The 217,332-nt window shown below is 65.5% G+C and carries 226 protein-coding genes and 6 tRNA genes (2 of these 232 only partly in view); 113 read left to right on the forward strand and 119 right to left on the reverse strand.

Features of this window, described 5'->3' with window-relative positions; genetic code table 11:
• Positions 1–455 carry the start of a restriction endonuclease subunit S gene (locus ACT4ML_RS12675; RefSeq protein WP_444721203.1) on the reverse strand. It extends 958 nt beyond the left edge of the window, so the window shows 455 of its 1,413 coding nt (coding positions 1–455); its start codon is at positions 453–455; the stop codon falls past the left edge of the window.
• On the reverse strand, positions 412–2,322 hold the full coding sequence (locus ACT4ML_RS12680) for a restriction endonuclease subunit M (RefSeq protein WP_444721204.1): 1,911 nt from the start codon (positions 2,320–2,322) through the stop codon (positions 412–414). Before ACT4ML_RS12680 ends, ACT4ML_RS12675 begins: the two co-directional genes overlap by 44 nt.
• Before the next feature lie 217 nt (positions 2,323–2,539).
• Between ACT4ML_RS12680 and ACT4ML_RS12685 the strand changes: the two genes are divergently transcribed.
• Positions 2,540–3,121 (forward strand): DUF7110 family protein, encoded by a 582-nt coding sequence (locus tag ACT4ML_RS12685; RefSeq protein WP_444721205.1) that lies wholly within the window; start codon positions 2,540–2,542, stop codon positions 3,119–3,121.
• 4 nt (positions 3,122–3,125) lie between these two features.
• On the opposite strand, the gene ACT4ML_RS12690 is transcribed toward ACT4ML_RS12685, so the two are convergent.
• Complete coding sequence (locus ACT4ML_RS12690) at positions 3,126–3,353, reverse strand: hypothetical protein (protein WP_444721206.1); 228 nt, start codon at positions 3,351–3,353, stop codon at positions 3,126–3,128.
• A 575-nt stretch (positions 3,354–3,928) separates the two neighbouring features.
• Here ACT4ML_RS12690 and ACT4ML_RS12695 point away from each other — a divergent pair.
• A complete protein-coding gene (locus tag ACT4ML_RS12695) occupies positions 3,929–4,063 on the forward strand; it encodes a hypothetical protein (RefSeq protein ID WP_444721207.1) in 135 nt (44 codons plus the stop codon).
• Between the two features lie 92 nt (positions 4,064–4,155).
• The gene (locus ACT4ML_RS12700) at positions 4,156–4,854 is read left to right on the forward strand and encodes a Bax inhibitor-1 family protein (protein WP_444721208.1); all 699 of its coding nucleotides are present in this window, start codon (positions 4,156–4,158) and stop codon (positions 4,852–4,854) included.
• A gap of 51 nt (positions 4,855–4,905) precedes the next feature.
• On the opposite strand, the gene ACT4ML_RS12705 is transcribed toward ACT4ML_RS12700, so the two are convergent.
• Positions 4,906–5,928 carry a M48 family metallopeptidase gene (locus ACT4ML_RS12705; RefSeq protein ID WP_444721209.1) on the reverse strand — a complete coding sequence of 341 codons (1,023 nt, stop codon included), beginning with the start codon at positions 5,926–5,928 and terminating at the stop codon, positions 4,906–4,908.
• Positions 5,929–6,067: 139 nt separating this feature from the next.
• Between ACT4ML_RS12705 and ACT4ML_RS12710 the strand changes: the two genes are divergently transcribed.
• The 3 genes from ACT4ML_RS12710 to ACT4ML_RS12720 all read left to right on the forward strand — a co-directional run bounded on the left by ACT4ML_RS12710 (position 6,068) and on the right by ACT4ML_RS12720 (position 10,204).
• Positions 6,068–8,854: a PAS domain-containing protein gene (locus ACT4ML_RS12710; RefSeq protein ID WP_444721210.1), complete on the forward strand. Its 2,787-nt coding sequence runs from the start codon at positions 6,068–6,070 to the stop codon at positions 8,852–8,854.
• A gap of 151 nt (positions 8,855–9,005) precedes the next feature.
• Positions 9,006–9,404: a hypothetical protein gene (locus ACT4ML_RS12715; protein ID WP_444721211.1), complete on the forward strand. Its 399-nt coding sequence runs from the start codon at positions 9,006–9,008 to the stop codon at positions 9,402–9,404.
• Between the two features lie 206 nt (positions 9,405–9,610).
• On the forward strand, positions 9,611–10,204 hold the full coding sequence (locus ACT4ML_RS12720; RefSeq protein WP_138245114.1) for an NADPH-dependent FMN reductase: 594 nt from the start codon (positions 9,611–9,613) through the stop codon (positions 10,202–10,204).
• A gap of 29 nt (positions 10,205–10,233) precedes the next feature.
• On the opposite strand, the gene ACT4ML_RS12725 is transcribed toward ACT4ML_RS12720, so the two are convergent.
• Positions 10,234–10,878 carry a hypothetical protein gene (locus ACT4ML_RS12725; protein ID WP_138245113.1) on the reverse strand — a complete coding sequence of 215 codons (645 nt, stop codon included), beginning with the start codon at positions 10,876–10,878 and terminating at the stop codon, positions 10,234–10,236.
• A gap of 468 nt (positions 10,879–11,346) precedes the next feature.
• On the opposite strand from ACT4ML_RS12725, the gene ACT4ML_RS12730 reads away from it, so the two are divergent.
• From ACT4ML_RS12730 to ACT4ML_RS12755, 6 genes are all read left to right on the forward strand, one after another.
• Positions 11,347–11,898 carry a hypothetical protein gene (locus ACT4ML_RS12730; protein WP_138245112.1) on the forward strand — a complete coding sequence of 184 codons (552 nt, stop codon included), beginning with the start codon at positions 11,347–11,349 and terminating at the stop codon, positions 11,896–11,898.
• A gap of 167 nt (positions 11,899–12,065) precedes the next feature.
• Positions 12,066–13,118 (forward strand): DNA-methyltransferase, encoded by a 1,053-nt coding sequence (locus ACT4ML_RS12735; RefSeq protein WP_444721212.1) that lies wholly within the window; start codon positions 12,066–12,068, stop codon positions 13,116–13,118.
• A 127-nt stretch (positions 13,119–13,245) separates the two neighbouring features.
• Complete coding sequence (locus ACT4ML_RS12740) at positions 13,246–16,401, forward strand: PAS domain-containing protein (RefSeq protein WP_444721213.1); 3,156 nt, start codon at positions 13,246–13,248, stop codon at positions 16,399–16,401.
• Between the two features lie 109 nt (positions 16,402–16,510).
• A complete protein-coding gene (locus ACT4ML_RS12745; protein WP_444721214.1) occupies positions 16,511–16,816 on the forward strand; it encodes a HalOD1 output domain-containing protein in 306 nt (101 codons plus the stop codon).
• A 125-nt stretch (positions 16,817–16,941) separates the two neighbouring features.
• Positions 16,942–17,820 carry a universal stress protein gene (locus tag ACT4ML_RS12750; protein WP_444721215.1) on the forward strand — a complete coding sequence of 293 codons (879 nt, stop codon included), beginning with the start codon at positions 16,942–16,944 and terminating at the stop codon, positions 17,818–17,820.
• Between the two features lie 108 nt (positions 17,821–17,928).
• Positions 17,929–19,332, forward strand: a complete 1,404-nt coding sequence (locus ACT4ML_RS12755; protein WP_444721216.1) for an aryl-sulfate sulfotransferase — start codon at positions 17,929–17,931, stop codon at positions 19,330–19,332.
• A 92-nt stretch (positions 19,333–19,424) separates the two neighbouring features.
• Here the strand turns inward: ACT4ML_RS12755 and ACT4ML_RS12760 are convergent, their stop codons facing one another.
• Complete coding sequence (locus tag ACT4ML_RS12760; protein ID WP_444721217.1) at positions 19,425–19,946, reverse strand: DedA family protein; 522 nt, start codon at positions 19,944–19,946, stop codon at positions 19,425–19,427.
• A gap of 159 nt (positions 19,947–20,105) precedes the next feature.
• On the opposite strand from ACT4ML_RS12760, the gene ACT4ML_RS12765 reads away from it, so the two are divergent.
• A complete protein-coding gene (locus ACT4ML_RS12765) occupies positions 20,106–20,615 on the forward strand; it encodes a metal-dependent hydrolase (RefSeq protein WP_444721218.1) in 510 nt (169 codons plus the stop codon).
• A gap of 20 nt (positions 20,616–20,635) precedes the next feature.
• Here the strand turns inward: ACT4ML_RS12765 and ACT4ML_RS12770 are convergent, their stop codons facing one another.
• A complete protein-coding gene (locus ACT4ML_RS12770; protein WP_444721219.1) occupies positions 20,636–21,130 on the reverse strand; it encodes a metal-dependent hydrolase in 495 nt (164 codons plus the stop codon).
• Between the two features lie 63 nt (positions 21,131–21,193).
• Positions 21,194–22,213: a lysylphosphatidylglycerol synthase transmembrane domain-containing protein gene (locus tag ACT4ML_RS12775; protein ID WP_444721220.1), complete on the reverse strand. Its 1,020-nt coding sequence runs from the start codon at positions 22,211–22,213 to the stop codon at positions 21,194–21,196.
• A gap of 336 nt (positions 22,214–22,549) precedes the next feature.
• On the opposite strand from ACT4ML_RS12775, the gene ACT4ML_RS12780 reads away from it, so the two are divergent.
• The 5 genes from ACT4ML_RS12780 (at position 22,550) to ACT4ML_RS12800 (ending at position 28,884) form a co-directional block, all read left to right on the forward strand.
• A complete protein-coding gene (locus ACT4ML_RS12780; RefSeq protein WP_444721221.1) occupies positions 22,550–24,193 on the forward strand; it encodes a sulfatase in 1,644 nt (547 codons plus the stop codon).
• A 129-nt stretch (positions 24,194–24,322) separates the two neighbouring features.
• On the forward strand, positions 24,323–25,183 hold the full coding sequence (locus ACT4ML_RS12785) for a hypothetical protein (protein ID WP_138245101.1): 861 nt from the start codon (positions 24,323–24,325) through the stop codon (positions 25,181–25,183).
• 86 nt (positions 25,184–25,269) lie between these two features.
• Positions 25,270–26,253, forward strand: coding sequence for a glycosyltransferase family 4 protein (locus ACT4ML_RS12790; RefSeq protein WP_444721222.1), 984 nt, complete (start codon positions 25,270–25,272; stop codon positions 26,251–26,253).
• Positions 26,254–27,351 carry a glycosyltransferase gene (locus ACT4ML_RS12795; RefSeq protein WP_444721223.1) on the forward strand — a complete coding sequence of 366 codons (1,098 nt, stop codon included), beginning with the start codon at positions 26,254–26,256 and terminating at the stop codon, positions 27,349–27,351.
• A gap of 276 nt (positions 27,352–27,627) precedes the next feature.
• The gene (locus ACT4ML_RS12800) at positions 27,628–28,884 is read left to right on the forward strand and encodes a hypothetical protein (protein ID WP_444721224.1); all 1,257 of its coding nucleotides are present in this window, start codon (positions 27,628–27,630) and stop codon (positions 28,882–28,884) included.
• 3 nt (positions 28,885–28,887) lie between these two features.
• Here the strand turns inward: ACT4ML_RS12800 and ACT4ML_RS12805 are convergent, their stop codons facing one another.
• Positions 28,888–29,199, reverse strand: a complete 312-nt coding sequence (locus ACT4ML_RS12805; protein ID WP_444721225.1) for a hypothetical protein — start codon at positions 29,197–29,199, stop codon at positions 28,888–28,890.
• A gap of 118 nt (positions 29,200–29,317) precedes the next feature.
• Between ACT4ML_RS12805 and ACT4ML_RS12810 the strand changes: the two genes are divergently transcribed.
• Positions 29,318–29,623 (forward strand): hypothetical protein, encoded by a 306-nt coding sequence (locus ACT4ML_RS12810; protein WP_444721226.1) that lies wholly within the window; start codon positions 29,318–29,320, stop codon positions 29,621–29,623.
• 322 nt (positions 29,624–29,945) lie between these two features.
• On the opposite strand, the gene ACT4ML_RS12815 is transcribed toward ACT4ML_RS12810, so the two are convergent.
• Positions 29,946–30,096, reverse strand: a tRNA-Met gene (locus ACT4ML_RS12815).
• Between the two features lie 189 nt (positions 30,097–30,285).
• Here ACT4ML_RS12815 and ACT4ML_RS12820 point away from each other — a divergent pair.
• Positions 30,286–31,461, forward strand: a complete 1,176-nt coding sequence (locus ACT4ML_RS12820) for a DUF7115 domain-containing protein (protein ID WP_444721227.1) — start codon at positions 30,286–30,288, stop codon at positions 31,459–31,461.
• 97 nt (positions 31,462–31,558) lie between these two features.
• On the opposite strand, the gene ACT4ML_RS12825 is transcribed toward ACT4ML_RS12820, so the two are convergent.
• Both ACT4ML_RS12825 and ACT4ML_RS12830 read right to left on the reverse strand, forming a co-directional pair.
• On the reverse strand, positions 31,559–31,840 hold the full coding sequence (locus tag ACT4ML_RS12825; protein WP_444721228.1) for a hypothetical protein: 282 nt from the start codon (positions 31,838–31,840) through the stop codon (positions 31,559–31,561).
• Positions 31,841–31,902: 62 nt separating this feature from the next.
• Entirely contained in the window at positions 31,903–32,325 is a 423-nt protein-coding gene (locus ACT4ML_RS12830) for a DUF5830 family protein (RefSeq protein WP_138245094.1), read from the reverse strand.
• Between the two features lie 194 nt (positions 32,326–32,519).
• On the opposite strand from ACT4ML_RS12830, the gene ACT4ML_RS12835 reads away from it, so the two are divergent.
• Positions 32,520–33,494, forward strand: coding sequence for a transcription initiation factor IIB (locus ACT4ML_RS12835; RefSeq protein ID WP_444721229.1), 975 nt, complete (start codon positions 32,520–32,522; stop codon positions 33,492–33,494).
• Positions 33,495–33,758, forward strand: a complete 264-nt coding sequence (locus ACT4ML_RS12840; RefSeq protein ID WP_444721230.1) for a MarR family transcriptional regulator — start codon at positions 33,495–33,497, stop codon at positions 33,756–33,758. It abuts the gene before it with no gap.
• Positions 33,759–33,791: 33 nt separating this feature from the next.
• On the opposite strand, the gene ACT4ML_RS12845 is transcribed toward ACT4ML_RS12840, so the two are convergent.
• Together ACT4ML_RS12845 and ACT4ML_RS12850 are read right to left on the reverse strand one after the other, a co-directional pair.
• Positions 33,792–34,949: a multicopper oxidase domain-containing protein gene (locus tag ACT4ML_RS12845; protein WP_444721231.1), complete on the reverse strand. Its 1,158-nt coding sequence runs from the start codon at positions 34,947–34,949 to the stop codon at positions 33,792–33,794.
• A 177-nt stretch (positions 34,950–35,126) separates the two neighbouring features.
• Positions 35,127–36,488, reverse strand: coding sequence for an NAD-dependent succinate-semialdehyde dehydrogenase (locus ACT4ML_RS12850; protein WP_444721232.1), 1,362 nt, complete (start codon positions 36,486–36,488; stop codon positions 35,127–35,129).
• 192 nt (positions 36,489–36,680) lie between these two features.
• On the opposite strand from ACT4ML_RS12850, the gene ACT4ML_RS12855 reads away from it, so the two are divergent.
• Positions 36,681–36,986: a cupin domain-containing protein gene (locus tag ACT4ML_RS12855; RefSeq protein ID WP_444721233.1), complete on the forward strand. Its 306-nt coding sequence runs from the start codon at positions 36,681–36,683 to the stop codon at positions 36,984–36,986.
• Between the two features lie 10 nt (positions 36,987–36,996).
• Here ACT4ML_RS12855 and ACT4ML_RS12860 read toward each other — a convergent pair whose 3' ends face one another.
• A complete protein-coding gene (locus ACT4ML_RS12860; protein WP_444721234.1) occupies positions 36,997–37,629 on the reverse strand; it encodes a uracil-DNA glycosylase family protein in 633 nt (210 codons plus the stop codon).
• A 146-nt stretch (positions 37,630–37,775) separates the two neighbouring features.
• On the opposite strand from ACT4ML_RS12860, the gene ACT4ML_RS12865 reads away from it, so the two are divergent.
• Positions 37,776–38,267 (forward strand): metal-dependent hydrolase, encoded by a 492-nt coding sequence (locus ACT4ML_RS12865; protein WP_444721235.1) that lies wholly within the window; start codon positions 37,776–37,778, stop codon positions 38,265–38,267.
• 33 nt (positions 38,268–38,300) lie between these two features.
• Here ACT4ML_RS12865 and ACT4ML_RS12870 read toward each other — a convergent pair whose 3' ends face one another.
• A complete protein-coding gene (locus tag ACT4ML_RS12870; protein WP_444721236.1) occupies positions 38,301–39,179 on the reverse strand; it encodes a cytochrome oxidase assembly protein in 879 nt (292 codons plus the stop codon).
• Between the two features lie 150 nt (positions 39,180–39,329).
• On the opposite strand from ACT4ML_RS12870, the gene ACT4ML_RS12875 reads away from it, so the two are divergent.
• A complete protein-coding gene (locus tag ACT4ML_RS12875; protein WP_444721237.1) occupies positions 39,330–40,433 on the forward strand; it encodes a M24 family metallopeptidase in 1,104 nt (367 codons plus the stop codon).
• A 41-nt stretch (positions 40,434–40,474) separates the two neighbouring features.
• Here ACT4ML_RS12875 and ACT4ML_RS12880 read toward each other — a convergent pair whose 3' ends face one another.
• The 4 genes from ACT4ML_RS12880 to ACT4ML_RS12895 form a co-directional block, all read right to left on the reverse strand.
• Entirely contained in the window at positions 40,475–41,182 is a 708-nt protein-coding gene (locus ACT4ML_RS12880; protein ID WP_444721238.1) for a helix-turn-helix domain-containing protein, read from the reverse strand.
• A gap of 147 nt (positions 41,183–41,329) precedes the next feature.
• On the reverse strand, positions 41,330–42,412 hold the full coding sequence (locus ACT4ML_RS12885; protein WP_444721239.1) for a glutamate--cysteine ligase: 1,083 nt from the start codon (positions 42,410–42,412) through the stop codon (positions 41,330–41,332).
• Positions 42,413–42,596: 184 nt separating this feature from the next.
• Positions 42,597–43,319: a hypothetical protein gene (locus ACT4ML_RS12890; RefSeq protein WP_444721240.1), complete on the reverse strand. Its 723-nt coding sequence runs from the start codon at positions 43,317–43,319 to the stop codon at positions 42,597–42,599.
• Positions 43,316–44,020, reverse strand: a complete 705-nt coding sequence (locus ACT4ML_RS12895) for a hypothetical protein (protein ID WP_444721241.1) — start codon at positions 44,018–44,020, stop codon at positions 43,316–43,318. The genes ACT4ML_RS12890 and ACT4ML_RS12895 overlap by 4 nt, the downstream gene beginning before the upstream one ends.
• Before the next feature lie 409 nt (positions 44,021–44,429).
• Between ACT4ML_RS12895 and ACT4ML_RS12900 the strand changes: the two genes are divergently transcribed.
• Entirely contained in the window at positions 44,430–45,005 is a 576-nt protein-coding gene (locus tag ACT4ML_RS12900) for a DUF7282 domain-containing protein (RefSeq protein ID WP_444721242.1), read from the forward strand.
• A 29-nt stretch (positions 45,006–45,034) separates the two neighbouring features.
• Here the strand turns inward: ACT4ML_RS12900 and ACT4ML_RS12905 are convergent, their stop codons facing one another.
• From ACT4ML_RS12905 to ACT4ML_RS12925, 5 genes are all read right to left on the reverse strand, one after another.
• The gene (locus ACT4ML_RS12905) at positions 45,035–46,057 is read right to left on the reverse strand and encodes a zinc-dependent alcohol dehydrogenase family protein (protein ID WP_444721637.1); all 1,023 of its coding nucleotides are present in this window, start codon (positions 46,055–46,057) and stop codon (positions 45,035–45,037) included.
• Between the two features lie 254 nt (positions 46,058–46,311).
• A complete protein-coding gene (locus ACT4ML_RS12910; protein WP_444721243.1) occupies positions 46,312–46,947 on the reverse strand; it encodes a fibrillarin-like rRNA/tRNA 2'-O-methyltransferase in 636 nt (211 codons plus the stop codon).
• Positions 46,940–47,815, reverse strand: a complete 876-nt coding sequence (locus ACT4ML_RS12915) for an NOP5/NOP56 family protein (RefSeq protein ID WP_444721244.1) — start codon at positions 47,813–47,815, stop codon at positions 46,940–46,942. Before ACT4ML_RS12915 ends, ACT4ML_RS12910 begins: the two co-directional genes overlap by 8 nt.
• Before the next feature lie 120 nt (positions 47,816–47,935).
• The gene (locus tag ACT4ML_RS12920) at positions 47,936–49,063 is read right to left on the reverse strand and encodes a DUF63 family protein (RefSeq protein ID WP_444721245.1); all 1,128 of its coding nucleotides are present in this window, start codon (positions 49,061–49,063) and stop codon (positions 47,936–47,938) included.
• Between the two features lie 86 nt (positions 49,064–49,149).
• Complete coding sequence (locus ACT4ML_RS12925) at positions 49,150–49,953, reverse strand: inositol monophosphatase family protein (RefSeq protein ID WP_444721246.1); 804 nt, start codon at positions 49,951–49,953, stop codon at positions 49,150–49,152.
• A gap of 193 nt (positions 49,954–50,146) precedes the next feature.
• On the opposite strand from ACT4ML_RS12925, the gene ACT4ML_RS12930 reads away from it, so the two are divergent.
• A complete protein-coding gene (locus ACT4ML_RS12930) occupies positions 50,147–55,378 on the forward strand; it encodes a S8 family serine peptidase (RefSeq protein WP_444721247.1) in 5,232 nt (1,743 codons plus the stop codon).
• 565 nt (positions 55,379–55,943) lie between these two features.
• Here ACT4ML_RS12930 and ACT4ML_RS12935 read toward each other — a convergent pair.
• The 4 genes from ACT4ML_RS12935 to ACT4ML_RS12950 form a co-directional block, all read right to left on the reverse strand.
• On the reverse strand, positions 55,944–56,117 hold the full coding sequence (locus ACT4ML_RS12935) for a hypothetical protein (protein ID WP_444721248.1): 174 nt from the start codon (positions 56,115–56,117) through the stop codon (positions 55,944–55,946).
• Between the two features lie 393 nt (positions 56,118–56,510).
• Positions 56,511–56,593: transfer RNA gene (locus ACT4ML_RS12940), tRNA-Leu, on the reverse strand.
• 174 nt (positions 56,594–56,767) lie between these two features.
• Positions 56,768–56,896 carry a hypothetical protein gene (locus ACT4ML_RS12945; protein WP_267877903.1) on the reverse strand — a complete coding sequence of 43 codons (129 nt, stop codon included), beginning with the start codon at positions 56,894–56,896 and terminating at the stop codon, positions 56,768–56,770.
• A gap of 93 nt (positions 56,897–56,989) precedes the next feature.
• Entirely contained in the window at positions 56,990–57,484 is a 495-nt protein-coding gene (locus ACT4ML_RS12950; protein WP_444721249.1) for a DUF309 domain-containing protein, read from the reverse strand.
• 91 nt (positions 57,485–57,575) lie between these two features.
• Between ACT4ML_RS12950 and ACT4ML_RS12955 the strand changes: the two genes are divergently transcribed.
• The 6 genes from ACT4ML_RS12955 to ACT4ML_RS12980 all read left to right on the forward strand — a co-directional run bounded on the left by ACT4ML_RS12955 (position 57,576) and on the right by ACT4ML_RS12980 (position 61,849).
• Positions 57,576–57,761: a hypothetical protein gene (locus tag ACT4ML_RS12955; RefSeq protein ID WP_444721250.1), complete on the forward strand. Its 186-nt coding sequence runs from the start codon at positions 57,576–57,578 to the stop codon at positions 57,759–57,761.
• Between the two features lie 212 nt (positions 57,762–57,973).
• On the forward strand, positions 57,974–58,771 hold the full coding sequence (locus ACT4ML_RS12960) for a succinylglutamate desuccinylase (RefSeq protein ID WP_444721251.1): 798 nt from the start codon (positions 57,974–57,976) through the stop codon (positions 58,769–58,771).
• A 150-nt stretch (positions 58,772–58,921) separates the two neighbouring features.
• Positions 58,922–59,266 carry a glutaredoxin family protein gene (locus ACT4ML_RS12965; RefSeq protein ID WP_444721252.1) on the forward strand — a complete coding sequence of 115 codons (345 nt, stop codon included), beginning with the start codon at positions 58,922–58,924 and terminating at the stop codon, positions 59,264–59,266.
• A gap of 119 nt (positions 59,267–59,385) precedes the next feature.
• Positions 59,386–59,970 (forward strand): DUF7110 family protein, encoded by a 585-nt coding sequence (locus ACT4ML_RS12970; protein ID WP_006432636.1) that lies wholly within the window; start codon positions 59,386–59,388, stop codon positions 59,968–59,970.
• Positions 59,971–60,090: 120 nt separating this feature from the next.
• Complete coding sequence (locus ACT4ML_RS12975) at positions 60,091–60,417, forward strand: zinc ribbon domain-containing protein (protein WP_444721253.1); 327 nt, start codon at positions 60,091–60,093, stop codon at positions 60,415–60,417.
• Positions 60,418–60,877: 460 nt separating this feature from the next.
• The gene (locus ACT4ML_RS12980) at positions 60,878–61,849 is read left to right on the forward strand and encodes a phosphoadenosine phosphosulfate reductase family protein (RefSeq protein WP_138245069.1); all 972 of its coding nucleotides are present in this window, start codon (positions 60,878–60,880) and stop codon (positions 61,847–61,849) included.
• Positions 61,850–62,127: 278 nt separating this feature from the next.
• On the opposite strand, the gene ACT4ML_RS12985 is transcribed toward ACT4ML_RS12980, so the two are convergent.
• The 5 genes from ACT4ML_RS12985 to ACT4ML_RS13005 all read right to left on the reverse strand — a co-directional run bounded on the left by ACT4ML_RS12985 (position 62,128) and on the right by ACT4ML_RS13005 (position 65,871).
• Positions 62,128–62,328: a DUF7333 family protein gene (locus ACT4ML_RS12985; protein ID WP_444721254.1), complete on the reverse strand. Its 201-nt coding sequence runs from the start codon at positions 62,326–62,328 to the stop codon at positions 62,128–62,130.
• Positions 62,329–62,414: 86 nt separating this feature from the next.
• Complete coding sequence (locus ACT4ML_RS12990; protein ID WP_138245066.1) at positions 62,415–63,185, reverse strand: hypothetical protein; 771 nt, start codon at positions 63,183–63,185, stop codon at positions 62,415–62,417.
• Between the two features lie 143 nt (positions 63,186–63,328).
• Positions 63,329–64,159, reverse strand: coding sequence for an aldo/keto reductase (locus ACT4ML_RS12995; RefSeq protein WP_444721255.1), 831 nt, complete (start codon positions 64,157–64,159; stop codon positions 63,329–63,331).
• A 194-nt stretch (positions 64,160–64,353) separates the two neighbouring features.
• Positions 64,354–65,100, reverse strand: coding sequence for a proteasome assembly chaperone family protein (locus tag ACT4ML_RS13000; protein ID WP_138245064.1), 747 nt, complete (start codon positions 65,098–65,100; stop codon positions 64,354–64,356).
• 72 nt (positions 65,101–65,172) lie between these two features.
• The gene (locus ACT4ML_RS13005) at positions 65,173–65,871 is read right to left on the reverse strand and encodes a hypothetical protein (RefSeq protein ID WP_444721256.1); all 699 of its coding nucleotides are present in this window, start codon (positions 65,869–65,871) and stop codon (positions 65,173–65,175) included.
• 121 nt (positions 65,872–65,992) lie between these two features.
• On the opposite strand from ACT4ML_RS13005, the gene ACT4ML_RS13010 reads away from it, so the two are divergent.
• Positions 65,993–66,901 carry an RsmB/NOP family class I SAM-dependent RNA methyltransferase gene (locus tag ACT4ML_RS13010; RefSeq protein WP_444721257.1) on the forward strand — a complete coding sequence of 303 codons (909 nt, stop codon included), beginning with the start codon at positions 65,993–65,995 and terminating at the stop codon, positions 66,899–66,901.
• Positions 66,901–67,416 (forward strand): DUF7122 family protein, encoded by a 516-nt coding sequence (locus ACT4ML_RS13015; RefSeq protein WP_444721258.1) that lies wholly within the window; start codon positions 66,901–66,903, stop codon positions 67,414–67,416. The genes ACT4ML_RS13010 and ACT4ML_RS13015 overlap by 1 nt, the downstream gene beginning before the upstream one ends.
• Position 67,417: 1 nt before the next feature.
• Here ACT4ML_RS13015 and ACT4ML_RS13020 read toward each other — a convergent pair whose 3' ends face one another.
• Together ACT4ML_RS13020 and ACT4ML_RS13025 are read right to left on the reverse strand one after the other, a co-directional pair.
• Positions 67,418–67,870 (reverse strand): response regulator, encoded by a 453-nt coding sequence (locus ACT4ML_RS13020; protein WP_138245060.1) that lies wholly within the window; start codon positions 67,868–67,870, stop codon positions 67,418–67,420.
• A 121-nt stretch (positions 67,871–67,991) separates the two neighbouring features.
• Positions 67,992–69,527 (reverse strand): DUF790 family protein, encoded by a 1,536-nt coding sequence (locus tag ACT4ML_RS13025; RefSeq protein ID WP_444721259.1) that lies wholly within the window; start codon positions 69,525–69,527, stop codon positions 67,992–67,994.
• A 121-nt stretch (positions 69,528–69,648) separates the two neighbouring features.
• On the opposite strand from ACT4ML_RS13025, the gene ACT4ML_RS13030 reads away from it, so the two are divergent.
• Entirely contained in the window at positions 69,649–70,224 is a 576-nt protein-coding gene (locus ACT4ML_RS13030; protein WP_444721260.1) for a hypothetical protein, read from the forward strand.
• 48 nt (positions 70,225–70,272) lie between these two features.
• Here the strand turns inward: ACT4ML_RS13030 and ACT4ML_RS13035 are convergent, their stop codons facing one another.
• Entirely contained in the window at positions 70,273–71,709 is a 1,437-nt protein-coding gene (locus ACT4ML_RS13035; RefSeq protein WP_444721261.1) for a DEAD/DEAH box helicase family protein, read from the reverse strand.
• Between the two features lie 112 nt (positions 71,710–71,821).
• Positions 71,822–72,124: a hypothetical protein gene (locus tag ACT4ML_RS13040; RefSeq protein ID WP_138245057.1), complete on the reverse strand. Its 303-nt coding sequence runs from the start codon at positions 72,122–72,124 to the stop codon at positions 71,822–71,824.
• Between the two features lie 113 nt (positions 72,125–72,237).
• Here ACT4ML_RS13040 and grpE point away from each other — a divergent pair, with 113 nt between their 5' ends.
• From grpE to ACT4ML_RS13085, 9 genes are all read left to right on the forward strand, one after another.
• Positions 72,238–73,446 (forward strand): nucleotide exchange factor GrpE, encoded by a 1,209-nt coding sequence (gene grpE / locus ACT4ML_RS13045; RefSeq protein WP_444721262.1) that lies wholly within the window; start codon positions 72,238–72,240, stop codon positions 73,444–73,446.
• Positions 73,447–73,635: 189 nt separating this feature from the next.
• Positions 73,636–75,564 carry a molecular chaperone DnaK gene (dnaK, locus tag ACT4ML_RS13050; protein ID WP_444721263.1) on the forward strand — a complete coding sequence of 643 codons (1,929 nt, stop codon included), beginning with the start codon at positions 73,636–73,638 and terminating at the stop codon, positions 75,562–75,564.
• Between the two features lie 243 nt (positions 75,565–75,807).
• Positions 75,808–76,977, forward strand: coding sequence for a molecular chaperone DnaJ (dnaJ, locus tag ACT4ML_RS13055; RefSeq protein WP_444721264.1), 1,170 nt, complete (start codon positions 75,808–75,810; stop codon positions 76,975–76,977).
• 223 nt (positions 76,978–77,200) lie between these two features.
• Positions 77,201–77,347, forward strand: a complete 147-nt coding sequence (locus ACT4ML_RS13060) for a DUF2080 family transposase-associated protein (RefSeq protein ID WP_394345814.1) — start codon at positions 77,201–77,203, stop codon at positions 77,345–77,347.
• Positions 77,348–77,350: 3 nt separating this feature from the next.
• Complete coding sequence (locus ACT4ML_RS13065; RefSeq protein ID WP_444721265.1) at positions 77,351–78,580, forward strand: RNA-guided endonuclease InsQ/TnpB family protein; 1,230 nt, start codon at positions 77,351–77,353, stop codon at positions 78,578–78,580.
• 93 nt (positions 78,581–78,673) lie between these two features.
• Complete coding sequence (locus tag ACT4ML_RS13070) at positions 78,674–79,855, forward strand: sugar-transfer associated ATP-grasp domain-containing protein (RefSeq protein WP_444721266.1); 1,182 nt, start codon at positions 78,674–78,676, stop codon at positions 79,853–79,855.
• Between the two features lie 104 nt (positions 79,856–79,959).
• Complete coding sequence (locus ACT4ML_RS13075; protein WP_444721267.1) at positions 79,960–80,553, forward strand: DJ-1/PfpI family protein; 594 nt, start codon at positions 79,960–79,962, stop codon at positions 80,551–80,553.
• Between the two features lie 104 nt (positions 80,554–80,657).
• Positions 80,658–81,407 carry a hypothetical protein gene (locus ACT4ML_RS13080; protein WP_444721268.1) on the forward strand — a complete coding sequence of 250 codons (750 nt, stop codon included), beginning with the start codon at positions 80,658–80,660 and terminating at the stop codon, positions 81,405–81,407.
• A gap of 118 nt (positions 81,408–81,525) precedes the next feature.
• A complete protein-coding gene (locus ACT4ML_RS13085; RefSeq protein ID WP_444721269.1) occupies positions 81,526–81,759 on the forward strand; it encodes a hypothetical protein in 234 nt (77 codons plus the stop codon).
• Positions 81,760–81,903: 144 nt separating this feature from the next.
• Here the strand turns inward: ACT4ML_RS13085 and ACT4ML_RS13090 are convergent, their stop codons facing one another.
• Positions 81,904–83,487: an FAD-dependent oxidoreductase gene (locus ACT4ML_RS13090; RefSeq protein WP_444721270.1), complete on the reverse strand. Its 1,584-nt coding sequence runs from the start codon at positions 83,485–83,487 to the stop codon at positions 81,904–81,906.
• Between the two features lie 166 nt (positions 83,488–83,653).
• Here ACT4ML_RS13090 and ACT4ML_RS13095 point away from each other — a divergent pair, with 166 nt between their 5' ends.
• The 3 genes from ACT4ML_RS13095 (at position 83,654) to ACT4ML_RS13105 (ending at position 85,229) form a co-directional block, all read left to right on the forward strand.
• Entirely contained in the window at positions 83,654–84,256 is a 603-nt protein-coding gene (locus ACT4ML_RS13095; RefSeq protein ID WP_444721271.1) for an FAD-dependent oxidoreductase, read from the forward strand.
• A 127-nt stretch (positions 84,257–84,383) separates the two neighbouring features.
• Positions 84,384–84,893, forward strand: a complete 510-nt coding sequence (locus tag ACT4ML_RS13100; protein WP_444721272.1) for a YciE/YciF ferroxidase family protein — start codon at positions 84,384–84,386, stop codon at positions 84,891–84,893.
• A gap of 54 nt (positions 84,894–84,947) precedes the next feature.
• The gene (locus ACT4ML_RS13105; RefSeq protein WP_444721638.1) at positions 84,948–85,229 is read left to right on the forward strand and encodes a ubiquitin-like small modifier protein 1; all 282 of its coding nucleotides are present in this window, start codon (positions 84,948–84,950) and stop codon (positions 85,227–85,229) included.
• A 32-nt stretch (positions 85,230–85,261) separates the two neighbouring features.
• Here ACT4ML_RS13105 and ACT4ML_RS13110 read toward each other — a convergent pair whose 3' ends face one another.
• The gene (locus ACT4ML_RS13110) at positions 85,262–86,929 is read right to left on the reverse strand and encodes an aldehyde ferredoxin oxidoreductase C-terminal domain-containing protein (RefSeq protein WP_444721273.1); all 1,668 of its coding nucleotides are present in this window, start codon (positions 86,927–86,929) and stop codon (positions 85,262–85,264) included.
• Positions 86,930–87,047: 118 nt separating this feature from the next.
• Here ACT4ML_RS13110 and ACT4ML_RS13115 point away from each other — a divergent pair, with 118 nt between their 5' ends.
• From ACT4ML_RS13115 to ACT4ML_RS13125, 3 genes are all read left to right on the forward strand, one after another.
• Complete coding sequence (locus ACT4ML_RS13115) at positions 87,048–87,704, forward strand: HAD family hydrolase (RefSeq protein WP_444721274.1); 657 nt, start codon at positions 87,048–87,050, stop codon at positions 87,702–87,704.
• 86 nt (positions 87,705–87,790) lie between these two features.
• Positions 87,791–88,717: a hypothetical protein gene (locus ACT4ML_RS13120; RefSeq protein WP_444721275.1), complete on the forward strand. Its 927-nt coding sequence runs from the start codon at positions 87,791–87,793 to the stop codon at positions 88,715–88,717.
• A gap of 86 nt (positions 88,718–88,803) precedes the next feature.
• Positions 88,804–89,733, forward strand: a complete 930-nt coding sequence (locus tag ACT4ML_RS13125; protein WP_444721639.1) for a M48 family metallopeptidase — start codon at positions 88,804–88,806, stop codon at positions 89,731–89,733.
• A 67-nt stretch (positions 89,734–89,800) separates the two neighbouring features.
• On the opposite strand, the gene ACT4ML_RS13130 is transcribed toward ACT4ML_RS13125, so the two are convergent.
• Positions 89,801–90,001 (reverse strand): hypothetical protein, encoded by a 201-nt coding sequence (locus tag ACT4ML_RS13130; RefSeq protein ID WP_444721276.1) that lies wholly within the window; start codon positions 89,999–90,001, stop codon positions 89,801–89,803.
• Positions 90,002–90,323: 322 nt separating this feature from the next.
• Here ACT4ML_RS13130 and ACT4ML_RS13135 point away from each other — a divergent pair, with 322 nt between their 5' ends.
• Positions 90,324–90,911 (forward strand): GNAT family N-acetyltransferase, encoded by a 588-nt coding sequence (locus tag ACT4ML_RS13135; protein WP_444721277.1) that lies wholly within the window; start codon positions 90,324–90,326, stop codon positions 90,909–90,911.
• A 33-nt stretch (positions 90,912–90,944) separates the two neighbouring features.
• Here ACT4ML_RS13135 and ACT4ML_RS13140 read toward each other — a convergent pair whose 3' ends face one another.
• A complete protein-coding gene (locus tag ACT4ML_RS13140; RefSeq protein WP_444721278.1) occupies positions 90,945–91,202 on the reverse strand; it encodes a hypothetical protein in 258 nt (85 codons plus the stop codon).
• Positions 91,203–91,258: 56 nt separating this feature from the next.
• On the opposite strand from ACT4ML_RS13140, the gene ACT4ML_RS13145 reads away from it, so the two are divergent.
• From ACT4ML_RS13145 to mce, 5 genes are all read left to right on the forward strand, one after another.
• Positions 91,259–91,588 carry a hypothetical protein gene (locus tag ACT4ML_RS13145; protein ID WP_444721279.1) on the forward strand — a complete coding sequence of 110 codons (330 nt, stop codon included), beginning with the start codon at positions 91,259–91,261 and terminating at the stop codon, positions 91,586–91,588.
• An 87-nt stretch (positions 91,589–91,675) separates the two neighbouring features.
• Positions 91,676–93,358: an acyl-CoA mutase large subunit family protein gene (locus tag ACT4ML_RS13150; RefSeq protein WP_444721280.1), complete on the forward strand. Its 1,683-nt coding sequence runs from the start codon at positions 91,676–91,678 to the stop codon at positions 93,356–93,358.
• A gap of 297 nt (positions 93,359–93,655) precedes the next feature.
• Entirely contained in the window at positions 93,656–95,890 is a 2,235-nt protein-coding gene (locus tag ACT4ML_RS13155; RefSeq protein WP_444721281.1) for a PQQ-dependent sugar dehydrogenase, read from the forward strand.
• A 117-nt stretch (positions 95,891–96,007) separates the two neighbouring features.
• The gene (locus ACT4ML_RS13160; protein ID WP_444721282.1) at positions 96,008–96,841 is read left to right on the forward strand and encodes an aldo/keto reductase; all 834 of its coding nucleotides are present in this window, start codon (positions 96,008–96,010) and stop codon (positions 96,839–96,841) included.
• Positions 96,842–96,933: 92 nt separating this feature from the next.
• Positions 96,934–97,317, forward strand: a complete 384-nt coding sequence (mce, locus tag ACT4ML_RS13165) for a methylmalonyl-CoA epimerase (RefSeq protein WP_444721283.1) — start codon at positions 96,934–96,936, stop codon at positions 97,315–97,317.
• Positions 97,318–97,370: 53 nt separating this feature from the next.
• Here the strand turns inward: mce and ACT4ML_RS13170 are convergent, their stop codons facing one another.
• Positions 97,371–98,318, reverse strand: coding sequence for a hypothetical protein (locus ACT4ML_RS13170; protein ID WP_444721284.1), 948 nt, complete (start codon positions 98,316–98,318; stop codon positions 97,371–97,373).
• 135 nt (positions 98,319–98,453) lie between these two features.
• On the opposite strand from ACT4ML_RS13170, the gene ACT4ML_RS13175 reads away from it, so the two are divergent.
• Entirely contained in the window at positions 98,454–98,924 is a 471-nt protein-coding gene (locus ACT4ML_RS13175; RefSeq protein ID WP_444721285.1) for a DoxX family membrane protein, read from the forward strand.
• A gap of 58 nt (positions 98,925–98,982) precedes the next feature.
• Here ACT4ML_RS13175 and ACT4ML_RS13180 read toward each other — a convergent pair whose 3' ends face one another.
• Positions 98,983–99,621: a ferredoxin--NADP reductase gene (locus tag ACT4ML_RS13180; protein WP_444721286.1), complete on the reverse strand. Its 639-nt coding sequence runs from the start codon at positions 99,619–99,621 to the stop codon at positions 98,983–98,985.
• A 273-nt stretch (positions 99,622–99,894) separates the two neighbouring features.
• On the opposite strand from ACT4ML_RS13180, the gene ACT4ML_RS13185 reads away from it, so the two are divergent.
• Positions 99,895–101,652: a 2-oxoacid:acceptor oxidoreductase subunit alpha gene (locus ACT4ML_RS13185; RefSeq protein WP_444721287.1), complete on the forward strand. Its 1,758-nt coding sequence runs from the start codon at positions 99,895–99,897 to the stop codon at positions 101,650–101,652.
• On the forward strand, positions 101,649–102,515 hold the full coding sequence (locus tag ACT4ML_RS13190; RefSeq protein WP_138245028.1) for a 2-oxoacid:ferredoxin oxidoreductase subunit beta: 867 nt from the start codon (positions 101,649–101,651) through the stop codon (positions 102,513–102,515). Before ACT4ML_RS13185 ends, ACT4ML_RS13190 begins: the two co-directional genes overlap by 4 nt.
• 131 nt (positions 102,516–102,646) lie before the next feature.
• On the opposite strand, the gene ACT4ML_RS13195 is transcribed toward ACT4ML_RS13190, so the two are convergent.
• Positions 102,647–103,309: a DUF6517 family protein gene (locus ACT4ML_RS13195; protein WP_444721288.1), complete on the reverse strand. Its 663-nt coding sequence runs from the start codon at positions 103,307–103,309 to the stop codon at positions 102,647–102,649.
• A gap of 141 nt (positions 103,310–103,450) precedes the next feature.
• Between ACT4ML_RS13195 and ACT4ML_RS13200 the strand changes: the two genes are divergently transcribed.
• Complete coding sequence (locus ACT4ML_RS13200) at positions 103,451–104,572, forward strand: pyridoxal phosphate-dependent aminotransferase (protein ID WP_444721289.1); 1,122 nt, start codon at positions 103,451–103,453, stop codon at positions 104,570–104,572.
• 231 nt (positions 104,573–104,803) lie between these two features.
• Here the strand turns inward: ACT4ML_RS13200 and ACT4ML_RS13205 are convergent, their stop codons facing one another.
• A complete protein-coding gene (locus ACT4ML_RS13205) occupies positions 104,804–105,370 on the reverse strand; it encodes a type 1 glutamine amidotransferase domain-containing protein (RefSeq protein WP_444721290.1) in 567 nt (188 codons plus the stop codon).
• Between the two features lie 234 nt (positions 105,371–105,604).
• Between ACT4ML_RS13205 and ACT4ML_RS13210 the strand changes: the two genes are divergently transcribed.
• A complete protein-coding gene (locus ACT4ML_RS13210; protein WP_444721291.1) occupies positions 105,605–106,570 on the forward strand; it encodes an NADPH:quinone reductase in 966 nt (321 codons plus the stop codon).
• Between the two features lie 89 nt (positions 106,571–106,659).
• On the opposite strand, the gene ACT4ML_RS13215 is transcribed toward ACT4ML_RS13210, so the two are convergent.
• Both ACT4ML_RS13215 and ACT4ML_RS13220 read right to left on the reverse strand, forming a co-directional pair.
• Positions 106,660–107,055 (reverse strand): DUF7344 domain-containing protein, encoded by a 396-nt coding sequence (locus tag ACT4ML_RS13215; RefSeq protein ID WP_444721292.1) that lies wholly within the window; start codon positions 107,053–107,055, stop codon positions 106,660–106,662.
• Positions 107,056–107,200: 145 nt separating this feature from the next.
• Positions 107,201–108,208 carry a TIGR04024 family LLM class F420-dependent oxidoreductase gene (locus tag ACT4ML_RS13220; protein ID WP_444721293.1) on the reverse strand — a complete coding sequence of 336 codons (1,008 nt, stop codon included), beginning with the start codon at positions 108,206–108,208 and terminating at the stop codon, positions 107,201–107,203.
• A 299-nt stretch (positions 108,209–108,507) separates the two neighbouring features.
• Between ACT4ML_RS13220 and ACT4ML_RS13225 the strand changes: the two genes are divergently transcribed.
• The 3 genes from ACT4ML_RS13225 to ACT4ML_RS13235 all read left to right on the forward strand — a co-directional run bounded on the left by ACT4ML_RS13225 (position 108,508) and on the right by ACT4ML_RS13235 (position 112,167).
• Positions 108,508–108,924: a hypothetical protein gene (locus ACT4ML_RS13225; protein WP_444721294.1), complete on the forward strand. Its 417-nt coding sequence runs from the start codon at positions 108,508–108,510 to the stop codon at positions 108,922–108,924.
• Between the two features lie 104 nt (positions 108,925–109,028).
• A complete protein-coding gene (locus ACT4ML_RS13230) occupies positions 109,029–110,453 on the forward strand; it encodes an FAD-binding oxidoreductase (RefSeq protein ID WP_444721295.1) in 1,425 nt (474 codons plus the stop codon).
• A gap of 166 nt (positions 110,454–110,619) precedes the next feature.
• Entirely contained in the window at positions 110,620–112,167 is a 1,548-nt protein-coding gene (locus ACT4ML_RS13235; protein ID WP_444721296.1) for a TrkH family potassium uptake protein, read from the forward strand.
• Positions 112,168–112,173: 6 nt separating this feature from the next.
• Here ACT4ML_RS13235 and ACT4ML_RS13240 read toward each other — a convergent pair whose 3' ends face one another.
• Positions 112,174–113,982: a histidine kinase N-terminal 7TM domain-containing protein gene (locus ACT4ML_RS13240; RefSeq protein WP_444721297.1), complete on the reverse strand. Its 1,809-nt coding sequence runs from the start codon at positions 113,980–113,982 to the stop codon at positions 112,174–112,176.
• 106 nt (positions 113,983–114,088) lie between these two features.
• On the reverse strand, positions 114,089–115,780 hold the full coding sequence (locus ACT4ML_RS13245; protein ID WP_444721298.1) for a thiamine pyrophosphate-binding protein: 1,692 nt from the start codon (positions 115,778–115,780) through the stop codon (positions 114,089–114,091).
• Positions 115,781–115,909: 129 nt separating this feature from the next.
• On the opposite strand from ACT4ML_RS13245, the gene ACT4ML_RS13250 reads away from it, so the two are divergent.
• Positions 115,910–116,770: a UbiA family prenyltransferase gene (locus ACT4ML_RS13250; RefSeq protein WP_444721299.1), complete on the forward strand. Its 861-nt coding sequence runs from the start codon at positions 115,910–115,912 to the stop codon at positions 116,768–116,770.
• A 46-nt stretch (positions 116,771–116,816) separates the two neighbouring features.
• On the opposite strand, the gene ACT4ML_RS13255 is transcribed toward ACT4ML_RS13250, so the two are convergent.
• The 5 genes from ACT4ML_RS13255 to ACT4ML_RS13275 all read right to left on the reverse strand — a co-directional run bounded on the left by ACT4ML_RS13255 (position 116,817) and on the right by ACT4ML_RS13275 (position 120,805).
• Positions 116,817–117,068 (reverse strand): hypothetical protein, encoded by a 252-nt coding sequence (locus ACT4ML_RS13255; RefSeq protein WP_175416389.1) that lies wholly within the window; start codon positions 117,066–117,068, stop codon positions 116,817–116,819.
• Positions 117,069–117,218: 150 nt separating this feature from the next.
• Positions 117,219–117,494, reverse strand: a complete 276-nt coding sequence (locus ACT4ML_RS13260) for an amphi-Trp domain-containing protein (RefSeq protein WP_444721300.1) — start codon at positions 117,492–117,494, stop codon at positions 117,219–117,221.
• Between the two features lie 137 nt (positions 117,495–117,631).
• A complete protein-coding gene (locus ACT4ML_RS13265; protein ID WP_444721301.1) occupies positions 117,632–118,813 on the reverse strand; it encodes a redox-regulated ATPase YchF in 1,182 nt (393 codons plus the stop codon).
• A gap of 95 nt (positions 118,814–118,908) precedes the next feature.
• The gene (locus ACT4ML_RS13270; protein ID WP_444721302.1) at positions 118,909–120,030 is read right to left on the reverse strand and encodes a hypothetical protein; all 1,122 of its coding nucleotides are present in this window, start codon (positions 120,028–120,030) and stop codon (positions 118,909–118,911) included.
• A 43-nt stretch (positions 120,031–120,073) separates the two neighbouring features.
• Positions 120,074–120,805: a GNAT family N-acetyltransferase gene (locus ACT4ML_RS13275; protein ID WP_444721303.1), complete on the reverse strand. Its 732-nt coding sequence runs from the start codon at positions 120,803–120,805 to the stop codon at positions 120,074–120,076.
• Positions 120,806–121,042: 237 nt separating this feature from the next.
• On the opposite strand from ACT4ML_RS13275, the gene ACT4ML_RS13280 reads away from it, so the two are divergent.
• A complete protein-coding gene (locus tag ACT4ML_RS13280) occupies positions 121,043–121,492 on the forward strand; it encodes a hypothetical protein (protein ID WP_138245010.1) in 450 nt (149 codons plus the stop codon).
• A 71-nt stretch (positions 121,493–121,563) separates the two neighbouring features.
• Here ACT4ML_RS13280 and ACT4ML_RS13285 read toward each other — a convergent pair whose 3' ends face one another.
• From ACT4ML_RS13285 to ACT4ML_RS13295, 3 genes are all read right to left on the reverse strand, one after another.
• The gene (locus ACT4ML_RS13285; protein ID WP_444721304.1) at positions 121,564–122,133 is read right to left on the reverse strand and encodes a DUF7344 domain-containing protein; all 570 of its coding nucleotides are present in this window, start codon (positions 122,131–122,133) and stop codon (positions 121,564–121,566) included.
• A gap of 452 nt (positions 122,134–122,585) precedes the next feature.
• Positions 122,586–123,284, reverse strand: a complete 699-nt coding sequence (locus ACT4ML_RS13290) for a helix-turn-helix domain-containing protein (protein WP_444721305.1) — start codon at positions 123,282–123,284, stop codon at positions 122,586–122,588.
• A 495-nt stretch (positions 123,285–123,779) separates the two neighbouring features.
• Positions 123,780–124,700 (reverse strand): A/G-specific adenine glycosylase, encoded by a 921-nt coding sequence (locus ACT4ML_RS13295; RefSeq protein ID WP_444721306.1) that lies wholly within the window; start codon positions 124,698–124,700, stop codon positions 123,780–123,782.
• 163 nt (positions 124,701–124,863) lie between these two features.
• Here ACT4ML_RS13295 and ACT4ML_RS13300 point away from each other — a divergent pair, with 163 nt between their 5' ends.
• The 3 genes from ACT4ML_RS13300 (at position 124,864) to ACT4ML_RS13310 (ending at position 126,545) form a co-directional block, all read left to right on the forward strand.
• A complete protein-coding gene (locus tag ACT4ML_RS13300; RefSeq protein ID WP_444721307.1) occupies positions 124,864–125,133 on the forward strand; it encodes a zinc ribbon domain-containing protein in 270 nt (89 codons plus the stop codon).
• A 76-nt stretch (positions 125,134–125,209) separates the two neighbouring features.
• A complete protein-coding gene (locus tag ACT4ML_RS13305) occupies positions 125,210–125,533 on the forward strand; it encodes a hypothetical protein (protein ID WP_138245005.1) in 324 nt (107 codons plus the stop codon).
• A 259-nt stretch (positions 125,534–125,792) separates the two neighbouring features.
• On the forward strand, positions 125,793–126,545 hold the full coding sequence (locus ACT4ML_RS13310; RefSeq protein ID WP_444721308.1) for a restriction endonuclease: 753 nt from the start codon (positions 125,793–125,795) through the stop codon (positions 126,543–126,545).
• Positions 126,546–126,610: 65 nt separating this feature from the next.
• Here ACT4ML_RS13310 and ACT4ML_RS13315 read toward each other — a convergent pair whose 3' ends face one another.
• Complete coding sequence (locus ACT4ML_RS13315) at positions 126,611–127,375, reverse strand: hypothetical protein (RefSeq protein WP_444721309.1); 765 nt, start codon at positions 127,373–127,375, stop codon at positions 126,611–126,613.
• A gap of 320 nt (positions 127,376–127,695) precedes the next feature.
• Here ACT4ML_RS13315 and ACT4ML_RS13320 point away from each other — a divergent pair, with 320 nt between their 5' ends.
• Positions 127,696–127,842: a DUF7692 domain-containing protein gene (locus tag ACT4ML_RS13320; protein ID WP_444721640.1), complete on the forward strand. Its 147-nt coding sequence runs from the start codon at positions 127,696–127,698 to the stop codon at positions 127,840–127,842.
• Between the two features lie 386 nt (positions 127,843–128,228).
• Here the strand turns inward: ACT4ML_RS13320 and ACT4ML_RS13325 are convergent, their stop codons facing one another.
• A complete protein-coding gene (locus tag ACT4ML_RS13325; RefSeq protein ID WP_444721310.1) occupies positions 128,229–130,133 on the reverse strand; it encodes a DHH family phosphoesterase in 1,905 nt (634 codons plus the stop codon).
• 151 nt (positions 130,134–130,284) lie between these two features.
• Here ACT4ML_RS13325 and ACT4ML_RS13330 point away from each other — a divergent pair, with 151 nt between their 5' ends.
• The 3 genes from ACT4ML_RS13330 to ACT4ML_RS13340 all read left to right on the forward strand — a co-directional run bounded on the left by ACT4ML_RS13330 (position 130,285) and on the right by ACT4ML_RS13340 (position 131,799).
• Positions 130,285–130,692 carry an FAS1-like dehydratase domain-containing protein gene (locus ACT4ML_RS13330; RefSeq protein WP_444721311.1) on the forward strand — a complete coding sequence of 136 codons (408 nt, stop codon included), beginning with the start codon at positions 130,285–130,287 and terminating at the stop codon, positions 130,690–130,692.
• 71 nt (positions 130,693–130,763) lie between these two features.
• Positions 130,764–131,258 carry a Mov34/MPN/PAD-1 family protein gene (locus tag ACT4ML_RS13335; RefSeq protein ID WP_444721312.1) on the forward strand — a complete coding sequence of 165 codons (495 nt, stop codon included), beginning with the start codon at positions 130,764–130,766 and terminating at the stop codon, positions 131,256–131,258.
• Between the two features lie 103 nt (positions 131,259–131,361).
• On the forward strand, positions 131,362–131,799 hold the full coding sequence (locus tag ACT4ML_RS13340) for an adenylyltransferase/cytidyltransferase family protein (RefSeq protein ID WP_138245000.1): 438 nt from the start codon (positions 131,362–131,364) through the stop codon (positions 131,797–131,799).
• 118 nt (positions 131,800–131,917) lie between these two features.
• Here the strand turns inward: ACT4ML_RS13340 and ACT4ML_RS13345 are convergent, their stop codons facing one another.
• The 4 genes from ACT4ML_RS13345 to ACT4ML_RS13360 all read right to left on the reverse strand — a co-directional run bounded on the left by ACT4ML_RS13345 (position 131,918) and on the right by ACT4ML_RS13360 (position 134,972).
• Positions 131,918–132,073, reverse strand: coding sequence for a hypothetical protein (locus ACT4ML_RS13345; protein ID WP_006432562.1), 156 nt, complete (start codon positions 132,071–132,073; stop codon positions 131,918–131,920).
• Between the two features lie 126 nt (positions 132,074–132,199).
• Positions 132,200–133,927, reverse strand: a complete 1,728-nt coding sequence (gene ilvD / locus ACT4ML_RS13350; RefSeq protein ID WP_444721313.1) for a dihydroxy-acid dehydratase — start codon at positions 133,925–133,927, stop codon at positions 132,200–132,202.
• A gap of 114 nt (positions 133,928–134,041) precedes the next feature.
• Positions 134,042–134,203, reverse strand: coding sequence for a hypothetical protein (locus ACT4ML_RS13355; RefSeq protein ID WP_444721314.1), 162 nt, complete (start codon positions 134,201–134,203; stop codon positions 134,042–134,044).
• Positions 134,204–134,264: 61 nt separating this feature from the next.
• On the reverse strand, positions 134,265–134,972 hold the full coding sequence (locus ACT4ML_RS13360; protein WP_444721315.1) for a glycosyltransferase: 708 nt from the start codon (positions 134,970–134,972) through the stop codon (positions 134,265–134,267).
• Between the two features lie 152 nt (positions 134,973–135,124).
• Between ACT4ML_RS13360 and ACT4ML_RS13365 the strand changes: the two genes are divergently transcribed.
• The 11 genes from ACT4ML_RS13365 (at position 135,125) to ACT4ML_RS13415 (ending at position 146,482) form a co-directional block, all read left to right on the forward strand.
• Positions 135,125–136,102: a beta-ribofuranosylaminobenzene 5'-phosphate synthase family protein gene (locus ACT4ML_RS13365; protein WP_444721316.1), complete on the forward strand. Its 978-nt coding sequence runs from the start codon at positions 135,125–135,127 to the stop codon at positions 136,100–136,102.
• A gap of 59 nt (positions 136,103–136,161) precedes the next feature.
• Positions 136,162–136,491 carry a transcription factor S gene (locus tag ACT4ML_RS13370; protein ID WP_138244996.1) on the forward strand — a complete coding sequence of 110 codons (330 nt, stop codon included), beginning with the start codon at positions 136,162–136,164 and terminating at the stop codon, positions 136,489–136,491.
• 261 nt (positions 136,492–136,752) lie between these two features.
• Positions 136,753–137,481, forward strand: a complete 729-nt coding sequence (locus ACT4ML_RS13375; RefSeq protein ID WP_444721317.1) for a plastocyanin/azurin family copper-binding protein — start codon at positions 136,753–136,755, stop codon at positions 137,479–137,481.
• A gap of 119 nt (positions 137,482–137,600) precedes the next feature.
• The gene (locus ACT4ML_RS13380; RefSeq protein WP_444721318.1) at positions 137,601–138,332 is read left to right on the forward strand and encodes a GNAT family N-acetyltransferase; all 732 of its coding nucleotides are present in this window, start codon (positions 137,601–137,603) and stop codon (positions 138,330–138,332) included.
• Between the two features lie 102 nt (positions 138,333–138,434).
• Positions 138,435–139,775, forward strand: coding sequence for a DNA polymerase Y family protein (locus ACT4ML_RS13385; RefSeq protein WP_444721319.1), 1,341 nt, complete (start codon positions 138,435–138,437; stop codon positions 139,773–139,775).
• Positions 139,776–139,911: 136 nt separating this feature from the next.
• Entirely contained in the window at positions 139,912–141,243 is a 1,332-nt protein-coding gene (locus ACT4ML_RS13390; RefSeq protein WP_444721320.1) for a J domain-containing protein, read from the forward strand.
• A 115-nt stretch (positions 141,244–141,358) separates the two neighbouring features.
• A complete protein-coding gene (locus ACT4ML_RS13395) occupies positions 141,359–141,883 on the forward strand; it encodes a helix-turn-helix domain-containing protein (RefSeq protein ID WP_444721321.1) in 525 nt (174 codons plus the stop codon).
• A 73-nt stretch (positions 141,884–141,956) separates the two neighbouring features.
• Complete coding sequence (locus ACT4ML_RS13400) at positions 141,957–142,850, forward strand: alanyl-tRNA editing protein (protein ID WP_444721322.1); 894 nt, start codon at positions 141,957–141,959, stop codon at positions 142,848–142,850.
• 133 nt (positions 142,851–142,983) lie between these two features.
• The gene (locus ACT4ML_RS13405) at positions 142,984–144,222 is read left to right on the forward strand and encodes a mandelate racemase/muconate lactonizing enzyme family protein (RefSeq protein WP_444721323.1); all 1,239 of its coding nucleotides are present in this window, start codon (positions 142,984–142,986) and stop codon (positions 144,220–144,222) included.
• Positions 144,223–144,558: 336 nt separating this feature from the next.
• The gene (locus tag ACT4ML_RS13410) at positions 144,559–145,212 is read left to right on the forward strand and encodes a bifunctional 4-hydroxy-2-oxoglutarate aldolase/2-dehydro-3-deoxy-phosphogluconate aldolase (protein WP_444721324.1); all 654 of its coding nucleotides are present in this window, start codon (positions 144,559–144,561) and stop codon (positions 145,210–145,212) included.
• Between the two features lie 91 nt (positions 145,213–145,303).
• Positions 145,304–146,482, forward strand: a complete 1,179-nt coding sequence (locus ACT4ML_RS13415; RefSeq protein ID WP_444721325.1) for a S1C family serine protease — start codon at positions 145,304–145,306, stop codon at positions 146,480–146,482.
• A gap of 53 nt (positions 146,483–146,535) precedes the next feature.
• Here the strand turns inward: ACT4ML_RS13415 and ACT4ML_RS13420 are convergent, their stop codons facing one another.
• The gene (locus tag ACT4ML_RS13420; protein WP_444721326.1) at positions 146,536–146,748 is read right to left on the reverse strand and encodes a hypothetical protein; all 213 of its coding nucleotides are present in this window, start codon (positions 146,746–146,748) and stop codon (positions 146,536–146,538) included.
• A 137-nt stretch (positions 146,749–146,885) separates the two neighbouring features.
• On the opposite strand from ACT4ML_RS13420, the gene ACT4ML_RS13425 reads away from it, so the two are divergent.
• Together ACT4ML_RS13425 and ACT4ML_RS13430 are read left to right on the forward strand one after the other, a co-directional pair.
• Positions 146,886–147,059, forward strand: a complete 174-nt coding sequence (locus ACT4ML_RS13425; RefSeq protein WP_138244972.1) for a protein translocase SEC61 complex subunit gamma — start codon at positions 146,886–146,888, stop codon at positions 147,057–147,059.
• The gene (locus ACT4ML_RS13430; RefSeq protein WP_138244971.1) at positions 147,059–147,496 is read left to right on the forward strand and encodes a transcription elongation factor Spt5; all 438 of its coding nucleotides are present in this window, start codon (positions 147,059–147,061) and stop codon (positions 147,494–147,496) included. The genes ACT4ML_RS13425 and ACT4ML_RS13430 overlap by 1 nt, the downstream gene beginning before the upstream one ends.
• A 144-nt stretch (positions 147,497–147,640) precedes the next feature.
• Here ACT4ML_RS13430 and ACT4ML_RS13435 read toward each other — a convergent pair whose 3' ends face one another.
• Positions 147,641–147,928, reverse strand: coding sequence for a DUF7565 family protein (locus ACT4ML_RS13435; RefSeq protein WP_444721327.1), 288 nt, complete (start codon positions 147,926–147,928; stop codon positions 147,641–147,643).
• Between the two features lie 111 nt (positions 147,929–148,039).
• On the opposite strand from ACT4ML_RS13435, the gene ACT4ML_RS13440 reads away from it, so the two are divergent.
• A complete protein-coding gene (locus tag ACT4ML_RS13440; protein ID WP_444721328.1) occupies positions 148,040–148,468 on the forward strand; it encodes a hypothetical protein in 429 nt (142 codons plus the stop codon).
• Between the two features lie 37 nt (positions 148,469–148,505).
• Positions 148,506–149,258: a PHP domain-containing protein gene (locus tag ACT4ML_RS13445; RefSeq protein ID WP_444721641.1), complete on the forward strand. Its 753-nt coding sequence runs from the start codon at positions 148,506–148,508 to the stop codon at positions 149,256–149,258.
• 67 nt (positions 149,259–149,325) lie between these two features.
• On the opposite strand, the gene ACT4ML_RS13450 is transcribed toward ACT4ML_RS13445, so the two are convergent.
• From ACT4ML_RS13450 to ACT4ML_RS13460, 3 genes are read right to left on the reverse strand one after another with little or no spacing between them, the layout of a single operon-like run.
• Positions 149,326–149,769 (reverse strand): Mut7-C RNAse domain-containing protein, encoded by a 444-nt coding sequence (locus tag ACT4ML_RS13450; protein ID WP_444721329.1) that lies wholly within the window; start codon positions 149,767–149,769, stop codon positions 149,326–149,328.
• 36 nt (positions 149,770–149,805) lie between these two features.
• Complete coding sequence (polX, locus tag ACT4ML_RS13455; protein WP_444721330.1) at positions 149,806–151,602, reverse strand: DNA polymerase/3'-5' exonuclease PolX; 1,797 nt, start codon at positions 151,600–151,602, stop codon at positions 149,806–149,808.
• Positions 151,599–152,039, reverse strand: coding sequence for a DUF5788 family protein (locus tag ACT4ML_RS13460; RefSeq protein ID WP_444721331.1), 441 nt, complete (start codon positions 152,037–152,039; stop codon positions 151,599–151,601). The genes polX and ACT4ML_RS13460 overlap by 4 nt, the downstream gene beginning before the upstream one ends.
• Before the next feature lie 160 nt (positions 152,040–152,199).
• Between ACT4ML_RS13460 and ACT4ML_RS13465 the strand changes: the two genes are divergently transcribed.
• The 3 genes from ACT4ML_RS13465 (at position 152,200) to ACT4ML_RS13475 (ending at position 155,105) form a co-directional block, all read left to right on the forward strand.
• Positions 152,200–153,135, forward strand: a complete 936-nt coding sequence (locus tag ACT4ML_RS13465) for a rhomboid family intramembrane serine protease (RefSeq protein ID WP_444721332.1) — start codon at positions 152,200–152,202, stop codon at positions 153,133–153,135.
• 78 nt (positions 153,136–153,213) lie between these two features.
• Positions 153,214–154,005: an endonuclease V gene (locus ACT4ML_RS13470; RefSeq protein ID WP_444721333.1), complete on the forward strand. Its 792-nt coding sequence runs from the start codon at positions 153,214–153,216 to the stop codon at positions 154,003–154,005.
• A 161-nt stretch (positions 154,006–154,166) separates the two neighbouring features.
• On the forward strand, positions 154,167–155,105 hold the full coding sequence (locus tag ACT4ML_RS13475) for an SDR family oxidoreductase (RefSeq protein WP_444721334.1): 939 nt from the start codon (positions 154,167–154,169) through the stop codon (positions 155,103–155,105).
• Positions 155,106–155,132: 27 nt separating this feature from the next.
• On the opposite strand, the gene ACT4ML_RS13480 is transcribed toward ACT4ML_RS13475, so the two are convergent.
• Positions 155,133–155,663, reverse strand: a complete 531-nt coding sequence (locus ACT4ML_RS13480; protein ID WP_444721335.1) for a DUF7097 family protein — start codon at positions 155,661–155,663, stop codon at positions 155,133–155,135.
• Positions 155,664–155,766: 103 nt separating this feature from the next.
• Between ACT4ML_RS13480 and ACT4ML_RS13485 the strand changes: the two genes are divergently transcribed.
• From ACT4ML_RS13485 to ACT4ML_RS13500, 4 genes are all read left to right on the forward strand, one after another.
• Positions 155,767–156,444 carry a lysostaphin resistance A-like protein gene (locus tag ACT4ML_RS13485; protein WP_444721336.1) on the forward strand — a complete coding sequence of 226 codons (678 nt, stop codon included), beginning with the start codon at positions 155,767–155,769 and terminating at the stop codon, positions 156,442–156,444.
• 107 nt (positions 156,445–156,551) lie between these two features.
• Positions 156,552–156,938 carry a DUF192 domain-containing protein gene (locus tag ACT4ML_RS13490; protein ID WP_444721337.1) on the forward strand — a complete coding sequence of 129 codons (387 nt, stop codon included), beginning with the start codon at positions 156,552–156,554 and terminating at the stop codon, positions 156,936–156,938.
• Between the two features lie 224 nt (positions 156,939–157,162).
• The gene (locus ACT4ML_RS13495) at positions 157,163–158,695 is read left to right on the forward strand and encodes a (R)-citramalate synthase (protein ID WP_444721338.1); all 1,533 of its coding nucleotides are present in this window, start codon (positions 157,163–157,165) and stop codon (positions 158,693–158,695) included.
• A gap of 335 nt (positions 158,696–159,030) precedes the next feature.
• Positions 159,031–160,731 (forward strand): right-handed parallel beta-helix repeat-containing protein, encoded by a 1,701-nt coding sequence (locus ACT4ML_RS13500; RefSeq protein ID WP_444721339.1) that lies wholly within the window; start codon positions 159,031–159,033, stop codon positions 160,729–160,731.
• A 57-nt stretch (positions 160,732–160,788) separates the two neighbouring features.
• On the opposite strand, the gene ACT4ML_RS13505 is transcribed toward ACT4ML_RS13500, so the two are convergent.
• The 4 genes from ACT4ML_RS13505 to ACT4ML_RS13520 all read right to left on the reverse strand — a co-directional run bounded on the left by ACT4ML_RS13505 (position 160,789) and on the right by ACT4ML_RS13520 (position 167,037).
• Positions 160,789–162,399 (reverse strand): 4Fe-4S ferredoxin N-terminal domain-containing protein, encoded by a 1,611-nt coding sequence (locus ACT4ML_RS13505; protein ID WP_444721340.1) that lies wholly within the window; start codon positions 162,397–162,399, stop codon positions 160,789–160,791.
• Between the two features lie 403 nt (positions 162,400–162,802).
• Positions 162,803–162,887: transfer RNA gene (locus ACT4ML_RS13510), tRNA-Ser, on the reverse strand.
• A gap of 120 nt (positions 162,888–163,007) precedes the next feature.
• The gene (gene ppc, locus ACT4ML_RS13515; RefSeq protein WP_444721341.1) at positions 163,008–165,698 is read right to left on the reverse strand and encodes a phosphoenolpyruvate carboxylase; all 2,691 of its coding nucleotides are present in this window, start codon (positions 165,696–165,698) and stop codon (positions 163,008–163,010) included.
• Positions 165,699–166,107: 409 nt separating this feature from the next.
• On the reverse strand, positions 166,108–167,037 hold the full coding sequence (locus ACT4ML_RS13520) for an NAD-dependent epimerase/dehydratase family protein (RefSeq protein ID WP_444721342.1): 930 nt from the start codon (positions 167,035–167,037) through the stop codon (positions 166,108–166,110).
• Positions 167,038–167,180: 143 nt separating this feature from the next.
• Here ACT4ML_RS13520 and ACT4ML_RS13525 point away from each other — a divergent pair, with 143 nt between their 5' ends.
• Positions 167,181–167,633, forward strand: a complete 453-nt coding sequence (locus ACT4ML_RS13525; protein ID WP_444721343.1) for a MaoC family dehydratase — start codon at positions 167,181–167,183, stop codon at positions 167,631–167,633.
• Between the two features lie 80 nt (positions 167,634–167,713).
• On the opposite strand, the gene ACT4ML_RS13530 is transcribed toward ACT4ML_RS13525, so the two are convergent.
• Positions 167,714–167,998, reverse strand: coding sequence for a sulfurtransferase TusA family protein (locus ACT4ML_RS13530; RefSeq protein WP_444721344.1), 285 nt, complete (start codon positions 167,996–167,998; stop codon positions 167,714–167,716).
• Positions 167,991–168,968 (reverse strand): hypothetical protein, encoded by a 978-nt coding sequence (locus tag ACT4ML_RS13535; RefSeq protein WP_444721345.1) that lies wholly within the window; start codon positions 168,966–168,968, stop codon positions 167,991–167,993. Before ACT4ML_RS13535 ends, ACT4ML_RS13530 begins: the two co-directional genes overlap by 8 nt.
• A 161-nt stretch (positions 168,969–169,129) precedes the next feature.
• Here ACT4ML_RS13535 and ACT4ML_RS13540 point away from each other — a divergent pair, with 161 nt between their 5' ends.
• Entirely contained in the window at positions 169,130–170,026 is an 897-nt protein-coding gene (locus ACT4ML_RS13540; RefSeq protein ID WP_444721346.1) for a hypothetical protein, read from the forward strand.
• A gap of 48 nt (positions 170,027–170,074) precedes the next feature.
• On the opposite strand, the gene ACT4ML_RS13545 is transcribed toward ACT4ML_RS13540, so the two are convergent.
• Both ACT4ML_RS13545 and ACT4ML_RS13550 read right to left on the reverse strand, forming a co-directional pair.
• Complete coding sequence (locus ACT4ML_RS13545) at positions 170,075–170,707, reverse strand: hypothetical protein (protein ID WP_444721347.1); 633 nt, start codon at positions 170,705–170,707, stop codon at positions 170,075–170,077.
• Complete coding sequence (locus tag ACT4ML_RS13550; protein ID WP_444721348.1) at positions 170,704–171,345, reverse strand: hypothetical protein; 642 nt, start codon at positions 171,343–171,345, stop codon at positions 170,704–170,706. Before ACT4ML_RS13550 ends, ACT4ML_RS13545 begins: the two co-directional genes overlap by 4 nt.
• Positions 171,346–171,420: 75 nt before the next feature.
• Between ACT4ML_RS13550 and ACT4ML_RS13555 the strand changes: the two genes are divergently transcribed.
• The gene (locus tag ACT4ML_RS13555; RefSeq protein ID WP_444721349.1) at positions 171,421–172,023 is read left to right on the forward strand and encodes a metal-dependent hydrolase; all 603 of its coding nucleotides are present in this window, start codon (positions 171,421–171,423) and stop codon (positions 172,021–172,023) included.
• Positions 172,024–172,257: 234 nt separating this feature from the next.
• The gene (locus ACT4ML_RS13560; RefSeq protein WP_444721350.1) at positions 172,258–172,698 is read left to right on the forward strand and encodes a hypothetical protein; all 441 of its coding nucleotides are present in this window, start codon (positions 172,258–172,260) and stop codon (positions 172,696–172,698) included.
• 352 nt (positions 172,699–173,050) lie between these two features.
• Here the strand turns inward: ACT4ML_RS13560 and ACT4ML_RS13565 are convergent.
• Together ACT4ML_RS13565 and ACT4ML_RS13570 are read right to left on the reverse strand one after the other, a co-directional pair.
• A tRNA-Glu gene (locus ACT4ML_RS13565) sits at positions 173,051–173,125 on the reverse strand.
• Between the two features lie 116 nt (positions 173,126–173,241).
• On the reverse strand, positions 173,242–174,501 hold the full coding sequence (locus tag ACT4ML_RS13570) for a helix-turn-helix transcriptional regulator (RefSeq protein ID WP_444721351.1): 1,260 nt from the start codon (positions 174,499–174,501) through the stop codon (positions 173,242–173,244).
• Between the two features lie 190 nt (positions 174,502–174,691).
• Between ACT4ML_RS13570 and ACT4ML_RS13575 the strand changes: the two genes are divergently transcribed.
• Positions 174,692–175,270 (forward strand): MBL fold metallo-hydrolase, encoded by a 579-nt coding sequence (locus ACT4ML_RS13575; protein ID WP_444721352.1) that lies wholly within the window; start codon positions 174,692–174,694, stop codon positions 175,268–175,270.
• 79 nt (positions 175,271–175,349) lie between these two features.
• On the opposite strand, the gene ACT4ML_RS13580 is transcribed toward ACT4ML_RS13575, so the two are convergent.
• From ACT4ML_RS13580 to ACT4ML_RS13590, 3 genes are read right to left on the reverse strand one after another with little or no spacing between them, the layout of a single operon-like run.
• On the reverse strand, positions 175,350–176,180 hold the full coding sequence (locus ACT4ML_RS13580) for an ATPase (RefSeq protein ID WP_444721353.1): 831 nt from the start codon (positions 176,178–176,180) through the stop codon (positions 175,350–175,352).
• Positions 176,177–176,443 carry a DUF5827 family protein gene (locus tag ACT4ML_RS13585; RefSeq protein ID WP_006432521.1) on the reverse strand — a complete coding sequence of 89 codons (267 nt, stop codon included), beginning with the start codon at positions 176,441–176,443 and terminating at the stop codon, positions 176,177–176,179. The genes ACT4ML_RS13580 and ACT4ML_RS13585 overlap by 4 nt, the downstream gene beginning before the upstream one ends.
• Before the next feature lie 60 nt (positions 176,444–176,503).
• Positions 176,504–177,643, reverse strand: coding sequence for an RNA ligase (locus ACT4ML_RS13590; RefSeq protein ID WP_444721354.1), 1,140 nt, complete (start codon positions 177,641–177,643; stop codon positions 176,504–176,506).
• Positions 177,644–177,768: 125 nt separating this feature from the next.
• On the opposite strand from ACT4ML_RS13590, the gene ACT4ML_RS13595 reads away from it, so the two are divergent.
• A complete protein-coding gene (locus ACT4ML_RS13595) occupies positions 177,769–178,458 on the forward strand; it encodes an RNA ligase partner protein (protein ID WP_444721355.1) in 690 nt (229 codons plus the stop codon).
• Positions 178,459–178,493: 35 nt separating this feature from the next.
• On the opposite strand, the gene ACT4ML_RS13600 is transcribed toward ACT4ML_RS13595, so the two are convergent.
• The 8 genes from ACT4ML_RS13600 to ACT4ML_RS13635 all read right to left on the reverse strand — a co-directional run bounded on the left by ACT4ML_RS13600 (position 178,494) and on the right by ACT4ML_RS13635 (position 185,245).
• Positions 178,494–181,523, reverse strand: coding sequence for an FAD-binding and (Fe-S)-binding domain-containing protein (locus ACT4ML_RS13600; RefSeq protein WP_444721356.1), 3,030 nt, complete (start codon positions 181,521–181,523; stop codon positions 178,494–178,496).
• 213 nt (positions 181,524–181,736) lie between these two features.
• Positions 181,737–182,339 (reverse strand): superoxide dismutase, encoded by a 603-nt coding sequence (gene sod / locus ACT4ML_RS13605; RefSeq protein WP_444721357.1) that lies wholly within the window; start codon positions 182,337–182,339, stop codon positions 181,737–181,739.
• Positions 182,340–182,546: 207 nt separating this feature from the next.
• The gene (locus ACT4ML_RS13610; RefSeq protein ID WP_444721358.1) at positions 182,547–182,948 is read right to left on the reverse strand and encodes a DUF7344 domain-containing protein; all 402 of its coding nucleotides are present in this window, start codon (positions 182,946–182,948) and stop codon (positions 182,547–182,549) included.
• A 275-nt stretch (positions 182,949–183,223) separates the two neighbouring features.
• Positions 183,224–183,688: a nucleoside-diphosphate kinase gene (ndk, locus tag ACT4ML_RS13615; protein ID WP_138244937.1), complete on the reverse strand. Its 465-nt coding sequence runs from the start codon at positions 183,686–183,688 to the stop codon at positions 183,224–183,226.
• Positions 183,685–184,041: a 50S ribosomal protein L24e gene (locus ACT4ML_RS13620; RefSeq protein WP_444721359.1), complete on the reverse strand. Its 357-nt coding sequence runs from the start codon at positions 184,039–184,041 to the stop codon at positions 183,685–183,687. Before ACT4ML_RS13620 ends, ndk begins: the two co-directional genes overlap by 4 nt.
• Positions 184,041–184,265 (reverse strand): 30S ribosomal protein S28e, encoded by a 225-nt coding sequence (locus ACT4ML_RS13625; protein WP_006064297.1) that lies wholly within the window; start codon positions 184,263–184,265, stop codon positions 184,041–184,043. The genes ACT4ML_RS13620 and ACT4ML_RS13625 overlap by 1 nt, the downstream gene beginning before the upstream one ends.
• An 11-nt stretch (positions 184,266–184,276) precedes the next feature.
• On the reverse strand, positions 184,277–184,639 hold the full coding sequence (gene rpl7ae, locus ACT4ML_RS13630; protein ID WP_006432515.1) for a 50S ribosomal protein L7Ae: 363 nt from the start codon (positions 184,637–184,639) through the stop codon (positions 184,277–184,279).
• 225 nt (positions 184,640–184,864) lie between these two features.
• Positions 184,865–185,245, reverse strand: coding sequence for a putative zinc-binding protein (locus ACT4ML_RS13635; RefSeq protein ID WP_444721360.1), 381 nt, complete (start codon positions 185,243–185,245; stop codon positions 184,865–184,867).
• A gap of 132 nt (positions 185,246–185,377) precedes the next feature.
• Between ACT4ML_RS13635 and tmcA the strand changes: the two genes are divergently transcribed.
• Positions 185,378–187,669, forward strand: a complete 2,292-nt coding sequence (gene tmcA / locus ACT4ML_RS13640) for a tRNA(Met) cytidine acetyltransferase TmcA (protein ID WP_444721361.1) — start codon at positions 185,378–185,380, stop codon at positions 187,667–187,669.
• A gap of 50 nt (positions 187,670–187,719) precedes the next feature.
• On the opposite strand, the gene ACT4ML_RS13645 is transcribed toward tmcA, so the two are convergent.
• A complete protein-coding gene (locus ACT4ML_RS13645; RefSeq protein WP_444721362.1) occupies positions 187,720–188,460 on the reverse strand; it encodes an SDR family NAD(P)-dependent oxidoreductase in 741 nt (246 codons plus the stop codon).
• 76 nt (positions 188,461–188,536) lie between these two features.
• On the opposite strand from ACT4ML_RS13645, the gene ACT4ML_RS13650 reads away from it, so the two are divergent.
• The 3 genes from ACT4ML_RS13650 (at position 188,537) to ACT4ML_RS13660 (ending at position 190,306) form a co-directional block, all read left to right on the forward strand.
• Positions 188,537–189,022: a DUF456 domain-containing protein gene (locus ACT4ML_RS13650; protein ID WP_444721363.1), complete on the forward strand. Its 486-nt coding sequence runs from the start codon at positions 188,537–188,539 to the stop codon at positions 189,020–189,022.
• Between the two features lie 44 nt (positions 189,023–189,066).
• A complete protein-coding gene (locus tag ACT4ML_RS13655) occupies positions 189,067–189,231 on the forward strand; it encodes a hypothetical protein (RefSeq protein ID WP_444721364.1) in 165 nt (54 codons plus the stop codon).
• 175 nt (positions 189,232–189,406) lie between these two features.
• Positions 189,407–190,306 carry a carboxypeptidase-like regulatory domain-containing protein gene (locus tag ACT4ML_RS13660; RefSeq protein WP_444721365.1) on the forward strand — a complete coding sequence of 300 codons (900 nt, stop codon included), beginning with the start codon at positions 189,407–189,409 and terminating at the stop codon, positions 190,304–190,306.
• 31 nt (positions 190,307–190,337) lie between these two features.
• Here ACT4ML_RS13660 and ACT4ML_RS13665 read toward each other — a convergent pair whose 3' ends face one another.
• The 4 genes from ACT4ML_RS13665 to ACT4ML_RS13680 all read right to left on the reverse strand — a co-directional run bounded on the left by ACT4ML_RS13665 (position 190,338) and on the right by ACT4ML_RS13680 (position 195,425).
• A complete protein-coding gene (locus ACT4ML_RS13665) occupies positions 190,338–192,086 on the reverse strand; it encodes a glutamate--tRNA ligase (protein WP_444721366.1) in 1,749 nt (582 codons plus the stop codon).
• Between the two features lie 85 nt (positions 192,087–192,171).
• Positions 192,172–192,876 (reverse strand): hypothetical protein, encoded by a 705-nt coding sequence (locus ACT4ML_RS13670; protein ID WP_444721367.1) that lies wholly within the window; start codon positions 192,874–192,876, stop codon positions 192,172–192,174.
• 148 nt (positions 192,877–193,024) lie between these two features.
• Positions 193,025–194,077, reverse strand: coding sequence for a geranylfarnesyl diphosphate synthase (idsA3, locus tag ACT4ML_RS13675; RefSeq protein ID WP_138244927.1), 1,053 nt, complete (start codon positions 194,075–194,077; stop codon positions 193,025–193,027).
• A gap of 1 nt (position 194,078) precedes the next feature.
• A complete protein-coding gene (locus tag ACT4ML_RS13680; protein WP_444721368.1) occupies positions 194,079–195,425 on the reverse strand; it encodes an RNase J family beta-CASP ribonuclease in 1,347 nt (448 codons plus the stop codon).
• 367 nt (positions 195,426–195,792) lie between these two features.
• On the opposite strand from ACT4ML_RS13680, the gene trkA reads away from it, so the two are divergent.
• Positions 195,793–197,124 carry a Trk system potassium transporter TrkA gene (trkA, locus tag ACT4ML_RS13685; protein ID WP_444721369.1) on the forward strand — a complete coding sequence of 444 codons (1,332 nt, stop codon included), beginning with the start codon at positions 195,793–195,795 and terminating at the stop codon, positions 197,122–197,124.
• Between the two features lie 156 nt (positions 197,125–197,280).
• On the opposite strand, the gene ACT4ML_RS13690 is transcribed toward trkA, so the two are convergent.
• The 4 genes from ACT4ML_RS13690 to ACT4ML_RS13705 form a co-directional block, all read right to left on the reverse strand.
• Positions 197,281–197,484 (reverse strand): hypothetical protein, encoded by a 204-nt coding sequence (locus tag ACT4ML_RS13690; protein WP_444721370.1) that lies wholly within the window; start codon positions 197,482–197,484, stop codon positions 197,281–197,283.
• Positions 197,484–199,031: a TrkH family potassium uptake protein gene (locus ACT4ML_RS13695; protein WP_444721371.1), complete on the reverse strand. Its 1,548-nt coding sequence runs from the start codon at positions 199,029–199,031 to the stop codon at positions 197,484–197,486. Before ACT4ML_RS13695 ends, ACT4ML_RS13690 begins: the two co-directional genes overlap by 1 nt.
• Before the next feature lie 133 nt (positions 199,032–199,164).
• Positions 199,165–199,851 carry a potassium channel family protein gene (locus tag ACT4ML_RS13700; protein WP_444721372.1) on the reverse strand — a complete coding sequence of 229 codons (687 nt, stop codon included), beginning with the start codon at positions 199,849–199,851 and terminating at the stop codon, positions 199,165–199,167.
• A 139-nt stretch (positions 199,852–199,990) separates the two neighbouring features.
• On the reverse strand, positions 199,991–200,233 hold the full coding sequence (locus ACT4ML_RS13705) for a hypothetical protein (RefSeq protein ID WP_138244921.1): 243 nt from the start codon (positions 200,231–200,233) through the stop codon (positions 199,991–199,993).
• A 210-nt stretch (positions 200,234–200,443) separates the two neighbouring features.
• Here ACT4ML_RS13705 and ACT4ML_RS13710 point away from each other — a divergent pair, with 210 nt between their 5' ends.
• Positions 200,444–201,988, forward strand: a complete 1,545-nt coding sequence (locus tag ACT4ML_RS13710; RefSeq protein WP_444721373.1) for a TrkH family potassium uptake protein — start codon at positions 200,444–200,446, stop codon at positions 201,986–201,988.
• Positions 201,989–202,063: 75 nt separating this feature from the next.
• Here ACT4ML_RS13710 and ACT4ML_RS13715 read toward each other — a convergent pair whose 3' ends face one another.
• Both ACT4ML_RS13715 and mvk read right to left on the reverse strand, forming a co-directional pair.
• The gene (locus ACT4ML_RS13715; RefSeq protein WP_444721374.1) at positions 202,064–202,804 is read right to left on the reverse strand and encodes an isopentenyl phosphate kinase; all 741 of its coding nucleotides are present in this window, start codon (positions 202,802–202,804) and stop codon (positions 202,064–202,066) included.
• A complete protein-coding gene (gene mvk / locus ACT4ML_RS13720; RefSeq protein WP_444721375.1) occupies positions 202,801–203,787 on the reverse strand; it encodes a mevalonate kinase in 987 nt (328 codons plus the stop codon). Before mvk ends, ACT4ML_RS13715 begins: the two co-directional genes overlap by 4 nt.
• Positions 203,788–203,925: 138 nt before the next feature.
• On the opposite strand from mvk, the gene ACT4ML_RS13725 reads away from it, so the two are divergent.
• Positions 203,926–204,849 (forward strand): thiamine-phosphate synthase family protein, encoded by a 924-nt coding sequence (locus ACT4ML_RS13725; protein WP_444721376.1) that lies wholly within the window; start codon positions 203,926–203,928, stop codon positions 204,847–204,849.
• A gap of 87 nt (positions 204,850–204,936) precedes the next feature.
• Here ACT4ML_RS13725 and ACT4ML_RS13730 read toward each other — a convergent pair whose 3' ends face one another.
• The 15 genes from ACT4ML_RS13730 to moaA form a co-directional block, all read right to left on the reverse strand.
• Positions 204,937–205,353: a hypothetical protein gene (locus ACT4ML_RS13730; protein WP_444721377.1), complete on the reverse strand. Its 417-nt coding sequence runs from the start codon at positions 205,351–205,353 to the stop codon at positions 204,937–204,939.
• A 163-nt stretch (positions 205,354–205,516) separates the two neighbouring features.
• Positions 205,517–206,329, reverse strand: coding sequence for a 30S ribosomal protein S2 (rpsB, locus tag ACT4ML_RS13735; protein ID WP_138244915.1), 813 nt, complete (start codon positions 206,327–206,329; stop codon positions 205,517–205,519).
• The gene (gene eno, locus ACT4ML_RS13740) at positions 206,326–207,531 is read right to left on the reverse strand and encodes a phosphopyruvate hydratase (protein WP_444721378.1); all 1,206 of its coding nucleotides are present in this window, start codon (positions 207,529–207,531) and stop codon (positions 206,326–206,328) included. Before eno ends, rpsB begins: the two co-directional genes overlap by 4 nt.
• Complete coding sequence (locus ACT4ML_RS13745) at positions 207,528–207,713, reverse strand: DNA-directed RNA polymerase subunit K (protein WP_006432492.1); 186 nt, start codon at positions 207,711–207,713, stop codon at positions 207,528–207,530. The genes eno and ACT4ML_RS13745 overlap by 4 nt, the downstream gene beginning before the upstream one ends.
• Positions 207,714–207,715: 2 nt before the next feature.
• Positions 207,716–207,910 carry a DNA-directed RNA polymerase subunit N gene (locus ACT4ML_RS13750; RefSeq protein ID WP_138244913.1) on the reverse strand — a complete coding sequence of 65 codons (195 nt, stop codon included), beginning with the start codon at positions 207,908–207,910 and terminating at the stop codon, positions 207,716–207,718.
• 12 nt (positions 207,911–207,922) lie between these two features.
• Complete coding sequence (locus ACT4ML_RS13755) at positions 207,923–208,321, reverse strand: 30S ribosomal protein S9 (protein WP_138244912.1); 399 nt, start codon at positions 208,319–208,321, stop codon at positions 207,923–207,925.
• A complete protein-coding gene (locus ACT4ML_RS13760; RefSeq protein ID WP_138244911.1) occupies positions 208,315–208,764 on the reverse strand; it encodes a 50S ribosomal protein L13 in 450 nt (149 codons plus the stop codon). The genes ACT4ML_RS13755 and ACT4ML_RS13760 overlap by 7 nt, the downstream gene beginning before the upstream one ends.
• The gene (locus ACT4ML_RS13765; protein ID WP_138244910.1) at positions 208,761–209,114 is read right to left on the reverse strand and encodes a 50S ribosomal protein L18e; all 354 of its coding nucleotides are present in this window, start codon (positions 209,112–209,114) and stop codon (positions 208,761–208,763) included. The genes ACT4ML_RS13760 and ACT4ML_RS13765 overlap by 4 nt, the downstream gene beginning before the upstream one ends.
• A gap of 156 nt (positions 209,115–209,270) precedes the next feature.
• Positions 209,271–209,355, reverse strand: a tRNA-Leu gene (locus tag ACT4ML_RS13770).
• A 129-nt stretch (positions 209,356–209,484) separates the two neighbouring features.
• On the reverse strand, positions 209,485–210,234 hold the full coding sequence (locus ACT4ML_RS13775) for a DNA-directed RNA polymerase subunit D (RefSeq protein WP_444721379.1): 750 nt from the start codon (positions 210,232–210,234) through the stop codon (positions 209,485–209,487).
• 3 nt (positions 210,235–210,237) lie between these two features.
• Positions 210,238–210,627, reverse strand: a complete 390-nt coding sequence (locus ACT4ML_RS13780) for a 30S ribosomal protein S11 (RefSeq protein WP_124177304.1) — start codon at positions 210,625–210,627, stop codon at positions 210,238–210,240.
• Position 210,628: 1 nt separating this feature from the next.
• Positions 210,629–211,150, reverse strand: a complete 522-nt coding sequence (locus ACT4ML_RS13785) for a 30S ribosomal protein S4 (protein WP_444721380.1) — start codon at positions 211,148–211,150, stop codon at positions 210,629–210,631.
• Positions 211,150–211,677, reverse strand: a complete 528-nt coding sequence (locus ACT4ML_RS13790; protein WP_138244907.1) for a 30S ribosomal protein S13 — start codon at positions 211,675–211,677, stop codon at positions 211,150–211,152. Before ACT4ML_RS13790 ends, ACT4ML_RS13785 begins: the two co-directional genes overlap by 1 nt.
• 71 nt (positions 211,678–211,748) lie before the next feature.
• Positions 211,749–211,831, reverse strand: a tRNA-Ser gene (locus ACT4ML_RS13795).
• A gap of 198 nt (positions 211,832–212,029) precedes the next feature.
• Complete coding sequence (gene moaA, locus ACT4ML_RS13800; protein ID WP_444721381.1) at positions 212,030–213,046, reverse strand: GTP 3',8-cyclase MoaA; 1,017 nt, start codon at positions 213,044–213,046, stop codon at positions 212,030–212,032.
• 169 nt (positions 213,047–213,215) lie between these two features.
• Between moaA and ACT4ML_RS13805 the strand changes: the two genes are divergently transcribed.
• Both ACT4ML_RS13805 and ACT4ML_RS13810 read left to right on the forward strand, forming a co-directional pair.
• A complete protein-coding gene (locus ACT4ML_RS13805; protein WP_444721382.1) occupies positions 213,216–213,893 on the forward strand; it encodes a helix-turn-helix domain-containing protein in 678 nt (225 codons plus the stop codon).
• Positions 213,894–213,952: 59 nt separating this feature from the next.
• On the forward strand, positions 213,953–214,174 hold the full coding sequence (locus tag ACT4ML_RS13810; protein WP_444721383.1) for a hypothetical protein: 222 nt from the start codon (positions 213,953–213,955) through the stop codon (positions 214,172–214,174).
• 140 nt (positions 214,175–214,314) lie between these two features.
• On the opposite strand, the gene ACT4ML_RS13815 is transcribed toward ACT4ML_RS13810, so the two are convergent.
• Complete coding sequence (locus ACT4ML_RS13815) at positions 214,315–215,781, reverse strand: RtcB family protein (protein WP_444721384.1); 1,467 nt, start codon at positions 215,779–215,781, stop codon at positions 214,315–214,317.
• Positions 215,782–215,898: 117 nt separating this feature from the next.
• Entirely contained in the window at positions 215,899–216,360 is a 462-nt protein-coding gene (locus tag ACT4ML_RS13820; RefSeq protein ID WP_444721385.1) for an archease, read from the reverse strand.
• A gap of 166 nt (positions 216,361–216,526) precedes the next feature.
• On the opposite strand from ACT4ML_RS13820, the gene ACT4ML_RS13825 reads away from it, so the two are divergent.
• Entirely contained in the window at positions 216,527–217,003 is a 477-nt protein-coding gene (locus ACT4ML_RS13825; protein ID WP_444721386.1) for a GNAT family N-acetyltransferase, read from the forward strand.
• Between the two features lie 95 nt (positions 217,004–217,098).
• Positions 217,099–217,332: the start of a DNA primase small subunit PriS gene (priS, locus tag ACT4ML_RS13830; protein WP_444721387.1), read on the forward strand. The gene runs 942 nt beyond the window's last position; 234 of the gene's 1,176 nt are visible here — the first part of the coding sequence; its start codon is at positions 217,099–217,101; its stop codon lies off the right edge, out of view.

Raw genomic sequence — 217,332 nt, forward strand, 5'->3', positions numbered from 1 at the left:
TTAACCCCAACAATGTCCTGGCTAATGTTGCACTTGTCAATGTCCTCTGGTACATAGCCAGTGATTCCCATTGTCACGCCGCTTTTGGCGATCACCAAGTCGCCAGGGCCGAGACAAGTTCGACTGTTGCGTTCGTTCTCTTCTTCAGTGATGTAGACGACTTCAGAATCGTCGATAGTCAAGTCGTCTATCTGGGAAATCCTAATAAACGGAACACCAGAGTCAACATATTGGTGGGCTCTAATATCGAAAATCCCTTTCCGTATTTCATCTGAAATATTCTTCAAACTTTTCACTCTCGCTGTTTCGGCAGAGTCTAGAGCCTGGTCGATCCTGTCAAACTCATCTCTGTAAAACTCTGCATCCAAGCGGTTTTCCACGTCAGAGAAGTTTACTACTTTTTCCATTGTCTTAGAAGCTAAAGTCATTTTGTTTCTTGAATCCCCGGAATCCATCAATGATTTCGGGGATGTCGGTCATGATTATCGGGTTGCCTTCTTCATCCTTAACGACTTCCCCTTTATTATTTCTCTTATATTTTGTCTCTGGTGACTGTTTATCTAACTCATACCCGATATCATCCGCTATAGACATGAATATATCATAGTCTTCTTCCTTCTTCTCTTCTAGCTCCTCCTCTGTAAGCTTCTGAAGGAAAAGGACGCTGGTCTTCGGGTTGGACCCAGACTGCTTAAATGTTCCAATAGGGAGAGAAACAACTCCAAGAATTCTTGCGTTCTGTCTAATGAACTCACGCACATATCGAGCGGTTTTATTGGTCAATATACCATCGGGAAGGACGATCCCCATCCTTCCACCTGGTTTCAGAAACTGGAGACATCGTTCAATGAATAGGATCTCCGGTGTCTGTCCGTTCTTCTGGAGGTCATGTGTTTTCTCGTGATTCCCAGATGAACTGTCTTTCTTCCACTTAAAACCCAAATCGAAATTCCTCAACTGACGTTTATTAGTTATTTTTCCTTCGGTGCCGAACGGTGGGTTTGTGAGTATAATATCAAACGAATCCTCATCCACACGCCCATTTGCACCGGCCTTTTGAGCTGATTCCTTGATCACGCTGAAGTCTTCTAAAGCATCTTCAGAGAAGATCCCCGAGTGACCGTCGCCGTATAGTACCATGTACATTTTGGCAACACGAGCCAGATCTGGATTGATATCCAGACCTCGAATATAGTTCTGGGCATACCGAACAAGCATATCCCGCAATTCCGACTCATCAACGTTTGGCCGGTTCTCTCGGAACTTATCCTCTACATGTTTCAAAGTCTCAATCAAAAAACCTCCAGAACCACAAGCGGGATCTAAAACAAGTTCACCATCTTGAGGGTTCAGACATTTAACGGCCAGCCGAAGGACTGGTTGCGGGGTAAAGAACTGGCCTCGATTCTCTCGTTGAACAGGCTTAATAAACGTCTGAAACGCTGTCCCCTTCACTTCGGCATCTGTGTCGGAGAGTGAATACTTCTGAAGTTGTGATACCGCGAACGCAAGTGAACTTGGCCCTAAATCAAGCTTATCGTGCTCATCAAAAACGTCGCTATATTCACCCTTGACTCGCTCAAAAGTGTCCTCTATTCGACCGACAAAGGCAGTTTCCTCATCATTTTGGATCTTCTCCATCTCTTCATCGGTGATGCGGAAATCACATTTGGCAGACCCACTCTTTTCATCAACTAGTTTGATGAAAATGACCTTGAGCATTTCATGGAAGACACGCTCACTAGATAGCCCTTCAGTTGCATAAATATGATTATGAATACTCTCAAAAACAGATTTCAAATCGGAAGCGGGTTCCAAATCCTCCTTCCGATAAGTTCCGATCTCATCTAGAGTTTGCCCATCTTTGGGGATGTCTGGAATCTCTCGGAAATATGGTGGCGTGTCTCTATTTTGAAGATATTCTACTTCATTTCCATTAAACCACACTCCAAAGTTGGCTTTTGTTGGACTCAAATATGATTTGAGTTGATCAATACCATCTGTTCGTTCTTCCCGTTTGGTTTCCACTATAATATGAATATTATCGAGACTATGATCATCTCCGTGAAATACCGCAATATCTGCTGGACCAATTGTTTTACTGCCCTTTTTAATCGTGAATTCCTTCTCAATATGGTCTTTTGGATAGTCGTACTCTTCAATAAGCCTTTTAAGAAATACCTGCCGTGCTTCTACCTCTTCAGGGGTAGCCTCTACTAACTCATCTGTTAGATAGCAACGTACGTAGCCTTCTTTTTCTTCCAATTCGCCCGCGCCTTCGATCGCAGCGCCAACATCATCGGTAGTAGATTCTTCAGACATGGTTGATTAGAGAGGAGTGGATTTTCTTGATACTTAATCCTTGTTTCTCTAAGACCCAAACGATTTACTGACATAATTATTCGTATACTCGAGACCATTATATAGACTTCTTATATATTATATTTTATAATCGGCTAGAGCTTCCGTCTAATATCTAAGGTATAATAGTGGCTTTTTACGTCATGCGCTCCTACTAGTCACCGCACACTTTCCCATTATGTCTACAGAGGAATCCAGACAGGTATACCGGTTGCACTCAACGCTCGAGCTGCCTCTCGATGAGCTTCATGAGCACATCGACGAGGCGACCTTGCCCGATGGGATCGACGATGTTGAGATTACACGGCGCAACAACACATTGATTCTCAAAGCCGACACCGAGGATCAATCCGTTAGCAAGTACACACCGGCGGCCCAGCTCAAGGCCAGCGTCACGGAGAACCGGGTCTATGAGGAAGACCCCGATGAGCGACGACAGAAATCTTCCCGCTGGGACGAGGAGGAAGAAGAGATAGAGTCTGAACTCGTGGAATACGCCGCGTTCAAGGGCGACCGCGAGACTGTCCTCCAGAACTCGCTGTTACAGTACCAGATGTTCCTGGTCCTCTGTGGAATTGCCGAAGCCACAGAGAAAGGCACTCTGACGGCGATTACTGAGCATGCCGGTGATCTTGAGGCAACCCGGATTGTTGACGGTGAGCCGCGGCCGGCCACTATTGAGGTCGTCGAAAGACCACGCAATCAAGGTTCAGACCAAGGTGGCGTCAATTGGCGGGACAACAAATTCATCTCAGATTAATATATCACTTCAACGAAGGTCGTAAATCTCGACTCCGAAAATCCATCGTCTCATCTGATTCAAACTCGAGCCGAAACAAGAAAGAGTCTTGGTCATATCCCGTTTCTGCTCCTGCGTCGTCTTCCAGTATCTCCACGATGGTTCCATGACGACCGTGGTATTGATCGTGGTCAGGGTCCGTTTCGTCCGGTATATCAACGCGCACACGGTCACCTTCTTTGAATCTGGGCATCTGGTCTGATAGAGAATATACTGAGGCGACTTTTAGTTGACTATGATTCAGTCATCTCCGACCACTCGCAGCCACATGAGTGACAGGTATAACACTTTTTCACACTCCTTCCTTCGTCTTTCTCGAACAGCCATATATCGCTATCATCGTTACAACGTGGACAGATTTCGTTGACTCTCCAAGCAGTTCGCATAGCTCTATAAGACCACTTTCTGTAGCGTCGCCGGCATCTCTGAGTGGATCACGGCCCGCTCGCTTAGATGGAAGTCCATGTTCAGGGTCATTTGGAGGAAGGTCCACCAGTTCAGTCCGGCTCGATCTGCATACGGCGGGAAGCCGGTGTAGTCGATAGTCACGTACACTTGTGATTTGTGCAGCGATGGCCTTGGCGGTCGCGTCGGGGGTGATAGATATTGTCACCGACTACTACGGGTGGGTGGTGCTTGGGTTCTAATTCTCAGACCGGAGTCGAGGGAGATCGCTCGAGCCACTCCTTTTCCCTGCCGTAACAACACGACGAGTACGGACGCCGCACTCACGGGTCGCTTAAGGCCGCTGCCGTCCGAGACGGGGTAATGAGTATGCAGGAGACGTGGGCCGTCCGCCGGTGTGAGGACTGCACTCGAGTAACGATCGCCGAGACTGTGAGCGCACAGCGCGTGTGTGCCTGCGGCAGCACGGCGCTGCAGGAGTTTGATCGGCGTCGATAAGCCGTTGCAGTTCGGCCGCTTTACGAAATCGTTGGTCTCCGCAACTAGCACAGTAATATTTATCAACTAATTCTATAGTTGTGTTCACGGATATGTCATCAGTTCACAGCAGTACACAGACCGATCAGTACGCGCCGACAGTCAACGTCTCGAAGGTCGCGGGGATCGCGACCGCGCTCGTCGCGGTGAATATCCTGTTGATGCTGGTGGGGAGTTACACCCCGCTCGCGGATCTCGGTCTCGTTCTCTTCTCGAACTACTTCATCGGAATCGCCACCTTCGCCGCCACGATCGGTGGCGGCTTCTGGGTGTCGAACAAGGGAATCCAATCGGGGAACGTTCCGGTCGCAGGCGCCGGCGTCACGCTGATCCAGTTCGGCTATACGCTCCTCGGGTCCGCGATTCTCGTGATCGCACCTCCTGCGCTTCGAATTCCGGCCCTCGCCATTACGACGGTCGTAACCGGACTCCTCACGGCCGGTATCGTGCTCGTCGTCTACCGCACTGACCGATCGTTCGCGCGCTGGCAGACCTACTCGAAGGGGCTGTTCATCGCCGGCTTCGCCGCGGGTGCCGTCGGCTTCTTCCTCAATCCCATGCTCATGGTGTTCGCGTCCGTCCTGTTCTTCCTCGGCTTCGTCACGGACCTCGCGTACGAGATCTGGGCCGTCAAGGAGAGCAGGTACGCGAGCCCGATCCGGAACGCCATCGGCATCTACGTCGCCGTGATGGGCGTTTTCATCCACATCCTGCGGCTGGTGCTGTACGTTCTCTCCCTCCTCAATAACTGATCGGCGGTCCACGCGTTTCGATCCAGGTCCCGACCGTCGTCGCAACCGGCCTCATTGCCCGGCGCTCGTTCGCTCGACGACCATCGTCTCGAGGTGCTGAAGCCGCGTCTCGATATCGGGGTGGGTCCGGAGCAGCCCCCGCGAGCCGACCGCCGTCTCGCGCGGGAGGATGTCCAGCGCACCGGCGGATTTGGCCCACGTGCGTTTGTCCTCTCGCGGGCGCTCTCGGTTGTCGGAGAGCGCCTCGAGCGCGCTGGCGAGGTCGCTCGGGGAGCCGGTCAGTTCCGCAGCGCCGCGGTCGGCCGCGAGTTCGCGACTGCGCGAGAGGACGGCGATTGCCAGCTGACAGGCCCATCGCTGGACGGTCGTCAGCACCGACAGGGCGGCCCACAGCACGAGGTGGGCCAGATAGGCGAGCGGCTGGGAGACCAGCAGCCTCCGCGACGGTGGGTCGTCGGAGCCGACCTGCTCGGCGATGAGCATCGGGACGAGTACGAGGTTCATGATGCGGCTGTCGCCGTTGACGAGGTGGCTGAGCTCGTGGGCGAGAACGGCCTCGAGTTCCGCCGCCGAGAGCCGATTCAGGAGCCCCGTCGTGACGATGACGGTACCGTCGGGCCGTCCGCCGAGGGCGTAGGACTCCGGCCGCCGCCGGTCGGCGACGTAGATGTCCGGCTCCGGAACGTCCGCCTGCTGGGCGAGCCGGCGGACCACTTCAGCCAGTTCGGGGTGTGTCTCCGACGCCGGCGCGCCCGCCTTCCCAAGTTCCGTCCGGAACGCCCGGATCTTGGCTCGAACTGGCCGAAAGTACAGGAGCGGAAGCAGGACGGTCCCGGCTGCGATCACGACGGGAGCGGGGTCCGTGAGTACCCAGTGGAGTAATCCGTAGTACTCGCCGAAAACCGGCAACAGGAGAGTCTCGAGCGCGTAGAGGACCGGCAGGAGCACGAGCCACGCGAGTACGCCGCCGGCGACGATCGCCGTGACGGCGATGGCGACCGAGACGACGAGCAACACGGCCAGTGCGACGCCCATCCGCGAGAGCAGCGACAGCCGGAGCCGAGCGTGTCTCATCACCTCGTTGCCACCTCTATGCGAGCGATTCCGTGACCACCGGTAATGGGTGTTCCGCATTCTGTGCCGGAGGCAACGACGGAATCGCACGCGCCCGACGGGGAAGGGCTTATTCGGTTCCCGGTAAAATGTATCGTGAATGACTTCAGCTTCGCGTGCGGATCTCGACTCTGCAGCACGGGCCTCTCTCCGGCAGCAGGAGGTCGTCGCCGACCTCGGGGAGCGTGCGCTCGAGACCGATGACCTCGAGCAGTTGCTCGGCGACGCCGCTAGTGCAGTCGTCGAGACGGTCGATGTCGAGTACGCCTCAGTGCTCGAGGTGTGTCCCGAGGGGAACGGGGGACGCCTTCGACAGGGAGCCGGCTGGAGCGACGAGTGCGTCGGAACTCACGTTTCGACCGCCCCCGACTCGCAGACGGGTCGCGCACTGCACGTTGACGGACCAGTCGTCGTCGAGGACCTGCACACTGCAGCGGTGTCGGGGTCCGAGTTACTCGCCGATCACGGCGTCGTTAGCGGGATCAGCGTCGTCATCGGCTGTGCGGATGACCCGTGGGGTGTTCTGGGCGTCCACGCGACCGAGCAGCGACAGTTCACGGACCGCGACGTGACCTTCGTCCGGAGCGTCGCGAACGTCCTCGCGACGGGGATCGAGCACGCGCGGACCGAGCGCCGCTTCGACGCAATCTTCGACGATCCGAACATCCTCGTCGGCCTGCTCGAGCCCGACGGAACGGTACTGGACATCAACGGAACGGCGATGGAGTACGTCGACGCCGACCTCGAGGACGTGACCGGGGACCCCTTCTGGGAGACCCCGTGGTGGATCGCGAGCGGCGGGGACGAGCGAGCCGACGACCTCCAGTCCGAGGCCCGCGAGTGGACCGAACGGGCTGCGGCCGGCGAGTACGTCGAGTTCGAGACCGAACTCACCCGGCCGAACGGCGACCGGTACACCATAAACGGCGTCTTCAGACCGGTCACGAACGACGACGGCGAGGTCGTCTCGATCATCGTCTCGGATCGCGACGTGACCGAGCGCAAGCGGCGCGAGCGCCACCTCCGCGACGCGAAGGAACAGCTCGAGGCCGCGACCGAGGCGGGCGCAGTCGGGACGTGGGAGTGGCACATTCCCGAGAACCGAATGATCGTGGGGACCTCGTTCGCGGACACGTTCGGGATCGATCCCGACGCCGCTCGCGAGGGCGTGCCCCTCGAGAAGTTTATCGACGCGATTCACGAGGACGACCGCGACCGCGTCGCGGCGGCGATCAATGAGGCTGTCGAGACCGGCGATACCTACGAGGAGGAGTACCGCGTCTGGAACGCGGACGACGACCTCCGGTGGGTGGTCGCTCGCGGTCACGTCGAGCGAGACGAGGACGGGAACCCGGTCACGTTCCCCGGCGCGCTCACGGATATCACGGACCGGAAACGGGCCGAACTCGAGGCCGAGAAGCAGCGAAAGGAGATCCAGACCCTGTTCGACGTGTTACCCGTCGGTGTCGTGGTCGCGGACGAGGACGGATCGCTGCTCAGGGCGAACAACGCCGCGAAGGAGATCTGGGGCGGTGACGTCTTCGATGCGGACGACGTCACGGAGTACGAGAAGTACTCGGCGGTCTGGGCGGAGACGGGTGAGCCGGTCGATCCCGAGGACTGGACGATGTCGCAGGTGCTACGGGGCGAGGCGGTGTCGGAGCCGAACGTCTACGAGATCGAGCCGTTCGACGGCGACCGACGGATCGTCATGGAACACGGGATGCCGGTCCGAGACGAACGCGGGAACGTGAGCCGCGCAGTCGTGACGCTGACCGACATCACCGAGCGCCGGGAGTACGAACGGGCCCTCGAGGAGCGCGAGCGCCAGCTCTCGGCGCTGATGGAGAACGTTCCCGGGATGGTCTATCGCTGCCGCAACGAGCGGGGCTGGCCGATGGAGTTCGTCAGCGACGCCTGCCGCGAGATCACCGGCTACGAGCCGGACGCGCTGGAGCGGGGAACGGTCGACTACGGCGAGGACATCATGGTCGACGAGGACCGCGAGGCGGTCTGGAACGCGATCCAGCGGACGACCGACGACCGGGAGCCGTTCTCGGTGACCTACCGCATCGAAACCGCCGACGGCGAGATTCGGTGGGTCCGCTCGTACGGCCGGGTCCTCGCCGCCGACGAGGGGGAGCGCGCGACCCTCGAGGGGATCATCTCCGACATCTCCGATCGGAAACGCCTCGAGAACGACCTCAAGGAGTCGAACGAGCGCTTAGAGCAGTTCGCCTACGCGGCCTCCCACGACCTCCAGGAGCCGCTCCGCATGATCACGAGCTACCTGCAACTGCTCGAGGCCCGGTACGACGACGCCTTCGACGAGGACGGCGAGGAGTTCCTCGCCTACGCCGTCGACGGGGCCGAACGCATGCGCGAGATGATCGACGGCCTCCTCGCGTACTCCCGCGTCGAGACGGGCGGCGACCCCCTCGAGCCGGTCGACCTCGACTGCGTCCTCGCCGACGTTCTCGACGATCTGCAGCTCCATATCGAGGAGACCGATGCCGACGTGACCGTCGACGACCTCCCCGTCGTCGAGGGCGACGCCAGCCAGTTGCGACAGGTGCTCCAGAACCTCCTCGATAACGCACTCACCTACCACGGCGACGAGCCGCCGCGAGTGCGCGTCGACGCGGACCGCCGGGGCCAAGAGTGGGCGATTTCGGTCCACGATTCGGGGATCGGAATCGATCCCGCCGACCAGGAGCGCGTGTTCACCGTCTTCGACCGGCTGCACACCCACGAGGAGTACGAGGGAACGGGCATCGGGCTGGCGCTGTGCCAGCGCATCGTCGAACGCCACGGCGGCGAGATCTGGCTCGAGTCCGAGCCCGGCGAGGGGACGACGTTCTCGTTTACGCTTCCGGCGGCCGAGTGAAGTAGCCACTGAACCGATTTCCACACTGATCGCAACGCCGCCGAGCGGTCAGTACGGATCGTCGACCGGTCTGATCTCGAGGCCCGGTGAAGTTACCAGCTGTGGGATACGATCGACGCTCTCAAATAGGTGGCACTCACTACGAGCACGTATGAGTCGGACACGATCCGCGGACGGTGCGTCGGTGCTGGTCGAACGAACGGCCGGGCTGACGGCGGCACTCGGCGCGTTCGTCATGGTATCGACCGTCGTTTTCACGGTCACGGGAACGATGGGTCTTCACAACGTGCTCGTCGGTGCATTGACCGCGATCCTCGCGTCGTTCCACGCGTACCGAACGGGTGAGAAGCGGTCGCCGAGTATCGTCCTCGCGGCGATCCTCGCGCTGCTCGGTATCTGGATCGCGGTCGCACCGACGGTCGCCTTCGGCGTCGATCGCCAGCTGGTACTCGGGATCTGCGGTGTCGCCGGTGCGCTCATCGCGATCCTGTCGATCGCCGGCGTGTACGGGAGCTTCCAGACGTCGAGCACCGCTGCAGCGAGCGCGTAAGGCCGATTCCGCCGATTCCGTTTTTCCGCGACGTCCGTTTCGGCAGTCGATCGTCACCCGATTTCGATCGCCAGCACACCTCGCAGAACTCGCAGTGAACAGTGCCACCGTGGGTCCCGAACCGCGGCCGATCGAGACGAACGAAAGTCGTGTCAGCACCCGTTTCGTTCGGACCGTTTTTCCCGTTCCCCGTCGTCCGGACGGCCATGAGCGACAGCGATGTTCGCGTGGTCGCACTCTGTGGCAGTCTCCGCGAGGAGAGTCACACCCGGACCGCACTCGAGGTCGTGCTCTCGGCCGCTGAGGAGGCCGGAGCCGAGACGGAACTGCTCGACCTCCGCGAGTACGAGTTGCCGATCTTCGACGCGGATCGCGATCGCGAGGCGGCCGGCGACGCCGAGAAACTGGCGGCTCGCGTGCGCGCGGCCGACACGATCGTTCTCGGGTCGCCGATGTACCACGGCTCCTACGCCTCGCCGCTGAAGACGGCGATCGACTACTGCGGATTCGACGAGTTCGCGGACGCGACCGTCGGACTCCTCGCCGTCTCGGGCGGGGCCTTTCCCGTGACGACCTTGGAACACATGCGCTCGGTCTGTCGGGCGCTGAACGCGTGGGTGATCCCCCACGAGGCGGCGGTTCCGAACGCGAGCGCCGCCTTCGAGGACGGCGAGTTCGTCGATCCGAAACTCGAGACGCGGGTCCGAACGCTGGGCCAGCGGGCGGTCCAGTACGCGGCGATCGAACCGGATCCGGCCTCCTTCGAGAGCGATCAGAACGTGGGCGCACAGGGGAAGTGAGCGGCTGATACCGCCCGCTGCCACGCCACTCAGGGATCGAGGAGCCGCTGGAACCGGCGCTGGTGGGCGACGAAAGCGAAGAGCGCGAAGACGAGTGCGCCGATGTGCAGCGCCTCGATCCGGACGACGACCGTCGTGAACCCGAGCGCGACCGGCGCTGAGGAGAGCCCCCAGTCGGTAAACCACGCGGTCGCGAGCAGCGCCGACGCACCGGCGGCCATCAACACCCCCGGGACCACCGGCGTGAACGTCACGTCGTAGTTCGCCGGCAGCCTGAACGCGTATCGCTCGAGGACGAACTGTGCGGTGAGGATTCCGGCGAGGAAGGTCGTCGCGATGGCGGCACCGGTGGTGCCGCCGATCAGTTCGGCGGCGAGCAGCCAGACGACCCAGCCGGTGGTGAGGACGACCACCGCACTGAGTCGGTGTGGCTCGAGGAGGTCGTCGAGTTCGCTGACCGTCGCGCCGAAGATACCCGTTCTGAGCAGGGAGCCACAGAAGAGGATCCCGAGCCCCGCGAGCGCGGTCGATGTCGTCCGCGAGCCGACGACGAGACCGAACCAGAGGCCGACCGCGAGGGTTTCGACGGCCGCAGCCGAGAGCGCGGCGGTGACCCCGACGACGCGTCGCCGCGTCGTTCGGCCGAGCACCTCCGGCTGGCGGATGACGCTCATATCACGTCTCCTTTCGGTGGCACCCCTTTCGTTATGGAAGGCATTCTCCGAGCCGAGCCGCGACTGGCCGCTCCGCTGTGACCTTATACGACGGGAAGAGTCCGATTTATCGATCGCGATCGCGGTCCGATCGCAGACGATATCGCTCGTCGCGCTCGGCGTCATCGTCGATCGCCCGCGCCCGCGCGGACGAGTCTCCTCCGCGAACGGTCGCCGGTCGGCCAGTCGACGAGTGAAGTCCCACACGATCTATTTTCCCCAGTACAGGGCATCTCTCGAGGGACGCGCTCGAGCCACCGATCGGTAATGTACACTGCTATCGCCCCGCACCCTGATAGTTGGAGACTCAGTAGACGGTCGTTATACGACGTGTTGGGGCGGGTAATTTTACAATAATACGTGTCGAGCCCGGGTCACTGACGGAAACAGGGGATAGAACTATGTACGGCGGTGTGGTCGTGGCGGATTATGCCCGAGATGGAACAACAAGACAAAACGCTGTCCGAGCTCATCGTCAAAGAAGCGATCAACAAAGGAATGGACTCTCCCATGCGCGACTCGATTCTCGAGGCCGTCGAGGAATCCGAGGGCTCTCGATCCGGCGGTCGGCTGCCGCTTGCCGGGGCCCTGTTCGGCCTCGGGGCGGCCGTCGGCTTTCTCGTGGGCCGACAGTCCCCGGAACTCGAGGACTCCCCGATCGAGGACCTCGAGGAGCCGGAGATCATCGAGGACGTGATGGAGACGACGGAGGAGACCGGCGGGATGTCCGAGATGACGGAGGAGTCCGAGTCGGAGACGGACGACTCCGGCTCGCGACGGCTTCCGGGGATCCTCCTCATGCTCGGTGCCGTCGCGGGGGCAGTGCTCCTCCGGCGTCGCCTCTCCTCCGGCGAGGAAGAGGAGTGGGAGCCGATCGAGGAGTTCGAACCGGCGACGGGCGGGGAGTCCGAGGAGGAAAGCGAGACGGAGGACATGGCGGAGTCCGGAGCCGAGGAGACGGACGAGGAAATCGAGGAGTAACGCCGACCTGCCGTCCCGACTGGATTCGACCGTTTCCGATCGGTCGCTGCGTCCCGCTCGTCGTTTTTGATCCCTCACTCGCGTCCCATCGCCGACCTCGGTAACCGACGGGCTCGAGCGCCGCCTGACGAAGCACCTAAGGGAGCCACGCCGACAGTGTGAACCCAATGGAGACGACCCACCGCGTGTTCGTCGGTGACTCTCGCGATCTCTCGGGGGTGGACGACGAGTCGGTCGAACTCGTCGTCACGTCCCCGCCGTATCCGATGATCGAAATGTGGGACGACCTCTTTACCGAGCTCGATCCCGCCGTCGGCGACGCGCTGGCCAACGGGGACGGCCGCGCCGCGTTCGAGGCGATGCACGCCCAACTCGAGCGCGTCTGGGACGAACTCGAGCGGGTGCTGGTCGATGGGGGGATCGCCTGTATCAACGTGGGCGACGCGACCCGGTCGGTCGACGGCAGCTTTCGGGTTTACCAGAATCACGCCCGCGTGCTCGAGGCCTTCGAGGAACGCGGGTTCGAGCCGCTGCCGGACGTGCTCTGGCGCAAACCGGCCAACAGCGCGGCCAAGTTCATGGGCAGCGGGATGATCCCGCCGAACGCCTACGTCACGCTCGAGCACGAGTACATTCTGGTGTTCCGAAAGGGGGCCGAGAGCCGCGAGTTCGAGCCCAAGGCCGACCGCCGGTACGAGGCCGCCTACTTCTGGGAGGAGCGCAACCAGTGGTTCACGGACGTCTGGACCGACGTCACGGGCGAACTGCAGTCGATCGACGCGACCGACGACGAACTCCGAGAGCGGTCCGCGGCCTACCCGCTCGAGATCCCTTACCGCCTGATCTGTATGTACTCGGCTTACGGCGACACCGTCCTCGACCCGTTCTGGGGGACCGGGACGACCACGCTCGCGGCGATGTGTGCCGGCCGGAACTCCGTCGGCGCCGAACTCGAGGACGCCTTCCTCGAGGTGTTCGACGACGGCGTCGACGAGGTCCCGGCGCTGTCGCGGTCGGTCGGCCGGGCGCGCCTCGAGCGCCACCGGGAGTTCGTCGAGCGCCGCCGCGAGGACGGCGAGGGGTTCGAGTACGAGGCCGACTACTACGAGACGCCGGTCGTGACGGGGATGGAACGCGGCATCCGACTGCGCGAAGTCCGCGATATCGAGGGGATCGACGACGGCTACCGGGTCGAGCACGCGCCGCTCGTCCTCGAGTGAGTCATCGCCGGACCGTTTCGATCTCTTCCGTCTCTCGTCCACCCGTTCGGGAGCGTCTCGACAGTGGTTCGCTCGTTGAAACTGCAAACGACGCGAAGTTTTTACCCGTGCCGACCTACCCAGCGGTATGGCCCGCGGTCTCGAGGACGCCGAGACGACCCCGGTACACGCCCTCGTCGTCGGTTCGTCCGAGTGGATTCGGACGGCGACGGCGGGGCTCGCAGACGAGTCGGTGACCGTGACGGACGCGGTCGCGACCGCGTCTGCGGTCACTGACGGACAGCTCGACGCGGCGAACTGCCTCCTGACCGACGACCGCGACGTGTTCGACGCCGTCGGCGAGGCGTGTCCGATCGTCTACGCCGTCGATCCGGCGCGAACCGAGTCGATCGACCGCCTGCCCGGCGATCCCGACGTGATCGCCAAGACGACGATTCAGGAGCCCCGGCTACTGGCCCAGCGGCTCCGCCGGGCCGTCGAGTTCGCTGCGATGCAGCGAACTGTCGACCGGCGAACGGAGCGGTCACAGACGTTGATCGAACACTCCTCGGACCTGTTGCTCGTCATCGACGCCGACGGCGATATCTCCTATGCCAGCCCGGCCGTCGAAGACGTCGGGGGATTCGAGCCCGACGAACTGTGCGGGACCCACATTCGCGACTATATCCGCCCCGACGACGCGCAAACGGTGATGGACGCGCTCGACGCCGTCCTCGAGTCCGATTGCGGCGCGTCACGAACCGTCGAGTACACGTGCCAGCACGCGGACGGGGACTGGTACGTCCACGAGGCCGTCCTGACGAACCGACTCGAGGACGACGCCGTCGATGGTGTCATCGCTTCGATTCGGGACATCACGGAGTATCACCGCATCGAGCAGGAGTTGAGCGAGTCGTTCAAGCGCGTCACGGATTCGTTCTACGCGCTCGATGCGGACTGGCGGTTCACGTATATCAACGATCGCGCGCTCGAACAGCTCGATTTCGACCGATCGGAGCTCATCGGTCGGCATATTCTCGACGTCTTCCCGGAGATGACCGGGACGGTCTTCCAGCACGAGGCCGTCGAGGCGATGGCGTCTCAGGAGCCGCGGACGGCCGAAGGGTACTACGAGCGCTACGACGCCTGGATCGAGGCGCAAATCTACCCCTCGCAGTCGGGGATCTCCGTCTACTGGCGGGACGTGACCGAGCGCGTCGAGCGCGAGCGGGACCTGACCGAGCGGACGGAGCGGTTACAGACGCTGGTCGAGAACGTCCCCGTCGTCCTGTTCGCCCTCGACGACGAGGGCACCTTCACGCTCTCGGAAGGCAGCGGACTCTCGAACCTCGGCTTCGACCCCGAGGACGTCGTCGGCAACTCGTTTTCGGACCTGCTCGAGGACTATCCCGAGGCCTGTGCCGACGCGGAGACGGCCCTCGAGGGGGAGACGGTCACCTCGCGCAGACGGCTCGGTGATCGCGTCTTCGAAACGTGGTACCGACCGATCACGGACGACGACGATACCGTCGACCGCGTGATCGGGGTCGCGAACGACGTCACCGAGCGGGTCCAGTATCAGGAGGCGCTCAACGCCTTACACGAGGCGACCGGACACCTGCTGACCGTCGACTCGAAAGCGGACGCGTGCGAGTACATCGTCGACATCGCGACCGACGTGCTCGATCTCGACGGCGTCGTCTACCGGTTCGACGATCAGGCGAACGAACTCGCCCCGGCGGCGTGGTCGCCGGCCCTCGAGTCGGCGTTCGGTTCGCCGCCGCGGCTCCAGCCGAACGACAGCATCGTCTGGGACACGTTCGTCAGCGGTGATTCGTCGGTGTACGACGATGTCAGAGACGCGGCCAACGTCTACGACGAGTCGACCGCCGCCCGGAGCGGTCTCTACGTCCCGCTCGGCGAACACGGCGTCTTCGTCGCGCTCTCGGCCGAACCCGCCCAGTACGACGACGACACCGTCGAACTCGCCCAGCTGTTCGCGGCGACGGCCGAAGCCGCGCTCGATCGCATCGGACGGACCCGACGGTTACACGACCGCGAGCGCGAGCTCAAGCGACAGAACCGTCACCTCGAGCGGCTCAACGAGGCCAACGAGGTGCGCCAATCGATCGAACAGCTCCTGTTGCTGGCCGAGTCCCGAACCGAGATCGAGCGCGGAGTCCCCGAATTGCTCGCCGAACTCGAGGAATGTTCGTTCGCGTGGATCGGCGAGCCGGACCCGAGCGGCAATCAGCTGCAACCGCTCTCTCGAGCCGGTCTCGAACGGGAGTATCTCGACGCGGTGACGGTAACGACGGTCGACGAGTCGGCCGCCGAACCGGCGGGACGGGCGGCGCGCACGCGAGCGCCGGTCTCCGTCGAAAACGTCGCCGAGTCGGTCCACGACGGCGAGTGGCGGGGCGATGCGCTGTCGCGAAGCTTCCAGTCCGTCTACGCCGTGCCGCTCGTCTACGACGGCTTCCTCTACGGCGTCCTGTCGATCTACGGCGAGGAACGGGACGCGTTCGACGAGACGCTCCGGTCGACGCTGGCGGAACTCGGCGAAACGATCGCCTACGCGATCGATGCGGTCAAACGGAAGAACGCGCTCGTGAGAGACGACTACACCGAAGTGGAACTCGAGGTCGCGGCCGATGCGACCCTGTGTCGACTCGCGGCGTTTCTCGGCGAACCCGTCTCCTACGAGGGCACGACGGTACGGGCCGACGGCTCGGAGATCGCGTTCGTCGCCGTCGAGGAACTGGCGGACGATCCGGCCGAACGCATCGATCGCGGTTCGATCGACGGGATCAGCGGAGTATCGACGATCGCCGAGCACGAGGACCAAACGCTCCTGCAGGTACAGCTGACCGATCCCTTCCTCGGATCGATCGCCGATACGCACGGCGCGCGATTGCGCGAGTTCGCGGCCGACGAGTCGGGTGGCCGCGCGATCATCGACGTGCCGGAGGCCGCCGAAGTCCGCGCCGTCCTGTCCGGGATCACCCGAAGCGGTCCGTCGGTTTCGATGGTCGCTCGGCGCGAGCAGCGAACGGACGATCCGTCCGCGCTCGGCGGCCCCGCGCGCAACGCCTTGCTCGGCCGCTTTACCGATCGGCAACGCGAGGTCGTCCAGACGGCCTACCACGGTGGATTCTTCGAGTGGCCGCGACAGGCGACTGGCGAGGACATCGCCGCGTCGCTGGACATCTCCTCGCCCGCCTTTCACAAGCACGTCCGATCCGCGGAACGGAAGCTGTTCGCGGCGCTGTTCGAGGGGTCGACCGCGACCGACATTAACTGATTAACCCTCTATTTCGAACGGCGTTACACAGTTAACAATCAGACTCTTTACGATAACTCGTGAACGGGTGAATGACTTCCCACGGACGTACTGGGGGTACGTACAATAAATGACAGAAATGACCTCACGATCACCGTCGACCGCGATGGGGGATCACTATTCCGTGCAATACGATAGACTCGACGACGAACCGCTCAGCGTTGCCGTTGCAGACGCCGTCGCAACGTTCAGTAACGAAGACGTCACCGAACTCGAACCGCTCCATTACTCGATCAACGCCGATGCGCTCGAGCGGCTGTTCGAGCCGCGTGCGAACGGGCTGCGCTCCAGCGGATCGGTAACGTTCGAATACAGCGACTGTCTGGTGACGGTCACTGCGGACGGCGAGATTCGCGTCGAGTCGCCCGAGCGCTAAGGGCTCTCTTTCGCGCCGATAGTTGCGATTTTGACGCTGTCCCTCTTTCTGCTCGTCGCTGACGCGAGTCGACCCCGACAACGACATCCCATAAACGTAAGCGGATCGGTACCGAACCGCTATCCATGACTACTCGACTCCTCGTCCCGACCGACGGGAGCGACTCCGCGAGGGCGGCCCTCGAGCACGCGCTCGATATCGCCGCCGACCGGGAGGCGACAGTCCAATTGCTCTACGTCGCGGACACGAAGAAACCGAGTTTGACCCGGCTCGGAACGGACGTCGTCGACGTTCTCGAGCGAGAGGGCGACGAGATCCTCGATGCCGCGGCTGCGTTGGCCGAGGATCGAGGCGTCTCCGTCGAGACGGACGTCGTTCAGGGCGATCCGCGGACCGCGATCGTCGAGTACACGACCGGCGGCGAGTTCGATCTCGTGGTGATGGGCGCCCACGGCCGGCGCGGAATCGGCGAGTACGTCCTCGGGAGCACCACGGACTGTGTCGTCAACCGGAGTGGGATACCCGTGTTGACCGTTCGTGCGGCCGACGAAGCGAGACGGGTGTATCCGTACGGCGACGTGCTCGTGCCGACGGACGGCAGCGACCACGCGTCGGTCGCGCTGGACCGAGCCGCGTCGGTCGCCGCACGACACGGCGCGACGTTGCACCTGCTGTCGGTCGTCGACGAACTGCCGGAGGTGATCGACGCGGGATCGACGCAACTCTCCTCGCAACTCGAGGAGAACGTCCAGGCCGTCCTCGACGAGGCCGAAGCGACCGCGAGGCGAGCGGGCGTCGACGAGATCAGGACGTCGATTACGGCCGGCCCCGTGCCTCGAGAGATCACGACCTACGTCGACGAGGAAGGGGTCGACCTCGTCGTGATGGGGACCCACGGCCACACCGGGCTCGACCGCCACCTGCTCGGGAGCTTCACCGAGCGCGTGATTCGGACGTCGCCCGTCCCCGTCCTGACCACGAGACGGACGGACGAGCTAGAGTGAGCGTCGCGGTGACGACCCGACGGGTCACGAGTTCGCACCCGGCTGTCACAGACTGCAAACGACGGACAATGGTACTTCGGAGGGGACAGCAGTATTCGGTAGTACTCAATGCCTGACCGATCACGCCCCCCGCTCGCTCGGGCCCGGTCGATACTCACGCGAAATCGGCTTCGAGTCGTGTTCGTCGCCGTGATCCTCCTCTCGGCGGCCGTCGTCGCCAGCGCGGCGTCGAACGACCTCTCGACGGCGACGGAAGACGACGTACCGGAGGCACCGTCGACGGAGAACCACACGGTCGTCACCGAGTCCGGACGGGCCGGCACCATCACCGCCTACGAACCCGACGGTGAGGTCCTCTATTACAATAATACGCGGACGAAGTACTTCGACGTCGATCCCGTCGAGGGCGATCCGTTGACGGTCGAGTACACCGCGACGGACACGATTCACTCCGAGGGACCGACCTGTTCCGAGCCGCCGTGTGCGCGCAACGTCATCGAGCGCGCGAACCTCTCGACCGGCGAGGTCGAGGTGCTCTACGAGCGCTACGATTACAAGGAGACCGCCGGCGAGTGGCACGACGCGGACCGCATCAACGAGACTCACGTCGTCGTCGCCGACATCGTCGCGGATCAGGTGTTCATCGTGAACACCGAGACGGAGGTCGTCGAGTGGCTCTGGGACGCCCAGAGCGACTACCCCGTCGAGGGCGGCGGCCCCTACCCGGAGGACTGGGCGCACATCAACGACGTCGAATACATCGAGGAGGGCGAGATGGAGGGCCGGATCATGGCCAGCCTCCGGAATCAGGATCAGGTCGTCTTCCTCGACCGGGAGGAGGGGCTGGTCGACGACTGGACGCTCGGCGCGGAGGACGAGTACGACATCCAGTACGAACAGCACAATCCCGATTACATCCCCGAAAGCGAGGGCGGACCGGCCGTCGTCGTCGCCGATTCCGAGAACGGCCGCGTCCAAGAGTTCCAGCGCGAGGACGGCGAGTGGACCCGTAGCTGGGAGTGGGCGGACGACCGAATCCAATGGCCTCGAGACGCCGATCGACTGCCCAACGGGAACACGCTCATCACCGACACCCACGGCAACCGCGTCATGGAGGTCAACGCCTCCGGCGACGTCGTCTGGCAGGTCGAATCGACGCTCCCCTACGAGGCCGAACGGTTAGAGACCGGCGCCGAAAGCGAGGGGGGGCAGAGCGCCGCGGAACTCGGCCTCGAGTCCCGGACGACGGCCGAGAGCGACGACGAGAGCAGTGGGCTCTTCGGAGTCGATCCGCTCGGCTTCCTCGGCGGCCTCCTCGAGTCGATCCTCCCCCATCGGATCTACAACGGCCTCCTCTTCGCGAGCCCGGTCTGGATGGGAGCGTCGGAGTTCGCGGCCGTCGGGATCGCGCTCCTGACGGGGCTGCTCTGGGCCGGCCTCGAGATCAGGTGGCAGCTCCGGGACGCGGGGGTCAGGTTCCGGCTCCCGGTCTACCGGCAGGGCGGGGACTGAGCCCTGATCGTGACCTCGACGACGTCGCTTCCTCGCTTCGTGACGGTTCCGACGCCGACTGCGGTTCCCGCGACAACCGGCCGCGCTCATGCTCAGACGAGGAGATAGCCGCCGAGCAGGTACAGGCCGGCCAGAATCGTCTGGAAGGACAGCGAGCCGACCGCCGACAGGACGAGGAACGATCGGCCGTCCATCTCCGATAAGCCGGCGGGGACGGTGAGCAGCCCCCGGACGAACAGCATCGTATTGCTCGCGGCGACGGCGAGACTTCCCCACCGGTCGAACCAGCCGTCGAACCGCTCGAGTCGCGACTCGGTGACCGGGAACCAGCGCTTTCGCAGGACGTACTCCCGGCCGGCCCGACGGACGAGCCCGAACAGGAGGAGCTGGCCGACCGTCGTCCCGACGACCGCGAGGGTGACGATCATAACCGCCGTCGGAATCGACGATCCGATCAGCGCCAGCGCCGACGGCACGACGAGTTCGCTCGGCATGAACCGCAGCAACATCGCACCCTCGAGGACGCAGATCCCGAACAGCACTGCGAGCCCGAGTTCCGAGGTGAACAGGGACTCGAGCCAGGGCGGCGTTTCGGTGAGTTGGAGGGGAACCATCGCGTTCGTCGTCTCGAATTTGACCGTATCGGACGACTGAAGTCGTGGGCTTGCAGTTGCAGCCGTCGTAAGTACGTGCGCTCTCGTGGTCTCGGATCCGCGTTCGGCGATCGGAGCGCGGCATAACTTATATCGGGGTCTCAGTCGATAGGTGAGCCAATGGAACTCGGGCTGGTTTTCTTTCTCACCGTCGCGTTCGCGACACACGCTCTCGTCGGCGTCGCCCTCGTTCGCGGGTTCTCCGATGTCGGTCCGCGAGTCGGGCCGTGGCTGGGGGCCGTCTTCGGGTTCGTCCCGGACGCGGACTTCCTCTTCCCGGCGGCGTGGGGGTGGCCGTTCGTCCACCGCGGGATAACGCATTCGCCCCTGTTCGTGCTGTCGGTCGTGGGCGGGGTGTACGCGCTCAGTCGCCGTCGCTCGTTCGCGCTCGCCGCCGGGCTCGCGACCGGGTCACACCTCGTCATCGATTCGCTCTCGCCGATGGCGATTCCGTGGGTGTTCCCGTTGCGGGCGACGTGGACCCCCGGACTCGACGTCCACGGCGTGATCGCGACGCCCCTGCTCTGGTCGGTATCGCTCGCCATCGTCGCGCGGCGCACCGACGATTTAGACGCCGTCAAACAGTGGTGGTCGCGAGACGGCAGCGTCCGAGGCCGTCAGTCGGAGTAACTCGCCGATCGCCACCGCCATCACACCGGGTGAGCGGCTGCCAGCAACAGCGACGCCACCAGCGCGGCCGAGCCGGCGAGCAGAAACGCGCGATTGATCCGGCCGTTCTTCGATTTGAACCACTCGAGCGTGACGTGGACCCGCGAAACGGGCGCGAACGGCGAGATCCCCATCGGCGTCACGATATCGCCCGCGAGGTGTGCGAGAATCCCGCAGGTCCCGACGACGAAGCCGAATCCGAACCCGAAGCCGCCGTCCGCCCCGAAACTCGAGTGCGCGACGAGCACCGTACCGATCCCCGCCACGGAGCCGAACAGGAGAGCGAACCAGACGGTATGGGTCGGGCCGCGGTGGTCGATCCGCTCGACGTTCTGGTCGATATCGGGGAGGTTCGCCGCCGCGAGCGCGAGGACCGCGCCCCAGAGCGCCAGTTCGAGCGAGTAGGACGCGCTCACCAGCGGCACGAACGGCGCGTACAGAAGCGCGTTGAATCCGGCGTGGCCGTCTCGATACATCGGTCTCGAGTCGTCTCTCACTCGGGGATCGGACGGATTAACTGCTCGGCCGGCGTGGCCGACTCACAGAACGTTTCGCATCCCCAACGCCGACACCGAGGCCCCGCCGACGAGTATCGGCATCCAGTAGACCGCGCCGCGGAAGATCAGGACGGCCGCGGTGACGATCGACGCTTCGATACCCGTCGTCGGAACGAGCAGCGTGACGAACGCGGCCTCGATGCCGCCGAGCCCGCCCGGGAGCGGGGCCGCACCGGCGATGTTCGCGAGCGGGATCACGAACAGCAGGACGTACGGCGGGACGCTCTGGCCGAGGGCGGCGAAGGCCGCCAGCAGCGCGGCCACCTGAAAGAGCCAGCCACACAGCGAGAGTCCGACCACGGCACCGAGTCGCCAGCGGTCCGTCGCGATCCGCTCGATGTTCTCGAAGAACCGCCCCATTCGGTCCGCGAGGTCGTCCTCGAGCGTCTCCGAGTCGAATCGCTCGAGGCCGAGCCTGCCGAGGCGGGGCGCGATGATGGCCGGGAGTCGGTCGATGATCGTCTCGCGGTATCGCCAGACGAGGCCCATAACGAGCAGGATGCCGCCGATCAGCACGACGGCCGATCCGACGGCCGTCTCGAGGCGGTCGCCGACGGCGGCGGTGGTCGCGTAGTAGCCGACCCCCACGAAGACGAGCGATATCGAGGGGATCACGTTGAGGACGTCGACGCTCGCGATCCCGACGAGACCGGTCTCGTAGCGGGAGCCGGAGACCTTCGAGATGAGCAGCGCCGCGATCGGTTCGCCGCCGGCCTGTCCGAACGGGGTGACGTTGTTGGCGAAGACGGCACCGGCATAGACGAGAAACGACTTGCCGAGCGGGATCTCGACGCCGAGCGTCCCGAGAACGGTCCGGAGCATCAGACTCCAGACGGCTAACCAACAGAGCGCGAGGGCGAACGTCGCCGCGACGAGCGACGGCCGCGCCGAGAGCAGGGAGTCGAGGATAGAGCGCGCGCCGACGATGAACACGAGGACGGCAAACACCGCGATGGCACCGAAGGCACCGATGAGAAACGTGCGCCGGTTTCGCTCGTCCATGGCTGGTATGGAATCTCAGTCGACTTGAAACGTCTGATCGATCGCGGCGAGCGGGCTCGGTCGCCTATCGCGATCCGCCGTTTCGGGCGATCGAGACGCTCGGTTCTCCGGTAGGACAGGCCCCCTCGAGCCGTTCCGAGAAGCCGGTCTCGTCTCCGCTATCGACGGCCCCTCCCTTCAGGGTATCCCGTTCAATGACTCACTACGGCGCCGGCGAGACGAGTCCGATACCGTACCGGCTCCATAACAAATTGTGCGCCCGGTCGAATGCACCCAGTGAGTCACCTGAACTCTTCTGCCGTCCCGTCAGCGCCCGCTCTCCGATGCAGTAACGGGGTGGGCTCACGGTCGACCGCTCGCGAGACACCAGCCGTGCAGGGGGCGGGGACGGCGACGGAGACGGAACCCGGCACCCGCCAGTCGAACGTCCTCTTCGTCGTCCTTGATACGGTCCGGAAGGACCGTCTCGGGCCGTACGGCTACGAGCGGGGGACGACGCCCGAACTCTCGGCGTTCGCCGAGGAGGCGACCGTCTTCGAGTCGGCGGTCGCGCCCGCGCCGTGGACCTTGCCGGTCCACGCCTCGCTGTTTACCGGCCTCTACCCGAGCCAGCACGGGGCCGATCAGGGAAGTCCCTACCTCGACGACGTCACAACCCTCGCGTCGGTGCTGTCGGCGGCGGACTACGACACGGCGTGTTTCTCCTCGAACGCCTGGATCACCCCCTACACCGGCCTGACCGACGGCTTCGACGCCCACGACTCGTTCTTCGAGGTCCTGCCTCGAGACGTCCTCTCGGGGCCGCTGGCCAGCGCGTGGCAGGCGATCAACGACAACGAGTACCTCCGAGAGATGGCGTCCAAACTCGTCAGGCTCGGCGCGATGGCCCACGAGAAACTCGCCAGCGGCGAGGGGGCCGACACGAAGACGCCGTCGGTCATCGACCGAACGAAGTCCTTCATCGACGACAGCGAGAGCGACGACGGCTGGTTCGCGTTCGTCAATCTGATGGACGCGCATCTGCCGTACTACCCGCCCGAGGAGTACCGCGAGGCGTTCGCTCCCGGCGTCGACCCCGATGCGGTCTGCCAGAACTCGAAGGAGTACAACGCCGGCGTTCGGGACATCGACGACGAGGAGTGGGCGGACATCCGCGGGCTGTACGACGCCGAAATCGCGCATATGGACGCCGAACTCGGACGTCTATTCGACTGGCTGCGCGCGACCGGCCAGTGGGAGGAGACGACCGTCGTCGTTGCGGCCGATCACGGCGAACTCCACGGCGAACACGACCTCTACGGCCACGAGTTCGCGCTCTACGACGAACTCGTCAACGTTCCGCTGCTGGTGAAACACCCCTCCCTCGAGGCCGAGCGGCGCGACGATCTCGTCGAACTGCTCGATTGCTATCACACGACGCTCGACGCGCTGGCCGTCGATCCCGACGCCGCGGTCGGCGCGGGCGGGGACGACGGCCCCGTCGCCCTCGACCCCACGCGGTCGCTGCTCTCGAGCGAGTACCGAGCGTTCGACGGCGTCTCGGATCCGGACCCCGGCCAGCGAGCCGTCCTCGAGGCCGACGGCGACGCCGACTACGCGTTTATCGAGTACGCCCAGCCGGTCATCGAACTCCACCACTTGGAGCAGAAGGCGAGCGAGGCCGGCGTCACGCTGCCGGCGGATCACCGGGCCTACTCGCGGCTGCGCGCTGCACGCGGCACCGACCGGAAGTACGTTCGCGCGGATCTCGTCCCGAACGAGGGCTACCGACTCGACGACGATCCGAGCGAGGAGTCGCCGGTCGATCCCGCCGACGATGAGCTCGTCGCGGCCACCGAACGGGCGCTCGCCCGGTTCGAGGACGCCGTCGGCGGCGCGTGGGACGACCCGACCGAGACCGACGCCGACGCGACGGACGCGCTCGAGGAGGCCGACGAAGCGACGCAGGATCGGCTCCGCGAACTCGGCTATCTGGAGTGAACGTCGTCCTCGGCTCGGCTGACGAAACCCCGGGCAAGCGTGGCGATCCGCCGGCTCGAGCGAGTCGGTTCCGGTGACCTTCAGGAACCAATAAGAATACAGTGGTCGACTCGAAAGGTACCGCAACTAATGGAGGACCAGCACTTCCTCGAGTCGGAGTGGGACTACTGTCTCGTGCTGGATGCGTGTCGGTACGACGTGTTCAGCGAGGTCTATGACGAGTATCTCGACGGGACGCTGGAAAAACGCTGGAGCGTGGGATCGTCGACCCCGGAGTGGGCCTACCGGACGTTTACCGGCGATCACGATATCGCATACTTTTCAGGGAACCCGTTTATTAACGATCTCGGTATCCCACTGAACGAACTCAAATGGGGGGCCAGTTGCGACTACGAGTGGTCGGCGACCGAGCACATCAGCGACGTCTTCGACGTCTGGAAGACCGGCTGGGACGACGATCTGGGGACGGTGCCACCGGAGAGTATCGCGGAGGCGTTCCGGAACAATACCGAGGCCGTCGAGCAGGCCGACCGGACGGTGCTCCACTACATGCAGCCACACGCGCCCTACCTCTCCCGCGGAAAGGGCCAGAAGCTCAAGCAGATCCAGAAGGGAATCCGCAAACAGGAGGAAGCCGAAAAGGCCGAAACCGATGGCGGCGGCGCACTCTCGTCGCTCGGCGATACGATTCGGCCGAAAGTCGAAGACAAACTCGAGGGCAGCGAACTCGCCCAGAAAGCGGGGCTCTGGCTCGAGCTCGACCCCGCGGACCTCGTCAAGAACGGGACTCGAGAGGCGGCCCTGGAACTGTACGAGGAGAACCTGCGGATCGCACTCGAGTCCGTCTCGGAACTGGTCGACGAACTGGACGGCCGCGTCGTCGTGACGGCCGACCACGGGGAAGCCTTCGGCGAGGAGGGCGTCTGGGAACACCACATCGAGACGCACATCCCGCCGCTGATGGAGGTACCGTGGCTCGAAGTCGAGTAACGGCGCAATCGACCGACCGTCGCGAGCCTCGATTCGGTCCCGGGTCCGCGAGTGTCAGACGGTCGTTACGGTTGGTGTAGTCCGGTATGAAGATCAGCCACTACTTCGAGTTCGAGGACCACGTGACCGGCGGGATCCGCGAGTCCGTCGTCCACCAGCGGAAGATGCTGGATCGACTGGACCTTCGGTACACGACGGAACCGACGCTCGAGGCCGACGTTTTTCACTGCAACCTCATGGGTCCCCGATCCGTCTGGTACGCCAAACGCGCTCGCTCTCGGGGTGTTCCCGTCGTCGCGAACACCCACGTCACCGCCGAGGACTTCGGGGATAGCTTCCGATTTACGAACGCGCTCGCCAAACCGCTGCGACCGTACCTCGAGCGGGCCTACGGACTTGCCGACGCGCTGGTCTGTCCCTCGGCGTACAACCGCCGGCTGATCGACACCTACGCGGACGTGCCGACGACCGTGATCTCGAACGGCGTCGACCGCGAGAAACTCGAGGGGTTCGAGTCGCTTGAAGCCGAGTACCGCGAGCGCTACGACCTCGAGTCGCCCACCGTCTTCCTCGTCGGCCACGTCATCAAGCGCAAGGGCCTCGAGACGTTCGTCGAACTGGCCCGTCGGCTACCCGATCTGGACTTCGCGTGGTTCGGCCCGCTCGACCTCTCCCTGAAGGGGCGGGAAACGACGAGACTGATCGAGGAGTCACCGGACAACTGCACGTTCACCGGCTACGTCGACGACATCCGCGGCGCGTACGCGGCCGGCGACATCTTCTGTTTCCCGACGCACGAGGAAAACGAGGGGATCGCGCTCTTGGAGGCGATGACCGCCGGGAAGCCACTGGTCGTCCGGGACATCGAGACGTTCTCGTGGCTCGAGGACGGCGAGGACTGTCTGAAGGTTGCCGATTCGGGCGCGGACGGGTTCGTCGACGCGCTGGAACGGCTCGACGACCCCGCGCTCCGGGATCGGCTCGGAGCGAACGCGGCCGACCGCAGTGAGGCGTTCTCGCTGTCGTCGGTCGCGAACCAGTATCAGTCGCTGTACGAGGAGGTGGCCTGAATGAAAATCGGATTCTTTACTGACAGTTATTTCCCCGAGATCGACGGCGTAACGTACACGATCAAACTCTGGCGCGAAGTGCTCGAACGGAACGGCCACGAGGTGTACGTCATCTACCCGGACGGCGACTACGAACCGGGCGAGCGCGAAATCCCGGTCACATCGCTCCCGAACCCGTTCTACGCCGGCTACCGGATCCCGCTTACCAAACGCACCTCGACGCTGCCCGACCTCGACATCGTCCACTGTCACGGCCCCGCGCCGATCGGCATCCTCGGACGCTACTACGCGTGGAAACACGACCTGCCCACGATCTACACCCACCACACGCCGCTCGAGGAGTACTTCCACCAGAGCATCAAACTCGAGTCGGTCGCGAACCTCCTCTCGAGCCTGTACGTCCCCGTCGAGAACAGCTTCCTCGGCAGTTTCGATATCGTGACCGCGTCGACGGAGCGGATCGACCGCGACGTCGAACACGTCCAGCTTCCGGTCGGGATAGATATGGACTTCTTCCAGCCGACCGAGGAAGACTGGTATCCCGACCGGACAGTGATCGGCTACAGCGGGCGGCTCAGCATGGAGAAAAACGTCAACGAGATCCTCCGGGCCGCCGAGCAACTCCCTGAATACGACTTCGTCATCGTCGGTGAGGGCCCCTATCGCGACTCCCTCGAGCGAAACGCGCCCGACAACGTCGACATCCGGGAGTTCCTCCCCCGCGAGGAGTTACCCGCCTTCTACTCCTCGATCGATACCTTCGTCACCGCCTCGACCGCGGACACCCTCGGGCTCTCGACGCTCGAGGCCAACGCCTGCGGGACCCCCGTCGCGGCTACCGACGCGCCGCCGTTCGACCGAACGATCGGCTCCGACAACGGCGAGCGCTTCGAGTACGGCGATCTCGACTCGATGGTCGAGGCGATCGAAACGTCGCTGGCGACCGACTACGAGACCAGAGCGGCCGTCGAACGCTACTCGGTCGAGTACACGATGACCAACCTCGAGCAGCTGTATCACAACGTGCCGCTGTCGAAAGACGAGGCCGCGACGGTCGTCGAGAGTCCGTGGGGACTCCCCGAGGAAGAGCGGGGCTGAGGCGATACTCGGCGGTCGCATTGTTCTCTCGGGACGCTCGAGCGAATCGGATCAGAAGCGGCAGTACCGTTCTGTCTGATCGACTGCTATACTATCGAGAATTTCACGGACAGAGGGGCTGACGCGACCGAGGAGAAGACCTATATACGAACCGTCTAGCCTGCCACGTAACCCAACGGACGGGATCGACCCGTCGTTTGCCACCATGCTATCTCGAACACGCACCGACGGAGGTGACCGGCTATCGATCGGCGGACGCTGATCGCTCTCGGGGCGTTGGCCCTCGTTCTCGTCGTGCTGGTCCTCGGGTCGACCGCGAGTACCTCCGCTCCGCCGGCCGACCCGGCAGTCGACCGGCAGGAACAACTGGTCACCGTCGACGGAAACTCGTCGCTGTGGCCGTACACGAGCAGCGCGACGACGTTCGAGCAGCGGACGCTCGCGATCAACGTCATCGCCGCCGGCGATCCCGCGGAGACGCGCCGTCACTTGGAGGAACGGAGCCGCGGCGACTGGAACGAGACCAGACCCGATCAGGAGGACGTCGGCACGGCGAGCGAGGACACGACCGCGACGGAAAACGAAACTGCGGTAGCCGAGGAACCCGCCGGCACGGCGACGTCGTGGGGGCGCGCCGACGGCTCGACCCGATACGTCTACGTCGCCGCCGAAGACGACCCGACCGACGGCGTGTGGCTCGACGAGAGCTACCAGTTACACGACGGCGACTACCTCGGCTCGCGCCACCACATTCGGGCCTACGAATCTCCCCGCGACGGCGACGAGTGGACGGCGATGCAGGCCCATCAGGAACACTGGGACTGGTTCCGGCTCAGTCACACGGTCACCAGCGCCGAGAATTCACAGCGATACGTCGAACGCGAGTTCATGGACCGCCGGTCCGTCTCGACCGTCTCGCGCGAGCATCTGGGCAACGGCCGCGGCTTCGACTCCGACGGCTGGGTGGCGATCGTCGACCTCGAGACCGACGGTGACGACCCGCCGGTGCCCCTCGAGACGGTCGCCGTCCTCTCGGGTGCGATGCTCGTCGGCCGCGTCGCCTCGCGGACCGCGCCTCGAGAACTGGTCGCTCCGCGCGTTCGCCACGCGTTCCTGTTGGCCGGGTCGCTGATCGGGCTCTATCTCTTCGTTCGATTCGGCGCGGTCGGCCTCGAGTCGCGACTCGGCGATATCGACCCGCGGCTCGTCGCGGGCGCGTTCTACCCGCTGATCGCCGTCGGATTACCGGTCTGTACGTACGCCTTCGCGCGCCCGCTCGATCGGTCGACAGCATTCGCCGCCGCCTCGGTCGGGTTCGCGACGGCGATCCTGCTCGATTACACCCTGCTCGGGGTGACGCGACTGCCCGTCAACGTGTTCGTCCACCGGTTCTCGACGGCGATCGCGCTCGGCTTCATCGCCGTCGGCGCGTCACACGCGGAACGGATCGACCCCGAAGACCACGGCTTCGTGCGAATGGGGACGCTCCTCTGGGTCGTGACGCTCCTCGTGCCGCTGCTCCGATTTCTGTAACGGTCAGTGCTCCAGATCGTCGGGACTCCGATACGGCCGCGACCACTGCGTCGTCGCCTGTGTGTAGCCCACGACGCCGACGAACGTGACGACGTAGCACAGCCACCGCGGGACGCCAAAGCCCTGTATCCAGATCGTCATCACGAGCGCCCACGCGACGAGCACCGCCGTATCGCGACAGATTCGCTCCCCGTTGTGTCGGCAGTAGGCGAGCAACCGGCGGCGCCGCGACTCGAGGACCGGGCGGTCGTCGCCGTCGGTCTCGGTCCCGCTCTCGACGGCCGTGGCGGCTCGATCGGGTTTCGCTCGACTCACTCTGTCCCACTGCTTCGGGAGCGGTGGAATACGCTTTTTGGTTCGACCGATCGGCCGCGGCCGCCCACCCGTGATCGCATGCGAAGACGTAACCCGCACGCGACACGATTGTCACCCCATGGCTGCCGACGACGATCGACTCGAGGGAGAGACCGTGATCGGGACCGGAAGCCGCCTGTCACGCCTTCGAACTCGAGTGAGGACAGGAGTCACGGATCGGCTCGAGCGGCTCCGCTGGTGGTACGCGCTGCGAGTCGCCGGCGCACCTCGCTGTGCGGTCTGTGGCGACGAGGCGGCGTGGATCGCGGAAACGGAGCATGAACCGCGCTGTTTCAAACACATTCCGAGCGAGGGGATGGACGCGATCCGAGAGGTCCGACCCGAGGACTGCAGGACCGATTGGGACGCCGCCGATGGCTCCTGATCGCATTTAGGGTCTCTCGAGCGAGAAGCCAGTTGAAACGGGAGTTCACTGTACGAATTCGTTGCATAGAACGCCAGCGAGCACGGAGCTCGGGTATGGTGCCCTCTCCGGGCACCCTGATGTCGCCACTCGTCTTCAACCGAGGACGGGTATCGGAAACACGTTCAGGAGGGCTCCGAACCACGGAAAGACTCACTCCGTTCGTCTTTCCTGCCTTGCGCTCACTTCGTTCGCGCAAGACCTACGGGTTCGCCGCCCCATCTCGGGCACTGGCTTTCAGACTCGTCACTCACTCCGTTCGTGACATCGCGTAGAAAGCCAGTGCCCGGGGAGGGCTCCGAACCCTCGATCTCCGCATGTCCCAGGTCCGAGGCTCGGCAGTCCTCGAGGGACACGGAGGCTTCCAAGGCGAAACCGCACCGAATCTCTGAACCCTATGAGTGCGGCGCTATGTCCAGCTAAGCCACCCGGGCTCGGTTACGAGTAGTGCGGTCCGTTTCTTTAACCTTTGTATTCGGATCCGCTGTGCAACGCGGACCCACGGAGCGATCGCCCGCCGCTACGGGGGACTCAGTGACAGGGCCAGTGCTCTCGCGTGACTCGCACGGAACCGCGGGTGCGGGCTAGCAATCTTTATCAAACGGTGTTACGAACAGCGCCCCATGAGCGTTCCCGGCATCGTCCACTCTACTCTCGATGGCGAGGAGATCGCCGCGCGGGTCTCTCTCGGCAGCGACGACGAACTCTTCATCACCCCCACGAGGACGATCGTCTACCGTGCCGACGGTCTCCTGAGCGACGAATCGGCCGACGAATACCCCCACGACGCCGATCGGTTGACCCTCTCCGAGGGACGGCGCAAGACGAAATTCACCCTCGAGTACGCACTCGAGGGCGAGCGATCCTTTGCCGTGCCCGCGGGGAAAACCGACGACGTGTTACATCCCGTCCTCGCCGGCGTGTTGAACGGCAACGAGATCACCGGGCCCGGCGAGACGGTCATCAAGCCCTACCGATTCAGCGAACTGACGCTGATCATCACGAGCGATCGGCTCGTCAAACACATCGGTGGTGCGGTCTGGGACGAGGACTTCGAGGAGTACCACTTCGACGACGTGACCAGCCTCTCGTTCGAGGACGGCAGCGTCGCCACCCAGATCGTCCTCACGGCCAACGGCCGGCCCCAGCGGATCAAGGCCCCCAACGAGGAAGCGAACGATCTCCGGGAACGGCTCCAGCGGGCGCTGTTCGACTACCACGACGTCGGCTCGCTCGAGGAACTCAACGAGCGGATCGGCGTCGACGACGAGCCGACCAGTAGCGGCGGGTCGGTCGACTTCGGCGGCGGCGTCGACCCGCTCGATGCCGACCCGCCCGAACCCGAGGATCGCGACGTGACTGCCGAACAGACGACCGAGACGGCGGAAACCGGATCGACCGATCCGCTCGCGGGCGGGGCGACGGACGATGTCGCGACCACCGAAGCGGCGACGGCGGGCGCCGACGCGGGCGACGGGCAGTCGGTCCAGTCGTCGTCGGCTCGAGCGGCCGCGGAAACGGACGAGCACGCCACTGAGCCCGATACCGCAGCGGGGAGTACGGAAGCGGAGACCGGGTCCGTCTTCGAGGAAGTCGCTGAGACGGAGCCGTCGGCCCCTGCCGACGCCGGTTCGACGCCAGCGGCGACTCCCGAGTCGGCACCCGCGGCCGAGACCGACCCCGAACTGCTGGAGCGACTCGATTCGCTCGAGGACGCGGTCGAACGGCAAAGCGAGATCATCGAGCAACAGCAACAGACGATCGATCAGCTGATCGCGGAACTCCGGCAGGGCCGATAGCGATCACGGGAGCGGCGGAGTCCGTGTCTTTCTCTCTTCGGATTCGAACGGACGATTGTCGGCTCGGTGGACCGTCATCTCCGCGGACTCCCGGTGGTCACTCGCTGAACGGCGGGACGTAGTCGAGTGCGACCGCAGCGATCGCGGCACCGAGAGCGACGAACACGGTGCCGACGACGACGCCAGTCCGAGACGGTCCCACGAGCAGTCCGTGCACGCCTGTGACCACGAAGAGTAAGGCAATCGCGAGCAGAAAGACGGTTCCGAGCACGTCGAGCAACGCGTCCGTGATCGCGGTTCGAAGTACCGTGTAGAGTTCGCCTTGCGTGAGCCCGTGGACGTCACCGGGGTCGGCGTCGCCGTCGGTATCCGTCTTCATACCGCGGAATATGTTGATATGGTTATAAAAATGGCGGGATCGCAACTCGAGTCGAGCCCGTTCTACCCGTCCCGGCCGGTCACTTTGCGGATACACGAGGACCCGAACGGGCCGAGTTCCCCGGCCTCGAGGTCGATGAAGTAGCCGGTCGACAGCCCGGAGCCACAGCGCCGACAGGAGAATTCTCCCTCTTTCGTGATGACGTCACGTTCGAAGCGTACGTACTGGGAACTCTTCGGGCGGACGATGCCGTCCTCGCGTTCGATGATCCCGCGGAGTTCCGCCTGATCGAGGATCGTTCGAGTTACCGTCGGATCGGCCGTGACCGTCTCGATCCGGTCGACGGCGTCGGCGAGCGAGAGCGATTCGTGCTCGAGGCGGGCGAGCAGCGCCAGACCGAGCTCGACGCGGTCGTCGTCGGCCTCGAGGTCCGTGTCGACGCCGGATTCGCGTTCGCTTTCGGTCCGGTCCCCGTCGCGAGTCATTGTCTGTGCTGTCGTCTCGGGGCGAATAAACGTTGCTCCTCCCGAATCCGCTCGCCACCGCTCCGGGGTCGTCGCCGCGCGTCGTCCGTTCCCACGCGCTGGGAATCCGCCGTTCGTTGATACCTTCGCTTCCCTCCAGTCCAAGCGAAGACATCACACGCGACCGGGGTGGGGCCCCGGTGGAGACAGAACCAATGACTCAGACGATCGTCGGTACGGCTGCTGGGGAATCGACCCGGAACGGAGAGCGCGAGATCGCTCCTGAGCGGCGGGGCTCGAAGTGTCCGGAGTGCGACGGGTCGGTCCATCGCGACGAGGAACACGGCGAACGGACGTGTACGGAGTGTGGACTCGTCCTCGACGCGGATGCGATCGATTACGGTCCCGAGTGGCGGAGCCTCGACGACGATGCCGACGACCGACGGCGGGTCGGTGCGCCGGTGTCGAACCTCCGACACGACAAGGGACTCAGTACGACGATCGGCTGGCGAGACGAGGACGCCTACGGCAATCAGATCTCGGGCCGCAAGCGCGAACAGCTCCGGCGGTTGCGGACGTGGAACGAACGGTTCACCTCGAAAGACGCCGCCGAACGGAACCTGAAACAGGCCTTCGGTGAGATCGAACGCATGGCGTCGGCGCTCGGACTGCCGGAGCCGTGTCGCGAAACGGCCGGCGTCCTGTACCGCCGCGCCGTCGACGAGGGACTGTTACCCGGCCGCTCGATCGAGGCGATGTCGACCGCCTGCCTGTACGCGGCCGCCAGACAACACGGCACGCCGCGGACGCTGGTCGCGTTCACATCGGTGAGTCGCGTCGAGAAACTCCCCATTCAGCGAGCCTATCGCTATCTCTCGAGCGAACTCGGGCTCCAGATCGAACCCGCCGATCCGATCCACTACCTCCCGCAGTACGCCTCGGAACTCGAGATCAGCGACGACGCCGAGCGGCTGGCCCGGGAGATCCTCGAGGCGGCGAAAGCACAGAGCCTCCACAGCGGCCGGAGCCCGGCCGGGCTCGCGGCGGCGGCGATCTACGGGGCGGCGCGGCTCACGAACGAACGACTCACGCAGGAACGGATCGGCGAAGAGACCGGCGTGAGTCGGGTCACAGTCCGAAACCGATACCGAGAGTTACTGGACGCTTACGGCGAGGTTCACGATCGATAGATGTCTCGACAACGACTCGAGCGGACCGTCCTCGACGCGCTCGCGGACGAGTCGCCTCGCTACGTGGTGGATCTCGCCGCGGTGATCGACGAACATCCGATAACCGTCGAACAGGCCTGTGACCGCCTTCGCGACGGTGAGAACGTCCGTTCGGTCGGCTGTCGTCGGTACGAGATCACCGCGGCCGGGCGTCGGCGGGTCGATGACGCGCAACCGGCGACCGGCGAGTCGGCCGTCTCGACGGAAACGGAAAGTCGGTCGTAACCGCGGTCGGTGACGCGTCGGTGTTTTCTGCGATCAGCCCTCGTAGCCCGCGTACTCCATGAGGTTGGCGAAGATGTCGGTGTCCATCGCGTCGCGGTAGACGATGCCGTTGACCATGCCGCCGGGGTAGGAGTTGCCGTTCATCGCGTGGTCGACCTTGTGACAGTGCATCAGGTAGATGCCGGGGTCGGCGTCGGCCTCGAACTCGACGGTGTGGCGTTCCGCGGGCGCGATGTTGGTAACGTCCTGTTCGTACTGGGCCGCCTCGGGGATCTGCCCGCCGTCTTTCTCGGTGAGCCGGAACCGGTGGTTGTGCGTGTGCATCGGGTGGGACATGTAGCCCGCGTTGACCATGTGCAGACGGACGGTGTCGCCGTGGTCGACGATGATCGGCGATCCCTCCTCGGGGTGGAGCGTCCGTGGGAGGCTCTTCCCGTTGATGGTGAACACGTCGGGGTTCCGGTTGCGGGGACTGTAGTCGACGTCCTCGCCGGCCATCTGACGGTTCACCCGCGAATCCCAGTCTTTCAGCGTGAAGAAGTACTCCTTGTCCGCGGGCTCGTACCCCTTCGGATCGACGCGGAAGATGCCGTACATCCCCATGTCGATGTGGCGATGGGTCTGGTAGTGGCAGTGGTAGAGGTGCGTACCCGGGACGTTTGCGGGAATCGTGTACGTGTGTTTCTCGCCGCCGTCGACCCGAATACCGGTCGTCGTGGGGACGCCGTCGTTCTCCCAGGTCTTCTTCGCGCCGTGGAAGTGTAGCGTGTGCGGGTGCGGGTTCCCCGTGTTGTCCAGCGTCACCTCGATGTCGTTGCCTTCGGTCGTCCGGAGGATCGGCCCCGGAACGCTCGGCTTACCGTCGTCGGCCTTGAACGCCCAGACCTGCGGGAGTTCCACCGGGCCGCCCATCGAGTCCATCGGGTGGACGGCGTGTCGGGACGTCACCGACTGCAGCGTCACGCTGCCGCCCTGTTCGTCGACTTGGACGACCTCCGGGGCACTCGTCCACGGGAGGTCGGAGTCCGACGACTCCGTCGACCCCTCGTCGGATTCCTCCGGCTGGGAACGCTGCTCGGATCCCTGACTCGTACAGCCGGCCAGTCCGGTCAGTGCCGCTACGCCGCCGGTCGCAGCAACGAATTCGCGTCGCGATAGCCCCAGTCCGGGTGCGCCGATACGATCACTCATGACAACTGGTCCTAAGAAGGCCCCGTGTATAACGGGTAGAGCAGGTTCTTAGGAATCGGGAAGTCCCGAGAACATGTTCACCGATACTACTTAAATGACGGACGCTGCGCCTCGAGCGCCAGAAAGATGTCCGCGACGGACCCCGAATTCGGGTTCCGAAGCCGGGTCGGCGGATCGTTACTCGACCCAGACCGTCTTTCGATTGACGAACTCGAGCATCCCCTCCCGTGCGAGTTCGCGGCCGTACCCGGAGTCGTTGACGCCGCCGAAGGGGACTCGCGGGTCGGACTTGACGAGATGGTTGATGTAGACGCAGCCGGCGTCGATGTCCCGCGCGAGACGCCGGCCGCGCTCGCGGTCGGTCGTCCAGACGCTCGCGCCGAGGCCGAACCGGGTGTCGTTCGCTTTCGCGACGGCCTCGTCTTCGTCATCGACTTCGAAGACGGCGGCGACCGGCCCGAACAGTTCTTCGGTGGCGGCCGGACAGTCCGCCGGCACGTCCGCGAGCACGGTCGGCGGGTAGAACGCACCCTCGCGGTCCAGCGGTTCCCCGCCGGTGAGTACCGCCGCACCGGCCTCGACGCTCGCGTCGACCTGTTCGTGGAGGTCCGCCATGAGGTCCGCGCGCGCCTGTGGGCCGATATCGGTCGCCTCGTCCATCGGGTCGCCGACGGTGAGCGATTCGACCTCCGCGACGAACTCCTCAAGGAATTCGTCGTAGACGTCGGTGTGGACGAGGAACCGCTTGCCGGCGATACAGGACTGCCCGCCGTTCTGGTTGCGCGCCCACGCGCCCGTCTCGGCCGCGTCCGCGACGTCGGCGTCGTCGAGGACCACGAACGGATCGCTCCCGCCGAGTTCGAGGACCGATTTCTTGAGTTGCTCGCCCGCCGTCGAGGCGACAGCACGGCCCGCCGGGCCGCTCCCGGTAACGGTCGCGGCCTCGACGCGGTCGTCCTCGATGAGGTCGGCGACCAGATCCGACGGGATCAGCAGCGACTGGAAGACGTCCTCGGGATAGCCGGCTTTCCGGAACACGTCCTCGATCGCCTGCGCGCAGCCGGGGACGTTCGAGGCGTGTTTGAGCAGCCCAACGTTCCCCGCGGTGAGATGCGGCGCGGCGAACCGGAACACCTGCCAGAACGGGAAGTTCCACGGCATCACCGCAAGAACGGGTCCGAGCGGGTCGTAGACCGTCTTCACGTCTGTTCCGGGTGGACTCGGATGGGCGTCGGCCTCGAGGTAGGCGCTGCCGTGTTCGGCGTAGTGGTCACAGACCCACGCGCACTTCTCGACCTCGCCGATGGCCTGCGAGATCGGTTTCCCCATCTCTCGGGTCATCGTCTCGGCGTACTCGCGTTTGTTCTCCCGGAGCACGTCCCCCGCCGCCGCGAGCAACTCCTCGCGTTCGCGAATCGGTCGCTCGCGCCACTCCGCGAAGGCGTCGGTCGCCCGCTCGAGGGCCGCCTCGACGTCCGCCTCGGTGTGTTCCTCGACCGTTTCCTCTCGTTCGCCGGTGGCCGGATTGACGACCTCCATGCATACTCGTTATTCGTTATACCTTGTTTAACTTTTCCCGAATAGTTGTAACTCAGTTCGAACTGGCCTCGTATTTCTGACCTGAGGACGATTTGGTACTGTCCGCTCGAGTGACTCGCATCCGCTCCCGATCAGATTCGACCGAACCTGTTCGCTCCAAGTTACATGCCCGCGTACCCCCACCGTTCGCGTATGCCCGAAGTCACGTCGCTGGAGACGCTCGAGGAAGCGCCCCACGCCGAGGTGTTCGAGGACCGCACCCCGCGGACCGTGCGACTGCGACTCCACGCGGACGAGCGGGTCCCGAAACACCGCCATCCGGAGTCGAACGTCGTCATCCACGTCATAACCGGTGCCGTCGAACTCACGCTCGGCGAGGCGGTCTACGACCTCGAGCCGGGCGATGTCGTCCGGTTCGACGGCGATCAGGACGTGTCGCCCTACGCGGTCGAGGAGAGTACGGCGCTCGTGGTTTTCGCGCCGAAAACGGAGTCGTAACGGCCCGCCGTCAGCCGACCAACGTCGCGACGCCTTTCGTCTGCCGGTAATCGCTCGCGAGTATCGCCTCGAGTTTCGAGACGATCGCCTCGCGGTCGCCGTCGGTCCACTCGACCGGGTCCGCGACGGGAACGACCATGAACCCGCGGCCGCGGATGTCGCGGGCGTGAAGCGATGGCATATCGAGGTCGAACCGTCGGCGCTGGGTCGTGTACTCCCGGAGGACGTGATCGGTCGCGCGAGCCCCGACGGGGAGGAGGATGTGGGCGTTGATCGCGCGGAGTTCGGCGTCGAAGAAGCGCTCGAGGTCGGCGTAGTCCTCGTCGGTCGGCCGTTCCCCGTCCGGGAGGCTGCACATGTGGACGTAGCTCCAGAAACAGTTCTCGAGGACGGGTTCGTCTTGCGGCCCGCTCGCGAAACCGATCTCGCGGAGGACGTCTTGGACGGCGGCTCCGGCTTCGGTTTCGGTGAAGGGGATGCCGTTGGTTTCGCCGCCGTGGACGCCGGGGAAGTCGCCGATGACGTGGAAGTCGGCGTTGGCGTCACCGTAGCCGAACGCGGCCGGCCGGTCGCCGGAATCGGAGCGATCGAACGGCGGTCGCAGTCCGAACGGGTTGCTCGTCCTGTTGGTGACGTTTTGCACGCACGGGAGATAGCGAGCGGCGGTCAAAACCCTAGCGGTCGCGGCGGACTGCTCCGGCGGAGTCGCCGTTTCCCGCCTCTCGGCCGGTCTCGACGGCCGATCCGATGACGGTGGGTTTATATTCAGCCGTATAGATAATGTTTTATATGTATCAGGAGGGGCACTACGGCGGTGCGCTTCTGGCGTACGCGCCCGTTGGCACCGTCGTCTCCCTGTGGGGACACGCGCCGGTCGCGATCGTCGGCGGCCTCGTCTGCGTGGGGCTGTCGACGCTTCCTGACTTCGATCACCGACTCCCGCTGATCGAGCACCGCGGCCCGACCCACACGGTTCCGTTCGCGTTACTCGTCGGTGCCGGCCTCGCCGCCCTGGCCGCCGTCCTCGTCGATGCGTCCTCGGCCTTTGCCGACGCTGGATTCGTCACCTTCGCTTTTCTTATCGGTCTCGTCTCGATCGGTTCGCACCTCGTCGTCGACGCGCTGACGCCGATGGGCATCCGACCGTTCTGGCCGCTCTCACGGCGGCGCTACTCCGTCGATCTGACGACGGCGGCGAACCCCCTCGCCAACTACGGTCTGTTCGGACTCGGCGTCGGGGCCGTCCTCGTCGGGACCCTCATCGTCGTCACGCTCGGCTGAGTTCGATCCGAGAATTGGGACGATTCGGCGGGCCTACGGCGAGAGCGCGTCGGCCGTTCCGCTCGAGTCGTCCGCGCCGCGAGTGAGGACGATCCCGGCGACGAACGTCACGAAGAGCGCGACCGCGGCGACGAGATAGGGCACCTCGAGCGCGGGGTCGACGGCCTGCCGGCCGAAAAAGAGGACGGCGATCACGATCGGCGGTGCCGCGAGCAGCGGGGCCACGGCGCGGCCCGCAAAGCGACGGCGGCCGATCATCGTCGCGACGATCGCCGCGCCCAAGAGCGTGAGGGTCACGCCGTACTGTGCCATCTGCATGGTGGGCGAATAGCTCGAGAGTTCGGAGCCGACGACGGGACTGAGCGCGACGTGTGCGGGCAGCGCGACGATGCCGACAGCGAGCGCGCCGGTGACGTGAGAGCCGGTCAGTCGGTGGGCCCAGACTAGGACGGTGGCGACGAGGAACAGGGTGAAGATGAGAACCGCCGTCCAGAAGTGCAGGGAGAGGATGTCCATCGTGTACTGCGTGACGGTCTCGCGGCCGAGCGCGACCTGTACCGGCGTCAGGACCATCCCGAGGACGACTAGTGCGGTCACCCGCCGGTCGATGTCGGGGAGTCGCCACGCCGCGAGCGCGGAGCCGATGATGGCGAAGCCGGCGAACATCGCGATGAAGCGGTGGAACCACTCGTAGAAACTCGGCAGGCTCCCCGGGAACAGGTTGTAGGGCCCGGCGTCGCACTGGGGCCAGTTGGCCTCGCAGGCCAGCCCTGAACCCGTCGCCTTCGCGGCGATACCCAGCAGGATCGTCGCCGCGACCATGACGAGCGTGACGGTCAGCAGATGCCGAAAGCCGAACCGATCGATCAACGATCGCAGTCTCGAGTCGGGCGCGTGATTATCGTACGACACGGGCGTTCAGCGGCAGTTAGGACGGGCCGTACTTATGTTGACCGAGTCACCCGGTCGCCACGCAGTGAGCGTTTCGGCGGCCCGTGCCCTACCGCTCGGCGACGACCCGGCGTTCGCCGCATTCAAGAACACCCCACGCCAGCACACGACATGGACAAACGCGAGCGACTCGAGGCCGTCCTCGAGTCCCACGACCTCGATTCGGTCTGGTTCGCCCGGCCGAACTCGTTTGCGTGGCTCACCGGCGGGAACAGCGTGATCGACCGCGAGAGCGACACCGGCGTCGCCGCGATCGGCTACGACGGCACCGACGTCCGCCTCGTGACGAACAACATCGAAGCCGACCGCATCGAAGCGGAGGAGTTGCCCGACCTCGAGGCGAGCGAGGTGTCGATCGAGCGGTTCCCGTGGCACGCGTCGTCGCTGGCCGAGGCCGTCGCCGAGCGCGTCGCCAGCGACGAGCGGGCCGCCGCCGATATCGAGATGCCCGGCCTCGAGCGGGTCGATCCGACGACGGTGCGCCAGCCGCTGACCGAGCGCGACCGCGAGCGCTATCGCGAACTCGGCGGGCAGACCGCCTCGGCCGTCGAATCGGTCTGCCGGGAACTCCAGTCCGAGGACACTGAACACGAGGTGGCGTCGGCGCTGCGGATCGCCCTCTCGGCGCGGGACATCGAAGCGCCCGTCGTACTCGTCGGCGGCTCCGAACGCGCCCAGCAGTACCGCCACTACACGCCGACCGAGGCCGAGCTCGGCGACTACGCGCTGGTCTCCGTCACCGCCGAGCGGGCCGGCCTTCACGCCAGTTGTACCCGGACCGTCGCCTTCGATCCCCCGTCGTGGCTCGAGGACCGACACGAGGCCGCCGCGCGCGTCGAGACGACGGCGCTGGCGGCGACGCAGGCGGCGGCCGAAGACGGTGGCGACGCGGGCGACGTCTTCGCCGCCGTGCAGGACGCCTACGACGCGGTCGGCCACGCGGGCGAGTGGGAGCACCACCATCAGGGCGGAGCGGCCGGCTTCGCTGGCCGGGAGTGGATCGCCACACCGGACCACGACGCACCCGTCAACGTACCGATGGCCTACGCGTGGAATCCGACCGTCCAGGGCGCGAAAAGCGAAGACACCGCACTCGTCACCGACGACGAGATCGAGGTGCTGACGGCGACGGATCGGTGGCCGACGACGACCGTCGAGGCGGTCGATCGGGAACTCGAACTCGAGCGCCACGGAATCCTCGACCTCGAGGCGTAGCGACGGAGCCGACGAGACGACGCGTTTTGGGCCGGAACGGACTAGTCGTCGATATCGCGACCGTCGGCGTCGTCGCCCTCTGTGGCGTCGCCGGTCTCGTCCGACTCCGTGTCGACGGTGTCGATCTCCATGTCGTCTTCGAACTCGATGACATCGGCGTCGGCATCGGTCTCGGGGTCTGGGTCGGCGTCCGATTCGACCTCGTCGGCCGGCGGCGGTGCCGTATCGTCGACGGTGATCTTCACCGGTTCGACGTCCTCCTCGAGTTCGGGTCTGGACTCGCGTTCGTCCTCGCGGTCGAGGACGCGATCGAGCGTGAAGATGGTGTTCAGTTCGTGTTGGACCTGATCGACGACGCCGCCGACGAGTTCGCTCGGCTGGATCGCCGTGTACTCGTAGGGGTTGTTCCCGGCACCCTCGTTGGCGCGTTTCTCTCGCGTCACGCGGTCTTCCTCGTGGAGCTCCGCGAGCGCTTCGCGCACGGTGCTGGGATAGAGGCCGGTCCCCTTCGCGACCTCCTCGGAGGTGCTTCCGGGGTTCGCCAGCAGGTACACGTAGATCTTCGCGCGGGTCTCCGTGTCCAGAATCCACGAGAGCAGGTCGACGATCCGCTGGTCGAGCTCCTCGACGGTCGGGCTCCGGCCGAAGTCGCCCCCATCGTGCTCGACGAATTCGTCCGCCCCCTCGAGCGATTCGTCTCCGTCGTCCGCGCCGTCGCCCGGGCGCTCGTCAGTGTCGTCGGAACTCATCTGTGGCTTCTCGTACAGGACGAGGCTTCGAGCGGAGTTAAACCTTTGCGGGGTGTCAACGCGATCGTAGCGCCGCCATAGCGACCGCTATCGGTCGATCGAGCGGCTCGAAACAGGCGTTTTCTCGAGGGAACGACTGCCGCGGGCCTACTGGGTCTGCAAGCGGAGCGAGTCACACAGCGCGTCGGGACCCTCGTCCTCGAGCAGGCGACGCTGTCGATCCGCGCCGCTTTCGCGTTCGTAGACGTCCTTGATGCCGTCGATTCCCAACCGCTCGCACTCGCGGTCGACGAGTTCGCCCAGCCCGACGGTGCCCTCGAGGTCGCGGTCGATGAAGGAGGCGTCCTGCCCGTAGCGGATGGCCCGCCACTTGTTCTCGTCGAGCAGTTCCCGGCGGTGGCGGTGGCCGCTCGTGCCGTCCTCGTAGGCTTCCGACAGCGCCTCGACGAGCGCGTGGGTGTACTCGACGAACGCGAGCACGATGTCGGGATCGGCCTGCCCGTCCGGCGTGCGCACTTCGACGCTCCCGTGGGCGGTGTGGGGACGCACGTCGTACCAGAGTTCGCCGCGGTCGTTGATCGAGTCGGTCTCGAGCATTCGGCGTTCGAACCGGTCGAAGGCCTCGAAGTCCTCGAAGTGGGTCGGCATCCCGGTGTTGGGCAACGCCTCGAAAATCTTCGCGCGGGCCGATTGGAGGCCGGTGTCGAACCCGTTCCAGTACGGCGAGTTCGCCGACAGCGCGAGCATGACCGGGACGTACCATCGCAGTTCGTTGGCGATCCAGACCGCCTTGTCCGCGTCGTCGACGCCGACGTGGACATGGACCCCCGCGGTCGTGTTCCGGTGTTGTGGGTACTGAATCCGGTCGAGTTGCGAGCGATAGCGGGGCTTTTCGGCGTGCTCGAGTTCGCGCCACTTCGCGAGCGGGTGGAGGCCGGCGGCGGCGATGTGGTAGCCGTGGGCCTCCGCGTGGTCGACGAGCGCCCGTCGGATCTCGAGCAGCGAATCGCGGGCGTCGTCGGGGTCCTCGATCAGCGGCGTCTGGGTCTCGATGACGAACTTGAACAGTTCGTGGTCCAGTCGGCCCTCGAGGATCTCGGGGGGTTCGTGTTCGTAGACGAGTTCGTCGGTCCCGCTGGTGGGACGGCCGTCCTCGTCGACGACGAAACACTCCTCTTCGATCCCCAGCGTACCCATGCGCGTAAACGATTCCCGGGACCCGCGTTCCATCGTTGCCACGTTTTGCCCGCGGCGATAAATACGGTTTGGACTCGGAACCGCTCGGCCGCAACGGCCGACTTCAGACGGCCAGACAGCAGTACGCTATCTCCTCAGCGATCGCCGTAGAGCAGTCAGCGATGTTCTACCCCGAGATCACGCCACAGTCGAGCGGTTCCACGGGAGAGGACAGTCGTCAGTCGTCCCGGGCGGCCCACGGACACGGGAGCATATCGGCGACCGACTGGGTAGCCACGATCCCGTCGTCGGTGACTGCGACCGTTCCGTCGGAGCGCGAATCACTGATTCGCGCATCGAACGCATCCGTCGCTTCGTGCCCCGTTCGCGCTCGAGCGGTCAACTCGTACCGACCGAACTCGTCGGTCGCCTCGAGGTCGCGTTCCTCGCCCGGTTCGAGCGAGACCGTCTCGTCGACGACCCGCTCTCCGTCAGCAGCGGTCAGTTCGACGTGGACCTCGTGATCGCGGTCGGCGCTATTGGTGACGGAGACGACCGCTGGCTCCGGTAGTCTGACCGTGTCGCTCGCCTCGAGTTCGAGCGTCCGTGTCTCGCCGTTCGTTTCGACGCGTGGATCGTAGGGTGTGCCATCGACCACCACGAACGACCTGTCGGGATCGACGGCGTCGTCGAACAGGAGATCGTCCGTCTCGTACCGTCCGTCCTCGAGTGCGGCGTCGACCTCTGCCCGAATCGCGTCGGGCAACGACTCGTAGTCGATCGACACGAGGTGACACTGTTCGAATTCCCCCTCCGTCGTCGACTTCGGGCTGTCGTTTTCGGTCGCATCGTCTCCGTCATCGGTGGATTCCGACCCCGGTTCGGTCGTCCGATCCATCTCGAGGCAGCCGCCGAGACCGAGGGATGCCCCTGCCGTCGCGAGAACCGAGCGCCGATTCATGTCGTTACTGAGACCACGCCCTCGGTTGAGTTGAAGTGAACGCGTCGCTCCTCGCCGACGGTGAGGCTCACGCGGGCGAGTTCGAAGTTCTCGGGGCGCTCGACGCGGACGACCGAGTGCCGCGAGGTCAGGTCGTCCGTCCGTTCGTACGGCGTCGTCTGACACCCGTGGAGACGGAGGCCGCGGTCGGTCCGCTCGGCGCGCTTCCAGTGGTGGGCGATCGATCCCGAGCCGAAGCCGGACTCGACGACCAGCAGGATGTTCTCCTCGAAGTCGATCTCGTCGATGGGTTCTTGCGGTTCCTCGCCACTGCCGTTGTCGCCGTCGTCACCGAGTTTGAAGACCTCACGGACCTCGTCCGCACTCGTGAGGGCGCGAACGGCGTAGACCTCGTCCTCGATGTCGGCCGTCGATAGCAGCAGGTCGGCGCGGGGAGCCGACACCGTCTGGAACTCGAGGTCGGAGTCCCCCGACATGTTCGCACAGAGAGACAGTTGGTTCCGCTCGTCGCGGTCGTTGGGTTGTGCCTCAATTTCGTAGGGCGGTTCGTCGACGCGAGGGTCTTCCGGAATCGCGCTCGTCGGTTCCGTTCCGCCGTTTCCGTCGCCGTTCCCGCTCCGGTCGTCGGCCTGTAGACAGCCGGCCGACGCGACCGTCGCGAGGGCGGTTCCGGCGAGGAACCGCCGTCGATCGAGTGTCATCTGTTCCTCCCTACGGTGGGATTTTGTAAAGTTCTTCCAGTAGGTGAAAGACGCACTTGAGCTACGTCGCCGCGATTCCTCGTTCCCGGACGGGCAGTGTGCTCGACCCCCGTTGTACGAGTCCCCGGCCCCGGAGGTCCTGACACCGCGGTCTCTCAGCCCTCACGGGGCCGATCGACGTTCTCGAGAGTTCACTGGCGGATATCTCGAACTCCGGTCCCCTCTCGGCGGCTACCGCGGCTTCGGTGCTCCCTCGAGATATCTCCTCAGAACAACGACATTACACCACTGAGCGGGGTCGGAATAGGTCTCTTACCCTGAGCCCTCGTTCCGGCGAATTCGGATATTTCTACTCCTGGAACGCTCGAACGAAACCGCCGGTTTTTGTCGACCTGTGACGGTACCGTCGATGGATATGATGCCACGTACAAGAACCGTCGGCGTCGCAGTGATCGCGGCGCTCGTCCTCCTCTCGGGGACGAGCATCGCGTTGGCCGCGACCGACGCCGGCACGGTCCAAGACAACGAGACGGAGAACGAAACGGCGACGGTGACCTTCGAGAACCAGACGTCGAACGGGACGGCAGTCGCGGTCAATAACACGACGCTACCCGAGGGCGGCTTCGCCGTCATCCACGCGGCTGCGCCCGTCGACGGGGACAACGCTACCGACGACGAGAACGGCGACAACGCCACCGACGACGAGAACGAGACGGTCACGAACATGTCCGAGGAGTACGAGCCCGGAGACGTCCTGGGTAACTCCACTCACTTGGAGTCCGGCGATCACGAAAACGTGACCATCGAACTCAACGAATCCCTCGAGGAGAGCCAAGTCCTGATCGCGATGGCCCATCAGGACACCAACGACAATCAGACGTACGATTTCCCCGAGGCCGACGATCCCTACGTCACTGACGAGGAACCGGTCACCGACGACGCGATGATCACGCTCGAGGAGGACCAGAACGAGACGGCCGAGTGACCGAGCGTCGGCACGCTCGTTATTTTAGCTCACTCGAGCGAAATGACGACCTTGCCCTGGTGGCTACCGTCTTCAACGTAGCGATAGGCCTCGCGGACGTCTTCTGGCTCGAAGCCGAACGTACGGTCGATAACCGGCTCGATAGCCGCGGCTTCAATCGCGCTGTTCATCCGGTCGAACATTGCGCGACTGCCAACGCCCATCGAGCCCTTGACGGTGAGCCCTTTCAGCAGAATCGGGCCGGGATGGACCTGCCCGTCTTGGCCAGAGAGGACGCCAATGAGGTGGACGTGGCCGTCGAAATCGGCGGCTTCCACCGACCTCTCGAGGGTTCCGGGGCCACCGACCTCAATGACGTGGTCGACGCCGCCGGTCTCTTCTCGAACGGCCTCGCCCCAGTCGGGTGTCTCCTCGTAATTGAGTGTCCACGTCGCGCCACGCTCGCGGGCGCGTTCTAATTTCTCGTCGCTCGAGGAGGTGACAAAAACGTCGGCGCCTCGCATCGTCGCGAACTGCAGCGCGAACATGGAGACGCCGCCGGTACCCAGCACTAAGACTGTGTCATCGGCAGTGAGGTCGACCGCTTCATGGAGTTCACGCCACGCAGTCAATCCAGCGCAGGACAGCGTTGCTCCCTGTTCGTACGAGAGGGTGTCAGGAAGGACTGCGAGACTGTCGGCCGGGAACGTCACGTACTCCGCTAAGGCACCATCACTGTTGCCGCCGGTCGTCCGTCCGATCTTCTCAGGCGCGACCGGGCCGTCGACCCAGTCGGGCGCAAAGGGAGTTGCAACGCGGTCGCCCTCCGAGAGGCGCTGTACGTCCTCGCCGACTGCAGTAACCTCGCCGGCCCCGTCAGAAAGTGGGATGACCGGCAGTTCGGCACCGGGGTACGTGAGGTCCGAATTAGCAATCGAGAGGTCCCGGTAGTTAAGAGAGGCCGCTCGAATCTCGACGAGCGCTTCGTCAGCCGCCGGTTCGGGACGGTCGCGTTCGACTTCGACGATTCCTGAGTAGTCACTCGAGGACTCCTGAACTTCGTAGGCTTTCACAACGAACCGAAAGAACCTGAAGGGGTTTACTCTTCGGTCCAGTGATCGTTTTGCCGGATTCACGAACGATCGACGGTGCAAGCGTCTCATATCGGCCAGCTCCTCTTTCTACTAGCGCGGTACGCAGAGTACGCACCGCGCAATTGCCCCGCCCCCGTAGGGGCACCACAGACTGCGTCCGATAGTGTCGATACTTGTTGCAACTACTACAGCCGTCGGCCCAGCGCTCCCAGATCAGATGTGGCGGACCTCGATCAGAGCGGCCGCGCGACGATTCCGAGATGGTCCGCGTGATAGCTCTCGAGCCGCCGCGTCTCCACGATCTCGTACCCCCCCGAAAGCTCCTCGCGAACGTCCTCGAACACGGCCGCCGGCTCTCGAGTCACGTCCTCACTCCGGGCCTTCACGGCCAACAGGAGTCGGCCGTCGTCGGCCAGGAACTGCCGATTCTCGAGCGCCACGCGGGCCTGTCCTCTCGTCGCCACGTCCTGGACGATCACGTCGACGTCCGACTCGACGACGTGGGCGTAGGTCTCGGGCTTGCGGGCGTCTTTCAGCAGCGGAAAGAGCCGCTCCCGGCTCTCGGCGGTCTCGAGCAGGTCCCGGACCGGTCGCGCGGCGAACTCGACGGCGTAGGTCGGGCCGGCGAAATCGGCGACGTGGCTCACGGTGGTTCCGCTCGCGGCACCCAGATAGAGCACGGTTTCGCCGCCCGCGAGGCCGGTGTCCATCCCCAACTCGAGCATGGCTCCCAACTTCGACCGGTTCGGGTTCCACGCGCGCCACGCTCCATCCGTCGGCTCGCCGTAGACCGGTTCGCCTCGTGTCGCGAGTCGCTCGGCCCCGTCGAAGTCGCGGCGCTGGACCGCCGCCGGAAGTTCGTCACTCATCGCCGGCACCTCCGTCGCTGTCGGCGTCGTCGTCTATCGTCCGCGCCTGAATCGTCTCGATCCGCTCGGCCAGTTCCGCCTCGAGTTCGGGTTTCGACTCGCCGGAGTAGTGGTCGACCCGGGCCGCGATGGCGAGTTTTCCCGCCACGGCACGCGCCGCGGAGCCCCGATTTTCGGGGTGTGTGCCCCGAACCGCGTCGTGCGTGTAGATGATGCCGTGTTTGGGCGAGGGCGCGTGGCCCCGCAGGTGGGCGAACAGGGCGTCCTCGGCGCCGAGCACCTGGATCGTCCCACTGGGTTTCTTCGCGAGTTCCTCGAGGCCGCCGGCCAGCGAGATCAGCCGGGCCGCCAGCACGGGGTCGGCCAGCGCCGAGAGGTTCGGCGCGACGGCGGGCGTTTGGCGTTGGACGAACTCCCGGAGATCGTCCGCCTCGTCCGCGAGGTCGGCGACCCGTTCGGCGAGCGAGCGGATCGCGGGTTCCTCGAGCCCGTCGTCCGAGTCGCCGCTCGCCAGCGCTCGAGCGTAGTCGACGCCGGTTCCCGCCTCGGGGTCGACGGTGCCGGCCCACTCCGCCAGCCGCTCGGCGAGTTCGTTCGCCGTCCGATCGCAGTCGTCCATCGCGCGCACCGCGTGGACGAGTTGGCGGTCGTCGGCCCGCTCGCGCTCGGTCACCGCGGCCCGCGTCGCCGCCGTCGTCGCCTCGCGGAGGGCGTCGTAGTACTCGTCCTCGTCGCTCGCGAATCCGGCCTCGAGCGCGAGGGCGGGCCAGTCGCGCGGTTCGGCGGCGCTCCCCTCGCGAACCGCGGTGATCGTCGCATCGGGATCGTCGCGGTCCCCGGCCGCGAACCACCCGTCCGTATTACTCATGCACGCTCGTTCCCGCCGCGGGCGATTAAAGGCCCCGTTCACGGATTCCGGTGAGCGAGGCCGGTAGCGGCGGCTCTCGAGCGGGGAGGCGAAGCCGAACGAAACGCAAAAAGAGCCGTCTCAGACGCCGAACGTCGCCCGCAGCATGTCGCGGGTGCCGGGACCGAGGCCGACGGCGACGACGGTGATCATGAGGAGGATCGCGTAGCGCGGGCTGTCCTCGAAGACCGTCTCGTCGAAGATCCAGATGACGAAGACGGCGGCGACGACTTTCACGAGCAGGAACGGCCACGCCGACCCGGTGGCAGCGACGACATCAGCGGGGAGCACGTCCGCCGTCGTGTCCGCGATTGCCCGATTGATCGGGTGCTTCGGGACGAGGTTGGCCGGCAGGCCGAGGGTCGTCGCCCAGTCGAGGCCGATGACGTTCGCGACCCCGTCGACCGCGTGGGCCCAGATGACGACGATGCCCATCGACTGCGTCCCGCGGTTGAGTTCCGGCGCGTACCGCTCGAGTGCGACCCACGTGATCGCCGTGGTCAGGGTCGCGCCCACGAGGATCACGATCGGGATGAGCGGGTAGAACTCGGCGTAGGGTTCCGTCGCCGCGACGTAGGCCAGATAGGCGATCGTGATCGCCAGCGCGGCCGTGCCGATCCCGGCCAGCGGGTACTCGTAGCCCGAGACGTGGTCGTTGCGATCGAGCCAGACGGAGGTGACGACCGCAAAGAGGGCGATGAAGAAGACGGTGAAGTAGATCAGCGGGCTGATGATGAACCCGGACCACGGGAGCTGGATCGCCATCTCGCCGGTCGCTTCGAAGGCGGCGGCGTTGGCGTCCTCGACGACCCGCAGCGCCCCGCCGAAGAGCATGAACGGGAACAGCGCGAAGAAACCCGCGCGGTAGCGCTCGATCTCGAGGCGGCGGACGAGGAAGATCACGCCGAGTAGCAACAGGACTAACGTCGGGATGTAGCCGGCATACGAGACGAAGGTGTAGCCGGGTTCGGCGGTCGGACCCGCGTTGGCACCGGCCTCGCTGCAGGGTATCTGCTGCCCGCCGGCCCACGCGACGCAGTTCCAACTGTGGGCGTCGGCGACGACCGGCCCCCAGAAGTACTGCCAGATGATTTCGACGTACACCTGCTGGTAGAACAGGACCGCGCCGAGGACCACGACGGCGACGAGACTCGCGACGGTCGCGGCCCAGACCCGCTCGGCCCCGTACCGGTCGATGAAGTCGTCCATACCGAATCCCGTTGGGGGGAGCGCTTACCGTTTCCGGTTTCAATACGCGTGACTATCCGCTCGTCCGACCGTGGGCACCGGTCGGCTCAGTCCTCGATCTCGCGGGCCGCCGCGAGCACCTCGTCGTGAATCTCGCCGTTCGAGGCGACCAGTCCCCGGCTATCGTGTCGCCAGCGGTCGCCCTCGAGGTCGGTCACGACGCCGCCGGCCTCGCGGATCAGTCCGACGCCGGCGACGGTGTCCCACGAGTTCGTCGGCAGGTCAGTCAACGCCCCCTCGAGCGCGCCCGTGGCGACCATCGCGAGCTCGAGTTGGGCGCAGCCGTAGCGGCGCATGTCGCCGAACCGGTCGCCGATCGCGCGGGTGGCCGCGGCGAACTGGTCGCGTTGGTCGAAGTCCCACCAGAAGGTCGGACAGACGGTGGCCGCTTCGGGGTCGGTGCAGTCGCTGACCGACAGCGGTTCGTCGTTGCGAAACGCGCCGTCCGGCCCGACGCGGTAGACGTCACCCAGCGCGGGGCAGTCGAAGGCGGCCCCGACCGGCTCGCCGTCGACGACGGCGGCGACGGCGGTTCCGAACGTCTGCGCGCCGTCGACGTAGTTGCTCGTCCCGTCGATCGGGTCGACGATCCACGCCGGCCCGTCCTCGGGGACGGCCTTCAGCGCGCCCTCCTCCTCGCCGACGATCGGATCGTCCGGGAACGACTCGCGGACGGTCTCGATGACGGTCTCCTGTGCGTCGCGATCGATCTGCGTCACGACATCGGTCTTCCCGTCTTTCTCCTCGATGGTGAGATCGGTTCGAAACGAGTCGGCTGCGACGGCGGCACCCGCACTCGCGGCGCGAACTGCGACGGCCGCACGCTCGGGATCCCGTTCGGCTTCGCTCATTGTCCGTTCTCGGTGGGCCGGGCTGAAAAGTGGTCGTGCTGACGATCTATTGGCCGGTTTCCGCTCCGATTCGGATAACTATCCAACAATATACAATCAGAACTGAATTATGTCTCTATAGTTGTTCATTCAGCCATCGAGAGAGATAAAACTGCCACAATGTATTTACCACCGTACTCTCCACCTCGGCTGTATGTCTCCCCGCCCGTCCGGGACCGGACGGCGACTGCGGTCCGGCCTCGCTCTCGGCCTGCTCCTGCTCGTCGTCTGCGGTCTCGTCGCGACGCCCGTCTCGAGCGGCGCGACTGTTGCCCCCATCACCGTCGAAGACTCGCCAACCGCCGAGGACACCGCGATCCGCGTCGACGACACCGACGGCTCGAGCGGGCTGACGATCGATCGGGCGCTCGAGAGCGACGCCGATGCGGAGACGGTCGAGGTGATCGTCCGGTTATCGGAAGCGGCCCCGTCTCCCGGTGCGACTCCGGTGCAGGCCGCGGAGGCGTTCAAGCGGCACGCGGAGCGGACGCAGAGCGAGGTCGTTTCGTACGCGCGCTCGACCGACGGCGTGGCGATCCGCAACCGGTTCTGGGTGACCAACGCCGTGTTGCTCGAGGTCGACACGAGTCGCGTCGACCTCGAGTCGTTCGGCCGGTTCGAGGACGTCTCGACGCTCCACACGAATTTCGAGGTGGAACTCGACGGCGCGGCCGCCGCGGGCGCGTCGGCGGGATCGACCGGTGACGCGACGGCGACGACGGCGTCGACCGAGTCGGTATCGACTGACGGAGCGGACGCGACGGACGGACTCGCAGGGATCAACGCGCCCGCGGTCTGGTCCGAGTACGGGGCGAACGGCTCCGGCGCGACGGTCGCCGTGCTCGACACCGGCGTCGACGTGTCCCACCCCGACATCGACCTCTACACCGCCGATCCGTCGGACCCGACCTATCCGGGCGGCTGGGCGGAGTTCGACAGAAACGGGAACAGAGTGGCCGAGTCGACGCCGCGGGACTTCGGCGACCACGGGACCCACGTCAGCGGCACGGTCGCGGGCGGCGACGCGAGCGGCACCCACATCGGCGTCGCACCCGGCGTCGACCTGCTCCACGGGGCCGTCCTGACGAACTGCGACGACACCTGTAGCGGGTCGTACTCGCAGGTCATCGAGGGGATGCAGTGGGCGATCGAACGGGACGCCGACGTGGTGAGTATGAGCCTCGGCGTCCAGGCCTACGAGGAGAAGTTCGTCGACCCGGTTCGGAACGCGCAGTCGTCGGGAACGATCGTCGTCTCCTCGGCCGGTAACAACGGTGACGGGACCAGCGGATCGCCGGCGAACGTCTACGAGACGTTCGCGGTCGGTGCCGCGACCGACTCCGGCGAGATCACCGACTTCTCGAGCGGCGAGACCGTCGTGACCGACGACGCCTGGGACTCGCCGCCGGCGGACTGGCCGGCCGAGTATACGGTTCCCGACGTCGCGGCCCCCGGTTCGTGGGTCGAGAGCGCGGAACCCGGCGGCGGCTATCAGTTCAAGTCGGGGACCAGCATGGCCGCACCCCACGTCACCGGTTCCATCGCACTCCTGCGCTCGGTCAATCCGGTGCTCCGCCCCGACGAAATCACGGCCGCACTCGAGCAGACGGCGTGGAAACCGGACGGTGCCGACCCGGGACAGGACACCCGGTACGGCTACGGGATCGTCGACGTGAAAGCGGCGGCCGACGCGACCTCGCTGACGACGGTTTCGGGGACCGTGACCGATCGGGCGGGGGAGCCGATCGCCGATGCGACCGTCGCGGTCGACGGCGGCCGGTGGACCGCGACGACCGACGAGCACGGGGCGTACGAACTGCGGGTCGTCCCCGGCGATCGGACGGTCGTCGTCGACGCACCCGGCCACAAGTCCGATACCGCGACCCTCGAGCTCCCGGCGGGCGAGACGGTGGTCCGCGACGTGACGCTGGACTTCGTCGATCGCCCCGCCGACGAGACGTTGCCGGACCCGATCGAGGCGAACGGAACGGTGACGACCACGTTCGATGTCGAGGCGCTCGAGTCGCTCACGATTACGCCGACCGAGAACGCGACGCTCGCGGACGCCGGACTCGAGTTCTCGGCCGACGGACGTAGTTTCGGACCGAACGAGACCGTCGCGTTCGACTCGGCGGTCACCGACGACCAGTTTGCCGTCACGACGCATCTCCCGGCCGACCTGAACGGCACGCTCGAACTCGACTACGAGTTCGGTCGCGGGAACGAGACCCAGACGATACGCGCGGGCCCGGCGCGGGTCGTCCCGGAAATCTACGACGTCGGTGTCATTGCCGGCTCCGACGACCCCGCCGGAGCGCGACTGCGAACCGAGTTTGCCGACGGCCTTCCGATCGCCTATCGGACGAGCCACGTCAACACCACTGACGCCGTATCTGCCGCCGAATCGGGCGACTACGACGTCTTCGTCGCACTCGAGTTGCCCGCGCCCACGACCGACGGCGATGGGAATCCGACCGCAGCGTTCGTCGACGCGACGGCGGCTAACCGGACCGGCGTGCTCTCCCTCGGCGACGGCTCCAGTGACGACGCATTGGGTCGGCTCGCACGGGACACGTCCGCAGTTGGGGGGCTCGAGACCGCGAGCCACGACGGGCCGCTCGAGGTCGTCATCGACGAGACGCACCCGCTCTTCGCCGGCGTCGGCACCGAGCGGGAGGCGGTGGCGCTCCGCGAGAACGCGACGACCCGGACGTGGTTCGAAGCACGCGGCGCGCGAACACTCGCGTCGTCGACCGACGACGGCGTGCTCGCGGACGGGACGGCCGTGTCGATCGATCAATCGGCGAACCGGATCGTCCTGGGAGCGACGCCGCGGTCCGGACCGCTGACCGATGACGGGCGCTCGGTCGTGACCAGCGCCGTCGAGTATCTCGGTACGGGGCGCTTCCACGTGACCGAGGATTTCGGCGCGTACGGCGTCAGTGGCGGCGCCGCGGAAACGGCGACGTTCGGTGTCCCCGAGACCGGCTCCGTCGCGATCGAGTTCGCCGAAGGGACGACGGTCGATCCGGCAAACGTCACCCTCGCGGTCAACGGGACCGAAATCAAGCCGGGCAAGGAGGTTTCGGTCGACGAGGAAACCGTCAGACAGGGACTCGCGGTCGACGTCTCGGTCGCCGAGGGAGTCGACGGCGAAACCGTTCGACTCGCGGCCACCTTCGAGTCCGACCGCGTGACGACATCGGCGATCCGCTTCGAGGGCGAGCCGTCCGCGCGGTACGCCGGCACCGTCGCGGTCAACGGCGAGCCGGCCCGGGACGGCCTCGCCGTTCGGGCTACGTACGACGGAACCGTCGTCGCGGAAACGACGACCGCCGACGGCCGGTTCGGTGTTCCGATTGGAGACGACGGCAGCGGGGTACTCGAGGTGAACGCCACCGACGTTCCCGAAAACGCGACGCTGACCCTCTCGCTCGAGAACGCCGCGCTGGACGCGTCGCCGACGTGGACCGCGGGCGAGGAGTCGCGAACGGATCTCTCCATCGCCTACGGCGACCCCTTCGATGCGGCGACCGTCACCGCCCCGCGGTGGACGGCGGCGGGCGACGAGATCGGGGTCGCGGTCGAATTCGACGGCGACGCGGCGCAGTACGTCACCGATCGCGCGTGGCTCGAGGGGTACAAGACCGAGCCGCGGAACCGGTGGAACGCGACGTACACGTACGGGTCCGCGGACGAGGGCGTCGTTTCGGCCGGCGCGGAACTCACGGATCTGGCCGGCGAGACCCGAACGGTCTCGACGCGCGTGCTGGTGATCGACGGCTCGCCGGCGACGGTCAACGGAACCATTAGCCTCCCCGCGTCCGGGTCGGGAACCGACGGGACGGCCGAGAGCGGCGTCGGCGGCTCCGTTTTCGTCACGCCGGCCCACGGCAACTGGATCGACGAGCGCCCGGTCGAGAACGGCGCGTTCGAAGCCGCGACCGAGGGGAACGTGAGCACGCACGGCGTCTTCCTCGAGACATCGGGCGCGTACCCGCTCTATCGGACTATCCTCGACCGCGCGGTCAGTGACGGCGAAACGGTCGCCGTCGAACTCGCCGCGGGCCACGAACTCGAGGTCGCGGTCACGGACGAGAACGGCGTCGGCGTTCCGAACGCGACGGTTTCGGTCACGCCGACCAACGCCGGCGAGACCGACGACGCCGTCGTCACGCGCGAGACGACGACCGACGAATCGGGGCTGTGGACCGGCCCGAACGGCGACGGATCGGGCGCGTCGGTCGACGGACCGGTGACGATCACCGCGACGCCGCCCGACGGCGCCGGACTCGTCGACGAGACGGTCGTCCGAACGCTCGCCGTCGACGAGGACACGACCGCGACGTTCGAGTTCGCGGAGCGCTCCCGCGAGAGCGGCGGTGGTGGTAGCAGCGGCGGCAGTGGCGGTGGCGGCAGCGGCGGTGGCGGCGGCAGTGGCGGTGCTCCCATCGGCGGGCAGCCGGGCGGCGGCGTTCGTGACGGCAACGAGACCGCCGGCGACGCGATGAACATCACGGCGACGACAGTGAGCGACGGCCGCGCACTGCTCGAGGTCGCCGGATCGGGGGCAGGCCGGTCGGCGACGACATCGCTCGACGGCATCGGTGCGGACGGCGTCTCGTTCCGACGCGTCGGGGTCGTGTCGGCGACGGATCGAGCGAGCTACGCGTTCGCGCTGCGCGCCGGCAACCGCGGGGCCGCCACTCTCCACGACGATGCATTCGCGTACGCGGACTTCGAACACGACGCGGGCGACGCGATCGACTCGCTGACTCTCGAGTTCGCGGTCGCCGAGGCGGCGCTTCCGGACGGGGCGACGCCCGAGGATGTCGTCGTCTCGCAGTACCGAAATGGCGAGTGGCAGTCCATCGAGACGAGCTACGACGCCGGAACCGAGACGCACGCCGCGACCGTCTCCGGGCTCCCCGCGATCGCGATCAGCGCGGACCCACAGGAGAATCGCCACCGGTCCGCCGGCGTCGAACCGGCGCTCGAGGTCGTCGACTCGAGCATCGAGCCGACCGAAACGCGGGCCGGCGACCCGATCCGGATCGACGCGACGATCGAGAACGTCGGTGACGGGGCCGGCACTGAGACGGTCACCGTCGCCGCGGACGGCGCGGTGCTCGCGACCGAACGGGTCGATCTGGCTCCCGGCGACCGACGGACGATCTCGCTCGAGGCGACCCTCGAGTCCTCGGTGACGATCACCGTCGACGGCTCGGCGATCGGCGACGTGACGGTGACCGACGGATCCGGAGCCGACGAGGCGACAGCCGATGGGGCGAACGCTCAGTCCGATACTGTGCCCGGGTTCGGCGTCGGCACCGCGATCGCAGCCGTCGCGACCGGGCTCCTCGCCCGCGCGTGGAGTCGGCCCTGATCGCTGCGTGGGGCTCGTCGGACGCTCCCACAGACGAGTCGGCGATCCAGTCGCAGATCAAACCGCGGTGAGCGATCGGGCCCGCGAACCGGTCGATTTTCGTTCGAGTCACCGACTCCGTTCTCGGTTCGTCGGTACTCCGAACCGGTCAATCACCGTGCGGTGGCGCGCGCTGTGGCGTGGTTCGTCAGCGACGAACCGCGATACAACGCCGTGCGAGGTCTTTGCGAACGTGTGAGCGAAGGCGTGTCAGTGCTCGCTCTGACAATGGCTTAGCGAACGCCGGCGGCGTGAGCGATCGGCTGGGGAGGGCGTGGCGATTCCCTGCCGCCACGAGAGCAGGACAGGTGTCCTCATCGTCAGTCCCTGCTGAATTCGGCCGTGCTATTCACACCGAGACTGCTCATGTCGCTCACAGACATCCAAAGATCGGCAAACGACAGCCTTCGAAGCGGCGACTCGAGGGCCCGCTTCCGAGCCGGCCGCCCGACGGGGTGGTGTGGTGATTTCGAACGATACCGTCGACCGGCCGGCTGTTCGTCGGGGCTCGAGCCGGTACCCCGAGTCAGTCATCGCGGTTGCCCAGTCCGGGCGGCACCGAACAGCCACAGGGGCTGGCCGAGGCCGTCAGGGGACCGGTCGCGGTGACGAATCCGACCGGCTCGCCACACCGCGGACAGTCGGGCAACGGTGACGTGTCGTCACCGCCGTCGTCACGCTCGTCGGACTCGCTACGCATCCCGACCGCCTCTCGATCGACAGCGGGAAGTCGGCACTAATCGCGTCGGGCGATTCGATCGCCGTGCGGGATGTTTATATCCCGGAACCGGTAACGGAAACATGGTAACTGAATCCCGGTATGGGATTTGGAAACCACGTCTCGGGTGCTATCCTCACCCGGGGCATTCGTGTGCTGCCCCTGATTTCGGTGTGTGGCTTCCAGTTTGTCAGTTGAATTGTTGTGCCTTATATCTACTGCAAATAGGATGAAAGAGAGTCCGGTCGCTCGAGCGAAAGGTCGGACTCCTGACGGCTGAGGCGGTACGTATCGACGGTCAAATCACTAGGAGGCGAGTGTCGGCAGAAGGTTTGCGAGGGCAAGACGCTCCGTCTTGCCGCGCACTGTGGTCAGTGCGAGGGGAGGGGATCGAACCCACGAACTCCTACGAGAGCGGATCTTGAGTCCGCCGCCGTTGACCGCTTGGCTACCCTCGCACGCAGTTCGCTCTGAGGCCGTCGCAGGGGTTAAATCGTCCGATTCCCGCTCGAGGATTCGCCGGTGTCAACGCTCGCCGGGAGCGTGCTGCAAACCGGTCTCCGGGAGGGGACTGCGCTACGACCCGCTCGAGGACCGCCGAGAACACGTCGGCGGAGACGGACCCGACGCGATCACGTCGCCCGCGTCTCGAGGTCCGCCTCGGTGTACCGGCGACCGCAGTTCAGGCACTGGTAGCCGCCCTCGATGTGGGCGTAGAGCCGCTCCCCGCAGTGCTGACACCGGCCGTAGGGTTGAGGCATCTACTCGGTGTGGGGGACCGGATCGAGATAAAGACGGCGCTTACACATGCGCCGAGCGGCGTGCTCGACGGCGGTGTCGATAACTCACCCCGCTCACTCGAGTCGCGCCGCGTACTCGCGGTCCGCCTCCCTCGCCACCGGGTTCTCCCCGTCGAGTTCGATCCGCCACCCGTGGAGTACCGACGGGTCCTCGAGCGCGTTCGTGAGCGTGGTCCGCACGTCGAGAAGGGCGATGCCGTAGTAGTCCCGGGGCACGCCGCGGAGGTATTCGAGCGCGGTTTCGAAGAGCGACCGCATCCCGGCGTCGTCCTCGAAGTCGAAGTGTTTGTACGCCCCGGCGGCCACCTGCACCATTCCGTGGAGAAACGCGCTCTCCGTGGTCCCGGTGCCGTAGTTGTACCACTCCGCTTCGAAACAGTCGTGTGACTCGTGGAACTCGCCGGCGTTGTACAGCCGGACGCCGTGAATCACGGCTCGCCGGAGCGTTCCGTGCTCCCACCCGTTCGACGGCCCGCGATCGGCGTCCCACCCGGCCGGCGCGTCGGAGATCGGCGGCCCGACGGAGTCGTCGCGGGTGTGGTCGTCCATGGACGTTCCTTTTCGCCCCACCCACGTAACCGCGTCGGACGGGTGGATTCCGTAACGGACGTTTATATACCAGCACGCCACGCTCCCGTGCATGGAATACGTCGACGAAATCCCGGAAACGGACGACCCCGTCATGGTGGTTGGTGTCACGGCCAAGTGCACGATTTGCCAGACAGTAGAGCGATGTGACGGGGCGACCGAGGCCAAACAGTGGGCGCGAGACCACCAACACCCGCGGGATCTGGTGGCCTTTCGGCGGCAGTGGGCCGAACGGTAACGAACGGACCTGCCGAGGTTCGTTGCTCGAGGCGCGAGCGGCCCGTCGCCGTCGCGGTTCACCGAGCGTGACAGGTCGGCGGTGCTCGGTCCATCGATTCCCCTCTCAGTGGGATCTGTTGGCACGGTACCGGCGGTTCGAGCCCGACGGCTGACCCGTCCGCGCTGTGAAAGACCGAATCGCCTTTCCCGTTTCGGCCCAACTATCACGTAATGAGAGTCGCACAGCTCGGGTCGGGAACGCCGGAGATCGCAGTCGTCGCGGGCGTTCACGGGGACGAACCCTGTGGCGTCCGAGCCGTCGAGCGATTGCTCGACGAACGCCCGACCGTCAAACGGCCGGTCAAACTCATCGTCGCCAACGAGGACGCCCTCGAGCGGCAGGTTCGCTTCGTCGACGAGGACCTCAACCGCGCGTTCCCGGGCGATCCGGACGCGAAGACTCACGAAGGACAGCTCGCCCATCGACTCGTCGAGGAACTCGAGGGCTGTCTGACCTTCTCGATGCACTCCACGCAGAGCCACGCCGATCCCTTCGCCATCGTCAACGGGGTCAGCGAGACGGCGCGGGAGATCGTTCCCCAACTGCCCGTCTCGGCGATGGTCGAGACGAGCAACTTCGCGGAGGGGCGGCTCTTCTCGGCCGTCGACACCGTCGAGGTCGAGTGCGGACTGCAGGGATCGGAGACGGCCGCCCAGAACGCCGACCGACTGACTCGCGCCTTCCTCACCGCGGTCGGCGCGCTGCCCGGCGACACCGTCCGGCGCGACCTCCCGGTCTACCGGCTCACCGACGTGATTCGCAAAGGACAGGCCGACACCTACGAGGTCTTCGTCGAGAACTTCACCGAAGTCGAGGCGGGCGATCCCTTCGCCGCGGCCGACGGCGACGAGCAGGTCGCCGACGAGCCGTTCTACCCGGTTCTCATGTCTCCGAACGGCTACCGGAACGTCTTCGGCTACGCCGCGGAGAAACTCGAGGTCCTCGAGACGCCGACTGCGGCGGACTGACGAATCGATTCTCTCGCCGATTTACCGTTGTCGCCGTTGGTTTCCGTTCTTATCCAGCAGCCCCTGAGCCGCTGCTCGAGCCCGATCGGGGGACCCGTCGTGAGTGCCGATGACGCAAAGCATATCCCCGTCACCCCCGTACCCGCGGATATGGAATTCCCACCAAATCAGGGTCTCGATCAGGAAGAGGTCAACGAGCAGGTCGCCGACGCCATCGCGGAGAACGAGGTCGTCCTCTTCATGAAGGGGACCGAGCTCATGCCCCAGTGTGGCTACTCCCGCAAGGCGCTCGGCCTGATCGACCAGTACCGCGACGAGTTCGAAACGGTCGACGTCCTCGAGTCCCTCGACGAGTACCGCGCGGCGCTCAACGAGGAGAGCGGCTGGGAGACCATCCCGCAGACGTTCGTCGACGGCGAGTTCGTCGGCGGTTCCGACATTCTCGAGGAACTCGATGAACGCGGCGAACTCGAGGAGACGCTGACCAGCGCATAACTGTCGCGACGCCGAGAGTAATTTATATATCCTGATATTTCACGGATTTAATAGCAGGTCATATAAGTCACGCGCTCGTACTAACGGATCACGAGTATCGCCGTACACACCTTCCCACAATGTCAACAGAGGAATCCAGACACGTTTATCGGCTGCATTCGACGCTCGAACTGCCCCTCGAAGATCTCCACGACCACATCGACGACGCGACGTTCCCGGAGGGAGTCACGGACGTCGAGATCACCCGGCGCAATAACACGCTGATCCTCAAGGCCGTCGCCGAGGACCAGTCCGTCAGCAAGTACACTCCCACGGCACAGCTCAAGGCGAGCGTCACGGAGAACCGGGTCTACGAGGAGGATCCGGACGAGCGACGCCAGAAGTCCTTCAGCTGGGACGAGGAAGAAGAGGAGGAGATCGAATCGGAACTCGTCGAGTTCGCCGCATTCAAGGGCGACCGCGAGACCGTCCTCCAGAACTCGCTGTTGCAGTACCAGATGTTCCTCGTCCTCTGTGGAATCGCCGAAGCCGCCGAGAAGGGAACTCTGACGGCGATTTCGGAACGCGACGGCGACCTCGAGGCGACCCGAATCGTCGACGGCGAGCCGCGACCCGCCGACATCGAAGTCGTCGAGGGGCCGCGCGATCACGGCTCGGGACAGGGCGGTGTCAACTGGCGGGACAACAAGTTCATCACGGACTAAGCGCCAGATCTTCTCGTCGGTATCTCGCTGAACCGAATAGCCGTTCGTTTTCCACTCGAGTCTCCACCCGCCGCGAGCACCGGCGATAGACGTTTGTACCCCCGATGGCGAACGGCGAGTATGGATGATCCGGGCCCGTACGCGCTCCTCGGTCGCCTCGCCGTCGCGGCGTTCGTGATGATCGCCCCGACGCTTTGCTTTCTGGGACTGGTCCGGGGCCTCGAGCGACTGCGGGACGACGAGTTAATCGACGCGTGGGCGCGGACGCGAGAGAGGGACGGCGCACACGATATCGCACCGGACGACGACGTGCTCGCCGTGCTGGCCACGGAGATGGATCTCGAGGCCGCCGATTCGTCGAGCGTTCGCTGTCCGTCGTGTGGGACGCCCAACCGGGCGGGCGTCTCGTTCTGTCGCGACTGTCAGGGCCGCATTCGCTCGTCCTGACGGTCCGATTCGACCCCGGACCGACACCTCACTCGACTCGGTCCTCGCCCCTTGGCGCACATCGCCTCACCGGTGACTTCGCGGGCAGGTGCTCCCAGCGCCGCGTCGTGACCCCCCGCCGGGATCGATCGCGGTGATGGTGATCCAGCCGCTCTCGACCTCGAGCGCGACCGACTGCCCCCACAGACGCACCCGTGACTGTTTCTCCCTCCGTCTCGTTGGCGATCGTTTGAGTTTCATCTCGGTCGCCCCGGCCTGCAACATTTACCGCTATCCTCGATGCCGCTCTGTTCGTTCGAGCGTTCCGAAACCGAGCCGATCACCCGTGACCGCTCGCGGGAGAACGGCGCCCGTAGCGATTCGGCGACCGGTCCGACACACTGTGTGCCCCTCCGTAATCCCGTCAGAGCTTTCCGCCGACCCAAAGGATTTACACCTGCTAATTATATCTAATTACGAGATGGCCGAGAACTTTCCCGACTACGTCGACGTCGACTATAGCGACGGCGAGGGTGAAGATCCCGAGGAGTACCCCCACATTCAGGACAAGATCGAGAAGGCGATCGAAGTCACCCGCGAGGGCCTAGAGGAGTACGAGAACCCGGCGGTCATGTGGACCGGCGGCAAGGACTCGACGCTCACGCTGTACTTCATCAAGGAGGTCGCCGACCGCTTCGACCTCGAGGTACCCCCCGCGGTCTTCATCGACCACTACCAGCACTTCGACGAGATTCACGACTTCGTCGACCACTGGGCCGACGAGTGGGATCTCGAGGTAATCTACGCGCGCAACGAGGACGTCGGCGAGTACGTCGACGAACACGGCCTCGAGCCCGGCGACGACATCGACATCTCGGAGCTCTCCGAACACAACCAGCACCACGTCGAGGACATCCTCGAGTACGAGGAGGACACGTTCCCGTTCCTGCTGGACACCTACGTCGGCAACCACCTGCTGAAGACGGTCGCGCTCAACGACGCGCTCGAGGAGTACGACATCGACGGCGTCATCTCCGGTGTGCGCTGGGACGAACAGGAGGCCCGCGCCGACGAGACGTTCTTCTCGCCGCGTCACGACCCCGACATCTACCCGCCCCACGACCGCATCCAACCCATCCTGCAGTTCGACGAGGCCGCGGTCTGGGACGCCTTCTGGAACTTCGTGGTGCCGGACACGGTCGAGAACTTCCCCGAGGAGGGCTACGTCCCCGAGGCCGACGACGACCTCCCCGAGGGCGTCGAGCAGGACGACGTCCCGATCTCGCCGAAGTACTTCGCCGGCTTCCGCTCGCTCGGCAGTGAGATCAGCACCGAAAAGAACACCGAGGACCCCGCGTGGCTGCAGGACCTCGAGGGAACCACCGAGCGCGCTGGCCGCGCCCAGGACAAGGAAGATCTGATGGAGCGCCTGCGCGACCTCGGCTACATGTAGGCCGCTCGCAGTCGACCGCTGATACGGGTTGCCGTACCGATTTCCCGGCGCAACCCCGACCGCGCTGGGGTTGTGCCGGTAGTGACGTACAGCAGACCGTATAACTGACCGCTCAACCACCGATTTTCCCGGTTTCGTTCGCTCGAGCGCCGCCGCTGGCGTGATCGAAATCGATCGCAGTCACAGTGTCCGACAGCGAGAGCGACGAGAGCGACGAGAGCGACGAGAGCGACGAGAGCGACGAGCGCGACGAGCGCGACGAGCGCGACGAGCGGTCGTTACCGGCCCCGCCCCGCGGCGCGGTACTCCCCGTGTTTGACGCCGAGCGCGAGCATGATCAGCCCGAACGCGATCATCGACGGCGCGACCATCATCATAATCGTGTCCGTCGGCATCATGTCCATACCGATCATGCCGCCGACGCCGAGCGCGATCACGACCACGAACACGGCTGCCGTCTTGGGCAGGTCGAAGTCCATACGCGACCGTTAGGAATCGGACACCTAATGGTATCGGGAATCGGCAGTCCGTTCACGACCGTTGGTCGGAAAATAAACGGCGCGGATTACTGGGAGGGTCGAACCAGATTCGCCAGCGCGACGACGCTGCCGAGGAACCAGCCCAGCGGGAAGGAGATGCCGACCCACATCCCGGCGTAGGCCGCCCCCTCGAGCGTGTAGTTGCCCCGCAGGAACTCGCTGATCCCGCCGACGAACAGGACGTTGTCGAGAACCCAGACGGCGAAGTCGTAGCTGGGGTCGAGGACATAGGGATGCAGCGACGGCGTCACGAGGGCGGCGACGACCGGCGGGAGGAACAGCGCCGTCATCGCGAACGGGTAGGCGAAGACGACCGTGAGCCCCCGGCCGCCGACCTTCGCGGACGTCGCTGCGAGCGCGGTCGCGACGGTTGCGACGCCGCTCGCCGCTGCGACCGCGATGACCGCGTCGAGGGGGATGTCGACCTGATTCATGTACGACATCGCACCCCACGCGATCGTCAACAGCCCCCAGCCGAGCAGCGCGATGCCCGTGACGCCGACGATGCCGAGGCGGGTTCGTGTCGAGTCGAGTTTCGCCGCGTAGTAGCGGGTTCCGAGGCCGAGGACGGTAAGCGGATAGAGGACGAGCAAGCCGATGACGCCGAGGACGCTCCAGCCGTGATAGCCGATCTTCTGCGGGAGCGTCTCGGGCTTCCACTTGCCCATGACGGAGTGGCCGCGGCCACGTTGCCGGGGGAAGACGATCTCCATCCAGGCTCCGTGTAACCGCTGAATGTCGGCTCTGACCGCGCCGACGAGCCCACCACCGCCACCGCTTTTCGAGCGGGTAGACATACGCGAGCCAAAAAGCCGGTGTACCGTAAACTTTCCTGCTTTTTCTTCTCCCGCGACACGTCTCCGAAACCCGCTTCTCGTGCACGAAAAACGGTGGAAAGACGGTTTCAGGGCCCAGTGTATTGCAACGAGGTCGTCGCCGATCAGTTCCAGGGCGCGAAGCCGGGATCGACTTCGCGGCTCGTCTCGTCGATCGCATCGATCGCATTGATGTCTTCGCGATCGAGTTCGACCGTCACGGACTCCCAGTTGTCGCCGATGTGGTCTTCGCCGGTCGCTTTCGGGATCGCGGTAACGCCCTTCTCGCGTGCCCACGCGAGACTGACCTGTGCCTCGCTGGCGTCGTGTTTCTCCGCGATCTCCTGAATCTCGGGCTGGTCGAAGACCTGTCCGCGCGCCAGCGGCGAGTAGCCGACCACCTCGATATCGTAGTCGTCGCAGGCCTCCCGGATCTCCTCCTGTGGGAGCAGCGGATGGAGTTCGACCTGATTCGCGAAGATCGGCGCGTCACAGACGTCGACGGCCTCCTCGAGCTGTTCGGGCTGGAAGTTGCTCACGCCGACGTTCTCGATCAGCCCCTCGTCGTAGAGTTCCGAAAAGGCCGAGAGCGTCTCCTCGGCGTCGTACTCGTCGGCCGGCCAGTGGACGTACAGCAGGTCGAGGGAGTCGACGCCGAGTCGGTCGAGGCTGGCCCGAGCCGTCTCGAGGACGTCGTCGTGTGCGAGGTTCGAGGTCCAGATCTTCGTCGCGAGGAAGATATCGTCGCGATCGACGTCCGCGGCGGCGATCCCCTCGCCGACGGCGTCCTCGTTGTCGTAGGCTTGGGCGGTGTCGATATGTCGATACCCCGTCTCGAGGGCCGTCTGAACGCTTTCGGCACACTGTTCGGGGTCGTCGTTCTGCCACGTCCCGAGGCCGAGCATCGGCATGCCGTTCGCAGTTGGACACGTCTCTGGATCGATTTGTTCAGTCATAGTCGAACGGTGGGAGACGACGAGAAAAGGGGTTGCGTTTGCAGTAGCGTCTTCCGCAAAGGATGTGTGAGATTCGGTACCGAGACGGTGCGCTCGCCGCGAAATCGATCTCTCCCATCGAGAGCGAATCCGACTCGAGGCGGGGCCTCCTCGGGTTCGTGTCGGAAACGCTCAGATATCGGCCGCGAGCGAGCCTACTGGTACATCCGCAACGGTTGGGCCTGCGAACTCTCGTCTTGCCCGATCGCCTGCATCTGCTGGGCCAGTTCCTCCCGTTTCGCTCGGATCTCCTCGGCGCGGTCGACGAGTTCCCCCACGTCGACGTCGAGATCCGTGATCGGGCCGATACCGTCCTCGAGCAAGACGCTCGCGGACTCCGGATCGGGGAACTGCGGATCGCACTCGACGACCAGCCCGAGGCTGCCGTAGCCCTCCTGTGCCGCGCGGTTGATGAGCGCCCCCGTCGGCCCGGTGATGACGCCGTCTTCCGGCGGGACCGGGATGTCGGTCGCCTCGAGCGCCTCGCCGCCGTCGCCGGTCGCGATGCCGTAGATGTCGGGTCGGTCCTCGCCGTCGCGCTCGGCGGGGAGCCCGCTGAGATAGATCGGCGTCGCGTCCTGCTCGACGATCCACCCGGTGAGACAGTCGGCGACGCTCTCGACGGCCTGCGAGGCGATCGGCGCGTCGCTCTGGAGCGCGATGACGTCGTGTTCCTCGCTGACGTAGAGACGGACCGGCGGGCGAGCGGTTCGGTCGCCGCCGCGGTAGACGCCGATTCGGGGGAGCCCCTCGCAGTGCACGCTCGCGTAGTAGCGCATGTCGAGTTGCTCGACGAGGTGATCGGTCGCGATCTTGCCGACGAGGCCGACGCCCGGGAACCCTTCGACGAGCGTGGGGTTCTCGAGGTCCGCGTCCGGTCCCTGCAGGCGGATTGCTGCCATGGTCGGACCGATGCGCGTCAGCGCCATAAAATCGAGGGCGGATTGGTCCCAGTATCTCAGCTGTGCCCGCTCTCACGGCGAGTAGACGAGCATCTCCGTCGATCCCGACTGAAACTCGAAGGGGACCGTCTCGAGGGTCGGCTCGTACCCCTCGTCCGCGAGCATCGAGACGGCAGACTCGAGGTGGACGGACGGTTCCGCGTCGAGCCCTTGGAGCGGATAGACGCGGACCTCGTCGGTCGCGACGCGGGCCAGTTCCCGGAGCGATTCGCGGTGGAACGCCTCGCCGAACCGATCGCCGTACAGGAACAGGAAGTGCGACGAGAGGACGAGCGAGAACGAATCGCGATCGAACGGTAGCGACGGCAGTGCCGCAGCGACGTACCGCTCTCCCGCCCCGTCGCTCGCGTAGTCCTCGAGAAATCGGTCGGCGGCCCGCCGGAGATAACGGCGGCGCTCGGCCGGCGAACCGTAGAACGACCACTCGAACAGCGCCCGTTTCTCCGAGAGTTGTTCCCCGACCGATTCGCGATCCTCGCGACATCGCCGTTCGAGTTCCGTGACCGATCGATCGTAGACGACGTCGGCCCCGACGGCGTCGATCCCTCGTTCGGTCGCAGTCGCGACGAACGACGCGACGCCCGACGGACAGTCGAGTACCCGTCGCCCCTCGAGTTCGGTCGGCTCGAGGTCGAACATCGCCACGTACTCCTCGAACGTCCGTCCGATGACGGCACAGTCGGTCACCTCGAACGTCGTCGGTTCGCCCATGATGTACAAGTATATACTATATTGTATATGTCTGTCCGTCGATCGAGGTGGTTCCCCGTCAGTACAGCCACTGCCGAACGCTTCGAAACCCACAAACGCCAGTCGCTCGAACCCAGAGCAAATGGAGCCACTCGAGCGGTATCGACCGATCATCGACGATTTCGACGCCTTTCTGGCGGCCTGCGAGCGGCCGCTCGGCAACGCCGTCCGCGTGAACACGATCAAGGCGACCGTCGAGCGCACGCTCGAGGCCCTCGACCGGGAGGGCGTCGGCTACGAGCAGGCCGACTGGAACCCCCGCGTCGTGGACCTCGAGACCGATTCGCCGGGATCGACGTGGACCTCCTTTCACGGCTTTACGCACGGGCAGGAGGAGGTTTCGGCGGTGCCGCCGGTCGTCCTCGATCCCGAGCCCGGCGAGCGGGTCTGGGACTGCTGTGCGGCCCCCGGCGGGAAGGCGACCCAGATCGCGGCGCTGATGGACGACCGCGGGACGGTCGTCGCGAACGACAACAACCTCGGGCGCATCTCGGCGCTGCGGTTCAACGCCGAGCGGCTCGGCGCGACCAGCCTCGCGGTGACCAACGCCGACGCGCGCAACTACTCGCTCGAGCGATTCGATTTCGACGAGTTCGACCGCGCCCTCGTCGACGCGCCCTGTTCCTGCGAGGGGACGATCCGGAAGAACCCCGACGCGCTGGACAACTGGTCCGAAGGTCACATCTCCTCGGTCGCGGGCATCCAGAAGGGGATCATCCGCCGGGCGATTCAGGCCACCCGCGAGGGCGGCACCGTCGTCTACTCGACGTGTACCTTCGCGCCAGAGGAGAACGAGGCCATCGTCCAGCACGCGCTGGACACCGAGTCCTGTCGCGTCGTCGACTTCGACCTCGGCCTCGAGCACTCCCCGGGGCTGACCGAGTGGGAGGACGACGAGTTCGACTCGAGTCTCGAGAAGGCTGCCCGAATCTATCCCCACCAGAACGATACCGGCGGCTTCTTCGTCGCGAAACTGGAGGTGACCGCCTGATGGCCGACGGAAACGACGGCCAGCGGTTCGACCGGCTGCCGGCAACCGAGGCCGAGCGAACCGTCGAGGGGCGGGCGACGCGCGAGGAAGTCGTCGACTTCTTCGCGGATCGGTTCGGCATTCCGCCGGAGACGTTCGAGGACTACTCCTTCTGGGAGAAGGGCGCGGGCAAGATCTGGATCTACGGCGGCGACGCGCCGACCCCCATCGAGATCGAGGCGATCGGGATGACCTGCCTGCGTACCAGACAGGAACACTGGAAGCCCACGACGGACTTCGTCCAGCGGTTCGGGGTCCACGCGACCGACTGCGTGATCGAACTCGACCGCGAGCAGGCTCGACGGTTCGCGAGCGGCGAGGATCAGGACCTCGAGTGGTGGGACGGCGACTGGGGGTATCTCATCGCCGCCCACAGCGTTGCGGGGAAGCGCGAACCGATCGGCGTCGGCCTCTACGTCCACGGGGAGCTCCGTTCGATGGTCCCGAAGGGGAGACAGCGCGACCTCGAGTCGTAACTTACGAGGGAACCGGCGGCAGCGTCGCCTCGTCGATCCAGAACGATTCGACCGCGCGGCCGATGTCGGCGAACTCGTCGGGATCGGTCGGCTTGGTGAGGTAGGCGTTCGCACACAGTTCGTAACTCTTGACGATGTCTTCGGTCGCCTCCGAACTCGTGAGGACGAGCACCGGCAGCGAGGAAAGCGCGGGATCGTCCTTGATCGTCTCGAGCACTTCGAACCCGTCCGTTCGCGGGAGGTTCAGATCCAGCAACATCAGATCTAGATCGGGGCCGGCCTCGACCGCGGCGCGGTCTTGCAGGAACTCGATCGCGGCGCTGCCGTCGGTAACGGTATGAAACGTCGTTGCGAACCCCGCCGATTTGAACGCCTCCTCTATGAGCCGGACGTCGCCGGGATTGTCCTCGACGAGCAAAATAGAGACGGGGTCGCTGGAGGGAGCCTGGGACACTATATACAACTAGGACCTTATCCGGTTAAGGCTGATTACAAAGTACGTTGGGTGTCGATTTCGCCGCCGGACCAGTCGCCGTCGCTCGGCTATCGTCTTCTCTATCGGTGATACCTACCGCTCACTTCCGTTCGACGATCGTTCCGCCGGCCAGCCCGTCCCACTCGACCCGGTAACCGAGCCGCGAGAGGACCGCGCTCGAGTCCGAGATGCCGCGGGCCTCGAGTTCCGCTTCGGCGTCCGAAAGGGCCATGTCCGACTCGATCGCGTCCGCGAGCGACTCGAGGACGGCGGGCCGAATCAGCGTCCGCCCGACGCGGTCGTGCTCGGGGAAGTCGACGTCCGCGAGCGCGTCCGTGCTCACGCCGCGGCGTTCGGCCAGCGTCTCGAGTGTGATCGCGTCTTCCTCGGGCTGCAGTTCGTCGGGCAGTCCGGCCGCGCTCTCGGCGACCAACTGGCGTTCGTACTCCCGGAGGACGTCGGCGACGTCTTTGACCCGCACCGTCCCCGAGTACGGGATCGCCCGGTGGTCGCGGGCGGCGATCTCCTCGCCGACGCCCAGCGATTCGTCGACCGCGACCAGCATGTCCACGTCCTCGAGGGCCGAGAGTTGCGAGAGCTTCTTCGCGACGTACTCGGGCGTCCAAAAGCCCATGATCTCGAAGTAGAGGCGGAAGTCGCCGTACTCGTACTCGAACGCGAAGTCCGGGATCATCACCCGGGTCCCCGTCGCGAGCGGCTCGGGTTCCCGGACGAGTTCCCAGTCGAGGTCCAGATTCGAAAAGCGGGCGGCGAAGTCGGCCTCGACGCCGCTGTCGAAGGTCACGTCCGCGATGGGCTCCGCGTCGGGCACTCGAATCGGGTCCTCGTGGCTGAGCGCGAGCGTCCGTTCGGTGCCCCGGTCGTCGATCGTCGCCTCGAGCGACCACGCCTCGCTCTTCGCGACGGTTCGGAGGAGCCGCGCGAATCGGGTGCCGTAGCGCCGCGTCGCGCGGAAGAGGCGGGTCGGGCCCGTGACGACGACTTCGCGATCGGACAGGCCCTCGCTGCCGTCCGTCGACTCGCCCTCGAGCCGCCGGATCTCGTACATCAGTCGCAGTCGCTTGATCGCCGAGATCAGCGCTTTCGGCTCGCTCGAGCGGACGCGCACCTCGGTCGCGTCGAACAGCGCGGTCTGACAGAGCGAGAGGTTGTACCGATCGAGCAGTTCGTCCGGGTCCCAACGCGCGTCGACCGCGGTGAGGACCTGTCGCGTCTCGAGGTCGGCGTAGAGCGCGGTCTCGAGGGCGTCCGCAGACACGTCGAGGGACTCGCTGGCCCGGATGAGCGCCATCGCGCGCTCGTCTTCGGTGACGACGCCGACCGCTTCCGCGGCTTCGAACGCGGCTTTGCGGGCGCGCTCGGGGTCGATTTCCGCATCCGTCTCGAAGGTCGCTTCGCGCTCGAGCAGCGCCGAAAATCCGCGGACGAGTTTGAAATCGTCGGCATCGCGCTCGAGGTCCGTCAGTGCGCTCTCGAGATCGGCACGGGGCTGTCCGACGTGGCCCTGATACGTGCCGATGACGCGGGCGGCCAGTGGCCGATGGCTCCGGTCGGCGAACTGCGGGCGGTAGCCACCGCCGGCCCGCGAGACGCGCAGCAGGTCCTTCGTCAGCATCTATCTCGTGTCGGCGCGGCGTCGCCAAAAGTGGCCCGGACGGCACCCGCTCGAGCCGTCTTCCCCCTCTCGCGACCGTTCAGGCAGCGACATTACGGCGGGCCCGTCCCAAACCGGTCGTATGGACGATTCGGCGCTCCGGATCGAGTACGAGACCCACGACGGCGTCCGGGAGCTGATCGACTGTCTCGTCCACTCCCTCGAGGGGATCAGCCTCGACTTCGACCGGTGGGACGAGCAGTACGTCAAGGGGCCCGGCATGTACATCGCCGTCGTCACCGGTCCTTCGGTCGCGGACTTCGCGGACCAGATGGGGAACAACACGTGGCCGACGGACCGCTGTCGCGACGTTTGTCTGGACCTCGATACCTTCTTCGAGGCGGCGCGGGAGGTGGCGATGACCCGAGACGGGGCGCTCGTCGTCAGCGTCGACGGCGTCGTGCAAAATCAGATGGTCCGGTTTCGGGACATCGTTCCCGGCGAACTCGAGGCCGCCGAGGAGACTAACAGCGAGTACGAGGACTGGATGGGATCGCGCCACATGAGCGCGCTGGACACCTCGCGACGGCCGAACGTGATCTCGACGGTCACGCTCAGCGAGGAGACCGGTCGGGTGACGATTTTCCAGCGCGGCTCCTTCCAGACGTTCGAACGCTCCGAACTCGGCGGCGAGTGGAACGTAGACGGCTACGAGTGACGAGACTGTGGTTCGTCGGTCTCATCGGTCTCTCTCGCTCGTGAACGACTATCGTCTCCGACGGGCGACGCGTTCCTCCCCGGTGTCCTCGCTCACCACTTCGTAGAGCAGCGCGCGACTGCCGTCGGCCGTCGGCCGCAGAATCCGTCCCAACCGCTGCGTGAACTCGCGTTCGCTGCCGCTGCCCGAGAGCACGACCGCGACGTTCGCGTCGGGGACGTCGACCCCCTCGTCGAGCACGTTCGAGGTCGCGATCCGGGTGTAGGTGCCCTCGCGGAAGCGCTCGAGGATCTCCCGTCGCTCCGCGGCCCCGGTCTGGTGGGTGATCGTCGGCAGTAGGAACCGCTCGCTGACATCGTACGCGAGGTCGTTGTGGGCCGTGAAGACGATAGTCCGCTCGCCGCGGTGATCGTCGAGGACGTCCGCGAGCGTCGCGAGCTTGTTCTCGCTGCCGAGCATGATCTCCCGTGCGCGTTGGCGCGCGAGCAGCGCCTCGCGGGCTTCGGGGTCGGAACCGGACCGCTTGACGAGTTCCCGATAGTCCGAGCCGCTGCGCATCTCGATGTTCGATTTCGCGAGGTAGTCCGTGAAAACGCCCTGTTCCCGCTCGTACTCCTCGCGCTCGTCGGGAGTCAGCGAGACCTCGAGCCGCTTGACGTCGTAGTTCGCGAGGTGGTCGCCGGCGAGTTCGTCCACGTCGACGCGGTGGACCAGCGGCCCGACGATCTCCTCGATGACCTCGTGTGCGCCGTCGGGGCGCTCGAAGGTCGCGGTCAGTCCCACCCGGGCGGGCGCGGCGAGCAGCCGCGGGATTTCGCGATAGCCCTCGCCGCCGAGGTGGTGGACCTCGTCGAAGACGACGAGACCGAACCGGTCGCCCACCGAGTCGGCCTTCAGGTACGCCGAGTCGTACGTCGAGACCGTGAGCGGCTCGAGGCGCTGTTCGCCGCCGCCGAAGCGCCCGATCGGGGGTCCGAACTCGCGCTCGAGTTCCCCGACCCACTGCTCGAGCAGGTCGATCGTCGGCACGACGACGAGCGTCGGCACCGAGAGCCGCTCGATCGCCGCCAGCGCGATGACGGTCTTGCCGCTGCCGGTCGGCAGTTCGAGGACGCCGGCGGGCGCTCGCGGGACCGAATCGAGGGACGGCGCATCGGCCCAGCGGTCGGTCTCGAGCCACGCCTCGAGGGCCGTTTCCTGATAGTCGCGGAGTTCGTACGCCGAGTGGAGATCGGAGACGGACTCGAGATCGAGGACCCGGTCGTCGATCGCGGCGTCGGCGTCGGTCAGTGCCGCCCGCAGGGCGGCGTAGCTGCCGGCCGGAACGCGCCAGCCGTCGGTCCGCGGATCCGCCTCGAGATCGGGAACCGACGCGCGGAGCGACGACGGCGAGCCCGACGCTCCCTCGAGGCCGTCGATCCGGATCGTGCCGTCCTCGTATCGGAGTTCGATCGGCGTCGCGTCGTCGCTCGATGCCCGCGTCACGGGCCACAGTCGGGGCAGGACGTACAAATACTGTCGGGTGTCCCGTTCGTTCACCGCCGTCGGTCCTCGCGTGGTGCGCTGCCCGACGCGGAGCCGGGGCCCTCTCGCCTCGTCACTCGCCCTTCCGTTCGTCGAAGTGCGTTTCACAGAGCACGTGAAAGACGGTGCCGTCGGATTCGACGTCTCCGCGGGGCGTTTTCTTCAGCAGCGTGATGGCGTAGGCCGCCTCCTCCTCACAGTCGATGCACGTTCCGCCCGCGCCGGAGAGCCCCTTGGTCTTGTCGCCGCGATCGCGTATCTCGGCGCAGTCCCGACAGAGCCACCACTTGTTTTCGGTGTCCGAGACCTCGAAGATCCGATGGGCCATCTTGTGCTGGTCGAACCGCACCTGCGACCCACAGAAGAGACAGTCCATACGGAAACCCGTTCCCAGCAGCGCCATAACGGTTCTCCACGAACTGTAAGGGACTCGCACGCGCCGATCCGGCTACCTCAACCCTTTTATTACCGCTGTTCGTTGACTGGCACATGAGCGAAGACGAGGGCACGAACACGTCCGCCCAGGGTGTCCCGTCCGAGGAGGAATCCGACGACGGCGAGACGGCCGACGCGGATCCCGGGGCGTCGACGGACGGGGAATCGGAACCGACTCCCGACTCGGGCGACGCGACATCGGAGTCCGCGAGCGCGGACGCCGACTCGAGTCGCGACGCGACCGACGGGGACGCCGACGTGCCGGCGGAAACCGAGCCGGCCGCGGATGCGGACGACGCGTCCGGGGACGCGCCGGAAACGAGCGAGGACGTCCAGCGGGTCCTCGACCGGGTCACCGAGTACGACGACGAACTCGCCCGCAAGGTCAACTCGATCGTCGAGGAGGCCCGCGATCTCAACGGCACCGTCACCCACCAGCGCGAGGAACTCGAGGACCTCACGGAACGCATCGAGTCCCAGGCCGAGACCATCGGCGAACTCCAGGACGAACTCGACGAGTACGAACAGGCGATCGACGAGCGCGACGAGCAGCTGGCGGAGTACGAGGAGGAAGTCGAGGACCTCAAGAGTCGACTCAAACGCAAACAGGCCGACTTCCAGAACTACAAGAAACGCGCCAAGAAGCGCCAGCAACAGATCAAAGACCGCGCCACCGAGGACCTCGTCGAACGACTCATCGGCGTCCGCGACAACCTCAAACGCGCACTCGAGGAGGAAAGCGGCGACGCCGAGAGCCTTCAGGACGGCGTCGAGATGACGCTCCGGGAGTTCGACCGCATCCTCGAGGACGAGAACGTCTCCGAGATCGATCCCGACCCCGGGGCCGAGACCGACCCGCAGCGCCACGAGGTCATGATGCAGGTCGACAGCGATCAGCCCGAGGGGACCGTCGCCGACGTCTACACGCCCGGCTACGAGATGGGCGACAAGGTCATCCAGAACGCGCAGGTGACGGTTTCCAACGGCGAACTCGCCGATGCGGATGGTGACGATGCGGACGCAGAAGCCGACGAACAGGCCGACGAACGAGCCGATGATGCCGACGGTGAGGCGGCAGACGAGACGGCCGAATCCGACGGCAGCGAGGACACAGCGGTCGACGACGAGGCAGACGACGATCCGACCGAGGGAGACGAGTCGTCAGCTGCTGCCGAGGGGGCAGATGACGACGGCGAGGCGATCGAACTCGGCGGCGAAGTCGCCGCCGACGACGAGGACGCTCCCGCGGCCGAGGACGAGTAACGCGAGCGGAGACCACCCGCGACCACGACGCCGAGCGCCTGACCGACCGAATCACCCCGGATTTTACCGCGTTTTTACTGCGATCCAACTGCCGCGAGAGCGGCTGTAACGCGCCGTTTCCGGATTTTATTCGGCCGTGCTGTCCGGCTAGTAACCTTTAAAACAAAGTGCGCACAATACCCCTCCACAATGGCGAGCAACAAGATTCTCGGAATCGACCTCGGGACGACGAACAGCGCGTTCGCGGTGATGGAAGGCGGCGATCCGGAGATCATCGTCAACGCCGAAGGCGAACGGACGACGCCCTCCGTCGTCGCCTTTACCGACGACGAGCGACTCGTCGGGAAACCGGCGAAGAACCAGGCGATCCAGAACCCCGAAAAGACGATCGCCTCGATCAAGCGCCACATCGGCGAAGAGGACTACACCGTCGAGATCGAGGGCGAGGAGTACACGCCCGAAGAGATCTCGGCGATGATCCTCCAGAAGATCAAACGCGACGCCGAGGACTACCTCGGCGACGAGGTCGAGAAGGCCGTCATCACGGTCCCCGCATACTTCTCCGACCGACAGCGCCAGGCGACCAAAGACGCCGGCGAGATCGCCGGCTTCGAGGTCGAGCGCATCATCAACGAGCCGACGGCCGCCTCGATGGCCTACGGCCTCGAGGACGACCAGGACCAGACCGTGCTCGTTTACGACCTCGGTGGCGGCACCTTCGACGTTTCTATTCTCGATCTCGGCGGCGGCGTCTACGAGGTCGTCGCGACCAACGGCGACAACGATCTCGGGGGCGACGACTGGGACGAGGCCATCATCGACTGGCTCGCAGACGAGTTCGAGGACGAACACGGAATCGATCTCCGCGACGACCGACAGGCTCTCCAGCGGCTCAAGGACGCCGCCGAGGAGGCCAAGATCGAACTCTCCTCGCGCAAGGAGACCGAGATCAACCTCCCGTTCATCACCGCGACCGACGACGGCCCGATCCACCTCGAAGAGTCGATGACGCGCGCCAAGTTCGAGTCGCTCACGCAGGACCTGATCGACCGGACCGTCGAACCGACCGAGCAGGCCCTCGAAGACGCCGGCTATAGCGAGGATGACATCGACGAAGTCCTCCTCGTCGGTGGCTCGACCCGGATGCCACAGGTCGCCGAGAAGGTCGAAGAGCTGACCGGCAAGGAGCCCCAGAAGAACGTCAACCCCGACGAGGCCGTCGCGCTGGGCGCGGCGATTCAGGGCGGCGTCCTCGGCGGCGAGGTCGACGACATCGTCCTGCTCGACGTGACGCCGCTCTCGCTGGGTATCGAGGTCAAGGGCGGCCTCTTCGAGCGACTCATCGAGAAGAATACGACGATTCCGACCGAGGAGTCGAAGATCTTCACCACCGCGGCGGACAACCAGACCACGGTGCAGGTCCGGGTCTTCCAGGGCGAGCGCGAACTCGCCGAAGAAAACGAAATGCTCGGCGAGTTCCACCTGACCGGCATCCCGCCGGCCCCCGCCGGAACCCCGCAGATTGAAGTCACGTTCTCGATCGACGAGAACGGTATCGTCAACGTCTCCGCGGAGGACAAGGGCAGCGGCACCACCGAAGAGATCACCATCGAGGGCGGTGCCGGCCTCTCGGACTCCCAGATCGAGGAGATGCAGCGCGAGGCCGAGAAACACGCCGAAGAGGATCAGCAAAAGCGCCAGCGCATCGAGGCCCGCAACACCGCCGAGGCCACGATCCAGCGCGCCGAGACGCTGCTCGAGGAAAACGACGAACAGGTCGACGACGACCTACGCGCCGACATCGAGGGCGCAATCGAGGACCTCGAGGCGACGATCGACGACGACGAGGCCGACGCCGAGGCCATCGAGTCCGCGACCGAGTCTCTGAGCGAGGAACTCCAAGAGATCGGCAAGCAGGTCTACCAGCAGGAAGCCGGTGCGGGCGCTGCCGGCGGTGCCGCTGGCGGTGCAGCGGGCGCTGGCGGTGCCGGTATGGGCGGCATGGGCGGCGGCCCGAACCCCGGCCCCGACGCCGGCGCTGCCGACGATGAGGGCGAGGAATTCGTCGACGCCGACTTCGAGGACGTCGACTTCGAGGAAGACGAAGACGAGGAGTAACGTCCGCTAGCTCGCCACTCGGCCCGATTTCGACGCCCGACGTTGAATTCCGCGGAGTGTAGTACCGCGGTGAGCATCCGCGAGCGCAGCGAGCGGTTCCCCGCCGAAGCGGACGGAGTCCGCGGAGGCGGTCTTTTTCATCGAAGTTTTTGCGCCGAGCGGTTCGCCCGTGGCGAACCCGAGGCGGAAAAAGTTCGGAACGGTCGTTTCAAGTGTCTCAACCGAGTATCGGTGGCACAACGAATGAGCGAGGACTTCTATGACGTTCTCGGCGTGAGCCCCGACGCGTCTACCGAGGAGATAAAACAGGCGTATCGGTCGAAGGCCACCGAGTACCATCCGGACGTGAGCGACGACCCCGACGCCGAGGAGAAGTTCAAGAAGATCCAGAAAGCGAAGCAGGTGCTGACCGACGAGGAGAAACGCGAGGCCTACGACCAGATGGGTCACGACCGCTACGAGCAGGCCGAGAAACACGGCTTCGACGCCAGCGACGCCGGCGGTGCCGGCGGGATGGGCGGCGGTCCGTTCGGCGGAATGGGCGGCGGTGGCATGGGTGGCGGCGGTCTCGGCGACCTCTTCGAGCAGGTCTTCGGCGGCGGTGGTGGCGGCGGTCGCGGTCGCCGTCGACCCCGCAAAGGGCGAGATCTCCGAACCGAACTCGAGATCGACTTGGAGGAGGCCTACGAGGGCGCCGAAAAGCAGTTCACCGTCGAGCGACCCGAGGAGTGCGATGTCTGCGAAGGCGAGGGACACCCGCCGGAAGCCGACGCCGAAACCTGCCCGCAGTGTCAGGGTCGCGGGCAGGTGACCCAGGTCCAGCAGACGCCGCTCGGTCGGGTCCAGCAGACGACGGCCTGTCCCCGCTGTGAGGGCGAGGGAACGCTGTACTCGGAAACCTGCGGCGAGTGTCGCGGCGAGGGCTACGTCCGGAACGAGGCGTCGCTGACCGTCGAAGTCCCGGCCGGCATTCAGGAGGGGCAAACGCTCCGCATGGAAGGCGAAGGCGCGCCCAGCCCCGAGGGCGGTCGCCACGGCGACCTGCTGATCGACGTCTCGATTCGCGAGCACGAGGAGTTCGAACGCGACGGCGACGACCTCCAGTACCGGCTGCCGATCTCGTTCCCGCAGGCCACCTTCGGCGACACCGTCGAAGTCCCGACGCTCGAGGGGGCGGCCGAGTTCGAAATCCCCGACGGGACCCAGAGCGGCGAGACGTTCCGCCTCGAGGGCAAGGGCATGCCGCGGCTGCGCGGGCGCGGACAGGGCGATCTCTACGTGCAGGTCCAGGTCGTCACCCCCGAGAGCCTGAACGAGGAACAGCGCGACGCGCTCGAGGAGTTCGCCGAAGCCGGCGGTGACGAAATCGAAGTGAAGGAAGGCTTCTTCGAGAAGATCAAGCGGGCGTTTTAACTGGAATTAGGCGCTAAGTCCCCTTTCTCAAGGAGCAACGCAGGGAGCGAAGCGACCGAGTAGCGCAGTAGGGAGTGGATACAGCGTTCACAAGAGCGGAGCTCTTGTGCGCGGACGAGACGCTCTGCGTCTCGTCAACGCCGCACGGTTCTCAAACACGTTCACCGCTCGGCCCACAGGCCCACCGCTGCCTTTATGTCTATCCATAGTCTATACACAGGTGATGGATAGGTTTGAAATCGAAGGCGAAGAAGTCCTCGATGGAACCGCAAAACCGTCGGGGAATAGCGCCCACGTCATCGTTCCCAAACGCTGGCGTGGAGCCGACGTCAAAGTCGTCCGCGTCTCCGAACCCGACTTAGACGAATAGCCTATGCACTACAACTACAAGTATCGGCTCAACCCGCCAGAACCCCTCACCGAGACGCTTCTGCACCACGTCGATACTTGTAGGCAACTGTACAATCACATCCTCTACCTGCTCAACGACACAGACGACATCCCTGCACGCTATGAGGTGCAGGGACAACTCCCCGACCTCAAAACGTGGTGGGACGACCTGACCGATGTTCACTCGAAAGTGTTACAGATGGTCGTCAAGCGCGTCTACGACAACCTCTCCACGCTCAAAGCTCAGAAGGAGAACGGACGCGCCGTGGGGATGCTCAAGTGGAAACCTCCCCGGGAGTATCGGTCGCTCACCTACAACCAGTCCGGCTTCGAACTCAAGAATACGAGTGGTCGGCCTGTCTTGTGGTTGAGCAAAATCGGTGAGATACCGATTCACCTCCACCGAGACATCCCTGAGAACGCGACCATCAAACAGGTCACGATCAAACGAGAACCCACGGGCGAGTGGTACGCCACGTTCGGCATCGACGTGGAGGAAGCCACGCCTGAAAAACCAGAGACGCCCGAGAAGGTCGTTGGTATCGACGTGGGGATTCTCAAGTACGCCCACGACACCGATGGGTACGCCATCGAAAGTCCTGACTTCAGCGACGAGCGTGAACGGCTCGAACGCGCTCAACGCGACCTCTCGCGGAAGGAACACGGCTCGAAGAATTGGGAGAAACAACGGCAGGTCGTGGCTAAACGACATACCGACATCAAGCGAAAGCGACGAGACTTCCTTCACAAACTCTCGAACTACTACGTGAGAGAATACGACCTTGTGGCCGTGGAGGACTTGGACGCGAAGGGGCTGGTTGAACTACCGGGTAACTCTCGTAACCGGGCGGGAGCGGCGTGGGGAACGTTCCTCCGAATGCTCCAATACAAGTGCAAGCGCGAAGGGAGACACTTCGTCGCGGTTGACGCGAAAGATACGACGAAGGAATGCGCGGCCTGTGGTGTCAAGACAGACAAGCCGCTGTGGGTGCGCGAACACTCGTGTCCGTCGTGCGGGTTCGAGGCGGACAGGGACGCGAACGCAGCGTGGAATATTCTTTCTCGCGGTCTTGAAGATGTAGGAGTGGTTCACTCCGAATCAACGCCTGTGGAGACTGCGCTCCCTGTGGATACGTCCGTATCTGCAAAGCGCGTCATGGAAACAGGAAGCCCCACCCTCAAGGAGCGAACGGCGAAAGCCGTGAGCGAGTAGGGTAGGGTATTTCACCGAGCGAAACAGTTCTCGCTGGCGGGCGGATCGTTACCTCGCCGATAAGTATGGGCTACGCCCCCGAAGTCGTCGTCGATGGACATCGCTCGACTCTATCGGACGGCGGATCAGGGACGCAAGCTACTCCGCGCGGAACGGCGGACCGGCTCGTCGTTCGACCTCTCGCCCCGTCGCCGGCTCCGGCTCTACCGACGCGGCTTTCTGAGCAAGTCCGGCGTCATCTACGATTTCGAGTCACACGATCCGGCCGCGTATCTCACCGACTACCAGCGGTTCGTCGGAACGAAGCGGATCAACGGCCACTGGAACGCGCTGATCGACAACAAGCTCGCCTTTCACCGCGTCCTCGGGGAGTTCCCGGACCACCGTCCAGCGGTGTACGGACTGCTTGCCGACGGACGGTTTCACACGTTCGACCCGGCCTCCGAGCGGGTGACCGTGACCGACGGCGGTGAGCGAACCTTCGGTTCGCGATCCTCGTCGGAGGCCCCCTCCGACGGCGGCATCGAACTCGAGCACCCGGACGAGTCGGCGACCGCGGGTCCGACGCCGGACCCACTCCAGTGGCTCGACGACCACCTCTCGGAGGGAGAACGCCTCGTCCTGAAGTGGTTCAGCGGCGGCGGCGGGAACAACGTTCACTTCCTCGAGCGGGCGGACGGCGAGTACCGCTTCGACGGCGAGCCGACGGGCGAGGCCGCCCTCGCCGAGCGACTCGCGGACCTCGAGCACTACCTCGTCTGCGAGTTCGTCGAACAGGCCGACTACGCGGCCGAGTTGTTCCCCGAGACGGCGAACACGCTTCGGGTCCTGACGATGTACGACGAGCGGGCGGGGGAGGCGTTCGTCCCGATCGCGATCCACCGGATCGGGACCGCGGATTCGGTCCCCGTGGACAACTTCTCGAACGGCGGACTGAGCGCTCATATCGACCGCGAGACGGGCCGTCTCGGTGCGGGGGCCGAATATCCCCACGACGGCGTCGTCGACTGGTACGAGACCCACCCCGGAACCGGCGCTCGTATCGAAGGGACGACGGTTCCGGGCTGGGACGAGATCCGCGAGCGCCTGCTCGAGATCGCGGAGGCGCTCTCACACGTCCCCTACGTCGGCTGGGATCTGGTCGTCACCGACGGGGGCGAGTTCCGGATCATCGAGGCCAACAGCTATCCTGGCGTCGCCTCGCTACAGGTCCACCGGCCGCTGCTGGCCGACGATCGGACGCGGCGATTCTACCGCGAACACGGCGTCATCTGAGTCAACCGACGCCGCGCGAGCACTCGTCGCTTCTCCCCTGTCAGTCATGATACCATCCAACATGGTTATGCTCGCTGCATCCGAATGGACGAACGGGAATACCCATGCCAGCACAACAGATCCTGCTCCTCGCCGGCGATTACGTCGAGGACTACGAGATAATGGTCCCGTTTCAGGCGCTCCAGATGGTCGGCCACGAGGTCCACGCCGTCTGTCCCGAAAAGGAGGCCGGCGACACCTGTCCGACCGCGATTCACGACTTCGAGGGCGACCAGACCTACACCGAGAAGCCGGGGCACAACTTCGAGCTGAATCACGACTTCGAGGCCGTCGACCCCGCGGACTACGACGCGCTGGTCGTCCCCGGCGGCCGCGCGCCCGAGTACCTCCGGACCTACGACGAGGTCCTCGAGATCACCCGGCACTTCTTCGCGGAGGACAAACCCGTCGCGGCGCTGTGTCACGGCGTCCAGCTCCTCGCGGCCGCGGACGTCCTCGAGGGCCGAACCTGTACCGGCTATCCGGCCCTCGAGGCGGACGTACGGATCTCGGGCGGCGAGTGGGAAGACGGCGTCACGCGGGACGGCAACCTCGTGACCGGGCAGGCGTGGCCGGACCATCCCGAGTGGCTCGCGCAGTTCCTCGAGTGTCTCGGGACCGACGTCGATCACGCCGAACCGGCCGCCGCGGACGACTGAACGCCGGCGACGAGGGGCCGGATCCCGCCGTATAGCGGGGATCGAAAGCGAGACGGGCGACGCGAGTCGGCGTCCTTTTTCTTCCCCGGGACGCAGTCTCGCGTATGAACGCTGGGACGGTCGACGACCTGCTCACCCGGGAGCTGCGGGACGATCGGATCGGGCTCGTCGACGCGACGGGCCGGGAGTACGACTACCACTGGCTCTGTACGACCTCGTGGAAGGCCGGCAACTTCCTGCGCCACTCGGGCGTCCGCGAGGGCGTCACCGTCGGCGTCGTCGGCGACGGCCCCCTCGCCCTGCTCGCCTGTTTCGGGACGACGCTGCTCGAGGGGACGACGCGTTTCGACCCGCCGACCGACCTCGCGGACGAGGGTGACTTTCGGACCCTCGTCGCACCGGTCGAGTCGCTCGCGGACTACGACCTGCCGCGGGGCGCACAGCGCGTCGGCTACGGGGACGAGCCCGACGCGCCCGACGTTCACCACTTCGACGCCGGCCTCTGGAGCGAGAACCCGTCGTTCCCGCCGCTTTCGATCGATCCCGACACTGCAATCCTGACCGACGGCGAGCGGACCGTGACCCACGAAGCGGTGCTCGAGGCCGCACGCGGCGTCGTCGAGGACACCGGCCTCGAGGCGGACGACCGCGTGGTCGTTCGCGCGCCGCTGTCGGACCCCCGAACCGTCGCGGCCGGCGTGATCGCACCGCTGCTCGCCAAGGGCGTGATCGTGCTCTCGGGCGACGAGGACGAGAGCGACGGCGAACGCGAAACCTACGCCGTCTCGAGCGAGGAAGTCGGGTCGGTTCCGGAACCGAACCGCATCGATCTCGAGTCAGTATCCTTCCAGTAGATAGTATACAGTTTCTTTATTGGAGCGGTTTCTGAAAGCCGTGATAAGTACAGGACAACCAATCACCGCCGAACGGAAGACCAGAAGGAATATATGTGAATTTAATCGGTATCGAATCATGGAGATTACGTTGCTTTTTCTTGGAATTTACGCTCTTATTATGGGAATTGTCGGAGCTATCTGGCCATACGAGACGACGAGAGTGGGTGAGACAATAGCATCGACAAAAAATCGGCGCCCGAGTCAGGAGGTCGACCCCGACGGCAGGAGGGTTTCGTACATACAAGCTTGGGGAGTGATAATAGCGATCTTCGGTGCCGTCATATTGGCGTTGGGGTTCATTTTTCTGTAACCGACCGGGAGAAGAGCGTGCTATCGAAGGCTCGAATCGATCGGTACGCATCCCGACTTACCGGATCGGACGATTCGGTTTCGCACCGCCGCCTGAGTAAAGAGAGGATTCAAAACTACCGGTGACGACGACCCGTTCTGGGAATCAAAGCCGTCGATACAGCAGTCCCTCGACGGCGGGCCCCGACAGCACCTCGCCATCGTGGGTGAACCGCGAGCCGTGACAGGGACAATCCCACGTCCGTTCGGCGTCGTTCCACCGGACGAGACAGCCCATATGCGGACAGGTCGCCGACACGGCGTGGGTCGTCCCCTCCTCGTCGCGGTAGACTCCCAACGGCTGGTCCGTTCGCCGAACGACGCGAGCGTCCCCGCGATCGGGGAGGCCGTCCGAACCGCGCGCCTCGAGCGACGCCAGCAGCGACTTGATCCGGTCGCCGACGAAGCTCCCGCCGACCTTTGCGTTCTCCTTGAGGAAGCTCTTCGCGGAGGCTTTCGGTGTGAACCGCTGGGGATCGAACACGTCGGCCCACGGGTTCTCGCCCTCGGTAATGAGGTCGGCGAGGATCATCCCCGCGGCGGTGCCGTTCGTCATGCCCCAGCCTTTGAACCCGGTGCCGACGTAGACGTGCTCGGAGAGCGGGTCGATCTGACCGATAAAGGGCACGTCGTCGACCGGCGAGTAGTCCATGGTCGACCATCGGTACGCGATCGATTCGACGTCGAAGTGCTCGCGGGCGAACGCCTCGCAGCGCCGGTAGCGTTCGGAGGTCGGCACTCCGTCGACGCTCGGCTTGTGGCTCTGGCCGCCGACGATCAGGAGTTCCTCGGCTTCTCCCGCCTCGTCCGTTTCCGCCGACTCGGTCACCGGATACCGCCGTATCGTCGCCGGCGGCGAGGCGGTGTTGTAGTACATGCCCGCCGGCGGCGAGCCGTCGATGCGGACGGCGAGCAGATAGGCTCGATGGGGGTGCATCCGCGCGAAGTAGCCGGCCCGATCGAAGACGGGGAAGTGCGTCGCGACGACCACGTCGTCGGCGACGACATCTCCGTGCTCCGTTTCGACGCGACACGGTGTGCCGGGTTCGATCTCGAGCGCGCGGGTCTCCTCGAAGACGTAGCTGCCCTCGCCGTGGATCTCATCTGCGATCGACAGGAGGTACTTCCGCGGGTGGAACGCAGCCTGTTCGTCGAAGCGGACCGCACCGTCGACCTCGTACGGAAGCGGCGTCTCCTCGACGTACGAGGCGGGGAGCCCGAGCCGCTGGGCCGCGTCGACCTCGTCGCGGACCTGCGAAACGTCGTCGGGCGAGGCGGCGTAGGTGTAGGCCTCGGTGCGCCGGAAGTCACAGTCGATGTCCGACTCCTCGACGCGTCGCTCGACCTCGTCGATCGCCGCTTCGTTGGCTTCGGCGTACTGTCTCGCCCGTTCCTCGCCGAACTCGGAGACGAGGGTGTCGTAGACCAGCCCGTGCTGGGAGGTGAGCTTGGCCGTCGTGTGCCCGGTCGTGCTCTCGACGATCCGGTCCGACTCGAGGACCGCGACGGACTGACCGGCTTCTGTGAGTTCGATCGCCGCGGTCAGCCCGGTGATGCCGCCGCCGATGACCGCCGCGTCGACCTCGAGTCCGTCCTCGAAGGGATCGTAGTCGGTCGTCGGCGTCGTGGCCAGCCACAGCGACTCCGGGTCCGGGGACTCTGCGGGTGCGGGTGCGTTGTCGTCCGACATTGGAATCAACGCGTCGAGCTATCCACACTCGGCCCAAAAGGGGTCGGGGGTGAAATCGCTCGCTCGAGCGGGTCGCCCCGAGCCGCGAGAGCCGACGAGCAGCGATTCGAGACAGTCTCGATCGCTGTCGGAATTTTTTATCCCGCCGTCCGTGGTCGCTGCGAGTATGCCAGATGTCGCAATCGTCGGCGGCGGCGCGGCCGGACTGAGCGCGGCCCTTTTCACCGCGAAAAACGACCTCGAGACCGTCGTCTTCGACACCGACGAGACGTGGATGCACAAGGCCCACCTGTTCAACTATCCGGGAATCCGGAGCATCAGCGGCAGCGAGTTCATGGAACTGACTCGCGGGCAGGTCAGCGACCGCGGGGCGGACATCCGCGTCGGCGAGGAGGTCACCGATGTCGAACCGGGCGACGACGGGTTCCGCGTCGAAACCAGCGTTGCGTCGGAGACGCAACGAGCAGACGGCGAAGCCGTCGACGACGACGGCGAGTACGAGGCCGACTACGTCGTGCTCGCGACCGGTGCCGATCGCTCCATGGCGGAGGACCTCGAGGTCGAGTTCGCCGACGACGGCACCGTCGACGTGGACCTCGACACGGAGACGAGCATCGAGGACCTGTACGCGACGGGCGCGATGGTCCGGGACGAGGAGTGGCAGGCCGTGATCGCGGCTGGCGACGGCGCGTCGGCGGCGCTCGACATTCTGAGCAAGGAGAAAGGCGAGCACTTCCACGACTTCGACGTGCCGGACGACGTGGCCTGATCGGGGCCGAACGGAGACGCGGAACCGGATGCGGTTCGTCGGTGTTCGGTCGGAAAATCACCGGGTAGCGACGCGCCTGCGTGTTCGTGGCCCACGACTAAGCGACTGGTCAGTGGTAGTTCACCGTATGGCGATGACCGATCTCCACGAGCTGTTCGTCCACAAGCTCGCCCAACAGTACTACGTCGAACAGGAACTCGTCGAGACGTTGGACGAGATGGCCCGCAACACGACCAACGACCGGATGAGTCAGGGCTTCGCCGATCACCGCGACGAGACCCGGACGCAGGTCCAGCGCATCGAGGACGTCTTCGCGGCGCTCGACCGACCCGCGGAGGCGCGGGATTGCGCCATCCTCGACGGCCTCGAGGAGGACCGGCGCGAACTCGAGGCCGAGATCGAAGACGACGAACTGCTGAACATGGTCTACCTGAACGCGGGGATGATGACCGAGCGCGTCGAGATGACGGCCTACGAGGGGCTGACGACGATCGGGGAGCAACTCGAACTCGGCAACGACGTCCAGACACCGCTCGAGTCGAACTACGAGGAGGAGCAATCCGCCTTCCGCGAACTCGAGACGATGGCGACGGCCAAGGACATGAAGTCGCTGTGGGATCGGCTGACCCCGTCGTAAACCGTGCGTGATTCGCCCCTCGACTACAAGGGACGCCGCGTCGAACGTCACTGCGTGCAACTCGAGTGCGTCTTCTTCGGTCCGTTTCGCGACACCGTCGGCGAGAAGACGGTCAGGTACGAGACGGACGCCGACACCGTCGGCGACCTCTTGGACGAACTCGAGGCGGCGTATCCGGGCCTCGAGGGCGAACTCGTGGCCGCGGACGGCGACGGGCTGGCGGGGGACACGGTCGTCACGAAGGACGCGAAGCACGTCGTCCACATCGACGGCCTCGAGACGGCCCTCGAAGACGGTGCCGTGATCCGGCTGGTGCCGTCGGTGTACGGTGGGTGAACGGAGCGGTTCCGAACCGAGTCGCGCTCTCGTCAGTCCGCCGACGGTGCGATCGGCTCGAGGGCCCTATCCGGAACGACGCCGTCCTCGGTCCAGCCCCGCGCCGCGTAGTACTCGTCGATCGCCGCCTCGAGGTCGGGGATCTCGTAGGGGAGGCCGTCGTCGCTCCGGTCGAACCCTCGCTGGTTGTTGAAGTGGCGCTCGCGGCGAACGGTCCGCGCGCCGATTTCCATGAGGTCGGCGTAGTCGGCGTCGAACAGCGTCTCGAGTCGGTCCGGGGTGACGTAGTCGCTGCCGAAGGCACAGACGATGCCGGTGTCCCGGAACGCGGACGCGTTCTCCTCGCGGACGAGTCGCTCGGCCTTCCCGAGGGTGCCCTCCGGATCGAGTTCGCCGCTGTACTCGGGGGTCAGCATGCCGGCGTACATGTGGTCCGCACCGCGGTTCGCGACGGCGTAGGAGAGCCCCTGCCCGTGGAGGACGCGCCCGTCGTGGGCGGCGAACTCCGTGCCCTTGACGGTGTAGTTGTCGACGCCGAGGTCGTCGTGACAGCGGTCGACGCCCTCCGCGAGGCGGTCGCCGATCCCCTCGCGATAGGCGATCTTCTCGGTGAGTTCCCGCGCGAGGTCGGCGTTGCCGAACTCGTCTTCGCTCGCGAGGTAGGCCGCGACGGTGACCCCGGCGGAGATCGTGTCTATGCCGAGGGAATCACACAGTTCGTTCGCCTTCATCACGTCGACGATGTCCCCGACGCCCTGGCTCGAGCCGAACGCGTAGACGGTCTCGAACTCCGGGCCCTCGGTTTCGATGCCCGCCTCCTCGTCACGCGTCGGGAGTTTGCAGGCGTAGGCACACGCCGAGCACGCGCCCTTTTCGTATTTCTTCTCCTCGACGGCGTTGCCGCCGATCCGGTCGGCGTGCTCGAACCCGTACTCCTCGAAGTAGCGGGTCGGAAGCGCGAAGTTGTCGTTGATGAACTCGGTGCTGCCCGTTGTCCCCTGCCGTCGCAGCAGGTCGTCCGACTGGGCCGCCTCTCGGTGGATGTCCATCTCCGGCGGGTTCGGGATTTCGACCGGGGGTTCCGAATCGCCTTCGAACGTGACGCACTTGACGTTCTTCGATCCGAGGACGGCACCCAGTCCGCCGCGACCGAACGCCCGCGAGTCGAAGGTCATCACCGAGGCGAACCGGACCCGGTTCTCGCCGGCCGGCCCGATCGCGATGCAGTTGTCCGGCCCGAGGTCGTGGCCGTCGGCCATGTACTCGGACGTTTCGGGCACTGTCGCACCCTCGAGGTCGGGTACCTCCTCGAACTCGACGCCGCGGTCGGTGACGTGGACCGCCAACAGCTCGTCGCTCGTCCCCGCGAGTTCGAGGACGCCGATCCCCGTTCCGACGACGTTCCGCGAGAGGTAGCCGCCGGCGTTGCTCGAGACCAGCCCGTCGGTCAGCGGCGAGAGGGCGGTCATGTTCAGCCGGCCGGTAAAGGACATCCGGGACTGCTGGAGCGGTCCCGGAGCGAGATAGGCGCGGTTCTCGGGACCGAACGGGTCCGCGTCGAACGGGATCCGCTCGTGGGCGAGCGCCGTCGCGACCGCCCGCCCGCCGACGGCCGCCTCGAGCGTGTCGTCGATGCTCGTCTCGGTCGCCGTTCGGTCGCCCACGTCGACGGTGAGAAGCGGTCCTTCCGCGTGTAGCATGGGACCACACACCACGGCGATCGCCTTAGCTCTGGGCCCCGACCGCCGCGGCGATCGCGGGCTGCCGAGCCGATGATCGCAACAGAATTATAATCCCGCCGGAAATACCCGTGCCAGTATGACGTACGATGCGGTCCTGTTCGACTTCGACGGGGTCGTCGTCGAGAGCCCGTCGTCCCAGCGGCTGTCCGCTGCCCTCGACCGAACGTACGAGCAACTCGGCCGGTCCGAACCGGCGACCGAGACGCTACAGGCGCTCCTCCGGGGCGACTTCGAATCGATCGCCGAGCGCTGTCGCAGCCTCGGCATCGAGACCGACGCGTTTTGTGCGCAGGCCGCCCGCGAGATGGTCCGTGCCCAGTGTGAGGAAGTCGAGCGCGGGCTGCGCTCGGCCTACGACGACGTCGCCGCCGTTCGGTCGCTCGAGTTGCCCCTCGGCATCGTCAGCGACAACCACCCGTCCGTGGTCTCGACGCTGCTCGACCGGTTCGGGCTCCGGTCGCTGTTCGAGACCGTCTACGGCTGTCCGCTGACCCCCGACGGGCTCGCCCGGCGCAAGCCCGATCCGACGAACATCGAGACCGCGATGGACTCCCTCGAGGCCGACGACGCGCTGTACGTCGGTGACCGAACCGTCGACGTGCGGGCGGCCGACAACGCGGGCATCGACTCGGTGTTGCTCTCGCGATCCGATGACGACGCGCGACTCGAGGCGGACGTGACCCCGACCTATCACCTCCCGTCGCTCTCGCAACTTCCCTCCGTCCTCGAGTAGGCCGCGTTCCGCCAGCGAGACCGTGATCGCGGACCGGTGGCAGATTCGTGGTCGCGCTTTTTCCGCCCGCTCGTCGTAGCCAGCGTATGGAACCCGACGACACGTGGGCGAGCCTCCGGCAGCAGTGTGAGGCCCTCGAGCCGGGGGCCGAACTGCTGACGCCCGTCTCCGAGCGGCCGTTCGAGATCGAGCGGACCGACGACGACCGGATCGTCGTCCGGTTCGGCGACAGCGGGGAGACGCGACCGCTCTGGCGCGAGCAGTTCGTCGTCTTCCTCGAGCGACTCGACGAGGGCGAGGTTTCGATCGACCACCTCCAGCCGGGGGTCGAGCCGTACGCCAGCGTCGTGACCCTCGCCGACGAGTACGCTGCCGACGACGAAACGATCAGGTACGACGCCGACGGGACCGCCGGGGACAGTCCGTTTCTCGTTCCCGCGTCGGACGCCCGAAACCCGCCCGAACGCGTCCACGACGACGCCCTGTTGCTGGCCGCCTTGCTCGAGGAACTCGACGCCGACGAGCCCGCGGCCCTCGATACCGACTCGCTGACGGACCTCTACGTGCTCGCGTCCGACCTCCAGCACGGCTCCAACCGGGTCCGGCGATCGGCTCGAGACCCGCTGCTCGAGCGACTCGGGCCGGACCAGGAACTCCACGGCCGCTACGGAACCGTCCGACGGACGACCCGGGAGCGACGCCAGCCCAAAGACGCCGAAACGATCTTCGCCGCCCTCGACGAGCGCGGCATCCCCCGGGAGTGGGTGACGGGCGTCGACCGGGACAAACTGGACGTCGTCCTCGCCGTGACCGATCTCGAGGAGAGCGAGGTCTACGACGTCGACGAGGACGTCTACGTCCAAAAGACCGGCGTCGACGAGGACGAGAAGTACTCGCGACTGCAGGGGATCGCCGACCGGATCGACGACCTCGAGGGTGCCGAGGGCGAGGAGCTACGCGACGAACTGGACGACATCGAAGACCGACTCGAAGAGGCGCTGTCGGCCGACTGATCGGTCGTCCGATACCCGTTTCAACCGGCCGGCCGTAGGTCGGTTCGACACCGATGTCTGCTCGTCCCGCGGGGACCCGGCTTCTGATGGCGCTCGTCGGCTGCCTGCTGTTGGTGTGGTATCTCGGACTGGCGGTTGTCTGTTACTGGGCGCTGTCGGTTCTCCGGGCCTCCGCGCCCGACCCTGCGACGGCGGTCCTGTTGATCGTCGCGGTCGGGCTCCTCGGCGGCTACCTGAGCTATCGGCTCGGCACGAAACAACTCCTCTCGAGCCTCGAGGCGGTCGAACTGCCGCGTTCACACGCGCCCGGGTTCTACCGGCGGATCGACGCGCTCGAGTCACGAATGGCCGTCGATTCGCCGACGATCCTGATCGCTCGGCTACCGATGCCCAACGCCTTCGCGCTGGGCAGCAAGCGAAACGGCGTCGTCGTCCTCGACCGCTCGCTCCTTCGGGTGCTGTCGCTCGACGAACTCGAGGCGCTCGCGGCCCACGAACTCGCCCACCTCGAGCGCTACGACGCGTTCATACAGACGCTCGCCTACGGCGTCTTCCGGACCGTCGCGGGGCTGGTCGTTCTGGTGCTGGCTCCGTTCTTGCTCCCGCTGGCCGGGATCGCTCGAGCGGTCGCGTGGACGCGCGGCGATCCGGCGTCCTGGTCGCGGACGGCGTTCGGCCGACTGCTGCAGGTCGTCGAGGGCGGCGTCGTGGCCTGCTTTCTCCTCGTGACCCTCGCCGTCCGCGCACACTCGCGCCGGCGGGAGTACGCCGCCGACGACCGCGCCGCCGCGGTCACCGGCAAGCCGGTCGCGCTCGCTCGCGCGCTCCGGACGATCCAGCGCACCGCCGAGTCCGCACAGGGGTTGCTCTCGACCCTGTACGTCCACACCGAAGAGGACGAAGACGAGTTGACCCGACTCCTCTCGACCCATCCCTCGACCGACGACCGGATCGAACGGCTGCTCGAGCGAACGCGAACCGCCGCTCGTGATTCGTCTCGAGAATCGATTCGATGAGCGATGCTGTCCGGTCTCGGAGTCGGTCCGAGCACCGGCACCGCCCGCGGTCGCGGACCGTTCGTCGCTACCGGACGTTGGTCCATCCACAATCGACGCAGACGTCGGATTCGCCGTCGGGTACCGTGTACCCGGTACAGACCGGACAGTCGGTCGCGAGGGTGCCGCCGTCGGCGACGACCCGGTCCGACGACCGATCGGCCTCGAGCGAGTCCGGAAGGGACGGGTGACACGCCGTACAGACGCGCTGGGTCCGTCTGTGCGTCATGGTCTCAGTTCGGATTCGGTGCGTGAACCGTCGAGCCACCTCGTCGCCGCAGCGTTCGCATTCGGCCATGATATGCCAACAATGAACACAGTGGGTGAAAAGTATTTCCCACGTGTTCGGATATACTGGGATATAGGGGACCACTATCTACCCTAACTCGAGTATAAAATCTCGTTCATGGATATATGGTGCCAAAATAGATTATTTGTCTAATAGTGTCTCGAGCGAGCGCGTCGCCGCCGTCACAGCGGCGACAGCGCGGCACTGACGAGTTACTGGCAACCCACAAACGCTTTTGGCTGCACACCTCCTACGTCGCATCATGTACGTGCGGGACGCGAAAAACAGGGAAGAGGTCTGGTTGCTGGATCACATCGAGTCGATGGGACTCGACGAGACGGCGTTTCGCTCCCGTGACTACGTCGTCGCCGTCGACGAGGAGTCCGGCGAGAAGGCCGGGTTCGGCCGCATCCGCATCCACAAGACCGACGACGGTGACGAGTCCGTCTGCGAACTGACCAGTATCGGCGTCCTTGAGGGCTGGCGCGAACAGGGCGTCGGGGCCCACATCGTCGAACGGCTCGTGGAGTACGCCGGCGATCAGGGGTTCGAGACCGTCTACGTCCTGACCGGGACGGGTGCCTACCTCGCCCAGTTCGGCTTCCAGCGGCTCGACGAATCCGAACTGCCAGCCGTCCTGCAGGAGCGTCTCGAGGACAAGCGGGAGGGGGTCGATCCGGACGCGGTGCCGCTGACGATCGATATCGACGAGTTCCGGATGCCCGACCGGCTCCGGGAGGCGTTCAAGCGCGCGCCGGAGGGGCGCGACGAGACGGACGACGAGGAGTCGCCGGAGGACTTCGGCATCGATCCCGACTCGGCGACGTACAAGTACGATACGGGCCGGTAACCGACGCGGATGACACCGGTCGTTCGGTCCGTCTCACCGGTCCGATCCCGTTCCGGCGGGCCGCTGGTCGAAGCCGTGACGGAACGCGATCCAGCCGATTCCCGAGAGAAAGAGCATCGGCGGGAGGATCGCGAACGCCCACAGCGGGTCCAGACCCCAGCGGAGCAAGAGCCCGAGGTTCACCAATCCGAGCGCCAGAAACGGCGCGACGTAGCGGGCGGCACGGCGGCGGTCGCCCGCGTCGTCCGCCCGTCCCGGCGGCTCCGACAATCCCGACGAATCCTCGGTCATAGGCGGGCCGTCGACGCCTCGAGACATAAGCGGTAGTGGCGATCCGAGTGACAGTCATGACTTCGAACGAATCCGATTCGACGGTCGAGGGCGGCGAATCAGCCGACGGCGAGGACGACGCGGTGCGCGTCTGGCTCGTCGAACGAACCTACGGGGACGACGAACTCAATCTCGTCATCCTCGTCTACGCGACCGAAGACGGCCACCGGTACCACCGCCGCGAGCGGGCACTCACGAGCTTTACCGGCCCCGCTCGAGAGACGAAGGCCGGTCTCAGCGTTTCGACGGACGCGCTCGGCACCATCGACGACCCGGCGACGCGGGAGCGCTACGCCGAGGAGGCGTCGCGGATGGCCGACCGACACGACCCGGACGACAACGTCTGAGGCGATTTCGACCGTCTCGGCGAGACGAACGGGAAAGCTTGACGTGTTCATCAAAGTTGAAGCCCCGGCCCGTCCACGATAACCATAATGTTCGACCCCGATGAACTCGAGGAGATCCGTGCCGGCAAGGCGGAGTGGCACGAGGCGGAAGTCGAACCGGTCCTCGAGCGGTTCGGCGAGCGAAAGGAAACGTTCACGACTGATACGGGCGGGCAGGAGGTCGACCGGCTCTACACGCCCGACGATATCGGGGACCTCGACTACGAAGAGGACCTCGGCAACCCGGGTGAACCGCCGTACACGCGCGGGGTCTACTCGACCGGCTACCGGGGCCGGCTCTGGACGATGCGCCAGTACGCCGGGTTCTCGACGCCGGAAGACACTAACGAGCGCTATCACTACCTGCTCGATCAGGGCCAGACCGGGCTCTCGATGGCGTTCGACCTGCCGACGCAGATGGGCTACGACTCCGACGCTGCGATGGCCGCGGGCGAGGTGGGAAAGGCCGGCGTCGCGATCGACTCGCTCGACGACATGGAGACCGTCTTCGACGGGATCCCGCTCGACGAGGTCTCGACGTCGATGACGATCAACGCGCCGGCCTCGGTGCTGCTGGCGATGTACATCGCGGTGGGCGACCAGCAGGGCGTCGATCGCTCGGAGCTTCGGGGGACGATCCAGAACGACATCCTCAAAGAGTACATCGCCCGCAATACGTACATCTACCCGCCCGAGCCGTCGATGCGGATCATCACGGACATCTTCGACTTTTGCGCCTCCGAGACGCCGAAGTTCAACACCATCTCGATCTCGGGGTATCACATCCGCGAGGCCGGTTCGACCGCCGCACAGGAACTGGCGTTCACGCTGGGTAACGGCATCGAGTACGTCGAGACGGCGATCGAAGCGGGGCTCGACGTCGACGACTTCGCGCCGCAGCTCTCGTTCTTCTTCAACGGCCACAACAACATCTTCGAGGAAGTCGCCAAGTTCCGCGCGGCCCGCCGGATGTGGCACGACATCATCGAGGAGCGCTTCGATCCGGACGACCCCAAGTCCAAACAGCTCAAATTCCACACCCAGACCGCGGGCTCGATGCTGACCGCCCAACAGATCGAGAACAACGTCGTCCGCGTCGCCTATCAGGCGCTGGCCGCGGTGCTCGGGGGCACCCAGAGCCTGCACACGAACGGGAAAGACGAGGCGCTCGCGCTGCCGACCGAGGAGTCCGTCCGCACCGCGTTGCGAACCCAGCAGATCCTCGCCCACGAGTCCGGCGCGGCCGACACCATCGACCCGCTGGCGGGCAGCTACTACGTCGAATCGCTGACCGACGAGGTCGAGGAAGAGGCCTACGAGATCATGGACGAGGTCGACGACCGCGGCGGCATGCTCGAGGCCGTCGAACAACAGTGGGTCCAGCGCCAGATTCAGGACACGGCCTTCGACCGCCAAAAGGAGATCGAGGAGAAAGAGCGGATCATCGTCGGCGTCAACGAGTTCGAGGTCGACGAGGACCCGGCGATGGACGTCGAGGAGGTCACCGAGGAAGACCAGCAGCGACAGATCGACAGCCTCGAGTCCGTCCGCGAGTCCCGCGACGACGAGGCCGTCGACGCGGCACTCGAGGCGCTGCGCGACGCGGCGCGGAGCGACCAGAACCTGATGCCGTACATCATCGACGCGGTCAAGGCCTACGCCACGGTCGGCGAGATCTGTAACGTCATGCGCGACGAGTTCGGCGAGTACCAGCCCGGCGGCGCGGTCTGAGAACCTCGTCGGGATTCGGCCCTCGGCGTCGGAGTCGAATCGGTCGGCGAGACTCCCCCGGCGGATCCGTGCTGACTCCGTGTGACTGATCACCAAATAGAAGCCCGAGAGCACAGTCCGACCGGTTGAATGTCGAATTAGACTCGAGTAACATCGCCGATGTCTCTCGGGTAATACCGTTTTACACCCGACTCCGTCGGGTGATTCGGAGACAATCTGCTATTGGGCTGGGAATTCGGGGAAACAGTCGAACCGGTTTATCCTCGTATCGGGCAACGGCGCTGGTGTGAGCCCAACATGAGCGAGCAACCCGACGAGCGATCGACCCCCGGAACGGAGTCGGCCGGCAACTATCCATCGACGTCCCGCCGCCGCGTACTGCAAGCCGCCGCGGCCGCGGGCGGGGTCGTCGGTCTGGGCAACGTCGCACTCGCCCAGGAGACCGAGTCGATCGAGCTCGGAGGCGAGACGAGCGGCTGGATCGGCGTCGCACCCGATGAGATCGCGGACGAAACGAACCCGACGCTCGAACTCGAGGAGGGAACCACCTACGAGGTCACGTGGGAGAACCTCGACGGTGCCGCCCACAACCTCGTCATCGTCGACAGCGAGGGCGAGGACCTCGAGCGGACCGAACTCATGAGCGAGCAGGGAGAGACGCAGTCCCTCGAGTTCGAGGCGACGAGCGAGATGGCCGAGTACTACTGCGAACCGCATCGAGGGACGATGCGCGGAGATGTCTCGGTCGGCGGTGGCGGTAACGGAGCGGCCGAAGAGTCCGGAGACGGGCAGGCGGAGGCCTTCTTCGAGCCGGGAACGGAGATCGGCGTCCAGACGATCGCGGAGGGGATGACCGCGCCGACGGACTTCGCCGTGGCGGACGAAGAGCAGGACCGCTACTTCGTCGCCGATCAGACCGGCGAGCTCTGGGTCGTCACCGACGACGGCCTGCAGGACGAGCCGTTCCTCGACGTCAGCGACCAGCTCGTCGAACTCGGGACGTTCGAGGGCGACTACGCGGACCCGAATCAGGACTACGACGAGCGGGGGCTGCTCGGCGTCGAGTTCCACCCCGACTTCGCGGAGAACGGCCGTTTCTTCGTCCACTACAGCGCCCCGCCGAACGACGAGACGCCCGAGGGCTGGAGCCACGTCGAAGTCGTCTCCGAGTATCAGGCGAACGAGGACATGAGTCAGGCCGACCCCGACTCCGAGCGGGTCCTGATGGAGTTCCAGAAGCCCCAGTACAACCACGACGCCGGGCCGATGGCGTTCGGCCCCGACGGCTACCTCTACGTCCCGATGGGCGACGGCGGCGGGGCGAACGACGACATGGAGGGTCACGTCGAGGACTGGTACGACGACAACGCGGGCGGGAACGGACAGGACGTCAGCGAGAATCTGCTCGGCGGCGTCCACCGGATCGACGTCGACGTCGAGAGCGACGAGCGGCCGTACGGCATTCCGGACGACAACCCGCTGGTCGACGTCGAGGACGCCCGCGACGAGTACTACGCGTGGGGGATGCGAAACCCGTTCGGCATCTCGTTCGACAGCGACGGCCGGCTGTTCGTCTCCGACGCCGGGCAGGACCTCTTCGAGGAGGCGAACATCGTCGAGGCCGGCGGCAACTACGGCTGGAACATCAAGGAGGGGACCCACTGCTTTAGCACGGACAGCCCGAGCGATCCGCCGGAGGACTGCCCCGACTCGGCCCCCGACGAAGCGCCCTACGACGGACAGGAGCTTCAGGACCCGATCGTCGAGTACCCGCACGTCTACGACGGCGAGCCGGTCGGGATCACGATCATCGGCGGCCACGTGTACGAAGCCGGCGACGTCAACGAGCTAGACGGCAAGTACGTCTTCGGCGACTGGACGGCCGACCCGGCCCGTCAGGAGCCTGCTGGACGACTTCTCGCCGCCGCGGAGCCCGAAGACGGCGGCGAATCGATGGGCGGCGACGCCGGCGGCAACGAGACCGAGGGGATGAGCCCCAACGAGTCGGAAGCCCCCGAAAACGCGACGGAGGACATGCAGGACGAGCCCATCGACGAGGGGAACGAAACGGCCGGTATGAACGAGTCGGCCAGCATGAACGAGACAGCCGGAGGCGACGGCGAAATGGGCGCTGACGGTGCGGATCAGGAGGTCGTCCCTCGAGACGAACTCTGGGACATGGAAGCGCTCCAAGTCTCGGGCACCGAGGACGGCTCGTTCCCCTACTTCGTCCGGCAGTTCGGTCACGACGACGACGGGAACGTCTACGTGCTCGCGAATCAGGAGGGCGTTCCGGAAGGCGACACGGGCGCGGTCATGCAGATCGTCCCGCCGGACGAGGGCGATTCCCTGTCGGCACCCGAAGGTGACGACGAAGCGGCTCCCGAAGACCAGGAGGCCGACGAGAACGCGACGGAGGACACGCAGGACGAGCCCATCGCCGAGGGCAACGAGACTGCGGACAACGAAACCGGGATGAACGATACCGCGACCAACGACACCGAGGCCGACGCCAACGCGACCGACGCATAACGCCTCGAGTCGCACGCTGTCGACCACTTTTTTCGAGACCAGTCGCGTAGCGGTCCCAGTCACCCGTCGTTCCTCGCCGGGGTGGCCTTGATACCGAGCGGCGGTGTACGGCCGTCCATGAGTACGAATACGACGACGGGGACCGTCATCGCGCAAGGGGCCGAGGTCCCGGCGCTCGGGCTCGGTACTGCGCGCATGACCGGCGACGACTGCCGGCGGGCCGTCGAGACCGCACTGGCAATCGGCTACCGACACGTCGATACCGCCCAGCTGTACGACAACGAGGCCGCGGTCGGCCGGGCGATCGCCGAAAGCGAGGTCGACCGCGAGGATGTCTTCGTCGTGACGAAGGTCCACCCTGACAACGCGGCCCCCGCGGACGTGCGCGAATCCACGCAGGCGAGCCTCGAGCGGCTCGAGCTCCAGACCGTCGACCTCCTGTTGTTACACGGACCGAGCGACGAGGCGCCGCTCGCGGAGACGATCGGTGCGATGAACGACCTGCAACGCGACGGGCTGGTCGACCACATCGGCATTAGCAACTTCGGGGTCGACGGGCTCGAGGACGCGATCGCCCGTTCCGAAACGCCGATCGTCACGAATCAGGTGGAGTACCATCCCTTCCACCGGCGCGATGACCTCCTCGCGTACTGCCTCGAGAACGAGGTCCTCCTGACGGCGTACAGCCCGCTCGCGGAGGGCGACGTCGTCGGCGACGAGCGGCTGGCGGCGATTGGCGAGCCATACGGCAAGTCGGCGGCACAGGTCGCGTTGCGATGGCTCGTCCAGCACCCCTTCGTCGCGGCCATTCCGAAGGCGGCGAGTCGGGAACACATCGAGGCGAACGCCGATATCTTCGACTTCGAACTCTCGCCCGAGGAGATGCGCGCCGTGTTCGACCTCGGCGGCGGGGTTTCGGAGCGGTTGGCCGCGCAGTTGGGGCTCGAGTGATCGCCGCTGACGCCACAGTCCGTCGCTCGATCCGGGTCGAATCCAACGAAAAATCATAACAGTAACACGGCCGCTCCGCACAGTACGACTCGATGCACTTCGATCACGCCGGGATCGCGACCGACGACGCAGCGGACCTCGCGGCACTGTACGGCGACCTCTTCGGCCTCGAGGTCGCCCACGAGGAGGCGTTCGACGGCATGCGAGTCGTCTTCCTCGACTGCGGCGACGGCTATTTCGAACTGCTCGAGCCGCTCGAGGAGGGGACGATTTCGCGCTACCTTGAGGACGACGGGGCGGGCGTCCACCACCTCGCGCTCGCGACGGACGACCTCGAGGGTGCCCTCGAGAGGGTCCGCGACCACGACGTGACGCTGATCGACGAGGAGCCGCGACCGGGCGCGTGGGGCCACTCGGTGGCATTCTTGCACCCGGCGGACACCGGCGGGATTCTGGTCGAACTCGTCGAACACTGATTCGGGCCGACGAAATCGGCGATTTGACGCCGATTTCGGCCCCTTTTCGGCCGTTAGTCTGCTGAATACTCGGCCGCGGTGATCTGCTGGTCCTCCTCGTCGCTCCGATGGTGGACTTCGACGCGGTTCGGATAGCGTCCCGAGAGGTCGATCCGCGCCTCGTAGTCGACGACGCCGAGGCAGTCGGTACAGTTGTCGGCTTCCTGTTCGCCGACGGCGACGGTCACCGTGAGAACGTCACCGCCCTCGTCGTAGGCCGCGTCCGCGAGCGACAGGCCGTGACAGGGCGTCGGCGTTCCGATGTCGCCGTCGACGACGACGGCCTCGTCCGCGAACTCGACGGTCGCGCCGTCGCCGTCGGTCCGGCCCGCACACTCCCCCTCGCCGACCGTGAGCGACGCGTCCGTGACTTCGGGCACTGGACAGGGGATCGACGTCGAAGTCGATTCGGTCTGCACGCCGGATTCGCTGAGCGCGATGCTCGTTCGAGAGCGGGTACAGTCGAACGGCCGCCGGTCGACGCCGTCGGTCACGGTCGACCGACTCGTGCCGTCGTCGCTACTCGCGGTCACGGTGACCGCGTACGACCGCGGCTCGACGAGGACGAGTTCGAGCGCCTCGCCCGCCGCGATGTCGAGATCGCGCTCGAGCAGTGCGTCATCGTCTCGCTCGTCGCTACCGTCACCGTCGCTCCCGCCGCCATCGTCGCCGTCGGTCGTAATCTCGACGGAGATCGTTCGATCCGTCTCGCCCTCGTTTCGTAACTCGAGTTCGTGTGGCGGGTGCGCGGCGAGGAACGGCACCTCGTCGGGGTCGCCGACGACGATCGGGTCGTCCGCTTCCGGTTCGGCGGCGTCCCGGTCGGTTCCGTCGCTCGAGTCGGCGGATTCGTCATCGATATCCGGACGCTCCGACTGGAGCCGTTCGAACGTCGAGCCCGTACAACCGGCCAGTCCACAGATCGCGCCGGTCGTGCCGGCGAGGAGGTCTCGTCGTCGCATACGCGATCCCACCACGGTGAGGGATAAACACCTTTGTCACGGGCTCTAACCTGTGTTTTTCAGAGACTGTCAGCGCTCGCGAGACACGCAAATGTCACGGCCGTACTGAAACCCGTCGCGCGTCTACGCCACCGTATGCGTAGCCCCTTCCAGCGCGAGACGCAACACAGTAGCGAGCGTGGAACGCTCCGCCGGGCGGAAGCGGACGAGAACTCGGTCGCCGAGAGCGGGCCGTTCCGGCTCGGGCGGGTCCTGTTCGGTGCCGTCCTCGCGTTCATGGCAATGGACAACCTCCGGAACCTCGAGGCGCGGATCCAGTACGCCGAGTCGAAGAACGCGCCGATCCCGTCGCTGTCGGTGCCGGCGACGAGCGGCGGGCTCCTGTTCGGCGGTCTCGGCGTGGCGCTGTGGCGAGTCCCCGCCGCGTCGGCCGCCGCGGTCGCGGGATTTTTCGCCGGTGCGACGCCGGTGATGCACGACTTCTGGACGGTCGACGACCCCGAACTGCGACAACAGGAGTTCTTCCACTTCGCGAAAAATTCCGCGCTGCTGGGGGCGGCGCTCGTGTTCGTGAAACTGGGACTGTCCGAGGATCCTCGAGAGTAAGAGCGAGTCCGTCGGTCGGCGACTCGAGGCCGATCCGATAGCGCGGCCGCCACCGTCGTCAGCCGAAGTTCTCGATCAGCGCCTCGTCGGCGTCGCCGCCGGCGTCCTCGATCGCGTCGGCGACGGCCGTGACGAAGCCGTCGAAGCCGAAGGCGTACAACTGGCCGTCCTCGCGGTGGGTCGCGATCGCGTCCGCCAGTTCGTCGGCCGCGTCACCGTCGACGAAGACGACCGTCGCGCCCGCGTCCTCGAGCGCCTCGAGGCGCTCGGTGTGGGCGGGTTCGTCGGCCTGATAGATCACGACGGCGTCGTGTCCGGTGTCGTGGGCCGCTTCGGCGATCGCAACCGCGGGGCCGACCCCCGGGCCGCCGGCGACCGCGACGACGTCGTCCTCGCCCTCGTAGGTGATCCTGCCGAACGGTCCGTCGACGTGGACGGTCTCGCCGCCCTCGAGGCCAGCGAGCCACGGCGAGAGGTCGCCGTCCGGGTCGACGCCGACGGTGAGTTCGAACGTCTCGCCGACGGAGGGCGACGAGAGCGTGTAGTGGCGCGAGAGCACCTCGTCGTCGGGCCGGGCCCGGAGCAGGACGAACTGTCCCGGCAGGGCGTCGAACCCCTCGGGCGTCGCGAGCTCGAGCGTGACGGTATCGGGGCCGACTTCGCTGACCGATTCGACAGTGACTGGGGTCCCTTCCATGTCGAATTCGTTCGGCGGCAGGTTGAAAAGGCGTTCCGTTCCGCCACTGACGACGGGTCGACTCGCGTACCTATTCGATGTTCCGGAGTATTACTCGGAACTCAATTACAAATTCTCCGCGTCGCCGTTTCTTTCTCGTGATATCGCCGCCTTCGTAATTAATAACGACTAATCGTCGTGTTTGTCTATGCCGAATATATCATTCGTCGTCGCAATCTGTCGGTTGGGGTTTCAGAAGCCTTTTCATTTATGGGGGGTAAGGCTCAGGACAACATGGCTGAGGACCTCAACTGGGCGGTCGGAGGCGAGGCCGGGGACGGCATCGACTCCACGGGTAAGATCTTCGCTCAGGCACTCGCCCGAGCCGGACGGCACGTATTCACCTCCAAAGACTTCGCGTCGCGTATCCGCGGCGGGTACACGGCCTACAAGATTCGGACCTCCGTCGACAAGGTCCAGAGCGTCGTTGACCGACTCGACATCCTGGTCGCGCTCACCCAGCGGACGATCGACGAGAATTTGGACGAACTCCACGAGGGCAGCGCCATCATCTACGACGGCGAGCGCTCGTGGGACGCCGAGATTCCCGACGAGATGACGGCGGTCGACGTCCCGCTGAAGTCGCTGGCCGAGGAGGCCGGCGGCGCGATCATGCGCAACATCGTCGCGCTCGGTGCCGCGTGTGAGATCACCGGCTTCGACGTCGAATATCTGGACGAAGCCCTCGAGAAGCGCTTCGGTGGCAAGGGCTCGAAGATCGTCGAGAACAACAAGGAAGCCGCGCGCGCGGGACAGGAATACGTCCAGGAGAACTACGATCTGGACCACCTCGGCTACAACATCGACACGACGGACAACGATTACGTCCTCCTCAACGGGAACGAGGCCGTCGGGATGGGGGCACTCGCGGCCGGCTGTCGGTTCTACGCCGGCTATCCGATCACGCCCGCGACCTCGATCATGGAGTATCTCACCGAACGGATCGAGGACTACGGCGGCCACGTCGTGCAGGCCGAAGACGAGCTGTCGGCGATCAACATGTCGCTCGGGGCCGCACGCGCCGGTGCCCGATCGATGACCGCCACGTCGGGTGCCGGGATCGACCTCATGACCGAAACCTTCGGGCTGGTCGCGACCAGCGAGACGCCGCTCGTCATCGCCGACGTCCAGCGTTCGGGTCCCTCCACCGGGATGCCGACGAAACAGGAGCAGGGCGACCTCAATATGGCCCTGTACGGCGGCCACGGCGAGGTCCCGCGGTTCGTCGTCGCCCCCACCTCGATCACCGAGTGTTTCTGGAAGACCATCGAGGCGTTCAACCTCGCGGAGAAGTACCAGACGCCGGTCTTCCTGGTCTCGGATCTGGCGATGTCGGTCACCGAACAGACGTTCCCGCCGGAGGCCTTCGACATGGACGAGGTCGAGATCGACCGCGGCAAGCTCGTCGACGAGGACGAGGTCGACGAGTGGCTCGACGCGCAGGGCCACTTCCGCGCCCACGCCGTCACCGAAGACGGCGTCAGCCCGCGTGCCATCCCCGGCACGACCGACGCCGCCCACATGTCCACCGGCCTCGAGCACGACGAACTCGGCCGTCGGACGGAGGAAGAAGACGAGCGCGTCCATCAGGTCAACAAGCGAAACCGCAAAGTCGAAACCGCACGAGAGAACGAGGACTGGGACTACCGCGAGTTCGGCAACCCGGACGCGGACAACCTCATCATCTCGTGGGGGTCGAACGAAGGCGCGCTCATCGAAGCGCTCGACTACCTCGAGGACGACGGGATCGACGTCCGCGTCATCTCGGTGCCCTACATCTTCCCGCGGCCGGATCTGACCGAGGAGATCGAGGCCGCCGAGGAGACGATCGTCGTCGAGTGTAACGCGACCGGGCAGTTCGCCGACGTGATCGAACACGACGTGCTTACCCGCGTGAAGCGCATTAACAAGTATACGGGCGTTCGATTCAAGGCGGACGAACTCGCAGACGACATTACCGACAAACTCACCGAAGAGGTGCCAGCACAATGAGCTCCGACGTACGATTTACCGACTTCAAGTCCGACAAGCAGCCGACGTGGTGTCCCGGATGCGGCGACTTCGGGACGATGAACGGCATGATGAAAGCCCTCGCGAACACCGGCAACGATCCCGACAACACCTTCGTGGTGGCCGGGATCGGCTGTTCCGGCAAGATCGGGACCTACATGCACAGCTACGCGCTGCACGGAGTCCACGGTCGCGCCCTGCCGGTCGGAACCGGCGTCAAGATGGCCCGGCCCGACGTCGAGGTCATGGTCGCCGGCGGCGACGGTGACGGCTACTCGATCGGTGCCGGTCACTTCGTCCACGCGGTCCGCCGGAACGTCGACATGACCTACGTGGTCATGGACAACCGCATTTACGGGCTGACCAAGGGACAGGCCTCGCCGACCTCGCGCTCGGACTTCGAGACCAGCACGACCCCCGAAGGCCCCAAACAGCCGCCGGTCAACCCGCTTGCCCTCGCGCTGGCCTCCGGCGCGTCCTTCATCGCGCAGTCGTTCAGTTCCGACGCGATGCGCCACGCCGAGATCGTGCAGGAAGCCATCGAGCACGACGGCTTCGGCTTCGTCAACGTCTTCAGTCCCTGTGTCACGTTCAACGACGTCGACACCTACGACTACTTCCGCGACAACCTCGTCGACCTGCAGGAGGACGAGGACCACGATCCGAACGACTACGAGGCCGCCAAGGAAGTCATCCTCGACAGTGATAAGGAATACCAAGGCGTGATGTATCAGGACGAAAACTCCGTGCCGTACCACGAACAGCACGGCGTTACCGAGGACATGTCCGAGATCCCCGACGGCGCGCCCGAGGACGCGATGGATCTCGTCCGCGAGTTCTACTAACGCCGCGTCGCCGTTCGACGCAGTTCCCTATTTCAGCCATTTTCAGTGACCGAAAGCCGCGGCGCTACGCGATGAGCGCTCGAGAGAACGGAGACGCGTTTGCCTAACTACCGGTTCGAGACGACTTCGAATTAGCTATCGAACGGGTGCTCGACGGACTCCATCAGCACCTCGACGTTCGCGGATTCCTTCGTATTCATCTTCGGGAGGGTTCCGAGCAAGACGAGCAGATCGTCCTCGTGGTTGAACGACGTGATCTTGATCTCGATGTCGATCGGCTCGCCCGCGAGGTCGGATTCGCCCATGAAGACGTCGGTTTCGCGTTGCTCGTCCAGAATCGGGAGTTCGAACGACTCCTCGTGCTGGATGTTGCGGATCTCGCCGCCGTCGATCTGGTTCAGGAACTCCGCGAGCAACTCCTCGTTCGACATGTCGTCGAGCGGGTTGACCGAGCGGCCGGCGACCTCCATCCCCGGGATCGAGACGGCCGCGAAGGCGCTGCCCTCGCGCTCTTGCCCCTTGTATTCGAGCTGTTTGGAGTAGACCGAGGTCCAGATCGAGGCCTCCACGTCGCGTTCGATGCCGGCGGGGAGTTCGACAGTTCGATCGATCGTCTCCTCGGTGACCTCTTTCTCGTCGTAGCCGGTCTCCTCGAGGGCCTCGTCGGTCGGTGCGACGCGGTCGGAACTGAACTCGAGCGGTCCGTTGCCGAGGACGAAGTCGAGACAGCCTGCTGTCAGTGCGAGCGTCCCGGTCGCGCCCGCGGCGAGCAGCGATCGTCGAGATGTCGTCATTACCCCAGAATTCGAGAGGGAGGGCATATTCCTTGTGGCACTGTTAGTCTCGCAGACAAGAGTCTCACGGCTTCTGATAGCCGTTTGACGCGACTGGCGAACACATCAAGAGTTATCGGGGTCGACAACCCCCGTGTAGCCATGACCGAATTCGCACGGCGAGTCGAGCAGGTGTCGATCAGCGGCATCCGCGAAGTGTTCGAGGCCGCGGGCGACGACGCGATCAACCTCGGGCTCGGACAGCCCGATTTCCCGACCCCCGCCCACGCTCGCCGCGGCGCGATCGAAGCGATCGAGTCCGGACGGGCCGACGCCTACACCTCCAACAAGGGCACCCAACAGCTCCGGGAGGCGATTTCAGCGAAGTACGACCGCGACTACGGTCTCGAGGTCGACCCCGGTGACGTGATCGCCACGTCCGGCGGCAGCGAGGCGTTGCACCTCGCGCTCGAGGCCCACGTCGATCCCGGCGAGGAGGTCGTCTTCCCGGACCCCGGCTTCGTCTCCTACGACGCGCTGACTCACATCGCCGACGGCACGCCGAAGCCGGTCGGGCTCCGGGAGGATCTCACCCTCGATCCCGCCACTGTCGAGGACGCCATCACCGAGGAGACGGCGGCGTTTATCGTCAACAGCCCCGCGAACCCGACGGGGGCCGTCCAGAGCGAGGCCGACATGCGCGAGTTCGCCCGCATCGCCGACGAGCACGACGTGCTCTGCATCTCCGACGAAGTCTACGAACACATCGTCTTCGAGGGCGAGCACCACTCGCCGCTGAAGTTCGCCGACACGGACAACGTCGTCGTCGTCAGCGCCTGCTCGAAGACCTACTCGATGACCGGCTGGCGGCTCGGCTGGGTCGTCGGCTCCAATCGCCGCATCGAGCGCATGCTCCGGGTCCACCAGTACGGACAGGCCTGTGCCTCCGCGCCCGCGCAGTTCGCCGCCGAGGCCGCCCTGACCGGTCCGCAGGAGCCGGTCCAGGAGATGGTCGAGACGTTCGAACAGCGGCGGGACCTCGTCTTGGACGGGCTCACCGACGCCGGACTCGAGGTGCCCACACCCGAAGGCGCGTTCTACGCGATGCCGAAGGTCCCCGACGGCTGGTGTGACGAAGTGCTCGAGCGCGGCGTGGTGGTCGTCCCCGGCGACGCCTTCGGCGCGAACGGCGAGGGCTACGCGCGACTCTCCTATGCGACCGGCACTGAGGAGTTGAAGGAAGCGCTCGAGATCATGGCCGACGCGACGCAGGCGGTTCGATAGGAGTCGACACGAGGCCGTTTCGGTATTCGGACGTTCGGCTGACTGTTACTGCAGATTTCAGTGACCTCCGTATCGCTCCGATCGATCACTTACCACGCGGTGGCGCGCGCTATGGGCCGCCCTCGCTAGCGCTCGGCCAGCTGACAGCGCGCGCCACCGTCTGCCGACTGATCAATCGAGACTGTTCCGTCACCGTCCGACACCGCACGCCATTACAGACGGTCGTGAGTGTTAGCGCTTTGCTGACGCGAATTCGTCGACGATCGTTTCACAGAACGCCTCGAGGTCACCCGGATTCCGACTTGTCACCAGCCCGTCGTCGACGACGACCTCCTCGTCGACCCACTCGCCGCCGGCGTTGCGGATGTCGGTCTGCAAGCTGTGGTAGGACGTTAGCTGCCGGCCGTCGACCACGCCTGCCTCGATCAGCGTCCACGGGCCGTGACAGATTACACCCGCCGGCTTGCCGGCCTCGACGTGCTGTCGTAGGAGGTCCATGCCGTCTTCGTTCGTCCGGAGCGTGTCCGCGCCGACGGTCCCGCCCGGGACGATCAGCGCGTCGTAGTCGTCGGCCGAGACGTCTTCGAACGATTTCTCGATCTCGTAGCTGTCGCTCTCCTCGAGGTCGTTGTTCACAGTTTGGGCCTCGCCGGACTCACTGCCGAGCACGTCGACGGTCGCGCCGGCGTCGGTGACGGTCGCCTTCGGCTCGGTGAACTCGACTTCTTCGGTGCCTTCCGCGGCGAGGAAGATTCCCACTGTGGTGTCCTCGAGCGGTTGCTGATCGGATTCGCTCATATCGACAGCGAGGGGGCTCGTGCAGACAAGGATTGTACTTGCTGGTGCAACATAGTCGCCACTGGACCGATTTCCACACCGATCGCGAAGCCGTCATGCGATCGGGTGTGCAGGGACTTCCAGTGACGACTATCGGCAGTCGGGGCCGCGACGGGAGCGGGCCGCCCGTTGGGGGGTGTCCGCTCTGCCGTCACGTATACCGTTTTACGGTCCCGCTGCGTGCTACCGAGTAGGATGCGAGCTGTACGCCTTCACGAGCACGGCGACGCGGACGTACTACAGGTAGACGAGATCGACCGACCGGAGCCCGCCGCGGACGAACTACTGGTCGAAGTGGCTTCGGCCGGCGTCAACCCCGTCGATACCTACTTCCGAGACGGGTCGTACACGCCGGTCGACGTTCCGTTCACTCCCGGCGTCGATATCGCGGGCACCGTCGCCGAGACGGGAGCCGCCGTCGACGGCTTCGAGGCGGGCGACCGCGTCTACGGCACCGGTATCGGAAACGGCTCCTCGCAGGGTGCCTACGCGGAGTACGCGACGGTTCCGATCGACCGCGTCGTCCACCTCCCCGACGGCGCGGACCTGACCGAGGCCGGCGGCGCGGGCGTCGCCGCCGTCACCGCGTGGCGCGCGCTGGTCGACCACGCCGACCTCGAGCCCGCGGAGTACTGTCTGGTCCACGGCGGCTCCGGCGGCGTCGGACACGCCGCGGTCCAGATCGGGGCCGCCGTGAGCGCGCGGGTCATCACCACTGCGTCCGAGGAGTACCACGACGGACTCGCCGACTACGGGGCCGAGACGGTCCTCGACTACGCGCGCGACGACCTCGCCGACGCCGTCCGCGACGCTTCCGACGGCGGCGTCGACGTGGTGCTCGACCACCGGCTCGACGACTACCTGCAGTTCGACGCCGACGTTGCCGCGACCGGCGCACGCGTCATCGGAATCGGCGAAAACAGTCCGGACCCCGGCTTCACGAACGACGGTGCCGCCCGGTCGAAGGACGTTAGCTACCAGTTCATGAGCATGTTCAACACGCCGGACCTGCGCGTGCCGCTGCGCGGCGTCGCCCACCTCATGAACGTCGGTAACCTCTCGATCGATGTCGCGCGGTCGTACGACCTCGAGGAGGCCGCGGCGGCCCAGCGGGCAGTCATGAACGATAGCTTCCTCGGAAAACTCGTCATCGAGCCGTAACCGAACGGTCGGTCGATGCTCGAGAAACGGAGATGGGAATGGGAACCGGAGACGGATGAGAGACGCCGGTGACAATCCGGCTATCCGGCTTACTTCGGGGGTTCGTTGACGGCGTCCTGTCGGGACAGCAGCGCTCGTCCGCGGTCGCGGAGCGTGACCGTTTCCGTCTCGGTTTCGTAATCGACCACGTCCGCGTTGGCTAACTTCGGTATGTGCGTGTGGTGCAGCGAGATGCGGACGGCCCGGCGATCCCTCGCTGAGACGTCGCCGTGGTCCGAAATCGCGTTCGGTTCCGCACCCGCCTCCTGCGCTGCGATCTCTACTGCCAGCTCCGTGAGCGCGGCGGAGCCGTCGGTCTCGGCGAGGTACTTCAACACCGCGCGACGGCGGCGATCCGCCAACAGGTCCATCGCCGTATCCACGGCGTCGGACTCCGTCTCGCCGAACGCGGTGAGACTCTCGGGCGAACTCAGTAGTGGGATCATACATCGGATACGCGCCGGACCGTATATATGCGACGTGTGAGTCCGATCGAAACACTCGCCGAGTGTCCCCGGACGAAGCGGGGGCGGGGACGGAGTCCATCGCACCGGCTCGCTGGTCGGAAACGGCGGAAACCGCCGATCAGGCTCAGGCGAGGTCGGCGACGGCTTCCATCGTCGTCCGCTTGTCCGCCTCGGTCATGCCGTCGACGAAGCCGACCCGAACGGCGTCGACGCCCTCGATCTGGCCGTAGTCGCGGACCCACTCGCGGACCTCCTCGGGAGTGCCCGCGGGGGCCAGTTCGTCGAGTACGTCGTCGGGCAGGGCGTCAGCCATCGCGTCCGTGTCCCGGTCGTCCCACGCGGCCCGGATCTCCTCGACCACGTCGGGGTAGCCCTGTTCGGCGACCGAATCGCCGTAGTAGGGGCCGTAGGCCCCGAGCATGAACGCGATCGTGCCGCGAGCCTTCGCGCGCGCTTCCTCGCGGTCCTCGCTCGCGACGCCGCGAACGATCGGCGCGACCCGCAGGTCCGAGAGCTCCTTCCCGCCGAGTTCGGCACCGCGTTCCAGGTCCTCGAGTCGCTCCCGCAGACCGTCTTTCGTAAACAGTTGGGGTGCCCAGCCGTCGCCGAAGCGGCCGGCCATCTCGGTGGCTTTGGGGCCGAGGGTACCGACATCGATCGGCGGCGGGTTCTCCGAGGGCCCGCGCTCGTACCCCAGCCCGGGGATCTCGAAGATATCGCCCTCGTAGGAGGGGTTGCCCTCCTCGTAGACGTTGTGCATGATCTCGATCACTTCGCGGGTGCGCCGGAGCGGGCGGTCGAACGCCTGGCCGTGCCAGCGCTCGGTGATCGCGGGCGAACTCGGGCCGATGCCGAACCGGAACCGGCCGTCCGCGGCGGCTTGCATCGTGAGCGCGGTCTGGGCGAGCATCGACGGCGTCCGGCCGTACGGCGAGATGACGTCGTTGGAGATGCCCAGTTCCTCCGTGCGGTCGGCCGCCAGCGTCAGCGGCGGGACGATGTTCCAGCCGGTCGTCTCGCCGACCGTGAGCCGGTCGAAGCCCAGTTCTTCGGCCTGCACGGCGCGCTCGGCGACCTCCTGTGGCCGGTCGTAGTCACCGAGGCGCACCAACAGATCCAGTTCGGCGGTCACAGTGCTCCCCTCCGCGATCGCCCTCGAGTCGCGCGGCAAACCATCATCATCATCATTGACAGCGTTATGCACTCACATAAAATTGGACCGTTTCCGTCCGTCCGAGCGAACGGCCTCCACACTGACGGTCCCTCGTTGCTCGAGGTCGCTGTACACGATCGCCGGGTTACCTCGCGGTGGGCGTTCCCACGCCGGCGGTAGACTCGTCGACAGCCGAACGGCGGTGGCGACGCTCGCATTCGATCGTACCGGGCCCGAAACCGGAACATTATTTTTTACTAACAGTAAATCCCCTATCCATGTCGGTCTCGAATTCGGACGTCGACGATCGCGTATTCAAAGTCATCGGCGGCGGATCGGCGGTGATGAACGCCGTCGCGTTCACCGCCGTAGGTATGATCGCGCTGGACAGTATCGTCTACGGCGCGATCGCGGGCGTCTTCGCGGGCGCTGGGGCGTCGCTGTTCCTCCCGTGGTTCCTTCGCTTTACCGCCGCCCAGAACGAGGCGAGCGAGGAGGGAGGCGTCTCCGACGCCGCCAGTCGCGCGGGCGGCAGCGCGCGAACTGGCGTGGTCGGCCTCGGACTCGAACTCGGCGGCATCGGAATGCTCGCCGCCGGGTTCGCCCTCGGCGAGCCGGATCCAGTCTTCGGGATTCTCGTCGCCCTCGCGGTCGCAGTCGTCGTTTCGCTCGCGGCGGCTGTCGTATTCGACTGAGCGACGCGAGCAGCGGTCGGCGACCCGTTCCGTACTACCACACCCCGCGTTCAGCGCGCGAGCCAGTGGGAAACGTTGATGCTGCCAGTGACTAACGTGGCCATATGACACACGACTGTTCGTTCCTCGAGGCCCTCGACCTCGCGGACGATCAGGTCTCGTTCGCCGCCGGTCGACTGGAATCCCACGCCACCGATTTCGGGACGGAGCGAACCGAAGGCGGCACGCTCCCGGACGCCGTCGTCTGGCCCGAGCGCACGGCCGACGTGTCGGCGGTCCTCGCAGCCGCGACCGACCGCGGCGTCCCGGTGACCCCCTACGCCGCGGGCACGGGACTCGAGGGAAACGCCGTGCCGGCCCACGGGGGAATCAGCCTCGATCTCACGCGCATGGACGACGTAGTCGACTACCGGCCCGACGACTTCCAGATCGACGTCGGCCCGGGGATCATCGGCTCGGACGTCGACGAGTACGTCGCCGGCGACGGCCTGTTCTTCCCGCCGCTGCCCTCCTCGGGCGACATCTCGACGATCGGCGGGATGATCGCGACGGACGCCAGCGGCATGAAGACGGTCCGGTACGGCGAAATCGCCGACTGGGTGCTCGGCCTCGAGGCGGTGCTCGCCGACGGCACCGTCATCGAGACGGGCTCGCGAGCGAGCAAGACCTCGAGCGGCTACAACCTGACCGATCTCATCGTCGGCAGCGAGGGCACGCTGGCGGTGGTCACCGAGGCGACGCTGGAACTCGCGGGCCGCCCCGAGCAGATCCGCGGCGGCCGGGCGATCTTCGAGACCCTCGACGACGCCGCCGAGGCGGTCTTCGACGCGGTCCGGACCGACATCGACGTCGCCCGGATCGAACTCGTCGACGGGCTGAGCGCGACGATGGCGAACGACTACCTCGGCAGCGACCTGCCCGACGCGCCGATGGTCTTCCTCGAGTTCCACGCCAACCACGGCGTCGACGAGGAGATCGACCTCTGCCGGTCGATCTTCGAGGACCGCGACGTCGTCCGCTTCGAGATGAGCGACGACGACGCCGAAATGGAAACACTCTGGCAAGCGCGCCGGGAGATGGCCTACGCCGTCTCGACGTACGATCCCGACCTCGAGCCGCTCCACCCCGGTGACGTGACGGTCCCGATCAGTTCCTACCCCGAGGTCGTCCGCGAGACGAAACGGCTCGCCGACGACTGCGATCTCCTCGTCCCCTGCTACGGCCACGCGGGCGACGGCAACCTCCACTACGGCGTGCTCGCCGACCCCGACGACCCCGAACAGGTCGAGCGCGGCGAGGCCCTGTACCGGGACATCGTCGAACTCGCGATCGAACTGGGCGGGACCGCGACGGGCGAACACGGTATCGGCGAGGGGAAACAGCAGTACCTCGAGCCCGAACACGGCGCCGGCGCGGTCGAGACCATGCGGGCGATCAAGCGGGCGCTCGATCCGACCGACACGCTCAATCCGGGGAAGATTTTCCCCGAGACGGCCGACGGCGAGCGGGTTCGGGGCCTCGAGCGCTGAGCGGCCGGTCGAACCCGCGGCTTCGCTCGCTGCCGACGGCGAGCGACGCGGGCGACGGCGTACGCGAGTGCGACCGAGACACAGTCTTTATTGCCGAACGCGGAATCTGTCGGAAGTAGCTGCCGTTTCGTCGCTCCGAGCCGTTCGCAGTGAGTAATTGATACGTATGATAGGTCGGATTCGCGTCGACGTTCGATCCAGTTGTAGCCTCGTCGGAACGGTGTTGAAGTATCTCTCGCTGACGCTCCTGTTTCCGACGGTCGTCGCGCTGTACTACCGGGAGTCCCCGCTGCCGTTCCTCGTCGCACTCGCCGTCGCAGTCGCCGTCGGCACGGGACTCGAGGCGCTCGAGTCTGACCCCGAACTCGAGCACCGCGAGGCGTTTCTGATGGTCGCGCTGACGTGGCTCGTCGTGCCGGCCATCGGAATGATTCCGTATCTCGTCGCCGGCACGGGGACGATTGCCGATCCAGTTAACGCGCTGTTCGAGAGCGTGAGCGGCTTTACGACCACCGGCGCGACGGTCATGGGCGAGATTTCCGTCGACACCCACTCCCGATCCGTGCTGATGTGGCGACAAGTCACCCAGTGGCTCGGCGGGATGGGAATCCTCGTGCTCATGGTCGCGATCCTCTCGGAGCTCTCCGTGGGCGGCACGCAGCTCATCCGGGAGGAAGCGCCGGGGGTGCAAGTCGAGAAGCTCACGCCGCGGATCAAGCAGACGGCGCGGGCGCTCTGGCTGCTCTACGCGTGGTTTACCCTCGCCGCCGTAGTCGTCTACTACGGCCTCAACCTCGTCGGGCTGGCTCCGAACATGACGTTTTACAACGCCGTCGCCCACGCGCTTACGAGCCTGCCGACCGGCGGATTCTCGCCGGAAGGGCGCAGCATCGAGGCCTTCGAACCGATCGTCCAGTGGGCGGTCATGCCGTTCATGGTCATCGCCGGGACGAACTTCGCGCTCTACTGGTACGCGTGGCGCGGCCGGCCCGAGCGCCTGACCGGCAACGCCGAGTTTCGGTCGTACCTGCTGTCGATGGGGATCGTCGGGGGCCTCCTCTCCTTGCTGTTGTTCCTCGGCGTCGGCCTCGCGACCGTCCCCGACGGCGTCGCCGCGATCCCGGGCAGCCTCGAGCGCTCGCTTCGCCACGGGCTCTTCCAGACGCTCGCGATCGTGACCACGACCGGCTACGCCAGCATGGACTTCAATACGTGGAGCGAGTCGGCGCAGGCAATCTTGCTCTTCGCGATGTTTCTGGGCGGCTCCGCGGGCTCTGCGGCCGGCTCGATCAAGATCGTCCGCTGGTACGTCGTCGGGAAATCCATCCGGCGCGAACTGTTCAGGACGATCCATCCCCAAGCCGTCCGTCCGGTTCGAATGGGCGGGACCGGGGACATCGTCGACGAGGAGACGATCCACAGCATCTTCGTCTTCATGGCGCTCTTTCTGACGCTGTTCGTCGTCTCGACGGTAGTGCTGTTCCTCGACGCACACCGCACCCCCGGCCTCTCGCTGTCGGCGCTCGAGGCGACGAGCGCCACGATCGCGACGCTCGGAAACGTCGGCCCGGGCGTCGGCGTCGTCGGGCCGATGAACAGCTATGAGCCGTTCTCCGATGCCGCGAAGCTGTACATGGTCTTTCTCATGTGGATCGGCCGGCTGGAGATCCTCTCCGTGCTGGTCATCCTGACGCCGGCGTACTGGCGGTCGTAGCGCCGATTACTCGCGGTCGGCGGCGGGAGTCGCCGACGGCCGGTCCGTCATCTCCGGCGTCGACTCGGAAACCTCGACGCCGGTGATCTCGAACCTCGCGCCGCCTGTCGCGGCCTCGGTCGCCGTCACGGACCAGCCGTGGTCGGCGCAGATGTCCGCGACGATCGAGAGCCCGAGCCCCGTCCCGTGTTCGCTCGTCGTGTACCCCGCCTCGAAGACCGCCGCCGGATCGCCCTCGAACCCGGTCCCCGAGTCGGCGACGTAGAACCCGTCCTCGAGTGTCCCGACCGTGACTGTGATCAGCGTCTCGTCGCAGGTCTCGCTTCCGTCCGATCGCACGTCTCGAGCCGGCGATCCGTGGTCGACCGCGTTTCGAAACAGGTTCTCGAGCAACTGTCTGAGCTGTGTCCGGTCCGCGTCGACCGTTCGCTTATCGTCGATCGAGAGGGTCGCCCCACCCGTTTCCACCGTCGACCACGCTTCGGTCGCGACGTCGCCGAGCCCGATCGGTCGCATCTCGAGTGCGGCTCGCCCCTCCCGGGCGAGCGCGAGGACGTCGTCGATCAGCCGTTCCATCCACTCGTGGGCGTCCGCGATCGTTTCGACGTGCTCCGGATCGTACTCCTCCTCGAGGAGTTCGAGATATCCCTTCGAGACCGAAAGCGGGTTCCGCAGGTCGTGGCTGACGACGCTCGCGAACTCGTCTAACTTGCGATTCTTCCGCTCGAGTTCGCGTTCCCGACGGACCCGTTCGGTCACGTCGTGGACGATGACGGTCCAGCCGATCGGGCGGCCGCGGCCGTCGTCGATCGGCGCGGTCGAGAGTTCGTAGTAGGACCGATCGCCGCCGTCCGCGAGCGAGAACTGGGCGACATCGTCGCCGGTCTCGTCGGTCAACTCCTCGCTGCGTTCGGGACGGTCGGACGCGTCGATCGTCGCCTCGAAATCGACCGGCAGGACGGCGTCGACCGGCTCGCCGACGAGTTCGTCGCGGCCGAAGCGGGAGCGTGCAATCGGGTTGGTGTCGACGATCCGCCGGTTCGAGTCGACGACGAGGACGCCGTCCTCGAGGTTCGCAACGACCTCGTTTCGGGCGATCGGCGTGATCTCGAGGAGCCGATATCGGTAGAGCCCGACGGTGAACGCGAGGCCGGTGACCGTCAAGCCGATCGGCGTCGCGCCGATGATCTCGAGCGACGACGACGCGACGACGGCCGTCGTCCACGGGACCGCGACCGCGATCAGGACGGCGACACCCTGCCAGCGGTGGAGGCGGTTGCTCCGGACGACGAGTTCCAAGACGATAATCGCAGTGGCCGCGAGACAGAGCGTCGCGTACCCGAGGTGGGTAAACAGCCCGATTTCCGGCGTCGCGGTGACGACGGTCGCCGGCTGCCCCCACGGGATATCCAGCGCGACCGTCGCCTCGACCGGCGCGCCCCACAGCAGCCGCATCCGGTCGTTTGTCGCCAACAGGCCGACCATGACGGCCGGCTCGATCGCGAGCAGTCCCAGCCGACGACGGGTGAGCCACCGATCCCTGCCCGTGTACTCGAGCGCGAACACGAGAAACAGCGTCGGGATGACGGCGGCAGACAGCCACTGCAGGTCCGCCCAGCGCGCCTTCCAGAGGAACGTCGCCGATTCGATCTCGAGGACGTGTGCGCCCAGCCAGAGCGCGACGCTCGCCATGAGCGCGGTCAGAGGAACCGAGCCGGCGGCTGGACGCGACCGCGCCGCCGCGACTGCGGTGCCGACGGCGACGACCAACGAGAGCAAGAGGACGACGCTGTAGGGGTTGATCACCCATCCCATCCGTGAATACGCTTTCTGCGGCGAGGATATCCAAGTGTCTACCGGCCGCGCGGCGGCGAATCAGGGCCGGATCGACGACCGGAGTCGCGGAGTGGGCGGCGGCGTCTCAGTCGTGGACCAACACGTCGAGCACGTCGGGGCCGTCGCGCTCGAGGGCGTCCTCGAGACTGCCTTCGATCCCGTCGGGCGTTTCGATGCGTTCGGCGCGCGCGCCGTGGCTCTCGGCGTTTTTGACGAGGTCGACGGCGGGATCGAAGTCCATGCCGACGAAGTCGTAGTCGTCTTCCTCGCCGCCCATGATTTTGAGCGTGTTGTCCTTCAGGATGCGGTAGTTGCGGTTGTCGGAGATGACGACGGTGAGATCCAGATCGTAGCGGGCGGCGCTGTAGATCGAGTGCGGGTAGTACTGGTAGGAGCCGTCACCGATGAAGCCGACCACGTCGCGCGGGTCGTCCAGTTGCGCTTCGGCGACGGCGGCACCGACCGACGCCGGGAGCCCGTAGCCGAGGCCGCCGCCCTTGTTCGACGTGTACTGCTCGGGCGCGAGATCCCACCGCACCAGCATGGCGTACTTCGAGGTGACGCCCTCGTCGACGATGGCGGCGTCGCCCGCTACCCGCTCCATGGCGTCGACCAGTTCGGCCTTCGAGGAGCGTGGATCGTCCGCCTCGTCGCCCTCGCCGTAGCCGGCCATCTGGGCCTCGACCGTCTCTTTGACCTCGGCGACGACCTCGAGCCGATCGGCCACGGTATCGTCCGAGAGCCGCTGCTGGACGCGCTCGGTGAGGCCCTGCAGGACGAGTCCCGGATCGCCGATCACGGCTGCGTCGGCGGGCTGGTTCTTGCCGACCTGCCAGCTGTCGTCGCTCAGGTGGATGCAGGTCGTGTCGGAATCGACCAGTGCCTCCTCGTGACGGGTCAGCGTCGTGTTCGTCGAACAGCCCGCGAAGACGATCGTATCGGTGTCCATCAACATCGACGCCAAGCCCTCGCTGGTCGGGAGGTGGGACACCCACTGGTCGTGGTCCGTCGGGAAGTCCACCTCCGAGGAGAGGATCTCGCCGTGGACGCGGGCCCCCGTCGCCTCCGCGAGTTCGACCGCCGCGGCGACGGCGTCGGCGCCCGAGCGAGCGACGTGATCGCCGACGACCAGCACCGGTTCGTCGGCCTCGGCCAGCAGGTCGGCAGCGCGCTCGACCTGGGCGGGATCGCCGCTGCCGGCGTTGGGAATCGGGCCGAGCCGTTCCGGTTCGGCGTCGGTTTCGGCGAGCATCACGTCGAGGGGAAGCCCGAGGAAGACCGGACCGGTCGGCGGCGTCATCGCGACTCGGAACGCCCGCCGGAGCATCGTCGGCAGCGCCGAGACATCGAGCACCTCGTCGGACCACTTGCAGAACTGCTCTGCCATGTCGACCAGATCGCCCGAGAGGATCGGCTCCTCGTGGCGGAAGTCGGTGCTGTGATTGCCCGCGGTCACGACCAGCGGCGCGCCGGCGATCTTGGCCGCGTAGAGGTTACCCAGTCCGTGGGCCAACCCTGGCGCGATGTGGAGGTTCGCCACGCCGACCGGCGTGATCGAGTCGTCGTGATGGGCGTGGTACCGCCGGCGCTGGGCGTAGCCGCCCGCCATCCCGACCGCGATGTCCTCGTGGAGCCCGAGCCGGTACTCGAGGTCGCTCTCGCCGATCGCGTCGACGATCGGCAGTTCGGTCGTCCCCGGGTTGCCGAAGACGTAGTCGACGCCGTAGGATTCCAGAGCGTCAGTGAAGAGATCCGCACCGGTGTATCCATCCGTCATGCACCCTCGTGGCACGGCACAGCACATCAAATTGTGTGTTTCGGAAGCCCCCGGCTCGGTTCCGCGACCCGTTCCAGCGCGTGCGGCCCCGGCCCGGGTATTATACAGCAGTTCGTTGTCACTCGAGGCATGCGCCTCGCGAGAGACGGGACGGGTGTCGGCGCGACGGCTCGAGCGCTCCGGTCGCAGGTCCATCCCGTTTTCATGACGCCGCCGCTGGCCGCGTCGCTGTTCGGGGCGATCCTCGCGGGAAGCGTCGATCCGCTGCTCGCCGCGGTCCACGTCCTCGCGATGTTCGCGGCGGTCTACACGGCCCACGTGAAAGACGGCTACGTCGATTTTCACATCCGCGGCGAGGACGACGACCATCCGCTGACCGCGAGCGGCTGTCGAGTCGCACTCGCCCTGTCGACGGCGGCGTTCGCGCTGTGCTGTGTCGCTCTCGGGGTGCTCGTCGGTCCGTTCGCGGTCGCGCTGGTCCTCCCGACGTGGCTGATCGCCTACCACCACGCGCCACAGCTCGACATGAACCCCGTGACGGCGACGACGGGCTACCCGCTCGGCATCGCCCTGTCCGTACTCGGGGGATTCTACGTGCAGGCCGGGACGATCACCGCCGTGCCGCTCGGCTTCGCCGTGGTCTTTCTCGCGCTCCTCTCGGGGATCAAGGTGATCGACGACGCGCAGGACTACGATTACGACCGGTCGATCCGGAAGCGGACCGTCGCGGTGGCGGTCGGCCCCGACCGCGCCTACGGCGTCGCCTACGGGCTGATGGCCGTCGCGTTAGTCGCCGTCGTCGGCTTCGCTATCGCACGCATCTTCCCCCTGACGGCGCTGCTCGCGGCCGCCGCGTTCGCCGCGGTCGCCGCGATCTCGCGGCGGGCCGACCCCGAACTCGCGACCATGTTGCTCATCCGCGGCTCCTACGTCTTCCTCGCCGTGCTCGTGGCCGCCGTTCGATTCGATCCGCTCGCCGCGCTCGTGTGAATGCGAGTGTGAGTTCGTCGACCGCCGCCGAAAACCCGAGCCGACCTTACAGCGATTCCCGGAAGCCACACCGCGGACAGTACATGCTCCCCGCTTTGACGAGCGTGTAGCTCTCGTTACAGCGGCCGCACGGACAGCCCACCGAGACACCTACCTCGGTCCCGAGCGCGGCGACCGTGTTCTTCAACAGCCGTTGCTGGCGCTCGGCCGCCTCGAGTCGCTCGCTCAGGGCGGCCAACTGCGCCGGGATCGTTCGATCGCGTCGGGGCTGTGAAACGCGGGACGGATGGGGTGCCATGAGCCGTCTACGTCGCCAGCGACGAAAAGCACATCTCCACCCGACAGCGGCCGTGAAACTACGAAATTCCGTCGGATAGGTCCGGGCCGAGCCGTCGCTGACCGCGGAGTGGTCTGCCGATCGAGCGCTCGAGCGGCCCGCCGCCGCTCGCTATTCGGCCTCGGCCTCCGCCGACCCCTCGGAGACGTTCGGCGGTTTCCAGTCCAGCTTGACGGTCACCGTCTCGCGGTTCCCGCGCAGGATCGACGATCGCTCGCGGACGCCGACCTCGTAGGCGATCGACTCCGACGGCCGCAGATCGACCGTCTTGTTCCCCGTTCGAACCGTCGCCGGTCCCTCCCCCTCGAGTTCGTCGGCCAGCTCACGGAGGTGTTCGGCGGCCTCTTTGCGCGTTACTTTGTCCGCGGCGAGTGTCTTATCCACCATGGGACGACCTACCACGAGGCCCGGAATAAATCGTCCCCCTAACGACGTTATGCTGGCGGAGAACGGCTGTCAGACCAGTTTAGCCGTGTGATCTTCGATCGGTCGATAGTTTCATACCACCTGATCTGTCCGTTCTCTCAGGAGGCGGTCGAAACGATCTTGATCACGTCGCCCTCCTCGAGTTCGTACTCCTCGCCGATTTCCCGGTTCGACTTGGCATTAACAGCGTGGAGGTAGCCGTCGCCGATGTCGGAGTGGACGCTGTAGGCGAGGTCGACGGGTGTCGAGCCGTCGGGCAGCAGGAAGGCGTCGGGGAGGACGTTGCCGCTCCCGTCGGACCACTTCGAGGCGTCCTCGACCGGGTAGGCGGTGAGGTGATCGAGCAGGTCGTAGACCGCGTGATCGAGCGCCGTCTGGACGCCCGTGCCGCCCCACTCGGCCATCGTGTCCGCGAGGCCCTCGAGGGCCTCGCGCTGGGCGTCGTTGACGTCGTCGCCGATGTCGATCGTTTCGTCGCCGGGGTCGTACTCGATGAGGCCGTTGTCGGCGGCCCGGCGGAGCGCGAGTTCGCCCTCCGCGGTGGTCGGGATGACGGGCTTGTCCAGCTCGAGCAGGCGCTCGACGTTCTCCTCGGGGGCGACGTCGATCTTGTTCGCCGCGACGACGATCGGTTTGGTCCGCTGGCGAACATCGCGTGCGAGCGCCTCGCGGTGTTCGTCCTCCCACTGGATGGGGTCGTCGGGGTAGTCGAGATCCCGGAGGACGATCGCGATCTGTTTCGGGGACGCGCCGAAGCCGGAGAGCATGTCCGCCAGCGCGTCGTCGATGTCGAAATCGGGTGACCGGGACTTGCGCTCGACTGACTCCCAGTTGTTCTCGACGATGCCGGCCAGCCAGAGGTCCATCTCCTCCTCGATGAAGTCGATGTCCTCGAGCGGGTCGTGGTCGCCGATATCGACGGGCTCGCCCTTCTCGTTCGTGCCGCCGGAGGCGTCGACGACGTTGACGATCACGTCCGCGTTCGTGAGTTCGTCGAGGAACTGGTTGCCCAGTCCCTTCCCCTCGTGAGCGCCGGGGACGAGCCCCGCCACGTCGAGCAGTTCGATCGGGACGTAGCGCTTGCCGTCCTCGCAGTTGTCCGCGTTACAGCGTTCGTCGCGCTCGAGGCAGGGACAGTCGGTCCGGACGTAGCTCACCCCGCGGTTGGCGTCGATCGTCGTGAACGGATAGTTGGCGACGTCTACCTCCGCCATCGTCGCCGCCGTGTAGAACGTTGACTTGCCGGCGTTCGGTTTCCCGGCAAGTGCGATCGAAAGCATGCCTTTCGGTAGCGCCGTCCGGAGGAATTGTCTTTCGATTCGACCGACCTCGCCGACCGCACGACCCGCTCGAGCGGCCGGCAGTCCCCCGAGCGCTATCTCGTCCCCGGTTCGAACGACTCGAGCAGCGTCGCCGCTTCGCGGACGCCCTCTTCGAAGACGGCGTGGTCGGACGCCGAGACGCGATCGGTGTGTGGGTTCCAGTCGACGGCTCGAATCTCCGCTAACTCGGGCAGCGTCGCGTGTCGCAGCCCGATCGCGACGGCGTCGGCCGAGTCGTCCACGTGATACGAGACGGCGCGGGCGAGGGCGTCGACCGATCGCTCCGCGCCGTCCCACTCGTGGTACAGGATCGCGAGGACGATGCGGGCGCGCTCGCGCCGGAGGACGTCGAGGACCGTCTCGGCCGTCGACGGAACGGCCGTGACGGCGTCGACGCCGGGATCCCGCGCCGGCGTCGGCGACTCGAGCGGGTCATGCGAGCCGACGGGATCGGCCGAGATATCGCGGACGGACGCCTCGAACGCGTCGGGGAGGGTACCGTCGACCGCAGTCCGTTCGGACGGTTCCACGGGTCGTGCCGGAGCGCCGGTCCGCCCACGCGGATCGACGTCGGTCCAGAGCGGGGTCGTCGTCTCAGGTGTCGCCGGCACGTCGCGCCCCGACTCGAGCGCGGGCGACGGGAGCGCAGTGGTCGTCGTCGATTCGCTTGACGCGGTGGCCGTCGCCGTCGCGTCGGACGGGGCGACCGGTGCCGGCAGCTCGACACCGGCCGCTCTCGGCGGTCCGCTCGAGCCGATCGACTCGTCCGGCAGTTCCCGGACGGCGCTCACGAAGCCGGTCGCACCGCCGACGCCGGCCAGCGTCGTCGTCAGCCCCAGCGGGTCACGGACCGCACTGCTCTCGAGGGTGACGTATCCCGTCAGCCAGAGCGCGAGCGCGCAGGCGAGGACGATCCCGACCGACACCTGCGTCGCGGCCCGCCAGCGATCGGCCGACGAGACGTTTCGATCGGCCAGCCAGTAGCCGCCGGTGGCCAGCCCGGTCGGGACGAGCAACGAGACGAACAGTTCGAACGCGACGACCGGTCGGGCGGCCGGCGTGCCGAGCGTCTGGACGATGCCGGCGACCGAGAGAACGAGTCCCATCCCGACGATGGCCGCGGTCGATTCCCCCCAGCCCTCGGGCTCGAACCCGACGGGGGTCACGTAGCGCATACCCGTCCGTTTCAGGGACGGTCACATAAATCGAACTGTCAACTCAGAGTTCGACAGCCATCATCACCTCGTCGACGTAGTGGCCGTTGAGTTTGTAGTGATCCTCGCGGATCGCCTCGGTCTCCCAGTCGTGTTCCTCGAGGAAGGCGATCGCCTCCTCGTTGGTCGAGGGCACGCTCTGGTAGACCTTCTCGTAGCGGTTCGAGCCGGCCCACTCGAGGCCCCGCGAGAGGAGATGCGAGCCGATGCCGTGGCCGCGGTAGTCTTCGAGGACGCCGACGGTGAGTTCGGCGGTGTGGCTCAACTTCTCTAACTCCGGCGCGTGGAGGTGGACCCAGCCGATGACCTCGTCCTCGACCGTGGCGACGAAGAACATCCGCGACTGGAGTTCGTTGTGCCGGAGCAAAGCGTTCTCGTGGTCGATCTCGTCGGCGACGCTCTCGGCCTCGATGTACGTCTTCTCCTCTGCGACCTGCCGGATCGCGCCGACGATCCCCGCCAGATCCTCCTGTCGTGCCGGCCGGATGTGGAACTCGAGGTCCTCGGAAACGTACTCCTCTTCGGCACCCGCGTCGATCGTGACTCGCAGTTTGCCGTCGGCTTCCTCGAGCCGACCGTCACGTTTGAGGATCGCGATGTGATGGCGGAATCCGCTCGGATCGAGATCGAGTCGCTCCCGGGTTTCCTCGGGGTCGACCGCACCGTGGCGCTCGACGTACTCGTAGATCCCTTTGCGGTCCGCGTGACCGAACTCGAGCGTCTCAGTCGATTCCATGATATACGATACCACCCAACAATACTTAGTCCTTGGCCGGTCCAATGCCTCGTCGCAACTGGCCCGTCTTCCCCGTCGTCCCGGTGCGACGCTCCGGAATCTCCCGGTGGGACGTTCGGAATCGCCCTTAAGGCGACAACTGGTACAGGCGGAGGGCCTTCCGCAGGTAGTTCTTCGGCTGAGTACGCGAGGTGAACGCCGCCCGATCGATGTCGGCAGTGGGCATCTCGCGTCGCAATGATCGGATCGAACGTGGTGGTTGCTGGCTGCGCGCTCGCCGTCGCGGTAGCGGTCGGACTGGTGGCCCACGAGTGGATGCACGCGGCGGTCCTTCGACTGGCACGCGTCGAGTACTCCGTCTCCTATTTCCCCGGCCGTCCCGACGGGATCATCGCGCTCCTGACGACCCGTCCGTGGGCCGCCGTCTACCCCCGTCCGACCGGCGGCGAACCGCCCTGGACGCTCCGCCTCGCGGCGCTCGCGCCGTTCCTCCTCGCGATTCCCGTCTTCGGGCTCGCTGCCGCCGGCTACGTGACGACCGACACGCCGGTCGTCGCCGCGGCGGCCATCGGCTGGCTCGCCTGTGCGCTCCCGAGCCCACAGGACTTTTCGGTCGCCTTTCACGCCCATCGGCTCCTCGAGCGGTCCGCCGAGCCGAACGCGGCAGCCCCTTCCCGCGCCGACTGACGGTCGTCGTTTGGCTGCCGCTCGGACGAGACCCTGATTCGACGAGTGAGGACTGCGGACCGAGAACCGACCTACCGGCGGTACGCGTCGGTCGACCACGCGTGTGCGCCCGTGACGACCGCAAACGAGCCGAGAACGATCCCCGCGCCGACGAGCCCGGGGATCGGAACGAGCCCCGTCGCGATCGCGCCGACCAAGAGCATACAGAGAGCGACTGTCCCGACGTACCGCCGGAGCCACAGCTCGGACGAGCCGGTTCCCCGAGACGGCTCGAGATACGACTCGAGCTGTGCCGTCAGCGGCGTCGCCTCGACCCAGCCGCGGTCCTTGTCGTAGTCGACGATCCCGTGGTTGTCGAGTTTCGGCAGGTGGGACTGGTACAGTGAGATATAGACGCGCTGGCGTTCGCTGGAATTGAGCTGTTCGACGGTCGTCTCTTGCTCCCACGCGGCGACCTGCTCGGCGAGTTCGCGCAACCGGACCGGGCCGTCTGCCGCGCGGAGATAGCGGAGCACGTCTCGACGGCGCTTCGTCTGGAGGAGGTGGTAGATATCGTCCAGCGAGAGGTCCGACGGGGCGTCGCCTGTATCGGACGCTCGAGGCGATACGTCGACGCCGTCCGTCCGGCTGCGTCCGATCACTTCAACTCTCGCCTGACTGTATTCCCGACCAACAGATAAAACTAGGCACTGGTTCGGCCGAGGTTCGACCGATCGCAAAAAGCCGATTTCGGGCCGTGAGACGGCCCGTCGGTGGTCCGATTGGGACGCGGCCACACAGCCACGAATGACCGCGAATCGGTATCTGAGCACGGGTGATCCACCGGCGCTCGCAGCGACGTCGGATGCGTCGGGCGGTCGGCACCACGCCGACATCATATTATTGGGCTGTCCAGTAATAAAGCTATCTGTTGGCCCAAATAGCTCCAATCGCGAGTGATATTGTGGACATGGGAATTAAAATTGGCAAGTCATTAGATGGACGACCACTACGGTATTGGTGTAGGGGAGGGTGGGGGAGCGGTAGAGCGATAGTGCGGAGTACCGGTGAATTCCATCAGGCGCGTGACTCGAGCCGACGAGCGGCGGTCGGCTCAGGGATCGATCTCCATCGGCGCGGTCCGATCGGACAGTTCCGCGCTGACGAGGGCGGCGTGGCTCCGCCGGAGCCGTTCCGAGAGCGCCTGATGTGAGACATCTAACTCCGCGGCCAACTCCTTGAGCGTCACCCCTCTCGGAACGTCGAAATAGCCGAGTTCGTGGGCCTTGTGAATCGTCTCGTACTGCGTCTCGGTCAGGGGCGTCCGTGCGCTCTCGAGGTCGTCCACCCCGCTGATTCGGGTGACATCGGCCCCGAACTCGTACTGCTCGAGGAGCTCGTGACACGCCGAGACCGAGTCCCGATCGTGAAAGAGCAGTTTCACCGCCCACTGGCCCTCGTGGCCCCTGGCCGTCAGGATCGCCCCGTCGTTTTCGGTGACGATCTCCTCGAACAGTTTCACGCCGTCTCCGAACTCGAGGCGGAACAGCCAGCGGTCGCTCCGGCTGATGTCGGTCCCGTTGTCCGCCGAAGACTCCCCGCTGTCGTCGGCCACGCTCGCGATCACGTCGACCGACGGATCCGCCTCGAGTGCCCGGTAAACGGTGTCACGGTCCGAGCCGCTCGTCCAGACGAGCGGTGGCGAGCCACCGATCATTCCGCCGACCTGAAACTCGAACGTCGGCGCTCGATCGAACGTGCGAGCGAATCCGAGTCGGTCGGCCGGAATCCCGAGTTCGACGACTGTGGTCATCACCGAAGTCCACCACAGAGACGTATAGACGGATTTGGTTTCCGGTAGCCTTTCCCGCCACCCAATTCCGACGACTATCACTTTCAGCCGACAGTTCACTGGGGTAATCTATCGGTCCGCGTGTGTCGTATCGTCGGTATCGTCCGTCGCTCGAGCCGTGACAGTTGTCCCCGGATTCGCGGTGGAGTGTCTCGGATTCGTCCCCAGTACGGGAGTGGACGTTCGAATCGAGCCAACCTCCCGTCGAACGGAACCGTTCTCAACCCGTGAAATTCCCGATCAGATACAAGTAGTATCGCTATCTTTTTTCGACCGGTCACCGACGGAAACTGACCGACAGGGAATGCACGACGACCGCCGACCGTTGCGTTCGCCGGTGCAGTCGGCGACGGCTACACCCCCGGCGGCGGACCGACTCGCTCGTCGCTGTGCGAGCTGATTTTCCGACTCGAGAGAACGCGGCAGAGAGCTCGAACCCGTCGCTGAACCGCTCCGTTAGCGCTGGAGCCGTGCGACTGGTTCCGCTCCATCGTCGTCGAATTCGACCAGCCCGTCCGACTCGAGGTCCGTGAGGAGGTCCGTGAGCCACTCGCGGCCGTACTCGCCGTCGGGGGCGTAGTCGACACGGATGCGGTGGCCCAGAGTGTCCAACTCGAGTTCGTCGTACTCCCGGAGGGTGCCGATCACGCGACCGCGGAACTGCCGGCGGCTCCCTTCGAAACTCGGTTGGGTCGGCACGTCGGGGGCGGTGAAATCGCCGCTGGCATAGGCGCCACACCATTCGCGCCACGGACAGCCGACCTCGTCGCAACGGGGCGTCTGCTCGCAGGCGACCCCGCCCAGTTCCATGATCGCGTTGTTCCAGACCCGCGAGCGGCCCGCTGGCATGAGGTCGCTCGCGGCGTCCTCGAAGGCCGCGTCGTCGTCCGGCACGTCGAAGGCGCGGTAGAGGACCCGTTTGACGTTCGTGTCGACGACCGCGTCGCCGTTGTTGAACGCGAAACTCGCGACCGCGTTGGCGGTGTACGGCCCGACGCCCATCAGCTCCTGTAGCTCCGCCGGCGTGTCGGGGAACTCGCCGCCGTACTCGTCTTCGACCTGGCCCGCCGCCTCGTGGAGGTACTTCGCCCGGTTGTTGTACCCCAAACTGTGGTCGGTCCAGAACCCGACGACCTCGGCGCGGTCGGCGTCGGCCAACTCGGCGGTGGTCGGCCACCGCTCGAGGAACCCCTCCCAGGCCTCGACGACGCGGCCGAGTTGGGTCTGCTGGCTCATGACCTCGCTGACGAGGATTTCGTAGGGGTCGTCCGTGCGTCGCCACGGGAACTCGCGGTGGTCGTCCTCGTACCACTCGATCAGCGCCTCGCGCACCGCCCCGCGGTCGTCGGGTAACTGCGCCCTGTCCCCTGCTGTCATCGGCGAGGGTTACGCCGTCGGCTGTAAGTCAGTGTCGCAATTCGACGGCCCGCGTCCGGCGACTGTCACGCCGCCCGCCATTCGCGAGCGCGGAGATCCGTCGGCGACGCTCGAGACGAGCTGAATCACAGTATTTTTCGCGCCAAAAGGATAGGTATTCCACATGAGTTCGTACTCGCTCGGATCGGTGCTGATCCTCCTTGGGCTCGCGATACTCGTCGGTCCGTTCATCGTCCTATTCTTCCTGACGATCGGACCCGCCGGGTGGGTGCTCCTCGGCGGATCGCTGATCGTCGTCGGGGCCCTCGTCTCTCTGTGGGAGAACGCCCGTTCGGACGAGTCCGATCGCCAAACGTGGACGGACTGCGACAACTGTGGGCGACGCATCTACGACGGCTCTCACGCTTGCACGCATTGCGGTACCGACCGCTGACCGCCACCCGGCGCGCGACGCCGCCGCTCGAGGCGACCACGAAAGGTCTATCCGACCGGCTCGAGTCCCCTCCCGTATGAGCCTCGACGATCTCAACGATGACGTGACGGCGTCGTACACCGATATCGGCGACGAGTTGTCGCTGTCGCTGGACCGCGAGACGCGCAACGAACTCGCCCTGCTCGAGTCCGCCTTAGAACCCGAGGAGACGGACGAACTCGTCCGCCGGGCGATCCACATGCTCTTTCAGTCGACTGTCGACACCGGCAAGCTCGACTTTCAGTTGCGGTCGGCCTACGACGTGACCTACGACGAGTACCTCTCGGGGATGACCTTCGAGGAGATGACCGGCGCGGACCAGTATCCGTCGATGGACGACGAGCGCCGCTACCAGTTCTAACAGTCGTTGGTACTACGATTTCTTTATCCGGAATTGGCTGCGAAGCTGATACGCCGATTCAATAAGTGCATCTGCCAACAGTTTGCTCTGCACTCTCACTCCGCTCGGTCGCTCGGCAAACTGTTGAGTAAAAGTACTCCCCTCTCCCCAACGGGTCGTTCGTCGGCCCGCTCGAGCGCGAAAAGATCGCCCTTTCACGGAATAGTCCCTTTCAATATGCCGGAACTTTCAAGAAGTCTATCTACTAGGTCCAGAGCGTATGAGCAAGGGTCTGCGGAGGGGAAAACTACTCCATCGACTTAGAGAGATCGATCCCTACACATTTCAGGAACTGGTTGCAGAACTCTGGCAGTTACAGGGATACGAAGCCGAAGTCCTCCGAGATGAAAGTGTCCACATCTTAGCGAGACGCGATGAGAGTGCTCTGGGTCAAGGTGTTGCAGTCCAAACACGGCGACTGAGTGAGGGCTATAAGGTTGATTCGACTGATATCGCCCAGTTTATTGATGCTCGGCGCCACGAAGATGTTGAGTCTGTCGTCGTCGTAACCACTACTGAATTTACTGAGGATGCGATTGATAGGGCAAATCGCGAAGGGATGAAGCTAGTGAACGGTGAGGAGCTGGTGGAATTGATTCACGATCTCGAAGCAGAGGAACTCCTTGAGGAGTACTCGAATCAAGAGAACGCAGTGGAATCTACTTCTGACATCCCCGCAAAAGACACTCTCATTCAGGTAGTGGCAGCAACGGGCGCGTGGGTACTTACGTTCTTAGCAGTGGCCGTATTTCCCATATTTTATCCGGAATATGAGAGTCTCCTCTTGACAATCGGAGTTAGCGGTGGTCTTCTTGCTTGGTTTGCAATTCCCATAACGATATACCGTGACGTGCGTAAGATAACGCAAGAAACAGGGAATCAAGGGAGTCCTTTCGGTTTAGCTGTACTCGGATTTCTTGGTGCGGGGTTAGCATCAACCTATTATCTCCGTCGGCGATTTAAGAACTCATAACCATACATACGGAGATTCACATATTCTCACGACTACCCAAGAGTCCATATGCCAGTAGGCGAAGTCTAGGTTCTAAAACCATCTATGAATGATTCTATCCCAATAATGAAGTTTTCCATAGAGTGTATGAGGAAATATGAAGGTATTATCCCCACCAATACAGCAAACGCTAGATCGCTACTGGAATACGATAATGCGAATATTGTTATAACGATAGCTCCGAACTCGGGTCCCAGTAAAGCAGACATATATGCGGCTGGGAAGAGGTGTTCATTCTCCGCTAATAGTTCTGTTCTTGTACTCTCTATAACACCAATATTAGTTAGGCCGAGTAAAGCTAATGCTCCTATAATGAACGTGAATATTCCTGCTACATAATATGCTAGTCCCCAACTAAAACAACGACTAGTGTTTACATTTGGGTGAAGTGGTGGATCTGGCTTTAATTCTGGGCGAAGACTATCGATTGCTGACCAGAACAAACGGTTGATATCAAAGCCGGATTGATGTGGTGGTGTCTTCTTTGTCCAATTTTCACTCAATACAGACCTAATATCTGTTGACCGTCTCCATGTCTCTACCACGAAAACTAGTAATACATTTAATAAAAAGAACACACCTAATGCAGATTGTGTTGGGTCGAATACAACAAGAGAAAGAACTGAAAATAGGGAAACAGGGAGTAAGAATCCCCAGATACGGGCAAGAAGAATAATTCCCTTTTGTATAATCCATTCTGACCAAGATAAAGAAGCACTGTTAGATTCATATATCATCACGACAGATCCATCTACTTCTTTTTTCTTAGGAGACATATCGTTCTCAGGCATCTTATCAACTTATTATATGAACGGATATATAATCTACCGGTCAAACGGCAAGTGAGGTATTTAGGAATGCTAGTGCAGTACTGCACCTCCTTTCTGTAAAGAGTCTAAATCCAGATCGACTACCAGCGGTTGCACGTCGACGAAACCAGTTTCCCGAATATGAACACGCCCGCGATCGACCCCGTATTCATATGCGCTCGGTCACGAGCGCGATTGGGCTGACCGCCGCGTCGATCACGCCGTGCCCCGACACCCTGTTTATAAACTCGAGCCGTTTCAGTGACCGAAGAAAACGAGGAATAGCGGAGGTGTTCACGAATATGGCTCGTCAAGACCCCAATTTCCCCGGATCGGTCCGGATCCGAACCGGCGATGGGAACGAATGGAGGTTTGATGAGATCGAACGCGCCGCCGAATCCTCCGACTGCACCGGTCAAGCGCCGTCCCGTTCGCCTTTATCTGAATAACGAAATCGTGCTACTATCTCCTGATACCGCTCGCGACCGTCGGCGACTCGCCGGCGAACAGAAATTCTCAACGATAGTTCGGTCGTGATATGCCGACGCATTCTAGCACTATGCAGTCTCGAATCGCCATAATAGGCGTGCTTATCAGTGCTCAGTTCCTCGAGTCGCATATGGCAATCAGTCAACATTCACTCGAATCAGAATACCATTGTCCCGAATGTTCGGGCTCGCTCTCGGCCCGATACGAGTCACTCGCCTGTGACGACTGCGGCTACACGCCGCGTCACGGCGCTGACTGAGCCGACTCGTCGGCTCCTCGAGACAGGCGTCCAGTACTGCTAGAAAACGAATTTTTTCGCCGATCCGACGCTCGCTCGAGTCGCGTCTCAGTCGTCGATCGGGGCCGCACTCGAGAGCGCTTCGTCGATGTCGGCCTCGGCCATCTTCTCGACGAGGGCGTCGATCACTTCTTCGCGCTTGCCGGTGACGAACTTGATCGAGCCGACGACGAGGTGCCCGCCGCCGGAGACGCCGCCGCCCGCGATTTCGGCCTCGAGTTCGGAGACCATGTTCGGGATGTCCAGTCGGACGCCGTCACTGCGGAGCACGGCGAAGTCCGGACCGTAGCCGACCGTGATGACCGGGTCGCCGGTCTCCTCGATCTTGCGGTCGTGGATCTCGCCGGTGGTCTTCCCCGGCGCGGGGTAGGTAAACCGGTGGGCGTAGTTCTCGACGTCGATCCGGTAGAGGTGAGCGCCGTTCTCGAGGGTTTCGTGTTCGAGGTGGGGCATCGCGGCCTCGAGTTGCTCGTCGACTTCCTCGCGTCCGCGGTCGGCGAAGAAGTCCACGAGTTCGCGGTGGCGCTGTTCGTCGTCGCTGTCGACCTGCAGCAGGTCCTGAATCAGCTGGTCGCCGGAGTTGTAGCGCAGCCAGAAGGCGGCGTAGTCCAGCGCCTCGCTGACGTCCTGCAGACGGTCCTCGTCGTAGCCCTCCTCGGCGGCGAGCTCGATGTAGTCGTCCATCGCGTCGGCCTTCGAGCGGTCCGAGAGGCCGGCGACGGCGGGGACGTGGCGGAGTTCCTCGCCCAGATCGGGGTAGATCATCCGCGCGAGTTCGACACAGAGCATCCCGGTCGTGATCCGGTAGTCCTCGTCGTGGAGGTAGGGATTGACGTGGGCGTCGAGCAGGTCCTCGACCGCGTCCGGGTCGGGGTGGTGGTGGTCGACCGTGACGATCGGGATGTCGTAGTGGGCCAGCGTCTCGTAGGCCGGGACGTCCTCGGCCGTCGAGCCGTTGTCGAGCATCAGCAGGAGCGGGAGTTGCTGGCCGTGTTTCTCGCGGTCCTCGAGCGCGAAATTGAGGTCCCGCGTGGCGTCTTCCATCTCGTAGAACGGCGCTTTCGCGGGCAGCCGTTTGATGAGGTGGCGCGGCGCGTCCTCGTCCTCGTGGACGTCGGCGATAAAGCGCTGGAGCGCGATCTGGACGGGGACGGCGGCACACATCCCGTCGCCGTCGGCATGGTGGCGCACGCGGATCGGCCGCCCCTCGAGGACCGTCCGGCGGAGCAGTCGGGCGACTTCCTCCAAGTCCGGGCGGAGTTTCTCGAAGGCCGGCCAGTCGATCAGCGGTTCGACGTCGTGGGGTTCGGCACGGGTTTCGAGCGCGTCCTCGAGTCGCTCGCGGGCCTCGGCGGCGTCCTCGCCCTCGAGTTTCGAGAGGCCGTCGACCTCGATCTGGACCGACCCCTCGCGGTGTTCCGGCGTGCCGGTGACCCGGACGACGTCGCCGACTTCGATGGTGGGATAGGCGCGGACGCCGGCCTCCTCGAAGGCGGCACAGGGAACGACGCCCTGTTCGTCGGAGACGTGGAAGATCGTCGGACCGCCGGTCTGTTTGACCTGCGTGACCGTCCCCTCGAGGTGGATCTGTTCGCCGATGGCGCCCTCGAGTCGGTCGGTCCCGGTCAGCGAGTAGTCGTGGCCGACCGCTTCGACCTCGTAGTCGTCGATGTCGACCGGCTCGAACGCCATGTCGCCGTTCTCGCGAACGCTTTCGAGTTCGACGACGAGTTCGTCGCCGACGGCGAAGGTGCCCTCGAGGACGGATTCGTGGACGAGTCCGGAGACGGAGTCGGAGAGATCGACGAAGACGCCGTAGTCGACGATACCGTTGATCTCGGCGAGATAGTAACGGCCTTGCTCGACATCGTCGGCGGTACAATCGGAAGCGAGATCGTAGACGACGGAATCCCCGTCGTCTGCGCCGGGTTCCCCGGCGGAGTCACGCGTCATCTTGGTTCGCTGTTTGAGGTGGTCGCGTATAACCCTTGTCAAGAAGCGATGGGGACTCGAGCGGCCGAGTTCTCATCGAAGCGGTCGCCGGTCTCGAGTGACAACAGCGTGAGCAGTAGCTACAAAAGGAATCGTCGGGACCAGTTACAGCATGGACGTTTCACACCCGCCCGAGGAGGGCGACGAGTACACCGTCGAACGGAGCTTCGATCACGAGGACGTCCGCGAGTTCGGCGAACTATCGGGCGACCAGCAGCCGATCCACACCGAGCCGGACGAGGCGGGACGACTGACCGTACAGGGGCTGCTCACCGCGACGCTACCGACGGAGATCGGCGGCGAACTGAACTACATCGCCCGCGGGATGGAGTTCGAGTTCGTGCGACCGGTCCACACCGGCGAGCGGATCACCTGCACCTGTCACCTCGAGTCGGTGACCGAACGCGACGAGTACTACGACGTCCAGAGTACCGCGGTCTGTACGAACGAAGACGGCGAGGACGTCCTGTGTGCCGACGTCGACGGCATCATTCCGAAAGACGCCGTTTCGGACGAGTGAGGCAGTGATCGTCTCCCGAGCCGAACCGGTGCATCGGAACGTTTAGCAACCGCAAGGCCGCAGGTGGGGATATGGGGCTGTTCGACGCGCTGTTTCGCTCGAGCGAGATTCTCGGCATCGCCGAGGAGACGCTCGAGTTCGCCCTCGAGTCCTCGGAGGCGACCCACCCGAACGAGTACATGGGGTTCCTCCGCGGGACCGAGGCCGAACGCCTGGATCTGGACCGGGAGGGCCTGGTCATCACGGATATCCTCGTGGTGCCCGGCACCGAGTCCAACAGCGTCAGCGCGACCGTCAAGACGAATCAGATTCCGAACGACGTGAAGGCGCTGGGGAGCATCCACTCCCATCCCAACGGCGTGATCAAGCCCAGTAACGCGGATCTGGACACGTTCGGTCGCGGGAGCGTCCACGTCATCATCGGGGCACCCTACCGCCGGACGGACTGGAAGGCGTTCGATTCACAGGGGAAACCGACCCGGCTGAACGTGATCGACGTCGACCTGCCCGAGACCGAGGAGTTCTTCGATTTCACGCAGGCGGATATCGACGAGGAACTGCGATGACGCGACGTTCGCCTCTCGAGACGATGCTATCAGTGACTACCACACGACCGACGACGGGATCGCCACGGAAACCGCACGCCGCCGGATCGACGGCGAGGCAGCCATGAGCCGGACAGTCATCGCGCAGGGAACCTTCGACATCCTCCACCCCGGCCACGTCCACTACCTCGAGGAGGCCGCCGCGATGGGCGACGAACTCCACGTCATCGTCGCGCGGACGACCAACGTCGACCACAAGGCGGCACCGATCTGTCCGGCGAGCCAGCGCCGGGACGTCGTCGGCGCGCTCGAGGCCGTCGACGAGGCCCGACTCGGCCACGAGGAGGATATCTTCGTTCCGATCGAGGCGATCGATCCCGACGTGATCGCGCTGGGCCACGATCAACACCACGACGACGACGCCATCGCGGCCGAACTCGAGGCCCGCGGAATCGACTGCGAGGTCCGCCGGGCGAGCGCTCGGGAGGCGGGCGACGACGCCGACGAACAACTGCTCTCGACGCGGCTGATCATCGATCGGATCCTCGAACGTCGCGGCTGAGGCAGTTGGTGAGTAGAATCGTCTCGCGGGCAGTTCGCGGACGACGGCTCCGTCGAGAAATCGCAATCGGGGGCCGATACCGGCCCAATTGATGGCTCGGTCGACGACTCGATTCGGTTCAGTTCTCGAGGATGACCGGCGGCGGGAGCCGGAGCGAATCGACCGTGTGACCCGTCTCGACGAAGTGTTCGATCGCTTTCTCGGACACCTCCTTTTCGGTGTAGCCGTCGGCAGTACTGATCTGCCAGTCACACTCGAGGCAGTATTTACACATTCGTCTGTCTAGTCGGTAGTCGGTCACATAGGCGGGAAAGACTCGTGCAGGAAATCGAAGGGAGGGAGTTTCGAAACCGTCGCCCGTGAACGGGTAGCTCGATCCGTTCGGATGCGTATCCGTCGATTAGTCCTCTTTGACGCCGGGGTTCGTCACTGCGCCGTTGGCCGCCGAGCCGAACGCGTGGCCGAACTTCGCCAGCACGCCGCTCTCGTAGTTGGGGTCGGGCTGCTCCCACTCCTCGCGGCGGGCCTCGAGTTCTTCTTCGCTCAGGTCGACCGCGAGGGTCCGGTCCTCGATGTCGATGGTGATCACGTCGCCGTCCTCGATGAGGCCGATGGGGCCGCCGGCGAACGCCTCGGGAGCGACGTGCCCGATCGAGAACCCGCGAGTCGCGCCGGAGAAGCGGCCGTCCGTGATGAGCGCCACGTCTTCGGCGTGGCCCTGTCCGGCGACCGCGCTCGTAACGCCGAGCATCTCCCGCATGCCGGGGCCGCCCTGTGGCCCCTCGTTGCGGATGACGATCACGTCGCCGCTCTCGACGCGTCCCTCCTGGACGTACGCCATGGCGTTTTCCTCGTTCTCGAAGACGCGGACGGGCCCCTCGTGGTGGAGGTCGTCGTCGCCGGTGACCTTGAGGACGGAGCCGCCGGGCGCGAGGTTGCCCGTCAGGATGCGGATCGCGCCCTGCTCGTCTTTGGGCTCGTCGACGGTGTAGAGGAAGTCCGCGTCGAGGTCCTCGATCGCCGGCGGGTCGAGCGCCTCGAGTTCCTCGCCGATCGTGTCGCCCGTGACCGTCAGCGCGTCGCCGTGGAGCAGGTCGGCCTCGTAGAGGGCGTTGAGAACGACCGGGACGCCGCCGACCTCGTGGAGGTCGTGCATGACCCGAGAGCCGCCGGGCTGGAGGTTCGCGATCTTCGGGGTGCGCCGGCTGATCTCGTCGAACTCCTCGATGGAGAGGTCGACGCCGGCTTCGGCGGCCATCGCCAGCAGGTGGAGGACGGCGTTGGTCGAGCCGCCGACGGCGACCTGTAGCGCGATTGCGTTCTCGAACGATTCCTTGCTCAGGAAGTCGGAGGGCTTGCGCTGCTCCTCGACGACCTCGACGGCGAGTTCGCCGGCCTCGCGGGCGACGTCGTAGCGCGATTCGGCCTCGGCGGGCGGGCTGGCGCTGCCCAGCGGCGCGAAGCCGAGGGCCTCGGAGATCGAGGCCATCGTGTTGGCGGTGAACATCCCGCCACAGGAGCCCGCACCGGGGCAGGCGTTGCGCTCCATCTCGTCGAGTTCCTCGCTTTCCATCTCGCCGTCGGCGACGGCACCGACGCCCTCGAAGAGGTTCTGGACCGTGATCTCTCGACCCTCGTGCTCGCCGGGCATGATCGAGCCGCCGTAGAGGAAGACGCTGGGCAGATCCGTTCGGATCGAGGCCATCATCATGCCGGGCATGTTCTTGTCGCAGCCGCCGATCGTGACCAGCCCGTCCATGCGCTCGCCGAACGAGACCAGTTCGACGGAGTCGGCGATGAGTTCCCGGGAGATCAGCGAGGCCTTCATCCCCTCGGTCCCCATCGAGATGGCATCGGAGATGGTGATCGTCCCGAACTCGATGGGCATGCCGCCGGAGTCGTCGATTCCCTCGAGGGCGGCGTCGGCGACGTCGTCGAGGTGGACGTTACACGGCGTGATATCGGCCGCCGGGTTCGGCACGCCGATCATCGGCGAGCCGAAGTCCTCGTCGTCGAACCCCATCGCACGGAACATCGCGCGGTGGGGGGCCTTGTCCGGACCTTCCGTCACCTCGCGGCTCCGCAACTGCTCGTCTTTTCCGTAGTCGAACTCGTCGTCGCTGCTCATGGTCGGACCTTGCGTCGAAGGGGCATAAGTCACCCTTTCTCGGCCAATCGTTCGTGGGGTTTTGATTCCGGCGAACAAGTTCGGCCGAGAGCGGGGGGTTGTCGTTCGCGGGGGTCAGGTCCGGAGCCAGAGCCGCGGATGCGCCTCGCGGAGGTGGTCCTGATACCGCTCGACCAGCGCGGCATAAGAGCTCTCGACCGCGTACCAGTCACACCGGTCACAGCCCCGTTCGACCGCACCATCCGGCCCGCGATCGGGGTCGTCGGTTCGGTTCATCGTCTCCGTCTCCAGAGTACCCCGATATCTGTCTTCTGGCCCGAATCGGCTCGAGTTACCGTCAGAAGTAGTCTCGAGTCGGCGACGATCCGGGCAGTACGTACTCGAGGTAGCCGACGAGATAGGTCCAGAAGAGCCGCGCGTAGCCGACCCGGTTCTGCCGTCGGGTCGACGTTTCGACGGGACAGGCGTGATCGTAGACGACCGGTCCCTCGCGGGCAAGCCGCAGGGAGAGGTCGGTGTCCTCGAGAAACTGTAAGTCGTCGTCGAACCCGCCGATCGCCTCGAACGCCGTCCGGCGGACGCTGCAGTTACAGCCCGGCTGCTGGACGAATCCGACCGGCCAGCACGCGCGATACCACCAGTCCGAGAGGACCCGAAAGAGCGCGCGGTGACGGAGTCCGCCCTCGAGCGGCCGGAGCGGGCCGCCGACGCCGACGACCTCAGGAGTCGCGTAGTGGCGGTAGTGGCGGCGCACCCAGCGGGGCGGAACGACCGTATCGGCGTCGGTGAACAACACCACCTCGCCGCCGGCGACCGCCGCACCCAGATTTCTGGCCGGCCCGGGACCCGCCCGGCGGTCGTCGACCACCACGCGGTCGACCGCCGGCTGTGCTCGAGCGACGCGCTCCGTGGTCGCATCGCTCGCGACGACGATCACCTCGAGTCGCCCGTCGAAGAGTTGGGCCGCGAGCGAGTCCAACGTTCGCTCGAGGCGGGAGCCCTCCTCGCGAGCGGGGACGACGACCGAGGCGTCGGCTGCCGGCATCGTCGGGGACTGTCGGGGCGAGCGATATAACCGCTGTGTCTGTCGCCCGCGCTGGGGTTGTGCCGGAAATCGGTACAGTACCCCGTCTCAGTCGTTGCCACCGTCGAAACCCCCTTCCCGAGGGGGTTCGTAGCCGGGCACGATCACGACCCATGACGACCGCGACCGTCAGCGCGGGCGCGCGCCTCCACGTCGGCTTCCAGAACCTCTCGCTCGCTCGCGAGCGGCTCTACGGCGGCATCGGCGTCGGACTCGCGGAGCCGCGAGTGACCGTTACGGCCGAGCCCGCCGCCGCCGTCGAGGCCGCCGATCCCCTAGTCCAGGCGTACGCGAACCGCGCTGTCGACATCCTCGAGGTTCCCGGCGTCGCGCTCGCGCTCGAGGAGTCCCTGCCGCGCCACGTCGGGCTCGGCAGCGGGACCCAACTCGCTCTCGCCGTGCTCACGGCGACGGCGCGAGCCCACGGCCTCGAGCCGCGAGTTCGCGAGCGCGCGCCGGCGATGGGCAGAGGCGGTCGCAGCGGCGTCGGCGTCGCGACCTTCGAGGGCGGCGGCTTCGCCGTCGACGCCGGCCATCCGACGAACCGGTTTACCACCGAGCCGCCGGCGGAGGGCGACTGGACGGTGCCGCCGGTCGTCGCCCGCCACGACCTGCCCTCGGAGTGGCGGTTCCTTGTCGTCGTTCCAGACGCCGAACCCGGCCGCAGCGGCGACGACGAGGACGCGAGCATGCGCTCGGTCGTCGAACGCGCCGATCCCGCCGTCGCCGACGAACTCGCCGGCGTCGTCACCCGGAAACTGCTGCCGGCCGCCGCCGCGGGCCGCCTCGAGCCCTTCGGCGAGGCGATCGCCGAGATCGGCCGCAAGAACGGGGCGTGGTACGCCGATGCACAAGGCGGCGTCTTCCGGCCGCCCGCGGGCGAACTCGTCGAAACGCTCGAGGACTGTCCGGTCCTCTCCGGCGTCGGCCAGTCGTCGTGGGGCCCGGTCGTCTACGGCGTGACCGACACCGCCCACGCCGACGAGGCCGAGGCCGCGGCCGCCGCCGCGCTCGCGGACCGCGGGCTCGACGGACGGGTTATCCTCGCGGAGCCGGCCGAGACCGGGGCTCGAGTCCGAACGACGGACTGACGGCGCTCGAGTCGATCGAAGTGGAGCGTTTTTGCGTGCCGAGCCCGTAGCGGCCCGATATGCAATTCTGCGACGACTGCGGCTCGATGATGAAAGCCGAGGGCGACCGCATGGTCTGTACGAACGACGACTGCGGGGCCTCGAACGAGCGGGATCGCGAGCAGGAGGACGCCTTCGTCACGACGGAGTCACAGACCGACGGCGACGTGATCGAGTCCAGCGAGGAGGCCAACTTCGAGGGCAAGCCGAAGGCCACGGACGTCATCTGCGACGAGTGCGGTGCGGAGGAGGCGTGGTACACGCTCAAACAGACCGCCTCGGCCGACGAGCCGCCGACGCGCTTTTTCAAGTGTACCGACTGTGGAAACCGCTGGCGGGAGTACAACTGAGTCCGGTCTCGCTTCGATACCGTCGCGTGATCGTTCTCGGTGATTACTCTCGAGATGCCGGCTCGCTGAGACGGCCGCTCAGGGGTTCAGTTTCGCCCCGTAATTCTCCGTTTCCGACGCCGGAAACCGCTCTCGAGGGCGCTGTGATCACTCTCCTGAGTGGAGGTAATATAACTGTACAAATGACACTCAGACATCAAGAGAAGATTGGTCGTGGAATGATCTCACACATATACTCTCGACGGACGATAGATGGCGGTCATGGACCGGAGACAGGTTCTGAAAGCGGCCGGCGTAACGTCGACGATTCCCCTCGCGACCGGACTGGGCGCAGCAAGCAGTGACAACGGGACCCACAGCGAGCGGGAGCAGCAAGCGTGTTCACAGGCGGACTGCATCCATCCGGTGCTGGGCTACTCGGGCCTCGAGGGCGACGAGCAACTGCCGGGATCACTCCGGCCCGATCACGCGGTCGAGTTGGAAACACGGCCGACGGAGGGACGACCGGTTCCGGAGTTCTTCTTCGAGCCGACCGGACTCTTCGTCGAGCCCGGCGACGTGGTCCAGTTCCAGCTCGCGACGCCCGACCACACCGTCACCGCATACCACCCTCAGCACGGCCGGCAGCGCCGTGTCCCGGAGGGCGTCCCGCCGTTTTCGTCGCCGGTGTTGGGGATGGATACGTTCTGGCTGTACCGGTTCGACGAACCCGGCGTCTACGACGTGCTGTGTTCGCCCCACGAGATCTTCGGCATGGTAATGCGCATCGTCGTCGGGGAGCCGACGGCCGATTTCGGCCCGGAAGGGGCCGTCGAGACCGAGGACGGTGAGGTCGAACTCCGCCCGCCGGAACTCACCGCCGAACTGGTGTACGCCGATCCGACCATGGACCCGGCGACCATCGCGGAACGCGGTTCAGTCAGTTGGGACGACCTCGCGGCCGAGAGCAAACAGCTCCTCGTCGAGTTCCCCGAGCCACCGGCGGAGTGAGAGCGGTCGGGCGGCTACTCTATCTCTGTCCGACATCTGTTCCGATCCAGGCTCGGTGAATAATGTGCTATACGATATCAATGAACAAGGACTAAGCGGCCGGCCCGCGTATCGGGAGTATGGACGCGATTGAACGGCCGACGTTTGCGTCCGACGCCAGCAGACGCATCTACGAGTACGTCGAACGCCACGGAACCGTCGAGCGCCACAAGGTATTGGACATCCTCTCCCTGCCCGCCGAGGAGTTCCGAACCCGCCTCGAGGAGTTGAAATCGGACGGCTATCTCGAAGATGACGGTGGGACCCTTCGGATCGCACTCGAGTTCGGCGCCGTCGAGAAACACGAGTTGGACGAGTTCACCGTCACCGTTCGCCCCGCTCGGCAGGCTGACTTCGACGGCCTCGTCGACACTATCCGGGACGTCACGGCCGAGGAGACCTACGTCGTCGCCGAGACGATCGCCGAGCAACTGCTGTACGAAGACGCCGTCACCAGACACAACGCGGTGCAGTCCCGGACGTTCTTCGTCGCGACCGTCGACGGCGAGGTCGTCGGCTGGACCCACCTCGAGTGCGAACAGACGGATCCGGTTCGGGAAGTCGCCCGGCAGACCGTCGGCGTCCGCGAGGCCTATCGGGGGTACGGGATCGGGAGTACGCTCTTACAGCGCGGCCTCGAGTGGGCCGAGGCGAACGGCTACCGGAAACTCTACAACAGCGTGCCGGTCGTCAACGACACCGCACTCGAGTTCCTGACCGTACACGGCTGGGACACCGAGGCGATCCGCCGGGACCACTACACGATCGACGGCGAGTACGTCGACGAAGTGATGATGGCGCGCGAACTGTAGCGCCGTTGCTGGACGGCGGCGGTTCGCCTATCGGACCGCCGACCGCGACCGCACCGCGGGCGCAACGTTCACGTCGGTCCGGACGAATCGACCGGTAGACGAATGTCCGACGGGCCGCGGCTGCCGGGCGTCGAGCGCGAGGCCGACGAGGATCGGATCGTCTGCCACGTCGACGCCGACTGCTTCTACGCCTCCTGCGAGCGGCTGCGCGAGCCCGAACTCCGCGAGGAACCCCTCGTCGTCGGCATGGGCTACGAGGAGGGGGAGACGATCGGTGCCGTCGCCACCGCCAGCTACGAGGCTCGCGAGTTCGGCGTCGAGAGCGCACAGGCGATCTCGACGGCTCTCGAGCGGCTCCCCAGACGCGCGGCGTTCGAAAACGGGACGCTCGACGAGTCCGACCTCGAGCGCGACGAAACGGGCTACTACCGGCCCGTCGACATGGACTACTACGAGTCCGTCGCGGCCGACGTTCGCGAGATTCTCCACGACTGCGCCGGCGTCGTCCGCGAGGTCAGTATCGACGAGGCCTACCTCGACGTGACCGAGCGGACCGCGTGGGAGGTCGCGGACGGCTTCGCTCGCCATATCAGGGACCGCATCCGGCGGGAGGTCGGCGTCACCGTCAGCGTCGGCGTCGCCCCCACGATGAGCGCGGCCAAGATCGCCAGCGACTTCGACAAACCCGACGGGCTCACCGTCGTCGAGCCCGGCGACATCCGGGAGTTCCTCGCGCCGCTCGAGGTCGACCTGCTTCACGGCGTCGGCCCCGTAACAGCCCGAGAGCTTCGAGAGATGGGCCTCGAGACGGCGGGCGACGTGGCCGCGACCGATCCGGAGCCGCTGGTCGAGCGGTTCGGCGAGCGCGGCCGGGAACTGTACGACCGGGCGCGCGGCGAGGACGACCGCCGGGTCGAGCCGAAGGGCGACCCCAAGAGCTTCTCTCGGGAGTCCGCCTTCGCCGAGCCCGTCGAAGACCCCGACCCGAAGTACGAGCTGATCGAGACGCTCGCGGCGGCCGTCGCGGATCGCGCCCGCCGCGAGGGCGCCCTGTACCGGACCATCGGCGTCAAAGCCGTCACGCCGCCGTACGATGTCAATACCCGCGAGAAGTCGCTTCCCGGCCCGATCGACGACCCCGACCTCGTCGACCGTATCGCTCGCGACCTGTTCGCCGAGTTCGAGCGCGAGCCCGTCCGCAAGCTCGGCGTCCGGGTGGCCAACCTCGAGTTCGCGACCGCCGACCAGACCAGCCTCGAGGGCTGGGAGTCCGCCGCCGGATCCGACCCCGAAACCGAATCCGAGGTCGAGGCCGAGGCCGAGGTTGAACGGGAGTCCGCGGACGAGTCCGAGCCCGAACCGGACGCCGACCCCGATCCTGATCCGGACCCGGCGTGTGGCGATCGCTTGGTCGGCCAAACGTCTCTCTCGGATTTCTCGTAAGCGGCGGTTCGCGGGCCGGCTCGGCCGAAACAGCCACTGTCCTCGAGCAGACAGTATACCCGAACCGGAAAGAACACCGAAATTATAACCCCGTCCCGATAACTATCGTCACAGAACACATCGCCCCTATGCTCATATGACAGAGGATTTTTACGACCTTCTCGAGATCCCGCCCGACGCCTCCCAAGACGAGATCAAGGACGCCTATCGCGAACAGGTCCGCGTCTATCACCCCGATCTGAACGACGACGACCGCGCGCAGGCTCAGTTTACCGCGGTCAAAACGGCCTACGACATCCTCGGCGATCCGGTCGAACGGCAGGCCTACGACCGACTCGGCCACGAGGATTACGTCGCGAAGCGAACCAGCGGCCTCCCCTCCCCCGACGTCTGGAAGAGCGACGACGGAGACGAGGACGACTCGAGCGGCACGGAACTGAGCTATTCGGAATCGGAGACGGCGTCCGCCGAAGCGTCGACCGCGTCATCGTCGTCGGCCGGCGCCGCGGCGTCCAGTTCGTCGACCGGCGGTCGGTCGTCATCGACCGCCGGCTCGAGCGGGACGACGTCGACGGCCGGAACGGCGTCGGCCTCGGCTAGCACCGCCAGCGGTGCCTCGAGTACAGCAAGTACCGGAACTGGATCCGGAACGGGGACGGGGTCCGCCGGCAGTAACGGGTCGGGAACCAGTAACCGAACCGGTGGGTCGGGCGGTGGGTCCGCTCGCGGAACCGCCCGATCCGGCGGGACCGCGACCGGTTCCGGTTCCGGGTCCGGGACCGCCGACGAAGCCGGCAATCCCCTCACTCGCTGGTGGCGGCGACAGAACTTCTCGCTGCCGCTCATCTGGCTCTCCGTCCTCGTCTACGCCGCCGGGCTCGCCCACTTCGGCCTCGAGAATCGGGAGGGTCTCGGCTCGCTCTGGGCCGACCTTCGGGGGATCGGTGCCGACCCCGCCGGGCTCTGGACGCTTCTCTCGGAGAGCCGCCACGGGCTCGAGACGACGCTCGCGTTCGTTCAGGGCGTCGAATTCGTCGCGCCGCCGCTCGAGGCGACGCTGTGGTACGGCGCGCTGGCGGGTGCCGTCGCGCTCGCGCTGGTGAGCCTGCTCGTCGTTCGTGCGGTCACCAGAGAGAACACGTGGGGGAGGCTGACGATCAACGAGACGATCGTCGTCGCGCTCGCGCTGGGGGCGACGACGACGCTGATCGGCGGTCCCCTGCTCGCGGGCGCGGTGCTCATGCCGTTGCTGTTCGGCGTGATCGTCCGCCGGACCAGACGCGGCCCGGGCTGGAAGCCGTCGTACGGCTACGTCCTCCCGGTCCTCGCGCCGCTGGCCGGGTTCGGCATCGCCGCGGCCGGCACGGCGTCGCTCCCGATCGATCTCGCCGCGTTCGTGATCCTCCCGCTCGCGGGCGCGCTGGGACTGCCGCTGCGGGCGACCATCAGAAAGCACTTCGATCGCTGATTTTCCGCCGGGCGGCTCGAGACGGGGCCTCGAGTGACCGACTGTGCCGTGGTGTGACGGCTCGGGCCGCCCGCACTACCGAACGGTTGAAATGCGACAGATGCCAAAGCCTCGCATGGCCAAATACTCGACCGGTTCGTCCGGCGGTGGTGGCGGGACGAACTGCGAACTCTGCGGTGCCGAGAGCAACTCGCTCACGCTCGCATCGGTCGCCGGAGCCGAACTCGAGGTCTGTCCGGACTGTGCGCCCCACGACGATTCCGAGACGCACGGCCGGGACGAGAATCGGAATCGGAGCGAGCAAGACAGCGGTTCGGACGACGAAACCAACCGCAAGCGGAAGGCGGCCCAGAACGTCGCGAAGGCGAACCCGGTCTGGGACGGCGACTCCGAACACTGGGAGAGCGAGGGGACGAACTACGACGACGACCCCCTGCCGTACCTCGTCTCGGACTACGGCGAGGCGCTCGTCGAGGCCCGGCGGGACGCCGGCCTCCAGCGCGAGGAACTCGCCGAGGAACTCGGCGCACCGGCGAAAGACATCCTCGCGGTCGAACAGGGACGCGCGACCCAAGCCGGCGTCGGCGGCGGGCTGATCGAGGCCCTTGAGGAGCGCCTCGACGTGACCCTCGCGGAGTAAGCGAGACTGTTTTCTCGAGTTCGCGACCGTCTCGGCGAGCAGACTTTTAAGCGCCGGCGACAGACTGTGACCGATGACCGGGCAACGGGCGGCAGCGGAGCCGTACGCCACGCGGTTCGAGACCGAGGTGACGTCGATCGACGGCCGGCGGGTCTGGCTCGAGCGCAGTCACTTCTTCGGTGCGAGCGGCGGACAGCCGGCCGACCGCGGAACGATCGGCGATATCGCGGTCGCGGACGTGCAGTTCGTCGACGGCGAACAGGTCCACGTGCTGGCCGAGGAGCCGTCGTTCAAGCCGGGCCACCGCGTCCTCTGTTCGGTCGACTGGTCCTTTCGGATGTACTGCATGCGAGCCCACACCGCCAGTCACGTCCTCGTCGGGGCCGCCCGGCGACTGCTCGAGGAGTCGACCTACGCCGGCCTCGAGATCGGACCCGAGACGGTTCGCGTCGACCTCGAGACGTCCGCGGCCCTCGACGACGAGACGCTGATCGAACTGGACGAGGCCGTCAACCGCGTCGTCTGGGAGTCGCGGCCGGTGGCGTGGGACGACGTGCCGATCTCGGAGGCGCGCGAGCGCGACGGGATCACCTTCGACGCCGAGGGGGCCGACGCGGGCGCGGTACGAAAGGGTCGAGTCCGCCTCGTCACGATCGAAGACGAGCCCGACAACCGGAGCGGGAACCGCCTCTCCGGGGCGACCAGCCCGACGGACCCGTGGGACGTGTCGGCCTGTAGCGGCACCCACGTCCGGAACACCCGCGAAGTCGGCCCCGTGACGGTGCTTGGCCGCTCGAGTCCCGACGCGGGCGTGACCCGAATCGAATTCGCCGTCGGCCCACAGGCGATCGATCGACGGACCGCAGAGAAGCGGGCCGCTTTCGCCGCGACATCGGCATTGGATGTCGATCTCGAGGAGGTCGGCGACGAACTCGAGCGCGTGCGACCCGCCAGCGGGCGACAGTAACGGCAAGGGGTGCAGGCGACGGCTCTCGCAAGCGACGAATTCATATCTGCGCGCTTCCACCGCTCGACCAACGGTGTCGAGACCTCCTCCCGGAGGTAGAAACTATTACTAACTTACGAGTGAATTTGTTCCCATGGGAGTCGATTACTCGCAGTTGCACGATCCGAACGCCGAGTACACGATGCGCGACCTCTCGGCAGAAACGATGGGCGTCACGGGCGAGCGCGGCGGCGGCCGAGACGTCGAGATAACGGACATCCAGACGACGATGATCGACGGGAACTTCCCGTGGACGCTGGTCCGGATCTACACCGATTCCGGCATCGTCGGCACGGGCGAAGCCTACTGGGGCGCCGGCGTCCCGGAACTGATCCAGCGGATGACGCCGTTCCTCGTGGGCGAGAACCCGCTCGACATCGACCGGCTGACCGAACACCTCGTCCAGAAGATGTCCGGCGAGGGCTCGATCGGCGGCGTCACCGTCACCGCGATCTCGGGCATCGAGGTCGCCCTGCACGATCTGGCCGGGAAGATCCTCGAGGTCCCAGCCTATCAGCTGCTGGGCGGCAAGTACCGCGACGAGGTCCGCGTCTACTGTGACTGTCACACCGAGGACGAGGCCGACCCCGACGCCTGCGCCGACGAGGCCGAACGCGTCGTCGAGGACCTCGGCTACGACGCCCTGAAGTTCGACCTCGACGTGCCCAGCGGCCACGAGAAAGACCGCGCGAACCGCCACCTCCGCGAGCCCGAAATCGAGCACAAGGCCGAAATCGTCGAGAAGGTCACCGAGCGCGTCGGCGACCGCGCCGACGTCGCCTTCGACTGCCACTGGACCTTCTCCGGCGGCAGCGCGAAACGGCTCGCGAAGCGCCTCGAGGAGTACGATATCTGGTGGCTCGAGGACCCCGTCCCGCCGGAGAACCACGACGTCCAGCGGGAGGTCACCCAGAGCACGTCGACGCCGATTACCGTCGGCGAGAACGTCTACCGAAAGCACGGCCAGCGCCGCCTGATCGAAGAGCAGGCGCTGGACATCGTCGCGCCGGACATGCCCAAGGTCGGCGGCATGCGCGAGACGCGGAAGATCGCGGATCTCGCGGACATGTACTACGTCCCTGTCGCGATGCACAACGTCGCTTCGCCCGTGGCGACGATGGCCGGGTCCCACGTCGGCGCGGCGATTTCGAACTCGCTGGCCGTCGAGTACCACTCCTACGAACTCGACTGGTGGGAGGACCTCGTCGAGGAGGACGTCATCGTGGACGGCTACATCGAGATCCCCGAGGAGCCCGGACTGGGCGTCACGCTCGACATGGACGTTGTCGAGGAGCACATGGTCGAGGGCGAGGAGCTGTTTGACGAGGCGTAAGCCGACGTCAAGCCAGCAAATCTCCGATTTGCGTTGTTCGACGCGGCGTAAGCCGCGTCGAGCTCGGAAGGCGAGCATCGGAAGTCTTCCGCTGTTCGACGAAGCGTAGATAGCCCTTCGGGCGGATACCGACGCAGGGCAGCCATCTTGTACGGACGACGTTTCTCGGGTCCGATCGCCGCTCGAGGTGCGTGCCACTGACCGCGGCTGCTTTTTCGATCGTGAGTAAATTTATTGGGGCCGGGGACAGACGGTTCGCCGTATGGAACGTCTCGCCGGACGGAGTAGACGGTTCGCGAGCGAGCGTCGAACGGCGGTCGCAGGAGGGACGGACGAATGACCGAGAAGCGGGCAGTCAGAGAGCGGATCACCGAGAGCGGTGTCATCGCGGTCCTCCGGGGCATCGACGAGGACCAAATCGTGCCGGTCGCTCGAGCGATCCACGACGCCGGCGTCGACGCGCTCGAGATCACGGCGGACGGGACGCGTGCGATCGAGCAGATCGCCGCAGTCGACCGGGAATTGGCTGACACCGACGCGGTCGTCGGGGCGGGGACCGTCCTCGACGCGCCGACCGCACAGGCCGCGATCGACGCGGGCGCCGAGTTCGTCGTTTCGCCCCACACCGACCCGGACGTGGTCCGGACCTGCAACCGCCGCGGCGTCCTCGTCGCGCCCGGCGTCATGACGCCGACGGAGGCCGTGACGGCGATGGAAGCCGGCGCGGACCTCCTCAAGATGTTCCCCGCGTCGACGGTCGGACCGGGCCACATCGGCGCGCTCGCGGGGCCGCTGGGCGATATCGACATCGTTCCGACGGGCGGCGTCTCCCGGGACAACGTCGACGACTTCTTCGACGCCGGCGCGGTGGCCGTCGGTGCCGGCGGTGCCATCGTGGACGATTCGGCCGTCGCCGACGGCGACATGGACCGAGTCCGAGAGACGGCCGCCTCGTTCGTCGAGGCAGTCGACGAAGCGCGACGCGAGTAGTCGACCGGGACGCTCGGCGACCGCGTTGCGAACAACCCCGAACCGATCGGCTGTTGCTGGGAGCCGTTTTATACCGTTCGTCGGGGTGGCAATGGGCGTGACCTCAGATCCAGACCACTGCACTCGCAGACGGCTACTGCGTGCGACCGGCGTCGTCGGTGCGGCCGGGGCCGCCGCGGCGTTCGGGCTCGGCGGCTCCGGGTCCGGTGTCGCACAGAACGAGTCCGCCGACTCGAACGCGTCGAACGAGACGGGAGGGCCGGCGGAGTCCGAGGTCGGCAGCGAGTATGCAGCGGTGTACCGCGATACGATCGACTCCGTCGTTCTCGTTACCGTCACCGGGACGAGCGGGCCCGGAACCGGCGGCGGTGGACTCGGAACCGGGTTCGTCATCGACGACGAATACGTCCTGACAAACAACCACGTCGTCGAGGCCGCACGCGAGGGCGGTATCGAACTCCAGTTCAGTAACGAAGAGTGGCGAGCCGCGTCGATCGTCGGGACGGACGCCTACAGCGACCTCGCCGTCCTTCGCGTCGAGGACATGCCCGAGGTCGCGTCCGGTCTGTCCCTTGCCGAGTCCGAACCGATCATCGGTCAGGAGGTGCTCGCGATCGGCAACCCGCTCGGGCTCGACGCGTCGGTCTCGCAGGGGATCGTCAGCGGTACCGGCCGCTCGCTGCCCAGTCCCACCGGGTTCTCGATCCCGGCCGCGATCCAGACCGACGCGCCGATCAACCCCGGGAACAGCGGCGGGCCGCTGGTGAGCCTCGAGGGGGAGGTACTCGGCGTCGTCTTCGCCGGCGCCGGCCAGACCATCGGATTCGCCATCTCCGCAGCGCTGGCGAACCGCGTCGTTCCCGCACTCATCGAGGACGGATCGTACGACCACGCCTACTTGGGCGTCGGCGTCCAGCCCGTCGGTCCGGAAATCGCCGCCGAAATCGGCCTCGAGGAAGCGACCGGCGTACTCGTCATGGAAGTCGTCCCCGACGGCCCCGCCGACGGGACCCTCCAGCCGGCCAGTACCACTCGGCCGGGCAGCGGTGACGTAATCGTCGCTATTGACGGCCAAGCGATCCCGAATCAGCCGGCGCTCTCGTCGTATCTCGCGCTCGAGACGTCGCCCGGTGACACGATCGAACTCGAAATCGTCCGCGACGGAGAGCACCAGACCGTCGAGGTCACCCTCGAGGAGCGGCCGGAAGCCGAGCAGCCGCGGACCCCGATCGGCGGCCCGCGCGAGGAGCCGCCGACCACGGATCCCTAATCGACATCAGCCACCCGCTCGAGAACGGATCGCTTCGCTGCGAGTCGCCGATCTCAGCCTGCTTCCTCGTCCGCGTCGGATTCGTCTGCCGCCTCGGCTTCCTCGAGGTCATCCGCGTCCTCGCGGGGCGCGTTCTGGGTTCCGAGGTCGCCGTCGCCCTCGTCGACCTCGTCCGGATCGCGGTCGATCCGCTCGAGTTCGTCCTCGATTTCGGCCTCTCGTTCCGCCTCGTACTCGTTTGCTCTGTCGGAATCGTCTTCAGCCATGCAGAGGCGTTCGACCTCGAGCGGTTTGGACGCGGGGCCGTCGAGTGCAACGTCGCCGACAGCGCCGGGCGCCCGGCCGCGGACGTTCACGAGACACGAAAGACAGATAAAAGACCCCACGCTGTGAATAGACAGATATGGACGTTCCGTACGACCTCACCTCGTACATTCGGGTGTTGAAAATGGCGACGACACCCACTACTAACGAGTTCTTCCAGGTGTCGAAAATCGCCGGTGCAGGGATCCTCCTGGTCGGTCTCATCGGATTCCTCATCGGTGCGATCATGCTGTTACTGCCGGGTGGCATCTAATGGGAATCTTTGCTGTCAAAACGACGGCGAGTCAAGAACGCACCGTCGCGGACATGATCATCAACCGCGAGGAGCCGGAGATCCACGCCGCGCTCGCCCCCGACTCGCTGACCTCCTACGTGATGGTCGAAGCCGAGGGGAACGCGGTCCTGAACCGCGTCCTCGAGGACATTCCCCACGCGCGCAGCATCGTCCCCGGCAAGTCGGATATTTCGGAAGTCGAGCACTTCCTCTCGCCGAAGCCGGATGTGGAGGGGATCGCCGAGGGCGACATCGTCGAACTCATCGCCGGCCCGTTCAAGGGCGAGAAAGCGCAGGTCCAGCGGATCGACGAGGGCAAGGATCAGGTCACCGTCGAACTGTACGAGGCGACGGTTCCGATTCCCGTGACGGTGCGGGGCGACCAGATTCGCGTACTCGACAGCGACGAACGGTAGTTCGTCGGACCATGCGAACGGGTTCGCAGCACCCGAGAGCAGCGAGCACCGAGGGAGTCTTAACTACAGTTTGCGAGCAACGATAGTCCTACACGGCGAGAATATCAGTCGCGGCCCCAACACGGCCAACTCCGAGACCGCTCGTTACCGCTTCAGTTCCGTCGCGATCGCTTGCATGTTCGCCTCCGACTCGATCTCCTCGAGCAGCTCTTCGCGTTCCCGGACTTCCTCGGAACTGGCACCGTAGGCGCGGACGTACTCGGCGCGGCTGTGGTCGGTAAAGGCGTGACGGATCGCGAGGTAGCCGTCGGGGACGACGGTCCCACAGACCTTACACTCGCGGCGCTGGTGCTCCGTCGCCTGATGGACGACGGCCGACTCGACGTCCTCGAAGACTGCTCCACAGCCGTCGATCCCGCATTCCCATGCCATTCGATACTGCCACTCGAACGGCCGTCCTAATGATCCTTTCGCAGCGATACCCCTCGGCCGGAAGCGGTGTGCCCGACAGCCCTTCGTCCCTGCGGCCCGTCCCCTCGAGATATGCCGGCGACTAACAGGTCGACGCTGGCCGCGTTCGACGCCGACCGCGTGCGCCGTGTCGTCCAAGAGACGGTGTCCGGCCCGCTATACGCCTTCTGTGAGTACGACACGGAGTCGTTTCGACCGCTCTATATCGACGATCGAACGATCTCGATGTACGACAGCCGCGAGGCGATGCTCGAGCACTTCGAGCGGATCCACACGAACGTCCACATGGACTTCATGCAGAGCAAACTCTTCCGGAATACGCTGTTTCCCGAGGCCGAACGAGTCGAGTACATCACCACGTCGATGGACTTCCTGAAGATCCTCCGGGTCTACGTCGGCGACGACGGGCTGTTCATCTCGATCGACCCGGACGAGCCCGTCGTTCCCATCGTCGACGCGATCAAGGAGACCCTCGAGTGGCCGCCGAATCAGAATTCATAACTCGGCTGTCCCGGAAGTGGTGTTCGTGACCGATGGAGTGACGTTTCGAATCGACTGTCACGTGAAGGTGCTCTCCGATCGCGTCGTCGAGCGAGCCAAACGAGCCGGCCTCGACGCGATCGTCTACGCGCCCCACTTCACCCGCCTCCCGGAGATCCGCGAGCGGGCGGCCGCGTATTCCAGCGAGGACCTTCTGGTGATCCCCGCCCGCGAGGTGTTTACCGGGACGTGGCGGAACCGAAAACACGTCCTCGCGATCGGCCTCGAGGAGCCCGTCCCGGACTTCATCCCGCTCGAGGCGGCGATGGCCGAATTCGAGCGACAGGACGCGACGGTGCTCGTCCCCCATCCGGGCTTTGCGAACGTGAGTCTCGGCGAGGGAGACATCCGGACGCACGCGGAGACGATCGACGCGATCGAGATTTTCAACCCGCGTCACCTCCCGCCGGACAATCGCCGCGCGCGGAAACTGGCCGACGAGCTCTCGATGCCGCCGTTTACCTCCTCGTACGCCCATCTCCCCCGATCCGTCGGCGTGGCCCACACCGAATTCGACGCGGCCATCGAGAGCGAGAACGATCTCGTGACCGCGCTCGAGGACGGCATCGCTCGCCGTGTCGTCTACGACAACGGCTTCGATCGGTGGGCGACGACGGCGGCGGAACTGGGCCATCTCGTCTACGAGAACACGTGGAAGAAGGTCGATCGGCTGTTCCTCTCGGGGACGGAGCCGACGCATCCACAGCACATCGCCTACGACGGCCGGTTCGACGACGTTGCCGTCTATTAGCGCTCTCCTCGTCCAGTCGCGATTCCGCGTTCTCCGTTCTTTCGTTCGATAGCGGCGTCCTTATGCATCAGATCTCCGAGAGCGTCGCTGCGACCCGTTCCCAGTGACTGCCGCGCCAGAAGTATTGCCCGCAGTCGCGACAGACCCACATCTCGACCGCCGCGGGGTCGGGAGCGTACGCCGGCGTCGAAGCTGCCGGGTCGACATCCGCGAGCGGCCCGTTACAGCGGCCACAGAACGCAGGTTCGGCGGCCGGCGAGAGGTCGAGCCCCGCAGCGTCTAGTTCGGCGAGTTGGGCGTCGACCTCGCGGGACTCGAGCAGGATCGCCTCGTCGGCACGACCCGCGAGTTCGATGTCTCGAGTGACGACCGTTCGGCCCTCGTCCCGGGCGACGGCGAGCAGGTCGTCGTCGGCCTCGAGCCCGCGGTCGCCGGCGTCGGCGGTATCGTAGTTGCATATTCGCAGGTAGGCGACGAGCCCGCCGCACATGACATCGAGGAGGAGTCGCATCGGTTTGGTGCGTTCTCAGGGGAAGGTCAGAATCGATCAGTGGAGGAACTCGCGCAGGTCCCCGACCGCCCACGTGTTGATCACGTCGGCCGGTTCGGCCCACCCGCGACGTGCCGTGTGGACGCCCCAGCGCATGTACTCGAGCGTCGAGGGCTGGTGGGAGTCCGTGTTGACCGAAATCGGCGCGCCCTCCTCGAGGGCGGCTTGGACGGCGCTACCCCACAGATCCAGCCGGCGGGGATTGGCGTTGACCTCGAGTGCGGTGTCGTGGGCGGCGGCCGCTTCCCCGAGCGCGGTCGCGTCGAACTCGAGGCCGGAGCGTTCGTTGAGCAGGCGGCCGCTGGGATGGCCCAGTACGTCGATCGCAGGGTTCTCGATGGCGTGGACGAGCCGCTCGGTGGCGGTTTCGGCGTCCTGATCGAGCGCGCTGTGGGTCGAGGCGACGATCACGTCCAGCGTCTCGATCACCTCCGCGGAGAGGTCGATCTCGCCGTCGGCGTCGACGTTCGCTTCGATGCCAGCGAAGACCTCGATCTCGGCCTCCTCGCCGATCGCGCGGATCTCCTCGGCGTACTCGAGGATCTCGGTATCGGAGAGCCCCATGCCGCCGACGATCCCGGGCCCCTCGGCGTGGTCTGCGATGCCGAAGTAGTCGTAGCCCCGCTCGGCGGCGGCCTCGACCATCGCGGCAACGTCGGTGTTGCCGTCGGACCACTCGGTGTGGCTGTGCAGGTCGCCGCGGATATCGTCTCGAGTGATCAGCGCCGGCAACTCGCCGCGTTCTGCGGCGGCGATCTCGCCCCGATCCGTTCTGAGTTCCGGCGGGATCCACGGCAGGCCGAGCGCGTCGTACATCCCCTCCTCGGTCTCGCCGGCGACGCGCTCGCCGACACGTTGCCCGCTCTCCGGGTCCTCGATTTCGTCGTCGGACTCCGTCCGACTGCTCGAGGCGCGTAGCGCCTCGCTGCTTACATCGAAGGCGCCGTACTCGTTGAGTTTCATCCCGCGGTCGATCGCGTAGTTGCGCAGGGCGACGTTGTGGTCCTTGCTCCCCGTGAAGTACTGCAGAGCGGAGCCGAACTCCTCGGGGACGACCACGCGCAGATCGACGCGACTCTCGCCGATGCGGATGCTCGCCTTCTCGGGCCCGGATTCGATCTCGTCGTCGACCGAATCCCATCCGACGAACGCCTCGACGACATCCTCGCCGGCGTCGGTCGCCGCGAGCACGTCCACGTCGCCGATCGTCTCGCGCCACCGGCGGATCGACCCCGCCACCTCGCAGCGCTCGACCGCGTCGATCGACTCGAGGAACTCGAGCACGTCGTCGGCGAGCGGCCGCGCCTCGCCGAGCAACTGGCGCTGGCCGACGGTCCGGGCGAACTCGAGGTTGTCGAGGATGTTCTGTTCGGTCTTCGGGCCGAACCCCTTGACCGCCTGTACCTCGCCGGCCTCGGCGGCCGCCTCGAGGTCGTCTAACGTCTGGACCCCGAGTTCGCGGTAGAGCTTCCCCGCGGTCTTGGGGCCGACGCCCTCGATGCGGGTGATGTCGGCGATATCGATCGGGAGATCGGCCTGCAGTTCCTCGAGTTCGTCGATCGAGCCGGTCTCGACGTACTCGATAATCTTCGAGGAGATGGCGTCGCCGACCCCGTCGATGTTCTCGACGGTCTCGTGATCGCCGGCCTCGATCCGATCGGCGAGCGGCGACGGGTGCGAGCGGATGTTCTCGGCCGCGCGCCGGTACGCGCGGGGTTTGTAGTCGACGCCGTCGGCCTCGAGCAGGTCGGCGAACTCCTCGAAGCGGGCGGCGAGTTCGGCGTTGGTCGTCATCGTCCCCTCCGGGAACTCGTGTCGTCGTCCTGCCCCAGCGCCTTCTTGAGGAACGACATCCAGCGCTTGCGGTCCTGGGCCTGCTGGACCTGCTGCTCGCGCTCTAAGTCCGTCGGCCCCAGACTCTCGAGGGCGTTTAACGCCCGGTCGATGCCGATGATGCTCTGGGCGAGTTCGTCGCCCACCTCGCGGCTGATGTCGTCCTCCTCGATCCGCTCGAGTCGCTCGAGCCGCTCGCGTCGCAGGTTCCGCTTTGCCTGCTCGACGCGGTCGCGTTCGCCGGCCGGGACCGTCTCGCGGCGCTTGATCTCGAAGACGAACGTCCGGAGATCGATCTCCTCCCCTTGGACCGTGATCGTCTCCGGGATGTCCGCGCCGACGGTCGCGCCCTCGCGCTCGACGCGCTCGAGCAGTTGCTTGCGCTCGTACTCTTGCACGTCCGAAGATGGGGGACGGGGAGGCAAAAATGTACAGTCTACACGGAACTGTCACCAGCGCCGGCGGCCCGGACGCGAGCGTTAGGCCGTTCGCACGCGGTAGCCCTATATGACGGTCAAACCCCAAATCCCTTAGCGGCTCCCCACATACCCCCGGTCAATGGCCAAGTGCGACGTGTGTGGGAAGGACGAAAACATGCCGTACAACTGTCGGCACTGCGGCGGGACCTTCTGTGCCGACCACCGGCTCCCCGAGAACCACGACTGCTCGGGGCTGCAAAACTGGAACGATCCACAGGGCGTCTTCGACAGCGGCTTCGACGACAGCGTCAGTTCCGGTGGGAGCACCTCCCGGGCCTCGAGTCTCACGGACAAGCTTCCGATCGATACCGGTCCGGGCGGGCCGCTCGCGTACTTCCGCGGGAACGCGACCTACACGTTCCTCGCGTTGATGTGGCTGACGTTCCTCGCCCAATGGGCCACGCTATTGACCGCGGGTCCGTCCCTCCACCAGTCGCTGTTCATGCTGACATCGGGGAATATCGAGTACGTCTGGACGTGGGTCACATCGATCTTCGCTCATAGCCCGTACAGTTTCATGCATATCGTCGGGAACAGCATCGTGATATTCTTCTTCGGACCGCTCGTCGAGCGCTACGTCGGGTCCCGGAACTTCTCGATCCTGTTCATCGTCAGCGGCGTCCTCGCCGGACTCGGCCAAATCGGGATCACGGCCGCACAGGGAAGTTCGACTGCCGTCCTCGGAGCCAGCGGTGCCGCACTCGCGATTCTGGGCGTGTTGACGGTCCTGAACCCCGGGCTCAAGGTGTACCTCTACTTCATTCTCCCGGTTCCGATCTGGCTGCTCACCGCCGGCTACGCGTTCATCAGCGTCGCATTCCTCGGAGTCGGTAGTGGTGGTGCCGGCGGCATCGCCCACATGGCCCACCTCGTCGGCCTCGTGATCGGCCTCGCCTACGGCGAGTACGTCAAGCGAAACCGGAACGTCAGCGCGCCGAACCAGCTCCAGTTCGGCGGTGGCGGCCCCGGGGGTCCGGGCGGTCCCGGCGGTCCGGGCGGTCGCCGTCGGTTCTGATACTTCGACCCGTCCGCGGGACCGTCGTCTCACCACAACCCCGCAACTGATTTTTACCCGGCGTCTATTCGCACTCAGATGAGTCAGCCTCGTCCCGATCTCGCCCCCGACGCCGGCCTCTCGCGCGATGAGATGGAAGCGCTTCAGCGCGAGATCGCCGACGCCGCCGTCTTCGAAGACGCATTCGCGTTCGACTCCGACACGATCTCGAACCCGCTCGCGACGACCTCGAGCGGGGGACGACCGCCGGTCGTCGTCGGCGTCGACCAGTCGTTTCTCACGAACGATGACGGCGATCAGGACCGCGCGCTGAGCGCCGTCGTCGCGATGCGTGGCGGCGAGGTCATCGAGCGCGTCTTCGCCGTCACGCCCCTCGAGATTCCCTACATCCCCGGCCTCCTCTCCTTTCGCGAAGGGGACCCGATCCTCGCGGCGCTCGAGGAGTTGTCCGTCGACCCGGACCTGTTCCTGTTCGACGGCAGCGGTCGCATCCACTTCCGGCAGGCCGGCATCGCGACCCACATGGGCGTGGTCAGGGACGTGCCGAGTATCGGCGTCGCTAAGAGCCTGCTCTGTGGGTCTCCCCGCGGAGATACCGACGACCTCCCCGAAGGGACGACGGTCGGCATCGAATCGAACTCCAGAGTCGACGCGCCCGACGGGACCCTGCTCGGCTACGCCGTCCAGACCCGACAGTACGACTCGCCGAACAGGTACATCAACCCGCTCTACGTCAGCCCCGGCCACCGCGTCGGCCCCGACACGGCGGCCGATATCGCGCTCGCGCTTTCCTCGTCGTACAAACTCCCGGAGCCGGTCCGACTCGCGGACAAGTACGCCGACGACGCGAAGAAGAGCCTCGACGAGTAGACTCCGCCACTGTTCGCCGGCTACAACTGACCGTTGAACCGCCTGCGGTGGGTGGGACTGAAACGAGCGGTCGAGTCGGTCGAATCTCGTCCGAATCTGAAAATTACGGTCAGCGCGACAAACCGTCGATACTTAGGTATCGTCTCTCGAACCCGTCACACATGGCCACCGCTGAGGACGTCGAGAGGACAGCCGATGACGGGCCGGACGGGACCGTCGTCGAGGACGATCACGACCGCGAGACTGCCGGGACCGACGACGACCGCTACACGCGCAAGCAGTCGGTCCTCATCACCGGCTGCTCGTCGGGGATCGGCCGCGCGACTGCGCGGGCCTTCCTCGCCGAGAACTGGCAGGTCTTCGCGACGGCGCGCAACGTCGACGACATCGCGGCCCTCGGAGAGGCGGGCTGTGAAACCCTCGAGTTGGACGTTACCGATCCCGAACAGGTCGCGTCGGTCGTCGAGCGGGTCGTCGACATCGCCGGCGCGATCGACTGCGTCGTCAACAACGCCGGCTACGCCCAGATGGGGCCGCTCGAGGACGTCGCGACGGTCGACCTCCACCGGCAGTTCGACGTCAACGTCTACGGCCCCCACCGACTCACCCGTGCCGCGCTGCCGCACATGCGCGCACAGGGTGCGGGCCGGATCATCAACGTCTCGAGCGTCATCGGTCGGATCTCGTTCCCCGGTGCGGGTTCCTACGCCGGCTCGAAACACGCGCTCGAGGCGATGAGCGACTCGCTGCGCGCCGAGGTCGACGAGTTCGGAATCGACGTCGTCGTGATCGAGCCCGGCCCGGTCGAGACGAACTTCACCGACCGCGTCGACGAGGAACTGCCCGAAGACGAGCGGACGCCGGCCTACGAGTCGCTGTACGACCTCTACGACGAGGCCCAACTGATCGGCGGCGGGGGCAGTGGTCCGTTCGCGTCCGACCCCGAAGACGTCGCGAAAGCGATCGTCGAATCCGCGACCAGCCCCGATCCGCCGGCGCGGTACCCGGTCGGACCGCTCGCCCAGTACGGCGTCTACGCGCGCTACCTGCCGGATCGACTGCGCGATGCGGTCTACGGCATTCTCCGAAAACTCGTCTGAATCGCCGCTCGCCGGACGGACGGCCGCCTATCCGTCGTCACTATCGTATCGCTCGGCCGCCGACTCGAATCCCAGTTCCGACTGTTCGCGGCCGCGACGCTCCTCGAGCGCGGCGATCGCGTCGGGTTCGGGCGCGGCGTCGTCGGTGATCCGCGCCCAGGAGTTGTGGACTTTCGCGTGGCACCACCGACAGAGGTAGATCGTGATCTCGTGGGAGAGAGTCTCGCCGTCGCGCGCATACGAGAGGTGGTGTTCCTCGAGCAACGGGCGTTCGTCGTCGTGGGCCATTCGCTTTTCTTCGAGCCCGCAGCGGACGCACTCGCGGTCGCGGTTGCGCGAGCGGAAGTGCGGGCAGTCGGCCCACGACCAGTCCGATTCGGGGTCGACCACAGGACACGCGTAGTCGTCGGCTGCGCGATCGCGACCGAATTCCGGGTCGTGTCCGTAGTGCTCGAGGGCGTACCGACACTGTCCCTCGCCGGTGAGGTAGTCACAGAGCCCCGCGAACTCGTAGGGGTCGTCGACGCCGACCGAGGTTCCTTGCGGCGTTTTCTCCATCGTCGCTCGGCCGTCCTTGGGGCACCGAGTAGTTGAAGGTGGCGTCCGGCGGCTGCGGTTCGACACGGAAAGCTAGAATATGTCACGGTTACAACTCGAATCCATGAGCGGATCGAACTCGGTCACAGTCGCTGCCGTCGTCGTCGCCGGATGGATCGTCCTCGAGTTCGCGCTTCGACGCGGCCTCGTCCTCGCCGGGGCTGCCGTCGGCGTTGACCCGGGGCTGGTCGACGCCCTCGTCCTCGCGATCGGCTTCCCAGCCATCGCGGCGGTCCTCTCTCGGTACGCGCTCGAGCGGGGACAGGACCGCGAGCGGTGGGGCTGGGACTGGACGCCGCGAGCCCTCGGAGCCGGCGTCCTCGCGGCGGTCGTCGGCTTCGTGCTGGTCGCCGGTGCGGCACAGGTCGATTCGGCGCTGTTCGGCCTCGACGAGAGCGCGACGACGCGCGGCGACGGACTGCCCGCGGCGATCGCGCTCCTGTTGCTCGTCGGGAACGGACTCGTCGTCCCGATCGCGGAGGAGCAGGTCTGGCGGGGGATCGTCCAGACGAACCTCGTCGACGGCTGGGGCGTCCCTGCGGGGATCGCGGTGACGGCGGTCCTGTTCGCCGGCAAGCACGTGATCGTGGATCTGTCGGTGATCCGCATCACGACGCTGCTGACCCTGGGCTTCCTCTTCGGGATCGTCCGTCATCGGTGGGGAACCGCCAGCAGCACGGTGACACACGTCCTGATCAACACCGTCTCGACGGTCGGTCTCGTCGCGGCGGCGTTCGGCTGATCGCGCCCGATCGACGGCGAGAGTGGGCCGGCGTCCGCGGTTCCGACCGCCCCGACCGACCGCCATCGGCGGGAAGGTTTTTGCTGTCGCCGTTCCGACTCGAGGGCGTGCGACTCGTCCACGACCCGGTCTCTGCCGACGACGAATCCAGCGATGACGATACCGACCGCGACGCTCGGGTACTGGCGACGCAGGTCGACCTCGCGGACTCGATCGTGAGCCAGACGCTGGGGCTCATGTTCCGCCGATCGATTCCGGACGACTACGCGCTGGCGTTCCAGTTCGGGTCGGCGAAGACGCGGGACCTCCACATGCTGTTCGTCTTCTTCCCCATCGACGCCGTCTGGATCGCCGACGGCGTCGTCCAGCGGGTCGAGACGCTCCGTCCGTGGCGGAGCTTCGCTCGCGCGGAAGCGGACCTGATCGTCGAATTCCCCGCCGGCACCGCGGCCGATGTCGAACCCGGCGACCGACTGGGTCTCGAGAGCGAGTGAACGGCCGCTGACGACCGAACGCGGCTCACGCTGCGAGCGCAGTGTGGCATCCGAACCCGACCGCATCGATCCGTGACCGGCGGATTTAAGTCAGCATGATACGTTAGCCCACAGTACAATGGCACGAGATTCCGTCTCAACGCCGGACGACGAGGATAGAGGAAGTCGGGGCGACCCGGCTGGATGCGAAATTCTCCGACGAAACTAATCCTACTTCATCACCCGTGCCCGTACCTCACTCCGCCGAACAGACGATCGAATCGGACCGTACAGTGCGCCTTCTCGACACGACGCTTCGCGACGGCGAACAAGCGCCGGGCGTCTCGCTTTCCCCCGACGAGAAAGTCGAGATCGCCCGCTCGTTAGAGCGAGCCGGCGTCTCCGTCATCGAGGCCGGCAGCGCCTGTACCGGTGCGGGTGAGCGACAGGCGATTTCGCGGGTGACCGACCTCGATCTGGACGCCCGCGTCACCAGCTTCTGTCGCGGGATGAAAGGCGACATCGACCTCGCGCTCGAGTGTGACGTCGACGGCGTCCACATCGTCGTCCCCGCCAGCGACCGTCACGTCGAGGGCAAGGTCGGCACCTCCCGCGAGGACAACCTCGAGAAAACCGCCGAACTCGTCGCCTACGCGAAAGACCACGACCTCTGGGTCGAGGTCATCGGCGAGGACGGCTCCCGGGCGGATCTGGACTACCTCGAGGAGCTAGCCGAAACGTCGCTCGACGCGGGTGCGGATCGGTTCTGCTTCGCCGACACCGTCGGCCACACGGGGCCGGAACACACCTACGAAGCCGTCTCCCGACTCGCCGAACTCGGCCCGGTCAGCGCACACACCCACGACGACCTCGGACTGGGCGTGACCAACGCGCTCGCAGCCATCTCCGCCGGTGCAGACCTCGTTCACTGCACCGTCAACGGGCTGGGCGAGCGCGCCGGCAACGTCGCCTTAGAGGAGGTCGCGATCGCCCTCTCACACGTCTACGACCTCGAGACGCTCGAACTCGAGGAGCTGTACGATCTCGCACAGATCGTCTCTCGGGCGACGGGTATTCAACTCGCGCCGAACAAGGCCGTCATCGGCGAGAACGCCTTCACCCACGAGAGCGGCATCCACACCGACGGCACCCTCAAGGACGACAAGATGTACGAGCCCTACGCGCCCGAGACCGTCGGCCGTGAGCGCCGGCTCGCACTGGGCAAACACACCGGCCGCGCGGGCGTCAAGGCCACCCTCGAGGAACACGGCGTCGAGGCCGACGACGACGAAATCGCCGAGATAGCGGACCGCGTGACCGAACTCGGCGACCGCGGCCGCCGGGTGACCGACGCCGACCTCCTCGCCGTCGCCGAGGACGTGACCGGCGACGACCGCGAGCGCGTCGTCGACCTGCTCGATCTCACCGCCACCAGCGGGGGTGCCGTTCCGACCGCGAGCATCCGACTGGCCGTCGACGGCGAGGAACGCGTCGCCAGCGGCACCGGCTCCGGCCCCGTCGACGCCGCCGTCTCCGCCGTCCGCGAGGCGCTCGGCTCGATGGCCGACGCCGAACTCGAGTCCTATCACGTCGACGCCGTGACCGGTGGGACCGACGCCGTCGTCACCGTCGAGGTGACGATGGTTCGCAACGACCGCTCGGTGACGGTCGCCCGCAGCGAGGCCGACATCACTCGCGCGAGCGTCACGGCGATGGTCGACGCGCTCGACCGACTGCTCGCGTCCGACCAGCAGCCGCTCGCACCGGCCGACGACTGAGCCGACCACTTCGTCCCACTCGTCGGCTGACCCACCATCGTTTTCGACGATCCGGAGCCGATAGTTCGACTCGAGTCGGTCGAATACGCGGGCTTTCGGACAGTCGACCCTGTCGGATCAATAATCAGACATCTATTGGCCTGCCGTCTCACAACGGACTCATGGGGAGCGCGATTCGGTCCGGTATAGTCGGCAATTTCTCCGCGACGGCACCGGGATGACTGCGTCTGGATATGCGGGTCCCTACTGCGATCGTTCAAAACAGTTGCAGGCAGGAAACGGAGTGCCAGCGGTTTACGGCGGCACAAGTATCAGTAGACTGGTTATAACAAATCGTGCAAGTTCGTGACAGTCTGGACGTGATGGAAGATGACCATCAGCGAGACCAATCGACTAGTACCGCCGGCAAGACGACGCGCCGTTCGTACGTTCGACTGCTCGGTGCGCTGGGGCTCGGCGGCGCGCTCACTGGGGTCGCCGCGACGGGTTCACAGAGCGGCGTCGCTGCGGCACAGAGCAACGGTAACGGTACCGGCTCCGCAGGCGGGATCCGCGTCAGCGATTCGGGGACGACGGTCGGCGACGACGTGGCACAGCTGGATTTCGGGGCGTCGCTCTCGGCGACCGAGTCGGGTTCGGACACTGTCACCGTAGGGAGCGAGACGAACCCGAACATCGTCAACGTCCGCGAGGATCTCGGCGTCGAACCCGAGGGGGACGATCTGTGGGCTGCGATCGAGGACCACTACACCTCGTTCGAACCGACGGACCGCAACCACTGCTACGAGATTCCCGCGGGAACGTGGCACGTCGAGACCGACAACATCCACTTCGACGCCCACGAATTCCTCGGCATCGTCGGCGCTCCCTTCGCCGTCCTCGAGGTCGCCGATCAGGACGTCGATCGGCTGATGACCGTCGGATCGCTGGACGCATCGCTTCCCCACGCACAGCGGACCGTCATGCGCGATCTCCAGGTCGACATTCGCGGCGACTACGACGCCGGCATCGCCCGCTGGTTCACCTACCGGTACGGGCACATGGAGAACATTTCGATGCGGGGCAAACGCGACAAGTTCAATCCCCAGTACGGCGGCGATCGGCACACGATTCTGGTCGATGGCGTCCGGCCCTCGACGACCAACGTCATCAGCGGCTGTCACCTCAACAACGGCGATACGAAGTACGACCGATCGACCCACGTCGGTCACGCGATCCCGTTCAGTTCGGACGTCTACAACCACGGCACGAACTACTGGGAAGGCTGTCAGGTATCCGGCTACATCGACAACGGAATCTACGTCTCGGGCGACGACGGCCGAAACATCGTCACCGGCTGCCACGTCCGGAACTGCGCCGGAGCCGGCATCCGAATCGGCCCGAACGACCACGTCCAGGACTGTCAGATCACGATGACCGAACATCCCGGATTCCCGTGGTCCGGCCTCTGGCTCGAGAACGGCGGCGGCCAACTGGTCTCCCAGCTCCTGGTGAACAACCAGATCAAGAAGGACACCGAAATCGTCCGCCTGACACAAGACGGACCCGCTCGACTGACCGATATTCACATCACCGACGAGGGAACCGACGGCCGGGCGATCCGCGTCAACGACAACGACGACGCGCCGACCGCGTTCGACGGCTGTACGATCACCGATCGCTCGAGCCCGTCGACGGCCGATTACGCGGTCTACGTCCGCTCCTCGAACGTCTCTTTCGACGACTGCGAGTTCGATATCGCGCCGCAGTCGTCGACGGATCGACACGGCGTCTTCGTCACCGACGGCGGCGACGATATCGACCGGCTCACGCTCGAGAACTGTACGATCGACGCCGACGGCGCGAGCCTCCGGTTCGCCGAGAGCGGGGCGGACCACACCGTCGAGAGTTCGTTCTTCGAGGGACTCGTCATGAGCGACCCCGAGACGGCCCTCTCGTCGGTGCTGTGGACGGGCAACCGCCACCGCGGCGAGACCGCCTTCCGCGGCGAGCGCTCGCAGTGGCAGGGTGACTTCAACTTCGGATTCGACGTCTGAATCCCGCCGATCGAACGGCGGCGGGACAGCGCATGGACTCGAACTGCACTCCGGCGGTTAGGAGTAATCGAGACCGATCGTCTGGTCGTCGAGGACGTCCTGTCGAACGTCGACCATTTCGACATCCTCGTAGCTGGTCGGCCCTTCGACCTGCTCGGCGTTCGGTCCCGGCTGGTTTCCGAGATAGGTGACGTTCGGGTTCGTCCCGATGTCCTCGAGGAGTTTGAACTGTGATTCGGGGCCGTCAGCGAACGCCTCGAAGCGCTCCTGTGCGAGTTCCTCGCTCGGCCCCTGAAACTCCTCGTCGTCGCCGGGTTCTTCCCCGAGTTCGAGCCGGACGAGGATGTCCTGCGTCTCGAGGTCGAGTCCGCCGTCCTCGATCGCGCTGACGACGGAAAGCACCGTTTCCTCCTTGTCCGGCAGGCTATCGCCCGCTGGGGCCTCCTCTTCGTACTCCTCGGTCGTCAACTCGACCCCTTTCGCGAGGGCGACCGCTTCTTCGGTGAGGTCGTCGACGGCGTCGAGGACGGCGTCCAGATCGCCGTCGACGCCCTCGAGCGACGATTCGACCGAGTTCGGGGAGGGGAGTTCGGAGTCCATCCGGATGACCGTTCGGGCCCGGCTCGGGTTCTCCTCGTAGCGCTGCGGGTCGCTCGCGGGGTTGTTCTTGTCCCCGAACTGGATTACGTTCGGCGGACAGGCCTGCTCGCAGGCGGTCGTCCCGACGAGTTCCTCGCCCGCGTTACCGTCTTGGCGAGCCGGATCGAAGACGCACTTCGACATGACGCCCCGCGGCGCGCGCCGACTGACCGGCCGCCCGCGCTCGTCGTAGATCCCTTCGGGCTCGAGGTCCTCCCGCTCGACGTCGGGCTCGTCCCACTGGAAGTAGTTGACGCCGTAGGGACAGGCGACCTGACAGTACCGACAGCCGATACAGACTTCGTAATCGGTCAGGACGAGTCCGTCCTCGTCGCGCGTGTGCCGGGCGGTCGTCGGACAGACCTTCTCGCAGGGGGCGTCCGTGCAGTGCTGGCACGGCCGCACCAGATAGTTGAAATCCCGAACGCTGTCGAAATCGTCGGGGTCCGGCGACTCGACGTTGCCGTCCTCGTAGGCGAGGACGTACATCCAGTTCGCCCCGTCGTCCCACTGGTGTTCCTGATTGCAGGCGGTCACGCAGGAGAGACAGCCGTCGCAGTGCTCGAGGTCGATCGTCATCCCCCACTGGGTTCCTTCGGTCTCTTCGGTTTCGGTCGTCTCCTCGGCGGCGATATCGGCGGGCTCGCGGTTCTCTGCCGTGGCCCACGCCCCGAGTCCGAGGAAGCCGGCACCCGCGCTGGCTTTCTTGAGCATCTCGCGCCGGGACTCCTCGCCGGCACCCAATTGCGAGAGTATCGACCCCATCCCACCCTCGTCGACATCGTCCGGGCTGGCGATCGGCCGTTCGTCCTCGCCGAACTCCTCCATGACATCGTCGTGATACCGCTCGTGGAACTCCTCTTCCGCCAGTTCCCCCTTCGTCACTCGCATGGCGTCTTTCGCCATCTCCATCCCGAGTTCCGTATCGTACTCCGTGTCCGCCAGTACGTCCTCGAGTTCGTCCTGCCACGCCTCTCCGAGCGGATGAAACGCCTCCCCGTCGTCCCCCGGCTCGTCGTCGAAACTCATCGGTCCCACCGCGTCGCGGCTGTTGGTTCTCGAGTGGCGATCATTGTGGCTTGAGTCACTGCACATATCACTAGTATGGTCGTAGTGACCCTGCCTGCGAATGACGGGCAAGGGACCGCTCGCACGCTCGAAATACACTCCGGCCGGTTTCAGAACGGAGGTCGTGAGACGGCTCTCGAGCGGCAGGATACTCGAGAATCGTCCAAAACTCGGAGCGGATCCCGTTGTTCGCTGTTTACCGCCACTGTAACAGCGCCGAGAGGGAGATTCGAACCACGCCGAGACGGGCCGGGTCGCTCGCTGCGCTCGCTTCCCGGGCCGCGACTCGTCTCGTTCAAACTCCCTGCCGTTTTCCGACGAACGGACGACTCGCTGCGCTCGTCGGTTTTGTTCGTCGGAAAAGCGCCGAGAGGGAGATTTGAACTCCCGAGTCCGTGAGGACAGTAGATTTCGAATCTACCGCCTTGGCCGGGCTAGGCTATCTCGGCTCACTCCTATCTACCCGAGTGACGTTTTTACCCGTTTCGATTTTCTCGCTCCCTGTGATAGGTTCGCTCACGCCGATCGGGGTTGTGGTCCGCTCGAGGCTCGAGCGAACCCGCGCTCGCTTACCCCGTGTTCTTCATGCCGGCCGCGATTCCCTTGACCGTCAGTCGGAGCGTCCGCTCCTCGATATCCGTTCGGTGGTTCCGGTTGAGCAAGTGGACTTGGAGGACGTTCAGCGGGTCGACGTACGGGTTCCGGCGCTCCAAGTTCTCGCCGAGCCAGTCGCGGGTGTGCAGACGGTCGCGCTGCCCGATCTCGGTGATCAGGTCGGCGGCCCGCTCGTACTCGTCGGAGACGCGGGGGAAGAACCGCTCGCGAAGTTCCGGATCGGCCATCTCGGCGTACCGCTCGGCGATCTCGAGTTCGGTCCGTGACAGCGAGAGCGCGGCGTTGTCGAGGGTCGTCCGGAAGAACGGCCACTCGTCGTACATCTCTTGGAGCGTCTCCATCGATCCGCCGTCCTCGAGATACGCTTCCATGCCGGTCGCGATGGCGTACCAGCCCGGGAGGATACACCGCGATTGGGTCCACGAGAACACCCACGGGATCGCCCGCAGGTCCTCGACGGTCCGCTCACCGCTCCGGGAGGCCGGCCGCGACCCCAGGTCGAGGTCCTCGATGACCGTGATCGGCGTCGCTTGCTCGAAGTACTGGACGAATCCCTCGCTCTCGAGGAGGTCCCGATATTCCTGCCGAGCGGTATCGGCCATGGTCTCCATGGCGTCGACCCACTCCTCGTGAACCTCCTCTTCGGGTTGGTCGATCGCTTGTTTTCGCGCCCGAAGCTGGGCGTTGAGCATCTGTTCGATGTTGCGCTCGGCGATGCGGGGGTTGGCGTACTTCTCGGCGATGGCTTCGCCCTGTTCAGTGAACTTGACCTGTCCGGTCACCGTCGAATTCGGAAGCGCGAGCAGGGCCTCGTTCATCGGCCCGCCACCGCGCGAGATCGAACCGCCGCGGCCGTGGAACAGCCGCATCGTCACGTCGTGGTCGTCACAGATTTCTCCGAGGCGGCGCTGGTTCTTGTACAGCGACCAGTTCGCCGCCAGAAAGCCGTTCTCCTTGTTCGAGTCCGAGTACCCCAGCATGATCTCCTGGGTCTGTCCGCGGGCCTCGAGTACCTGCGCGTAGGCCTCGTTCTCGAACAGGGTACCCATGATCCGGCGAGCACCGGACAGGGCGTACTCGGTCTCGAGCAGCGGAACGATATCGATCCCCGCGTGCTCGGGCAGGGACACCACTCCGGCCTGATCGGCCAAGAAGAGCACCTCGAGGACGTGGCTGGGTTCCTCGGTCATCGAGATGCAGTAGGTGTCGATGGCGTGACTGCCGTACTCGGTCTGCCAGTCGGCGAGACTGTCGAACAGTCGGAGGACCCGCTCCGAATCGTCCGAGAGGTTCTCGGTGTCGCTCAGATCGATCACGGATTCCTCCTGCAGGACGGCATCGGTCAGGAACTCGACGCGTTCGTCCTCCGAGAGTCCGTGGTAGTCGATCCCTTCGGCCTCGAGGGCTTCCGCAATGGCGTCGGTGTGTTTCGCCTGATGCTCGCGCAGATCGAGGCTGGCGAGCGAGAAGCCGAACGTGGCGACCTGCCGGCGGATGGGATCGACGTGGGCGTCGACGACGCTCTCGGCTCCGTTGTTCCGCAGGCTCGTCGCGATCACCTCGAGGTCCTCGAGGAGGTCGTCGACATCGTCGTAGCCGCCCGGACGAACGTCGCCGACGCGGCGCAGGCGCTCGCGCATGAGTTTGAGTTTCTGCCGGTAGGGTTCGCCCGGATACCGCTCTTCGGCCGTGCGGGCGCTCCCGGGCAGTCGGTCGCGATCCGCCTCGAGGGAAGCCTGAAACGCCGAACCCGCGTCGATGCGGCTGCCGTCTTGGCTCAGCACTCCCGAGAGGCGCTTGAGCTGGGTTCGGTACTGCTCGACGATGACCGACCGCTGGCGCTCGAGTGTATTGGCGGTCACGTCGGGAGTCACGTAGGGATTCCCGTCGCGGTCGCTGCCCGCCCACGACCGGAATTCGAAGAGTTTCGGAATCTCGAGGTTGCCCGGGAGTTCCTCGTCGATGGCGTCGTCGAGTTCGTCGTAGACTTCGCCGACGACATCGAACAGCGTGTTCTCGAGATACCACTGGACGTTGCGCGCTTCGTCTTCGGGTTCGGGCTGGCGGTTGCGAACCTGTGGCGTCTGCCAGAGGCTGGTCACCTCGGCGTCGATGTCCCGCCACACCTGACTTTCTTCCTTATCGGTCAGCAGCCGCTCGTCTAACGTTTCGATGTACGTCGAAATCTCTCGGAGCTTGGATTTGACCGTCTTCCGGCGGGCTTCCGTCGGATGCGCCGTGAAGGTCGGCTCGATCAGCACGTCGTCGAGTACCTGCTGGACGGTCTCGATATCGGCCTCGCCGAGTTCCTCGGCTGCGGTCTCGAGGCTGTCGTCGAGGGTCCCCTCCTGAGACTCAGTCCGGATCGTCCGAACCCGCTCGCGCTCTTCGGCGAGGTTGATCAACTCGAAGTAGGTCGTGAACGCACGGGCGACGATCCGCTGTTGGTGTGGCGAGAGGTTTTCGAGTTCCGTAACCAGTGGATCTCGCGACTCGAGTTCGCCCGAACGGTACTCGATGGCGGCCTGTCGACACGACTCGACGGTATCGAACGCCCTGCGAGACGTTTGGTCCTCGAGAACGTCCCCGAGCAACGCGCCGAGTTCGCGGACGTCCTGTCGGACATCCCTGTTGTGAAGTCGCATATCATGGAGATATAGATGCCATGGTAAAAATCCCTCGCAGGAGCACTGATTCGCCCGTTCATCGCCTTCCATGATGATAGTTAGCAGGGTTCGACAGCCGACGAACGGCCAATGTCGGCTCGATAATCAGTGCGGCGAATCGGTACGGGAACCACTAGCTCGAAGCGAGATATTTACTACGAATGTAAATTACATCTCTCGTTGAACGAGTGATGGCTCGAGAAAATTCACGACTGCAGACCCTCATTCTATGCAATTAATCATCATCTTCACATCGAGGACGGAGCCGGATTCAGTTTATATCATGCTGTATTTTCTCGTACGGAAATCAGCCGCCACTCGCGTTCGAACTGAACGGTCTCGAGACGAGTCTCGAGCGCCACCACGGACGCCGACAGTCCAAGGGTCGTTACTCGTCGGTGTACTGCGCACAGACGCGGCGAATCCCCTCTTCGAAATCGATCCGGGGCTCCCAGCCGACTTCCTCGCGAATCTTCGAGGCGTCGGCACAGGTGTCGTGGACGTAGACCGAATCCGGGATCGGGTTCTCGACGTACTCCGGTTCCACCTCGGTCCCCAGTTCGTCGTTGAGCATCTCGACGACCGTGTTGAAATCGTAGGCGTCGCCGGTCCCGAGATTGTAGATGCCGTCGAGTTCCGCCGCACCGGCGGACTCGAGGCCGCGGACGATATCGGAGACGTGGGTGAAGTCCCGCGTCTGGGTGCCGTCGCCGTAGAGCACGGGCGACTCGCCGTTGGCGATGTCGTCGGCGAACTGCGCGATCACGTTGGCGTACTCGCCCTTGTGCTCCTCGGCCCCGCCGTAGCCCTGATAGACCGAGAAAAATCGCATTCCGGCAACCGACATGTCGTAGTGGTTCGAGAAGTACTCCCCGTAGCGCTCGCGCGCCAGTTTCGAGGCTTCGTAGCCGGTGTTGACGCTCACGTCCATCTCCTCGGGCGACGGCTCGGTGCGGCTGCCGTAGATCGACGACGTCGAGGCGTAGACAACCGTCTCGCAGCCCTCCTCTCGGGCCTGCTCGACCACGTTGACGAACCCCTCGACGTTCACTCTGGCACCCGTCGTCGGATCGTCCTCGTGCATCGCGTAGGAGGACAGCGCCGCCAGGTGAAACACCACGTCGACGTCCGTCGGCAGGTCGTCGTCCAGAACGCTCGCGTCGACGAACTCGACCTCGTCGGACAGGTTTGCCGGCGTCCCCAGATAACAGTCGTCGACGACGGTCACGTCGTTCGTCTCGGCGAGGTGATTCGCCAGATTCGAGCCGATAAACCCTGCGCCGCCGGTGACGAGAACGGTCTGCTCCTCGAGAGTCATACGGAAATCCCCTACCCGGCAACGAATAGATGTTGTGATACCTCGACTAGAACTGATGACGCGGCACCGAAGCCGACCCGCGGACTGCTCCCATTCTGCCTCGGCCCACAGGCTCTTGCCGATACGTACCACACCACACGGTTATGCGGTACTACGAGGATATCGAGGTCGGCGAAACCCACGAATTCGGCGAGTATCACGTCACGAAAGAGGAAATCCTCGAGTTTGCAGAACAGTACGATCCCCAGCCGTTTCACACCGACGAGGCAGCCGCCGAGGACTCGGCGTTCGGCGAACTGGTCGCCTCGGGCTGGCACACCGCCGCGATGTGTATGCGGATGCTCGTGGACGGCCCGATGCAAGACCGGGCCGGCATGGGTGCCCGCGGCGTCGACGAACTCCGGTGGAAACGGCCGGTCAGGCCCGGCGATACGCTCTCGATCCGCACCGAAGTCATCGACAAGCGCGTCTCCGAGAGCGACCCCGAACGGGGCTACGTCGATAGCCGCCTCGAGGGAGTCACGCAGGACGGAGACGTGGTCATCTCGTGGATCGGACTCGGCATGATCGCGCGCCGAAATCCGGGGGCCGACTGAGTCGTCGAGGAGAGCGCCGGTCGGAACGTATCGCGTTCGGACGAACCCGCGGTCGGAACCGTGTTCCGACCGATCGCCGCTCAGGAGCGGTGTATCTCGAGGTACGTCGTGTACTCCTTTCGAAGCAGTTTGTGGCGGTTCGTTTCGATCGCCAGCAGTTCGTGCTCGGTCTGTGCCGCCAGCTGCGAGTACTCGCGTTTCGCCCGCCGGTCCGTGCTCCGAACGCGAAGTATCGACCCGCTCTCGAGGTCCTCGAGCGCCCGCTGGACGCGAGCGATGCCGCTCGCACAGCCCCGGCCCCGGTTGTCGACCGTCAGATCGGGATCGACATCAGGGGCCGTCTCGGGGATTTTGCCCTCAGTCATCACCGTCTCCCCCGCTGGCGGTTCCCGATCCGGAACCAGTCTCCTCGAGCTCGCAGACGCCCTCGACGGGCGAGCAGGCCCGCCACATCGGACAGAGTTTGAAGATGACGGCCAACAGCCCGATGATGCCGATTTTTGCGAGGACGACCCAACCGACCGCCGTTCCCGCGTACGTTTCGAAGCGCACGCCGAGGACGGCGACGGCCTGATACAGTCCGGTCAGGAAGATGAGCGGGATGACGAACCGAACCGTCCACCGAAAGCGCTCGAGCTGGTCGCCCGCCGCTCGAACGACGGCCGTCGTCGGTCGCCTCTGTCCCGTCGGGACGGCGATGAAGATGTTCCAGACGGCGCCTCCGATCCACGCGACGAACGCGAACAGGTGTATCGTCCGGACGCCCGCCGTGACCGGGTCGAACCCGCGCAGACTCACCTCCGCGATTCCCGTACCCGCGACGACCGCCAGCGCGAGGGCCAGCGCGAGGAGACCGACCGGACTTCGAAACTGCGCCTCGGCGGCCGCCGAGCGCTGCGCCGTTACGGCAACCGTCCCGAGCCACGCTGCGAGCAGCGATCCCAACCCGACCGTGAGCGCCCCGGTTCCGAGCGCCGAGACGTACGCAGCGAGGACGATCGGGCCGGACACTGCGAGGAGAGCGACGGCACCGGTCGCGATCCGATCGAATCGCGCGTACATCTCGGCACAGTAGTCCCCGGCGTTCGCTCCGAGATCCCGCGGCCGCACGAAGCAGTGTTTCCAGACGAGGCCGCCGGTGAGCACGCCCGTCGCGACGAAGTACGACCACTTGGCGAGCGTGACGGCGATCGACTGGCCGCCGAACCGTCCGGACACCCACGTCCCGAGCAGCGACCCGGTCAAAATGACGGCGAGTGCGACCTTCGGCAGGAGGTATCTATCGAAGAGATCGGTCGAGACGGTCGTCCGAACGCCTGCCGGTGAATCAGACATGGCTGGTCACTCGCTCGAGGATTGTCGCTCACCGACGCTAAGTTCGATCGCGGACATATTCGCCTCGCGGTGCAGCCGGCGGACGAGCACTCCCGCTCACCCCCCGAACATCTCCGGAAACAGCGTTTCGGTCGGCCGAACCCGAGTTGTGGCGAGTGTCGATGGACCGATCAGCACCCGATTCCGATCGAACGACGGACAGCCGCTGGGAGCGGTCGTCCGGCGCGGACCGCGCGGAACCGATCGTCGAGCGCCGTCCGTACGTCGAACTCGCGCTCGAGCACCCGGACCTCGAGCCGACCGCGTACGGCGACTCGTTCTTTCCGGACGCGGTCCCGTACGCGCTCGAGGGCACCCATCGGGTCTTTTACTGGCGGCCGGCCCTCGAGCCCGGATCGGGCGAGCCGAGCGAGTGGAGCGGCGTCTGTGCGACGACAGAGTCGCTTTCGCCGGTCACGGCCCGAGCGTCGACCGATTTCGATCTCGTGTCGCGACGTGACGAGACGACGGCGGTGATCGTCGACGGGACGATCGCCGGCGATTCGACGCGGACGCTCGTCGAGTCCTACGCCGTGCCCGACGTTCGAATACGGGCGCTGTCTGAGTCGCGCCTCGAGTTGCTGGTCGACGGCACCGTGGTCGTCGTTCCAGCGGGGACGCGACGGCACGTCTCGATCGGCGAACGGACGGTGAACCGAGTCGACGGCGGGGGCGGCCCGACGGAGACGTCGCCCGAACTCTTCGTTCGGTTCCCCGGTGAACGAGAGCTACAGCATCCGGCGATCGGGGCGGACTACCGGTTGTTCCCCTCGTTCGGGCTCGATCTCGAGGCCGTTCCGTCCCCGCTCGCCGTCCCGACGGCCAACGGCGAACTCGATTACGAAGCCCTCGCGGCGTCGCTGGGCGTCGACCTCTCCGCTCGGCCCTATCCCGAACGCGTGCTCTGGCAGGCGTTTGCCTACACCGCGTTCGATCCGCACGCGGATTCGGTCCCGGCCCTCCGGCAGTTTCCGACGGGGCATCTCGCGCTCTCGGACGATCCGGATCGGCGCCGATGACGGATCGGCGGCCGGCCGTCAGCGGTCAGGGAGGAGAACTCGTCTCGGTCAGGACTGTACCGTGAGCAGCCGCTCCCGGACCGTCTCGGCGACATCGGTCAGGTGGACCTGTCCGAACAGCCCCACGAGGAGCGCGCCCAGCGAGTTGAACATCAGATCGCGGACCGTGTCGTCGAGCCCGTGCTGGGCCAGCGGCATGGTCAGGCCCGTCTCAGCGGCGAGGATGTCGAGCCCGAACTCGAACAGCTCCCAGATGACGCCGAAGGCCATCACGACGGCGAAGATGTAGACGAACGCGATCCGACTCGGGATGTGGATGTCGTCGACGTGGAGGTCGACCGCTCGAGCGGCCGTGTAGCCGACGCCGGCGACGAGCGACGCCGACAGCGCGTGCGTGAGGTGATCCCACCAGCCGATCTGTCCGTACAGCCCCGCCGACCCGAGCGTGTGGAGGAACACGGCGGACGTGATCCAGAGGGCGAGCCACGGGTCCAACGGCAGGTCGTAGTTGCGTTCCAACAGCGCTGGCAGGACCGTGATCAGGAGCGCGACGCTGCCGTTGACGATCGCCTTCGGTTGGCCGTCGAGGAGTCCGTAGCCGACGAGCGCGACCAAGACGAATTGCATCACCCGCGTGAGCCGTCGCTGGTTTCGAACCGAGGGCCGCGGCAGCCGCGTCATCGGCGCACCACCCGCCTGAGCGCGCGCCGGAGCTGTCGGTCGCGGCGTCTGAAGTAGGCGTCGAACAACATGCCGGCCGCCAGCCCGGCGACGGTCACGGAGAGCCACTCGGCCATCAACGCCTCGTTCGTCGAGAGATACGACGTGCCGAACGCCCGATCCAGGTTCCATCGGACCATGGTCCAGGCCGCGACCGACGCCAGCGTCGTCAACACGACGAACGCGATGGCGAACCAGTGGGTCACTTGCAGCGACGTGAACATGTGGAGCTCGACCGTGATGAGCAGCGCCAGCCCGGCGACAGCGAGGTAAGCGGCGAACGTGCCGACGCTGCCGCCGAACAGTCCCCGAACGAGGATGGGCAACGTCGCGATGACGAGCAACTCCCACGGCAACATGACGCGCCACTCGCCGTAGGCGACGGGCGGAATCAGAACGACCGTGCCGACCCCGGCGACGAAGACGAGCCACTGGCGGTCGAAATCGAGCGCGCTCTCGACGAACACCGTCGCGAGGACGCCGACCACCAGCCACGCGAGGAGGGCGTTCGTTCGACCGCTCCGAAACAGTCGTTCGAACACGTCCGCCGCCGCGTCCGCGCGGGGTTCCGGCGACACATCGCTATCGTTCCTCGGCATTTTCGGGTTCGACACACCATCGAGTCATAAATCCGCCGGTGGGCTTATCTCGCCGACTCCCCTTCGAGGTGATATATGATGCTCCCGACACACGCGCTGCTGGGGCTGGCCATCGCAGCGCCGTTCGTCGTCTTCGCCCCGGAACTCGCACCGGCGGCGCTCATCGGGGGGTTCCTCGGCGGCGTCCTCCCGGATCTCGATCTCTACGCGGGGCATCGGCGAACGCTCCACTATCCGACGCTGTACGTGGTCGCTGCCGTCCCGATCGCGATCGCGGCAGCGCTCATTGCAGCTCCGTGGCTCGTCACCGCCGCGTTCCTGCTCGCCGGGGCCACCCTCCACTGCCGGATGGATCGCTACGGCGGCGGTCTCGAACTCCGGCCGTGGGAGGGAACCTCCGACCGAGCGGTTTACGACCACGTGCGACGCCGCTGGCGAGCCCCGAAGCGCTGGGTTCGGTACGACGGTGCGCCGGAGGATCTGCTGCTCTCGGCGCTCGCCGGCGTCCCGCTGTGGCTGGTGCTCGAGGGCCCGTTCCGGTGGCTCGTCGGTGCCGCGCTGCTGGTCGCCGGGCTGTACGTTCTCCTTCGCCGGCGGCTCGCGAACGCCGCGCCGGTCGTCTTCGGCGCCGTCCCCGAGTCCGTCGACGACTACGTTCCGAGCCGATACAAGCAATAGAGAGTACTAGTACGATCACCGGACGCCGTCCCACGGCCGCGACGCCATGCCATCGCCGGGACGGGGTCCGACGGCCGCTCACTCGACTTCTTGACCCTGACGCGGAACGTACACGTCGCGTCGATTCCAGAACGGATCGCTCGCCGACTCTCTTGCCGCTAGATCATACCACTGTCTCAGTGAGAACTACCAGAGACTTTACCCTGCAAGACGGTGACTCATACTCGAACGACGATGAGGGAGGGTGCAATCAGCCTTCGCAGCCGGACCCAAAATACCGCTCTGACGGTAGTGCTCCTCATCGGGGGGTACGTGCTCCCGTTCATCGCGGAACACCTGAACGGCCCCCGCGGGGTCGGTGAAACGCTGCTGTTCTTGCTCGGACACACGTACTTCCACTTCTATCTGCTCTGTGTGGCCGTGACGGTAGTCGTGATGGGAACGGCGTGGTACCATCTCGAGGCGCGACCGCTGGCCTGCAACTACGCGCTCAGTGGGATCGGATACGGACTCGTTACTGGGATCGTCTTCTCCGCGTTCTACGTAGTGTTCGGCACACAGATCTACTCGTTCGTAATGAACGAAATCTACGTGGCGATACTGCTGGGGATCGGGTTCGTCGTCGGATCGGTCACAGGGGTGTTACGTCGCTACACGATCGGGTATCGGTCCTGAGGTCGAACTGGCAGTTGAGATACCGACGGCCTCTGAAAAGTGATTGGTGGCGAACGGATACGATCGGTGCTGTTGCCGGCGCACCGGTGCCCAGTTCGGTGCGGATGCGCTTCTCAGCGTCGAATTTGCCGATACGCCGGGGTTGCGTGAGTTCCATCAGCGCGTAGCGGGTGTCGGGGGACACCATCGCTCAGGCGGTCTTGGTCGGGATGGTGCCATGTGAGGTCGTCTCGATTCGTCGGGTTGACGAGGTGTCGTTCATCGATGCCGACGATGGCGTGCCCGCTAAGGTTTTGGATACGGCTTGCTCTTATAGCACGGAAATCGTCTGAACCCTTCGAAAACAGCAGTATGCTCCGACTGGGATTCGAACCCAGGTCATTGCCGTGAGAGGGCAATATGATTGGCCGGACTACACCATCGGAGCGGCTTCGTCTCCATCCAATCGTAGCGCAGTACGATGTTTAAGGATTCCGTTTCGTCTCGAGAGTGGCGGACAGTCCCATGCGAGAACCGATCAACGACGGGATACCGGTGCGGCGATCACTCGTCGAACGGCGACTTCGTCGCTTCGGGTTCGAAGCCCTCGAGGCTGATGATGTTCTCGCGGCCGACGCGGAGTTTGCTGATGGTGCCGTCGTCTTCCATGTCCGAAAGCAGCATGCTGACCTTGGACTTCGACCAGCCGGTTTCGTCGACGATGTTGACCTGTTTCATCCGGCCGCCGTTCTCTCGGATGAGTTTGACGACGCGGTCCTCGTCGGTCATGAGCGCATCGTCGGTGAGGGGTGCCGCGTCATCCGAGTCGGGGGTCGCGTCGGCGTCCGGTGTGGACGCGCCGGCGTGAGTTGCGGCGGGCGGTCGCGTCGACTCGGACGAGCGTTCGGCCGCGCCGGCGCCACCGGCCGGATCGTCGGCACCGGGACCGTATCGTCGATACCAGACCACGGCTGCGATCCCGATCCCGGTCACGAGGAGCCCGGCGACGAGATACCAGACGATGTCGGCACCGGTCATCGCCGTAATCGGGTCGCCGCTCCCGCTGCCGGCCGCGGCACTGTCGGGCCGCTCGAGAACCGCACGCGGGCGGCCGTCGACGAACTGCTGTTGACCGTTCCACTGGACGGAGTTCGCCGACTCGAGCGAGTTCCCTGCGTACTCCCCGTTCGGTTCGATAGAGCGGAAGGTGAGGTCGCCGCCGGCCTCGTAGGCGATCGCCTGACCGGGCGGCAGGTAGAGGTCCTGGAAGACGTCACCCGCGACGACGGTCCCGTCGTTGACGGCCGCGAACCCGTTCCAGGTAAACGACATCTCGATGACCCCTCGCTTGCTCGGCCACTCCTCAATCCGGGCGGACCGCCGGAAGTTCGTCGCCTCCATCTCTCGGTCGGTCTCCGCCGAACCGGCCTCGGTCAGCAACTGTGACCGGTTGATGAACTGATCGTAGAGGCCGGTTTCGTTCGCTTCGAACCGCTCGATGAAGGTCTCGAAGTTCGCTTCGGCCTCCGTCTCGTTGTCTTCGTTCGCGAAGTGGCGTTCGTACCGGAACGTCCACGTCGCGCTGCCGTTTTCGTAAATCGTGATATCGAACGTCCGATTGTCGAAATTCTGGGCCTCTTGTGAGACGAACGGACTCGAGTCAGCAGCGTCGGCCGTCGTCTCGACCTGTCTCTCCGCGAGAGCGGGCTCCGTCGCCGACGGGTCGGTCGGTCCGGCCGTTGCCGAGTCGACCGATCCGCTGATACCGGCAACGGACGCGAGGATGACGAGAACGACGAGTCCGACGGAGACCGGCCGATTCATTCGTCTACCACTACGTGCCGGAGCTAAAAATGCTTGTGAATACGTGGGTCGATCGAAATAGACGCCGCTCTGCGATATTTCCTGCGTTTCAGGTCGTCAGGGTGGTGTTTTCCGTTCAAACACGTTTGCCGTCCGCCGTCGACCGACCTGTGTCGATACCCACAAATCGGTCGACCGCGTATCGATCGCCATGATCACTAATCTCGCGGGGAACGTGCAAGCGTTTACCAGCAACGTCTTTCTGGTGACCGGCGACCGGCCCGTGCTCGTCGATACCGGGGCGAACTTCGACGTCGTCGACGCCGTCCGTTCCGAGGTCGACGACCTCGAGGCGGTGATCCTCACGCACACGCATCGCGACCACGTCGGCAATCTCGAGGCGGTCAAAGACGCCTTCGGTGTCGACACGTGGGGGTACGACGCCTCGATCGAGGGCGTCGATCACGCTATTGCCGACGAGGAGACGGTCCGGTTGGGCGACCACGAGTATGTCGCGCTCCACACGCCCGGCCACAAGGACGACCACCTCTGTTTCCACTCCGAGGCGGCAGGGGTCCTGTTCGCGGGCGATCTGATCTTCCAGAACGGGAGCTTCGGCCGCACCGATCTCGAGGAGGGCGATCGGGCGACCCTGATCGAGAGCATCGACCGCGTGCTCGAGCGGATCGACCCGGAGCTCGCGGAGATGCATACCGGCCACGGGCCGAGCGTGACGAGCGAGCCCTCCGATCACGTCGAACTCTCGGCACAGATGGCGCGTCAGTCCTGAGTCGGACCACACCGGGGAACCGTCTCCACAGTCCGGCGTTTCTCTCCGCTCGCGAGCGGAGACTCCGGATTCGGTCCGGTTAGCGCTGCGCGGCGGCGTCGAGGACCGCGTCGTAGGCGTCGGCGTACGCGTCCGCGATCCGCGCGGGGTCGGTCCGGGCGTCCTCGCCGAGGGCCGGAAGCGACACCCGCTCGAGCGGATCGAGGTAGTCGAGGGCGTCGCCGACGCGCTTCTCGACGGCCCCGTCTCTGGGGCTCGAACTCGCGATCTCGCAGGCCCGATAGTAGCGGTCGCCGGCGTAGGTCCGCACGCGACCGGGTTCGACGGCCGCGACTGCGGCGACTGAGGACGGATCGAGCGCCTCGAGCGGCCGCGCGATGTCGCTGTAGGACTCGACGACGGCGACGTCTTCCGACTCGATGTCGGCGGCCAGTCGCTCGAAGGCGGGGACGTACCGCTGCCGAGCGAGGTCGTTGAACTCGTCGACGGTCTCGACGGGAATCGCGTCCTCGAGCGGGAGCGCCTCGGCGACCGCGTCCGGGATCTCGGCGGTCTCGTTGCGGACGAACAGCGGGTCGTCGCCGTCGCGACCGACGCGGTCGACGAGGAACTCCCTGTCGGCGCGTCCGAGCAGCCCGCTGTCGCCGCCGGGGGCGGGCTGCCACAGCCGGTGGACGGGATTGAGTCGCTCGGGCGGGCGGTCGCGGCCGTCCGCCGCCGAGAGCCGGGCCGCGTCCTTGCCGTACAGTCGACCGTCGGCGAGCGCTCGCCGGCAGTCGTCGTGATCGAACCAGAAGTCGTTGCCGGCGCGGGGTTTGTAGCCGACGGCCCCGGTTCGCTCGAGCAGGCCGGCCGAAAACGTGGTCTTGCCGGCGTCGACGCGGTCGGCACCGACCACGAGGAGGATCATTCTTTCAGGCCGTAGTAGCCGGGTTCGTCCTCGTCTCGCGGCTCGGCGACCACGAGGTCGTCCGCGTTGGTCATGACCCACGGGATCGCCCAGTCGAGCAGGATGTCCTCGGTCTCGGGGTCGAGTTCGGCGTCGGGCTCGACGCCCTGCAGCATGCGGGCGATCTCGTAGACGGTGTACATCTGGTCGTCCTCGAACAGTTCCGCCGGCGTATAGAAGTCACACGGCGGCAGCTCCTCGAACTCCGATTTCGGGACGGGCATACCCCTCCGTACCGCGGGCCGACGCCTAAATGATTCGTTCGCGCTCGAGATCGCGCGCCGTTACTCGTCTCGCGTGCCGCCGTCCAGATAGTACCGGATCCGATCCCGGCTCGACTCTGCGACTTTCACGAACTCGATGACCCGCTCGCCGTCCTCGAGCCGATCCGACTCGAGGTCGACGGTGAGCGACTGCTCGCGGAGGTGCTCGAGGAGCGCGTCGATCGCGTCGGGATCGCCCCTGACCGTGTGCCGTTCGCCGATCGTCTCGCCGTCTGCCACGTCCCGAATGGTCGAGACCATCGGCTCGAGGATCGACTCGCCGAGATCGTGTGCTCGCTCCCGGAGGCGATCGTCGTCCTCGTCGAACTCGGCCGCCTGAAACGCGTCTCGAACGATTCGAGAGAAGACGAAGTCGCGGCCGTGCTCGAACGGCAGCGAGAACGCGTAGGCGAGTTCCTCGCGGTGCTGGGACGCCGTCGTGTACTTGACCATCGACTCGCCGTCGCCGGATTTCATCACGACGCCCTCCCGACCCGCTGCCTCGAGATCGTCGATCGCATCACCGACCGTCTCGACCGCGGCCGACGGCCCTACCCGTCCGAACTGGCGCGGTTGGCTGAACCCGTACTCCGCACAGAGCGACCGCCGATCGGCCACGGCGAGGGGGTCGCCGGACTCGCGGACGCGGACGTCGAACACCCGGAACTCGTGGGAGCCGACGCCCTCGTAGTCGTGGGTCGTGTAGGGCGTCTCGGGCCCGATCAGTTCGGTACAGAGGGTCTTTTCCGGGTGATCCGCGAAGAACTCCTCGAGCGGGAGTAGATCGCGCGCCCGCGAGGTCGTGTACGGACAGACGTAGCCGCTTCTGGTGAACGCGAGAGGTGCACTTTCCTCGCCACCGGGGACCGCGATCCGGACGTTGAACCCGTCCAGTTTCTCCTCGATCGCGACTGTCTCGTTCTCCGCGAAGAACGAGGGGATACCGGGATCGAGCACGAGGATCCGCGACACGCTCGGATAGCCTCGGACGACGCTGTCGGTGTCCGCGACGATGACGGTCCCGCGCTCGACGCCGTGGCGGGCGGCGGTGAGGACGTAGTGCGTCCGGCCGGCTACCGACCGCTGCTCGAAGTGCTCGAAGAGGTCGGCCGGGTCCTCGGCGGTCGCCTCGAGCCGTTCGAGGTAGTCCTCGCGGTCCATACGTCGTCCGACCACGTTGCCGCTGAAAAACACCGGGCCGATCCCGATCGTCGATCGGTTCGATCGCGGCCGCCCCGGAGTTCGGCGGGATGAGGCCTATGTGCGTTCCCGCCGAAGGCGCGACTATGCCCGGGGAACTGCCGCGCCAACAGTTCGTCCTCGACACGTCGCTGTTCATCACCGAGGAGATCCGGCGGGACGACGAGTCCCTCGAGGCGGCCGTCGTCCGCCTGCTCGATCTGGTCGCGACCGCTCGGCTCGAGCTCAACATCTCCTGTTACGTGCCGCCCTCGATTCACGACGAACTCGCGACGATGTTGCGCGAACGGGATGTCGACGAGGCGGTGTTCTCGCGGCTCGATACGTGGGTCGTCCGCAAGAGTCCCGACCGGTACGGCATCACGATTCCGGCCAACATCGTCTACAACTTCATCGACGAGATGAGCGACCGGGTCGATCGCGGGCTACGCGTCTCCGAACAGGCGATCCGCGAGGTCGAACAGCTCGATCCCGAAGCGCTCGCGGCCGAGCCAGACACCGACGACGGACGCGAGGAGTACATGACCGACGCCGATCGGATCCTCTCGAACATGCGGGACAAGTATCGTCGGGCGCTCCGGCAGGGCGTCCTCGATTCCCGGGAGGACTTCGACCTGCTCGTTCTCGCGCGGGAACTCGACGCCGGCGTGGTCACGGAGGACCGGGGCATCATCTCGTGGGCCGACGAGTTCGGGCTGCGGTACGTCCGCGGCGGGCAGTTCCCGACGCTGCTCGAGGAGTACCTCCGGGCGGCCGGCGTCGACGACGAGACGTAAGGGGCCTGCAGACCGCCCTCGAAGCACACCGGCCGCTACGGCTCGAGTCCCCGTGCGAGCAGTTCGACGGGATGGGCAGGTCGGTCGTAGCCCTCGAAGTCGCCCACCTGCGTTCGACAGGAGGTGCCCGGCGCGACGACGATCGACTCGCCGTCACCGTCCGCCCGCCCGGCCGCACTGGCCTCGAGTTCCTCTCGGAGCAGCGAGCCGATCGCTTTCGAGAGCTCGTAGTGTTCGGCCTCGTAGCCGAAACTACCCGCCATACCACAGCAGCCCGAATCGACGGGGTCGACGGTGTATCCGGCCCGTCGGAGCACGCCGACGGCGTGATGGTCCGCGCCGCGGGCTTTCTGATGGCAGTGGCCGTGGAAACTCAGTCGCGTGTCCGCGTTCTCGGACTGGGCGAACGGCAGGTCCTCGTCCAGCCGCCGCTGGTCGACGTACTCGCAGACGCCGAAGGCGTTCGCCGCGAGGAGTTCGACCCGCTCGTCCGCGAGCAGGCTCCGGTACTCGTCGACGACCATCGCCGCGTCGGAGGGCTCGACGAACAGGACCGCCCAGCCGCGCTCGAGGTACGGCTCGAGGTCCGCGAGCAGTTCCCGGCCCTGCTCCGCCGCTACGTCGAGCATGCCGGTCGAGTAGGCCGCCCGACCGGTCGGACCCAGATCGGGAACCGCGACGCGGACGTTCGCGGCCTCGAGGACCTCGACGGCGGCCTTCCCGAGTTCGGGGGTCGAGTAGTTCGTCTCCGTGTCGGGAAAGAGGACGACGCCGGCCGTCGCGTCTTCGGCGGCGACCTGTGGCCCCCCTCGCTGCCGGAACCAATCGACTAGCGACTCCCGCCGGAACGTCGGCAGCGTGCGATCGGCAGCGATTCCGACGGTCTTCTCGAGCGCCGTTCGCACACCCGGAAGCGTCGTTGCACGGTTCGCGATCGGCGCGAACGCGCTCCCGACCGCGGCGAGCCGGTCGACGTTCGCGAACAACCGTTCCCGCAGGCTCGTCCCCTCGCGGTCGTGGTACTGGTGTTTCACTTCGGCCTTGAGCTTCGCGAGGTCGACCCCGGTCGGACAGTCGCTCTGACAGCCCTTGCAGCCGATACAGAGGTCGAGCACCTCGTCCTGAAACCGCTCGCCGTAGCGTTCCTCGGGGTCGATCTCGCCGCTGATCGCCGCCCGAAGCAGGTTGGCTCGCCCCCGCGTGGTCGCGATCTCCTCCTCGGTCGCCCGGTAGGTGGGACACATCACGTCGCCGTCGGTCTGCCGGCAGGTGCCACAGCCGTTACAGAGTTCCACGAGGTCGGCAAACCCGCCCTCGTCGTCGAAGTCGAGCGTCGTCCGGGGCTCGAGCGCGGCGTAGTCCGGCCCATACCGGAGGTGGTCGCGGATGTCCGTGGGGTCGTCCTCCAGATACACGACCTTCCCGGGGTTCAGCCGCCAGTCCGGGTCGAACGCCGATTTGAGGTCCTGAAAGGCAGCCCAGATATCCGGCCCGTACAGCTTGGGGTTGAACTCCGTCCGCGCGAGGCCGTCGCCGTGCTCGCCCGAAAAGGAGCCGTTGTGTTCGCGGACGAGATCCGTGACGTCGTCGGCGATCGCGCGCATTTTCTCGACATCGTCCTCCGTCTTGAGGTTCAGGACCGGTCGAATGTGGAGCGTGCCGACCCCCGCGTGGGCGAAGTAGGCCGCCGTGGTGTCGTGGTCCTCGAGAATTTCCCGAAATCCCGCGACGTACTCGGCGAGTTCCGCCGGCGGCACGGAAGCGTCCTCGACGAACGGGTACGGTTTCGGATCACCGTCCATGCTCATCAACAGCGGGATGGCGGCCTTCCGGAGCTTCCAGAGCGTGTCCTGTTTCGCCGGCGAGAACGCCTCGATCGAGTCGAACGCCGCCCCGCCGTCGACGAGACCCGCCGTCGCGGCCGCGATCGCGTCCGGCAGGTCGTCGACGACTTCCGAGTCGAACTCGAGCATCAGCGCCGCCTCGGTTCCCTCGGGAATCGGCTCCGCGTACTCGGCGTACTCCGCCGACTCCGCGGCTAACCGGAACACCTCGTCGTCCATGAGTTCGACCGCGCTGGCCTCGAGCGCGAGGGCGTCGGGGACCGCGGCCAGCGCCTCGAGCAAGTCGTCGTAACAGTAGACGCCCAGTGCGGTCTCGTCGGGTCGGGTCACGAGCGAGAGCGTGGCTTTGACGACGACGCCGAGGGTCCCCTCCGCGCCGACGAGCAGTTTCGAGAGGTTGAGTACCCGGTTCCCTTCGGGGTCCTCCCGGATCACTTTCTGGAGGTTGTAGCCGCTGACGCTCCGCTTGAGATCCGGATACCGCTCCTCGATCTCCGCCGCGTTGTCCTCGACGAGTGCGCGTACCGTCCGGTAGATTTCGGCCTCGCGGTCGTCCTTCGAGACGATCCGGTCCCATTCGGGGCTATCGAGGACGACGTCTCGAGTGCGGATCAGCGACCCGTCGGCGAGGACGACCTCGCACTCCTCGACGTAGGCGTCCGTGATTCCATAGCGTACTGAGTGCGCGCCCGTCGAGTTGTTCCCGATCCCGCCGCCGATCGTCGCCCGGTTCGACGAGGCCGGATCGGGGGCGAACCGGAGGCCGTGGGGCTCGAGTGCGCCGTCGAGGTCGTCCTGGACGACCCCCGGCTGAACGACGGCGGTCCGTTTCTCGGGATCGATAGCCTGAATCTCGTCCATATGTCGCGACAGATCGAGGACGACACAGCCCGGCCCGACCGTCTGTCCGGCGAGCGAGGAGCCGGCCCCCCGCGGCAGAACCGGCGCGCCGTGGTCGGCCGCGACGCGCATCGCCGCACGGACGTCGTCGGTATCCCGCGGGAAGACGACGCCCGCCGGCTGCGCGCCGTAGATGCTCCCGTCGGTCGCGTAGAGGACCCGCGTGTACTCGTCGAACCGCACGTCGCCGTCGCAGGCGGCCCGAAGGTCGGCCGCGAGCGCCTCGCCGTCACCGTCTGATCCCGTCTCGAGCGGTGTGCCCCGTCGCTCTCCGTTTCGATCCTCGACCGTCGCGTCGACGCTGCTGTCCTCGGCAGCCATATGCGATGATTCATCGTGACACACGCAGTTAAACCGTGGTACCCGATCACAGTACGTGCGGTGTCGGACCACAGGTCAAGTTCTCGAGAGGACGAAGGAACAGCCAACGAGTTCCTCGAGCGAGACGGTGAGACCGACCGCTATCGGCGGTATCCACCACCGGACTCCAAAAAAGTCGAGATAGACAACTCGTCGCGTCTACTGCCGGTTATATCACTCGAAGTGATCGAGACACGTCTGGTACTCCTCTTCGGCCTTCTCCCAGTTGACGACGTCGAAGAAGGCGTCGATGAAGTCCCCGCGGTCCGGACCGTAGTCGTAGTAGTAGGAGTGCTCCCAGACGTCCAGCGCGAGCACGGGATGTGCGCCCCAGAGCGCGCCCTGGTCGTGCTTGTCGACCGCGATGTTGCGAAGTTGCTTCGCGACGGGGTCGTAGACCAGCAGCGCCCAGCCACCGGCGGCACCGGCTGCCTTCTGGAACTCGCCCTTCCAGCCCTCGTAGGACCCGAAGTCCTCCTCGATGCGATCCGCGAGATCGCCGTCGGGTTCGCCGCCGCCGTTCGGCGACATGTTCTCCCAGAACAGCGTGTGGAGATAGTGACCACAGCCGTTGTGGGTAACGTCCTTGAGGGCACCGGGCGTCGAGCTATAGTCGCCGTCCTCACGGTTCTCGGCGAGGGTCTCCTCGGCCGAGTTGAGGCCGTTGACGTAGCCCTGATGGTGCGTATCGTGATGCCAGGTCAGTACCTGTTCGGACAGTGCCGGTTCGAGCGCGTCGTAATCGTACGGCAGTGGTGGAAGTTCGTGATCAGTCATAGTATGCACCTCACGTCCTGTATCGGTATCTCGCCTGTTAAGTTTTGAGGAGTGGGACGATATCACACCTCACAAAGACACGGCCGCTCCGTCATGCGATTTACCGACACGTCACTGGTTCCACCACGGACTAGGTCTTAAAGCTTTCAGCGGCTCCCGGCCGGTATCCCCACTGTCGTATCGATCACCGCTAGCCGCCCCGTCGGACTACTTGATTTCCTTGTGGTGTGCGTGTTCGAGCCACTCCTCGAGCGACGGTTGACTCCAGTATCGAACCGTCTCGCTCCGCTGATCGTGTTCGAGGATCCCCGCGTCCTCGAGTTTCGGAAGGTGAATGTGCTGGAGTTCCGTCCGGACGCCCGTTTGACCGGCGGCCGAGTCGGCCACGGTAATCGGTTCCGCTGTATCCCCCTCGTCGCCGTCTATCGTCCGTTCGAGAGCGATAACGTTCTCGGCGAGGTTTTCGACCGTCGCGACACCGTCCGGCCGGTCGTTCAGGTAGTAGAGCGCGTACCGCCGCCGACTGTTCGAGAGCAGTTCGAAAACGAGATCGAGCGACGGCGTCGCATCCCCCGTCACTGCCGCCGCCTCGCCCTCCCGTTCACGCATCCACGAACCACCTACCGTATGTTACCATTCGAAACCACCAAGCGATCCTACTACAGCCCTCACATTAGACCTTACGTCTCCCTAGAAATATACGTGTGTTAAATCCGATATTATTCTCGACACGTGAATAGTGACGCGTCGATAGCTCGACGAACAGCAGTTTCCGGACCGGTCGCTGTGGCTGTGCTCGAGATTGAATCGGCGGCACTCCGAACACTCGTGTCCGATACCGATCGTTCGGTTACAATAAAACGGTTTTCAGGCCGTCGAGAAGCTTACTCGTAGAGCCACTCGGCGTCGTGCTGATCGTAGTCGATCAGTTCGTCGTCGTCGAAGTGGATCCCGATTTCGCGTTCGTTCGCGCCCTCGTCCTCGTGGTCCGCCGCGTGAACGACGTTCCGACCGAGATCGAGCGCGTAGTCGCCCCGGATCGTGCCGGGTTCGGCCTCGAGCGGGTCGGTCTCGCCGATCATCTGGCGGACCTGTCGGGTCGCGTCCTGGCCCTCCCAGACCATCGGGACGACCGGTCCCGAGGTGATGAAGTCGACGAGGTCGTCGTAGAACGGCTTGTCCTCGTGTTCACCGTAGTGTTCTTCCGCTCGCTCGCGGGGCATGTTCTCGACTTTGATACCGACGAGCTTGAGCCCGCGGTCCTCGAGCCGAGAGACGACTTCGCCCACGAGTCCGCGCGCGAAGGCGTCGGGCTTGACCATCACGAAGGTTCGCTCGTGATCGCTCATGCTTCCTCGGCTTCGGTTTCCTCGGTCTCGTCGGCGGTTTCGTCCCCGGCGGGAACGTCTTCCTCGTCGTCGACCGCTTCGGTCTCCGTTTCGAGGTCCTCGTCTTCGTCGGCCTCGACCTGCTCGGTCTGGTCGGCCTCCTCGTCAGCAGGCGTGTCGGCCTGTGCGGGACCCTTGCCGCGACGACCTTCCTCGGTCCACTCGAGGTCGCGCGGTTCGCGCCCGAGCTTGTAGTTTTTCTCCGCCTTGGAGTCGACGAAGTGGAGCACGCTGCCGTCGTTTCTGACGTACATGATGCCCGTACCGGGTTCGATCTCTTCGCCCGTGTAGTCGCAGGTTCGTTTCTCGACCATTATTGTCCTCCGATGGAGTCGGCCTCGCGGGCGGTCTCGCGAAGCTGGAGTACGTCCCCTTCGCGGACCGGTCCGAGGCAGTTCCGGGTGATGATGCGTCCCTGATTCTCGCCCTCCTTGATCCGGCATTTGACCTGCATGGCTTCGCCGTGCATGCCGGTCTTGCCGACGATCTCGATGACCTCGGCGGGCGTAGAGCCGCTTTCTTCCTCTTCAGCACTCATCTCTGATCACCTCAGTCGAGGTCCTCGAGCTTACTGGCGATGTCCTCGACGTCGTCGTCTGCCTCGCCGGCGTCGACGACCGCCGCGGCGGCCGAGCCGACCTCGAGGCCGGCCGCGTGGCCGACGTCGTCTTGGGTCTCGATGAAGACGACGGGAATACCCTTCTCGTCGGCGAGCTCGGGCAGATGCATGACGATCTCCTCGGGGGAGACGTCCTCGGCGACGTAGACGAGCTCGGCGTTGCCGCGCTCGATCGCCTTCGTGGTTTCGTTCGTTCCTTTCTTTACGCGTCCGGTGTCTCGTGCGACCTCGAGCGCCTCGAGAGCGTCGTCGGCGAGGTCGGCTGGGATGTCGGTATTGACGTAGACTGACATTGGTTGTTCACCTCTCCTACACGTGGGCTCGCGCTCCCCTGCCGTCCGGGCACTGGGTACCCGTGCCGGACCGATTCCGGCGGAAGTCCTGTGAAGCTAGGAGCATCATCAACCCCGCGTAGGGTGTACACTCGAATAGCGCTGCCCCCCTTAAAAGCGTGTTCAAACGCACGAGGCCGTGGGATACCACCGCACGGCCAGATAGTCCTGCTCTATCCCGAATGATCAATTCTGTTTCATATGCTCCTCGATGCCCGCCTCCAGTTCTCGTCGCAGCGTCTCGGCTTCGTCCTCGTCGTAGTCCGTGTGGTACTCCTTCGACACGCCCTCCCGTGCGAGGTTGTAGTGCAGGTCGGGCGAGACGTCGTGGTGATCGAGACACTGCTTTGCGCATTCCAGCGGGCAGCCGTCGATGACGACGATCTCCCGTCCGGACGTCGCGGTATCGACCAGCGGAGCGATGTCGCCGCCGACCCCGGCGATACACGACATCTCGGCGACGCCGTCCCTGTCCAGCGAGACGGCCAGATCGTTCGCCATCTGCGCTGCGCTCGAGCAGCCCGAACAGGAGTACACCAGCGGGCGATCGTCGGATGCGTCTGTCATACCGAAATCCCCGCTCGAGATCCCGATAACGGTACTCCCGTACATGTGCGCTCGAGACGGCGATCGACCGGGATTCCGTCGCCGTCGGCACGTTCCGGTGCCTATTACTCTCGCGGAGCCCACGTCGGGCGCATGGACGTCGACGCGGTCGCCCTCGCCGAATCGCTCCGCGAGGAAGCCGAGCGTGCGAACGAGCGACGGCTGGTGGTGCTCGCGGGCGACCGCGAGCGAGGATACGATGCCCTCGAGTCGATCCTCGAGGCGCTGCCGGTCCCGATCACCGGAACGACGCTCGTCGGCCCCGACGACCGGCTCCGCTGTGAACAGCTCCGGCAGGTCAACGCGGACGACCTCCTCGGGACGACGCGGGACGTGATCGCGGTCGACGCCCACGCGGAACTCCAGCCGAACGCGCTCGGGAAAATCGCCGGAGCGGTCGACGGTGGCGGCCTCCTGATCCTGCTGACGCCGCCGCTCGAGGCGTGGCCGGAGCGCCGCGGCGAGTTCGACGCCTCGCTCGCCGTCCCGCCGTTCGAACTGGACGCGGTCACCGGCCGGTTCAGACGCCGCCTCGTCGAGACGCTGCGGGCCCACCGCGGGATCGCGATCGTCGATCTCGATGCCAATCGGAGCGAGGCCGACGGGCTGACCGACCCGGCTCCCCGGCTGGCGACGGCGGCCCCGGCTCCCCCGTCGGAGCACCGGTTTCCGGCCGCCACCTACGAGGCCTGCCTGACGGCCGATCAGGCCGACGCCGTCGCCGCCTTCGAGTCGCTGCTCGAGGACGGACAGGCCGTCGTCCTCGAGGCCGACCGCGGCCGGGGTAAGTCGAGCGCCGCGGGGCTGGCCGCGGGGGCGTTCGCCGCCGACGGCGAGGACGTGCTCGTGACCGCCCCCGCCGAACGGAACGCCGCGGAACTGTTCGACCGGGCGGCGGAACTCTGTGCGACGCTCGCGGACGGCCCCGAGCGCGGCCCCACCGTCGAATCTCACCGGATCGAGACGGCCGCCGGCGGCTCCGTTCGATTCCGTGAGCCGAGCGCGGCCGTCGGCGACCTCGAATCGGCGGACATCGTCATCGTCGACGAGGCCGCCGCGCTCCCGGTCGCGACGCTCGACTCGCTGCTCGCGGCCGACCGGGTCGCGTTCGCGACGACGATCCACGGCTACGAGGGCGCGGGGCGGGGCTTCTCGGTCCGGTTCCGGGACCACCTCGCCGAGAGCGATCGCGCGGTGACCGACTGCACGCTCGTCGAGCCCATCCGGTACGCAGCGGGCGACCCCGTCGAGGTGTGGGCCTTCCGCGCGCTGTTGCTCGACGCGCGTCCCCCGGTCGACCCGCTCGTGGCCGACGCCACGCCCGAGTCGGTCGACTACCGGCGGCTCGAGCCGGATGACCTCCTCGCCGACGATCACCTGCTACGGGAGGCGTTCGGGCTGCTCGTCCTCGCACACTACCGGACCGAACCCAACGACCTCGCGCGGCTGCTCGACGCGCCCAATCTCGAGGCGCGGGCGCTCCTCCACGAGGGCCACGTCGTCAGCGTCGCCCTGCTCGCACGCGAGGGGAACCTGCCGGCGGAAACCCGATCGATGATGTACGAGGGCGGCCGGGTGCGGGGCAACATGCTGCCGGACGTACTGACGAGCCAACTGCGAGACGAGGCGGCGGGCGAGCCGGCCGGCCTCCGGGTCGTCCGCATCGCGACCCACCACGCGGCCCGCTCGCGGGGGCTGGGCTCGCGCCTGCTCGAGCACATCGGCGAGGAGTTCGCCACCGAGAGCGATGCCGCCGACGAATCCGGTGCCATCGACTGGCTCGGCACCGGCTTCGGCGCGACGCCCGGCTTGCTTGCGTTCTGGCGCGAGAACGGCTACCGGACGGTCTTCGTCTCGACGACTCGCAACGACGCCAGCGGCGAGTACTCCGCGCTCATGCTCGCGCCGACGAGCGACGCGGGACGGGCACTCCACGACCGCCACGCCGACCGGTTCGTCCGCCGGTTCGCCGCGCTCTGTTCGGACCCGCTCGACGACCTCGAGCCGGACGTGGCTCGAGCGGCGCTCCGGAGCGTCGACGCCGACGCCGGACCCCCGCTCGCGTTGGCCGACCACGAGTGGGACCTCGTCGCGAGCGCCGCCTACGGCCCGGGACTGTTCGCCGTCGATCCCGGTCCGTTCAGGGATCTCGTCGTCCGCTATCTCGTCGACGACCCCGACGGTATCGACCTGACGGACCGCGAGGAACGCCTGCTCGTCCGCCGCGTGCTGCAGGGCCGGGATGTGGAAGCCGTCGCCGACCGCCTCGGTTATCACTCGACGAGCCAGTGCATGCGAGCGCTCGGCGACGCCTTCCGCCCGCTCGTCGACCTGTACGGGACGGACGCGGCGCTCGAGGTTCGGGACCGGTTCGCCGACGAGTGATCAGCGGGCCTGCGTCCAAATCGAAATAAACCCGGCTCCGCACACCGAACTTAGAACAGTCGCCGAAGCACTCCTTCCGGAGCCAGATCCAGGAACCACGCGATCAGCCGCCACCGCCGCGTCACGTAGACGTGGCTCCGCTCCTTCCGGATCGCTCGAGCGATCTGGGCCGCCGCCGTCTCGGGCGAACACTCCCAGAACCCGCCCAGCGAGAGATCGGTGTCGACGAAGCCGGGCTCGACGGTCGTGACCGTCACGTTCGCATCGCGGTCGGCCTGCCGGTCGCGCAGTCCCTCGAGATACGTCGAGACGTAGGCTTTCGACGCGCTGTAGGCCTGCGTCCCGCCGCTCCCGAAGTGAGCAGCGACCGAGGAGATCCCGACGAGGTGGCCGTCGGCCTCGCTCGCGTGGTCGGGCGTCTCCTCGAAGTACTCCATCGCGGCCGTTGCCATGGCGGTGAACCCGCGGACGTTGACGTCGACAGTCTGCCGTTCGGGCTCCCACTCGAGGTCATGGTTGACCGGGGCGACGCCGGCGCTGATGACGACGAGGTCGACCGACGGCATCGCCTCGGCGAGTTCGAAAAACCCTCGTCGGGCGTCCTCGGTCGCAGAGACGTCCAGCGTGGCAACGTACGATTTGGTCGGCAGTTCCGCCCCGATCCGTCGCATGCGCTCCGTCCGACGGGCGGCCAGCCCAATCTCGTAGCCGTCGGCCGCGAGCCGCCGGGCCAGCGCTTCGCCGATGCCCGACGACGCGCCGACGATGATCGCGCCGCGTTGGTTGGTCATGGTCACACGTCCGAAGCCGGCAACGTAACGCTACTGAAGGCGGTAGGCCTTTGCCGCGGTCCGTCGTCGAGGGCGTATGGTCGATGCGGTCACCATCCTCGCAGTCGCGTTGCTCGTCGGCGGCGTCGCCGGCACGGTCGTCCCGCTGGTCCCCGGCGGTCTCCTCTCGCTCGCGGGCCTCGGCGTCTACTGGTGGGGCTCCGGCTTCTCCGACCCCGGAACGATCACGCTCGCGGTCCTCGCCCTCCTCGGGGTCTTAACCGTCGTCGTCGAACTCTTCGGCGGCTCGATCGCCGCTCGAGCCGGCGGTGCCTCGTGGGTGACGAGTGCTGCCGCGGCCGTCGTCGGCATCCTCCTGATGGTCGTCACCGGCCCGGTCGGGCTGCTCGTCGGACTCTTCGGGACCGTCTTCGTCCTCGAGTTCGTCCGCAACGGGGAACTCGAGGGAAGCACGCGCTCTGCCGTCTACACGACCGCGGGCGTCCTCGCGTCCACGGCGGTACAGGTCCTGTTGACGGTGTCGATCCTGCTCGGCTTCCTCGTCGCGGTCGTCCTGTTCTGAGCCGCGGCGCAACGACTGTATCCGTGGGTCTCGTTCGCACGCCTATGGAGTGTTCCGAAGGCGACTGCGAACGTCCCGCCGCAGTCGAGTTACACGTCCCGTGGGACGAGAACCGACTCGTCTGCGCCGCTCACGCTTGCGTGCTGGGAAGGCGGGACGGCGTGGTCGCCGACCCGCTCCCGGACCGAGGCGACGAGTTACTCGAGTGACCGACTCGAGAGCGACCGAGCAGTCTCAGTTCGGAGTCGGCTGCCAGAGCACGGTCGTCTCCGCGACTGTTTTCCAGTTTGGATGAAAGACAGTATTTCGCGTCTATCGCCGCTTCTGACGGTTTTCTCGTACGGAATCGTTATGGGCGACCCTCCCGCAGTACGGTCGATATCCATGTCGAACTATCGCCGACAGGTTCTCAGACGGACGGCGCTGCTCGGTTCGGGACTGTTCGGAACCGCGTCGGGAACCGCCGCAGCGGCCGCCAGTGAAACCGACGACGGACGTATCGAGGGAACGATAACCCATTTCGGCACTCCGGTGGACGAGGCGACGGTGACCGCCGATGACGGGACCGAAACCACGACCGACGAAACGGGTTCGTACACGCTGTCCCTCGAGCCCGGCGAGTACACCCTCACGGTCACCGCCCCCGGATACACACCGGTTTCGACCACTATCGCCGTCGCGAGCGACGAAACCCGTACGAGGGAGTTCGCCCTCGAGCGCGAGTGGGGACCGGGCACCGGCGAACTCGAGGTGTACGCGACCCCGGTCGGTGGCGGCAGCACGATCCCGTGTGAGATCACGGTCTTCGGTGACGACCGGTACGACGTCACCGCATCGCGCGGCTCGATCCCCGACGGTGATCGCTGGGGGAGCGGCTTCGACGTGAGCGAGGGCTGGTGGGAGATCTTAGTCACGGACGCCGAGGGATACAGTGACGGCTATCAGGAAGTGCGCGTCGAGGACGGCGAGACCGCATTCGGCTGGGTTCAACTCGAAGCGGGCGACGACGAGATTTCAGAAACGGGGCGGATCGAGGGGCGCGTCGTCGACCCGAACGGAACCGCCGTCACCGGCGCGACGATCCGGATCGGCGGCGCACGGGTATCGGTCGACGGCGAGGGCAAGTTCGACCTCGAACTCGAGCACGGCCAGCACCCTCTCGTGATCGATGCGGCCGGCTATCGGCAGGTCACAGGTGACGTACAGGTCAAATTCGGGCGGACCACGGAACTGAACGTTACGGTCCGGCCGAGCGCCCCGGGAAACGGCTCAGAGCGGGCGTGATGGCCCGATAGCGTAGTCGATCGGACTCGCGTCAGGGATGCGCGTAATAGACGACCGTCTCCCCGTCCTCGTCGTCGCTGTCGGCTTCGTGGCGGTCGATCCGGGCGAAGCCGACGCGCTCGAACTGCACCATCTCGTCCGGCTCGAGGTCGCCGACTCCGGGTTCGGCGTGTCCTCGCACGTCGCCGTCCATCGTCCGCATGCGGACGGGGACGCTCTCGTCGGCGGGGACCCAGTGGACGACGTCGACGCCGCCCTCGCGGACCGCGTCGATGTCGTCGTCCGTGTACCGGAGGACGCCGTCGTCGAAGCGGAAACAGCCGAATCCCTTCAGCCAGATGCGCTGGTCTCCGTCTCCGCTCTCGTCGGGAATGTCGGCTACCTCGAGCATGACGGAGTCGCTGACGGGAATCTCCCGAACGCCGCGGCCCTCGTGGTTGGGGTGCAGCGGCGGGGTCGCTTCGGCGGGTGGCTCCCCGGCGAGGGGGATCTGGTTGCCGCCGCGAACGAAGAATCGGCGGTCGGTTTCGTCGTCGATCAGATCGCGGTTGTTCGCGTAGATCGAACTCATCGCGAGGTCGACGTCGGTGGTCGAGGTGCCGAGGCCGGTCATCGCCTCGACGATGGCCTCGCCGCGGATGCCCCGTCGGCGCAGGCTCTTCAGCGTCGGCGCTCGCGGGTCGTCCCAGCCGTCGAGTTTCCCGTCCTCGATCAGCGCCGAGATGGTCGATGTGCTCACCTTGACATCGTAGTCATCGAGTTGGACGTGCCCCCAGTGGATGACCTCGGGATACTCCCAGTCGAAGTAGTCATAGACGAACTGCTGGCGTTTGGCCGAATCCTGCAGGTCGATCCCGCGGATGATGTGCGTGACCTCGAGCAGGTGGTCGTCGACGCCGGACTGGAAGTCGAGCATCGGCCAGCAGCGGTACTCGCTGGCCTCCTCGCGGGGGTGTGGCGTATCGATCATCCGGAACGCGACCCAGTCGCGCAGGGCGGGATTCTTGTGTTCGATGTCCGTTTTCACGCGGAGGACCATGTCGCCGCTGCTGTACTCGCCGTCGATCATGGCCTCGAACTCCTCGAGTACCGTGTCCGAATCCTTGTCGCGGTGGGGACAGGCCTCGCCGGAATTCTTCAGCTCCGAGAACTCCTCGCCGGAACACGAGCAGGTGTAGGCCCCGCCCATGTCGATGAGGTCGCGGGCGTGGTCGTAGTAGGTCTCGAGCCGGTCGCTCGCCTTGTACGTCGCGTCGGGCTCGAAGCCGAGGTAGTCCAGATCGTCGAGAATCGCGTCGTAGGCCTCGAGATCGGGGCGCTTGGTCTCGGGATCGGTGTCGTCGAACCGCACGCAGAACCAACCGTCGTAGCGCTCGCGGTAGGTTCCGATGACGGCGGGCATCCGGGCGTGACCGACGTGCCACGGGCCGTTCGGGTTCGGCGCACACCGCATCCGGATCTCGTCGTAGTCGTCGGCGTTCGGGAGGTCCGGCAGGTCGTGTTCGTCCTCCTCGTCTTCGGCCTCGATCTCCGCGAGTTCCTCGGGTGCGAGTTCCTCGAGGCGATCGCGTTTGGCCTCGTACTCGAGGTCGTTGACCCGGCCGACCACGCCGCCGGCGATGCCCGGGATCTCGTCGCCGTGCTCGCGGAAGTCAGGATTGTCGCCCATCAGCGGCCCCATGATCGCGCCGACATCGGCGTCGCTCTCGTGTTTGACGGCGTTTAACAGCGCGTGCTTCTCGGCCTCGCGCTCGATGCGCTCGCGTAACTCGTCGTTCATTACCTCGGGATAGTCGCGCCCGGCCCAAAACCCTCGCGATTCGCCGTGTCGTCCGGTCCGAAGACCGCGGGCCTCAGTTTCGGTCTCAGTCCTCGAGGTCCTCGGCGTACACTCTCGAGTTGAGGACGTTGCTCATGAGGATCATCGCGGCCGTGTCCGCGGCGGACATCCCACCCTCGGTCTCGTTTGCGCTCGCGTTGCTGGTCGTGCCGTCGTCAGCGCTTGTGTTACCGCTCTCGGTTTCGTTATTGCCAGACCCGTCGTCACCCTCGATTCCGTCACTCGATTCGCCATCGTCGGTGCTGCTCTCGTTGCCGCCGTCCTCGCCGCCCTCGACGGCCGCGTTGTACCGCTCGCACCACTCGGTTTTGACGCCCCAGCCGTGTGCCTGTCCGTCGAACGGGTTCGTCACCTCCGCGTAGAGCATGTCGATCCCCGCGTCGTTTTTCACGAGGTTCTCGTTGTAGACGGTCGTGATGACCTCGAGTTCGGTCGTCGACTCCGATTCGGTCTCGGCGTTCGAGGCGTACTTCAGCACCAGATCGGAGCCGTCCTTCCGCAGCGATTGGATCGAGAGGTCGTTTCGTTCGACGAGCGCGTAGAATTCGCCGGGCGTTCCCTCCCGCGGCTCGCTCGGCTCCACGGGTTCGATTTCGTTCTCGTCCGATCCGGTCGTCCCGAGCAGCGATCCGACACAGCCGGCGGTCGCGACCGTACCGACGGCCGCAGCCGTGCCGAGAAATCGCCGCCGGGAGGAGCCGGATGGTCCGTGCGGGGAGTCGTCAGTCATACTCACCGCTCGGGGAGGTACCTGCAAAAAGACCCGGACGATATCGAACGGTGAGTTCGGCCGGCAGACGGGTCTGTGTCTCTCGAGCGGCCCGACTGTCAGAACTCGCGAACCGAGGCGAGAAGAGCCGCCCCGAGCGATCGTCGCTTCAGTAGCCGCGCTGGATCAGGTAGTCCGCGATCTCACAGAGCAGGTCGCGGGCCTCGTTGTCCGGCAGCACCTCGAGTCGGTTCTTCCCCTGCTCGACCAGATCCTGGGCCGTTTCGTTGGCGTAGGAGATCGAGCCGGCCTCCTCGAGTTCGGTGACGGCGTCGTCGATCTCGGCCTCGGTGACCGCGTCGACGTCGTCGGTGTCGACCAGATTGTCGACGTCGACGCCCTGCTCGCGGGCGTGGACGGTGATCAGCGTCTGCTTGTTCTCGACGAGGTCGCTCCCGCGCTGTTTGCCGAGTTGCTCGCTGGGAACGGTCAGATCGAGGACGTCGTCCTGAATCTGGAACGCGCGGCCGATGTCGAGCCCGTAGCCATAGAGCGCGTCGATCGTCTCCTCGTCGGCCCCCAGCAAGATCGCCGGGAGGGACGCCGAGGCGGCGTACAGCACGGCCGTCTTCTGCTCGACCATCTCGAGGTATTCGTCCGGCGAGACGTCGATACGCTCCTCGAACGTGACGTCGAGTGACTGACCCTCGCAGATCTTCGTGCAGGTGGTCGCGAGCACCTCAAGGGCTTCGACGATGCGATCGGGATCCGCACCCGTCTCGAGCATGATCTCGAAGGCCTTCGAGTAGAGCGTATCGCCCGCGAGAATGGCCGTCTCGAGGTCGTACTCCTTGTGAACGGCCGGGACGCCGCGCCGGAGGTCGTCGTCGTCCATGATGTCGTCGTGGATCAGGGTAAACGACTGGATGACCTCGACGCTGACCGCGGCGGCCATGACGTCCACCGCGTGGCCCTTCTGCAGCGAGGTGAACGACCGGTACTCGCCCGACAGCGGCTCGGTATCGGTCAGTGCCTCCGCGGTCGTCAGGAGTACCGCCGGCCGCAGCCGCTTGCCGCCGGCGTCCAGCAGGTATCTGGAAGCCTCGTAGAGCCGTTCGGGCCGCTGGATCGGTAGCTCCTCGGGAATCGCTTCGTTGACCTGCTCGCGGCGCTGCCGGATCGCCTCGAGCACCGCCTCTTCGCGTGCCTCGGGACTCGTCATATCAGTCGACTAATTGGATGAGGTTCCCGTTGCGCGTCACGTGGAGGTCTCGTCCCATCTTGTAGCCCTCGTTCTCACAGAGGTTGACGTAACTGGAGTAGCCGCTCATGTCCTGGTGGGCCGGGATGATGTTCTCGGGCTGGAGCGCGTCGAGCATCTCGTAGTGGCCCTCCTGATTGAGGTGGCCGGAGACGTGGATGTCGTCGTAGACCCGTGCGCCCTGCATGCCGAGCAGTTTCTCGGCCTGATAGCGCTGGCCCTCGTTGGTCGGTTCCGGAATGACGCGAGCGGAGAAGACGACCTTGTCGCCTTCCTCGAGTTCGTACGGCGTCTCGCCGCGGGCCATCCGGGTGAGCATCGCGCGGGGTTCGCCCTGATGACCGGTGACGATCGGCAGGTAGTTCTCTTTCCCCTCGTTCATGATCCGCTTGAACGTGCGGTCGACGGACTTGCGGTGGCCGAACATTCCCAGATCGGAGGGGAAGTCGACGAAGTCGAGCCGTTCGGCGGTCCCGGAGTACTTCTCCATCGAGCGGCCGAGCAAGACCGGCTGGCGGCCGATATCGTCGGCGAACTCGACGAGGCTCTTCACGCGAGCGATATGACTCGAGAAGGTGGTCGCGACGATGCCGCCGTCGTAGTCCTCGATGCTGTAGAGGACGTCGCGGAGGTGTTCGCGAGCGACCTTCTCGGAGGGGGTGCGCCCCTTCTTGTTCGCGTTGGTACAGTCCTCGATGTAACAGAGGACGCCCTCGCGACCGATCTCGCGGAACCGCTCCATATCGATCGGGTCGCCGATGACGGGCGTGTGGTCCATCCGTTTGTCCAGCCCGTAGACGACCGCACCCTCGGGCGTGTGGAGGACCGGGTTGATCGCGTCGATGATCGAGTGGGTGACGTTGACGAACTCGAGGTCGACCTCGCCGGAGTCGCCGATCGCCATCGTCTCGCCGGCTTCCATCTTGACGAGATCGTTCTCGACGCCGAACTTCTGTTCGCCCTCGATCTGCTGTTTGACCAGTTCGATCGTAAACGGCGTCGCGACGATCGGCGCGTTGTACCGGTGGGCCAGCTTCGAGATAGCACCGATGTGGTCGAGGTGGCCGTGAGTCGGCACGATGGCTTTCACGTCGCCCTCGAGGTCGCTCATGACCCGGTCGTCGGGAATAGCGCCCATGTCGATCAGGTCGAGGCTGTGCATCCGTTCGGTTTCGACGTTATCGTGGATCAGGACCTGCGAGAGGTTCAGACCCATGTCGAAGATGACGACGTCGTCGCCGGCGCGGACGGCAGTCATCTGCCGTCCGACTTCTTCGTAGCCGCCAATGGTTGCGATTTCGATTTCCATGGTTCGTAGCACTGAAAGCCGCTCTATGGACTCTCATCGAAACGGTCCGCGGACGCCCGGTCGTGTACGGCCCCGGCGTCTTGCAGCGCGTCGGCCATCCCGCTATGCGCTCGGTGCGACGGCGGTTCCGTCTTCGATAGCTCGCGACATCGCAAGCCCCGAACGCACTTGCCCGCGGGTTTCGCTACTGGCACATACACGCCCGGGTGTTAAAAACGCAGTGGGTTAGCTCGTCTCCCGTGACGCCGCCCGTACCGTCGGTTTACGGCACCTCAGCGGGAACCTGTCCGGATCCTTCGAACACCGCAATCCATTTGCCGATCGCTCCGAAACCGGTTGCCACTATCATGCTTCCGGAGGGATCGTCGTGTACGTAATCATCGTCGGAGCCGGCGAGGTCGGCCGGTCGATCGCCGCCAATCTGGAGGACGGCCATAACGTGGCCGTCATCGATCGGGATGCCGATCTCGTCGAAGAACTCACCTACTCGCTGGACGTGCTCACGATCCGCGGCGACGGAACTGACCTCGAGACGCTGCGCGAGGCCGGCCTCGAGCAAGCGGATCTCGTCATCGCCTGTACGGACAACGACGAGACGAATGCGGTCGTCTGCGGCGCGGCGAAGGCGACGAGCGAGGTGTTTACCATCGCGCGGGTCCGCCGCCGCACGCTGCTCGAGACATGGCAGGGGTCACAGGGAGCCTTTGGCGTCGACTTCATGGTCTGTACGGACCTGCTGACCGCGCAGGCGATCTTCCGGATTTCCGGCCTCCCGAGCGCACACGACGTGGACACGTTCGCCGGCGGCCTCGTCCGCATGGCCGAGTTCGACATTCCGACGAACAGCCCGATCGCGGACCGGACCGTCAGCGAGGCCGACTGCTACGATTCGCTCACGTTCGTCGCCATCTTCCGGGACGACGAGATGGTCGTCACCAGAGGTGACACGGTCATTCGGGGCGGGGACCGGGTCGTCGTCATCGGCAGTCCGGAGTCGATCAACGAGTTCGCCGACGAGGTCGCCCGAACGCCGGACGAGGCCGAGGAGGTCGTCATCGTCGGTGCCAGCGAGGTCGGTTTCCAGACCGCCCGCGAGTTCGAGGACCACGGGTTCCGTCCGCGGCTGATCGAACGGGATCCCGAGCGGGCCCGCGAGGTCGCCGAAGCGCTCCCGAATACGATGGTCATGGAGAGCGACGCGACCAACTCCGAATTCCTCGCCCGCGAACACGTCGGCGAGGCCGACGTCGTGATCGCCGCCCTCGACAGCGACGAGAAGAACCTACTCGTCTCCCTGCTCGCCGACCGGCTCGGCGTCGATCGGACCGTCGCTATCATCGAGAATCCCGAGTACGCCGACCTCTTCGAGACGGTCGGAATCGACGTCGCGATCAATCCCCGCGAGGAGACCGCCGAGGAGATCGTCCGCTTTACCCGGACCGATAACACCGAGAAGGTCGCGATGCTCGAGCACGACCTCGCGGAGGTCATCGAGATCGAGATCGGGGAAGAGAGCGTCCTCGTCGGCCGGAACATCGCCGCCGCGACGAACGACCTCCCCGACGGCGTCGTCATCGGTGCGATCTCCCGGGGCGGCGAACACATCACGCCGCGCGGATCGACAGTCGTCCAGCCCGGCGACCACGTCATCGTCTTCGTCGACGCGGCTGCGCTCGACGAGGTCGTCGAACTGATTTAGGACTCCTGTCTTCGTCTACTCTCGATATACGCAGTCGATCACCGCCGGATAGCTGGTAGACGGATCTGGTTTCGGCCAGTATTCGCGACTCGAGATCGCGACCGCTCGAGTCCTGACCCTGATCTCGATCTCACTTCCCGTCGCGGCCTCGCCGATTCAGTGGCGAATGCCGCGGTAGAGAACGTACGCGACGAAGAACACGACGTAGGCGGCGGCGAGCCCCGTCGTCAGAACCGACCGGCCGACGAGCGCGATCACGAGTATCAGGAGCGGGCCGACGAGCAGGAGCGAATCGAAGATCCGGTCTTCGGCTCCCGACTCGAGGAGTTCGCCGACGATCGGCAACTCGTTAATCCGCATTAGTAGAGCCCTCCGCGGCGGAAGCCCGCGCGTAACAGTACCAAGACGGGAATGATCTCGAGGCGGCCGATCCACATGTTAAAGAGGAACATGATCTTGCCGAGCGTCGGCAGCGATTCGGGGCCGGTGATCCCCGCGGAGAGGCCGACGTTCCCCTGTGCGCTCGCGACTTCGAAGAGCACGTTCTCGAGCGTGTACTCGCCCTGCGGCAGCAACAGCAGAAGCACGAACGTGCCGATTCCGAGGAAGATCAGCCAGAGCGCGGTGATGATCGCCGCTTCCTCGAACTCTTGGCGCATCTCCTGTTCGTTGAGGCGGCGGCCGTTGATCCGCAGTCGGCGAACGGCCGTCTCCGGATAGAAGACGTCCGAGATACGGAATCGGATGCCCTTCAGCAGCGTGAGCGCCCGGATCAGCTTGATCCCGCCGACCGTCGACCCGGCCGCGCCCCCGATGAGCATCCCGAAGGAGACGGTGAGCTGGGCTTGGGTCGGCCAGCGCCCGAGCGCAACATTGGTCGCGTCGACGGCGGTCTGGAAGCCGGCACAGGTCGCCGCCGAGATGAACTGGAACGAGCCGTACCGGAACGCTGTAAACAGGGAGTCGTACGTGTCGCCGACGTACACCAACGCGGTGAGCAGGACCGTTCCGATCCCCATATAGATGAACACCCAGCGGGTCTGAAGGTCGGCGTAGAGGTTCCGCAGGTCGCCCCGCAGGATGAGGTAGTGGACCGGGAACGCGATGCTTCCGAGCAGCATGATCGGCAGGAGCGCGAAGTCGATGGCGGCGCTATCGTAGGTAGCGATCGAGTTGTCGGTGATCGAGAAGCCGCCGGTCGCGAGGCCGGTCATCCCGTGGTTGATCGCACCCCAGATCGGCATTCCGACGACCCAAAGCAGCAGGATCGAGACGAACGTAAAGAGGATGAAGATCCACCAGATCGTCTGCACCGTCGAGACGATACTCGGATGGATTCGCTCCGAGCGGGCTTCGCTCTCGTAGAGGGTGAGCGAGCCGCTTCCGGGACGAGCGAGGATCGCCGTCGTGAGGACGATGACGCCGACGCCGCCGACCCACTCGATGAACGAGCGCCACCACTGCAGCGTGCGGGGCAGGACCTCCTCGTTGTCGGTCATCGTCAGTCCGGTGCCCGTAAAGCCGCTCATGCTCTCGAACAGCGCGTTGAGGGGGTTCGTAAATGCCGCCAGTGTCGACGTCTGCGAGGGCTCTCCGAGGATCGGCGGCGCGAACTCGACCGTCCACGCGATGAGGACGAACGGAAGCGAGCCGAAGATCGCGACGCAGAACCATCCCAATGCAGCGATGATCATCCCGTGAAGCTTGCCGGGCTTGGTCGCCTTCCGGAACCGCGAACTCAGGGCGTAGCCGATCGCGAACGGAATCAGTCCGGAGACGAGCAACGCCGGAATCGCGTAGTACTCGCCCCAGACGATCGGAATGAGGATCGAGACGAACAGGAGACCCGCGAGCGCCTGAAACATGCGCCCTAAGTCCCGGCCGATCGTTTCCGCCGCCTCGTTCATATGTGTCTCCTCGCTCCCGCCGAACTCGTGTCCACACCGCGCTGGCGATCACGTACTCGAGTCGGCGACCGTTCGCTCGAGGCCGTCCGTCGCGGTCGATCGGGACGGGGCTCCCGCGCGCTCGTGTCTGTCATCATCGTAATCGGTCTTCGGGGTGGCCGAACACGTCGGTGAGTTCGGGATCGGCACCGAACGCCGAGTAGACGGTGAGCAAGTCGCCGGCCTGGACCGTCGTTTCTCCTCGCGGCGTGATCGGTTGGTCCTGTCCGTCGCGTTCGATCGCGACGATCAGGACGTCCTCGGAGAGGAGATCCTCGTCCGCCGCCTCGATGAGCGTCTTGCCGGCGATCGGCGCGTTTTCGGTGACCCGGATCTCGAACACCTCCGCCTGTTCGCCGATCTGCATGTAGTCGACGATCGCCGGGCGAGCGACCGCTCGGTAGAGGTATTCGGCGATGAGCTCTTGGGGGTTTTCCATCGTGTTGACGCCGATCTGGCGGAACACGTTCATGTGCTCGGGATCGTGAACGACCGAGACGATCGTGGGGACCTCGTGTTCCTGCCCGAGCAGGCAGACCATGATGTTTGTCGGGTCGCGGTCGGTCGTGCTGATCAGGGCGTCCGCTTTCTCGATTCCAGCGTCTAAAAGCGCGTCGTGGGCCGTTGCATCGTCGTTCAGGACCAGACAGTCGTACTCGCTGGCGACCTGATCCGCGCGTTCGGTGTCGTTCTCGATGACGACGACCTCGTTGCCCGACCGGGTCGCGATATCGATGAGCGGCATCCCGATATCGCCCGCACCGACGATGACGATATACATTATATCCGTCTTCTTGCGTGTCCGTTGAAAATATATCGCTTTACTGACCTCGAAGGGATCCGCGATCTCGAGCCCGAATCGGCCGAGCCGTCTCCGTCCCGGTACCGCGTAGGTCGCTATCGACGGGCCGACCCAGAGGTCACTTCCACGGCGGCGTCTGCCGTCGCCGCTTCGACCGCGCTTCGGATTCGGACAGAATCCGTTCGATCGCCCAGCCGACCCACAGGAAGACGACCGCCATGAAGACGACCATCTCGAGTCGGATGACGGACCCGTATCGCACCGCGAGGACGAGGGCCGTGATCGCCACCGCCGCGGCGACGACGCTGAACACATCGTAAAACGAGTGGGGGTGACGAACGCTTGGTAATCGAACGCTCATGCGTGAATATACGCGCCGTTCGTATATAGCTCCTCGTCACAGATCGCAGACAGGACCTCCCCGCCGAATTGGTCGGATCGACGCCGCGAGTCGCGGTGATCCGGGGTCGACGACCGTCGCGGTGGCGGGTGCTTACGATGGATTAATAGGACCGAATCGAAATGCCGTTAGATATCGTGTCCAGACGTGACTGCGAAATAGGGGTGTTCCATGCGGCTCCGTACTGATTGGCGCGCCAGTCTGGCGCTCGTCGGAACCGTCCTCAAGTATCTCTCCGTCCCGCTGGTGATTCCGCTCGTCGTGGCGCTCATCTACGGCGAGCCCGTGTTCCCGTTCGTCGCGACGATCGCGCTGACGATCGCCGTCGGCTACGGCCTCGAGCGACTCAGCCCCGGGCCGGACCTGCAGGTCCGCGAGGCGATGTTGTTCGTGGCGATTTCGTGGCTGGCCGTCGCGATCGTCGGCGCGGTGCCCTACGTGCTCGCGGGCTGGGGGACCGAATCGACGCTCGCCCATCCCGTCAACGCCCTGTTCGAGTCGATGTCCGGGTTCACGACGACCGGGGCGACGGTGCTCGGCGAGATCTCGCTCGAGCGCCACTCCCACGCCGTGATGATGTGGCGACAGCTCACCCAGTGGCTCGGCGGGATGGGGATCATCGTATTGATGGTCGCGATCCTGCCGGAGATCGCCGTCAGCGGCGCACAGCTCGTCGAGTCGGAAGCGCCGGGGCCGGAGCTACAGAAGCTCACGCCGCGAATCGCCGAAACCGCGCGGATCCTCTGGCTCGTCTACTTCGCCTTTACCATCGTTTACATGGCCATTCTCTACGGGCTCCACCTGGCGGGGATGGCACCCGAAATGAACCTCTACAACGCCGTCGCCCACGGCTTTACGACGCTCCCGACGGGCGGGTTCTCGCCGGAGGCCGACAGCGTCGCCGCGTTCTCCGCGATCGTGCAGTGGACCGCGATCCCGTTCATGATCGTCGCGGGGACGAACTTCGCCCTGTTCTGGCACGTCTTCAGCGGGGAAGGCCACCGCTTCGTCCGCAACTCGGAGTTTCGCGCCTATATCGGCGCGATCGGTGCGCTGAGCGTTCTCCTCGCCGGGATCCTCTATACCGGCGCCGCGCCGGCGCTCGGCGACCTCGGCGGCGTGACCGAGGGAGTCCTCGGGAACTCGCTGCGACAGAGCGCCTTCCAGATCGCGTCGCTGCTGACCTCGACCGGCTACGCGACGAGCGACTTCGTCGACTGGAGTTCGACGGGCAAGATCGTCCTCCTCTTCGCCATGCTCGTCGGCGGCTGTGCCGGCTCGACCGGCGGCGGCGTCAAGGTCGTCCGGTGGCTGATCGTCTTCAAGGTGCTCCGCCGGGAGCTGTTTACCGCCTCCCATCCCGAGGTCGTCCGCCCGATTCGGCTCGCCGGCAACGTCGTCGACGAGGACGCCATCCGCGGCGTGCTCGGCTTTACGTTCATGTACCTGCTCATCTTCGCGATCGCGACGCTGCTCATCGCCCTCGACGCCAGTCGCGTCGCCGCCATCGACAACATAACGCCGCTCGAGGCGTTCAGCGCGAGCCTCGCGACGATCGGGAACATCGGCCCCGGATTCGGATTCCTCGGTCCGTTCGGCAGCTATCTGGACTTCCCGATCCCCTCGAAGCTCCTGATGATCTTCCTGATGTGGATCGGCCGCCTCGAGATCATCCCGGTCCTCGTCATGTTCACTGGCGGGTTCTGGACCCGCTGAGCCGTCGTCGCGTTTCGAACGCCGCTAGTTCTCATCACGATCCACCAAAAGAGAGAACGAACAGCCGCGACGAGCTCAGTCGATCGTCGTCCCCGGGTTCTCGCCCTCGAGGAACGAGGCAAGTGCCTCGAGCCCGAAGATCGACGCCTCAGCCTCGAGCTCGAGCAGCGTCCGCACCTTGCCGGCCATCCCGCCGGTCACGTCCGTCGCGTCGCTGGCCCCCAGCACGTCGGCGACAGTCTCGAAGTCGTCGATCCGGTCGATCACCGCGTCGTCGCCGTCCAACACGCCGGGAACGGTCGAGCAGAGGCCGACCCGGTCGGCCTCGAGGTCGCGAGCGAGGGCCGCGACCAGTTCGTCGCCGCTGATTACCGTCGCGCCCGCGCTGGCGTGAGCGATCACGTCGCCGTGGAGGACCGGGACGAACCCCTCCCCGAGCATCGTTTCGACCTGCCCGGTCGGGAGGTCGAGTTCCCCCGTCCGGTCGCGGTGGGCCGCCGAGAACGGGTGGACCGGTACCGCGTCCACGCCGCGCTCGAGCAGGCGGCCCAAGACGAACTGGTTCAACGTCTTCATCGCGCCGTGGATGTCGAGGGCCGCGCTCGCGTCGCGGGTCCCGTCGGTCGTGCTAACGCCGTGCGCGCTGGCGTTGTGGTGGCCGAAGCTCCCGCCGCCGTGGACGATCACGAGGTCCTCGAGGCCGGCGTCTATCGCCGCGGCGACCGCGTCGGCCGCTCGCTCGAGGGCTGCGCCGTCGAGGGTCTCCGGGCGGTCCTTTTCGGTGATGACGCTGCCGCCGAGTTTCAGGACGATCATTCGAGGCGCTTCACCCCGGTTTCGGCGAGTTCAGCGCGGAAGGCGTTCTCACAGCCCGGCGTGAACGAGAGGGCGGTTTCCGTCTCTTCGGTGGGGTCGAGCGCGACCATACAGCCGCCACCGCCCGCCCCGGTGAGCTTCGCGCCGTGGGCGCCCGCGTCGCGGGCCGCCCAGACCATCGTATCGAGCGACCGCGATGAGACCCCCAGCGCGGAGAGGAGGCCGTGATTGAAGTCCATCAGCCGCCCGATCTCCTCGACGTCGCCGTCGGCGAGCGCGTCCTCGCCGTTCCGGACCACGTCCCCGATCGCTTGGACCGTATCGGCCGCGAAATCGTACTCCTCGCGCAGGGCGCGGACGCCCGCGACCAGCTGACCGGTGTCACCCGCACCGCCGTCGAATCCGATCACGATCGGCAGGTCCGGGGCCTCGAGCGAGCGGCAGTCGTCGCCCTCGACGCGGACCGCACCGCCGGTCGCCGAACAGAACGTGTCGGCCCGCGAGGCCTGTCCCTCCTGGACCTGTGACTCCGTCTGATAGGCTCGCTCGGCGAGTTTCTCGGGCTCGAGCGTGACGCCGAGTTCGCGGGTCGCGGCGTCGATGGCGGCGACGACGACCGCCGCCGAGGAGCCGAGCCCCGCACCAAGCGGGATGTCGCTCTCGATCGTGACGTCGAAGCCGGCGTCGTCCTCGCCGGTCACCGCGCGCACCTGCTCGATCGCGCCGTCGACGTACTGCGTCGCCGCCGTCACCAGCGACTCCGGTACGTCGACGTCGGGGCGACTGTCCGCGGTCGCGCCGTACTCGACGGTAAACCCGTCGAGACTGAGATCCTCGGCGTTGACTCGGAGGCGACCGTCGTCCCGTCGGGTCGCCTCGACTCGTGCCCGTCGCTCGATCGCACACGGAACGGCGGGTTCGCCGTAAACCACCGCGTGCTCCCCGAACAGATACACCTTCCCGGGAGCGCTCGAGAGTGTCATGCCCGGCCGTTCGTCCGACGACGGTTAATAGCTATCTTTGTCGTCGCTGTCGCCCGGTAGCGATCCGTCGAGTCGACGGCTCGCCGACACCGTGCCAGCGGAGGCGGACTTATGTGCCTGCAGTCGAACCTCGGTCGTATGTCGCTCGTTTTGCCGAGTGAACTCGTCGTCGATCGGTTCCTGCCGACGGTACGGGCGATGCTGGCAACCCGGCTCGCCGACCGCGGACTGACCCAACGGGAGATCGCCGACGAACTCGGCGTGACCCAAGCCGCCGTCAGCAAGTACGTCGGCGGCGAAAGCGGCGGCGACGACCGGTTCCGGGACGACCCCGAAACCGTCGCGACCGTCGAACGCATCGCGGACGGCCTCGCGAGCGGCGAGCTGGACGGCTACGACGCGCTCGCCGAACTCCTCTCGCTCGTCCGGAGTCTCGAGGATCGGGGCCCGATCTGTGAACTCCACGAAGAAGAGATGCCCGAACTGCGCGGACTGGGCTGTGATCTGTGCGTTCGCGGGCTCGACCCCGACGTGCGGGCCGAACGGGACGTGCTCGCGAACGTCCGCACCGCCGCGCGAACCCTCGCTTCGATTCCCGGCATGGCCGACGTCGTTCCGAACGTCGGGACGAACGTCGGCATGTGTCTGCCCGATCCCCGCGACGAGACCGATGTCGCTGCGATCCCCGGTCGGATCTACGCCATGGGCGGACGGATCGAGATCCCGGCGAACCCCGAGTTCGGCGCGTCCAAACACGTCGCGACGGCGGTCATCGCCGCGACCGCCGTCGAATCCGAGGTTCGGGGTGCCATCAATATCGCCACCGACGACGACGTGCTCGAGGCTGCCCGAGAACACGACATCGACCCGCTCGAGTTCGACGCCGACTACGAGGACCGCGGCGAACACCTCCGGAGTCGGTTCGCGGACCGCGGAACGGTCCCCCGCGTCGTCTACCACCGCGGCGCGTTCGGGATCGAACCCGCGACCTACGTCTTCGGCGCGACGGCCGCCGACGCCGCCGAACTGATCACGGACTTGCTTGAGACGGCCTCGTCGTAATCGGTTGCCGGTCCACGGCACTTGCGCTGTGCCCGCCACGACGCAAGCGGCGGCACGTCGGTACGAACGCTACGTCTCACGGCGGAGTCACCTGCGGAGGTCACACTCCGAACTGCCGCTCTCGCGTTCCCGCTCGAGGGTCCGATAGCCGGTGACCAGTCGGTCGGGAATCTCCTCGGCGTTCGTGTAGAGACTCTCTAGAACGACACTCACCTCCTCGAAATCGCGACCGCGGTAGGCGCGCAACGGGTCGTTTTCCCACTGGACGAACCCCGCCTCTTCCAGTAGCGGGAGATGATGGTGGCATAATCGAAGCCGCAACTGTTCGAACTCCGCCGATCCGTTCGGGTTCGATGCGGCCTCCGGCAACCGGATGGACTCGCCGGCCGAGACCTCGATCAGTGCTTCGACGATCCGTCGTCGCGGTTCGGCTGACAGTGCAGTAAACACTCGATCCCACCGGCGAATCTGGTCTTCCGTGGTGTGTGACCGTGGGCCATCCATACCATCATTACTAATTCGCTATACGGTAAACGTTGTGGGAGGGTGTCACTGAACACGACTGCCGCTATTTTCGACCCAGAGGATCCATCCGTTCGAACTTCCGAACGCAGTCGCTATCAGACCGGCGGCAACGAGAAAACGAACAGTGTCGATATCGAACGTGTTAGACGCCGCTCTCGAAGTCCTCGAGCGAGTAGGACGGCTCGGCACCGCGGCGATCGAGGACCTCGTTAGCGAGCAGCCAGTAGACGACCGAGAGGGCCTTGCGACCCTTGTTGTTCGTCGGGACGACGAGGTCGACGTTACTGACCTGGTTGTTTGAGTCACACATCGCGATGACCGGGATGCCGACCGTGATGGCCTCCTTGACGGCCTGGGCGTCGCCGATCGGGTCGGTGACGACCAGCACGTCCGGCTCGATGTAGCCGTCGTACTTCGGGTTTGTCAGCGTGCCCGGGATGAAGCGACCGGTGCGGGCGCGAGCGCCCACGGCCTCGGCGAACTTCTCCGCCGGGAACCGACCGTACTGGCGCGAGGACGTGACCAGAATCTGCTCGGGGTCGTAGTTCGCGAGAAAGTCCGCGGCCGTACGGATCCGGCCGTCGGTCTTCGAGACGTCGAGGACGTAGAGCCCGTCGGTCCGGACGCGGTGGATGAACCGGTCCATGTCCTCGGTCTTCTGCTGGGTCCCGATATGGACGCCGGCGCCGAGGTAGTCCTCGACGGGGATCAGCAGGTCCGCCTCCTCGTCGGACATGACGTCGTCGTCGAGGGTCGGACCGGCATCCTCGGCCTCGGCGTCGTCGTCGGCTTGTTCTGCGTCGGCCGCGGGCGATCCCTCGGCGTCGGCGGGCTGTTCGTCTACTGGCTCGACGTCGTCGGCGTCGGCGGCGGGGCCAGCCCCTTCGGCTGGCTCCTCGTCGATCGCCTCCTCGGCGGCGTCGAGCCCTTCCTGGGTTGCGTCGTTCTCTGTCATGTCGCGTCGTCTGCGATTCGAATGAGCTCGTTGAGCTTTGCGGTTCGCTCGCCGCCGACGGCACCCGTCTTGATGAAGGGCGCGTCGGTCGCAACGGCGAGGTGTGCGATCGTCGCGTCTTCGGTCTCGCCCGACCGGTGGGAGACGACCGAGTCGTAGCCGTTCTCCGTCGCGAGTTCGATCGCGTCGAAGGCGTCGGTCAGCGTCCCGATCTGGTTCGGCTTGATCAGGATGCTGTTTGCCGCGCCGCGATCGATCCCCTCGACGAGCCGATCGGTGTTCGTGACGAACAGGTCGTCACCACAGATCAGCGTCTGGTCGCCGACTTCGTCCGTGAGGTCGGCGAAGGCGTCGTAATCGTCCTCGTCGAGGGGATCCTCGACGTAGACGAGATCGTACTCTTCGACCAGTTCGGCGATGTACTCGATCTGCTCGTCGGTGTCGCGGCTCCGGTCGCTGTACTCGTACGTTCCGGAGTCGGAATCGTACAGCTCCGCACCGGCGACATCCAGTCCGAAGCCGATGTTGAAGCCGACTTCGTCCTGAACCATCGAGACCGCCTCGGCGACGACTTCGAACGCCTCGCCGTCGTCGATCGATGGTGCCCACGCACCCTCGTCGCCCTTGCCACAGGGAACACCGCGTTCCTCGAGCAGGTCCGCGACGGCGGCGTGGACGGCCGCGTTCGCGAAGACGGCGTCCGCGACGCTGGGTGCACCGACGGGTGCGGCCAGGAACTCCTGGATGTCGGTCGCATCGGCGGCGTGTTCGCCGCCGCCGACGACGTTACCGAGCGGAATCGGGAAGTTCTCGCCGCGGAACGTCCCGCCGAGATGCTGGAACAGCGGGGCACCGAGCACGTCGGCACCGGCCTTGGCGGCGGCCATCGAGATCGCGACCGCGCTGTTGGCACCGATCTCCGAGAAGTCGTCGGTGCCGTCGGCGGCGTGCAGTGCGGCGTCGACGTCGCGCTGGTTGCCCGCGTAGACCTCGCCGACGAGCCGGGGAACGGCGTGTTCCCGGGCCGCGGCGATCGCCTCGCCCGGCGGCCGCTCGACGGCCTCGTACTCGCCGGTACTGGCACCGCTCGGTGCTGCAGCACGGCCGAAGCCGCCGCTCTCGGTCACGACATCGGCCTCGACCGTCGGATTTCCTCGCGAGTCGAGGATGCGACGCAGCCGGATGTCGGTGATGAGCGTCATTTCCTGTCGTACCCCCGTTTGACGGTAAACGGCAGCACGCCGGCGTCGTACTCCTCGGCGGCGATGAGGATCGGTTGGGTCTGCTCAGTCTCGGTCAGCACCGGCGCGCCGTAGGAAATCTGCAGCGCTCGAGCGCCGAGGATGCGTGCCTTCTCGTAGCGGTTGTGCTGTTGTTGTTGCATTGTTACTGGTACGGGGAGACGACGTCGACGAGGTCTTTGTGACTGACGAGCATGCGCCGACAGCAGTAGCGCTCGACGCCGAGTTCGTCGAGAACCTTCTCGGGGTTCTCGTCGCCCTCGTTGGCTCGCTCGTCGAACTCCTCCCAGTGTTCGGCGACGACGTTGCCACAGGTGAAACACCGGACCGGTACCATCATGCTTGAATCACCTCAGCGGTAGGACTTCTGGTAGCGAGCCCGAGCGCCCGGGCCGCCCCACTTCTTCGGTTCGGACTGGCGGACGTCGTTGACCAGCAGCGACCGGTCGAAGTCCATGAACGCGTCACGGAGCTCGGCGTCGTTCGTGTGCTGGACGATGCCGCGCGCGATGGCGGTTCGGACGGCGTCTGCCTGTCCACTGATACCGCCACCCTCGACGCGAACGTCGATATCCATCTCGCCGCGCAGGTCCTCGCCGACGATGCGGAACGGCTCGAGCATCTTGAGCCGGGACATCTCGGGTTCGACCAGTTCGACGGGTTGGGAATTGATTCGAACTCGACCCTCGCCTTCGCGCACCGTGGCGCGAGCGACGGCCGTCTTTTTCTTGCCACTCGTGTTGGTTACCATGTGACGTTAGCACCTAACTGTTCGGACACTTCGTGTAGGTGGACGAAGCGGATGTTCGACAGGCGATCCAGCGACGTCCCCTCGAGGACTTCCGTCTCGTGGTCGTCGTCGTTCTCGTAGGGGTTGCCGACGTAGACGCGGACGCTGTCGAGTGCCTCGCGGCCACGGGGTTTCTTGTACGGCAGCATCCCACGAACGGACCGCTTGAAGATCATGTCCGGTCGTTTGGGGTAGTAAGGCCCGCGGTCCGAGCCCATGTTTAGCCGCGTGCGGTACGTCTCGAAGATGTCGTCTTCGTCGCCGGTGATGACCGCGTCCTCGGCGTTGACGATCGCGATGCGGTCGCCGTCCAGCGCGCGCTGGGCGACTTCGCTTGCGACCCGACCGAGAATACAGTCCTGTGCGTCGACGACGAGATCTGCGTCGAACTCTGCGAGACTCATCGAATCACCCGGACGTTAGACCCTTCGGGGTTGTCCTCGAGCGCTTGCTCGAGGGTGACCGACTCGCCGACCTGTTCGATCTTCGTCTCTGCGGACGAAGAGAACTTGACGGCGGCGACGGTGACGTTTTTCTGTAGTGCGCCGGAGCCCAGCACTTTGCCGGGAACGACGACAGTCTCTTCTTCGCGTGCGTACCGCTCGATGCGGCCCAGGTTCACCTCAGCGTGGGTGCGCCGGGGCTTCTCGAGTCGATCCGCAACGTCTCGCCAGATATCGGCGTCCGTTTCGCGGGACGTCGACTTCAGCTCGGCGATAAGATCGTTGAGCCTCGGATTAGTCTTGCTACTCATTGGTATCCTCCAACTGCTAACTGATCGACGACGCGAGGAACTGCGCCGTCGACGATGGAATCGAAATTGTTGTCCTGACGGCCGACGCGTCCGCAGTGATCGCAGTCGATCTGCGATCGTCCGGTCACGGAGTGTCGGTCGGCAGTAGAGAAGTGATGCAGGGAGCAGGATTTGAACCTGCGGACTCCTACGAGACAGCGCCCTGAACGCTGCGCCGTTGGCCTGACTTGGCTATCCCTGCTCGCACTTCCGTCTACCCGTCGCCCCTTCAAACCCCTTTCGATTCCAGTGGACACGCGATCGCCGGTCTCGTCGCTCACGGCGTCGGCGAGCGGCGTGCCCGAATTGGGTTGGGGGCGTCGGTTCATATCTACAGCTGTACTGCGTCTTCGAGTTCCGTCGCACGCGCCGCGATCGTGTCCGCGGCTCGCGTGACGAGCTCCTCGATGGGGAACGAGCCGTCCGTCTCCACGTGGAAGACGAAGGCGTTCGGGACGTCCTCGACTCGGACCTCCTTCCCCGGATAGCGGTTCGAGAGGTCGTGATCGAACTCGCTCGTTGCAACGAGTTCGCCGTCGTCCTCGATGACGCCGCGGATGATCCGGCTCTCTTCGTCCTCGAACTCGGGGAGATCGCCGTCGACCTCCACGCGCTGGAGGTGTCGGTAGCCGACCGCGACCCCGCCCTGATGTTTGGCGTGGTTCTTTCCGCGGTTGACGACGGCGTCGGCCTCGGCCTCGAGGCGCTGGCCGTCCTTGAGTTCGATAATCGGGACGTTCTCGTCCGCGGGTTGGACGAGGTCGTCATCGGAGACGAGGTCGCCGGAGTAGGCGGTCGCCGGCCCTTCGACGTCGATCGAGAGCGTGACGGTGTCGTCCTCACCGAACTCGCCGACCGGCGGCGTCGTCAGCGGGACGAGCCCCATTCGGAGCGCGAGTTGCTCGTCGAACATGACCGACGAGTTCTCGACGAACCGGACGGTGTCGATCGCCATCGTCGGCACGTCGGCGACCATCGCTCGACGGATGCCGTTGGCGAACCCGGGTGTCACGCCGCGAACGAGGAACCGCGCTTCACGATCCTCGCGTTCGACGAACTCGACGTCGTACTCTGCACTCATGGTCTAGTAGCCGCCCTTGCCTTTCGGAGCGCGCGATCCGTCGTGCGGGATCGGCGTGACGTCCTCGATGCGCCCGATCTCGATGCCCGAGCGGGCGAGCGCGCGGATCGTCGCCTGCGCGCCCGGACCGGGGGACTTCTGAAGGTTGCCGCCGGGGCCGCGCACGTGAACGTGCAGGCCCGTGATGCCGGCCGCTTTGACCTCTTCGGCGACGGACTCGGCCATCTGCATGGCCGCGTACGGCGACGCCTCGTCGCGGTTCTGCTTGACCGCCGTCCCGCCGGAGGACTTGGCGATCGTCTCCGCGCCCGTGAGGTCGGTCACGGTCATGACGGTGTTGTTGAACGATGCGTGTACGTGGGCAATGCCCCATTTATCGTCGTCCTGACTCATGTTACTGACCCTCCGCGCGTTCGGGGTGGAGTTCGTCCGCGAGCGGACTGTTCTCGTCGAAGGCCACCAGATCCTCCTCGTCAACGTCGACGACGTAGGAGGGAACGCGGTGGCGCTGGTCGCCGACCACGATGTGGCCGTGGATGATGTACTGGCGGGCCTGCTGGGCCGTGTTCGCCAGTCCGGAGCGGTAGACGACCGTCTGGAGTCGGCGCTCGAGGACGTCCTCGACCTCGAGCGACAGGATGTCGCCGAGTTCGTCGGTCTCGTCGAGGATGCCGACGCGCTTGAGCCGACCGAGGAACTCCTCGGAGCGGCGGATGACGGTTTCGTCGTCCTGGGCCTGACCGAGCAGTTCTCGGGCCTCGCGCCGGTAGGAGCGAAGCTCGGACTGTGCTCGCCAGAGCTCTTCTTTGTTCTTGAGACCGTAGCGGTCGACGAGGGAGTGCTCGCTTGCGATGCGTTCACCCTGGTAGGGGTGGTTCGGCGTCTCGTATTGTTTGGTGTCAGTGCCGAGTGGCATTATTCACCCTCGTCCTCTTCGTCGGCGGCGGCCTCCTCGGCCTGTTCTTCGCGGATCTCTTCGACGTTGACTCCGATGGTGCCCTCCGTTCGGCCGGTGGACTTGGTTCGCTGACCGCGAACCTTCTGGCCGCGCTTGTGGCGCGTGCCCTTGTAGGAGTCGATCATCTTCATCCGGTTGATGTCGTGCTGTCGAGTCAACTGGAGATCGTTGCCGATCTCGTGGGTCGTCTCGCCGCTGTAGAAGTCGTCCTGTCGGTTGTTGAGCCAGTCGGGGACTTCGTCAGCGTAGTTCTCGACGACTTCGATGACGCCATCGATGACGTCGTCGTCGAGTCGGCCGAACGTCGCCGTTCGGTCGACACCCGCTTCCTCGGCGATGAGCCGGGCGGTTCGGCGACCGATCCCGTTCATCTCCGAGAGCGAGCGCTCGACGGACTTCGTCCCATCGAGGTCGGTTTGCCCGATGCGGACGAAGTATCGAAGATCTTCGTCGTCTTCTTGTTCTTGAGGTTCTTCGGCGCTCATGTGTCGTGTATCTGTGTCTGGTCTGCGCGCGTTGCAAATTGACTGGCGGGAAAACGCCAGCAAATGTCCGACGTTGTGGCGGGGATTTGAACCCCGGAGGCTTGACGCCACATGGTTAGCAACCATGCGCCTTGGGCCGCTTGGCTACCACAACACCGTCGGTCTATCGTCGCCCTCGCGGACTCGGGGATCGCTCCCCTACACGTAACGCACTCGGTCCTACCCCCGTCTTCTACTTAAGGGCAACGAAAGGTGGCGACAGATCGTGTGGCCCGCTCTCGTACCATTCCCCGCTCGAGTCCCGGAGATTCGACTCGAGTCGGCAACCGAGAGTCGAAAACCCGATCCGGAGTCAGGCCCCGGCGTACTCTTCGATGTACTCCTCGTTGATCTCCCACTCGCCCTCCTCGTTTTGGATCATGTACTCGCCGTAGTAGGGCACCCGATCGGCGACGACATCGCGGAACGCCTCGCGGATTTCGGGCTTGGTCATCTCGCCCATCGTCTTGAGGTCGTCGTTGCGGTTGAGACAGCCCTTCAGGTACCCCTCGTGAGTCACGCGGACGCGGTGACAGTTCGCACAGAAGGTGGGGTTCTCCACGGGATCGACGATCTCGACCATGCCGCGACCGGCGGCGTCCGATCCGGTGTCGGCCGCGTCGCTCGCCCCATCGCTGACCCAGTACCGCTTGCGGTCGTGCATCTCGCGGTGTTCGACCTCGTCGGCCTGCTCGGCCAGCCAGTCGTGAACCCGCTGGATGTCGATGTTCCACTCCGGCTTGCCCGTGAGTTCGGGCATGTACTCGATCAGCTGCAACTGGAGCCCGTCGTTCGCCGCGACGTGGTCGACCATCTCCGGCACGTACCCCGCCGTGTGCTCGAAGACGACCATGTTGAGTTTGACCGGGTCCAATCCCGCGTCCAGCGCCGCCTCGACCCCCTCGAGGACCTTCTCGTAGGCTCCGCTTTTCGTCACCGCGGCGAAGTCCTCCGGGTCGAGCGCGTCCTGCGAGACGTTGACCCGTTCTAAGCCGGCGTCGACGAGATCCTCGGCCCGACCGGGAAGGAACGTGCCGTTCGTGGTCAGCGAGACCTCCATCTGATCGGGCGTGCGTTCGATGATCTCCGCTAAGTCCTGTCGGAGCATCGGCTCCCCACCGGTGAACTTGACCGCGTCGACTCCGAACTCGGCGGCGACCTCGAGGAATCGGACGACGTCGTCGGTCGACATCTCGTCGTCCTGCGGGTCCATCGGTCCGCGGGTGTCCCCGAGCCCCTCGTTGTGACAGTAGACGCAGTCGAAGTTACACCGATCGGTGAGGGAGACGCGAACCCCGGTGACCTCCCGCCCGAAGTCGTCGGTGAGCATGCCACTGAGTTGCAGCCGGATCCGCTTAAACGCGCCGGGAATTCGAGCGGCTCGTAACCGATTTCGGTTTCCGAATGCTGTCAGCGCGGTGCAACGACGGCACGCGAGTCGCGGGGCTCGAGTCGAGCGGAGTCGGACACTCTTGGTCGTCCGCGTGGTGATGGGTCGCATGAGTACCATCGCGGAGCTCGCCGTGCCCGCCGCGGAGTTCGCGCTCCGGCACACGCTCGAGGCGACCGACAACCTCGACGTCGAGATCGAACGCGTCGTGGCGTACGACCCGGAGCACGTCATGCCCTACGTCTGGTTTTCGGGCACCGAGCCAACGCTCGAGACCGTCGACGACGCGCTGGCGGACGATCCCAGCATCGAGGCGGCGGAACGGTTGACGGACCTCGGCGACGAGTCACTCTACCGAATGAACTGGGTGGACGACGTGACCGTCATCCTCCACCTGCTGACCGAGGAGCGGGCGACGGTCCTCGACGCGCACGTCGAAGGCAAACAGTGGCGGTTCCGCGTTCTCTTCCCGGAACGGGAGGCGCTCTCCCGCACCTACGACTTCGCGACCAAAGAGGGATTGAGCGTCGAGATTCGGAAGATCCACCGACTCGAGGAGAACCGCCACGGCCGGTTCGGGCTCACCGACGCCCAGTACGAGACGCTGGTCGCGGCCCTCGAGCGCGGCTACTACGAGATCCCGCGCGGGATGGACATGGACGGGTTATCGGACGAACTGGGGATCTCCCATCAGGCGCTCTCCGAGCGCCTCCGGCGTGCACACCGCACGCTCGTCGAGGAGGTGGTCGACATCGGCGAGTCCGATGCGCGCGACGAACGCGAGTGATCGCACAGCCCGCTCCCGGCCGGCGGAAGACCTACCCCGTCCACGCTCGAAGGGGCGGTATGGACGAGGACATGCTCGCAGACCAGCGTCGCCTCGTGGAACTCGTCGAGGAAGAGGGATGGGACGTGACCGACCTCGAGATCTCGGCCTACGACAGCCCGTGGGCCGACGAGGACGATCCCGAAGCGACGGTGACGATCACCGCGCGGAAACCGTACGAGAACGACGATGACGGCGATGACGATGGTGGAGACGATGGGAATCCGTATCAGCTGAAGTGAGGAACGAACACACCGACGTTCAGTTCATCTCCTCCAATTTAATTCGCTCAGAGTAGCCGTCGTACGCTGATTCGCTCGAAACGATCGAATCGTCCCCGGAACCGACGAGATGCAGGGGACAATAGCGGTATTTTTCCAAATTAGCCCTTGATGTTACACACGGGAAACGTCCGCGCGACCTTGTCGCCGATCCCTAACTCGTCGGAGACGCGGACGACCTCGTCGACGTCCTTGTAGACGCCCGGTGCTTCCTCGGCGATCGTGGCCCCCGATTGGGCCTTGACGTAGATCGCCTGCTGGTCCTCGAGGTCTTGCTGAACGTCGCCGCCCCAGTACTCGTTTTTGGCCTGTGTGCGGCTCATCAGCCGCCCCGCACCGTGGGCGGTGGAGCCGAAGGTCAACTCCATCGAGTTCTCGCCGCCCCGGAGGACGTAGCTGCCCGCGCCCATGCTGCCGGGGATGATCACCGGCTGGCCGACATCGCGGTAGGCTTTGGGGACCTCGGGGTGGCCCGCCGGGAACGCCCGCGTCGCGCCCTTCCGGTGGACGTAGAGTTCGCGTTCGTCGCCGTCGTCGTTCACGACGTGGGTCTCCTTCTTCGCGATGTTGTGGGCCACGTCGTACAGCAGATGCATGTCCATGGACTCCCACGAGCGGTCGAAGACGCGCTCGAAGACCCGCCGCGTGCGGTGCATGATCAGCTGGCGGTTGACCCACGCGAAGTTGATCGCCGCGTTCATCGCGCCGTAGTAGTCCTCTGCGAGCTGTGATCCCGCGGGCGCGGCCGCGAGTTCCTTGTCGGGCAACTGGTCCAACAGTCCCTTGTGCTGTTGCTCGATCTTCCGCAGGTAGTCGTTGCAGGTCTGGTGGCCCAGTCCGCGGGAGCCACAGTGGATCAGGACGACGATCTGGTCCTCCTCGAGCCCGTAGGCCTCCCCCACGCCGGCGTCGAAGACGTCCGTGACGCGCTGGACCTCGAGGAAGTGGTTGCCCGATCCCAGCGAGCCGATCTGGTTCTTGCCGCGGTCCTTGGCCTTCTGACTCACCTTCTCGGGGGCCGCGCCCTCGCGCATCCCCTCGTCCTCGCAGTGAAGGAGGTCCTCCTCGACGGCGTGGCCGTTCTCGAGCGCCCAGTCGACGCCGCGGGCGAGGATTTCGTCGACGGCGTCGATGCCGGGTTCGACGATACCGCCGCCGCCCAGCCCCGACGGAATATTCGCGAAGAGGGAGTCGACGAGTTCCTCCTCGCGGCCCTGCAACTCGTCGTAGGTCAGGTTCGTCCGCATCATCCTGACGCCGCAATTGATGTCGTAGCCGACCGCTCCCGGCGAAATACAGCCGTCTTCGGCGTCGAGTGCACCCACCCCGCCGACGGGGAAACCGTACCCCTGATGCGTGTCCGGCATACAGATCGCGTGGTTGGTGATGCCGGGCAGGTGGGTCGTGTTCGTGATCTGCTCGAGGCTCTTGTCCTCCTTGATCTCTTCGAGCAGCGCTTCGCTCGCCAACACTCGTGCGGGGACGCGCATGTCGCCCTCCTGTGGGATCTCCCAGACGTGCTCGCGCACCCGCTCTAACGTGATGCCGTTCGCGTCGAAGGTGGTCATACCCGAAAGTCGAACCCCGGCGATGAAAGATGTTCGTCTTACCAGCGACCTCGAGAGACCGTCTCACTGACGGATTTGGACGACGACCGGGCCCGATACAAGCAGTCGGGCCTCGGATTAGACATCGAAAACGACGTAGGCCTCCCAGCCGCCGGGCTCACCCTCGCCGACGCGCTCGAGGCGCATCTCCGAGTAGGTCACCGCCTTCACCTCGCGGGCGTCGACCGCTGCGAGGGGGACGCCGCGGGCGCTGGCCTCGAGGTGCCAGTCGTCCGGTTTGCCGTCCGCGCTCGATCCGTCGGCCGACGCCGGTCCGGCGATCGAGTCGACGCGGTGGTCGACGGGGAGTTCCGCTCGGGTATCCCGCAGGTAGATCAGTTCGTCGAGGTAATCGAACAGGAGTGCCTCGCGGCTCTCCGCGGTCACGGAGAGCGAAAAGCGGTCACCGGTCTCGGCCGGTATCTCGTCGCACGACGCGGCCGCGAGGCCGTCGGCCACCGCCGCGAAGACCGACTCGAGCGAGTCGCCGGTCGCCGACACCGCGATGTCGGCCGTGTGGTCGCGTAGTTCGAACCCCATTTGGGTGCCTCTTTTCTGCCGTGACTCCTATGCCCGTCGTTTCGGACGCGACCCGGCGAATCGTGTGCTCTCGAAAACAAATCGACCGCACATGTCGTCTCTGTCTGACGTTCCGGAGGATCGACTGCCGGTGGAATTATATTGACGACGGTGGTAGGCCACGGTAGTGAGCGTCAACATCGACAGTCGCGTCGTCGCCCCGGGGAGCGACGATTTCGTCGACGAAGCCTGGCAGCTAAAGGAGGAGATCAATCGTCAGGAGGATGTGCTCAAGCAGCGACACGACTTCTTTACTGACGCGTATCGTCGGTCGACAGTCCACTGCTACGTTCAGGACGGCGAACTCATCGGATTCGCCGCCGTTCGACGCGACGGCTACATTCTCTTTCTGGCGGTCTCCCCCGAGTTCCGTGGTGAGGGGATCGGGAAACGGCTCGTCGCCCACGTGGCCGACGACCACGACACGATCACGTGTCACGCCCGCACGAGCAACGAGAACGCGTTGCAGTTCTACGAGCACCTCGGCTTCGAGATCAAGCGCCGGATCGACAACTACTACGAGGACGGCGGCGATGCCTACTACCTGAAACTCGGCGCCGACGTCGGCCTCGCCGACCGAATTTCCGACCTGATCCGTCGGTGAGTCGAGTCGACCGTCGCGTTGTCGCGAGACGATGAGTCGCGACGCCGACCCATTCGGCAGGGTTATACACCACCACCGACGATTACCCGAAGCGCATGGAGGAGCGAACGAGGGCCTATCTGCGGGGCCGGTTCCGCGATCACTATCGACGGACAGCGATCACGCCGCCGCCCGCGGCCAACGAACGCGAGTGGGGCTTTATCCCGTGGACGGAGGGACCGGACACGACCATGGTCCGCCACCGTTCGCTGCTCGAGTTAGGCGACCTTTCGGAGTTTCTCGTCCGGAAACGCCCGCGTCACGTCTACTTCTCGGCGGGGCGCTTTCGC

The sequence above is a fragment of the Natrinema sp. LN54 genome (assembly GCF_052439245.1).
Taxonomy (GTDB): Archaea; Halobacteriota; Halobacteria; order Halobacteriales; family Natrialbaceae; genus Natrinema; species Natrinema versiforme_A.

What these genes read in the sequence shown, in the direction of transcription:
- ACT4ML_RS12680 (WP_444721204.1), bottom strand. Translation starts at nt 2,322, where the DNA reads ATGTCTGAAGAATCTACTACCGATGATGTTGGCGCTGCGATCGAAGGC.
- ACT4ML_RS12685 (WP_444721205.1), top strand. Translation starts at nt 2,540, where the DNA reads ATGTCTACAGAGGAATCCAGACAGGTATACCGGTTGCACTCAACGCTC.
- ACT4ML_RS12690 (WP_444721206.1), bottom strand. Translation starts at nt 3,353, where the DNA reads ATGCCCAGATTCAAAGAAGGTGACCGTGTGCGCGTTGATATACCGGAC.
- ACT4ML_RS12695 (WP_444721207.1), top strand. Translation starts at nt 3,929, where the DNA reads ATGAGTATGCAGGAGACGTGGGCCGTCCGCCGGTGTGAGGACTGCACT.
- ACT4ML_RS12700 (WP_444721208.1), top strand. Translation starts at nt 4,156, where the DNA reads ATGTCATCAGTTCACAGCAGTACACAGACCGATCAGTACGCGCCGACA.
- ACT4ML_RS12705 (WP_444721209.1), bottom strand. Translation starts at nt 5,928, where the DNA reads ATGAGACACGCTCGGCTCCGGCTGTCGCTGCTCTCGCGGATGGGCGTC.
- ACT4ML_RS12710 (WP_444721210.1), top strand. Translation starts at nt 6,068, where the DNA reads ATGACTTCAGCTTCGCGTGCGGATCTCGACTCTGCAGCACGGGCCTCT.
- ACT4ML_RS12715 (WP_444721211.1), top strand. Translation starts at nt 9,006, where the DNA reads ATGAGTCGGACACGATCCGCGGACGGTGCGTCGGTGCTGGTCGAACGA.
- ACT4ML_RS12720 (WP_138245114.1), top strand. Translation starts at nt 9,611, where the DNA reads ATGAGCGACAGCGATGTTCGCGTGGTCGCACTCTGTGGCAGTCTCCGC.
- ACT4ML_RS12725 (WP_138245113.1), bottom strand. Translation starts at nt 10,878, where the DNA reads ATGAGCGTCATCCGCCAGCCGGAGGTGCTCGGCCGAACGACGCGGCGA.
- ACT4ML_RS12730 (WP_138245112.1), top strand. Translation starts at nt 11,347, where the DNA reads ATGCCCGAGATGGAACAACAAGACAAAACGCTGTCCGAGCTCATCGTC.
- ACT4ML_RS12735 (WP_444721212.1), top strand. Translation starts at nt 12,066, where the DNA reads ATGGAGACGACCCACCGCGTGTTCGTCGGTGACTCTCGCGATCTCTCG.
- ACT4ML_RS12740 (WP_444721213.1), top strand. Translation starts at nt 13,246, where the DNA reads ATGGCCCGCGGTCTCGAGGACGCCGAGACGACCCCGGTACACGCCCTC.
- ACT4ML_RS12745 (WP_444721214.1), top strand. Translation starts at nt 16,511, where the DNA reads ATGACAGAAATGACCTCACGATCACCGTCGACCGCGATGGGGGATCAC.
- ACT4ML_RS12750 (WP_444721215.1), top strand. Translation starts at nt 16,942, where the DNA reads ATGACTACTCGACTCCTCGTCCCGACCGACGGGAGCGACTCCGCGAGG.
- ACT4ML_RS12755 (WP_444721216.1), top strand. Translation starts at nt 17,929, where the DNA reads ATGCCTGACCGATCACGCCCCCCGCTCGCTCGGGCCCGGTCGATACTC.
- ACT4ML_RS12760 (WP_444721217.1), bottom strand. Translation starts at nt 19,946, where the DNA reads ATGGTTCCCCTCCAACTCACCGAAACGCCGCCCTGGCTCGAGTCCCTG.
- ACT4ML_RS12765 (WP_444721218.1), top strand. Translation starts at nt 20,106, where the DNA reads ATGGAACTCGGGCTGGTTTTCTTTCTCACCGTCGCGTTCGCGACACAC.
- ACT4ML_RS12770 (WP_444721219.1), bottom strand. Translation starts at nt 21,130, where the DNA reads ATGTATCGAGACGGCCACGCCGGATTCAACGCGCTTCTGTACGCGCCG.
- ACT4ML_RS12775 (WP_444721220.1), bottom strand. Translation starts at nt 22,213, where the DNA reads ATGGACGAGCGAAACCGGCGCACGTTTCTCATCGGTGCCTTCGGTGCC.
- ACT4ML_RS12785 (WP_138245101.1), top strand. Translation starts at nt 24,323, where the DNA reads ATGGAGGACCAGCACTTCCTCGAGTCGGAGTGGGACTACTGTCTCGTG.
- ACT4ML_RS12790 (WP_444721222.1), top strand. Translation starts at nt 25,270, where the DNA reads ATGAAGATCAGCCACTACTTCGAGTTCGAGGACCACGTGACCGGCGGG.
- ACT4ML_RS12795 (WP_444721223.1), top strand. Translation starts at nt 26,254, where the DNA reads ATGAAAATCGGATTCTTTACTGACAGTTATTTCCCCGAGATCGACGGC.
- ACT4ML_RS12810 (WP_444721226.1), top strand. Translation starts at nt 29,318, where the DNA reads ATGGCTGCCGACGACGATCGACTCGAGGGAGAGACCGTGATCGGGACC.
- ACT4ML_RS12820 (WP_444721227.1), top strand. Translation starts at nt 30,286, where the DNA reads ATGAGCGTTCCCGGCATCGTCCACTCTACTCTCGATGGCGAGGAGATC.
- ACT4ML_RS12825 (WP_444721228.1), bottom strand. Translation starts at nt 31,840, where the DNA reads ATGAAGACGGATACCGACGGCGACGCCGACCCCGGTGACGTCCACGGG.
- ACT4ML_RS12830 (WP_138245094.1), bottom strand. Translation starts at nt 32,325, where the DNA reads ATGACTCGCGACGGGGACCGGACCGAAAGCGAACGCGAATCCGGCGTC.
- ACT4ML_RS12835 (WP_444721229.1), top strand. Translation starts at nt 32,520, where the DNA reads ATGACTCAGACGATCGTCGGTACGGCTGCTGGGGAATCGACCCGGAAC.
- ACT4ML_RS12840 (WP_444721230.1), top strand. Translation starts at nt 33,495, where the DNA reads ATGTCTCGACAACGACTCGAGCGGACCGTCCTCGACGCGCTCGCGGAC.
- ACT4ML_RS12845 (WP_444721231.1), bottom strand. Translation starts at nt 34,949, where the DNA reads ATGAGTGATCGTATCGGCGCACCCGGACTGGGGCTATCGCGACGCGAA.
- ACT4ML_RS12850 (WP_444721232.1), bottom strand. Translation starts at nt 36,488, where the DNA reads ATGGAGGTCGTCAATCCGGCCACCGGCGAACGAGAGGAAACGGTCGAG.
- ACT4ML_RS12855 (WP_444721233.1), top strand. Translation starts at nt 36,681, where the DNA reads ATGCCCGAAGTCACGTCGCTGGAGACGCTCGAGGAAGCGCCCCACGCC.
- ACT4ML_RS12865 (WP_444721235.1), top strand. Translation starts at nt 37,776, where the DNA reads ATGTATCAGGAGGGGCACTACGGCGGTGCGCTTCTGGCGTACGCGCCC.
- ACT4ML_RS12875 (WP_444721237.1), top strand. Translation starts at nt 39,330, where the DNA reads ATGGACAAACGCGAGCGACTCGAGGCCGTCCTCGAGTCCCACGACCTC.
- ACT4ML_RS12880 (WP_444721238.1), bottom strand. Translation starts at nt 41,182, where the DNA reads ATGAGTTCCGACGACACTGACGAGCGCCCGGGCGACGGCGCGGACGAC.
- ACT4ML_RS12885 (WP_444721239.1), bottom strand. Translation starts at nt 42,412, where the DNA reads ATGGAACGCGGGTCCCGGGAATCGTTTACGCGCATGGGTACGCTGGGG.
- ACT4ML_RS12890 (WP_444721240.1), bottom strand. Translation starts at nt 43,319, where the DNA reads ATGAATCGGCGCTCGGTTCTCGCGACGGCAGGGGCATCCCTCGGTCTC.
- ACT4ML_RS12895 (WP_444721241.1), bottom strand. Translation starts at nt 44,020, where the DNA reads ATGACACTCGATCGACGGCGGTTCCTCGCCGGAACCGCCCTCGCGACG.
- ACT4ML_RS12900 (WP_444721242.1), top strand. Translation starts at nt 44,430, where the DNA reads ATGGATATGATGCCACGTACAAGAACCGTCGGCGTCGCAGTGATCGCG.
- ACT4ML_RS12910 (WP_444721243.1), bottom strand. Translation starts at nt 46,947, where the DNA reads ATGAGTGACGAACTTCCGGCGGCGGTCCAGCGCCGCGACTTCGACGGG.
- ACT4ML_RS12915 (WP_444721244.1), bottom strand. Translation starts at nt 47,815, where the DNA reads ATGAGTAATACGGACGGGTGGTTCGCGGCCGGGGACCGCGACGATCCC.
- ACT4ML_RS12920 (WP_444721245.1), bottom strand. Translation starts at nt 49,063, where the DNA reads ATGGACGACTTCATCGACCGGTACGGGGCCGAGCGGGTCTGGGCCGCG.
- ACT4ML_RS12925 (WP_444721246.1), bottom strand. Translation starts at nt 49,953, where the DNA reads ATGAGCGAAGCCGAACGGGATCCCGAGCGTGCGGCCGTCGCAGTTCGC.
- ACT4ML_RS12930 (WP_444721247.1), top strand. Translation starts at nt 50,147, where the DNA reads ATGTCTCCCCGCCCGTCCGGGACCGGACGGCGACTGCGGTCCGGCCTC.
- ACT4ML_RS12935 (WP_444721248.1), bottom strand. Translation starts at nt 56,117, where the DNA reads ATGCGTAGCGAGTCCGACGAGCGTGACGACGGCGGTGACGACACGTCA.
- ACT4ML_RS12945 (WP_267877903.1), bottom strand. Translation starts at nt 56,896, where the DNA reads ATGCCTCAACCCTACGGCCGGTGTCAGCACTGCGGGGAGCGGCTCTAC.
- ACT4ML_RS12950 (WP_444721249.1), bottom strand. Translation starts at nt 57,484, where the DNA reads ATGGACGACCACACCCGCGACGACTCCGTCGGGCCGCCGATCTCCGAC.
- ACT4ML_RS12955 (WP_444721250.1), top strand. Translation starts at nt 57,576, where the DNA reads ATGGAATACGTCGACGAAATCCCGGAAACGGACGACCCCGTCATGGTG.
- ACT4ML_RS12960 (WP_444721251.1), top strand. Translation starts at nt 57,974, where the DNA reads ATGAGAGTCGCACAGCTCGGGTCGGGAACGCCGGAGATCGCAGTCGTC.
- ACT4ML_RS12965 (WP_444721252.1), top strand. Translation starts at nt 58,922, where the DNA reads ATGGAATTCCCACCAAATCAGGGTCTCGATCAGGAAGAGGTCAACGAG.
- ACT4ML_RS12970 (WP_006432636.1), top strand. Translation starts at nt 59,386, where the DNA reads ATGTCAACAGAGGAATCCAGACACGTTTATCGGCTGCATTCGACGCTC.
- ACT4ML_RS12975 (WP_444721253.1), top strand. Translation starts at nt 60,091, where the DNA reads ATGGATGATCCGGGCCCGTACGCGCTCCTCGGTCGCCTCGCCGTCGCG.
- ACT4ML_RS12980 (WP_138245069.1), top strand. Translation starts at nt 60,878, where the DNA reads ATGGCCGAGAACTTTCCCGACTACGTCGACGTCGACTATAGCGACGGC.
- ACT4ML_RS12985 (WP_444721254.1), bottom strand. Translation starts at nt 62,328, where the DNA reads ATGGACTTCGACCTGCCCAAGACGGCAGCCGTGTTCGTGGTCGTGATC.
- ACT4ML_RS12990 (WP_138245066.1), bottom strand. Translation starts at nt 63,185, where the DNA reads ATGTCTACCCGCTCGAAAAGCGGTGGCGGTGGTGGGCTCGTCGGCGCG.
- ACT4ML_RS12995 (WP_444721255.1), bottom strand. Translation starts at nt 64,159, where the DNA reads ATGACTGAACAAATCGATCCAGAGACGTGTCCAACTGCGAACGGCATG.
- ACT4ML_RS13000 (WP_138245064.1), bottom strand. Translation starts at nt 65,100, where the DNA reads ATGGCAGCAATCCGCCTGCAGGGACCGGACGCGGACCTCGAGAACCCC.
- ACT4ML_RS13005 (WP_444721256.1), bottom strand. Translation starts at nt 65,871, where the DNA reads ATGGGCGAACCGACGACGTTCGAGGTGACCGACTGTGCCGTCATCGGA.
- ACT4ML_RS13010 (WP_444721257.1), top strand. Translation starts at nt 65,993, where the DNA reads ATGGAGCCACTCGAGCGGTATCGACCGATCATCGACGATTTCGACGCC.
- ACT4ML_RS13015 (WP_444721258.1), top strand. Translation starts at nt 66,901, where the DNA reads ATGGCCGACGGAAACGACGGCCAGCGGTTCGACCGGCTGCCGGCAACC.
- ACT4ML_RS13025 (WP_444721259.1), bottom strand. Translation starts at nt 69,527, where the DNA reads ATGCTGACGAAGGACCTGCTGCGCGTCTCGCGGGCCGGCGGTGGCTAC.
- ACT4ML_RS13030 (WP_444721260.1), top strand. Translation starts at nt 69,649, where the DNA reads ATGGACGATTCGGCGCTCCGGATCGAGTACGAGACCCACGACGGCGTC.
- ACT4ML_RS13040 (WP_138245057.1), bottom strand. Translation starts at nt 72,124, where the DNA reads ATGGACTGTCTCTTCTGTGGGTCGCAGGTGCGGTTCGACCAGCACAAG.
- grpE (WP_444721262.1), top strand. Translation starts at nt 72,238, where the DNA reads ATGAGCGAAGACGAGGGCACGAACACGTCCGCCCAGGGTGTCCCGTCC.
- dnaK (WP_444721263.1), top strand. Translation starts at nt 73,636, where the DNA reads ATGGCGAGCAACAAGATTCTCGGAATCGACCTCGGGACGACGAACAGC.
- dnaJ (WP_444721264.1), top strand. Translation starts at nt 75,808, where the DNA reads ATGAGCGAGGACTTCTATGACGTTCTCGGCGTGAGCCCCGACGCGTCT.
- ACT4ML_RS13060 (WP_394345814.1), top strand. Translation starts at nt 77,201, where the DNA reads ATGGATAGGTTTGAAATCGAAGGCGAAGAAGTCCTCGATGGAACCGCA.
- ACT4ML_RS13065 (WP_444721265.1), top strand. Translation starts at nt 77,351, where the DNA reads ATGCACTACAACTACAAGTATCGGCTCAACCCGCCAGAACCCCTCACC.
- ACT4ML_RS13070 (WP_444721266.1), top strand. Translation starts at nt 78,674, where the DNA reads ATGGACATCGCTCGACTCTATCGGACGGCGGATCAGGGACGCAAGCTA.
- ACT4ML_RS13075 (WP_444721267.1), top strand. Translation starts at nt 79,960, where the DNA reads ATGCCAGCACAACAGATCCTGCTCCTCGCCGGCGATTACGTCGAGGAC.
- ACT4ML_RS13080 (WP_444721268.1), top strand. Translation starts at nt 80,658, where the DNA reads ATGAACGCTGGGACGGTCGACGACCTGCTCACCCGGGAGCTGCGGGAC.
- ACT4ML_RS13085 (WP_444721269.1), top strand. Translation starts at nt 81,526, where the DNA reads ATGGAGATTACGTTGCTTTTTCTTGGAATTTACGCTCTTATTATGGGA.
- ACT4ML_RS13090 (WP_444721270.1), bottom strand. Translation starts at nt 83,487, where the DNA reads ATGTCGGACGACAACGCACCCGCACCCGCAGAGTCCCCGGACCCGGAG.
- ACT4ML_RS13095 (WP_444721271.1), top strand. Translation starts at nt 83,654, where the DNA reads ATGCCAGATGTCGCAATCGTCGGCGGCGGCGCGGCCGGACTGAGCGCG.
- ACT4ML_RS13100 (WP_444721272.1), top strand. Translation starts at nt 84,384, where the DNA reads ATGGCGATGACCGATCTCCACGAGCTGTTCGTCCACAAGCTCGCCCAA.
- ACT4ML_RS13110 (WP_444721273.1), bottom strand. Translation starts at nt 86,929, where the DNA reads ATGCTACACGCGGAAGGACCGCTTCTCACCGTCGACGTGGGCGACCGA.
- ACT4ML_RS13115 (WP_444721274.1), top strand. Translation starts at nt 87,048, where the DNA reads ATGACGTACGATGCGGTCCTGTTCGACTTCGACGGGGTCGTCGTCGAG.
- ACT4ML_RS13120 (WP_444721275.1), top strand. Translation starts at nt 87,791, where the DNA reads ATGGAACCCGACGACACGTGGGCGAGCCTCCGGCAGCAGTGTGAGGCC.
- ACT4ML_RS13125 (WP_444721639.1), top strand. Translation starts at nt 88,804, where the DNA reads ATGGCGCTCGTCGGCTGCCTGCTGTTGGTGTGGTATCTCGGACTGGCG.
- ACT4ML_RS13130 (WP_444721276.1), bottom strand. Translation starts at nt 90,001, where the DNA reads ATGACGCACAGACGGACCCAGCGCGTCTGTACGGCGTGTCACCCGTCC.
- ACT4ML_RS13135 (WP_444721277.1), top strand. Translation starts at nt 90,324, where the DNA reads ATGTACGTGCGGGACGCGAAAAACAGGGAAGAGGTCTGGTTGCTGGAT.
- ACT4ML_RS13140 (WP_444721278.1), bottom strand. Translation starts at nt 91,202, where the DNA reads ATGACCGAGGATTCGTCGGGATTGTCGGAGCCGCCGGGACGGGCGGAC.
- ACT4ML_RS13145 (WP_444721279.1), top strand. Translation starts at nt 91,259, where the DNA reads ATGACTTCGAACGAATCCGATTCGACGGTCGAGGGCGGCGAATCAGCC.
- ACT4ML_RS13150 (WP_444721280.1), top strand. Translation starts at nt 91,676, where the DNA reads ATGTTCGACCCCGATGAACTCGAGGAGATCCGTGCCGGCAAGGCGGAG.
- ACT4ML_RS13155 (WP_444721281.1), top strand. Translation starts at nt 93,656, where the DNA reads ATGAGCGAGCAACCCGACGAGCGATCGACCCCCGGAACGGAGTCGGCC.
- ACT4ML_RS13160 (WP_444721282.1), top strand. Translation starts at nt 96,008, where the DNA reads ATGAGTACGAATACGACGACGGGGACCGTCATCGCGCAAGGGGCCGAG.
- mce (WP_444721283.1), top strand. Translation starts at nt 96,934, where the DNA reads ATGCACTTCGATCACGCCGGGATCGCGACCGACGACGCAGCGGACCTC.
- ACT4ML_RS13170 (WP_444721284.1), bottom strand. Translation starts at nt 98,318, where the DNA reads ATGCGACGACGAGACCTCCTCGCCGGCACGACCGGCGCGATCTGTGGA.
- ACT4ML_RS13175 (WP_444721285.1), top strand. Translation starts at nt 98,454, where the DNA reads ATGCGTAGCCCCTTCCAGCGCGAGACGCAACACAGTAGCGAGCGTGGA.
- ACT4ML_RS13180 (WP_444721286.1), bottom strand. Translation starts at nt 99,621, where the DNA reads ATGGAAGGGACCCCAGTCACTGTCGAATCGGTCAGCGAAGTCGGCCCC.
- ACT4ML_RS13185 (WP_444721287.1), top strand. Translation starts at nt 99,895, where the DNA reads ATGGCTGAGGACCTCAACTGGGCGGTCGGAGGCGAGGCCGGGGACGGC.
- ACT4ML_RS13190 (WP_138245028.1), top strand. Translation starts at nt 101,649, where the DNA reads ATGAGCTCCGACGTACGATTTACCGACTTCAAGTCCGACAAGCAGCCG.
- ACT4ML_RS13195 (WP_444721288.1), bottom strand. Translation starts at nt 103,309, where the DNA reads ATGACGACATCTCGACGATCGCTGCTCGCCGCGGGCGCGACCGGGACG.
- ACT4ML_RS13200 (WP_444721289.1), top strand. Translation starts at nt 103,451, where the DNA reads ATGACCGAATTCGCACGGCGAGTCGAGCAGGTGTCGATCAGCGGCATC.
- ACT4ML_RS13205 (WP_444721290.1), bottom strand. Translation starts at nt 105,370, where the DNA reads ATGAGCGAATCCGATCAGCAACCGCTCGAGGACACCACAGTGGGAATC.
- ACT4ML_RS13210 (WP_444721291.1), top strand. Translation starts at nt 105,605, where the DNA reads ATGCGAGCTGTACGCCTTCACGAGCACGGCGACGCGGACGTACTACAG.
- ACT4ML_RS13215 (WP_444721292.1), bottom strand. Translation starts at nt 107,055, where the DNA reads ATGATCCCACTACTGAGTTCGCCCGAGAGTCTCACCGCGTTCGGCGAG.
- ACT4ML_RS13225 (WP_444721294.1), top strand. Translation starts at nt 108,508, where the DNA reads ATGTCGGTCTCGAATTCGGACGTCGACGATCGCGTATTCAAAGTCATC.
- ACT4ML_RS13230 (WP_444721295.1), top strand. Translation starts at nt 109,029, where the DNA reads ATGACACACGACTGTTCGTTCCTCGAGGCCCTCGACCTCGCGGACGAT.
- ACT4ML_RS13235 (WP_444721296.1), top strand. Translation starts at nt 110,620, where the DNA reads ATGATAGGTCGGATTCGCGTCGACGTTCGATCCAGTTGTAGCCTCGTC.
- ACT4ML_RS13240 (WP_444721297.1), bottom strand. Translation starts at nt 113,982, where the DNA reads ATGGGATGGGTGATCAACCCCTACAGCGTCGTCCTCTTGCTCTCGTTG.
- ACT4ML_RS13245 (WP_444721298.1), bottom strand. Translation starts at nt 115,780, where the DNA reads ATGACGGATGGATACACCGGTGCGGATCTCTTCACTGACGCTCTGGAA.
- ACT4ML_RS13250 (WP_444721299.1), top strand. Translation starts at nt 115,910, where the DNA reads ATGCGCCTCGCGAGAGACGGGACGGGTGTCGGCGCGACGGCTCGAGCG.
- ACT4ML_RS13255 (WP_175416389.1), bottom strand. Translation starts at nt 117,068, where the DNA reads ATGGCACCCCATCCGTCCCGCGTTTCACAGCCCCGACGCGATCGAACG.
- ACT4ML_RS13260 (WP_444721300.1), bottom strand. Translation starts at nt 117,494, where the DNA reads ATGGTGGATAAGACACTCGCCGCGGACAAAGTAACGCGCAAAGAGGCC.
- ACT4ML_RS13265 (WP_444721301.1), bottom strand. Translation starts at nt 118,813, where the DNA reads ATGCTTTCGATCGCACTTGCCGGGAAACCGAACGCCGGCAAGTCAACG.
- ACT4ML_RS13270 (WP_444721302.1), bottom strand. Translation starts at nt 120,030, where the DNA reads ATGCGCTACGTGACCCCCGTCGGGTTCGAGCCCGAGGGCTGGGGGGAA.
- ACT4ML_RS13275 (WP_444721303.1), bottom strand. Translation starts at nt 120,805, where the DNA reads ATGGAATCGACTGAGACGCTCGAGTTCGGTCACGCGGACCGCAAAGGG.
- ACT4ML_RS13280 (WP_138245010.1), top strand. Translation starts at nt 121,043, where the DNA reads ATGATCGGATCGAACGTGGTGGTTGCTGGCTGCGCGCTCGCCGTCGCG.
- ACT4ML_RS13290 (WP_444721305.1), bottom strand. Translation starts at nt 123,284, where the DNA reads ATGACCACAGTCGTCGAACTCGGGATTCCGGCCGACCGACTCGGATTC.
- ACT4ML_RS13295 (WP_444721306.1), bottom strand. Translation starts at nt 124,700, where the DNA reads ATGACAGCAGGGGACAGGGCGCAGTTACCCGACGACCGCGGGGCGGTG.
- ACT4ML_RS13300 (WP_444721307.1), top strand. Translation starts at nt 124,864, where the DNA reads ATGAGTTCGTACTCGCTCGGATCGGTGCTGATCCTCCTTGGGCTCGCG.
- ACT4ML_RS13305 (WP_138245005.1), top strand. Translation starts at nt 125,210, where the DNA reads ATGAGCCTCGACGATCTCAACGATGACGTGACGGCGTCGTACACCGAT.
- ACT4ML_RS13310 (WP_444721308.1), top strand. Translation starts at nt 125,793, where the DNA reads ATGAGCAAGGGTCTGCGGAGGGGAAAACTACTCCATCGACTTAGAGAG.
- ACT4ML_RS13315 (WP_444721309.1), bottom strand. Translation starts at nt 127,375, where the DNA reads ATGCCTGAGAACGATATGTCTCCTAAGAAAAAAGAAGTAGATGGATCT.
- ACT4ML_RS13320 (WP_444721640.1), top strand. Translation starts at nt 127,696, where the DNA reads ATGGCTCGTCAAGACCCCAATTTCCCCGGATCGGTCCGGATCCGAACC.
- ACT4ML_RS13325 (WP_444721310.1), bottom strand. Translation starts at nt 130,133, where the DNA reads ATGACGCGTGACTCCGCCGGGGAACCCGGCGCAGACGACGGGGATTCC.
- ACT4ML_RS13330 (WP_444721311.1), top strand. Translation starts at nt 130,285, where the DNA reads ATGGACGTTTCACACCCGCCCGAGGAGGGCGACGAGTACACCGTCGAA.
- ACT4ML_RS13335 (WP_444721312.1), top strand. Translation starts at nt 130,764, where the DNA reads ATGGGGCTGTTCGACGCGCTGTTTCGCTCGAGCGAGATTCTCGGCATC.
- ACT4ML_RS13340 (WP_138245000.1), top strand. Translation starts at nt 131,362, where the DNA reads ATGAGCCGGACAGTCATCGCGCAGGGAACCTTCGACATCCTCCACCCC.
- ACT4ML_RS13345 (WP_006432562.1), bottom strand. Translation starts at nt 132,073, where the DNA reads ATGTGTAAATACTGCCTCGAGTGTGACTGGCAGATCAGTACTGCCGAC.
- ilvD (WP_444721313.1), bottom strand. Translation starts at nt 133,927, where the DNA reads ATGAGCAGCGACGACGAGTTCGACTACGGAAAAGACGAGCAGTTGCGG.
- ACT4ML_RS13355 (WP_444721314.1), bottom strand. Translation starts at nt 134,203, where the DNA reads ATGAACCGAACCGACGACCCCGATCGCGGGCCGGATGGTGCGGTCGAA.
- ACT4ML_RS13360 (WP_444721315.1), bottom strand. Translation starts at nt 134,972, where the DNA reads ATGCCGGCAGCCGACGCCTCGGTCGTCGTCCCCGCTCGCGAGGAGGGC.
- ACT4ML_RS13365 (WP_444721316.1), top strand. Translation starts at nt 135,125, where the DNA reads ATGACGACCGCGACCGTCAGCGCGGGCGCGCGCCTCCACGTCGGCTTC.
- ACT4ML_RS13370 (WP_138244996.1), top strand. Translation starts at nt 136,162, where the DNA reads ATGCAATTCTGCGACGACTGCGGCTCGATGATGAAAGCCGAGGGCGAC.
- ACT4ML_RS13375 (WP_444721317.1), top strand. Translation starts at nt 136,753, where the DNA reads ATGGACCGGAGACAGGTTCTGAAAGCGGCCGGCGTAACGTCGACGATT.
- ACT4ML_RS13380 (WP_444721318.1), top strand. Translation starts at nt 137,601, where the DNA reads ATGGACGCGATTGAACGGCCGACGTTTGCGTCCGACGCCAGCAGACGC.
- ACT4ML_RS13385 (WP_444721319.1), top strand. Translation starts at nt 138,435, where the DNA reads ATGTCCGACGGGCCGCGGCTGCCGGGCGTCGAGCGCGAGGCCGACGAG.
- ACT4ML_RS13390 (WP_444721320.1), top strand. Translation starts at nt 139,912, where the DNA reads ATGACAGAGGATTTTTACGACCTTCTCGAGATCCCGCCCGACGCCTCC.
- ACT4ML_RS13395 (WP_444721321.1), top strand. Translation starts at nt 141,359, where the DNA reads ATGGCCAAATACTCGACCGGTTCGTCCGGCGGTGGTGGCGGGACGAAC.
- ACT4ML_RS13400 (WP_444721322.1), top strand. Translation starts at nt 141,957, where the DNA reads ATGACCGGGCAACGGGCGGCAGCGGAGCCGTACGCCACGCGGTTCGAG.
- ACT4ML_RS13405 (WP_444721323.1), top strand. Translation starts at nt 142,984, where the DNA reads ATGGGAGTCGATTACTCGCAGTTGCACGATCCGAACGCCGAGTACACG.
- ACT4ML_RS13410 (WP_444721324.1), top strand. Translation starts at nt 144,559, where the DNA reads ATGACCGAGAAGCGGGCAGTCAGAGAGCGGATCACCGAGAGCGGTGTC.
- ACT4ML_RS13415 (WP_444721325.1), top strand. Translation starts at nt 145,304, where the DNA reads ATGGGCGTGACCTCAGATCCAGACCACTGCACTCGCAGACGGCTACTG.
- ACT4ML_RS13420 (WP_444721326.1), bottom strand. Translation starts at nt 146,748, where the DNA reads ATGGCTGAAGACGATTCCGACAGAGCAAACGAGTACGAGGCGGAACGA.
- ACT4ML_RS13425 (WP_138244972.1), top strand. Translation starts at nt 146,886, where the DNA reads ATGGACGTTCCGTACGACCTCACCTCGTACATTCGGGTGTTGAAAATG.
- ACT4ML_RS13430 (WP_138244971.1), top strand. Translation starts at nt 147,059, where the DNA reads ATGGGAATCTTTGCTGTCAAAACGACGGCGAGTCAAGAACGCACCGTC.
- ACT4ML_RS13435 (WP_444721327.1), bottom strand. Translation starts at nt 147,928, where the DNA reads ATGGCATGGGAATGCGGGATCGACGGCTGTGGAGCAGTCTTCGAGGAC.
- ACT4ML_RS13440 (WP_444721328.1), top strand. Translation starts at nt 148,040, where the DNA reads ATGCCGGCGACTAACAGGTCGACGCTGGCCGCGTTCGACGCCGACCGC.
- ACT4ML_RS13450 (WP_444721329.1), bottom strand. Translation starts at nt 149,769, where the DNA reads ATGCGACTCCTCCTCGATGTCATGTGCGGCGGGCTCGTCGCCTACCTG.
- polX (WP_444721330.1), bottom strand. Translation starts at nt 151,602, where the DNA reads ATGACGACCAACGCCGAACTCGCCGCCCGCTTCGAGGAGTTCGCCGAC.
- ACT4ML_RS13465 (WP_444721332.1), top strand. Translation starts at nt 152,200, where the DNA reads ATGGCCAAGTGCGACGTGTGTGGGAAGGACGAAAACATGCCGTACAAC.
- ACT4ML_RS13470 (WP_444721333.1), top strand. Translation starts at nt 153,214, where the DNA reads ATGAGTCAGCCTCGTCCCGATCTCGCCCCCGACGCCGGCCTCTCGCGC.
- ACT4ML_RS13475 (WP_444721334.1), top strand. Translation starts at nt 154,167, where the DNA reads ATGGCCACCGCTGAGGACGTCGAGAGGACAGCCGATGACGGGCCGGAC.
- ACT4ML_RS13480 (WP_444721335.1), bottom strand. Translation starts at nt 155,663, where the DNA reads ATGGAGAAAACGCCGCAAGGAACCTCGGTCGGCGTCGACGACCCCTAC.
- ACT4ML_RS13485 (WP_444721336.1), top strand. Translation starts at nt 155,767, where the DNA reads ATGAGCGGATCGAACTCGGTCACAGTCGCTGCCGTCGTCGTCGCCGGA.
- ACT4ML_RS13505 (WP_444721340.1), bottom strand. Translation starts at nt 162,399, where the DNA reads ATGAGTTTCGACGACGAGCCGGGGGACGACGGGGAGGCGTTTCATCCG.
- ppc (WP_444721341.1), bottom strand. Translation starts at nt 165,698, where the DNA reads ATGCGACTTCACAACAGGGATGTCCGACAGGACGTCCGCGAACTCGGC.
- ACT4ML_RS13520 (WP_444721342.1), bottom strand. Translation starts at nt 167,037, where the DNA reads ATGACTCTCGAGGAGCAGACCGTTCTCGTCACCGGCGGCGCAGGGTTT.
- ACT4ML_RS13525 (WP_444721343.1), top strand. Translation starts at nt 167,181, where the DNA reads ATGCGGTACTACGAGGATATCGAGGTCGGCGAAACCCACGAATTCGGC.
- ACT4ML_RS13530 (WP_444721344.1), bottom strand. Translation starts at nt 167,998, where the DNA reads ATGACTGAGGGCAAAATCCCCGAGACGGCCCCTGATGTCGATCCCGAT.
- ACT4ML_RS13535 (WP_444721345.1), bottom strand. Translation starts at nt 168,968, where the DNA reads ATGTCTGATTCACCGGCAGGCGTTCGGACGACCGTCTCGACCGATCTC.
- ACT4ML_RS13540 (WP_444721346.1), top strand. Translation starts at nt 169,130, where the DNA reads ATGGACCGATCAGCACCCGATTCCGATCGAACGACGGACAGCCGCTGG.
- ACT4ML_RS13545 (WP_444721347.1), bottom strand. Translation starts at nt 170,707, where the DNA reads ATGACGCGGCTGCCGCGGCCCTCGGTTCGAAACCAGCGACGGCTCACG.
- ACT4ML_RS13550 (WP_444721348.1), bottom strand. Translation starts at nt 171,345, where the DNA reads ATGCCGAGGAACGATAGCGATGTGTCGCCGGAACCCCGCGCGGACGCG.
- ACT4ML_RS13555 (WP_444721349.1), top strand. Translation starts at nt 171,421, where the DNA reads ATGATGCTCCCGACACACGCGCTGCTGGGGCTGGCCATCGCAGCGCCG.
- ACT4ML_RS13560 (WP_444721350.1), top strand. Translation starts at nt 172,258, where the DNA reads ATGAGGGAGGGTGCAATCAGCCTTCGCAGCCGGACCCAAAATACCGCT.
- ACT4ML_RS13570 (WP_444721351.1), bottom strand. Translation starts at nt 174,501, where the DNA reads ATGAATCGGCCGGTCTCCGTCGGACTCGTCGTTCTCGTCATCCTCGCG.
- ACT4ML_RS13575 (WP_444721352.1), top strand. Translation starts at nt 174,692, where the DNA reads ATGATCACTAATCTCGCGGGGAACGTGCAAGCGTTTACCAGCAACGTC.
- ACT4ML_RS13580 (WP_444721353.1), bottom strand. Translation starts at nt 176,180, where the DNA reads ATGATCCTCCTCGTGGTCGGTGCCGACCGCGTCGACGCCGGCAAGACC.
- ACT4ML_RS13585 (WP_006432521.1), bottom strand. Translation starts at nt 176,443, where the DNA reads ATGCCCGTCCCGAAATCGGAGTTCGAGGAGCTGCCGCCGTGTGACTTC.
- ACT4ML_RS13590 (WP_444721354.1), bottom strand. Translation starts at nt 177,643, where the DNA reads ATGGACCGCGAGGACTACCTCGAACGGCTCGAGGCGACCGCCGAGGAC.
- ACT4ML_RS13595 (WP_444721355.1), top strand. Translation starts at nt 177,769, where the DNA reads ATGCCCGGGGAACTGCCGCGCCAACAGTTCGTCCTCGACACGTCGCTG.
- ACT4ML_RS13600 (WP_444721356.1), bottom strand. Translation starts at nt 181,523, where the DNA reads ATGGCTGCCGAGGACAGCAGCGTCGACGCGACGGTCGAGGATCGAAAC.
- sod (WP_444721357.1), bottom strand. Translation starts at nt 182,339, where the DNA reads ATGACTGATCACGAACTTCCACCACTGCCGTACGATTACGACGCGCTC.
- ACT4ML_RS13610 (WP_444721358.1), bottom strand. Translation starts at nt 182,948, where the DNA reads ATGCGTGAACGGGAGGGCGAGGCGGCGGCAGTGACGGGGGATGCGACG.
- ndk (WP_138244937.1), bottom strand. Translation starts at nt 183,688, where the DNA reads ATGAGCGATCACGAGCGAACCTTCGTGATGGTCAAGCCCGACGCCTTC.
- ACT4ML_RS13620 (WP_444721359.1), bottom strand. Translation starts at nt 184,041, where the DNA reads ATGGTCGAGAAACGAACCTGCGACTACACGGGCGAAGAGATCGAACCC.
- ACT4ML_RS13625 (WP_006064297.1), bottom strand. Translation starts at nt 184,265, where the DNA reads ATGAGTGCTGAAGAGGAAGAAAGCGGCTCTACGCCCGCCGAGGTCATC.
- rpl7ae (WP_006432515.1), bottom strand. Translation starts at nt 184,639, where the DNA reads ATGTCAGTCTACGTCAATACCGACATCCCAGCCGACCTCGCCGACGAC.
- ACT4ML_RS13635 (WP_444721360.1), bottom strand. Translation starts at nt 185,245, where the DNA reads ATGACAGACGCATCCGACGATCGCCCGCTGGTGTACTCCTGTTCGGGC.
- tmcA (WP_444721361.1), top strand. Translation starts at nt 185,378, where the DNA reads ATGGACGTCGACGCGGTCGCCCTCGCCGAATCGCTCCGCGAGGAAGCC.
- ACT4ML_RS13645 (WP_444721362.1), bottom strand. Translation starts at nt 188,460, where the DNA reads ATGACCAACCAACGCGGCGCGATCATCGTCGGCGCGTCGTCGGGCATC.
- ACT4ML_RS13650 (WP_444721363.1), top strand. Translation starts at nt 188,537, where the DNA reads ATGGTCGATGCGGTCACCATCCTCGCAGTCGCGTTGCTCGTCGGCGGC.
- ACT4ML_RS13655 (WP_444721364.1), top strand. Translation starts at nt 189,067, where the DNA reads ATGGAGTGTTCCGAAGGCGACTGCGAACGTCCCGCCGCAGTCGAGTTA.
- ACT4ML_RS13660 (WP_444721365.1), top strand. Translation starts at nt 189,407, where the DNA reads ATGTCGAACTATCGCCGACAGGTTCTCAGACGGACGGCGCTGCTCGGT.
- ACT4ML_RS13665 (WP_444721366.1), bottom strand. Translation starts at nt 192,086, where the DNA reads ATGAACGACGAGTTACGCGAGCGCATCGAGCGCGAGGCCGAGAAGCAC.
- ACT4ML_RS13670 (WP_444721367.1), bottom strand. Translation starts at nt 192,876, where the DNA reads ATGACTGACGACTCCCCGCACGGACCATCCGGCTCCTCCCGGCGGCGA.
- idsA3 (WP_138244927.1), bottom strand. Translation starts at nt 194,077, where the DNA reads ATGACGAGTCCCGAGGCACGCGAAGAGGCGGTGCTCGAGGCGATCCGG.
- ACT4ML_RS13680 (WP_444721368.1), bottom strand. Translation starts at nt 195,425, where the DNA reads ATGGAAATCGAAATCGCAACCATTGGCGGCTACGAAGAAGTCGGACGG.
- ACT4ML_RS13690 (WP_444721370.1), bottom strand. Translation starts at nt 197,484, where the DNA reads ATGCGGATTAACGAGTTGCCGATCGTCGGCGAACTCCTCGAGTCGGGA.
- ACT4ML_RS13695 (WP_444721371.1), bottom strand. Translation starts at nt 199,031, where the DNA reads ATGAACGAGGCGGCGGAAACGATCGGCCGGGACTTAGGGCGCATGTTT.
- ACT4ML_RS13700 (WP_444721372.1), bottom strand. Translation starts at nt 199,851, where the DNA reads ATGTATATCGTCATCGTCGGTGCGGGCGATATCGGGATGCCGCTCATC.
- ACT4ML_RS13705 (WP_138244921.1), bottom strand. Translation starts at nt 200,233, where the DNA reads ATGAGCGTTCGATTACCAAGCGTTCGTCACCCCCACTCGTTTTACGAT.
- ACT4ML_RS13710 (WP_444721373.1), top strand. Translation starts at nt 200,444, where the DNA reads ATGCGGCTCCGTACTGATTGGCGCGCCAGTCTGGCGCTCGTCGGAACC.
- ACT4ML_RS13715 (WP_444721374.1), bottom strand. Translation starts at nt 202,804, where the DNA reads ATGATCGTCCTGAAACTCGGCGGCAGCGTCATCACCGAAAAGGACCGC.
- mvk (WP_444721375.1), bottom strand. Translation starts at nt 203,787, where the DNA reads ATGACACTCTCGAGCGCTCCCGGGAAGGTGTATCTGTTCGGGGAGCAC.
- ACT4ML_RS13725 (WP_444721376.1), top strand. Translation starts at nt 203,926, where the DNA reads ATGTCGCTCGTTTTGCCGAGTGAACTCGTCGTCGATCGGTTCCTGCCG.
- ACT4ML_RS13730 (WP_444721377.1), bottom strand. Translation starts at nt 205,353, where the DNA reads ATGGATGGCCCACGGTCACACACCACGGAAGACCAGATTCGCCGGTGG.
- rpsB (WP_138244915.1), bottom strand. Translation starts at nt 206,329, where the DNA reads ATGACAGAGAACGACGCAACCCAGGAAGGGCTCGACGCCGCCGAGGAG.
- eno (WP_444721378.1), bottom strand. Translation starts at nt 207,531, where the DNA reads ATGACGCTCATCACCGACATCCGGCTGCGTCGCATCCTCGACTCGCGA.
- ACT4ML_RS13745 (WP_006432492.1), bottom strand. Translation starts at nt 207,713, where the DNA reads ATGCAACAACAACAGCACAACCGCTACGAGAAGGCACGCATCCTCGGC.
- ACT4ML_RS13750 (WP_138244913.1), bottom strand. Translation starts at nt 207,910, where the DNA reads ATGATGGTACCGGTCCGGTGTTTCACCTGTGGCAACGTCGTCGCCGAA.
- ACT4ML_RS13755 (WP_138244912.1), bottom strand. Translation starts at nt 208,321, where the DNA reads ATGGTAACCAACACGAGTGGCAAGAAAAAGACGGCCGTCGCTCGCGCC.
- ACT4ML_RS13760 (WP_138244911.1), bottom strand. Translation starts at nt 208,764, where the DNA reads ATGAGTCTCGCAGAGTTCGACGCAGATCTCGTCGTCGACGCACAGGAC.
- ACT4ML_RS13765 (WP_138244910.1), bottom strand. Translation starts at nt 209,114, where the DNA reads ATGAGTAGCAAGACTAATCCGAGGCTCAACGATCTTATCGCCGAGCTG.
- ACT4ML_RS13775 (WP_444721379.1), bottom strand. Translation starts at nt 210,234, where the DNA reads ATGAGTGCAGAGTACGACGTCGAGTTCGTCGAACGCGAGGATCGTGAA.
- ACT4ML_RS13780 (WP_124177304.1), bottom strand. Translation starts at nt 210,627, where the DNA reads ATGAGTCAGGACGACGATAAATGGGGCATTGCCCACGTACACGCATCG.
- ACT4ML_RS13785 (WP_444721380.1), bottom strand. Translation starts at nt 211,150, where the DNA reads ATGCCACTCGGCACTGACACCAAACAATACGAGACGCCGAACCACCCC.
- ACT4ML_RS13790 (WP_138244907.1), bottom strand. Translation starts at nt 211,677, where the DNA reads ATGAGCGCCGAAGAACCTCAAGAACAAGAAGACGACGAAGATCTTCGA.
- moaA (WP_444721381.1), bottom strand. Translation starts at nt 213,046, where the DNA reads ATGCTCACCGACGACTTCGGGCGGGAGGTCACCGGGGTTCGCGTCTCC.
- ACT4ML_RS13805 (WP_444721382.1), top strand. Translation starts at nt 213,216, where the DNA reads ATGAGTACCATCGCGGAGCTCGCCGTGCCCGCCGCGGAGTTCGCGCTC.
- ACT4ML_RS13810 (WP_444721383.1), top strand. Translation starts at nt 213,953, where the DNA reads ATGGACGAGGACATGCTCGCAGACCAGCGTCGCCTCGTGGAACTCGTC.
- ACT4ML_RS13815 (WP_444721384.1), bottom strand. Translation starts at nt 215,781, where the DNA reads ATGACCACCTTCGACGCGAACGGCATCACGTTAGAGCGGGTGCGCGAG.
- ACT4ML_RS13820 (WP_444721385.1), bottom strand. Translation starts at nt 216,360, where the DNA reads ATGGGGTTCGAACTACGCGACCACACGGCCGACATCGCGGTGTCGGCG.